The sequence below is a fragment of the Nocardioides astragali genome, from assembly GCF_024436375.1.
Lineage (GTDB): Bacteria > Actinomycetota > Actinomycetes > Propionibacteriales > Nocardioidaceae > Nocardioides > Nocardioides astragali.
Genome location: NZ_JAFMZM010000003.1, coordinates 196,970 through 424,051, shown reverse-complemented (window position 1 = coordinate 424,051; position 227,082 = coordinate 196,970). Strand labels below are relative to the sequence as shown.

Annotated in this window: 220 protein-coding genes and 4 tRNA genes (2 of these 224 only partly in view); 128 read left to right on the top strand and 96 right to left on the bottom strand. The window is 70.3% G+C overall.

Going from position 1 to position 227,082, the window contains the following annotated elements; genetic code table 11:
- The 4 genes from J3P44_RS11130 to pyrF all read right to left on the bottom strand — a co-directional run.
- Positions 1-549 carry the 5' portion of a methylenetetrahydrofolate reductase gene (locus J3P44_RS11130; RefSeq protein ID WP_255890410.1) on the bottom strand. 378 nt of this gene lie to the left of the window's left edge, so only the first 549 of its 927 coding nucleotides appear in the window; its start codon is at positions 547-549; the stop codon falls past the left edge of the window.
- 133 nt (positions 550-682) lie between these two features.
- The gene (locus tag J3P44_RS25805; RefSeq protein WP_372496573.1) at positions 683-1,012 is read right to left on the bottom strand and encodes a RidA family protein; all 330 of its coding nucleotides are present in this window, start codon (positions 1,010-1,012) and stop codon (positions 683-685) included.
- Positions 1,013-1,099: 87 nt separating this feature from the next.
- Positions 1,100-1,378: a hypothetical protein gene (locus J3P44_RS11125; RefSeq protein WP_255890408.1), complete on the bottom strand. Its 279-nt coding sequence runs from the start codon at positions 1,376-1,378 to the stop codon at positions 1,100-1,102.
- 286 nt (positions 1,379-1,664) lie between these two features.
- A complete protein-coding gene (pyrF, locus tag J3P44_RS11120; RefSeq protein WP_255890407.1) occupies positions 1,665-2,390 on the bottom strand; it encodes an orotidine-5'-phosphate decarboxylase in 726 nt (241 codons plus the stop codon).
- Between the two features lie 218 nt (positions 2,391-2,608).
- On the opposite strand from pyrF, the gene J3P44_RS11115 reads away from it, so the two are divergent.
- A complete protein-coding gene (locus tag J3P44_RS11115; RefSeq protein ID WP_255890406.1) occupies positions 2,609-3,169 on the top strand; it encodes a hypothetical protein in 561 nt (186 codons plus the stop codon).
- Between the two features lie 558 nt (positions 3,170-3,727).
- Here J3P44_RS11115 and J3P44_RS11110 read toward each other — a convergent pair.
- Together J3P44_RS11110 and J3P44_RS11105 are read right to left on the bottom strand one after the other, a co-directional pair.
- Positions 3,728-4,195: an O-methyltransferase gene (locus tag J3P44_RS11110; RefSeq protein ID WP_255890405.1), complete on the bottom strand. Its 468-nt coding sequence runs from the start codon at positions 4,193-4,195 to the stop codon at positions 3,728-3,730.
- 182 nt (positions 4,196-4,377) lie between these two features.
- The gene (locus tag J3P44_RS11105; protein WP_255890404.1) at positions 4,378-4,704 is read right to left on the bottom strand and encodes a GNAT family N-acetyltransferase; all 327 of its coding nucleotides are present in this window, start codon (positions 4,702-4,704) and stop codon (positions 4,378-4,380) included.
- A gap of 40 nt (positions 4,705-4,744) precedes the next feature.
- Here J3P44_RS11105 and J3P44_RS11100 point away from each other — a divergent pair, with 40 nt between their 5' ends.
- Complete coding sequence (locus tag J3P44_RS11100) at positions 4,745-6,010, top strand: SMI1/KNR4 family protein (protein ID WP_255890403.1); 1,266 nt, start codon at positions 4,745-4,747, stop codon at positions 6,008-6,010.
- A 435-nt stretch (positions 6,011-6,445) separates the two neighbouring features.
- On the opposite strand, the gene dnaB is transcribed toward J3P44_RS11100, so the two are convergent.
- The gene (gene dnaB / locus J3P44_RS11095; RefSeq protein WP_255890402.1) at positions 6,446-7,849 is read right to left on the bottom strand and encodes a replicative DNA helicase; all 1,404 of its coding nucleotides are present in this window, start codon (positions 7,847-7,849) and stop codon (positions 6,446-6,448) included.
- Positions 7,850-8,377: 528 nt separating this feature from the next.
- Between dnaB and J3P44_RS11090 the strand changes: the two genes are divergently transcribed.
- The 3 genes from J3P44_RS11090 (at position 8,378) to J3P44_RS11080 (ending at position 11,353) form a co-directional block, all read left to right on the top strand.
- Positions 8,378-9,703: an MATE family efflux transporter gene (locus tag J3P44_RS11090; RefSeq protein ID WP_255890401.1), complete on the top strand. Its 1,326-nt coding sequence runs from the start codon at positions 8,378-8,380 to the stop codon at positions 9,701-9,703.
- 64 nt (positions 9,704-9,767) lie between these two features.
- Positions 9,768-10,934, top strand: a complete 1,167-nt coding sequence (locus J3P44_RS11085) for a hypothetical protein (RefSeq protein ID WP_255890400.1) — start codon at positions 9,768-9,770, stop codon at positions 10,932-10,934.
- A gap of 119 nt (positions 10,935-11,053) precedes the next feature.
- Entirely contained in the window at positions 11,054-11,353 is a 300-nt protein-coding gene (locus tag J3P44_RS11080; protein WP_255890399.1) for a DUF8738 domain-containing protein, read from the top strand.
- 133 nt (positions 11,354-11,486) lie between these two features.
- On the opposite strand, the gene rplI is transcribed toward J3P44_RS11080, so the two are convergent.
- From rplI to J3P44_RS11055, 5 genes are all read right to left on the bottom strand, one after another.
- Positions 11,487-11,933, bottom strand: a complete 447-nt coding sequence (gene rplI / locus J3P44_RS11075; protein ID WP_255890397.1) for a 50S ribosomal protein L9 — start codon at positions 11,931-11,933, stop codon at positions 11,487-11,489.
- 14 nt (positions 11,934-11,947) lie between these two features.
- On the bottom strand, positions 11,948-12,184 hold the full coding sequence (rpsR, locus tag J3P44_RS11070) for a 30S ribosomal protein S18 (protein ID WP_056603689.1): 237 nt from the start codon (positions 12,182-12,184) through the stop codon (positions 11,948-11,950).
- 132 nt (positions 12,185-12,316) lie between these two features.
- Positions 12,317-12,919: a single-stranded DNA-binding protein gene (locus J3P44_RS11065; protein WP_255890395.1), complete on the bottom strand. Its 603-nt coding sequence runs from the start codon at positions 12,917-12,919 to the stop codon at positions 12,317-12,319.
- Positions 12,920-13,048: 129 nt separating this feature from the next.
- Positions 13,049-13,339 (bottom strand): 30S ribosomal protein S6, encoded by a 291-nt coding sequence (gene rpsF, locus J3P44_RS11060; RefSeq protein ID WP_209950535.1) that lies wholly within the window; start codon positions 13,337-13,339, stop codon positions 13,049-13,051.
- 172 nt (positions 13,340-13,511) lie between these two features.
- The gene (locus J3P44_RS11055) at positions 13,512-14,075 is read right to left on the bottom strand and encodes a hypothetical protein (RefSeq protein WP_255890393.1); all 564 of its coding nucleotides are present in this window, start codon (positions 14,073-14,075) and stop codon (positions 13,512-13,514) included.
- 156 nt (positions 14,076-14,231) lie between these two features.
- Between J3P44_RS11055 and J3P44_RS11050 the strand changes: the two genes are divergently transcribed.
- Together J3P44_RS11050 and J3P44_RS11045 are read left to right on the top strand one after the other, a co-directional pair.
- Positions 14,232-15,191, top strand: coding sequence for a serine/threonine-protein kinase (locus J3P44_RS11050; protein WP_255890392.1), 960 nt, complete (start codon positions 14,232-14,234; stop codon positions 15,189-15,191).
- Complete coding sequence (locus J3P44_RS11045; RefSeq protein ID WP_255890391.1) at positions 15,188-15,997, top strand: deoxyribonuclease IV; 810 nt, start codon at positions 15,188-15,190, stop codon at positions 15,995-15,997. The genes J3P44_RS11050 and J3P44_RS11045 overlap by 4 nt, the downstream gene beginning before the upstream one ends.
- A 12-nt stretch (positions 15,998-16,009) precedes the next feature.
- Here J3P44_RS11045 and J3P44_RS11040 read toward each other — a convergent pair whose 3' ends face one another.
- Positions 16,010-16,657, bottom strand: coding sequence for a class F sortase (locus J3P44_RS11040; protein WP_255890390.1), 648 nt, complete (start codon positions 16,655-16,657; stop codon positions 16,010-16,012).
- On the bottom strand, positions 16,650-17,789 hold the full coding sequence (locus J3P44_RS11035) for a hypothetical protein (protein ID WP_255890389.1): 1,140 nt from the start codon (positions 17,787-17,789) through the stop codon (positions 16,650-16,652). The genes J3P44_RS11040 and J3P44_RS11035 overlap by 8 nt, the downstream gene beginning before the upstream one ends.
- Positions 17,790-18,126: 337 nt before the next feature.
- On the opposite strand from J3P44_RS11035, the gene J3P44_RS11030 reads away from it, so the two are divergent.
- Positions 18,127-19,302, top strand: a complete 1,176-nt coding sequence (locus J3P44_RS11030) for a lipid II:glycine glycyltransferase FemX (protein ID WP_255890388.1) — start codon at positions 18,127-18,129, stop codon at positions 19,300-19,302.
- Positions 19,299-20,384, top strand: coding sequence for an alanine racemase (locus tag J3P44_RS11025; protein WP_255890386.1), 1,086 nt, complete (start codon positions 19,299-19,301; stop codon positions 20,382-20,384). Before J3P44_RS11030 ends, J3P44_RS11025 begins: the two co-directional genes overlap by 4 nt.
- Here the strand turns inward: J3P44_RS11025 and J3P44_RS11020 are convergent.
- Positions 20,295-21,527 (bottom strand): glycosyltransferase family protein, encoded by a 1,233-nt coding sequence (locus tag J3P44_RS11020; RefSeq protein WP_255890385.1) that lies wholly within the window; start codon positions 21,525-21,527, stop codon positions 20,295-20,297. The two genes, J3P44_RS11025 and J3P44_RS11020, sit on opposite strands and share 90 nt — an antisense overlap.
- 8 nt (positions 21,528-21,535) lie before the next feature.
- Complete coding sequence (locus J3P44_RS11015) at positions 21,536-23,917, bottom strand: transglycosylase domain-containing protein (RefSeq protein WP_255890384.1); 2,382 nt, start codon at positions 23,915-23,917, stop codon at positions 21,536-21,538.
- Positions 23,918-23,990: 73 nt separating this feature from the next.
- On the opposite strand from J3P44_RS11015, the gene J3P44_RS11010 reads away from it, so the two are divergent.
- The 5 genes from J3P44_RS11010 (at position 23,991) to J3P44_RS10990 (ending at position 32,546) form a co-directional block, all read left to right on the top strand.
- Entirely contained in the window at positions 23,991-24,629 is a 639-nt protein-coding gene (locus tag J3P44_RS11010; protein WP_255890383.1) for a PadR family transcriptional regulator, read from the top strand.
- Positions 24,630-24,671: 42 nt separating this feature from the next.
- Positions 24,672-25,757: an inositol-3-phosphate synthase gene (locus J3P44_RS11005; RefSeq protein WP_255890382.1), complete on the top strand. Its 1,086-nt coding sequence runs from the start codon at positions 24,672-24,674 to the stop codon at positions 25,755-25,757.
- Between the two features lie 174 nt (positions 25,758-25,931).
- On the top strand, positions 25,932-29,669 hold the full coding sequence (locus J3P44_RS11000; protein WP_255890381.1) for a PKD domain-containing protein: 3,738 nt from the start codon (positions 25,932-25,934) through the stop codon (positions 29,667-29,669).
- Positions 29,670-29,814: 145 nt separating this feature from the next.
- Positions 29,815-31,506, top strand: coding sequence for a YncE family protein (locus J3P44_RS10995; RefSeq protein WP_255890380.1), 1,692 nt, complete (start codon positions 29,815-29,817; stop codon positions 31,504-31,506).
- The gene (locus tag J3P44_RS10990; RefSeq protein WP_255890379.1) at positions 31,503-32,546 is read left to right on the top strand and encodes a hypothetical protein; all 1,044 of its coding nucleotides are present in this window, start codon (positions 31,503-31,505) and stop codon (positions 32,544-32,546) included. Before J3P44_RS10995 ends, J3P44_RS10990 begins: the two co-directional genes overlap by 4 nt.
- 11 nt (positions 32,547-32,557) lie before the next feature.
- Here the strand turns inward: J3P44_RS10990 and J3P44_RS10985 are convergent, their stop codons facing one another.
- A complete protein-coding gene (locus J3P44_RS10985) occupies positions 32,558-34,006 on the bottom strand; it encodes a CCA tRNA nucleotidyltransferase (protein WP_255890378.1) in 1,449 nt (482 codons plus the stop codon).
- A 68-nt stretch (positions 34,007-34,074) separates the two neighbouring features.
- Here J3P44_RS10985 and J3P44_RS25500 point away from each other — a divergent pair, with 68 nt between their 5' ends.
- From J3P44_RS25500 to trxB, 6 genes are all read left to right on the top strand, one after another.
- Positions 34,075-36,279 (top strand): DUF6049 family protein, encoded by a 2,205-nt coding sequence (locus J3P44_RS25500; protein WP_255890377.1) that lies wholly within the window; start codon positions 34,075-34,077, stop codon positions 36,277-36,279.
- Between the two features lie 10 nt (positions 36,280-36,289).
- Positions 36,290-37,933, top strand: a complete 1,644-nt coding sequence (gene murJ, locus J3P44_RS10975) for a murein biosynthesis integral membrane protein MurJ (protein WP_255890376.1) — start codon at positions 36,290-36,292, stop codon at positions 37,931-37,933.
- A gap of 151 nt (positions 37,934-38,084) precedes the next feature.
- Entirely contained in the window at positions 38,085-40,043 is a 1,959-nt protein-coding gene (locus tag J3P44_RS25045) for a protein kinase family protein (RefSeq protein ID WP_305122276.1), read from the top strand.
- Between the two features lie 22 nt (positions 40,044-40,065).
- Positions 40,066-40,722 carry an RNA polymerase sigma factor SigM gene (gene sigM / locus J3P44_RS10960; protein ID WP_255890372.1) on the top strand — a complete coding sequence of 219 codons (657 nt, stop codon included), beginning with the start codon at positions 40,066-40,068 and terminating at the stop codon, positions 40,720-40,722.
- Between the two features lie 68 nt (positions 40,723-40,790).
- Positions 40,791-41,540: a hypothetical protein gene (locus J3P44_RS10955; RefSeq protein WP_255890371.1), complete on the top strand. Its 750-nt coding sequence runs from the start codon at positions 40,791-40,793 to the stop codon at positions 41,538-41,540.
- Positions 41,541-41,640: 100 nt separating this feature from the next.
- Positions 41,641-42,666 (top strand): thioredoxin-disulfide reductase, encoded by a 1,026-nt coding sequence (trxB, locus tag J3P44_RS10950; protein ID WP_255890370.1) that lies wholly within the window; start codon positions 41,641-41,643, stop codon positions 42,664-42,666.
- Here trxB and J3P44_RS10945 read toward each other — a convergent pair.
- A complete protein-coding gene (locus J3P44_RS10945; RefSeq protein ID WP_255890369.1) occupies positions 42,635-43,273 on the bottom strand; it encodes a hypothetical protein in 639 nt (212 codons plus the stop codon). The genes trxB and J3P44_RS10945 overlap by 32 nt on opposite strands.
- Positions 43,270-43,710, bottom strand: coding sequence for a MarR family winged helix-turn-helix transcriptional regulator (locus J3P44_RS10940; protein WP_255890368.1), 441 nt, complete (start codon positions 43,708-43,710; stop codon positions 43,270-43,272). The genes J3P44_RS10945 and J3P44_RS10940 overlap by 4 nt, the downstream gene beginning before the upstream one ends.
- A 122-nt stretch (positions 43,711-43,832) precedes the next feature.
- Between J3P44_RS10940 and trxA the strand changes: the two genes are divergently transcribed.
- Positions 43,833-44,174 carry a thioredoxin gene (trxA, locus tag J3P44_RS10935; protein ID WP_372496558.1) on the top strand — a complete coding sequence of 114 codons (342 nt, stop codon included), beginning with the start codon at positions 43,833-43,835 and terminating at the stop codon, positions 44,172-44,174.
- A 46-nt stretch (positions 44,175-44,220) separates the two neighbouring features.
- On the opposite strand, the gene J3P44_RS10930 is transcribed toward trxA, so the two are convergent.
- Positions 44,221-44,865 carry a GNAT family N-acetyltransferase gene (locus J3P44_RS10930; protein WP_255890367.1) on the bottom strand — a complete coding sequence of 215 codons (645 nt, stop codon included), beginning with the start codon at positions 44,863-44,865 and terminating at the stop codon, positions 44,221-44,223.
- Between the two features lie 42 nt (positions 44,866-44,907).
- On the opposite strand from J3P44_RS10930, the gene J3P44_RS10925 reads away from it, so the two are divergent.
- A complete protein-coding gene (locus J3P44_RS10925) occupies positions 44,908-46,122 on the top strand; it encodes a pyridoxal phosphate-dependent aminotransferase (RefSeq protein ID WP_255890366.1) in 1,215 nt (404 codons plus the stop codon).
- Between the two features lie 88 nt (positions 46,123-46,210).
- The gene (locus J3P44_RS10920) at positions 46,211-47,002 is read left to right on the top strand and encodes a lysophospholipid acyltransferase family protein (RefSeq protein ID WP_255890365.1); all 792 of its coding nucleotides are present in this window, start codon (positions 46,211-46,213) and stop codon (positions 47,000-47,002) included.
- A 187-nt stretch (positions 47,003-47,189) separates the two neighbouring features.
- On the opposite strand, the gene J3P44_RS10915 is transcribed toward J3P44_RS10920, so the two are convergent.
- The 8 genes from J3P44_RS10915 to rpmH all read right to left on the bottom strand — a co-directional run bounded on the left by J3P44_RS10915 (position 47,190) and on the right by rpmH (position 52,455).
- The gene (locus J3P44_RS10915) at positions 47,190-48,197 is read right to left on the bottom strand and encodes a ParB/RepB/Spo0J family partition protein (protein ID WP_255890364.1); all 1,008 of its coding nucleotides are present in this window, start codon (positions 48,195-48,197) and stop codon (positions 47,190-47,192) included.
- Positions 48,194-49,132 (bottom strand): ParA family protein, encoded by a 939-nt coding sequence (locus tag J3P44_RS10910; protein WP_308212254.1) that lies wholly within the window; start codon positions 49,130-49,132, stop codon positions 48,194-48,196. Before J3P44_RS10910 ends, J3P44_RS10915 begins: the two co-directional genes overlap by 4 nt.
- A 208-nt stretch (positions 49,133-49,340) precedes the next feature.
- Entirely contained in the window at positions 49,341-50,033 is a 693-nt protein-coding gene (gene rsmG, locus J3P44_RS10905) for a 16S rRNA (guanine(527)-N(7))-methyltransferase RsmG (protein ID WP_255890363.1), read from the bottom strand.
- Between the two features lie 71 nt (positions 50,034-50,104).
- Positions 50,105-50,692, bottom strand: coding sequence for a Jag family protein (locus tag J3P44_RS10900; RefSeq protein WP_372496557.1), 588 nt, complete (start codon positions 50,690-50,692; stop codon positions 50,105-50,107).
- 42 nt (positions 50,693-50,734) lie between these two features.
- Positions 50,735-51,652 (bottom strand): membrane protein insertase YidC, encoded by a 918-nt coding sequence (gene yidC / locus J3P44_RS10895; RefSeq protein ID WP_372496572.1) that lies wholly within the window; start codon positions 51,650-51,652, stop codon positions 50,735-50,737.
- A gap of 36 nt (positions 51,653-51,688) precedes the next feature.
- Positions 51,689-51,943 carry a membrane protein insertion efficiency factor YidD gene (gene yidD, locus J3P44_RS10890; RefSeq protein WP_255890361.1) on the bottom strand — a complete coding sequence of 85 codons (255 nt, stop codon included), beginning with the start codon at positions 51,941-51,943 and terminating at the stop codon, positions 51,689-51,691.
- Positions 51,940-52,293: a ribonuclease P protein component gene (gene rnpA / locus J3P44_RS10885; protein ID WP_255890360.1), complete on the bottom strand. Its 354-nt coding sequence runs from the start codon at positions 52,291-52,293 to the stop codon at positions 51,940-51,942. The genes yidD and rnpA overlap by 4 nt, the downstream gene beginning before the upstream one ends.
- 24 nt (positions 52,294-52,317) lie before the next feature.
- Positions 52,318-52,455 (bottom strand): 50S ribosomal protein L34, encoded by a 138-nt coding sequence (gene rpmH, locus J3P44_RS10880; protein WP_056156542.1) that lies wholly within the window; start codon positions 52,453-52,455, stop codon positions 52,318-52,320.
- 508 nt (positions 52,456-52,963) lie between these two features.
- Here rpmH and dnaA point away from each other — a divergent pair.
- The 14 genes from dnaA to J3P44_RS10810 all read left to right on the top strand — a co-directional run bounded on the left by dnaA (position 52,964) and on the right by J3P44_RS10810 (position 67,656).
- The gene (dnaA, locus tag J3P44_RS10875) at positions 52,964-54,400 is read left to right on the top strand and encodes a chromosomal replication initiator protein DnaA (protein WP_372496556.1); all 1,437 of its coding nucleotides are present in this window, start codon (positions 52,964-52,966) and stop codon (positions 54,398-54,400) included.
- Between the two features lie 97 nt (positions 54,401-54,497).
- Positions 54,498-55,010: a hypothetical protein gene (locus J3P44_RS10870; protein ID WP_255890359.1), complete on the top strand. Its 513-nt coding sequence runs from the start codon at positions 54,498-54,500 to the stop codon at positions 55,008-55,010.
- Positions 55,011-55,013: 3 nt separating this feature from the next.
- Positions 55,014-56,078: a PH domain-containing protein gene (locus tag J3P44_RS10865; RefSeq protein ID WP_255890358.1), complete on the top strand. Its 1,065-nt coding sequence runs from the start codon at positions 55,014-55,016 to the stop codon at positions 56,076-56,078.
- Positions 56,071-57,057: a hypothetical protein gene (locus J3P44_RS10860; RefSeq protein ID WP_255890900.1), complete on the top strand. Its 987-nt coding sequence runs from the start codon at positions 56,071-56,073 to the stop codon at positions 57,055-57,057. Before J3P44_RS10865 ends, J3P44_RS10860 begins: the two co-directional genes overlap by 8 nt.
- Positions 57,058-57,461: 404 nt before the next feature.
- Positions 57,462-58,598 (top strand): DNA polymerase III subunit beta, encoded by a 1,137-nt coding sequence (gene dnaN / locus J3P44_RS10855; protein ID WP_255890357.1) that lies wholly within the window; start codon positions 57,462-57,464, stop codon positions 58,596-58,598.
- Between the two features lie 61 nt (positions 58,599-58,659).
- On the top strand, positions 58,660-59,634 hold the full coding sequence (gene gnd, locus J3P44_RS10850; RefSeq protein ID WP_255890356.1) for a phosphogluconate dehydrogenase (NAD(+)-dependent, decarboxylating): 975 nt from the start codon (positions 58,660-58,662) through the stop codon (positions 59,632-59,634).
- A gap of 3 nt (positions 59,635-59,637) precedes the next feature.
- Entirely contained in the window at positions 59,638-60,765 is a 1,128-nt protein-coding gene (gene recF / locus J3P44_RS10845) for a DNA replication/repair protein RecF (RefSeq protein ID WP_255890355.1), read from the top strand.
- Positions 60,755-61,318: a DciA family protein gene (locus J3P44_RS25495; RefSeq protein WP_255890354.1), complete on the top strand. Its 564-nt coding sequence runs from the start codon at positions 60,755-60,757 to the stop codon at positions 61,316-61,318. The genes recF and J3P44_RS25495 overlap by 11 nt, the downstream gene beginning before the upstream one ends.
- A 293-nt stretch (positions 61,319-61,611) precedes the next feature.
- Positions 61,612-63,780 carry a DNA topoisomerase (ATP-hydrolyzing) subunit B gene (gene gyrB / locus J3P44_RS10835; RefSeq protein ID WP_305122275.1) on the top strand — a complete coding sequence of 723 codons (2,169 nt, stop codon included), beginning with the start codon at positions 61,612-61,614 and terminating at the stop codon, positions 63,778-63,780.
- Between the two features lie 109 nt (positions 63,781-63,889).
- A complete protein-coding gene (gene gyrA / locus J3P44_RS10830; RefSeq protein ID WP_255890353.1) occupies positions 63,890-66,604 on the top strand; it encodes a DNA gyrase subunit A in 2,715 nt (904 codons plus the stop codon).
- Positions 66,605-66,607: 3 nt separating this feature from the next.
- Positions 66,608-67,153 (top strand): DUF3566 domain-containing protein, encoded by a 546-nt coding sequence (locus tag J3P44_RS10825; protein WP_255890352.1) that lies wholly within the window; start codon positions 66,608-66,610, stop codon positions 67,151-67,153.
- A 130-nt stretch (positions 67,154-67,283) separates the two neighbouring features.
- Positions 67,284-67,357: transfer RNA gene (locus J3P44_RS10820), tRNA-Ile, on the top strand.
- Positions 67,358-67,412: 55 nt separating this feature from the next.
- Positions 67,413-67,538, top strand: coding sequence for a DLW-39 family protein (locus tag J3P44_RS10815; protein WP_255890351.1), 126 nt, complete (start codon positions 67,413-67,415; stop codon positions 67,536-67,538).
- Positions 67,539-67,580: 42 nt separating this feature from the next.
- Positions 67,581-67,656: transfer RNA gene (locus tag J3P44_RS10810), tRNA-Ala, on the top strand.
- A gap of 231 nt (positions 67,657-67,887) precedes the next feature.
- Here the strand turns inward: J3P44_RS10810 and J3P44_RS10805 are convergent.
- Positions 67,888-69,309, bottom strand: a complete 1,422-nt coding sequence (locus J3P44_RS10805; protein WP_255890350.1) for a Fis family transcriptional regulator — start codon at positions 69,307-69,309, stop codon at positions 67,888-67,890.
- A gap of 178 nt (positions 69,310-69,487) precedes the next feature.
- Between J3P44_RS10805 and J3P44_RS10800 the strand changes: the two genes are divergently transcribed.
- From J3P44_RS10800 to J3P44_RS10750, 11 genes are all read left to right on the top strand, one after another.
- On the top strand, positions 69,488-71,368 hold the full coding sequence (locus J3P44_RS10800; RefSeq protein ID WP_255890348.1) for a helix-turn-helix domain-containing protein: 1,881 nt from the start codon (positions 69,488-69,490) through the stop codon (positions 71,366-71,368).
- Between the two features lies 1 nt (position 71,369).
- Positions 71,370-72,986, top strand: a complete 1,617-nt coding sequence (locus J3P44_RS10795) for a class I SAM-dependent DNA methyltransferase (protein WP_255890347.1) — start codon at positions 71,370-71,372, stop codon at positions 72,984-72,986.
- Positions 72,979-74,139, top strand: coding sequence for a restriction endonuclease subunit S (locus J3P44_RS10790; RefSeq protein WP_255890346.1), 1,161 nt, complete (start codon positions 72,979-72,981; stop codon positions 74,137-74,139). The genes J3P44_RS10795 and J3P44_RS10790 overlap by 8 nt, the downstream gene beginning before the upstream one ends.
- Positions 74,139-77,303 carry a type I restriction endonuclease subunit R gene (locus J3P44_RS10785; RefSeq protein ID WP_255890345.1) on the top strand — a complete coding sequence of 1,055 codons (3,165 nt, stop codon included), beginning with the start codon at positions 74,139-74,141 and terminating at the stop codon, positions 77,301-77,303. Before J3P44_RS10790 ends, J3P44_RS10785 begins: the two co-directional genes overlap by 1 nt.
- Before the next feature lie 19 nt (positions 77,304-77,322).
- Positions 77,323-78,318 carry a M78 family metallopeptidase domain-containing protein gene (locus tag J3P44_RS10780; protein WP_255890344.1) on the top strand — a complete coding sequence of 332 codons (996 nt, stop codon included), beginning with the start codon at positions 77,323-77,325 and terminating at the stop codon, positions 78,316-78,318.
- Positions 78,319-78,608: 290 nt separating this feature from the next.
- Positions 78,609-79,439 (top strand): MobF family relaxase, encoded by an 831-nt coding sequence (mobF, locus tag J3P44_RS10775; RefSeq protein ID WP_255890343.1) that lies wholly within the window; start codon positions 78,609-78,611, stop codon positions 79,437-79,439.
- 24 nt (positions 79,440-79,463) lie between these two features.
- Positions 79,464-81,311: an ATP-dependent DNA helicase gene (locus J3P44_RS10770; RefSeq protein WP_255890342.1), complete on the top strand. Its 1,848-nt coding sequence runs from the start codon at positions 79,464-79,466 to the stop codon at positions 81,309-81,311.
- A gap of 171 nt (positions 81,312-81,482) precedes the next feature.
- Positions 81,483-81,722, top strand: a complete 240-nt coding sequence (locus J3P44_RS10765) for a hypothetical protein (RefSeq protein WP_255890341.1) — start codon at positions 81,483-81,485, stop codon at positions 81,720-81,722.
- Entirely contained in the window at positions 81,715-81,912 is a 198-nt protein-coding gene (locus tag J3P44_RS10760) for a helix-turn-helix domain-containing protein (RefSeq protein ID WP_255890340.1), read from the top strand. The genes J3P44_RS10765 and J3P44_RS10760 overlap by 8 nt, the downstream gene beginning before the upstream one ends.
- A gap of 431 nt (positions 81,913-82,343) precedes the next feature.
- Positions 82,344-82,625, top strand: coding sequence for a hypothetical protein (locus tag J3P44_RS10755; RefSeq protein WP_255890339.1), 282 nt, complete (start codon positions 82,344-82,346; stop codon positions 82,623-82,625).
- A gap of 259 nt (positions 82,626-82,884) precedes the next feature.
- Positions 82,885-83,118, top strand: coding sequence for a hypothetical protein (locus tag J3P44_RS10750; RefSeq protein ID WP_255890337.1), 234 nt, complete (start codon positions 82,885-82,887; stop codon positions 83,116-83,118).
- Positions 83,119-83,158: 40 nt separating this feature from the next.
- On the opposite strand, the gene J3P44_RS10745 is transcribed toward J3P44_RS10750, so the two are convergent.
- From J3P44_RS10745 to J3P44_RS10730, 4 genes are all read right to left on the bottom strand, one after another.
- A complete protein-coding gene (locus J3P44_RS10745) occupies positions 83,159-85,513 on the bottom strand; it encodes a tetratricopeptide repeat protein (RefSeq protein ID WP_255890336.1) in 2,355 nt (784 codons plus the stop codon).
- A gap of 202 nt (positions 85,514-85,715) precedes the next feature.
- Positions 85,716-87,704 (bottom strand): hypothetical protein, encoded by a 1,989-nt coding sequence (locus J3P44_RS10740; protein ID WP_255890335.1) that lies wholly within the window; start codon positions 87,702-87,704, stop codon positions 85,716-85,718.
- A 36-nt stretch (positions 87,705-87,740) separates the two neighbouring features.
- Positions 87,741-88,991 carry a Pycsar system effector family protein gene (locus J3P44_RS10735; protein ID WP_255890334.1) on the bottom strand — a complete coding sequence of 417 codons (1,251 nt, stop codon included), beginning with the start codon at positions 88,989-88,991 and terminating at the stop codon, positions 87,741-87,743.
- A gap of 208 nt (positions 88,992-89,199) precedes the next feature.
- Entirely contained in the window at positions 89,200-90,411 is a 1,212-nt protein-coding gene (locus J3P44_RS10730; RefSeq protein WP_255890333.1) for a tyrosine-type recombinase/integrase, read from the bottom strand.
- A gap of 766 nt (positions 90,412-91,177) precedes the next feature.
- On the opposite strand from J3P44_RS10730, the gene J3P44_RS10725 reads away from it, so the two are divergent.
- From J3P44_RS10725 to J3P44_RS10710, 4 genes are all read left to right on the top strand, one after another.
- Complete coding sequence (locus J3P44_RS10725; protein ID WP_255890332.1) at positions 91,178-94,246, top strand: Ig-like domain-containing protein; 3,069 nt, start codon at positions 91,178-91,180, stop codon at positions 94,244-94,246.
- Positions 94,230-94,637, top strand: a complete 408-nt coding sequence (locus J3P44_RS10720; RefSeq protein ID WP_255890331.1) for a hypothetical protein — start codon at positions 94,230-94,232, stop codon at positions 94,635-94,637. The genes J3P44_RS10725 and J3P44_RS10720 overlap by 17 nt, the downstream gene beginning before the upstream one ends.
- Before the next feature lie 126 nt (positions 94,638-94,763).
- Positions 94,764-95,096, top strand: coding sequence for a YciI family protein (locus tag J3P44_RS10715; RefSeq protein WP_255890330.1), 333 nt, complete (start codon positions 94,764-94,766; stop codon positions 95,094-95,096).
- 56 nt (positions 95,097-95,152) lie between these two features.
- Positions 95,153-96,394 carry an RNA polymerase sigma factor gene (locus J3P44_RS10710; protein ID WP_255890329.1) on the top strand — a complete coding sequence of 414 codons (1,242 nt, stop codon included), beginning with the start codon at positions 95,153-95,155 and terminating at the stop codon, positions 96,392-96,394.
- Here the strand turns inward: J3P44_RS10710 and J3P44_RS10705 are convergent.
- Entirely contained in the window at positions 96,388-96,510 is a 123-nt protein-coding gene (locus J3P44_RS10705) for a hypothetical protein (RefSeq protein ID WP_255890328.1), read from the bottom strand. The genes J3P44_RS10710 and J3P44_RS10705 overlap by 7 nt on opposite strands.
- 297 nt (positions 96,511-96,807) lie before the next feature.
- The gene (locus J3P44_RS10700) at positions 96,808-97,893 is read right to left on the bottom strand and encodes a substrate-binding domain-containing protein (protein WP_255890327.1); all 1,086 of its coding nucleotides are present in this window, start codon (positions 97,891-97,893) and stop codon (positions 96,808-96,810) included.
- Positions 97,894-98,017: 124 nt separating this feature from the next.
- On the opposite strand from J3P44_RS10700, the gene J3P44_RS10695 reads away from it, so the two are divergent.
- The 16 genes from J3P44_RS10695 (at position 98,018) to J3P44_RS10620 (ending at position 110,957) form a co-directional block, all read left to right on the top strand.
- A complete protein-coding gene (locus J3P44_RS10695; RefSeq protein WP_255890326.1) occupies positions 98,018-98,482 on the top strand; it encodes a MarR family winged helix-turn-helix transcriptional regulator in 465 nt (154 codons plus the stop codon).
- A 211-nt stretch (positions 98,483-98,693) separates the two neighbouring features.
- Positions 98,694-99,944, top strand: a complete 1,251-nt coding sequence (gene urtA, locus J3P44_RS10690) for an urea ABC transporter substrate-binding protein (RefSeq protein ID WP_255890325.1) — start codon at positions 98,694-98,696, stop codon at positions 99,942-99,944.
- Between the two features lie 84 nt (positions 99,945-100,028).
- A complete protein-coding gene (gene urtB, locus J3P44_RS10685) occupies positions 100,029-100,913 on the top strand; it encodes an urea ABC transporter permease subunit UrtB (RefSeq protein WP_255890324.1) in 885 nt (294 codons plus the stop codon).
- The gene (gene urtC, locus J3P44_RS10680) at positions 100,910-101,998 is read left to right on the top strand and encodes an urea ABC transporter permease subunit UrtC (protein WP_255890323.1); all 1,089 of its coding nucleotides are present in this window, start codon (positions 100,910-100,912) and stop codon (positions 101,996-101,998) included. The genes urtB and urtC overlap by 4 nt, the downstream gene beginning before the upstream one ends.
- Positions 101,995-102,753 (top strand): urea ABC transporter ATP-binding protein UrtD, encoded by a 759-nt coding sequence (gene urtD, locus J3P44_RS10675; RefSeq protein ID WP_255890322.1) that lies wholly within the window; start codon positions 101,995-101,997, stop codon positions 102,751-102,753. The genes urtC and urtD overlap by 4 nt, the downstream gene beginning before the upstream one ends.
- Entirely contained in the window at positions 102,746-103,426 is a 681-nt protein-coding gene (locus J3P44_RS10670; protein ID WP_255890321.1) for an ATP-binding cassette domain-containing protein, read from the top strand. The genes urtD and J3P44_RS10670 overlap by 8 nt, the downstream gene beginning before the upstream one ends.
- Position 103,427: 1 nt before the next feature.
- Complete coding sequence (locus tag J3P44_RS10665; RefSeq protein ID WP_255890320.1) at positions 103,428-103,730, top strand: urease subunit gamma; 303 nt, start codon at positions 103,428-103,430, stop codon at positions 103,728-103,730.
- Between the two features lie 10 nt (positions 103,731-103,740).
- Positions 103,741-104,064 (top strand): urease subunit beta, encoded by a 324-nt coding sequence (ureB, locus tag J3P44_RS10660; RefSeq protein ID WP_255890319.1) that lies wholly within the window; start codon positions 103,741-103,743, stop codon positions 104,062-104,064.
- Positions 104,057-105,754, top strand: a complete 1,698-nt coding sequence (locus tag J3P44_RS10655) for an urease subunit alpha (protein WP_255890318.1) — start codon at positions 104,057-104,059, stop codon at positions 105,752-105,754. Before ureB ends, J3P44_RS10655 begins: the two co-directional genes overlap by 8 nt.
- Positions 105,754-106,386: an urease accessory protein UreF gene (locus J3P44_RS10650; protein WP_255890317.1), complete on the top strand. Its 633-nt coding sequence runs from the start codon at positions 105,754-105,756 to the stop codon at positions 106,384-106,386. The genes J3P44_RS10655 and J3P44_RS10650 overlap by 1 nt, the downstream gene beginning before the upstream one ends.
- On the top strand, positions 106,379-107,140 hold the full coding sequence (gene ureG, locus J3P44_RS10645) for an urease accessory protein UreG (protein WP_255890315.1): 762 nt from the start codon (positions 106,379-106,381) through the stop codon (positions 107,138-107,140). The genes J3P44_RS10650 and ureG overlap by 8 nt, the downstream gene beginning before the upstream one ends.
- Complete coding sequence (locus J3P44_RS10640; protein WP_255890314.1) at positions 107,115-107,876, top strand: urease accessory protein UreD; 762 nt, start codon at positions 107,115-107,117, stop codon at positions 107,874-107,876. The genes ureG and J3P44_RS10640 overlap by 26 nt, the downstream gene beginning before the upstream one ends.
- Before the next feature lie 28 nt (positions 107,877-107,904).
- Positions 107,905-108,633, top strand: a complete 729-nt coding sequence (locus J3P44_RS10635; RefSeq protein ID WP_255890313.1) for an SURF1 family protein — start codon at positions 107,905-107,907, stop codon at positions 108,631-108,633.
- Between the two features lie 23 nt (positions 108,634-108,656).
- The gene (locus tag J3P44_RS10630) at positions 108,657-109,037 is read left to right on the top strand and encodes a DUF3817 domain-containing protein (RefSeq protein ID WP_255890312.1); all 381 of its coding nucleotides are present in this window, start codon (positions 108,657-108,659) and stop codon (positions 109,035-109,037) included.
- A 58-nt stretch (positions 109,038-109,095) separates the two neighbouring features.
- Positions 109,096-109,941, top strand: a complete 846-nt coding sequence (locus J3P44_RS10625) for a patatin-like phospholipase family protein (RefSeq protein WP_255890311.1) — start codon at positions 109,096-109,098, stop codon at positions 109,939-109,941.
- A complete protein-coding gene (locus tag J3P44_RS10620; RefSeq protein WP_255890310.1) occupies positions 109,938-110,957 on the top strand; it encodes a lysophospholipid acyltransferase family protein in 1,020 nt (339 codons plus the stop codon). Before J3P44_RS10625 ends, J3P44_RS10620 begins: the two co-directional genes overlap by 4 nt.
- Positions 110,958-111,130: 173 nt before the next feature.
- Here J3P44_RS10620 and J3P44_RS10615 read toward each other — a convergent pair whose 3' ends face one another.
- Complete coding sequence (locus J3P44_RS10615; RefSeq protein ID WP_255890309.1) at positions 111,131-111,919, bottom strand: hypothetical protein; 789 nt, start codon at positions 111,917-111,919, stop codon at positions 111,131-111,133.
- A 186-nt stretch (positions 111,920-112,105) separates the two neighbouring features.
- On the opposite strand from J3P44_RS10615, the gene J3P44_RS10610 reads away from it, so the two are divergent.
- Both J3P44_RS10610 and J3P44_RS10605 read left to right on the top strand, forming a co-directional pair.
- Positions 112,106-112,618: a peptidylprolyl isomerase gene (locus J3P44_RS10610; protein WP_255890308.1), complete on the top strand. Its 513-nt coding sequence runs from the start codon at positions 112,106-112,108 to the stop codon at positions 112,616-112,618.
- A 40-nt stretch (positions 112,619-112,658) separates the two neighbouring features.
- Positions 112,659-113,606, top strand: a complete 948-nt coding sequence (locus J3P44_RS10605) for a rhomboid family intramembrane serine protease (protein ID WP_255890307.1) — start codon at positions 112,659-112,661, stop codon at positions 113,604-113,606.
- A 5-nt stretch (positions 113,607-113,611) separates the two neighbouring features.
- On the opposite strand, the gene J3P44_RS10600 is transcribed toward J3P44_RS10605, so the two are convergent.
- Together J3P44_RS10600 and J3P44_RS10595 are read right to left on the bottom strand one after the other, a co-directional pair.
- Positions 113,612-114,370, bottom strand: a complete 759-nt coding sequence (locus J3P44_RS10600) for a GAF and ANTAR domain-containing protein (RefSeq protein WP_255890306.1) — start codon at positions 114,368-114,370, stop codon at positions 113,612-113,614.
- Positions 114,371-114,650: 280 nt separating this feature from the next.
- On the bottom strand, positions 114,651-115,103 hold the full coding sequence (locus J3P44_RS10595) for a cell division protein CrgA (protein WP_255890305.1): 453 nt from the start codon (positions 115,101-115,103) through the stop codon (positions 114,651-114,653).
- A 72-nt stretch (positions 115,104-115,175) separates the two neighbouring features.
- On the opposite strand from J3P44_RS10595, the gene J3P44_RS10590 reads away from it, so the two are divergent.
- Entirely contained in the window at positions 115,176-115,928 is a 753-nt protein-coding gene (locus tag J3P44_RS10590; RefSeq protein ID WP_255890304.1) for a DUF881 domain-containing protein, read from the top strand.
- A 1-nt stretch (position 115,929) separates the two neighbouring features.
- On the opposite strand, the gene pknB is transcribed toward J3P44_RS10590, so the two are convergent.
- The 7 genes from pknB to J3P44_RS10555 are packed head-to-tail and all read right to left on the bottom strand — an operon-like array spanning position 115,930 to position 124,579.
- Positions 115,930-117,762: a Stk1 family PASTA domain-containing Ser/Thr kinase gene (gene pknB, locus J3P44_RS10585; protein ID WP_255890303.1), complete on the bottom strand. Its 1,833-nt coding sequence runs from the start codon at positions 117,760-117,762 to the stop codon at positions 115,930-115,932.
- Positions 117,759-119,252 (bottom strand): serine/threonine protein kinase, encoded by a 1,494-nt coding sequence (locus tag J3P44_RS25490; protein WP_255890302.1) that lies wholly within the window; start codon positions 119,250-119,252, stop codon positions 117,759-117,761. Before J3P44_RS25490 ends, pknB begins: the two co-directional genes overlap by 4 nt.
- Complete coding sequence (locus J3P44_RS10575) at positions 119,249-120,709, bottom strand: peptidoglycan D,D-transpeptidase FtsI family protein (protein ID WP_255890301.1); 1,461 nt, start codon at positions 120,707-120,709, stop codon at positions 119,249-119,251. The genes J3P44_RS25490 and J3P44_RS10575 overlap by 4 nt, the downstream gene beginning before the upstream one ends.
- Positions 120,706-122,112 (bottom strand): FtsW/RodA/SpoVE family cell cycle protein, encoded by a 1,407-nt coding sequence (locus J3P44_RS10570; protein WP_255890300.1) that lies wholly within the window; start codon positions 122,110-122,112, stop codon positions 120,706-120,708. The genes J3P44_RS10575 and J3P44_RS10570 overlap by 4 nt, the downstream gene beginning before the upstream one ends.
- Positions 122,113-122,125: 13 nt before the next feature.
- Positions 122,126-123,385: a PP2C family protein-serine/threonine phosphatase gene (locus J3P44_RS10565; RefSeq protein WP_255890299.1), complete on the bottom strand. Its 1,260-nt coding sequence runs from the start codon at positions 123,383-123,385 to the stop codon at positions 122,126-122,128.
- Positions 123,382-123,870, bottom strand: coding sequence for an FHA domain-containing protein FhaB/FipA (locus J3P44_RS10560; protein WP_255890298.1), 489 nt, complete (start codon positions 123,868-123,870; stop codon positions 123,382-123,384). The genes J3P44_RS10565 and J3P44_RS10560 overlap by 4 nt, the downstream gene beginning before the upstream one ends.
- Positions 123,863-124,579 (bottom strand): FHA domain-containing protein, encoded by a 717-nt coding sequence (locus tag J3P44_RS10555; RefSeq protein WP_255890297.1) that lies wholly within the window; start codon positions 124,577-124,579, stop codon positions 123,863-123,865. Before J3P44_RS10555 ends, J3P44_RS10560 begins: the two co-directional genes overlap by 8 nt.
- A gap of 251 nt (positions 124,580-124,830) precedes the next feature.
- On the opposite strand from J3P44_RS10555, the gene J3P44_RS10550 reads away from it, so the two are divergent.
- Positions 124,831-124,914, top strand: a tRNA-Leu gene (locus J3P44_RS10550).
- Between the two features lie 241 nt (positions 124,915-125,155).
- Here J3P44_RS10550 and J3P44_RS25485 read toward each other — a convergent pair.
- Genes J3P44_RS25485 through J3P44_RS10530 form a run of 4 tightly spaced genes read right to left on the bottom strand, consistent with a single transcriptional unit; the run spans position 125,156 to position 129,967 of the window.
- Positions 125,156-126,625 carry an ABC transporter ATP-binding protein gene (locus J3P44_RS25485; protein WP_255890296.1) on the bottom strand — a complete coding sequence of 490 codons (1,470 nt, stop codon included), beginning with the start codon at positions 126,623-126,625 and terminating at the stop codon, positions 125,156-125,158.
- Entirely contained in the window at positions 126,622-127,455 is an 834-nt protein-coding gene (locus J3P44_RS10540; protein WP_255890295.1) for an ABC transporter permease, read from the bottom strand. Before J3P44_RS10540 ends, J3P44_RS25485 begins: the two co-directional genes overlap by 4 nt.
- On the bottom strand, positions 127,452-128,420 hold the full coding sequence (locus J3P44_RS25480; RefSeq protein WP_255890294.1) for an ABC transporter permease: 969 nt from the start codon (positions 128,418-128,420) through the stop codon (positions 127,452-127,454). Before J3P44_RS25480 ends, J3P44_RS10540 begins: the two co-directional genes overlap by 4 nt.
- Entirely contained in the window at positions 128,417-129,967 is a 1,551-nt protein-coding gene (locus J3P44_RS10530) for an ABC transporter substrate-binding protein (protein WP_255890293.1), read from the bottom strand. Before J3P44_RS10530 ends, J3P44_RS25480 begins: the two co-directional genes overlap by 4 nt.
- A gap of 113 nt (positions 129,968-130,080) precedes the next feature.
- On the opposite strand from J3P44_RS10530, the gene J3P44_RS10525 reads away from it, so the two are divergent.
- The 3 genes from J3P44_RS10525 to J3P44_RS10515 are packed head-to-tail and all read left to right on the top strand — an operon-like array spanning position 130,081 to position 132,220.
- On the top strand, positions 130,081-130,716 hold the full coding sequence (locus J3P44_RS10525; protein ID WP_255890292.1) for a nitroreductase family protein: 636 nt from the start codon (positions 130,081-130,083) through the stop codon (positions 130,714-130,716).
- Positions 130,713-131,201 carry a glutathione peroxidase gene (locus J3P44_RS10520; RefSeq protein ID WP_255890291.1) on the top strand — a complete coding sequence of 163 codons (489 nt, stop codon included), beginning with the start codon at positions 130,713-130,715 and terminating at the stop codon, positions 131,199-131,201. Before J3P44_RS10525 ends, J3P44_RS10520 begins: the two co-directional genes overlap by 4 nt.
- Positions 131,198-132,220 (top strand): hypothetical protein, encoded by a 1,023-nt coding sequence (locus J3P44_RS10515; RefSeq protein WP_255890290.1) that lies wholly within the window; start codon positions 131,198-131,200, stop codon positions 132,218-132,220. The genes J3P44_RS10520 and J3P44_RS10515 overlap by 4 nt, the downstream gene beginning before the upstream one ends.
- A 3-nt stretch (positions 132,221-132,223) precedes the next feature.
- Here J3P44_RS10515 and J3P44_RS10510 read toward each other — a convergent pair whose 3' ends face one another.
- The 5 genes from J3P44_RS10510 to J3P44_RS10490 form a co-directional block, all read right to left on the bottom strand.
- On the bottom strand, positions 132,224-133,492 hold the full coding sequence (locus J3P44_RS10510; protein WP_255890289.1) for a glutathionylspermidine synthase family protein: 1,269 nt from the start codon (positions 133,490-133,492) through the stop codon (positions 132,224-132,226).
- Positions 133,492-133,950, bottom strand: a complete 459-nt coding sequence (locus J3P44_RS10505) for a DUF350 domain-containing protein (RefSeq protein ID WP_255890288.1) — start codon at positions 133,948-133,950, stop codon at positions 133,492-133,494. The genes J3P44_RS10510 and J3P44_RS10505 overlap by 1 nt, the downstream gene beginning before the upstream one ends.
- Positions 133,951-134,014: 64 nt before the next feature.
- On the bottom strand, positions 134,015-134,401 hold the full coding sequence (locus J3P44_RS10500; RefSeq protein ID WP_255890287.1) for a hypothetical protein: 387 nt from the start codon (positions 134,399-134,401) through the stop codon (positions 134,015-134,017).
- A complete protein-coding gene (locus tag J3P44_RS10495; RefSeq protein ID WP_255890286.1) occupies positions 134,398-134,988 on the bottom strand; it encodes a potassium channel family protein in 591 nt (196 codons plus the stop codon). Before J3P44_RS10495 ends, J3P44_RS10500 begins: the two co-directional genes overlap by 4 nt.
- 86 nt (positions 134,989-135,074) lie before the next feature.
- Positions 135,075-135,353, bottom strand: a complete 279-nt coding sequence (locus tag J3P44_RS10490) for a GNAT family N-acetyltransferase (protein WP_255890285.1) — start codon at positions 135,351-135,353, stop codon at positions 135,075-135,077.
- Positions 135,354-135,414: 61 nt separating this feature from the next.
- Here J3P44_RS10490 and J3P44_RS10485 point away from each other — a divergent pair, with 61 nt between their 5' ends.
- Positions 135,415-136,794, top strand: coding sequence for an NAD-dependent malic enzyme (locus J3P44_RS10485; RefSeq protein WP_255890283.1), 1,380 nt, complete (start codon positions 135,415-135,417; stop codon positions 136,792-136,794).
- 335 nt (positions 136,795-137,129) lie between these two features.
- Here the strand turns inward: J3P44_RS10485 and ppgK are convergent, their stop codons facing one another.
- Positions 137,130-137,885 carry a polyphosphate--glucose phosphotransferase gene (ppgK, locus tag J3P44_RS10480; RefSeq protein ID WP_255890282.1) on the bottom strand — a complete coding sequence of 252 codons (756 nt, stop codon included), beginning with the start codon at positions 137,883-137,885 and terminating at the stop codon, positions 137,130-137,132.
- Between the two features lie 165 nt (positions 137,886-138,050).
- Between ppgK and J3P44_RS25010 the strand changes: the two genes are divergently transcribed.
- From J3P44_RS25010 to J3P44_RS10445, 6 genes are all read left to right on the top strand, one after another.
- Positions 138,051-139,523, top strand: a complete 1,473-nt coding sequence (locus tag J3P44_RS25010) for a fatty acid desaturase (protein ID WP_305122273.1) — start codon at positions 138,051-138,053, stop codon at positions 139,521-139,523.
- 53 nt (positions 139,524-139,576) lie between these two features.
- Complete coding sequence (locus J3P44_RS10465) at positions 139,577-140,152, top strand: TetR/AcrR family transcriptional regulator (protein ID WP_255890281.1); 576 nt, start codon at positions 139,577-139,579, stop codon at positions 140,150-140,152.
- Positions 140,153-140,168: 16 nt separating this feature from the next.
- Entirely contained in the window at positions 140,169-141,557 is a 1,389-nt protein-coding gene (locus tag J3P44_RS10460) for an MFS transporter (protein WP_255890280.1), read from the top strand.
- 9 nt (positions 141,558-141,566) lie between these two features.
- Positions 141,567-142,793 (top strand): M15 family metallopeptidase, encoded by a 1,227-nt coding sequence (locus tag J3P44_RS10455; protein WP_255890279.1) that lies wholly within the window; start codon positions 141,567-141,569, stop codon positions 142,791-142,793.
- Positions 142,794-143,018: 225 nt separating this feature from the next.
- The gene (locus tag J3P44_RS10450; RefSeq protein WP_255890278.1) at positions 143,019-143,552 is read left to right on the top strand and encodes a hypothetical protein; all 534 of its coding nucleotides are present in this window, start codon (positions 143,019-143,021) and stop codon (positions 143,550-143,552) included.
- Between the two features lie 27 nt (positions 143,553-143,579).
- Positions 143,580-144,557, top strand: a complete 978-nt coding sequence (locus J3P44_RS10445; RefSeq protein ID WP_255890277.1) for an NADPH:quinone oxidoreductase family protein — start codon at positions 143,580-143,582, stop codon at positions 144,555-144,557.
- A gap of 3 nt (positions 144,558-144,560) precedes the next feature.
- Here the strand turns inward: J3P44_RS10445 and J3P44_RS10440 are convergent, their stop codons facing one another.
- Positions 144,561-145,964: a hypothetical protein gene (locus J3P44_RS10440; RefSeq protein ID WP_255890276.1), complete on the bottom strand. Its 1,404-nt coding sequence runs from the start codon at positions 145,962-145,964 to the stop codon at positions 144,561-144,563.
- Between the two features lie 9 nt (positions 145,965-145,973).
- Positions 145,974-147,452: a hypothetical protein gene (locus J3P44_RS10435; protein ID WP_255890275.1), complete on the bottom strand. Its 1,479-nt coding sequence runs from the start codon at positions 147,450-147,452 to the stop codon at positions 145,974-145,976.
- A gap of 143 nt (positions 147,453-147,595) precedes the next feature.
- On the opposite strand from J3P44_RS10435, the gene J3P44_RS10430 reads away from it, so the two are divergent.
- Both J3P44_RS10430 and J3P44_RS10425 read left to right on the top strand, forming a co-directional pair.
- The gene (locus tag J3P44_RS10430) at positions 147,596-149,539 is read left to right on the top strand and encodes a M13 family metallopeptidase (RefSeq protein ID WP_417629403.1); all 1,944 of its coding nucleotides are present in this window, start codon (positions 147,596-147,598) and stop codon (positions 149,537-149,539) included.
- A 57-nt stretch (positions 149,540-149,596) separates the two neighbouring features.
- A complete protein-coding gene (locus tag J3P44_RS10425; RefSeq protein WP_255890274.1) occupies positions 149,597-150,055 on the top strand; it encodes a universal stress protein in 459 nt (152 codons plus the stop codon).
- Between the two features lie 21 nt (positions 150,056-150,076).
- Here J3P44_RS10425 and J3P44_RS25005 read toward each other — a convergent pair whose 3' ends face one another.
- On the bottom strand, positions 150,077-150,664 hold the full coding sequence (locus J3P44_RS25005; RefSeq protein ID WP_305122272.1) for a collagen-like triple helix repeat-containing protein: 588 nt from the start codon (positions 150,662-150,664) through the stop codon (positions 150,077-150,079).
- Between the two features lie 164 nt (positions 150,665-150,828).
- Between J3P44_RS25005 and J3P44_RS10415 the strand changes: the two genes are divergently transcribed.
- Complete coding sequence (locus J3P44_RS10415; RefSeq protein ID WP_255890273.1) at positions 150,829-151,635, top strand: 2-phosphosulfolactate phosphatase; 807 nt, start codon at positions 150,829-150,831, stop codon at positions 151,633-151,635.
- 112 nt (positions 151,636-151,747) lie between these two features.
- Complete coding sequence (locus tag J3P44_RS10405; RefSeq protein ID WP_305122271.1) at positions 151,748-152,770, top strand: SGNH/GDSL hydrolase family protein; 1,023 nt, start codon at positions 151,748-151,750, stop codon at positions 152,768-152,770.
- A 37-nt stretch (positions 152,771-152,807) separates the two neighbouring features.
- Here J3P44_RS10405 and J3P44_RS10400 read toward each other — a convergent pair whose 3' ends face one another.
- From J3P44_RS10400 to J3P44_RS10385, 4 genes are all read right to left on the bottom strand, one after another.
- Complete coding sequence (locus J3P44_RS10400; protein ID WP_255890272.1) at positions 152,808-153,614, bottom strand: ABC-2 transporter permease; 807 nt, start codon at positions 153,612-153,614, stop codon at positions 152,808-152,810.
- The gene (locus tag J3P44_RS10395) at positions 153,611-154,537 is read right to left on the bottom strand and encodes an ABC transporter ATP-binding protein (protein WP_255890271.1); all 927 of its coding nucleotides are present in this window, start codon (positions 154,535-154,537) and stop codon (positions 153,611-153,613) included. The genes J3P44_RS10400 and J3P44_RS10395 overlap by 4 nt, the downstream gene beginning before the upstream one ends.
- Before the next feature lie 145 nt (positions 154,538-154,682).
- Entirely contained in the window at positions 154,683-155,333 is a 651-nt protein-coding gene (locus tag J3P44_RS10390) for a response regulator (RefSeq protein WP_255890270.1), read from the bottom strand.
- Positions 155,330-156,517 carry a sensor histidine kinase gene (locus J3P44_RS10385; RefSeq protein ID WP_255890269.1) on the bottom strand — a complete coding sequence of 396 codons (1,188 nt, stop codon included), beginning with the start codon at positions 156,515-156,517 and terminating at the stop codon, positions 155,330-155,332. The genes J3P44_RS10390 and J3P44_RS10385 overlap by 4 nt, the downstream gene beginning before the upstream one ends.
- 157 nt (positions 156,518-156,674) lie before the next feature.
- On the opposite strand from J3P44_RS10385, the gene J3P44_RS10380 reads away from it, so the two are divergent.
- A complete protein-coding gene (locus J3P44_RS10380; RefSeq protein ID WP_255890268.1) occupies positions 156,675-158,861 on the top strand; it encodes a RecQ family ATP-dependent DNA helicase in 2,187 nt (728 codons plus the stop codon).
- A 27-nt stretch (positions 158,862-158,888) separates the two neighbouring features.
- On the opposite strand, the gene J3P44_RS10375 is transcribed toward J3P44_RS10380, so the two are convergent.
- The gene (locus tag J3P44_RS10375) at positions 158,889-160,475 is read right to left on the bottom strand and encodes a DHA2 family efflux MFS transporter permease subunit (RefSeq protein WP_255890267.1); all 1,587 of its coding nucleotides are present in this window, start codon (positions 160,473-160,475) and stop codon (positions 158,889-158,891) included.
- Between the two features lie 70 nt (positions 160,476-160,545).
- A complete protein-coding gene (locus tag J3P44_RS10370; protein ID WP_255890266.1) occupies positions 160,546-161,736 on the bottom strand; it encodes a dipeptidase in 1,191 nt (396 codons plus the stop codon).
- Positions 161,737-161,836: 100 nt separating this feature from the next.
- On the opposite strand from J3P44_RS10370, the gene J3P44_RS10365 reads away from it, so the two are divergent.
- A complete protein-coding gene (locus tag J3P44_RS10365; RefSeq protein ID WP_255890265.1) occupies positions 161,837-164,545 on the top strand; it encodes a DEAD/DEAH box helicase in 2,709 nt (902 codons plus the stop codon).
- Entirely contained in the window at positions 164,542-165,273 is a 732-nt protein-coding gene (locus tag J3P44_RS10360; protein WP_255890264.1) for an SWIM zinc finger family protein, read from the top strand. The genes J3P44_RS10365 and J3P44_RS10360 overlap by 4 nt, the downstream gene beginning before the upstream one ends.
- A gap of 21 nt (positions 165,274-165,294) precedes the next feature.
- On the opposite strand, the gene J3P44_RS10355 is transcribed toward J3P44_RS10360, so the two are convergent.
- Both J3P44_RS10355 and J3P44_RS10350 read right to left on the bottom strand, forming a co-directional pair.
- Positions 165,295-165,807 carry a ferritin gene (locus J3P44_RS10355; protein WP_255890263.1) on the bottom strand — a complete coding sequence of 171 codons (513 nt, stop codon included), beginning with the start codon at positions 165,805-165,807 and terminating at the stop codon, positions 165,295-165,297.
- A 47-nt stretch (positions 165,808-165,854) separates the two neighbouring features.
- Positions 165,855-166,406 (bottom strand): TetR/AcrR family transcriptional regulator, encoded by a 552-nt coding sequence (locus J3P44_RS10350; protein WP_255890262.1) that lies wholly within the window; start codon positions 166,404-166,406, stop codon positions 165,855-165,857.
- Positions 166,407-166,754: 348 nt separating this feature from the next.
- Here J3P44_RS10350 and J3P44_RS10345 point away from each other — a divergent pair, with 348 nt between their 5' ends.
- The 10 genes from J3P44_RS10345 (at position 166,755) to J3P44_RS10300 (ending at position 177,930) form a co-directional block, all read left to right on the top strand.
- Positions 166,755-167,450 carry a response regulator transcription factor gene (locus J3P44_RS10345; protein ID WP_305122270.1) on the top strand — a complete coding sequence of 232 codons (696 nt, stop codon included), beginning with the start codon at positions 166,755-166,757 and terminating at the stop codon, positions 167,448-167,450.
- A complete protein-coding gene (locus J3P44_RS10340) occupies positions 167,447-168,634 on the top strand; it encodes a sensor histidine kinase (RefSeq protein ID WP_255890261.1) in 1,188 nt (395 codons plus the stop codon). Before J3P44_RS10345 ends, J3P44_RS10340 begins: the two co-directional genes overlap by 4 nt.
- A gap of 19 nt (positions 168,635-168,653) precedes the next feature.
- A complete protein-coding gene (locus J3P44_RS10335) occupies positions 168,654-170,225 on the top strand; it encodes a carboxyl transferase domain-containing protein (RefSeq protein ID WP_443678172.1) in 1,572 nt (523 codons plus the stop codon).
- A 79-nt stretch (positions 170,226-170,304) separates the two neighbouring features.
- Complete coding sequence (locus J3P44_RS10330; protein WP_255890260.1) at positions 170,305-172,290, top strand: acetyl/propionyl/methylcrotonyl-CoA carboxylase subunit alpha; 1,986 nt, start codon at positions 170,305-170,307, stop codon at positions 172,288-172,290.
- The gene (locus J3P44_RS10325) at positions 172,287-173,216 is read left to right on the top strand and encodes a hydroxymethylglutaryl-CoA lyase (RefSeq protein ID WP_255890259.1); all 930 of its coding nucleotides are present in this window, start codon (positions 172,287-172,289) and stop codon (positions 173,214-173,216) included. The genes J3P44_RS10330 and J3P44_RS10325 overlap by 4 nt, the downstream gene beginning before the upstream one ends.
- A gap of 34 nt (positions 173,217-173,250) precedes the next feature.
- On the top strand, positions 173,251-174,336 hold the full coding sequence (locus tag J3P44_RS10320; RefSeq protein WP_255890258.1) for a hypothetical protein: 1,086 nt from the start codon (positions 173,251-173,253) through the stop codon (positions 174,334-174,336).
- Positions 174,333-175,505, top strand: a complete 1,173-nt coding sequence (locus J3P44_RS10315; protein ID WP_255890257.1) for a hypothetical protein — start codon at positions 174,333-174,335, stop codon at positions 175,503-175,505. The genes J3P44_RS10320 and J3P44_RS10315 overlap by 4 nt, the downstream gene beginning before the upstream one ends.
- Complete coding sequence (locus tag J3P44_RS10310; protein WP_255890256.1) at positions 175,502-176,698, top strand: hypothetical protein; 1,197 nt, start codon at positions 175,502-175,504, stop codon at positions 176,696-176,698. Before J3P44_RS10315 ends, J3P44_RS10310 begins: the two co-directional genes overlap by 4 nt.
- A gap of 1 nt (position 176,699) precedes the next feature.
- Positions 176,700-177,287: a GNAT family N-acetyltransferase gene (locus tag J3P44_RS10305; protein WP_255890255.1), complete on the top strand. Its 588-nt coding sequence runs from the start codon at positions 176,700-176,702 to the stop codon at positions 177,285-177,287.
- A 229-nt stretch (positions 177,288-177,516) separates the two neighbouring features.
- Positions 177,517-177,930 carry a nuclear transport factor 2 family protein gene (locus J3P44_RS10300; protein WP_255890254.1) on the top strand — a complete coding sequence of 138 codons (414 nt, stop codon included), beginning with the start codon at positions 177,517-177,519 and terminating at the stop codon, positions 177,928-177,930.
- A gap of 44 nt (positions 177,931-177,974) precedes the next feature.
- Here J3P44_RS10300 and J3P44_RS10295 read toward each other — a convergent pair whose 3' ends face one another.
- From J3P44_RS10295 to J3P44_RS10285, 3 genes are read right to left on the bottom strand one after another with little or no spacing between them, the layout of a single operon-like run.
- A complete protein-coding gene (locus J3P44_RS10295) occupies positions 177,975-178,127 on the bottom strand; it encodes a hypothetical protein (protein WP_255890253.1) in 153 nt (50 codons plus the stop codon).
- A 17-nt stretch (positions 178,128-178,144) separates the two neighbouring features.
- Positions 178,145-178,855, bottom strand: a complete 711-nt coding sequence (locus J3P44_RS10290; RefSeq protein ID WP_255890252.1) for a maleylpyruvate isomerase family mycothiol-dependent enzyme — start codon at positions 178,853-178,855, stop codon at positions 178,145-178,147.
- A 1-nt stretch (position 178,856) separates the two neighbouring features.
- Positions 178,857-179,534 (bottom strand): EcsC family protein, encoded by a 678-nt coding sequence (locus J3P44_RS10285; protein WP_255890251.1) that lies wholly within the window; start codon positions 179,532-179,534, stop codon positions 178,857-178,859.
- A 35-nt stretch (positions 179,535-179,569) separates the two neighbouring features.
- Here J3P44_RS10285 and aat point away from each other — a divergent pair, with 35 nt between their 5' ends.
- The 3 genes from aat (at position 179,570) to J3P44_RS10270 (ending at position 181,350) form a co-directional block, all read left to right on the top strand.
- Positions 179,570-180,256: a leucyl/phenylalanyl-tRNA--protein transferase gene (aat, locus tag J3P44_RS10280; RefSeq protein ID WP_308212251.1), complete on the top strand. Its 687-nt coding sequence runs from the start codon at positions 179,570-179,572 to the stop codon at positions 180,254-180,256.
- A gap of 67 nt (positions 180,257-180,323) precedes the next feature.
- A complete protein-coding gene (locus J3P44_RS10275) occupies positions 180,324-180,812 on the top strand; it encodes a hypothetical protein (RefSeq protein ID WP_255890250.1) in 489 nt (162 codons plus the stop codon).
- Between the two features lie 145 nt (positions 180,813-180,957).
- The gene (locus tag J3P44_RS10270; protein ID WP_255890249.1) at positions 180,958-181,350 is read left to right on the top strand and encodes an Lrp/AsnC family transcriptional regulator; all 393 of its coding nucleotides are present in this window, start codon (positions 180,958-180,960) and stop codon (positions 181,348-181,350) included.
- A 104-nt stretch (positions 181,351-181,454) separates the two neighbouring features.
- Here J3P44_RS10270 and J3P44_RS10265 read toward each other — a convergent pair whose 3' ends face one another.
- Complete coding sequence (locus J3P44_RS10265) at positions 181,455-182,336, bottom strand: Fpg/Nei family DNA glycosylase (RefSeq protein WP_255890248.1); 882 nt, start codon at positions 182,334-182,336, stop codon at positions 181,455-181,457.
- A 62-nt stretch (positions 182,337-182,398) separates the two neighbouring features.
- Between J3P44_RS10265 and J3P44_RS10260 the strand changes: the two genes are divergently transcribed.
- The gene (locus J3P44_RS10260) at positions 182,399-182,662 is read left to right on the top strand and encodes a hypothetical protein (protein ID WP_255890247.1); all 264 of its coding nucleotides are present in this window, start codon (positions 182,399-182,401) and stop codon (positions 182,660-182,662) included.
- Between the two features lie 78 nt (positions 182,663-182,740).
- Positions 182,741-183,937, top strand: coding sequence for a DUF8462 domain-containing protein (locus J3P44_RS10255; RefSeq protein WP_255890246.1), 1,197 nt, complete (start codon positions 182,741-182,743; stop codon positions 183,935-183,937).
- Between the two features lie 156 nt (positions 183,938-184,093).
- Here the strand turns inward: J3P44_RS10255 and J3P44_RS25470 are convergent, their stop codons facing one another.
- Entirely contained in the window at positions 184,094-185,518 is a 1,425-nt protein-coding gene (locus J3P44_RS25470) for a dihydrolipoyl dehydrogenase family protein (RefSeq protein WP_255890245.1), read from the bottom strand.
- A gap of 249 nt (positions 185,519-185,767) precedes the next feature.
- Here J3P44_RS25470 and J3P44_RS10245 point away from each other — a divergent pair, with 249 nt between their 5' ends.
- Positions 185,768-186,202 carry a hypothetical protein gene (locus J3P44_RS10245; protein ID WP_255890244.1) on the top strand — a complete coding sequence of 145 codons (435 nt, stop codon included), beginning with the start codon at positions 185,768-185,770 and terminating at the stop codon, positions 186,200-186,202.
- A 47-nt stretch (positions 186,203-186,249) separates the two neighbouring features.
- Here the strand turns inward: J3P44_RS10245 and J3P44_RS10240 are convergent, their stop codons facing one another.
- Positions 186,250-186,873, bottom strand: coding sequence for a LysE family translocator (locus J3P44_RS10240; RefSeq protein ID WP_255890243.1), 624 nt, complete (start codon positions 186,871-186,873; stop codon positions 186,250-186,252).
- Between the two features lie 84 nt (positions 186,874-186,957).
- On the opposite strand from J3P44_RS10240, the gene J3P44_RS10235 reads away from it, so the two are divergent.
- From J3P44_RS10235 to J3P44_RS10220, 4 genes are read left to right on the top strand one after another with little or no spacing between them, the layout of a single operon-like run.
- Positions 186,958-187,239, top strand: coding sequence for a DUF2087 domain-containing protein (locus J3P44_RS10235; RefSeq protein WP_255890242.1), 282 nt, complete (start codon positions 186,958-186,960; stop codon positions 187,237-187,239).
- Positions 187,236-187,604, top strand: a complete 369-nt coding sequence (locus J3P44_RS10230) for a UBP-type zinc finger domain-containing protein (protein ID WP_255890241.1) — start codon at positions 187,236-187,238, stop codon at positions 187,602-187,604. The genes J3P44_RS10235 and J3P44_RS10230 overlap by 4 nt, the downstream gene beginning before the upstream one ends.
- Positions 187,605-187,644: 40 nt before the next feature.
- Positions 187,645-188,466, top strand: coding sequence for a glycerophosphodiester phosphodiesterase family protein (locus tag J3P44_RS10225; RefSeq protein WP_255890240.1), 822 nt, complete (start codon positions 187,645-187,647; stop codon positions 188,464-188,466).
- A gap of 10 nt (positions 188,467-188,476) precedes the next feature.
- A complete protein-coding gene (locus J3P44_RS10220) occupies positions 188,477-189,409 on the top strand; it encodes a DUF5926 family protein (protein ID WP_255890239.1) in 933 nt (310 codons plus the stop codon).
- Positions 189,410-189,738: 329 nt separating this feature from the next.
- On the opposite strand, the gene J3P44_RS10215 is transcribed toward J3P44_RS10220, so the two are convergent.
- The 6 genes from J3P44_RS10215 to J3P44_RS10190 all read right to left on the bottom strand — a co-directional run bounded on the left by J3P44_RS10215 (position 189,739) and on the right by J3P44_RS10190 (position 195,165).
- Entirely contained in the window at positions 189,739-190,788 is a 1,050-nt protein-coding gene (locus J3P44_RS10215) for an adenylate/guanylate cyclase domain-containing protein (protein ID WP_255890238.1), read from the bottom strand.
- Between the two features lie 7 nt (positions 190,789-190,795).
- Positions 190,796-191,170 carry a cyclic nucleotide-binding domain-containing protein gene (locus J3P44_RS10210; protein ID WP_255890237.1) on the bottom strand — a complete coding sequence of 125 codons (375 nt, stop codon included), beginning with the start codon at positions 191,168-191,170 and terminating at the stop codon, positions 190,796-190,798.
- 58 nt (positions 191,171-191,228) lie between these two features.
- Complete coding sequence (locus tag J3P44_RS10205; RefSeq protein WP_255890236.1) at positions 191,229-192,464, bottom strand: arginine deiminase; 1,236 nt, start codon at positions 192,462-192,464, stop codon at positions 191,229-191,231.
- Positions 192,465-192,534: 70 nt separating this feature from the next.
- On the bottom strand, positions 192,535-193,683 hold the full coding sequence (locus tag J3P44_RS10200; protein WP_255890234.1) for a GNAT family N-acetyltransferase: 1,149 nt from the start codon (positions 193,681-193,683) through the stop codon (positions 192,535-192,537).
- Positions 193,665-194,270 carry a TMEM165/GDT1 family protein gene (locus tag J3P44_RS10195; RefSeq protein ID WP_255890233.1) on the bottom strand — a complete coding sequence of 202 codons (606 nt, stop codon included), beginning with the start codon at positions 194,268-194,270 and terminating at the stop codon, positions 193,665-193,667. The genes J3P44_RS10200 and J3P44_RS10195 overlap by 19 nt, the downstream gene beginning before the upstream one ends.
- Positions 194,271-194,304: 34 nt before the next feature.
- The gene (locus J3P44_RS10190) at positions 194,305-195,165 is read right to left on the bottom strand and encodes a prephenate dehydratase (RefSeq protein ID WP_255890231.1); all 861 of its coding nucleotides are present in this window, start codon (positions 195,163-195,165) and stop codon (positions 194,305-194,307) included.
- Between the two features lie 69 nt (positions 195,166-195,234).
- On the opposite strand from J3P44_RS10190, the gene J3P44_RS10185 reads away from it, so the two are divergent.
- Positions 195,235-195,633: a DUF4446 family protein gene (locus tag J3P44_RS10185; protein WP_255890230.1), complete on the top strand. Its 399-nt coding sequence runs from the start codon at positions 195,235-195,237 to the stop codon at positions 195,631-195,633.
- Positions 195,634-195,657: 24 nt separating this feature from the next.
- On the opposite strand, the gene J3P44_RS10180 is transcribed toward J3P44_RS10185, so the two are convergent.
- Positions 195,658-197,232 (bottom strand): bifunctional phosphatase PAP2/diacylglycerol kinase family protein, encoded by a 1,575-nt coding sequence (locus J3P44_RS10180; protein ID WP_255890229.1) that lies wholly within the window; start codon positions 197,230-197,232, stop codon positions 195,658-195,660.
- Positions 197,233-197,292: 60 nt separating this feature from the next.
- Between J3P44_RS10180 and serS the strand changes: the two genes are divergently transcribed.
- From serS to J3P44_RS10155, 5 genes are all read left to right on the top strand, one after another.
- The gene (serS, locus tag J3P44_RS10175; protein WP_255890228.1) at positions 197,293-198,570 is read left to right on the top strand and encodes a serine--tRNA ligase; all 1,278 of its coding nucleotides are present in this window, start codon (positions 197,293-197,295) and stop codon (positions 198,568-198,570) included.
- A 46-nt stretch (positions 198,571-198,616) separates the two neighbouring features.
- Positions 198,617-199,435, top strand: coding sequence for an HAD family hydrolase (locus J3P44_RS10170; protein WP_255890227.1), 819 nt, complete (start codon positions 198,617-198,619; stop codon positions 199,433-199,435).
- A 4-nt stretch (positions 199,436-199,439) separates the two neighbouring features.
- Positions 199,440-199,766 (top strand): DUF1905 domain-containing protein, encoded by a 327-nt coding sequence (locus tag J3P44_RS10165; RefSeq protein WP_255890226.1) that lies wholly within the window; start codon positions 199,440-199,442, stop codon positions 199,764-199,766.
- Positions 199,763-200,581 (top strand): Cof-type HAD-IIB family hydrolase, encoded by an 819-nt coding sequence (locus tag J3P44_RS10160; RefSeq protein ID WP_255890225.1) that lies wholly within the window; start codon positions 199,763-199,765, stop codon positions 200,579-200,581. The genes J3P44_RS10165 and J3P44_RS10160 overlap by 4 nt, the downstream gene beginning before the upstream one ends.
- Before the next feature lie 61 nt (positions 200,582-200,642).
- On the top strand, positions 200,643-201,215 hold the full coding sequence (locus J3P44_RS10155) for a hypothetical protein (protein ID WP_255890224.1): 573 nt from the start codon (positions 200,643-200,645) through the stop codon (positions 201,213-201,215).
- Between the two features lie 22 nt (positions 201,216-201,237).
- Here the strand turns inward: J3P44_RS10155 and J3P44_RS10150 are convergent, their stop codons facing one another.
- From J3P44_RS10150 to mobA, 4 genes are all read right to left on the bottom strand, one after another.
- On the bottom strand, positions 201,238-201,891 hold the full coding sequence (locus J3P44_RS10150; RefSeq protein ID WP_255890222.1) for a bacterial proteasome activator family protein: 654 nt from the start codon (positions 201,889-201,891) through the stop codon (positions 201,238-201,240).
- 109 nt (positions 201,892-202,000) lie between these two features.
- Positions 202,001-202,969 (bottom strand): NAD(P)H-quinone oxidoreductase, encoded by a 969-nt coding sequence (locus tag J3P44_RS10145; protein WP_255890220.1) that lies wholly within the window; start codon positions 202,967-202,969, stop codon positions 202,001-202,003.
- A 4-nt stretch (positions 202,970-202,973) separates the two neighbouring features.
- Positions 202,974-203,297, bottom strand: coding sequence for a DUF6457 domain-containing protein (locus J3P44_RS10140; protein WP_255890219.1), 324 nt, complete (start codon positions 203,295-203,297; stop codon positions 202,974-202,976).
- A gap of 61 nt (positions 203,298-203,358) precedes the next feature.
- On the bottom strand, positions 203,359-203,937 hold the full coding sequence (gene mobA / locus J3P44_RS10135; RefSeq protein ID WP_255890218.1) for a molybdenum cofactor guanylyltransferase: 579 nt from the start codon (positions 203,935-203,937) through the stop codon (positions 203,359-203,361).
- A 62-nt stretch (positions 203,938-203,999) separates the two neighbouring features.
- On the opposite strand from mobA, the gene J3P44_RS10130 reads away from it, so the two are divergent.
- The 4 genes from J3P44_RS10130 to J3P44_RS10115 all read left to right on the top strand — a co-directional run bounded on the left by J3P44_RS10130 (position 204,000) and on the right by J3P44_RS10115 (position 207,339).
- Positions 204,000-204,767 (top strand): carbon-nitrogen hydrolase family protein, encoded by a 768-nt coding sequence (locus tag J3P44_RS10130; protein ID WP_255890217.1) that lies wholly within the window; start codon positions 204,000-204,002, stop codon positions 204,765-204,767.
- Between the two features lie 11 nt (positions 204,768-204,778).
- Positions 204,779-205,972, top strand: coding sequence for a hypothetical protein (locus J3P44_RS10125; protein ID WP_255890216.1), 1,194 nt, complete (start codon positions 204,779-204,781; stop codon positions 205,970-205,972).
- A gap of 76 nt (positions 205,973-206,048) precedes the next feature.
- A complete protein-coding gene (locus J3P44_RS10120; protein WP_255890215.1) occupies positions 206,049-206,276 on the top strand; it encodes a biotin/lipoyl-binding carrier protein in 228 nt (75 codons plus the stop codon).
- Between the two features lie 52 nt (positions 206,277-206,328).
- Positions 206,329-207,339: an aldo/keto reductase family protein gene (locus tag J3P44_RS10115; RefSeq protein ID WP_255890214.1), complete on the top strand. Its 1,011-nt coding sequence runs from the start codon at positions 206,329-206,331 to the stop codon at positions 207,337-207,339.
- 137 nt (positions 207,340-207,476) lie between these two features.
- Here the strand turns inward: J3P44_RS10115 and J3P44_RS10110 are convergent, their stop codons facing one another.
- Both J3P44_RS10110 and J3P44_RS10105 read right to left on the bottom strand, forming a co-directional pair.
- A complete protein-coding gene (locus J3P44_RS10110; protein WP_255890213.1) occupies positions 207,477-207,983 on the bottom strand; it encodes a nucleoside/nucleotide kinase family protein in 507 nt (168 codons plus the stop codon).
- A 108-nt stretch (positions 207,984-208,091) separates the two neighbouring features.
- Positions 208,092-209,357 (bottom strand): MFS transporter, encoded by a 1,266-nt coding sequence (locus tag J3P44_RS10105; protein ID WP_255890212.1) that lies wholly within the window; start codon positions 209,355-209,357, stop codon positions 208,092-208,094.
- Positions 209,358-209,439: 82 nt separating this feature from the next.
- On the opposite strand from J3P44_RS10105, the gene J3P44_RS10100 reads away from it, so the two are divergent.
- From J3P44_RS10100 to chrA, 4 genes are all read left to right on the top strand, one after another.
- Positions 209,440-209,826, top strand: coding sequence for an ArsR/SmtB family transcription factor (locus tag J3P44_RS10100; protein WP_372496552.1), 387 nt, complete (start codon positions 209,440-209,442; stop codon positions 209,824-209,826).
- The gene (locus J3P44_RS10095; RefSeq protein WP_255890211.1) at positions 209,823-210,578 is read left to right on the top strand and encodes a cation diffusion facilitator family transporter; all 756 of its coding nucleotides are present in this window, start codon (positions 209,823-209,825) and stop codon (positions 210,576-210,578) included. The genes J3P44_RS10100 and J3P44_RS10095 overlap by 4 nt, the downstream gene beginning before the upstream one ends.
- Entirely contained in the window at positions 210,578-211,477 is a 900-nt protein-coding gene (locus J3P44_RS10090) for a cation diffusion facilitator family transporter (RefSeq protein ID WP_255890209.1), read from the top strand. Before J3P44_RS10095 ends, J3P44_RS10090 begins: the two co-directional genes overlap by 1 nt.
- A gap of 73 nt (positions 211,478-211,550) precedes the next feature.
- Entirely contained in the window at positions 211,551-212,912 is a 1,362-nt protein-coding gene (chrA, locus tag J3P44_RS10085) for a chromate efflux transporter (RefSeq protein WP_255890208.1), read from the top strand.
- A gap of 26 nt (positions 212,913-212,938) precedes the next feature.
- Here the strand turns inward: chrA and J3P44_RS10080 are convergent, their stop codons facing one another.
- A complete protein-coding gene (locus J3P44_RS10080; RefSeq protein WP_255890207.1) occupies positions 212,939-213,760 on the bottom strand; it encodes an HAD-IIA family hydrolase in 822 nt (273 codons plus the stop codon).
- A 119-nt stretch (positions 213,761-213,879) separates the two neighbouring features.
- Here J3P44_RS10080 and J3P44_RS10075 point away from each other — a divergent pair, with 119 nt between their 5' ends.
- A complete protein-coding gene (locus J3P44_RS10075; RefSeq protein WP_255890206.1) occupies positions 213,880-214,122 on the top strand; it encodes a hypothetical protein in 243 nt (80 codons plus the stop codon).
- Positions 214,123-214,131: 9 nt separating this feature from the next.
- Here the strand turns inward: J3P44_RS10075 and J3P44_RS10070 are convergent, their stop codons facing one another.
- From J3P44_RS10070 to J3P44_RS10060, 3 genes are all read right to left on the bottom strand, one after another.
- Entirely contained in the window at positions 214,132-215,172 is a 1,041-nt protein-coding gene (locus J3P44_RS10070) for a zinc-dependent alcohol dehydrogenase family protein (RefSeq protein ID WP_255890205.1), read from the bottom strand.
- A 14-nt stretch (positions 215,173-215,186) separates the two neighbouring features.
- Positions 215,187-215,906: a transporter substrate-binding domain-containing protein gene (locus J3P44_RS10065; protein WP_255890204.1), complete on the bottom strand. Its 720-nt coding sequence runs from the start codon at positions 215,904-215,906 to the stop codon at positions 215,187-215,189.
- A gap of 65 nt (positions 215,907-215,971) precedes the next feature.
- Positions 215,972-216,061 (bottom strand) — tRNA-Ser (locus J3P44_RS10060).
- 151 nt (positions 216,062-216,212) lie between these two features.
- Between J3P44_RS10060 and J3P44_RS10055 the strand changes: the two genes are divergently transcribed.
- From J3P44_RS10055 to J3P44_RS10045, 3 genes are read left to right on the top strand one after another with little or no spacing between them, the layout of a single operon-like run.
- Complete coding sequence (locus J3P44_RS10055) at positions 216,213-218,123, top strand: lysophospholipid acyltransferase (RefSeq protein WP_255890203.1); 1,911 nt, start codon at positions 216,213-216,215, stop codon at positions 218,121-218,123.
- The gene (locus J3P44_RS25465) at positions 218,120-219,556 is read left to right on the top strand and encodes an HAD-IB family hydrolase (protein ID WP_255890202.1); all 1,437 of its coding nucleotides are present in this window, start codon (positions 218,120-218,122) and stop codon (positions 219,554-219,556) included. Before J3P44_RS10055 ends, J3P44_RS25465 begins: the two co-directional genes overlap by 4 nt.
- Positions 219,541-220,989 carry a wax ester/triacylglycerol synthase domain-containing protein gene (locus J3P44_RS10045; protein WP_255890201.1) on the top strand — a complete coding sequence of 483 codons (1,449 nt, stop codon included), beginning with the start codon at positions 219,541-219,543 and terminating at the stop codon, positions 220,987-220,989. Before J3P44_RS25465 ends, J3P44_RS10045 begins: the two co-directional genes overlap by 16 nt.
- Here J3P44_RS10045 and J3P44_RS10040 read toward each other — a convergent pair.
- The 3 genes from J3P44_RS10040 to J3P44_RS10030 form a co-directional block, all read right to left on the bottom strand.
- Positions 220,965-221,435: a GNAT family N-acetyltransferase gene (locus J3P44_RS10040; RefSeq protein ID WP_255890200.1), complete on the bottom strand. Its 471-nt coding sequence runs from the start codon at positions 221,433-221,435 to the stop codon at positions 220,965-220,967. The two genes, J3P44_RS10045 and J3P44_RS10040, sit on opposite strands and share 25 nt — an antisense overlap.
- Positions 221,432-221,896 carry a tRNA adenosine(34) deaminase TadA gene (gene tadA / locus J3P44_RS10035; RefSeq protein WP_255890199.1) on the bottom strand — a complete coding sequence of 155 codons (465 nt, stop codon included), beginning with the start codon at positions 221,894-221,896 and terminating at the stop codon, positions 221,432-221,434. The genes J3P44_RS10040 and tadA overlap by 4 nt, the downstream gene beginning before the upstream one ends.
- A gap of 93 nt (positions 221,897-221,989) precedes the next feature.
- On the bottom strand, positions 221,990-222,475 hold the full coding sequence (locus tag J3P44_RS10030; RefSeq protein ID WP_255890198.1) for a tRNA adenosine deaminase-associated protein: 486 nt from the start codon (positions 222,473-222,475) through the stop codon (positions 221,990-221,992).
- Positions 222,476-222,588: 113 nt separating this feature from the next.
- On the opposite strand from J3P44_RS10030, the gene upp reads away from it, so the two are divergent.
- Positions 222,589-223,230 (top strand): uracil phosphoribosyltransferase, encoded by a 642-nt coding sequence (gene upp / locus J3P44_RS10025; RefSeq protein WP_255890197.1) that lies wholly within the window; start codon positions 222,589-222,591, stop codon positions 223,228-223,230.
- A 55-nt stretch (positions 223,231-223,285) separates the two neighbouring features.
- Here upp and J3P44_RS10020 read toward each other — a convergent pair whose 3' ends face one another.
- The 4 genes from J3P44_RS10020 to J3P44_RS10005 all read right to left on the bottom strand — a co-directional run.
- Positions 223,286-223,903 carry a putative endonuclease domain-containing protein gene (locus J3P44_RS10020; RefSeq protein WP_255890195.1) on the bottom strand — a complete coding sequence of 206 codons (618 nt, stop codon included), beginning with the start codon at positions 223,901-223,903 and terminating at the stop codon, positions 223,286-223,288.
- A gap of 395 nt (positions 223,904-224,298) precedes the next feature.
- Entirely contained in the window at positions 224,299-224,883 is a 585-nt protein-coding gene (locus tag J3P44_RS10015) for a LutC/YkgG family protein (RefSeq protein WP_255890194.1), read from the bottom strand.
- Positions 224,880-226,382 carry a lactate utilization protein B gene (locus J3P44_RS10010; RefSeq protein ID WP_255890193.1) on the bottom strand — a complete coding sequence of 501 codons (1,503 nt, stop codon included), beginning with the start codon at positions 226,380-226,382 and terminating at the stop codon, positions 224,880-224,882. The genes J3P44_RS10015 and J3P44_RS10010 overlap by 4 nt, the downstream gene beginning before the upstream one ends.
- Positions 226,379-227,082, bottom strand: partial view of a (Fe-S)-binding protein gene (locus J3P44_RS10005; protein ID WP_372496551.1) — the 3' portion only. Its footprint extends 25 nt past the window's final position; 704 of the gene's 729 nt are visible here — the last part of the coding sequence; its start codon lies beyond the right edge, outside the window; the stop codon is at positions 226,379-226,381. Before J3P44_RS10005 ends, J3P44_RS10010 begins: the two co-directional genes overlap by 4 nt.

Sequence of the window (227,082 nt, the reverse complement as noted above, 5' to 3'; positions counted from 1 at the left end):
CGTGATGAAGAACGAACAGCCCGCCGCCTGCTTCCGCAGTAGTCGTAGGTGCTCATCGCCATTCCGCGCATGGCGTTCAGGGATCGCGACACCGCCGAGCAGCAGGTCGGGCCGCGTCCGGGCTCGCAGGGCTTGCGCACGTCCCAAGGAGGTGGCGACAGGTGTGTCACGTGAAGCCGCCCCGACGAACACTGACAGCCGACGATCGGTTTCCTGGGCCCGCAACCATGCTTCGAGGTCAGGCTCGGCGTACTTCCCCACAGCCCTGTAGACCACGACGGGGGTGTCCCAGGAGTCGAGATATCGCGACAGGTAGTCCGCCGGATCCATTGTCGGCAGGAACGGGAACGGGCGCTCCTCCGGGTTGCGGTCACTCTCGTCGTCGATGTCGTAGAGGATCAGGCCGTCCACGCCCAGAGGCTGAAGGCGCGTGGCCGTGATGTCGGCGATCTCCTGGGCCTTCTCCGGTGAAGCCGTCCGTCGCGGCGGCGTCAGCGCGAAGAGCAAGAACTCGCCCCGACCCTCGATGATGCGTCGCTGCAGATCCACATCCGGACCGTAACCCCCCATACGGACACCAGTCCGACTACTCACGTGTCGCGAACGCACGGAGGTTCGGCCTACGTGGGTTGCCGTGGCTCGCGAGCGAACGACTTCACGCGTCTACGCGTGCCGACTGAAGTCAATCCGCTGGTGGCCGCTGGGCAGGCCGGATGTCACTCATCGGGCATTGCAAGCGCGTCGATCTCGACCCGAGCCCCCTGGAAGCTCTCCTCACCGAGCCCAGGTCAGCGAGGTCGGTCAGAAAGCATGTCAACCGGATGACATCGCTTGGCTTCGCGCCAGCTGCGCCCAGCGCGCGGGTCAGGTTGGCGAAGACCTGGCGGGCCTGGATGAGGGCGTCATCGGCGTCGACGATCGCGCCTGCGTCGTCCACCGGCAGCTGACCGGAAACTGCAACCAACCGGCCCGTGCCCGCCACTGCGTGGCTGCAGCCGTTGACCGGCCCCAGACCGTCCGGTCGCTCGAAGTGCTCGATCCCGTCGTGCCGACGATCGGCGAGTCGGCGCCCGCGCCACGCTCACCCGCTGCCGAATCTTCAGCACGAAACTTCAGTACCCAAAGCACTGTCTCGCGCGTGAGACAACGAGCGCGCATGTCCAACCTCGGCTTCACGGTAGAACGCGCCCGCGTGGCTCTCCGGCTCATCGCCGGCGCCCGTGTCGTCCAGCAGGTCGAGCACGCTGTTCAGGGCATCCGAGCCAGCTCCTCGGGAGTCGACGGCAGCGACAAGCCAGTGCTCATCGGCAATCAGTCTCAGGGCTTCGATGAGCTGCGTCCTGAGCCATGGGGTCGCGAGACGGTTGTCAGAGCCCATTCCACGACCCCCAGGTGTTCCACTCTCGACGGTTCGCTGCGCGGCAGAGACATGTCGTGTTGTCGAGATGCAACGAAGATTGCCGAACCTCCAACGGCGAACCTTGCACAAACGGTCCTGATTGCGACGCGTTGTCAATGTGGGTGAGGCTGAGAAGAAGCCCTGGCCTCGACTGGCCGTGTGCTGGCCGTCGGCGAGCGTCACGGTGTGGTCCAAGCCCGCTTCTCCGGGATTGTGACGAACAAGCAGCTGTATGGAGCCCTCGTCACAAGTTGATGCCAGGCACTCAGCCCAGGAAGCGCAATCGCGCGGCCCCGTAAGCAGCCCGTGGATCAGGCGCACCAGTGAGGGAGCGGCCGAGAACGACGTGGCTGGCCCCGGCATTCCGGGCGTCCTCCGGGGTTCCCACACGGACCTGGTCGCCTCCTCCTCGTATCTCGTGCCCCACTCCGAGGCCGATGCCCGGCGTGACCACGAGCGCCTCGGGTCCCCACTTCGAACGCATCACGCCGGCCTCGTGAACCGAGCACACGACGCCGTCACACCCGGCATCCCGAGCCAGCTGTCCAAGACGCTCGACCTGAGCGCAGACTGAACCCCCAATTCCGATCGACGCCAGGTCGCCGTCATCGAGGCTGGTGATCACCGTGAGGGCCAGGACCTGCAGCTCCGGGAATGGGGATGCGGCTCTCACAGCAGCCACCAGGACATCTGCTCCACCTGAGGCGTGAACCGTCACCATCGACGCGCCCAGATGGCCAGCCGCCGTCACGGCACAGGCCACCGAGTTCGGCACCTCGTGCAGCTTCAAGTCCAGGAACACCCTCTTCCCGCCCGCCACAAGATCCCTGGCAAGCTCAGGCCCTGCCGTGACCAGGGTCTGGATCCCGATCTTGTACGACGTCGCAGCATCCCCCAAGGCACTGGTGAGGTCGTCGGCCGCTGCCCGGCTGGGGCAGTCGAGGGAAACGATGACGTCGTCGGCAAACGCACGTCCAGAGAGGTCGGGCACGCGGGCATCCTTCCAGCCCTGTGCCGGGTTTCGCTCGGCCAGCCGTCAGGCTTGGAACTCGGTGCCGAACACCAGCGTATCGCCGTCGTTCATGATCACGTGGCGCTCGACCGGATCCCGATCTTCTCTGCGACGCTGTAGTCGGCGTTCAGCGTTCAGGCGTCAGTTCAAGTCCTTTGCGTCTTCAATGCGACAACGATTTCGCCGGGGAGGTCACGATGAACCCTCAGCCCGAACGGCGGCTGCGCACGGGCCTGCGCCGCTCTGCGATCACCGCCGCGGCAGTGACGGCGATCGTGGGAACGGCCGGATGCTCGCCGGCACCCGAGGATCCGGACGATGGCGAGCTCACCGGGGTCGTCGTCAACGGTCGCAGTGACACCTTCGTCTTCGGAGGCGGAGGGGAGTCCGACACCTACGACCGCATCCTCGTGATGACTCCGACCGAGGTGCTCGATGCCTACCACCGAACCTGGCCAGGCCAGGAAGATCCCGAGGAGCACGAGTATCGCGGCATCCGGCTCAAGGTCGCCGTGTCCGAGCTCCAGCAGTTGGAGGAAGGCGGTGCGGCGCCGTCAGCTCCGGCAGTAGCGCCGGTTGACGGCGGGTACTTCCGGATCCCGTGGTCGGCCGGAGATCGGTACCTGTGCCTGGGCATGGAGGTCGTCATAGAGGCCGTCGACACTGTCGACACCGCAGGTTGTGTGTTGGTCGACCAGACTCCGCCCGCCTCGGTCACCATCGAGCTCAACTTCGGCGGGCCTGCGATCAAAGAGTGAGCGCATCCCGCGATGACGCAGTCCGAACGCGCTTGGGTCGTACCGGCTCGCAACCAGGAGGGCCGTCAGCACAATCGCCCCCGGCCTGGACCAGTCCCACCAACTCACAGCTGGTGATCTGGCCGAGCTCGCAGCAGCTCATCGCATGAGCATCGGACGCATGGCCAGCGGCCTGTACGCCGGCAGCGTCGCGGTGGGGACTGGCAGCCGGAGCTTCACCCCCATCGTGGTCAATCCCGATGCACTTCGCGCACCTCGTCCCGCAGCACGTGGTCAGGCTACTGAGCAGGTCGGAGCGCGGCCTGCAGTTTTCCGGGTCGCGACACGTCCGGACGCTCGGGGCGGAGGTCAGGGACTCGACGAAGCCGCGGCCGGTCACGCGGCTCGGTTGCCCTCAACGTCAACCGAGTCGGTGCGCAGGGAGTGCCGGCCATTCAACGTTTCCGAGGTCAGGCATGGAGACGGCCTGGGAGCAGGGAAGGCTGCGCGGCCGCCCGCGGCGATCTTGCGCAACCAGCCTGGACAGCGCATGCCGTGAAGACTCGCTGAGGGCCAAGTTCACCTGCGGACGCCGAGAAGGACGCCGCTGGCGTCATCGACGTACGCCGTCACCCAACCTGGACGGGCACGCAGCGTGGCCAGCAGGTCATCAACCGCCGCTTGGTGCTCGTCCGGCCAGTTCGGATGCGGGAGCAGGTCGTCAATCACGTAGAAGCCGCCCGGTGTCACCAGGGCGAGTGCCTGGTCCAAGTGGGTGAACTTGCCGGGCCACGTGTCCGCGAACACAAGGTCGAACGCCTCGGTGGTGGCGGCCAGCCAATCGCACCCGTCGGCTACGACCCACTCGACACGGTCGTCGCGGAGCTCGGTCTGGGCAATGGCCGAGAGCTGAGCGTCGAGCTCAACGGTGACCAGACGCGCGTCCGCGTCCATGCCACGCAGAAGACACGCGGTTCCCCGACCCGCCCCCGTACCCAGCTCGAGCAGTCGCCCGCCGGGCTTGCTCGCCGCGAGTGCGGTGAGCAACTCCCCAACCGCTGACGCAGAGGCCGCATCGAAACCCACCTCAGCCGCTCGCGCAGCGATTCTCTCGAGAGTGTCTGGGTCCATGCCCGAGATGGAAGCACAGGCTCGCGAGTGCGCGCGAATGACTACCGAACGAGTGGTGCCGGGGCTTACCAGATGCAAGCGGGCCGACGCGCAGCCCGCTATCTGGCGATGTTGAGGCTCAGCGTCGCGAGGTCGGCGTTGATCGTGAAACCGCACTGGCGGTACAGAGCGAGTGCCGCGACATTGTCCGGTTCGGTTTGCAGAGACAGCCGCAGCGCACCGGCATCGCTGGCGGCTTGCTGGATGGTTTCGACCAGCCGGCGGGCGATGCCTTGGCGACGCATGGCGGGGTCGGTGAACAGGTCGCGTAGCTGCCGTGCGCCGACATGGAAGACGCACCGGTCAGTGGCGGCCGGGAAGGTCGACCGAGACGACGTGGTCTGGCCCTCGTGTGTGCCGTCGCAGACGGATTGATTGAGGGCCATTTCTCAGCCGCAATGCCGATGAATCCTTAGGCTTGTCGTCGTGGCCCGGTCTCGAGAGTTGCCTGCTGACGACTTGGCCGGGCTGCTGCGCCAATGGAGCGACGCGCAGTTGGCGGCCCTCGACGCCCTGGATCGCCCGGTCGAGGCGGTCGCACGTACTGGCAGCCTTCTGCTTCCACCGGCCACCGAAGCTCAGGTGGCTGACGCAGAGAAGCGACTGGGCGTGCGTCTTCCCGGGTCCTACCGGGACTTCCTGCTGTTATCCAACGGCGCCTACGGCGACACCATCGGCGCAGTGATGGCGGTTGACCCTCGCGCTGGTGGCTCGGACGCGGGTTTGGGCTTCCTCCCGGTCACGGAGATCAGCTGGTTCATCGAAGTCGAGCCTGAGACGGTCGAGATCTGGCTGGCTTCTCAGGACGAGATCGAGGAGACGAGGGGCGTTCCCGACCCGGCGCCGACGTTCGAGCGCGACGAGGTGCGTGACTACCGCCCCCTTCGGGACGCACTGCTCATCGCGCGGGGCTTCGACGCCAACTGCTCACTGCTGGTGCCGGTGGGCGGACCGGGCGAGGAATGGGAAGTCTGGGACCACTACAAGGAGGGCACCACCCGCTGGTCGTCGTTCCGCGCCTACGTGCGCGACACCGTCGAGGACCACCTGGGCGTCGACGTCGACGAGGCCGAGGCCCTGCTGCTCCTGGCCAGCGCCGAGGAGGGCGACCTGCAGGCAGTTCAACGAGTGGGCCGGGTCCGTTCACCCGTGGCGACGGAACTTCTGCTCGACGCGGCCCGCCGCGGCGTAGTGCCGCACCCGGTGATGCGTGCTCTCACGCGCATCGGCGGACCTGATGTGGTCGCCGCCCTGACCGACCTGCGGCTGAACGAGTGGCAGCAGAGCTACGCGCATCGGGCGCTGGCGCTGATCGGCACGCCGGACGCGCTCGACCACCTCGCCAGCGTCGGAGCCTATCTCCAACTGTCCCAGGTGGGCGATCGCCGTGCGGCCGAGATCGCGGCTGCCCGACTACGGGACGGCGACTACACGACGCAACTGGCTGCGGCCCACGTGCTCGCCCGGATGCCCGACCCGAGGTGGGTGCCTGACCTGCTTGGTGCGTACGACCGCGCAACCAGCGATGGGCTGCGGGTCTCCACCCTTGGCGCCCTGGAGGCCTGCGGCGCCTTCGAGGAGGCGCGCCGGCGGGCGCCGGACCTTCTTGACGGACCGTACGGATACGCAGCGCAGGCCATATTGATTCGCCTGAGCGGCCGGACAGGCGGCATAGAGCCACACACGCCGTGATCGGCTCGACCGGAGCTCAAAGCCTGCGAGCCCCGAATCATTCGGCCGGGAGCCCTACGCTGATGCTGTCACGTGGAAGTACGCCTTCTGAGCGAATCGGTTGTCTTCGGAGTGCGCCATCTCGGCTGTCCGGATGGCCGCAAGCCGAACCTCAACCGGCTATGGTGCAGGTCGCCCGGCGCTCTGATGCCCACGCGTCCCCGTATGCCCTGTCCGGAGTGGTTCCCGGTGACGGGGATGTCAACCGGCACGCCTCCTCCGCAAGTTCGCACGCTCATCGACGCCTTCGCACAGTCGAACACGGCCTACCGGCACCCGTCCGCAAGTCAGCTCTCCAGCCGCCACGCCAGTCGCCATCAATGTCGACTAGAACAAGGTTCTTTGGCCAAGATTCGCGCTGGCCAAGATTGGCTGCATCTCAACAACGGCGCTGGCTCAGCCCTGCGCCATGTCCACGAACCGCGAGTAGTGACCCTGGAACGCCACCGTGAGGTCACGGGTCGGGCCGTTGCGGTGCTTGGCGACGATGAGGTCGGCCTCTCCCGGGCGGGTCGACTCCTTCTCGTACACGTCGTCGCGGTGGAGCAGGATCACCATGTCGGCGTCCTGCTCGAGCGAGCCGGACTCACGCAGGTCGCTCATCATCGGGCGCTTGTCGCCTCGCTGCTCGGGACCACGGTTGAGCTGGGAGAGCGCGATGATCGGCAGCTCGAGCTCCTTGGCGAGGAGCTTGATGTTGCGGGAGAACTCCGAGACCTCGAGCTGGCGGGACTCGACCTTCTTGCCCGAGCTCATCAGCTGCATGTAGTCGATGACGATGAGCTTGAGGTCGTGGCGCTGCTTGAGCCGACGCGCCTTCGCCCGGATCTCCATCATCGTCATGTTGGGGCTGTCGTCGATGAACATCGGCGCACCGGAGACCTGCCCCATCTTGCGGGCGAGCTTCTCCCAGTCGTCGTCGCGCATCGTGCCGTTGCGGATGTGGTTGAGCGGGACCTTCGCCTCGGCCGAGAGCAGACGCATCATGATCTCCGAGCGCGTCATCTCGAGGCTGAAGAAGCAGCTCGTGAGGTTGTTGTGGATCGAGGCCGCGCGGCAGAAGTCCAGGGCGAGCGTCGACTTCCCCATGGCAGGCCTCGCCGCCACGATGATCATCTGGCCGGAGTGCAGACCGTTGGTGAGGTCGTCAAGGTCGGCAAAGCCGGTCGGCACGCCGTAGAGGCCGGCCTCGCGGTTGCCGATCATCTCGATCTCGTCGAGGACGCCGCTCATGATGTCGCTGAGCGGGGCGTAGTCCTCGCTCGCGCGTCGGTCGGTGACCCGGTAGACCTCGGCCTGGGCGCTGTCGACGACGTCGTCGATCTGACCCTCGCCGGCGTAGCCCAGCGCGGCGATCCGCGTGCCGGCCTCCACCAGGCGGCGCAGCACCGCCTTGTCGCGCACGATCTCGGCGTAGTAGCCCGCGTTGGCGGCGATCGGCACGTTGGCCGAGAGCGTGTGGAGATAAGGGGCGCCGCCGATGCGCTGGAGCTCGCCGCGCTTCTGCAGCTCGGCCGCGACCGTGATCGGGTCGGCCGGCTCGCCGCGGCCGTAGAGGTCGATGATCGCGTCGTGGATGACCTCGTGCGCCGGGCGGTAGTAGTCGACGCCCTTCAGCGTCTCGACGACGTCGGCGATCGCGTCCTTGGACAGCAGCATCGAGCCGAGGACGCTCTGCTCGGCGGCGTTGTCCTGGGGAGGAGTGCGGTCGCCCGCCGAGCGTGGAGAGCTGCCGGGCTCGTAGGCCGCGGGACCGTCGCCCCAGGCCTCGTCGGTGTCCCCCTCGAAGGTGACGCTCACCGGTGCTCCCCTCAGCTGTCCACTGCCCACGACGTTAGGGACGACCACCGACATCGACCACTGACGTCACCGCCAGGGCCGTACGCACGCGAGTCCCGGATCTCGATCCACTTCCGCGCGAGACCGTACGTGCTCCTGCCCACCATGGGAAGCCGACGACGACGAGTTATCCACAGGGTCTGTGGACAACCTGCGCACTCAGGTGGACGACACGCAGGTCGTGGTGCACACGGCGTGGAGCGACCTGTGGACAGAGGCCCTCATTGCGGGCTTCCCTAGCGTCTGACCTGCGCAAACGTCGTGCACACCCTGTGGACAGAAATCCCCACGCCTGTATGTCCGTTCATCTGTCCGCCATCTGGATGTTGCCTGTTGCTTTGTCGACACCGCGCTGCGGCCGCGGACACCGACCCCTCATCCACACGGCCATTCACAGGTAGTACCAAAGGGCCATGGACACCACTGCGCCCTCTTCGGTATGTGAGCGCGACAGTCGCTTGCCGAGTGGTTGTTCCTAGGGTGAACCTCGTGAACGCCATCGACCGGGAGATCTTGCGCCTGGCCGTCCCCGCGTTCCTCGCCCTCGTCGCCGAGCCGCTCTTCCTGCTCTCCGACGCCGCGATCGTCGGCCACCTCGGCACCCCGGAGCTCGCAGGCCTCGGCGTCGCCGCGGTGATCCTCCAGACCGTGGTCGGGCTCTGCGTCTTCCTCGCCTACGGCACCACGGCCAGCGTCGCGCGCCACCTCGGCGCCGGCGACCTGCGCGCCGCGCTCGCCCAGGGGGTCGACGGCGTCTGGCTGGCGATCATCATCGGCACCCTCGCCACGGTCGGCGGGATCCTGGCCACGCCCGCTCTGGTGGCCGCCTTCGACACCGGCTCGGAGGTCACGGGGCACGCCGAGACCTACCTCGCCATCGCGTTCCTCGGCACCACTCCCCTCCTGGTCATGCTCGCCACGACCGGCGTCCTCCGCGGCCTGCAGGACACCCGCACCCCGCTGCGCGTGGCCGTGGTCGGCAACGGCGTCAACATCGCGCTCAACCTCCTCCTCGTCTACGGCCTCGACCTGGGCATCGCCGGCTCCGCGATCGGCTCGGTAATCGCGCAGGTGCTCTCCGCCGGCTGGCTGGCGGCGGTCGTGATCCGCGCCGCCCGCGAGCACGACGCCCCGCTCTCCCCCGACCGCGCCGGCATCCTGGCCGCGGCCCATGCGGCGGTCGCGCTGGTCATCCGCACCCTGGCGCTGCGCGCGTGCCTGCTCGTCGGGACGTACGCCGTCACCCGCGTCGGCACCCAGAGCACCGACGTCAACGTCGCGACGCACCAGATCGCCATCACGCTCTGGACCTTCCTCGCCTTCGCCCTCGACGCGATCGCGATCGCCGCCCAGGCCCTCACCGGACGTGCCCTGGGCGCCGGCGACGTCGACGGCACCCGGGTGCTCACCCGACGGATGATCCGGTGGGGCTGGGGCAGCGGCATCGTCGCGGGACTGGCACTCGCCGCGATCGCCCCCTTCATCGGCGCGCTGTTCACCAGCGACCCCGAGGTCCGGGCGCTGCTCGTGCCGGTGCTGCTCGTGGTGGCCCTGGGGCAGCCGGTGGCCGGCGTGGTCTTCGTGCTCGACGGCGTGCTCATCGGGGCCGGCGACGGCGCCTACCTTGCCTGGGCCGGCCTCGTGGTGCTGGCGGCGTACGCCCCGGCCGCCCTCGTCGCCGCCACCCTCCCGCACGGACTCGTCGCCGTCTGGGTCGCGATGACGGTCGTCTTCATGGGTGCGCGCGGGGTGCTGCTCGGGATCCGCGCGCGCGGGGACAAGTGGGTCGTGACCGGAGCGAGCCTGACTCGTTGATCACGCGAACCGCCAGTGAGAGGCTTCCCGTTCTCACCGTGCGGCCACACCCTGGGGAGGGACCTTGAAGACCAACCATCGCCTCGCGGCGCGGCTCGGCCTCGCAGCGCTCGTCGCGGGAGCACTCGTGCCGCTGACCTCGAGTGCTGCCGGCGCCAGCCCGGGATGCACCGACGAGACCCACACGACCATCCCCAACCCGCTGCCAGGCCTGCCACCCATCGTGACGGGCGACGGTTGTGACGACGACACCCCGCCCGAGACGACGCTGTCGGCGTCCAGCACGCCCAACGCCGCCGGCCTCGTCAACGTCTCAACCATGACCTTCACCATCGGCTCGCAGGTCTCCGACGGCGACCCCGGCCCGTTCGGCCTCGAGTGCAAGCTGACCGGGCCCGCCCAGGCCCACGACTGGCGGCAGTGCGCCAGCCCCGTGACCTACTCCGGACTGCCGGACGGGTCGTACGTCTTCTCAGCCCGGTCCATCGACCTCGGCGACGCCGGTCGCAACCCCGACAACCCGCTGGTCCCGCCCACGACACCCGACGCCCCCGACCTCGACCCGACCCCGGCCTCGCTCTCGTGGGGGCAGGACACCAAGGCCCCGTTCGTCTTCGTCACCGGCACCACCTACGACCAGGACACCCCCACCCAGCCGGTCGTCACCACGCCGACGGTCCCGATACGGCTCAACAGCAGCGAGGCGGGCTCCTCGTTCGAGTGCACCGACAACGGCGCGCCGGTCGCCTGCTCGGCCGGGCGCTGGGAGCTCACCGACCCCGCGGCCGGACGGCACACCTTCTCGGCACGGACCATCGACCGGGCCGGCAACGCCAGCGCCTGGTCACCGCCGATCGAGTTCTTCGTGCCGAAGAACCTCACGCGCAAGCGCGGCTGGAAGAAGGAGCTCAACAAGCACTACTTCCGCGGCGACGCGCTGCTGGCCAAGAAGCGCGGCACGCGCCTGGTCCTGCCGCGCACCAAGGTCGGCGAGCTCCGGCTCATCGCCCCCAGCGGTCCCGGCCTCGGCAAGGTCCGGATCCGCGTGGGGCGGCGGGCGTGGCACGTCGTCAACCTCGCGGGGCCGAAGACCACGCTGCGCCAGTACGTCGTCATCGACCGCTACTCGGGGATCCGGGCAGGCAGGATCGTGATCGAGACCCTGAGCAACAAGCCCGTGGTCATCGACGCGGTCGTGGCCCGGCCGAACACCTTCCCGGCTGCGCAGTAGCCGTGTTCCGGGCTGTAGGCACGATCGTCGTACGCCACGGGCTGGCGGCAGCAGTGTGCGTCCTGGCCGTCGGTGGTTGTGCCGACACCCCTTCCCCTCCCGCCCCTGAGGAGTCCGCTGTGGACGAGAGCAACCCGTCCCCCCGCTCACCGGTCCCGGGCGCGGGATCTGGCGTGGTCCAGGAGGCCGTCGCCGACCTCACCGCCCGACTGGGCGTCGACCCGGCCGACGTCGAGGTCGTCGCGGTGGAGGAGGTCACCTGGCGCGACGGCAGCCGCGGCTGTGCCCAGAAGGGCGTCATGTACACGCAGGCGCTGATCGACGGCTCACGCATCACGCTCCGCGTCGGCGACACGACGTACGAGTTCCACTCGGGCGGATCGCAGCCGCCGGTGCTGTGCGAGCGGCCCACCGAGTAGTCCGCTGCAAACGGCTGGTCCGGAGGCTCCCCTCACCAGCCTTTTGCTACGGACTACCAACGGACGTGGCACGCACGACGGCCCGCCGCCTCCGAGGAGGCAGCGGGCCGTCGAGTGGTGCGTGGAGTCGCGGTCAGGCCGGGACGACGTTGAGGGCCACCGTGGCGGACACCTCGTCGTGCAGCTTGACCGTCACCTCGTGTGCGCCGAGGGTCTTGATCGGGTTGGTGACCACGATGGTGCGGCGGTCGACCTTCTCGCCCGAGACCTCACCGATCGCGTCGGCGATCTCGGAGGTGGTGACGGCGCCGAACAGGCGACCGCCCTCGCCGGCTCGGACCTTGACGTTGACCGGGTTGGCCTGGAGCTTGGTCGCGATCTCCTTGGCGTGGTCCTCGTCGCGCGCCGCGCGGGAGGCACGGGCGGTCTTGATCGACTCGATGGTCTTCTCGCCGCCGCGGGTCCAACGGATGCCGAGGCCACGGGGAACGAGGTAGTTGCGGCCGTAGCCGTCCTTGACCTCGACCACGTCACCGGGGGCGCCGAGTCCGTCGACTTCCTGGGTCAGGATGAGCTTCATCTTCTCCGCTCCTCTCAGCGACCGGTGGACGTGTAGGGCAGCAGGGCGAGCTCGCGCGCGTTCTTGACGGCGATGGCCACGTCGCGCTGGTGCTGGACGCAGTTGCCGGTCACGCGACGGGCGCGGATCTTGCCGCGGTCGGAGATGAACTTGCGGAGCAGGGTGGTGTCCTTGTAGTCGACACCGGTCGCCTTCTCCTTGCAGAACTGGCAGACCTTCTTCTTGGGCTTGCGCAGAATTGCCTTGGCCATTGTGGTGCTCCCTTTCAGTGAGCCCGGCCCTGAGGCAAATCAGGGACGGAATGGTGGGGTATTGATGAATGTGCTCAGGCCCCGCTCAGCGTCGGCGACTTCGTCGCCTCGCGCTGCGCGCGGCCAAGCGGATCAGAACGGGGGCTCGTCGTTGCCGCCGGAGACCCCGGGCGTGGCCCACGGGTCGTTGGGCGGGGTGGACTGGCCACCACCCTGGGGCTGACCCTGGGGCTGGGACTGGCCGCCCCAGGTGCTGCCACCCTGCGCGGGAGCCGGGCTGGCCCACGGGTCGTCGGCCGTCGCGGTCTGACCGCCACCGCCGCCCGAGTAGCCGGCGCCGCCACCGGAGTAGCCGCCACCGCCGCCGGAGCGGGTCGTCTTGGTCACCTTGGCCGATGCGGAGCGCAGCGACGGGCCGACCTCCTCGACGTCGATCTCGAAGACGGTGCGCTTCTCACCCTCGCGGGTCTCGTACTGACGCGACTTGAGGCGACCCTGGACGATCACGCGCATGCCCCTCGTGAGGGACTCGGCAACGTTCTCCGCGGCCTGCCGCCACACAGCGCAGGAGAGGAACAGCGTGTCGCCGTCCTTCCACTCGTTGCTCTGGCGGTCGAAGGTGCGCGGCGTCGACGCGATCCGGAAGTTGGCCACGGGCGCCCCCGAGGGGGTGAACCGCAGCTCCGGGTCGTCGACGAGGTTGCCGACAACGGTGATGGTGGTCTCGCCTGCCATGTCAGGTCTCCTAAAAGATGTCCTGCTGCTGTGCCGATGATCCGGGGGGTGCTCCCGGCGTGCTGCCCATCAAACAGGCAGCGACCGACAGCGTGAAGGGTGTTTCCACAGGACGCCACGATGGGCGACTCAGTGGGCGTCGGGACGCATGACCTTCGTGCGCAGGATCGACTCGTTCAGCGTGAGCTGGCGGTCGAACTCCTTGACCGTCGCGGGCTCGGCCGTCAGCTGGATGACGGCGTAGATGCCCTCGGCGTTCTTCTTGATCTCGTACGCCATCCGGCGCCGACCCCACACGTCGAGCGACTCGATCGAGCCACCGTCCTTGCGGATCACGTTGAGGTACTTGTCGAGCGACGGCTCGATGGTGCGCTCGTCGAGACTCGGGTCGAGGATGACCATCACTTCATAGGCACGCATAGCGGTCTCCACCTCCTCTGGGCTAGAGCGGCCACGGGCTTTCCGTGGCAGGAGGACTCTGCGTCCGCGGCGCGCGTCTGGTCGCACGCCACGTTGTTGCTGGTCGCCCGAAGGCAACCGGGGAAGACTACCAGCGGCCCGACCGGCTGCTGGAATCGGAGAGGACGGCTCCTCAGTCGGCCGAGCGGCGCACCGCCGCGAGCGCGACCCCGGCGATCGAGGCGAGCAGCGCGAGCCAGTAGCCGAACCCGTGGCCCTGGTCGATCATGTCGCAGACCTCGCCCCCGAAGCCGCTGTCGTCACAGCCGCCGCCCGGCGTCACGAAGAGCGCCAGGAGCGTGCAGACGGCAGCGAGCCCGAAGAGCGCGAGCACGGTCGTACGCACCGGGACGGGGAGCGTGACGCCGAGGATCTTGGCGACGAGGACACCCGCGCCGGCCAGGGCGCACAGGGCGCCGAACCATCCGAAGAAGCCGTGCCAGGCGTTGGCCGAGTCGCCGCCGAAGCCCTCCACGGACACCGTGTAGTAGGGCATCAGCGAGGCGAGGAAGACCAGCACGCCCGCACCGATGGTGGCGAGGTCGAGCCGGTCGGCACCCTTGAGGGTCGCCGCGGCGTCGCTGGCCGAGGTCGAGGAGGACGACGAAGACGAGCCGCTGGGCGGCGTGGACGCGGTGGGCGTGGGCTCGGCCGCGGGCTCAGGCGTGGGCTCGGTTCCGGGCGTGGACTCGGACATGGGTGTACTCCCCCGTTGGGGCCCCGCAGTCGGGGCCAGTCAGGCGTGAGGATCCCGCACGAAGCGGGGCGACGGCAATACGGCTGGCACGAGTGTCCAGACCGGGGCCTGTGGATGACCCGCCCGCGGGGCTCCTGGGCGGGCTAGCGTCGAGCGGTGCACCGCGTCGCCCCGACCCGAGCCGCGGCCCGAGCCTCCGCCCGATCCTCCGCGATGGTGGCCGGTCGCTACCTGCTGATCGACCAGATCGGCACGGGCGGCATGGGCTCGGTCTGGCGCGCGCACGACGTACGCACCCGCCACCACGTGGCCGTGAAGGTCCTGGGCCGGCACAGCTCCGCGGTCCTGGCGCGCTTCGTGCGCGAGCAGGCGATCCGGGTCCGCCACCCCCACGTGGTCGCGCCGCACGGATGGGCGGCCGAGGACGACCTCGTCGTGCTCGCCATGGAGCTCGTGTCCGGCGGCTCGGTCGCCGACCTGCTCCGCGAGCACGGTCCGCTCGACCCCGGCACCGTCGGCCTCCTGCTCGAGCAGCTGCTCATGGGCCTCGCGGCGGTGCACGCGAGCGGACTGGTGCACCGCGACGTCAAGCCCGCCAACCTGCTCCTGGAGGCCACCGGCGACGCGACGCCCCACCTGCGCCTGGGCGACTTCGGCGTGGCCGCCCCGATCGCGGACCGTCGGTTCACGACGGTGCCGGGAGCCATCGGCACCGACGGCTACATGGCGCCCGAGCAGGCCCGCGGCGCGTTGCCGGAGCCGACCCAGGACCTGTACGCCGTGGGACGGGTGGCGCTCGAGCTGATCACGGGCCTGCCGCCCTCCCGCCAGGGCGAGATCCCGTCGCACCCGCTGCGGCCGCTCGTCGAGCGCCTCCTCGTCGCCGACCCCGAGCAGCGGCTGGCCACGGCTGACGCAGGGCTGCGGCTGCTCCGCCGACTTCCGGTGCCGGCGCCGACCGGTCCGCCGGTGCCCGACCGCCTCGGCCCGCCCCCGCGCACCCGTCGTACGACCCGGGTCGGCGGCGATGTCGACTGGCCGGCGTGGGCGGCGGTCGCCGGCCTGGTCGGCGTGGTCGCCGGCTGTCTGTACGTCCTCCTAGGCTGGTGGCCATGACTGCTCCCGCCCTGTCCGTCGGCGCCCATGTCGAGCAGACCGACCCGATCGCCGAGGCGCTCGCGCGCGAGACGACCCTCGTGCAGTTCTTCCTCGGGGACCCTCAGGGCTACAAGGGTCCCGAGGTCCGTTTCGCCGGCGGTGCCGAGGCCCTGCGCGCGGCGGCAGAGGCGGCGGGCGTCGACCTCTACGTCCACGCCCCCTACATCGTCAACGTCGCCACGACCAACAACCGGATCAGGATCCCGAGCCGCAAGCTGCTCCAGCAGCACATGGACGCGGCCGCGCAGATCGGGGCCAAGGGTCTGATCGTCCACGGCGGCCACGTCAACAAGACCGACGACCCTTCGGTCGGCTTCGACAACTGGCGCAAGGCCGTGGCGGCGACGGACATCAAGGTCCCGCTCCTCATCGAGAACACCGCCGGCGGTGACAACGCGATGGCGCGCCACCTCGACCGGATCGCCGGCGTCTGGGACGCCATCTCCTCGGCGGAGGGCTCGGACCGGGTCGGGTTCTGCCTCGACACGTGTCACGCCTGGGCCGGCGGCATCGACCTCGGCGACGCGGTGGAGAAGGTCCGGGCCATCACCGGCCGGATCGACCTCGTCCACGCCAACGACTCCCGCGACGACTTCGGCTCCGGGGCCGACCGGCACGCCAACTTCGGCCAGGGACGCCTGCCGGCCGACGAGTTCGCCGCGGTGGTGCGTGCGGCGGGCGCGCCCGTCATCTGCGAGACCCCGGGCGGTGCAGCCGAGCACACGGCCGACTTCGCCTGGCTGCGCGAGCACCTCGAGGCGTGAGGATCGCGGCGGTCAGGCGACCGGCCGTGCGGTCACGACGACGTTGCTGAGGTAGGCCGTGCCGTCCCAGTCCTCGCAGGTGATGAGGACGAGGCGCGGCGGACCCGACTGCTCGAAGATGTCCGCACTCCTGCGGGCGAGCTCACCGCGGCCCAGCACGCTCACCGAGACCACGTCGTAGGCCAGCGCACCACGGTCGGTCCGCACCACCACCTCGTCGCCGGCAACCAGCTCATCGAGGTCGTCGAAGGCCCCGCCACCGGTGTGCACGGTGTGTCCGGTGAGGACGGCCGAGCCGGTCGAGGCACCCGGGCGCGCGCCCTGCGACCACCAGCCCACCTCCTGGGGGTCCGCGGGCGGGGTCAGCGCAACGCCCTCCAGCTGGATCGCGGAGACCACAGCATCCACTCCCAGCGCCGGTACGACGACGGACTTCGGTCGTGCGCTGCGCGCGGGCCAGGCCTTGGGCGACGACGGCGACCCCGCCTGGCTCATCTCGACCAGCGCGGCCGGACGCGGCCGGGACTGCTCGGGTGCGTCGGTGGCCACGTCGCTGCCGCCGCGCACCACGAGCAGCCCCGCCGCGACCAGCAGGGTGGGCGCTGCCACGAGCAGCACCGTCCCCAGCCGACTGCGTCGCGTGGGGGTGTCCTCAGCCACGGACGCGGACCCACCCCAGTCGGGCGGCCGTCCCGCCCACGAGCATGAGGAGCAGACCGAGAAGGGACTGCGTCAGCGAGATCCCGGTCGGGCTCGCCTCGCCGGTGGCTCCGGCGTTGACGGCCGTGGGCAGCTGCTGCTTGCTGGTCCCGAAGGCTTGGACGCCGAGCACCTCAGGGGCAGCGGTCTCCGGCAGGACCTCCGCGTTGGCCGTCTCCGGCAGGACCTCCGCGTTGGCCGTCTCCGGCAGGACCTCCGCGTTGGCCGTCTCCGGCAGGACCTCCGCGTTGGTCGACTGCGGCGGGGCCTGGGGGTTCGCCGGCTCGAGGAGGACCTCAGGTGCCTGCGGCGTGCTCGTGGTGCCGGGGATGCTGGGCGTCTCCGTCTCGGGCGTCTCGGGCGTCTCGGTCTCCGGGGTCACCGGCGTGGTCGGCGCGCAGCCCTCGACCCAGAAGACCTTGCTCTTGGTGTCGTTGCCGATCGAGCCGGGCGTCGCGATCGTGAGCTTGACGTGGTAGCCCTGCTGCGGGTGCGGCGCCCCAGTGAAGGACAGCGTGTACTCCTGGCGGCCGTCGAGCCCGGTCGGAGTGCCGGCGCCCGTGGCGGGGTCGCCGCCGACGAAGACCTGCGACGGTCCGCTGACCGTCATGCCGACTCCCGTGGTGGGGGCGTGCTCGGCGAACGACACCGTCGAGACGATGTCGGCGCCCTCGTCGAAGCCGTACCACTCCACGAGGAACGTGCATCCGACGTGAGGGGTGTTGTCGGGGATGCCGTCGAAGTCGCCGAGAGGGGCGATCTTGACGGTGCCGTTGTTGCCGGCCGGGTCGTGCGACGTCGACGGCTGCTGGTCCGGGTTGCCCTGGTCCGGGTTGCCCTGGTCCGGGTTGCCCTGGCCCGGGTTGCCCTGGCCCGGGTCGCCCTGGTCCGGGTTGCCCTGGCCCGGGTTGCCCTGGCCCGGGTCGCCCTGGTCCGGGTTGCCCTGGCCCGGGTCCTGCCGCTGTCCCTGCCCGGCGCCGTTGCCCGGCTCGGCGTGCGCGAGTGGCGCCGGAGCCATGGCGAAGGTGCCGAGGCAGAGCAGGGCGGCGACCCCGAGGCGGGGCGCGCGGTAGGTGCGGTGGCTGGTGGACATGTGGGTTTCCTCCCCTGCTGTCGACGCGACGCGGTGGCGCGGTCGAGCGATGGATCGATGGCGCGGTGGCGCCGTCGGCGAGTGCTGCCGCGAGATGACTTCCGGCTCCCGAGCGCCGGTACCCGTCCCGCACCGCCCCAACGACCCCGGGTCGGCTGGGCTATGCCGCCCCCCGTCCGTTGGGGTGAGCGGTTGACGAGATCTTGAGAGTCGGCAGTCACCCGCGTGGGAAAAAGTCGGGCTCGGGGTGCAACCGAACGGCGACGACCCACGTCTCTAGTCACAAGGGACCAGACACGGACGGGGGTCGTGTCTGGTCCCTTGTAGCCTTCCCAAGGTGACGACCCCTCTGACGCTGCGCCCGATCTCCGTGACCGAGCACCGCGACTTCATCGCCTCCCGGTCGTCCGCGAGCTTCCTCCAGACCCCGGCCTGGGCGGCCGTGAAGCCCGAGTGGCGGGCCGAGTCCGTGGGCTGGTTTCGCGACGCCTCGTCCCTCGGCTCCTCAACCCAAGGGTTTCGAGACGGCGAGCTCGTCGGGGTCGGGCTCGTCCTCCACCGCCAGCTGCCCAAGCTCAAGCGCTACCTCGCCTACCTGCCCGAGGGGCCGGTGATCGACTGGTCCGGCGACGACCTCGAAGCCTGGCTGGCGCCGCTCGTCGCGCACCTCAAAACGCAGGGAGCGTTCGCGGTCCGGATGGGGCCTCCGGTCGTCACCCGTCGCTGGTCGGCCGACCAGGTCAAGGCCGGGATCGCCGACGAGTCCGTACGACGCCTGGGCGACGTACCCCCGCTCGAGCGCTCGCAGGAGGGCGCGTGCGTCATCGCGCAGCTGCACGAGCTGGGCTGGCAGCAGCAGTCGGCCGAGGGCGGCTTCTCCGCGGGACAGCCGCAGTTCAACTTCCAGATCCCGCTCGTCGACGAGGAGGGCCAGCCGCGCTCCGAGGCCGACGTGCTCTCCGGGATGAACCAGCTCTGGCGCCGCAACATCAAGAAGGCCGACAAGTCCGGCGTCGAGGTCAACCTCGGTGCGCGCACCGAGCTCAAGGCCTTCCACGACCTCTACGCCCACACCGCCGAGCGCGACCACTTCACGCCGCGACCGCTGTCCTACTTCCAGACGATGTACGACGCCCTCAGCGCCGAGGACCCGGACCGGATCCAGCTCTGGATGGCGCGGCACGAGGGCGACCTGGTCGCCGCCACCATCGCGATCCGGGTCGGCACCCACTCCTGGTACTCCTACGGCGCCTCGTCCACCGAGAAGCGGGAGGTCCGTGGCTCCAACGCCGTCCAGTGGGCGATGATCCGCCACGCCCTCGAGGCCGGCGCACACGTCTACGACCTCCGGGGCATCACCGAGACCCTCGATGCCGACGACCCGCACGTGGGTCTGATCCAGTTCAAGGTCGGCACCGGCGGTCAGGCCGTCGAGTACGCCGGCGAGTGGGACCTGCCGATCAACCGAGCCATCTACAAGGCCTTCCAGCTCTATCTCGCGAGGCGCGGATGAGTCTGACGCTGTCCATCGACGGCGAGCGGTGGCGCCAGCACCTCCTCACGACGGTCGCCCAGCACCCCGGCATCATCCCCGTGGCGAAGGGCAATGGCTACGGCTTCACGGTGGCCCGGCTCGCGCGCCGGGCCCAGTGGCTGGACGAGCACGCGGCCGAGACGGGGGCGCGGCTCGACGTGCTCGCGATCGGCACCTACGACGAGGTCGAGCAGGCCGCCAGCCGCTACGACGGGGACCTGCTCGTGCTGACCCCGTGGCGCCCGTTCGGCCCAGCTCTCCGACTCGACGGGCGCACCGCCACGCGGGTGGTGCACACCGTGAGTCGCGCGGCCGACCTCGCACAGCTGCGTGAGCGCGACCCGGGTGCCCGGTTCGTGCTGGAGCAGCTCACCTCCATGCGCCGCCACGGCATGAGCCGACGCGAGCTCGCGACCGCGGCGGAGGCGCTGGAGGCAGACAGTGGCCGGAGCGGACTGCGCGGCGTAGCCATGCACCTGCCGCTCAACACCACGTCGCACCTCGGCGAGGTGAGCCGGCTCATCAACGACGTCGTCGCCTCTGGCCTGCCGACCCGCACCGTCTTCGTCTCGCACCTCACCCACGCCGAGCTCGCCCAGCTGGCGACGAGCTACCCGGACTTCACGGTGCGCCCGCGCATCGGCACCGCCCTGTGGCTCGGCGATCGCGGCGCCCTCACGGTCACGGCCACGGTGCTCGACGTGCACGACGTGGAGCGCGGTGAGACCTTCGGCTACCGCGGACGCACGGCGCCCAAGGGCGGGCACATCGTCGTGGTCAGTGGCGGGACGGCGCACGGCATCGGGCTCGAGGCACCCACCGGGGACCAGTCGCTCAAGGCCCGGGCGGCGACCCTGGCCCGCGGCGGCATGGACGCGGTCGGCTTCGTCCGCTCGCCGTTCTCCATCGACGGCAAGCAGCGACTCTTCGCCGAGCCGCCGCACATGCAGGCCTCGTTGCTCTTCGTGCCCTCAGGCGCGCGCGTGCCGCGCATCGGCGAGGAGATCGACGTCAGGGTCCGCTTCACCGCGACCTGTTTCGACCGCGTCGTCATCGACTGACGCGTCACGCACGACCGCCACGACCAGCCACACAAGGCCGACCACCCGCAGCAGGATGGCGAGCCAGTAGGCACGCGCGTCGTCGGCGACCGTCGGCACCAGCGCCTCGCCGACGTACCACCCGGTGATCACCCAGCTGACCAGGGTGAGCCCCTGCCAGAGGAGCAGGTCGCTCCAGCGGCGTACGGCGATCGCGGCCAGCGGCAGTGCCAGCAGGGCGTACTCCGGCGGGGCCGACGGGGCCACCACCAGCGCGGCGGCGAGCATGACGAGGCCCGCCCGGGCGCTCGCCAGCGCGGTCGGCCGACCGTCCCGCCGGACCAGCCACCACACGACCGCGGCCGCAGCGGCGAGGACGAGCAGCTGGACGACCCTCCGGGACGTCTGCGACCCACCCGCGCCGACCTGCTGGAGGAAGAGCCAGACGGAGCCGACATCGGGGTCCTCGACGCGAGCCCGGCCGGGGAGGGTGACCACGACGTACGCCGCGGCCGCAGCGAGCAGCGCGTCCACGCGGTCACGCAGTCGTCCGCCGAACGCGACGACGCCGACGAAGGCGACGGCCACCGGCAACGCGAACGCCGCCCCGATCCCTGCGCCGACACCGGCCAGCCAGCTGCGTCCGGTCGTCCAGCCCCACAGCAGCACCGCGACCCCGACCGCCGCGACGAGCTCCCACGAGAGCCAGTGCACGAGGAGCACGGGAGCCATCGCCCAGCCGGCACCCGCCCACGGTCGACCCGCGTCCACCCGGACGAGCAGGGCGGTGGCCAGCAGGGCGAGGGCGGCGAGGAGCACCGCGAGGGCGCCGGTCGTGGCGACGGTGCCCGAGCCCGGGAGGAGCTCGGCCAGCCGCACGAGCCAGGTGGTGACGTGGGGCGGGGTGCCGGCATCGGCCGAGGTGCCGGCGAGGTCGGTCCAGCAGAGCTCGGCGAAGGGCTGCCGCTCGTTGCCCCAGCCGGACGGAACGCAGGCGCTCTTGCCGAGCATGCCCGCACCGAGCACGACGGCGGTCACGCCCAGGAGCGCACGGGAGGCGTGCCACCAGCGGTGGCCGCCGGCATGGTCACCCAGCGGCCCCCCGATCACCTCCGACATCGCGGCGGCGAGCCGGTCGGTGCGGGTGGGTGCCTCGTGCTCCATCGGCCCGCTCAGGGTCGGGTGTCCAGGGCGCGCCACCGTGTCTCGGTCCGTCCAGAGGGGCCCGTGGGACCCGCCGCCGGGGTGGTCGGGCCCTCCGTCGGCGAGCTCGGGGCCGGCGTCGGCGGCACGGGGGTCGTCGGCACGGGTGTCGTCGGCGTCTCGGTCGGCGTCACGGTGGGCGTCTCCGTGGGCGTCACGGTCGGCGTCTCCGTGGGTGTCTCGGTGGGCGTCTCCGTCGGCGACTCGGTCGGCGTCTCAGGCTCCACGCCGCCGGTCTCGGTCGGCCGCTTGGTGGGCCGCTTCGTCGGCTGCGGCTCCGGCGGCGGGGTGTACTCGTGGCCCTCCTCGGGCGCATCGCCGTCGACGTAGACCGGCTCCGGGAACTCCTCCACCTCCATGCCCTCCATCACTCTCTGCATGATCGAGGTCCACGTCTTGGCCGGGTAGTTGCCGCCGAAGTAGCCGGAGCGGCCGTCGGAGCTCGTCGGCAGCCACAGATCTGCCCCATCGGGGCGGACCACGTCGAGGCCCTCCCGACCCCGGCCGCGGACGTACATCACCGACGTGGAGACCTGGGGCGTGAAGCCGACGAACCACGACGAGGACACGTCGCCGTCGTCGTTGGTGGCGGTGCCGGTCTTCCCGGCGACCGGACGCCCGAGCGCGAGGGCCTCGGTGCCGGAGCCCTCCTCGACGACCTGCTGGAGTGCGTAGGTCACGTCGGCGGTGATGTCGGGATCCACGGTCGCCTTGCTGCGCTGCTTGGCCTCGTAGAGCACCTTGCCGTCCTTGTCGACGACCTTCCGCACGACGTGCACCTCGTTGCGGGTGCCCTCGTTGGCGAGGGTGGCGTAGGCGTTGGCCATGTTGATCGGGCTGACCTGTGCGGTGCCGAGCGTGACGCCGACGTTCTCCTGGAAGTCGATGGAGCGGCGCGGGATGCCCCACCGCTCGCCCTCGTTGCCCGGGATGCCCAGATCCTCGGCGGCCTGGATGACCTTCTGGGGGCCGTCCTCCATCGAGTCGACCATGTCGACGAACGCGGTGTTGATGGAGTTCTCGGTCGCGGTGATCATCGAGACGGCGGAGCCGTAGTCCTCGTCGCCCTGGTTCTCGAACTCGGTGCCGGCGATGTCGATCGGGCTGTTGCCCTCGAAGGTGTCGTTGAGCGAGAAGCCGTCGCGGATCGCGGCGACGTCGGTCGCCGCCTTCATCGTGGATCCGGCCATGCCGCCGGCCTCGGCCCAGTTGATCTGGGACTCGAGGTAGTCCTGGCCGCCGTAGAACCCGAGCAGCGCGCCGGTCTTGGTGTCGACCGTGGCAGCGCCGATGTGCAGGTCCTCGTTGCCGGCGGCCCCCGGCAACCCGGCGTCGGGGCGCTGCTCGTCGACGGCCGCCTCGAGGTCGGTCATCACCTGGGGGTCGAAGGTCGTGGTGATCCGCAGGCCCCCACCGTCGATCTCCCCCTCGGAGGCGATCCCGCGGGCGAGGATCTCCTTCTTGACGAGGGCCAGCATGTGGCCGCGCTGCCCGCCGTACTGGCTCTGCGCGGCGACCTTCGGGAACTTCGGCAGCCGCTTGACCGCCTTGTCGCGCTGCTCGGTGGTGATGGTGCCCATCTCCGCCATGCTGTCCAGGACGTACTCGTAGCGAGCCTTGAGGTCTTCCTTGGCCTCCTTGCCGTTGGCCGGGTCGTACTGCGTCGGGTTGTTGAGCACCGTGGCCAGGACGGCCGACTCGCGCAGGCTGAGGTCGGCGGCCGGGTGGTCGAAGTAGGCCTTGGCCGCCGCTTGGATGCCGTAGGCGCCGCGGCCGAAGTAGATGGTGTTGAGGTAGCCCTCGAGCACCTGCTCCTTGTCGAGCTGCTGCTGGATCTTGAGCGAGACGATCGCTTCCTTGATCTTGCGCTTGTAGCTCTGCTCGCTCGTCAGGTAGAGGATCTTCACGTACTGCTGGGTGATCGTGGACGCACCCTGGCGGGCGTTGCCGCGGGCGTTGGAGAAGAGCGCGCGCAGGATGCCCTTGGGGTCGATGCCCTTGTCGGTCCAGAACGTCTGGTTCTCCGCGGCGACCACCGCGTCCTCGATCGACTGCGGCATCTCGCCGAGCGGGATCGACTCGCGGTTCTGGTCCTCGTAGTAGGTGCCGAGCTGCTGCTTGCCGTCCTGGTAGTAGACGAAGGTCGTCTGCGCCTGGAAGGCGTCGTTGGGCTTGGGGATGCTGATCGCCTGGTAGAGCACCACGATCGTGCCGGCCAGGACCAGCGCGCCGACGACGCCCAGGATGGCGACGACCTTGGCGATCTTGGCCGCTCGCTGCCGCGGCGTACGTCGTGGCTTGGGCCGGCGGGTCTGGGCCTTGCCGTCGGCCCGGCGCTTCTTCGCACTCACCGGGCAAAGGGTACGGGGAGGCACCCGCCAACCCGGATTCCTCGTTTGCAGATATATCGGTACGATAGGTCGCATGGCACGCCGTGGTGACACCATCGAGCTCGCAGTCCTCGGACTGCTGCACGAGGGACCCATGCACGGCTACGAGCTGCGCAAGCGGCTCAACCTGATGCTCGGCTGGGGTCGGGTGCTGTCCTACGGCTCGCTCTACCCCGCCCTCAAGAAGATGCTGCGCGCCAACCTCATCACCGAGGTCGTCGCCACCACGACGCCGACCACTCGGCGCCCCCGCATCGTCTACGAGGTCACCGAGGCCGGCAACGCAGAGTTCAACCGGCTCATGTCCGAGGTCGGCCCCACGGCGTGGGAGGACGGCAACTTCGACATCAGGTTCGCGTTCTTCTCCTCCACCGACATGGAGATCCGTCTCCGTGTCCTCGAGGGTCGCCGCTCGCGGCTCCAGGAACGCCTCGCGCGCGTCCAGGCCGAGCTGGAGCGGACCCAGGCCGAGGTCAACCGCTACGCCGCCGAGCTCCAGCGTCACGGGGTCGAGTCGGTGGAGCGCGAGGTCAGGTGGCTCTCGGACCTCATCCAGGCAGAGCGCGGCGGCGACGTCGCACCAGAAGCAACACCGTCAGCAGCAACACCGTCAGCAGCATCACCCACGGCACGGACCCCCGGCACCACCGGCGCCCCGGCCGCGAACGACTGACCACCAACCAGCCAGCACGACCGCAGAGAGAAGGAGAGCCCCATGGGTTCCGTACGAGTAGGAATCGTGGGAGTCGGCAACTGCGCCACCTCCCTGATCCAGGGCGTTGAGTACTACAAGGACGCGGACCCGACCGGCAGCGTCCCGGGGCTCATGCACGTCGTCTTCGGTGACTACCACGTCAAGGACGTGGAGTTCGCCGTCGCCTTCGACGTCGACGACAAGAAGGTGGGCAAGGACCTCTCCGAGGCCATCAACGCCTCCGAGAACAACACCATCAAGATCTGCGACGTCCCGACCCTGGGTGTCGAGGTCAAGCGCGGCCCGACGATGGACGGCCTCGGCAAGTACTACCGCGAGACCATCGAGGAGTCCGGCGCCGAGCCGGTCGACGTCGTGCAGGCGCTCAAGGACGCCGAGGTCGACGTGCTCGTCTCCTACCTCCCGGTGGGCTCCGAGGAGGCCGACAAGTTCTACGCCCAGTGCGCGATCGACGCCGGCGTGGCCTTCGTCAACGCCCTCCCCGTTTTCATCGCCTCCGACCCCGTGTGGGCCAAGAAGTTCGAGGACGCGGGCGTCCCGATCGTCGGCGACGACATCAAGAGCCAGGTCGGGGCCACCATCACCCACCGCGTGATGGCGAAGCTGTTCGAGGACCGCGGTGTCGTGCTCGACCGCACCTACCAGCTCAACGTCGGCGGCAACATGGACTTCAAGAACATGCTCGAGCGCGAGCGCTTGGAGTCCAAGAAGGTCTCCAAGACCCAGGCCGTCACGTCGAACCTGGTCGGCACGCTGGCCGGCGCCGGTGCCAACGACCGCAACGTGCACATCGGCCCGTCCGACTACGTCGCGTGGCTCGACGACCGCAAGTGGGCCTACGTCCGCCTCGAGGGCCGCGCTTTCGGTGACGCCCCGCTCAACCTGGAGTACAAGCTCGAGGTCTGGGACTCCCCCAACTCGGCCGGCATCATCATCGACGCGGTCCGGGCCGCCAAGATCGCCAAGGACCGCGGCATCGGCGGTCCGATCCTGGGTGCCTCGGCCTACCTGATGAAGTCCCCGCCCGTGCAGATGGCCGACGACCTCGGTCGCGCGGAGCTGGAGAAGTTCATCCGCGGGGAGTGACGGTCGCGGGCGTGTGACGCCCGCGTCCCACGGCCCTCCCAGCGGCCCCGCAGGTCCACGTCCCGGACATGCGGGGCCGCTGCCGTTGCGGCTGCTGCGTAACCCCGCTCACCGAGGACTCGTTCTCAGGTCACCGACGCGCGCCCGAACGCGTCCCCGTCACCGAGGAACCCGATGTCCCGATCCCGTCGGCTCGCGGCCACCATCCCCGCGTTCACAGCCGCCACCACCCTCCTCACCGGTTTGCTGACCGTCACCACGGTCGCCACCACCGGCACCGCCCAGGCAGCAGGCGCCACCAGTGCCGCTACCGCGTCCCCGACCGTCGTCTCCCAAGGAGCGATCGGCGGGCTCGAGGTGGAGAACTCGTTCGTCTCCGCTGTCGGCTGGGTCAAGCCTGGCGAGACCTACCCGTCGCGGATCATCGTCCGCAACACCTCGGCCCTGCCAGTGGCGGACGCCACCGTGGCCATCACCGCTCCCGAGGGAAGCACCATCCTCAAGGCGGGGACGACCACCGTCGGCGCGTCGAGCCACACCTGGTCCGTGGGCCTCCTCGCCCCCGGCGCGAGCCGTACGCTCGTGCTCGAGAGCCGCGCCGCCGATCTCGCCGAGCTCCCGAGCGTCGTGTGGCGTGACCTGTCCAGCACCGCCGACGTGAGCGTCGGCGGCGCCACGACCACCCTGACCAGCCACGGCCCCAAGGTCATCCCGCCGGGCTCGGAGTTCGACACCGCCCGCTACGGCGACCGTCCCTTCCCGGTGGTCCCGGTGGCCTACACCGACCGCGACTACATCGCGCACGACAGCACCCTCGACCAGGTCATCAACGACCCGGGCTACGAGGGCTCCACGTTCAACCTGTTCCAGGAGATGAGCCTGGGCCAGCTCTACCCCGAGGGCACGGTGCCCTCCACCGGCAAGGCGACAGCGGACTTCACCTACGGGCCCGGGTTCCCCTTCAGCAAGGCGCAGGTGGGCGGCACGTGCACCGGCGGCGCCACCGTCGCCGACAGCCCGGTCCCGGTTCAGGGGACCCCGCTCTACCCCGAGCGCATCCAGCAGGGCGTCTACCAGCTGCCCGGCAACACCGCCTACTACGGTGCGGACGCCAACGGCTCGGCCCTGACCGGCGCCGTCGCCGGCGTCGGCGCGCTGCAGGCGATCGACTCCGGCTGCGGCCCCGCGGGCAAGCTCGTCCACGACGCCGCGGCGATCGCCGACCCGGAGATCGACTACTCCGACTACGACACCGACAAGGACGGCGTCGTCGACTTCTTCATGGCCGTGTTCGCCGGCTGCGGCGGCAACGGCTCCTCGCAGCTCTCCGTCGCGGGATGCCCGCAGGAGTACGGCGTCGCGCCCTACGACAACGTGTGGCCGCACTCCTCGAGCCTGGAGTTCTACTACTCCGACCCCGCCACCGGTCTGCCCGGCTTCACGACCGACGACCAGCTCAAGGACCTCGAAGGCCGTCCCCTCTGGTACACCGACACCAGCTATTCCACGATGACGACGACCGACAAGGGCGACGCGCTCAAGGTCCTCGTCCGGGTCGGCCCCTACAACGTCAACCCCGAGACGGCGATCGACGCGGCCAGCGTCATCTCCCACGAGTACGGCCACTCCCTCGGCCTGCCGGACTTCTACTCCACCGGCAGCCGGGAGACCTACGGCGACTGGAACCTGATGGCGACCGACAAGTCGCACCACATCGACGCCTTCGGCCGCCAGGAGCTGGGCTGGGTGGTGCCCGAGGTGCTCGACTCCTCGCGCACCGAGACCGACATCCCCGACTCCAAGCAGGACACCGACACCATCACGTGGCAGACACCGGGCGGTGAGCCGTACACCCTCACCGAGGGCCAGGACGGTGTGGGCCGGGTGCAGAACTCCCAGATGTACGTCGCCAAGCTGCCGGGCCGCGTGCTCCTCGACCCCGCCAAGTTCGACACCGGCGACACGGCAACCGCGTCGCACACGTGGTGGTCGCGCTCGGGCAACGACTACGGCTGCGCCAAGGATCCGGGCAAGGGCCACAACATCGACGTCGCCGTGCCCGAGGTCGCGTCGCTCCCTGCGGGCACGACCCTCACCGCGGACTTCAAGTCGATGTGGGACATCGAGTGGGACTACGACTACGGCTTCGTGCTCACCTCCACCGATGGCGGCAAGAGCTACACGTCCAACCCGTCGGAGAACGGCTTCACCACGTCCAACACCGACGTCCTGGCCGGCAACCCCAACCAGAACGCGTGCCAGCAGCACTTCGACAACGGCATCACGGGGACGTCCGGCTCCTACGAGGCCGGCTCGGAGGCCGTCGACCGCAAGGCCGGCAACACCCCGGACATGGTCTTCCTCGCCGACAGCTACGACGTCTCGGAGCTCGTGGGTGCCGCCAGCCCCGTGCTGCGGTTCAGCTATGCGACGGACCCGGGCCTGGCCCGACCCGGCTGGTTCATCGACGACCTCACGATCACGGCAACGCTGCCCGACGGCAGCAAGCGGGTCATCTACGGGACGGACTTCGAGACGAGCGGCGCTCCGGAGGACCCACGCATCTTCAACGGTGGCTGCCGGGCCGACGGCCCCGGCGGGCAGTGCACGCAGGGCTGGCAGTACGTCGCGGCCGGCGCGGAGGGACCCTCCGACCACGCCTACTACCTGGAGATGCGCGACCGCTCCGGCTTCGACCTCGACGGCAACGGTCAGATCGACCGGGAGCCGATCGCCTTCGCCTCGGGCTTCTACACCGCCTACACCGACGAGGCCCATGGCTACGGCAACGCCGGGACCGACGACCCCCCGGCGCAGTCGCCGCTCGACAGCCAGCCCGAGCCCGGGAGCAACACCCCAGACCTCTCCGACGCGGCCTGGACCGACGTCGAGGGTGACTCCTCCTTCTCCGACGGCGGTGACGGCTGGACCGACAACTACGCGGACCCCAGCAGCGCGTCGGGCAACTGGGAGTTCCGCTGGGACTGCCTGGCCTTCGACGTGCTGGACATGAGCGGCAACGGCGACGGGACCGTCGCGGGCGAGGGCCCGCAGGAGGCCGACGGCGACCTGACCGGGGACGTCGCCTTCACCATCGGTGAGGGCTGCGGCACCTACGACTACGGCTACGACGACGAACCGGTGCCGCCCGCCAACACCGCGCCCGAGGCGACGGCCACGGCCACCCCGACGACCGGGGCACCGGGAACCACGGTGCGCCTGGACGCCTCGGGCAGCACCGACGCCGAGTCGCCGGGCAGCCTCACCTGGTCGTGGGACTTCGACAACGGCGGTCCCACCAAGGACGCCGAAGGTGCGGAGGTCGACCATGTCTTCGGCCAGCCCGGGACGTACGACGCCACGGTGACCGTCTCCGACGCCGGCGGCCTCACCGACACCGCGACGGTGCGCATCACCATCACGGAGGCCGGCACCACGACGCCGCCCACCCCGGGCAACCCCGGCACTCCTGGGAACACGGGAACTCCCGGCCAGGGCGGTGAGCCCACCGTGACCACGACCTCGGTGCCACCGGCCGACCTCCCCCGGAGCCACCCCTGCCAAGGGCGCTCGGTGGGCCACCTCGGCAGCTGGCGCGTCGTGAAGGGCCGCGCGCCCGGCGGCTCGTACTGCGACAACCGCGGCACGCGACCCGGCCGCGACGTCCTCCGCCTGGGCTTCCGGGGCGACTCGGTCGGAATCGTGTTCGGTCGCGCGAGGCGAGGGGGCAAGGCCGTCCTGTTCATCGACGGTGAACGGGTCGGCGCGATCTCCTTCGCGGGCAGGAGGTCCCGTCCGCGCCTCGACCGCTACGCCGTCATCAGCGGCCTCGGTGAGGGTCGGCCCCACCGGCTGCGGGTCGTGGTGAGGCGGGGCACCGCGTTCGTCGAGGGCTTCCGCACCGTCGACTGACCCGCCCCCGCTGCGGTAACGCCGGGTCCGTGCTCGTACCCACCCATGAGCGTCAGGGTGGCTCACAGAGGTTTGGACTGCTCCGATCTGTGGCACCTTCCTCACGTGCCCATGTGCGGGCACTGCGAAGGAGAAGGAGACAGCCGTGGGGGTGGGCACCGGCCCGGAGGCCGTGTACGCCGAGATGACGTCGGGGCGCTCGGCAACGATCCGGTCCGTCGGCGCCGACGTCGGCGATGCGATGTCCCAGGTGCGCGAGAGCATCGAGCTGATCCGCTACGCGCAGGACCGTCCGGAGTGGGACAGCGACGAGGCGCGCCGCTCCTACAACATGCGTGCGTGGGCCACCCGGGCCTCGGCCGAGGTGTGCCTCAACCGGCTCAACCGGGCCAGGCTCGCCGTCGAGATGGCCGCCGACGGCTACGAGGTGATGGAGCGGCAGGCGGACGACGAGATCGGTGCGTACCGCCGGGCCAAGCCCTACGCCACGGACGCCCTCACGATGTTCCTCCTGGTCTACCGCGCGACCAACAACCTGCTCGTCGTGCGCAGCACGTACTCCGACACCCTCGACGCCGCCCGCGACTTCCTGCACACCGACCCGTTCACCACCGGGGAGCAGGACTGGCTCGAGCTCGGGCTGGTCAGGTCGATGCTCCGCGACCTCGACGACGGCACGATGCCGGGACCGGTCATCCCGGAGACGCTGGCCGGCGGTCAGGACGACCGCGCGTGGACCCCGCAGGGCCTCGGCTACGACCCCGCGACCGGCCACCTCCTCCAGACCAGCTACGAGGAGGTCGTCGACCCGGTCACCGGCGAGACGACCTACCTCTCCCAGCTCAGCATCATCGACGCCGACACCGGCGAGCTGGTCAACACAGTCGAGCTCGGCGGCGGCCGCGGCGCTCCACCCGACCACGCCGGCGGCGTGTTCGTCCACGACGGCACCGTGTGGGTCGCCTCCAGCTCCGACCCCACGCAGGTCGTGCCGTACTCCCTCTCCGACCTCACCCACGCGTCCCCGACCAGCATCGTGCACCCGAGCGACAGCCCCACGACGGTCGGGGCGAGCGCCGCGACCACGGTGAGCGGCGACACGATGTACGTCGCCTCGCACGACGAGTCCGGGGAGGGCGTGATGTACACCTACACGTGGGACCCGGCGACGAAGCAGTGGACCGGCGAGCAGGGCCCGTTCCCGACGCCCCCGCAGGTGCAGGGCATCGCGGTCCGTGGCAACGAGATCGTCTTCAGCACCTCGCGCGGCCGCGAGCACGGCAGCACCCTGCAGAGCTACGACCTCGGTGACGTGACGGGCGGGGGCAGCCTGCCCAACCCGCTGCGGACCGTCGCCCTGCCCAACATGTCGGAGGGCGTCGTGCTGGGGCCGGACGGCATCCTGACCACCTACGAGTCGGGCTCGTCCGCCTACGTCGACCCCAACGGCAACCACCCCTCGGAGCTGTGGTCGTCGATGTTCATGACGATCACCCCCTACGACGACCTCGGCCTCTCGGGACAGGTGCAGGTCGTCCCGGCGTCCCTCCAAGCGGCGAGTGGCTGGTTCGTCGAGGCGGAGCGGGGCCTCGACAAGGCCGAGAGACGCGTCGCGCGGCTCAACCTGCCGCCCTCCAGCCTGGGCACGGTGCCGTCCGCCTCGGCACTCGTGTCCACCGCCGACACGCACCTCGAGACCACGGCCACGTGGATCGGCGAGTCCCGGATCTCCTCCGAGGTGACCGCCACGGGCCTGATCGCGGCGGCCAACGACTACGAGGAGGCCGATTCGCGCAGCGACGGTCTCTTCGGCTGGCTGCAACGATTCGTGTCATGAGCCGACGACGTGGCGCTGCCCTTACCGGACTGGCGTGCCTGGTCCTGCTCGCCGGCTGCACCGACGACGACCCGGGTGCCGGGGGTGTGGACTCCTGGCCGACCACCGAGACGCCGGTCGACGCAGACGGCCTCGTCTGGGCCTCCGGCAGCGAGGTCCACCTGCCCGACGGCACCACCATCGACACCGGCGACCTGGCCGGCGCCTACGTCGTGGCCGGGCCGGGTGTCTGGTTCGCCTCGGCAGAGCCGGGCGATCTCGAGCAGAACGGTCTGCCCGAGCTCAGGCTGGCCACACCCGACGGCGTCGAGGGGACCGGTGCCCACCCGGGGATCGGCAGCCTGACGACCACGCCCGACGGCCGCTGGCTCGCCTTCGTCGACCGGGTCGACGGCGGCGCCGGGGCCGCCGAGGCCGTGGTCGTCGACCTGTCGAGCGGCGAGGAGGTCGTCCGCAGCGACGAGGGCCTGGTCCCCGACGACACCGGCGACATCGACTGGACCGACCTCTACGAGGACGCCCCGGTCACGATGCTCGGCATCGTCGGGGACACGGCGTACGTCCGGGGCCTGGGCGAGGTGCTCGCCCACGACCTGTCGACCGGCGAGGTGGAGTCGTTCGACCTGTCGGGCACCGACCTCGTCGAGCAGGAGTGGTTCCGCACGCTCCACCCCCCGGCGCCCCTGTGGAACGCCGCCCGGTCGTGGAGCATCCTCGCCCAGGACTTCTCCGAGCCCGTGACGGTGCTGGAGTCGGCCGGGGGCGAGCGTGTCACCACCTCCGTGCCGGTTAGCACGGCCACGCCCGACGGCCCCCGACTCGAGGAGTGGGTCGTCGGCGGTTGGCTGGACGACGACACGGCCGTCGCGATCACCCCCTCGCAGGACGGCCGCGACGAGTCCTGGACCGTGCCCGCGCTGCTGACCTGCGGGGTGCCGTCCGGCGAGTGCACCGTGCTCCCCGGCACCGAGGCCGGGGTGAACCTGCCGGTCGACCGGCCCTTCGGCGTCCCGCGCGAGCGCTCCCTCGAGCCGAGCTGAGCCTGAACGGCTCAGGAGCGCTCGGCCCACCACGCCCGCAGCGCGGCCTCGGCCTCGTCGGGCGTCTGTGGCCCCTCGTCCATCCGCAGCTCGAGCAGGAACTTGTACGCCGCCCCCACGTCGCGGCCGGGTCCGACGCCGAGGATCTCCATGATCTGGTTGCCGTCGAGGTCGGGCCGGATCGAGGCAAGCTCCTCCTGCTCGGAGAGGCGCGCGATCCGCTCCTCGAGCGAGTCGTACGTGCGGCGCAGCCGGTCGGCCTTGCGCTGGTTGCGGGTGGTGCAGTCGGCGCGGGTGAGGATGTGCAGCCGCTCGAGCTGGTCGCCCGCGTCGCGGACGTAGCGGCGTACGGCGCTGTCGGTCCACTCGCCCGAGCCGTAGCCGTGGAAGCGCAGGTGCAGCTCGACCAGCGTGGCCACCGCGTCGATCTCGGCCTTGGAGAAGCGCAGCGCCTGCATCCGCTTGCGGGTCAGCTTGGCGCCCACCACGTCGTGGTGGTGGAACGTCACGATCCCGCCCTCCTCGAAGCGCCGCGTCTTGGGCTTGCCGACGTCGTGCATCAGCGCGGCGAAGCGGGAGACGAAGTCCGGTCCTCCCCCGAGCCGGTGCTCGAGGTCGATCGACTGCTCGAGCACCGTGAGGGTGTGCTCGTAGACGTCCTTGTGGCGGTGGTGCTCGTCGCGCTCGAGCGCGAGGGCAGGCAGCTCGGGGAGGACGTGGTCCGCCAGGCCGGTCTCGACCAGCAGCGTCAGGCCGAGCCGGGGATGGGGCGCGCAGACCAGCTTGACCAGCTCGTCGCGGATCCGTTCGGCCGAGATGATCTCGATCCGCCCGGCCATCTCGGTCATCGCCTCGACCACGTCGGGAGCCACCGAGAAGCCGAGCTGAGCGGCGAACCTGGCCGCGCGCATCATCCGCAGCGGGTCGTCCGAGAAGGAGTCCTCGGGCTTGCCGGGTGTGCGCAGGACCCGCTCGGCCAGGTCGACGATGCCGCCGAAGAGGTCGACGAACTCCCGGCCCGGCACCCCGACCGCCATGGCGTTGATCGTGAAGTCGCGTCGTCCAAGGTCGCCGGCGAGGCTGTCGCCGAAGTCCACGTCGGGCTTGCGTGACGTGGGGTCGTAGGTCTCCGAGCGGTAGGTGGTGATCTCCACCTGCCACGGGCCCTTGCGGCAACCGATGGTGCCGAAGTCCCGACCCATGTCCCAGACCGCGTCGGCCCAGCCGGAGACCAGGCGCTCGGTCGCCTCGGGCCGGGCGGAGGTGGCGAAGTCGAGGTCGTTCTGCAGCCGACCGATCATCGCGTCGCGGACCGGGCCGCCCACCAGGGCCAGCTCCTCGCCGGCCTGGGCGAAGAGCGCGCCGAGCTCGTCGATGACCGAGCCGATGCGGTCCAGCTCCGCCCCGACGCGGCGCTGGATCTCGACGATCGTGAGCGGGGGCAGGGCGGCGTCGGACACGACAGGCCATTCTACGTGCGGGCCCGTGCCCCACCGGCATCTGGGACTGCGTCATCTAGAGTCGGGCCGTGCCCCGCCCGTCCGTGCTCCGCGCTGCCCTGGCGGGGCTCCTGACGATCGGGTTCGTCTGTGGCGCCGCACTGGCGCCCGCAGTTGCCGCTCCCGCGGAGGAGCCCGACCCGCTGCTGGTGCACATCGACGCGATCAGCCCCGTCCTGCCAGGGCGCGGCGAGGTCGAGATCAGCGGCACGGTCACCAACACCAGCGACGAGACGTTCACCCGGGTCAACCTGCACGCCTTCTCCTCACAGACCCCGATCCTCGACTCGATCCTGCTCTCGCAGTCAGCCACGATCGACCCGAACGCCGACGTCGGTCCGCGGGTGACCGTGCCCGGGACGTTCGACACCGTCGACGTGCTCGTGCCCGGCGAGACCGCGCCGTTCTCCGACTCCGTCCCGGTCGAGCTGCTGGGCATCCCGGACCAGGACGGCGTCTACTGGATCGGGATCCACGCGCTCGGAGACAGCTCAGTCCCGCGTGACATCGTCGCCGACGGACGCGCCCGCACCTTCATCCCCGCCCGCCCGAGCACCAACCGCGCGCAGGAGGCCGCCGTCATCCTGCCGGTGCGCAACCGGGTGTGGTTCGACGCCGACGGACGGGTCGGCGGCACCGAGCGGTGGGCGCGACGACTCGCCGATGGCGGCAGTCTCGACGGAGCGCTCGACATGGCGGACTCGGCTGGCTCCACGCCCTACAGCTGGCTGGTCGACCCTGCCGTCCTGCTGGCGCTCGCCCGTCTGGCGGCGGGCAACGTGCCGCGCAGCCTCGCTCCTGAGTCCACCGTGGCCGGCGAGGAGCCGACTCCGACCGAGACACCGACCGACGGCGAGACCGCGAGCGACCCGGCGGAGACGCTGACCCCGACGGCACCGCAGACCACGGACCCGCCGAACGAGGAGGACGCAGCCCTCGCTGCGGCGGCGTCCGCCTGGCTCGCCAGGTTCAAGCTGCTCGTGGGCACCAACCCGGTCCTGACCCTTCCCTACGGTGACCTCGACCTGTCGGCCGCTGTCCGCAACGACCGCACGCGTGTCGACCAGGCGCTGGCGCGGGCCGCTGAGGTGATGGCCGGGCTCGGCCTCCCGTCGCGGCCCACCGTCGCGCCAAGCAACGACGTGCTGAGCCCCGAGGCGATCGCCGCCATCCCCGGTGGCACGACGATCCTGCTCGGGGACAACGCGTTCGCGATCCCGCCGAGCAGTCCCACCTCGGTCGTCAAGCTCCTCGGTCACGAGGTCGTGGTCACGAGCACCGGCGCCGAGGCCGGCGGCCCGGGACCCACGGCGGCCAACGACCCGCTCGCCCTGCGGCAGCGGCTCCTCAGCGAGGCAGCCCTTCGCCTGGCCAACCGGGACAAGGCCCCCCTCGTCGTCACCCTGCCGACGGTGTGGCGCGGCGAGGACGCGGCATCGTTCTTCACCGAGCTCGAGCGGTCCTGGCTCGACATCGTCCCGGTCGCGGACGTCGCGGACCGCTGGGCGAGCGGCGTCCCCGCCTCGCTCCTCGCCTACACCGACTCCGACCTGGCCGAGGAGCTCGATGCTCGCAACTTCGCCGCCGCCACCCGTGCCACCGACACGGCGGCCCTGGTCGAGGAGGTCCTCACCCTCCAGACCACGATCATGGGCCAGGTCCGCGACGAGGTGCTGGTCACCCTGTCCGAGCAGCACCGACCGCGGCCGCGCCTCGCGGAGCGCGCGTCGGCGCGCGTCGAGGATGCGCTGCGCGACGAGCTGGGAAAGATCGAGATCGAGGCACCCACCTCGGTGACGCTGTCCAGTGACTCCGGCAAGCTGGGCGCGACGCTGGTCAACGGCCTCGACCAACCGGTCACCGTGCGCGTCCAGGCGACCACCGACGGTGACCTGACGCTGACGGGCGGCGGAGTCCGCGAGCTCGGTCCCCTCGCCCGCAGCGTGCTGCGCTACGACGCCTCCACGACCCAGCCGCGTGTCCACCACGTCCGCCTGACCGTGACCAGCGTCGACGGTGTCCCCCTCGGCTCAGCCGACGAGCTCCCCATCCGCGCGGCCCGCGTCAGCGCCCTGATCTGGATCGCGATGGCCCTCGGCGCTCTGGTCCTCTTCGGGATGATCGGCTACCGGCTGCCGGGCCAGATCCGCAGTCGGCGCGCGGAGCTCGCCGCCGCCCAGCGGACGGAGGCGGAGCCGCCGCCGGACGAGCACGTCGCCGCGGAGCGGTCATGAGCGCACGGGCATGAGCGAGCAGCGCATCCTGGCCTCCTCGGCCGTGATGGCCGCCGGCACTGTCGTCTCCCGGGCGTCCGGCTTCGTCCGGAGCGCGCTGCTGGTCGCGGCTCTCGGGGGCGTGCTGCGTGCAGACCTGTTCACGATCGCCAACACGCTGCCCAACATGGTCTACATCCTGCTCGCGGGCGGGATCTTCAACGCCGTGCTCGTCCCCCAGCTCGTCCGCCGGATCAAGGACGACCCCGACGGTGGGGACGCCTATGCCAGCCGTGTCATCACGCTCTCGGCGCTCTTCCTCGGGGCAGTGACCGCGCTGCTGGTCGTCCTGGCGCCGCTCCTGCTGCGCGCCTACCTCGATGGCCGCTTCCTCGACCCTGACCGCGTCGCCCACCTCGAGTCGATCGTGGACCTGACGCGCTGGTGCCTGCCCCAGGTGTTCTTCTACGGGATGTACGTCCTGGTCGGCCAGGTGCTCAACGCGCGCGGCCGGTTCGGCCCGATGATGTGGGCCCCGATCGCCAACAACATCCTCTCCATGGCGATGCTGGCGGCCTATCTCCTGGTGTGGGGGCCGGTCGGCGACGGCCCCGCCCGTCTCGACGCGCTCGACACGACCCAGGAGACGTTGCTCGGCCTCGGCTCGACCCTGGGCATCGTCGCGCAGTGCCTCGTGCTGCTGCCCTACCTCCGCGCCTCCGGCTTCACCTACCGGCCGCGCTTCGACTTCCGTGACCCCGAGCTCAGGCACACCCTGTCGCTGGGCGTCTGGACGTTGCTCTTCGTGGTCGTCACGCAGGCGGCGTACCTCGTCGTGGTCCGGCTCGCGTCCGGCGGCACGGCCGGGGGCGACCCCGACGGCACGGGTCTGACCGTCTACTCCAGCAGCCTGCTCATCATGATGGTGCCCCACTCGATCGTCACGGTCTCGCTGGCGACGGCGATCCTGCCGCGCCTCTCCGCGATGGCCCACGAGGACCGGCTCGAGGAGCTGGGCCGGACCGTCGGCTCGACCCTGCGTACGTCGCTCGCGCTGGTGCTGCCATTCGCCGTGATCCTCCCGGTCGTCGCGGGCGACGCCGCCGGGTTCGCGTTCGGCTGGGGCGGCGGGGAGGACACGGCCGCCGCGTTCGCACCGACGCTGGCGCTCTTCGGTCCCGCCCTGGCCGTGTTCACTGTCCACTACTTCATGCTTCGCGGCTTCTACGCCATGGAGATGACCCGGCTGGTCTTCCTCATCCAGCTCGCCGTCTCGTTGACCAACGTCCTCGTGGCCACGGCGCTCGTCCCCTCCCGCCCGGCCGAGGAGACGGCTCCGATGCTCGCCGTGGCCTACCTGTCGTCGTACGCCGTGGGTGCCGTCGTGAGCTTCGTGGTCCTGCAGCGCACGGTCGGCGGGCTCGAGGTGCCCCAGCTGGTCAGGTTCCTGGTCCGGATGGCGCTCGTGCTCCTGGCCGCCGGCACGGCAGCGTGGCTCGTCGAGCTGTCCATGTCCGGGCTCGGGGAGCGCCCGGGACCCCTGCTCGCGCTCCTCCGCGGCGGGCTCGCCGGGCTGGCCGGCGGCCTCGTCGCACTGGCGGGCGCGCGCCTGCTCCACGTGCGCGAGGTCACGACCCTGGTCGACACCGTCGCGGCGAGGCTGCGACGCGGCTGAGCCCTGAAGTCCCGGATCGGGGCCGTCTTCCGGGACGGCGGGGCGCACCCGGCGAAGGACCGGCGATTCGGGGGTCGGACTCCCTACGATGACGGTGAGCGACGAAAGTGGGCCAGGACAGGTGGAGAGCGAGGTGAGGATGCCGAGATCCATGCAGGCCGGTGACGTGCTCGCCGGCCGCTACCGGCTCGACGACCTGCTGGCCGAGAACGGTGCAGGCCGGTTCTGGCGCGCCCACGACCTCGTCCTGCGCCGGCCGGTGTCGCTGCACGTGCTCGCCGCCGACGACGAGCGTGCCGAGCCGCTGCTCGAGGCCGCGCGCGGCGCCGGGCCGGTCATCAACCGGCGGATGCTCCGCGTCCTCGACGCGGAGGTCGCCGACGGGCGCTGCTACGTCGTCAACGAGTGGGGCCAGGGCGAGTCGCTCGACAACCTTCTCGCCCGCGAGGGTCCGCTGTCCCCGCGGCGCGCGGCCTGGCTCGTCGCGGAGGTGGCCGACGGCCTCGCCGAGGCGCACGCCGCCGGGCTCGCTCACGGTCGGCTGGTGCCCGAGAACGTGCTGATCGACCAGCACGGCCAGGTCCGCATCATCGGCTTCGGGGTCGATGCCGCCCTCCACGGGTTGGCGCCGGGCCGGATCGCGGTCGACGAGATCGACCTCGCCGGCCTCCTCTACTGCGCGCTCACCGGCAAGTGGGCGGGCATCTCCGACTCCGCGCTCCCAGCGGCACCGGAGGTCCACGGTGAGGTGCTGCGCCCACGACGGGTCCGCGCGGGCATCCCCCGCATGCTCGACGCCCTCTGCGACCAGGTCCTCAACCCGGAGCAGGCGCCCGGCGAGGGCAGCACCGACTTCACCGCCCGTCGCATCTGCGACCTGCTCCAGGACTACCTCGGGGACCACACCGGCACCCAGGTCCCGGTGCAGGGACCACGGCTCCCAGCACCTCCCTCAGCCCCCGCCTCCCCCACGACCGTTGCCGCCATGCCGCCGACCGGGCCCACTGACGAAGCGACCGACGAGTCGTCGGGTGAGCCCTCGGGTGAGCCTCCGGCCGCACCGGCTGACGAGCCGGCCGGCCCGCCGGAGGCTGAGCCCGGGAGCACCGAGGTGCACCCCGCGGTCGCGGCGCACGAGCCGACGCCCGTCACCGACCTCCCCACCCAGGCCGGCATGCCGGTCTTCCACGACGACGACGAGGTCGACTGGCTGCGCGCACGCGCAGAGCGTCCGGCGCCCCCGCCGCCGCTGGACGAGCCGGAGCCCAAGCCGCTCTTCGCGCCCGACCCGCCTGCCGGTGAGCCCGTACGACGTCCGCGTCCCGGCGCCCGCGCGGCCTCGGCCGACCCGGACTACTGGCCCTGGGACGTCTCCCAGGGCTCCGGCCGTGACTCCGGCCAGGACTCCGGGGTCCGCCCGATCGGCCGCGACACCGGCTCGTGGGGATCCGGCGCCTGGACCGGGGACCGCTGGGGCACGGGCGACGGCCTCGACGACACCGGCGAGCAGGTGCCGGGACGCAGCTGGATCCGCCTCGCGATGATCGTCGGGGTGTGCGTGCTGGTGATGGTGGCCGCGGTGGCGGCCTACCAGCTCGGCCTCAGGCCGCCCACGTCCGACCCGGGCGACGACGCGACCGCCTCGGCGACCCCCAGCGTGACTGAACCCACCCCGTTCACTGACCTCTCCGCCGACGACTTCGACCCGCAGGGCTCCGAGCCGCGCGAGGAGAACCCCGACGATGTCCCCAACGTCCTGGACGGCGACCCCGCCACGTCGTGGAGCACCTCCAACTACTTCCAGAACTTCGGTCCCGCCGGGCTCAAGACCGGCGTCGGCCTGGTCGTGGACCTCGGTGCCACCAAGGGCGTGCGCGAGGTCGTGGTGACCACCGAGGGCGAGACCGCGCTGGCGGCGTACGTCACCTCCGAGCCGCCCACCGGCATCGCCGGGCTGACTCCCGTCGGCACGACGTCCGGCACGGGAGAGCTGACGATCAGCCTCGACGAGGCCGTCTCCGGTCGCTACGTCACGGTCTGGTTGACCCTGCTGCCGCAGGTGGGCGACGAGTTCCGCGGCACCATCTCCGAGGTGCAGGTGCTCGGATGACCACTGTCCGATGACCACCCCCATGAGTGAGCAACGCTCCGACCAGGAGCTGCTCCAGGCACACGTCGACGGCGACACGGAGGCGTTCGGCGAGCTCTTCGCCCGTCACCGCGACCGGCTGTGGGCGGTCGCCCTGCGCACCATGGGCAACCCGGAGGACGCGGCCGACGGCCTCCAGGACGGCATGATCGCCGCGTTCCGCCGGGCCGGCTCCTACCGCGGCGAGGCCGCCGTGACCACGTGGCTGCACCGCGTCGTCGTCAACGCCTGCCTCGACCGCATCCGCGCCGCGAAGATCCGGCGCCTCGAGGCGCTGCCCGACGACGTCGAGGACCGCGGCACCCTGGTCGCCGCCGCGGCGCACGCCGACCAGCCCGACGTCGCGGCTGAGGACGCCGAGCGTCGACGTCGGGTCCTGGAGGCGCTCGCCACGCTCCCTGCCGACCAGCGTGCCGCGCTCGTCCTCGTCGACATGGAGGGCTACCCGGTCGCGGAGGTCGCCGAGATGCTGGGCTGCGCGGAGGGCACCGTGAAGTCGCGGTGCTCGCGGGGCCGGACCAAGCTCGCGACCCTCCTGATCGACCTCCACCGACCGGTCGGTGACCCGCCTCACGGGAACCCGCCCCCTGACGGTCCCGTCCAACCCACCGTGCGGCCTCGAGGCCCACCCGGCCCCTGACCCCCCGCCACTGCGCTTCGCCCCGCACCCCGATCCGCACCCCGACCCGATTCCGAGGAGGTGACCCGATGACCGATCCCTCTGGCCTGACGCCCGAGCAGGACGCCGTACGACGCCTGCTCGCCGACGCCCGCCACGACGGATCCACTCCCCCGGAAGTCGTCGCGCGCCTCGACGAGGCCCTCGCCTCCCTCGTCTCCGAACGCGTCTCCGAGCGCGTCTCCGAGCCCGTCTCCGAGCGCGAGAGGGCCCCCCGCGCGACCTCCGCCCCGGTCGTCGACCTCGGCACCCGGCGCAGGCGCACGGTGGGGATCGGGCTGCTCGCCGCGGCGGCCGTCGTGGTCGCCGGGGTGGCCATCGGGCAGGGCCTCCCCCGCATGGAGGGCAGCGACGGCGGCTCCGCCGACTCCGCATCCGCGGGCGACAGCTCCCTGGCCGAGTCCGACGACTCCGGCGGCGCGGGCAGCCAGTACGACAACGGCGGCGCCGAGGAGGGTCCCCAGTCCTTGAAGAGCACGACAACCGCTCCCCAGGCCGCCGGCCTCCCGACCTTGTCCTCCACCGACGCCGACCTCGACGACGACCTCCTGGACCTGCGGTCGAGCGCCGCGGACGGGTCCGAGCGCTCCGAGGTCGCCGGTGCGCTGAGCGGCTGCCACCTCCGCGGGATCGGCCGCGGCCGCCAGGTGGTCGCGCAGGTCGACGGCCAGGTCGGGATCGTGGTCTTCCGGCGCCCGGACGGTGCCGCCCAGCCGGTCGACCTCTACGTCTGCGGCAGCCCCGAGCCCGTGCGTACGCTGACGCTGCCCGCACCCTGACCGGCCGCGCCCCGCGGAAAGAACGCTGGCCTACGATCGGTTGAGCACGTCGTACGAGACATCTGATCCAGCCCCGTCCCCGCAGGAGTGACTGACCCACATGAGCGACACCACCGCCCCCGACTCGGCGACGCGCAACGTCATCATCATCGGCTCGGGGCCCTCGGGCTACACCGCTGCGGTCTATGCGGCGCGTGCCGCCCTCGAGCCCCTCGTCTTCGAGGGCTCGGTCACCGCGGGCGGTGCGCTGATGAACACGACCGAGGTGGAGAACTTCCCCGGGTTCCGTGACGGCATCATGGGCCCGGCGCTGATGGACGAGATGCGTGCCCAGGCCGAGCGCTTCGGTGCCGAGCTGGTCTCCGACGACGTCGTCGAGGTCGACCTCACCGGTGACGTCAAGGTCGTCAGGACCGCCACCGACACCTACACCGCGCGGTCGGTGATCCTCGCGACCGGCTCGGGCTACCGCAAGCTCGGCCTGCCCCGCGAGGAGGAGCTCTCCGGCCGCGGCGTCTCGTGGTGTGCCACCTGCGACGGGTTCTTCTTCCGCGAGCAGGCCATCGCCGTCGTCGGCGGCGGCGACTCCGCCATCGAGGAGGCCACGTTCCTCACTCGCTTCGGCTCCAAGGTCTACCTGATCCACCGCCGCGACGAGCTGCGCGCGTCCAAGATCATGCAGGAGCGCGCCTTCGCCGACCCCAAGCTCGAGATGGTGTGGAACTCCGAGGTGGCCGCCATCAACGGCGCCGACCGGCTGGAGTCGATCACCCTGCGTGACACCGTGACCGGCGCGGAGCGCCAGCTCGACGTCACCGGGCTCTTCATCGCGATCGGCCACGACCCGCGCTCGGAGCTGCTCACCGGCCAGGTCGACCTCGACGACGACGGCTACGTGCTCGTGCACCACCCCTCGACCGCCACCAACCTCCCGGGAGTCTTCGCGGCCGGGGACCTGGTCGACCACCACTACCGCCAGGCCATCACCGCCGCCGGCACCGGTTGCGCCGCCGCCCTCGACGCCGAGCGCTTCATCGCGGTCCTCGACCACCATGCCTCGACTGCCGGCGACGCCGCCGCGACCCTGGCTGCGGTCACTGAAGAGGTGCAGACAGCCGGCGCCTGACCAGCTCGGCCACCTCGCGCGGCTCGTCGACCCACAGGCCCACCCGGGTCACGGTCGTCGGGCCGTGCGGCGTCTCCAGCCGGGTCGGACCCGTCAGCACCACCTCGAGGTTGGTGCGGCTGCCGACGCCGACGAGCAGCAGCGCCTCTGGCTCCTCCCCCTCGACGTGGACGGACCTGAGGATGCCCGGCAGCTCGTGCTCGACCCGCCTGGTGCCGGCGATGCGTTCCAGGGGTACGTCGACCCGGGCGTGGATGCCGTCGCGCACCTGCAGCGCGTGCTCGCCGAGCAGGTGGGGTCGCACCCGGTAGGCGGCCATCATCCCCAGCATCCACATCAGGCCCCACACGCCGAGGACGAGGAGCGGCACGCGCAGCGGTGCCCACCAGCGGCTCAGCACGACGTCGAGCACGATCACCTCGACCGCGGAGCCGAAGATCCACAACCAGAGCACGGGTGCGACGAGCCGGGAGTAGCCGATCGGCACGGTCCCCCGCGGCACCTCGGGATGTCGGGCGATCCAGCGGACCAGCGCCCGGTAGAGCGTGAGCTCCAGCCGCAGCGCGGCCCAGGCAAGCCTCAGCGCGCGGCGTACGCCGTCCCTCATGTGCCCTCCTCCATCAGGCGGGCGAACCGCTGGGTGGTCTCCTCCAGCACCTCGGCGAAGGCGGCGAGGCGGTCGTCGGGGACGTCACCGAACAGCTGCTGCGCCAGGTCGGCGTGCGAGCTCACGAGGTCGTCGATGGTGCGCGTGCCGAGCTCGGTCGGGGTCACCAGGGTGGCGCGACGGTCGCCCGGATGGGGTTGTCGGGTGACGTGACCGCTGGCGACGAGACCGTCGACCAGCCCGGTCACGTTGCGGGGCGTGACGTCGAGCGCCGCCGCGAGCGACTGTTGGGTCGACGGGCCGGACGCGCCGAGCACCCACAGCAGGTGCACGCGCGAGGTGGTGAGGCCGTGCTCCCGCTCGAAGCGGCCGAGATCGGCCTGCACGAGAGTGGCGAGGTGCAGCACCCGGTCGAGGACGGCTGTGCGGTCGGTCATGTCGTGAATCTACTTCACGATGTAGGTCATGCACTAGTTCGGGCGTCCCGTCGCGTCGGGAACATCTGTCCGAGGGGTGGTGTTGACTGGACATCCCCCCGAACGACCAACGACTGACACCCATGAAAGGGGCAAGTTCCGTGGCCAACATCGCCGCCGTGACCGACGCCGAGTTCGAGGCGCAGGTCCTCAAGTCCGACAAGCCCGTCCTGGTGGACTTCTGGGCTGAGTGGTGCGGTCCGTGCCGCCAGGTCGCCCCGATCCTCGACGAGCTCAACACCGAGCACGGTGACAAGATCACCTTCCTCAAGATGAACGTCGACGAGAACCCGGTGACGCCCTCGTCCTACCGCGTGACCGGCATCCCGACGATCAACGTCTACCAGGGCGGCGAGGTCGTGAAGTCCATCGTGGGCGCCAAGCCCAAGGCCGCTCTGCTCCGCGAGCTCGAGGGCCTCATCTGAGTTTCGAGGCTCGCTGCGCTCGCACCTCAACCACCGAACGCAGACGCTAGTCGCCCGAGGCGGCCCGCACCGATCCGATCGGGCGGGTCGCCTTGTGCGCGGGGCGTACGGCTCCCCACATCCGCTCCAGCGCGAGCTCGACCTCGTCCTTCCAGCTCAGCGCCGTGCGCAGCTCCATCCGCATCCGCGGCGTCGTCGGGTGGGCCCGCTGGGTCTTGAAGCCGACGCTGCCGAAGAACTCCGCGGGCAGCACGCAGCCGCGCGTGCGGCCACGGGTGTCGCCGTACGCCTCGATCGCGGTCTGTCCGCGCTGGACCAGGTCGGCAGCCATCGCCTGCACCAGCAGCCGTCCCAGCCCGCCCCCTCGATGGCTGGGCTCGATCCAGGCGGTGGCGGCCACGATGGCATCGGGTGATGTCGGCGCGGTCGGCAGCGTCGCCGCCCCGGGAAGGCGTGCTGCCGGCGCGTAGACGATGAAGCCCACGGTCTGCCCGTCGACGCGTACGACACGCCCGCACGAGCCCCAGTCACGCAGGACGCTCGAGAGCCAGTTCTCCTTCTCGGCGATGCGTTCCTGCTCGTCCAGCCGCGCACGGTCGACCGGGCTGAGCTCCCAGAAGAGGCACGAGCGCACCTGGTCGGGCAGCTCCGCGAGGTGGTCGACCGTCAGGCGGGCGGTCTTGCGGGACACAACCCTCATGCTAGCGGCGTACCGCGCCTGAGAGGATGAGCCGTGCGCCCGATCCGACAGAGCAAGAAGCTGCAAGGTGTCCGCTACGACGTGCGCGGACCGATCCTCGTCGAGGCGCAGCGGCTCGAGGCAGAGGGACACCGCATCCTCAAGCTCAACATCGGCAACACCGCGCCCTTCGGCTTCGAGGCTCCGGAGCAGATCCTGGCCGACATGATGCACCACCTGCCGCAGTCGACCGGGTACGCCGACTCGCAGGGCATCTGGTCGGCCCGGACCGCGGTCATGCACTACTACCAGTCCCACGGCCTGCGCGACGTCGGCGTGGAGGACGTCTTCATCGGCAACGGCGTCTCCGAGCTCATCTCGATGGTGCTGCAGGCCTTCGTCGACGACGGCAACGAGATCCTGGTGCCAGCCCCCGACTACCCGCTCTGGACCGGCGCCGTGACGCTGGCCGGTGGCCTCCCGGTGCACTACCGGTGCGACGAGGACAACGGCTGGAACCCCGACCTCGCCGACATCGAGGCCAAGATCACCGAGAACACCCACGCCCTGGTGATCATCAACCCCAACAACCCCACCGGCGCCGTCTACAGCCCGGAGACGGTCAAGGGCCTCGTCGACATCGCGCGCCGCCACCAGCTCGTGGTGATGGCCGACGAGATCTACGAGAAGATCCTGTTCGAGGACGCCCAGCACCACCACGCGGCCACCTTCGGCGGCAACGACGTGCTCACCCTGACCTTCTCGGGCCTGTCCAAGGCCTACCGCGTCTGCGGCTACCGCGCCGGCTGGGTGATGATCTCCGGCCCGAAGGAGATCGCCACCGACTTCCTCGAGGGCCTCACCCTGATCGCCAACATGCGCATGTGCGCCAACGTGCCCGCCCAGCACGCGATCCAGACCGCGCTGGGCGGCTACCAGTCGGTCGAGGAGCTCATCGGGCCGGGCGGCCGCTTCTACGAGCAGTCGATGCTGGCCCACCGCCTCCTCAACGAGATCCCCGGTGTCTCCAACGTCAAGCCGCGCGGCGCGCTCTACTGCTTCCCCCGGCTCGACCCGGACGTCTATGCGATCGAGGACGACCAGGAGTTCGTCCTCGAGCTGCTGCGGGCCAAGAAGATCCTCGTCACCCACGGCACCGGCTTCAACTGGCCCACCCCCGACCACTTCCGCCTGGTGACGCTGCCCGAGGCGAGCGTGCTGGAGGAGGCCATCGGCCGGATCGCGGACTTCCTGTCCACCCGGCGGTGACCCGAGCGCCCCAGCGGCGCTGTCCGCGCTGTGAGTCCCCGGTCACCATGGCTCGCGGCCGGGTGCGGGGCGCCCTAGGCTTCGGCCCATGCGCGATGTGACCTACCCGCCGATCATCGTGACTGCGAAGACGGCCTTCAGGGCCCTGGGCCAACGCTTCCAGATGACCGGGACCGAGCACGTTCCCCGTGAAGGCGGTGTCCTGCTGGCCTTCAACCACATCAGCTACGTCGACTTCGTCTACGGCGGCTTCGCCGCCCACCCCTCGCGTCGGCTGGTCCGGTTCATGGCGAAGCGGGAGATCTTCGACCACCGTTGGGCAGGCCCGCTGATGCGCTCGCTCCACCACATCGAGGTGGATCGCGGCGAGGGTGTGGCCAGCTTCCACACGGCCGTCGAGCACCTCCGCGCCGGTGAGGCGGTCGGCATCTTCCCGGAGGCGACGATCTCGCGAGCCATGGAGCTCAAGGAGTTCAAGACCGGCGCCGTACGCATCGCGGCGGAGGCCGGCGTACCCCTCGTTCCGGTGATCCTGTGGGGCACCCAGCGGATGATGACCAAGGACCACCCGCGCGACTTCTCGCGCGGCAAGACCATCTCGATCAGGGTCGGTGAGCCCCTGCACCCGACCGGCGAGAGCTCCGTGGCGCAGACGGCGGAGCTGAAGGCGCGGATGTCGCAGATGCTGGCGGAGTCGATCGCCGAGTACCCCGCCGAGGAGCAGCCTCCCGGGTCCTGGTGGGTCCCCGCCTCGATGGGCGGCTCCGCCCCCACTCTCGAGGAGGCCGCCGCGCTGGACGCCGCCGAGAAGCGCGAGCGCGCGCGCAAGCGGGCCGAGAAGCGGGCGAAGAAGCGGACAGGGAGACAAGCAGACAAGTAGACCTGTCGACAGGTCAACTTGTCGCTTTGTCGACATATCGTCGCGAGTTCACGCTCAGGTCGCGGTTCAGTCGGCGACTCCCAAGGATTTTCGACGCGCTCGTACGACCTCGCAGGCTCGGTCGTGTCGCTTGCTCAACCTGGCCGGCCTACGCGCGCTGCTGGTTCCTCGCAGGTCGCTGGCCGTCTCAGATCGGTCGGTCGTCGCGGTTGCGCGGATCCATGATGTCGACGATGCGGCGCAGGTCGTCGAGGCTGGCGAACTCGACGGTGATCTTGCCCTTGGACTTGCCCAGGTCGACCTTGACCCGGGTCTCGAGTCGGTCGGAGAGCCGGTCGGCGAGCTCGGACAGCCCGGGAGCGACCGGCTTGCGGCGGACCACGCGGGGAGCGTCCTCTGCCTCGACGCCGAGGGAGACGATCTCCTCCAGGCCGCGCACGGAGATGCCCTCGGCGGTGACCCGCGCGGCGAGCTTGTCCTGCAGGCCGGCATCGTCGACGCTGAGCAGGGCCCGGGCGTGCCCGGCGGACAGTACGCCGGCAGCCACCCGGCGCTGGACGGCCGGGGAGAGCTTCAGGAGCCGCAGCGTGTTGGAGATCTGCGGGCGCGAGCGCCCGATGCGCTGGGCGAGCTCCTCGTGCGTGCAGCCGAAGTCCTCGAGCAGCTGCCCGTAGGCAGCCGCCTCCTCCAGCGGGTTGAGCTGCGAACGGTGCAGGTTCTCCAGCAGCGCGTCGCGCAGCATGTCGTTGTCGTCGGTCTCGCGAACGATCGCGGGGATCGTGTCGCGACCCGCCTCCTGGGAGGCGCGCCACCGGCGCTCACCCATGATGAGCTCGTAGGAGTCGTCGCCCGTCTTGCGCACGACGACCGGCTGCAGCAGGCCCACCTCGCGGATGGAGTGCACGAGCTCCGCCAGCGCCTCCTCCTCGAAGACCTGACGCGGCTGGCGGGCGTTGGGCCTGACCTGGGTGATCGGCAGCTCAGCGAAGTAGGCCCCCGCCACCACGCCGCCGGCCACGGGCGCAGCGGCGCCACTCGGGTCCGCCCCGTGCCCCGGCCCGGCCCCGTTGGTAGGGCTGGCTGCCGAGTCGTTCGAGGTCTCGGTGTCCGAGGTCGGCGCGGGCTGGCTCGGGGTGGTCGGGATCAGCGAGCCCAGGCCTCGCCCGAGGCCCCGGCGGGGCGGGTTGGCATTCATGCAGGAGCTCCCTTGCTGGCGATCTCACGGGCGGCCTCCAGGTAGGAGAGTGCTCCCGCCGAAGCCGGATCGTAGGTCATCACGGTCTGCCCGTAGGACGGCGCCTCGGACACCCGGACCGAGCGCGGCACCGCCGTCTTGAGGACCTGGTCACCGAAGTGGCTCCGGACCTCGTCCGAGACGCCCGCTGCGAGGCGGGTGCGCGCGTCGTACATGGTGAGCAGGATCGTGGAGACGATGAGCTGGGGGTTGAGGTGCTGGCGCACCATCTCCACGGTCTCCAGGAGCTGGCCCAGTCCCTCGAGTGCGTAGTACTCCGCCTGGATCGGGATGAACATCTCCCGGCCGGCGACGAGGGCGTTGAGGGTCAGCAGACCCAGGGAGGGTGGGCAGTCGACGAAGACGTAGTCGAAACGCTCGTCGCCGATGGCCTCAGCGGTGCCCACCAAGGGATGGGCGCTGATCGCCCGGGCCAGGCGCTGCTCACGCGCCACGACGCTGACCAGCTCGATCTCGGCGCCGGCCAGGTCGATGGTGGCCGGCACCACGAAGAGCCCCGGGAGGTCGGCACACTCGGTGATGACGTCGGCCAGCGGCTGGCCGTCGACCAGCATGTCGTACGTCGACGGCACCCCTCGATGGTGGTCCACCCCGAGCGCGGTGGAGGCATTGCCCTGGGGGTCGAGGTCGATGACGAGCACCTTCTGACCGAGCTGCGCCAGGCCGGCCGCCACGTTGACGGTGGACGTCGTCTTGCCGACGCCGCCCTTCTGGTTCGCCACGACGAGCACCCGGGTGGCGTGGGGCCGTGGTACGCCCTGGCGTCGGAGGCCCCCGGTCCGGGCCAGCACCGAGTGCTGCGCGGCTTGGGCCAGCGGAGTGCCGTGGTCATGGAAGGTGTCGTCCTGCTCCGCGATGTCGGCAGCGGTTCGCACCTGCCAGACGGGCCGTGTTTCACGTGAAACGGCGCCATCCTCTGTTTCACGTGAAACATTCTCGACCTGTGGATGAACTGGCCCGCCCTGTGGATAGTCCCGCTCAGCGGGCGGCTCGGCCGCGGTGGAAAACTCGTCCGAGGCGTTGTTCGCCGCGCGCCAACCCAGGTCCTCGGGGGGATCTCCGGTCACGTCAGAACACCTCTCATCACTTCACTGCACGCTGGTCACGCCGCTGGCGGCGCCGCTTGGATTCCAGGGCGAGGGGCCAACCTATCTGCGAAGGGTCGGCCCACGGCACCCGCACTACGGTCGTGGGCGGGTCCACGACACCTGTACCCACCTCCAACACGTCGGGAACACCGCAGCGCCACCTGGTCAGGAACGCCTCGGCGGACGCGATCTCGTCGCGGACGGACTGGCCCTTCATGGCCACCATGGCCCCGGTCGGCGCCACGAGCGGCATCGACCACCCGAGGAGTCGCTCGAGGGGAGCCACGGCTCGAGAGGTGACGACGTCGAACGTCCGCTGCCCGTGCAGGTCCTCCGCGCGGCCGCGTACGACGGTGACGTGGTCCAGGCCCAGCTCGGCGACGACCTCGTCGAGGAACGTCGTACGCCGCAGCAAGGGCTCGACCAGGGTCATCGTCAGGTCCGGACGGGCGATCGCCACCACCAGGCCAGGGAGACCTGCCCCCGTACCGATGTCGCAGACCGACACCCCGTCGGGGATCGCCTCCGCCAGGACGGCCGAGTTGAGGACGTGCCGGTCCCACAGGCGGGGCGCCTCGCGGGGACCGATCAGGCCGCGTACGACGCCCTCCGTGGCAAGGAGCTCGGTGTAGCGGACGGCCAGCTCAAGCCGCTCGAACGCGAAAACCCTCCGCGCCGACTCGGGCACGGAGGGTGGTTTCGAGACGGGCCCCGAGGGGGCCCTCCTCAACCCATCGGTTTCACGTGAAACGTCGTCGCTCACGCGGGCAGGATCACCACGTGACGCTTCGGCTCGGCGCCCTCCGACTCGGAGGTGAGGCCGGCGGCCGCGACGGCGTCGTGCACGACCTTGCGCTCGAAGGCGCTCATCGGCTCCAGGGACATGGGCTCGCCCGACTCCTTGACCTCGGCGATGGACTTCTCCGCCAGGGCGACCAGGCGAGTGCGCTGCGCGGCGCGGTGCCCACCGACGTCCAGCATCAGTCGCGACCGCTCACCGGTCTCGCGGTAGACCGCCAGGCGGGTCAGCTCCTGCAAGGCCTCGAGGACCTCGCCGTCGCGACCGACGAGCAGGCTCAGGTCCGCGCCACCGATCTGGACGCTGGCGCGGTCGCCCTCCACGTCCATGTCGAGGTCGCCGTCGAGGTCCGCGATGTCGAGGAGCTCCTCGAGGTAGTCGGCCGCGATGTCGCCCTCCTGCTCGAGGCGCTGCACCTTGGAGGGTCGGCTGGTCTTGCCGGCGTCCTCGACGTCATCCGTACCGCCGGCCTCGGACTCGATCTCGGTCTCAATCTCGACGGATTCGTCGTCGGTCATCTGTTCACTCACGTGCGTCTCCTGCTTCATTCGGGGTGCGATACCGCGGGCGGCACGCAGAGAATCGTGGGGTCAGCGCTTCTTCTTCTTGGTCCGCTGGGCCTTGGTCTGCCGCTGCGGCTGCTGGCGCGGAGCCTTCACCTCGGTGACCACGGGCGCCTCGGTCACCTCGGGCTCGAGCGTGATGCCCTTGCGGGCCGCCTTCGCCTTGACGCGCTCCTCCTTGGCCGCGAAGGCCGGAGTGCCGGGAGCCGGGTTGTTGCGGATGACGTAGAACTGCTGGCCCATCGTCCACAGGTTGGAGGTGGTCCAGTAGAAGAGGACGCCGACCGGGAAGGCGATGCCGCCGACCGCGAAGACGACAGGGAGGACGTAGAGCAGCATCTTCTGCTGCTGGGCGTAGGGACCCGACAGCGCGTCGGCCGGCATGTTCTTGCTCATCAGCTGGCGCTGCGTGAGGAAGGTCGTCGCGGTCATCGCGAGGACGAGCACGGCAGCCAGCACCCGGACGCCCATGTCGTCGGTGTTGAGGAACGTGTCGGAGATCTTCGCACCGAGGAAGATGGCGTCGCCGAACTGCGTGTTGAGCTGCTCGGTCATCAGGCCGCGCTCGTGTGACGGGTCCTTGGCCGCCTGGTCGATCAGGCGGAACAGAGCCAGGAAGATCGGCATCTGCAGCAGGATCGGAAGGCACGAGGAGAACGGGTTGGTGCCCGAGTCCTTGTAGAGCTTCATCGTCTCCTGGGCGAGCCGCTCCCGGTCGTGCCCGTACTTCTTCTGCAGCTCACGCACCTTGGGCTGGATCAGCTGCATGTTGCGGCTGGACTTGATCTGCTTGACGAACAGCGGGATCAGCGCGATCCGGATCACCAGCGTCAGGCCGATGATCGACAGCACCCAGGCAACGCCGGAGGACTCGCCGAAGACGTTGCCGAACAGCTTGTGGAAACCCACCAGCACCGCGGAGATGACGTAGTAGAGCGGCGCCATGATCGCGCCGCCGATGTCACCGAAGAAGTCGAGCACTCATGCTCCTCGAGTTGCAGGGGACTCCGCCACCGGTGCGGTGCGGGAGGGAACGGGGTCGTAGCCGCCGGCTGCCCACGGATGGCAGCGGCCGAGACGGCGTACGGAGAGCCAGGTGCCGCGCACGGCTCCGTGCTCGGTGACGGCTTCGAGCGCGTACGCCGAGCAGCTGGGGTGGTAGCGGCAGACCTGGCCGTAGAGCGGGCTGATCGCGTAGCGCCAGGCCCGGATGAAGCCGATCAGCAGGTGCTTCACGAGGTGCTCACCCGGTCGAGCGTACGGCCCAGATCCGCACCGAGCGTGGCGTACGACGCGCTGGCGGAGGGCGGGAGCGCCCTCACCACGAGCGCAGCACGACCCGGAAGCCCGTCCAGTGCCTGGAGGTGCTCCCGGGTCAGGTGGCGAAGTCGTCTCTTCACACGATTGCGTGTGGCGGCGTTGCCCACGGCCTTGCTCACCGTGAACCCCACCTGGACCGGACCCGGCTCCGCGTCGGTGTCCACCCAGAGGTGGACGACCATCGTGGAGCAGCCGGCGCGTCGCCCGCTGCGAACAGCTCGACGGAAACCGTCACTGTCGGTGAGGCGATGAACAGCGGAGAGCACGGCGGTTGCCGTGAGCTCTGGCCGTCAGACGGCCAGGCTCTTGCGGCCCTTGCGACGACGGCTGGACAGGATCGAGCGACCGGCGCGGGTCCGCATGCGCAGACGGAAGCCGTGCACCTTGTGGCGGCGACGGTTGTTCGGCTGGTAGGTACGCTTGCTCACGGCTATTTCTCCGAAGGTTTCGAGGGATGTCCACTCCACTGCGAGTCAGTGCTGGGCCAGGTTCAGGCAACTTCGGCCGGCACCGCCCACCCACGCGGCCGCCCGGTGGCGGATCGTGGACGTGCGGCACCCGTCGACATGGAGCGACCGGCCAACGGTACGCGGTGGGGAAACAGGGGGTCAAACCCGCGCAGCCCCACCCTGGCGGGGCCTGTGGATGAAGTCTTGCCCACAACCTCGCGAGGTTGTTACGTTCAATGCCTCCGCGAACTGCTTGAACCGCGGTCCTGCCGGCGTTCACGACACACTGTGACCCGGGTCACACGGCCTCTGAAAGGGCTCCTGACCTGCACAGATGCTGGGAGGATCGGCGGCTGAAGCAGCTCGTGAGGCTCGATCGAACCGGTCGGGAAGTGCAGTTCACAGCTTGTGGAGAACTCTGTGGACCAAGGTTCACCAGATGCCTGGTGCGACCTCCGACGATCAGTGAAGAGCAAAGGCGGTCCGAGTGGACGACCAACAGGTAGATCTCGGGACGGCCTGGCAGCAGATCGTCGAGGACCTCCAGCCCAACCAGCGCGCCTGGCTTCGCCCCAGCGTCCCGGTGACGCTGCACGAGAACACCGCGATCATCGCCGTCCCCAACGACTTCACGCGCAACCAGCTCGAGGGACGGCTGCGCAGCCACATCGAGGACGCCCTCACCGAGGGCTTCGGCCGCGAGATCCGGATGCTCGTCACGGTCAACCCCGCCCTCGACGACACCACCCCACAAAGCGATGAGTCGACAGATGGATCTATCGCTTTGTCGACAAATGAGCAGGGGCCCTTCGAGCCGACTCCGGCTCCCCTGGTCGAGCACCACGAGCCGGCCCCGAGCCAGAGCGAGCGGCGGCCCTCGGCGCTGGAGACCCGGCTCAACCCCAAGTACACGTTCGAGACCTTCGTCATCGGCTCGTCCAACCGGTTCCCCCACGCGGCCGCGGTGGCGGTCGCCGAGGCGCCGGGCAAGGCCTACAACCCACTGCTGGTCTACGGCGAGTCCGGTCTGGGCAAGACCCACCTGCTGCACGCGATCGGGCACTACGTCCGCAGCCTCTACAGCAACGCCAAGGTGCGCTACGTCTCCAGCGAGGAGTTCACCAACGAGTTCATCAACGCGATCCGCGACGACCGGCAGGACCGGTTCAAGCGCCGCTACCGCGACGTCGACGTGCTCCTGATCGACGACATCCAGTTCCTCGAGGGCAAGACCCAGACGCAGGAGGAGTTCTTCCACACGTTCAACACCCTCCACAACGCCAACAAGCAGATCGTGCTGACGTCCGACCGCGCGCCCAAGCGCCTCGAGGCGCTGGAGGACCGGCTGCGCAACCGGTTCGAGTGGGGCCTGATCACCGACGTCCAGCCGCCGGACCTCGAGACCCGCATCGCGATCCTGCGCAAGAAGGCGGCCATGGACCGGCTCACCGCACCGCCGGACGTGCTCGAGTTCATCGCCTCCAAGATCCAGACCAACATCCGCGAGCTCGAGGGCGCGCTGATCCGGGTCACTGCGTTCGCCAACCTCAACCGCCAGGAGGTCGACATGACCCTGGCCGAGATCGTGCTCAAGGACCTGATCCCCGAGGGTGGCGAGCCGGAGATCACGCACGCGCTGATCATCGCCCAGACCGCGGCCTACTTCGGCGTCTCGCTCGAGGACCTCACCGGGCCCTCCCGCGGCCGGCACCTCGTCATGGCCCGGCAGATCGGGATGTACCTCTGCCGCGAGCTCACCTCGATGTCGCTGCCGCAGATCGGCCGCGAGTTCGGCGGGCGCGACCACACCACCGTGATGTACGCCGACCGCAAGATCCGCCAGCTCCTCGCCGAGCGCCGGGCGGTCTTCAACCAGGTCAGCGAGCTCACCAACCGGATCAAGATGCAGGCACGTCAGTCCTGAGCCGAGCCCGCGCCGGGTTTCGTCTCCCGCGATGTGGGGTATTTCGGCTGACAACTAGCCACAGCGGCCGGCGGATCCAGGGGGACGTGAGCGACGCATGCCGTACGAGGACTGGGAACAGGACGAGATCAGGGCCGACCTGACCAACATGTACCGCGCCGGCAAGGAGGTGCTCCCGCAGCGCGCCACCCACGTGGCCGGGGTCGCCGACCGGATGACCACCGCCATCGCCTCGGCCAACACCCGGTCCGCGCAGATGGGCGACCACCAGGTCCTCACCGACGTGCTGTGGATGGCAGCGGACTGCCAGGCGGGGATGGCAGCGACGGTGACCACCATCAACAACCTCGCCCTCGCCGTCGTCGCCCAGGCCGACGACTTCCGCGACCGCGACGATTTCGCCCGATCGGTCTTCAACGGACTCGAGCCCGACCTCCAGGGGCCGCCCGACCCCCTGCCGACCGCGCCGTCCACGGTCGACCAGGCCGAGACCACGGAGGACGGCTCACCTGACGCGGAGGCCAACCCCGACGTGCAGTCCCCCGAGGAGGAGCTCGAGGACCGCGACCTCGAGCTCGACGCGTACCAGAACTTCGGCGGGGAGGACTGAGCAATGTCAGTCAAGGAAGAGTTCGAGGCCGTCACCGCCGACATCGAGAAGTACCTGGGCATCCTCAAGGGCAACGAGACGGCCTGGGAGTGGCGCGAGGGATACAAGAACGACTACTTCAGCCACTACAGCGCGCCCTACAGCCCCATCCCGCCGACGTTCCAGACCAGCCCCCCAGGCGGTGAGTACACCGTGTTCTTCCAGGACCTGCTGCTGCCCGACGAGGCCTTCGTCGACGCCCAGCACAAGGTCGACTTCGGTCGTCAGATCAACGAGCGCTGCGCGACGTCGTTCACCAACGGGGTCAACTGGGCCAGCGGGATCGCGGACTACCTCAACAGCCTGTGCGCCGACATCATCCGCCCCGACGCCGCCGCCCTGCACGAGTCCGTCCAGCTCTTCCACGACTCGATGATCGAGACCCAGGCAGCCCTGCCCGTGGGGTGGACCGCCGTCAACTTCGAGAGCTGGGTCGGCGGCTCGAGCGACGCCTGCCAGATCGTGGTGGAGCAGCTGCACGCCATGGTCCTCGACCAGTACAGCCTCTACTACGCCCACTGCTTCGCCCTCTACGGCGGGGCGTGCGCCTTGGTCGTGGCGGCCCAGGAGGGGCTCGTCAAGGCGATGGAGGACATCCGTGACGGGATCAAGGCCAACCTCCAGGCGTGGCAGAACCTCGGCGGTCCGCCGTTCGACGCCACGCCGATGGACCCACAGGTCGTCGCCATCGAGGCAGTCGCTCGCACGATCCTGGGCAAGGTGCCCGGCATCGGCACCGCCTTCGAGGTCGGCGAGCTGGGCGGGAGCATTCTCGGTCTCTTCGGCCTCGACGTCGGAGATCTCGTCACCCACTCCTTCGACGCCCGCGACGCCGAGACCACCTACAACGAGATGACCGCGATGCTCCAGGACGCCTATCTCACTCCTCTGCAGGACGGCATGCACAACCTGCAGTCCGAGAAGTCGAGCGCCATCAGGTCAGCCCAGGACGGCATCTATCCCTGGCTGCCGGAACCCCTGGCCGGCGCCGCCAACGAGCAGTGGAGACATGATCAAGAAGATGCCTGACCGAGCCGAGCACCGCGCGACCACCTACGCGAGGATCCTGACCGCAAGCCTCGTCCTGGGTGCCCTCGGCGCCTGCACCGACCCTGCCGACGACAGCACACAGCCCACGGGTTCGCCCGCCAGCACCGCCACCTCCGAGGCCACCACCGCACCCAGCCCGGACCCGGGCACCGAGGAGTCCGTCGACGACGTCCGCGCGACGCTCGGCGCCCTCGCACCCTGCGGCTTGCTGTCGCCTGGCACCGACTCGGCCTCGCCCCAAGGACCGCACACCTGCGAGGCACAGCTCGCCGACACCCGGGTGCGCGTCGCGGTCGGCGTCCCCTTCGACGACGACGCCCGCGCCGCAGCCGAGGTCGGGGACGTCGCCGGCCTGAGCGCCTACACCGTCCCCGACCTCTGCCGGACGGTGTTCCCCGCGGGCCCCGCGCACGGCATCGCCGTCGAGGTCAGTGGAGGGTGCGAACCCGCACTCGACGAGGCAGCGGCCATCGTGGGCGCCTCGTTGGGCGCCAACGTCGACTCGCACCTGCGTGAGCCCGGACCCGACTCTCTGACCGCGTGCGGCCTGCTCTCTGCCTCGGAGCCCCGCAGCTCGCTGCTCGTGGACGGCGTCGGCGGACCCTCCGAGGGCCTGGACCACTGCGAGATCGCCAGCGGGGCGATCCTCGCGCGCACGACCCTCGGCCTCGACTACGCCGCGACCCCCTTCGACGAGGTCGTACGCCGCCTCGGCGGTGAGCGCGTGAGGCTGGCTGGCCAGGACGCGGTCGTCGTCTCGGGTGGTCAGACCTGCTTCGTGCACACCTATCTCTGGGAGTCCGACGCCGAGGGTCGTGGCCCGCTGCACACCGACGCCGTGGTGCACGCCGAGACCTGCAAGGAGGCGAAGCGGGTGGCCCGCAGCATCATCGAGGCGGCCGGGCGCGAACCTGTCGCTGCCGGGAGCGTGTCCGAGCTGTTGGCCAGGGCCGAGTAGCACGCTCAGGCAGCAGCATCGGAGTGTGGAGAAGTTGTGGTTCGGGCCGGCGCTTCGTCCCCAGCCCCTGTGGATGCCTCGGAACGAACGACCACCGGCGTCGCGTCGTACACACCCGCCGACCGGTTGACGCGACGGCGTCCACAACCCTTGTGCACAGGGTTTCATCGCTCTGACCTGCACTAACAGGAGTTGTCCACAGTTTCCACGGACCCTACGACGACTATGAACCTCAACACTGGTCTCATCACCCACCACCACTGAACCCGCCCAACTCTGGGGAGAACCCTGCCGAACGCTCACGTACGCGTGGCAGGATGCACATCCCACGCGCTTGCGCGTGGCCACCAGCCTGCACGCCCCAGCTCGCCCGATCCTGCGATTCCCTCGCCGAGGAGACCCTTGTGAAGTTCCGCGTCGAACGCGACGTCTTCGCCGATGCCGTTGCCTGGGCTGCCCGCAGCCTCCCGATCCGCCCGAGCTCCCCGGTCCTGGCGGGCCTGCTGATCGAGGCGAGCGACGCGGGCCTCATGCTCTCCACCTTCGACTACGAGACCTCGGCGCGCGCCACGCTCACCGCAGAGGTCAACGACGAGGGCCGGGCCCTCGTCAGCGGTCGCCTCCTAGCCGACATCTGCCGCAGCCTGCCCGCCAAGCCGGTCGAGCTGACGCTCGAGGGCCCGCGCGTCTCGCTCACCTGCGGCTCGGCGCGCTTCAGCCTGCAGACGATGCCGGTCAACGACTACCCGACGCTGCCCGAGATGCCCTCGGCCACCGGCACGGTGTCGAGTGCCGACTTCGCCCACGCCGTCGCCCAGGCGGTCACCGCCGCCGGTCGCGACGACATGCTGCCGGTGCTGACCGGCGTACGGATCGAGATCGACGGCTCCACGATGGCGCTGCTCGCGACCGACCGCTTCCGCCTCTCGCACCGCGAGCTCACGTGGAACCCGCAGTCCCCCGACGAGTCGGTCGCCGCGCTGGTGCCGGCCAAGGTGCTGGGCGACACCGCGAAGTCGCTGACGTCAGGCGCCGAGGTCACCATCGCGCTGAGCGCGAGCGGGGCCGGCGAGGGCCTGATCGGGTTCGAGGGCACCGGACTCGGTGGCGTACGCCGCACCACCACGCGCCTGCTCGACGGCGAGTTCCCCAAGGTGCGCTCCCTCTTCCCGGCCGAGCACCTCACGGTCGCGAAGGTCAACAAGGCCGAGCTGATCGAGACGGTCAAGCGCGTCGCGCTCGTCGCCGAGCGCAACACCGCGGTGCAGATGAAGTTCGGCGACAACCAGATCGTGCTCGACGCCGGCTCCGGCGACGAGGCGATGGCGACCGAGGCCGTCGACGCCGAGATCACGGGCGACGCACTCACGACCGGCTTCAACCCGCAGTTCCTGCTCGACGGCCTGACCGCCATCGACGGGGAGTTCGTGGACCTCGCCTTCACCCAGGCCACCAAGCCGGTGGTCATCTCCGGCACGGATGCCGACGACGACACCGGCTCGTTCCGCTACCTGCTGATGCCGCGTCGACTGCTCTCCTGACCGACGTCTGACACGCAGCCGCGCCATCGCTCGGCCTGACCCCCGGGGCTAGGCTCGCCGCATGGACATCGGACTCGTCGGACTCGGCAAGATGGGTGGCAACATGCGCGAGCGCATGCGCCGCGCAGGACTCACGGTCGTGGGCTTCGACCGCAACCCTGACGTCAGCGACGTCGACTCACTCGCTGCACTCGTCGACGCGCTGCCCAGCCCCAAGGTCGTGTGGGTGATGGTGCCGGCTGGTGAACCGACCCGGGCGACGGTCAAGGAGCTCTACGGCCTGCTCGACGAGGGGGATGTCGTCGTCGACGGCGGCAACTCGCGCTGGACCGACGACATCGCCAACGCCGAGCTCCTCGCCGAGAAGAAGATCGGCTACGTCGACTGCGGTGTCAGCGGTGGCGTCTGGGGCCTGGAGAACGGCTACGCCCTCATGTACGGCGGCGACGCCGACGACATCGCGAAGGTCCAGGAGGCCTTCGACGCGCTCAAGCCGGAGGGCGACTTCGGCTCGGTCCACGCCGGCTCGGTCGGCGCCGGCCACTTCTCCAAGATGGTCCACAACGGCATCGAGTACGCGATCATGCAGGCGTACGCCGAGGGCTACGAGCTGCTCGAGAAGGCCGCGCTCACCGACAACGTCACCGAGGTCTTCCGCTCCTGGCGCGAAGGCACCGTGATCCGGTCGTGGCTGCTGGACCTGATGGTCAACGCCCTCGACGACGACCCTGGCCTGAGCAAGATCGCCGGCTACGCCGAGGACTCGGGCGAGGGTCGGTGGACCGTCGAGGCCGGCATTGAGAACGCCGTCGCCACGCCGGCGATCACCGCCGCGCTCTACGCCCGCTTCGTCTCGCGCCAGGACGACTCGCCGACGATGAAGGCAGTGGCGGCGATGCGCAACCAGTTCGGCGGGCACGCCGTCAGGTCGACAGCTCCCAAGGGCGGCGACGCCGAGGGCTCGACCGGCGCCGAGCAGACCGAGACCGCCAAGCAGGCCGGCGCCGGCAGCGCCGAGGAGCCGGGCGAGAGCTAACACGTGCACGTCGCCCACCTCTCCCTGCACAACTTCCGCTCCTACGCCGACATCGACGTCGCACTGGAGCCGGGGGCGACGGCCTTCATCGGGCGCAACGGCCAGGGCAAGACCAACCTCGTCGAGGCCATCGACTACCTCTCACGGCTCTCCTCGCACCGCGTCGCCACCGACGCACCCCTCGTCAAGGCCGGCGCCGACCAGGCGATCGTCCGGGCGTCGGTCGTCAAGGAGGGGCGTACGGCACTGCTCGAGGTCGAGCTCAACCCCGGTCGCGCCAACCGCGCGCGGATCAACCGCTCTCCCCTGCCGCGACCGCGCGAGATCATCGGCCTGGTCCGCACCGTCGTCTTCGCGCCCGACGACCTGACCCTGGTCAAGGGCGACCCGTCCGACCGCCGCAAGTTCCTCGACGACCTGCTGGTGCTGCGCACACCGCGCCTCGTCGGCGTCCGGTCCGACTACGACCGGATCCTCAAGCAGCGAAACAGCCTGCTCAAGACGGCCGGTGTCGCGCGCGGATCCTCGCGCGACGCGGCGATGTCGACGCTGGAGATCTGGGACGACAACCTCGCGCGCGTCGGCGCCGAGCTGCTCGGCGCCCGCCTCCAGCTGGTCGAGGAGCTGTTGCCCTACGTCGGCAAGGCCTATGAGGCGGTCGCCCGCGGCGCGAGCCGCGACGACGCCGACCTGGAGTACAAGGCGAGCATCGACCTCGGTGCCGATCTCCAGGCCGCGCTGCTCGCCGCCATCGCCGACAGGCGCAAGGACGAGCTGGACCGCGGCATCTCGCTCGTCGGCCCGCACCGCGACGAGCTGCTCCTCACGCTCGGCGACGGTGACCTCCGGCTGCCGGTCAAGGGCTATGCCTCGCACGGCGAGTCGTGGTCATTCGCGCTCGCGCTGCGCCTCGCGTCGTACGACCTGCTGCGCTCCGACGGCGACGACCCGATCCTCGTGCTCGACGACGTCTTCGCCGAGCTCGACACCGAGCGTCGCGCCCAGCTGGCCCAGCTCGTCGCCGGTGCCGAGCAGGTCCTGGTCACGGCGGCGGTCGCCGCCGACGTACCGGAATCCCTGCAGGGCGTGAGGTTCGTGGTGGCCGACGGGCAGGTGACCCGTGACGACTGACGACCAGCCCGACGAGCCGACGGTCGAGGAGGGGCCGACGCCCGAGGCCGTCACCGTGCACCAGCCCGACGGGCTCGACCTCGCCCGCTCCGCGGCGCGGGCCGCGGCCGCGAGTGCGGGCACCCCTCCCGCCCGCAAGCGGTCGGCGCCGCGGCGTCGTACGTTCACGAAGTCGTCGGGCGCGCGCCCCGACGACCGCGACCCCCAGCTGCTCGACGAGGCGATGGGTCGCCTGATCGCCAGCCACGGCTGGGAGCTCGACCTCAAGGTCCAGGGCGTCTTCGGGCGCTGGGCCGAGCTGGTCGGCTCGGAGATCGGCGACCACTGCACACCCGAGTCGTTCGAGGGCGGCCGGCTCGTCGTACGCACCGACTCCACCGCCTGGGCCACCCAGCTCAAGCTGCTCACGCCCACCGTCGTACGACGTCTCAACACCGAGCTCGGGGACGGGACCGTGACCGTGATCGAGGTGGTCGGCCCCCACCTCCCCAGCTGGAAGAAGGGCCGCCTGTCGAGCCGCGACGGCCGCGGGCCGCGCGACACCTACGGCTGAGCGCCCCGGGTGTTCGGGCCGCGAGCGCCGTGAGCCTCGAAATCCCGATCTGAGGGCCGCGCGCCGGTAGGGGGACCCATCGGCCCCCCTGTTCGGCCCTGTGAAGCGGCCTCCTGAGGCCCCTGAGGGCCTCTTTTTCCACCGATCACCCCCATCTCGGGGGCGGGTGCTTCGGTTGGAGGCCCCTGACCGGTAGTATGAGAAGTCGAGTCGCACGCTTGGTTGCCTCCGCAACAGCCGCGACTCGACTCATGTCGAGCGCCCCTCGGGGGCGATGAGAAGAAGGCCGTGCCTTGAGCGAAGAGAACGTCGAGAACACCACCGCTCCGACCAACGATTCGCCCCCCGACCCCGACGCCACTCCCGACGCTCCTCCCGACGCAGTCGCCGCGCCCAAGCGCAACACCAACGCGGTGGACGAGGACTTCGAGTACGACGCCTCGGCCATCACCGTCCTTGAGGGCCTCGAGGCGGTGCGCAAGCGTCCCGGCATGTACATCGGCTCCACGGGCGAGCGAGGGCTGCACCACCTGATCTGGGAGATCGTGGACAACGGCGTCGACGAGGCGCTGGCGGGGATCTGCGACCGGATCGTGCTGACCCTCCAGGCCGACGGCGGCGTCCGCGTCGAGGACAACGGTCGTGGCATCCCGACCGACACCGCTCCCGGCCAGGAGATGCCCGCGCTGACGATGGCGCTGACGATGCTCCACGCCGGCGGCAAGTTCGGCGGCGGCGGCTACAAGGTCTCCGGCGGCCTGCACGGCGTCGGCGTCTCGGTCGTCAACGCCCTCTCCACCCGCCTCATCGCCGAGGTGAAGAACCGCGGCCACCTGTGGCGCCAGTCCTTCCAGCTCGGCGTGCCCGACGCCGACCTCGAGCAGATCCGCCCGATGGAGCCCGGCGAGCGCACCGGCACCACGGTCACCTGGTATGCCTCCGAGGACATCTTCGAGTCCACCCACTACAACCTCGAGACCATCACCTCGCGCCTGCGAGAGATGGCGTTCCTCAACAAGGGCGTCGAGTTCGTCGTACGCGACGAGCGTGAGGACGCCGCGTCCCGGGTCGACGCGGTGCAGGACGACACGGTCGACAACGCCGTCGACAACGCCGGCCACGACGCGATCAAGCGCGCCGAGACGGGCGGCCTCGAGCAGGTCTTCAAGTACGACCGCGGCCTCGTCGACTACGTCGAGCACCTCAACCGCCGCAAGGACAAGGCCAACGCGACGGTCATCTCCTTCGAGGCCGACACCCCCGACAGCGTCGAGAACCACATGAGCCTCGAGGTGGCGATGCAGTGGAACACCTCCTACACGGAGTCGGTCCACACCTTCGCCAACAACATCAACACCCACGAGGGCGGCACCCACGAGGAGGGCTTCCGCTCCTCGCTCACCTCCCTGGTCAACCACTGGGGTGAGGAGTGGGGACTGATCAAGAAGAAGGAGGACCGGGTGTCGGGCGACGACATCCGCGAGGGCCTGACCGCGATCATCTCCATCAAGCTCGCCGAGCCGCAGTTCGAGGGTCAGACCAAGACCAAGCTCGGCAACACCGAGGCCAAGGGCTTCACCCAGCGGATCATGAACGACCAGCTCGGCGCGTGGTTCGAGCAGAACCCCGCCGAGGGTCGCGACATCGTCCGCAAGTCCCAGGCCGCCGCGAGTGCCCGCATCGCCGCCCGGAAGGCGCGCGAGCTGGCCCGCGGCCGCAAGGGCCTGCTCGGCGGCGGTGGCCTCCCGGGCAAGCTGAGCGACTGCCAGTCGACCAACCCGGAGGAGTGCGAGGTCTTCATCGTCGAGGGTGACTCCGCCGGCGGCTCGGCCCGTCAGGGCCGCGACCCCCGCATCCAGGCGATCCTCCCGATCCGCGGCAAGATCCTCAACGTCGAGAAGGCCCGCATCGACAAGGTGCTGGCCAACACCGAGGTCCAGGCGATCATCTCCGCCCTCGGCACCGGCATCCACGAGGAGTTCAGCCTCGAGAAGCTGCGTTACCACAAGGTCGTGATGATGGCCGACGCCGACGTCGACGGCCACCACATCAACACCCTCCTGCTGACGCTGCTCTTCCGCTTCATGAAGCCGCTCATCGAGCACGGCTACGTCTACATGGCCCAGCCGCCCCTCTACCGGCTGCGCTGGAACAAGCCGGCCGAGCACGAGTTCGTCTACTCCGACGCCGAGCGCGACGCGCTGCTCGCCGACGGCCTGGCCCAGGGCAAGAAGCTGCCCAAGGAGAACCCGGTCCAGCGCTACAAGGGTCTCGGCGAGATGAACGCCGACGAGCTGTGGGAGACCACGATGGACCCCGACGCGCGCCTGATGAAGCAGGTCGGCCTCGAGGACGCAGCCCAGGCCGACGAGATCTTCTCGATCCTCATGGGCGAGGACGTCGAGCAGCGCCGCTCCTTCATCCAGAGAAATGCCAAGGACGTGAGGTTCCTCGATATCTAGCTAGCACCCGCTGGTCGAGGAGGGGCGCCCAGCGCCCGTCACGAGACCCACGATGCCGCTGTATCCCGGAATCTAGACGCAGTCTTAGACACGACAAGAGGGCACGAGAATGACCGAGATCCCCACCGACACCGGCGCCGGCGGCTTCGGCTTCGGCGACGAGCGCATCCAGCCGATCGAGCTGCAGACGCTCATGCAGCAGTCCTACATCGACTATGCGATGACCGTCATCGTCGGGCGCGCGCTGCCCGACGTACGCGACGGGCTGAAGCCGGTGCACCGCCGGATCCTCTACGCGATGTACGACGGTGGTTACCGGCCCGACCGCGGCTTCTCCAAGTGCTCGCGCGTCGTCGGTGACGTGATGGGTCAGTACCACCCCCACGGCGACACGGCGATCTACGACACCATGGTCCGACTCGCGCAGCCGTGGGTGCTGCGCGCGCCGCTGATCAACGGCCAGGGCAACTTCGGCTCGCCGGGCAACGACTCGGCCGCGGCGATGCGATACACCGAGTGCCGGATGGCGCCGCTGGCCATGGAGATGGTGCGCGACATCGACGAGGACACCGTCGACTTCCGCCCCAACTACGACGGTCGCTCGCAGGAGCCGACCATCCTGCCCTCGCGCTTCCCCAACCTGCTGGTCAACGGCTCGGCCGGCATCGCGGTCGGCATGGCGACCAACATCCCCCCGCACAACCTCCGCGAGGTCGCCGAGGGTGCGACGTGGGCGCTCGAGCACCCCGAGGCCACCAAGCAGGAGCTCCAGGACGCGCTGATCGAGCGGATCAAGGGCCCCGACTTCCCCAACGGCGCCCTCATCGTGGGGCGCCAGGGCATCGAGCAGGCCTACCGCACCGGTCGCGGGTCGATCTCGCAGCGCGCGGTCGTGGAGATAGACGAGGACGCCAAGGGTCGGGTGATGCTCGTGATCAGCGAGCTCCCCTACATGGTCAACCCGGACAACCTGGCGCTCAAGATCGCCGAGCTCGCCGACTCCGGCCGGATCCAGGGCATCAGCGACGTCCGCGACGACACCAGCTCCCGCACCGGCCAGCGCCTGGTCATCGTGCTCAAGCGCGACGCGGTCGCCCGGGTCGTGCTCAACAACCTCTTCAAGCACACCGAGCTGCAGACCAACTTCTCGGCCAACATGCTGGCCCTGGTCGACGGGGTGCCGCGCACCCTCCCGATCGACCAGTTCATCAGCAACTGGGTCGCCCACCAGATCGAGGTCATCCAGCGGCGGACCCGCTACCGCCTCTCCGAGGCCGAGAAGCGCGCCCACATCTACCGCGGTCTCGCGAAGGCGCTCGACGCCCTCGACGAGGTCATCGCGTTGATCCGCCGCTCGCCCGACGTCGACGAGGCCCGCACCGGCCTCATCCAGCTGCTCGACATCGACGAGCTCCAGGCCAACGCCATCCTCGAGATGCAGCTGCGCCGGCTGGCCGCCCTCGAGCGCCAGAAGATCGTCGACGAGCTCACCAAGATCGAGCGCGAGATCGCCGACCTCGAGGACATCCTGGCCAACGAGCCCCGCCAGCGGCAGATCGTCTCCGACGAGCTCAAGGAGATCACCGACAAGTACGGCAACGAGCGGCGTACGCAGATCATCGCCGCCGACGGCGACCTGTCGATGGAGGACCTGATCCCCGACGAGGAGCTCGTTGTCTCGATCACCCGGGGTGGCTACGCCAAGCGCACCCGCGCGGACCAGTACCGGCTCCAGAAGCGTGGCGGCAAGGGCGTCCGCGGCGCGACGCTGCGCGGCGACGACGTGGTCCAGCACTTCATCTCGACCACCAACCACCACTGGCTGCTGTTCTTCACCACGGCCGGCCGGGTCTACCGCACCAAGGCCTACAACCTCCCCGAGGCCGCCCGTGACGCGAAGGGCGGCCACGTCGCCGGCCTGCTGTCGTTCCAGCCCGACGAGGACATCGCGCAGGTGCTGGCGATCCGCGACTACGACCAGGCCCCCTACCTCGTGCTCGCCACCCGCACCGGGCTGGTCAAGAAGACCAAGCTGGGCGACTACAACAGCCCGCGCCAGGCCGGCGTCATCGCGATCAACTTCCGCGAGGAGGACGACGAGCTGATCGGCGCCGAGCTGGTCAACGGCGACGACGACATCCTGCTCGTCAGCCGCAAGGGCCAGTCGATCCGCTTCAAGGCCGACGACGAGCAGCTGCGTCCGATGGGTCGCGCCACCGGTGGTGTGCGTGGCATGAAGTTCCGCGACGGCGACTCGCTGCTGTCGATGTCGGTGATCCGCGCCGCGCAGGTGGCGGCCGAGGAGGCCGTCGAGGGCGACGCCGCCGAGTCCGACGAGGTCAAGGAGCAGTACGTCTTCACGATCACCGACGGCGGCTTCGCCAAGCGGACCCGCATCAGCGACTACCGCCTCCAGTCCCGTGGCGGCATCGGCATCAAGGCGATGTCGCTGTCCAACGAGGACCGCGGCGGTCTCGTCGGCGCGTTCATCGTCGAGGAGGAGGACGAGGTCCTCTCCATCACCAGTGGCGGCCAGGTCGTGCGCAGCCCCATCGACGCCAACTTCCGCCCGACCGGTCGATCGACCATGGGAGTGAAGTTCGTGACCCCCAAGTCGGGCGACTCGGTGGCCGTGGTGGCCCGCTCCGTGGAGGCCAAGGTGATCGAGGAAGCCACCGGCGAGCCGGCCGACGGCGAGACCGAGGCTCCGGATGAGGAATCGCAGGAAGTGGTCGACGGTGCAACAATCGACGAAGAGGTCGCCGATGAGGCGACCGCCCCGGAGCTTGATGAGCTCGGACCCGACGAAGACACCGAGGAGTGATCCATGTCGGACCGCACCGCGACCCCCCGTCGTACGTCGGACGGTGAGACCACGCGGAAGTCGCTGACCTCGCGGCTGCAGGACACGATGTCCAACGCCGCCGAGGAGCACCGCGCCAACGCCGCGCCGGGCTCCTCGCGCGGGCGCCGCGTCTCCCGTACGCCGGGTCGTCAGCCGCGCCGCGCCCGTCTGCGGCTCACCCGGGTCGACCCGTGGTCGGTCATGAAGACCGCGTTCCTGCTCTCGGTCGCCTTCGGTGTCGTCACCTTCGTCGCCATCTTCATGGTGTGGTCGGTGCTGGGCGCGGCCGGCGTGTGGGACTCGATCAACTCCGCCGTGGCGAGCATCGTCGAGGGTGACAGCGGCAACTCGACCTTCGACGTGACCGACTACGTCGGCATGTCGCGGGTGCTCGGCTTCACCCTCCTCGTCGCGGTGGTCGACGTGGTCCTGCTGACCGCGATCGCCACCCTCACCGCCTTCCTCTACAACCTCGCTGCCGCCCTCCTCGGCGGCATCGAGGTCACCCTGGCCGAGGACGAGAAGTGACGCTGGTCTGATCGCCGGTCGGATCGCCGGTCGAGGAGGGCGCCCTGGCGCCCGTCACGAGACCACCTCGATTGGCACCGCCTGACCACGGTCAGGTAATCTTCGGCGTCGCCGCTGATGCGGCGAGTGCGGGCCTATAGCTCAGACGGTTAGAGCGCTTCCCTGATAAGGAAGAGGTCGGAGGTTCAAGTCCTCCTAGGCCCACTCCATCTGCCTCACCTCTGCCTCAACTCGTGGGCACCGCCCGAAGGAGAGTCCCGTGAAGAAGCTCCTGCTGATCCTGCTGGCCGCCGCCGGCGCAGCTCTCGCGAAGAAGAAGATGGAACAGGGCAAGAACGAGCAGGCTCTCTGGGCCGAGGCCACCGACAACGTCGAGAAGGCCTGAGCTAGCTGCTCACCGGCGCCACGGCGCCCACCCGCTTCACCCGGGGCCTTGGCGCAATTGGTAGCGCACCTGCTTTGCAAGCAGGGGGTTGCGAGTTCGAGTCTCGTAGGCTCCACCAGCAAAACCCCAGGTCAGCCTGGGGTTTTGTGCTTTTCTGAAGTGTTCCGGTCGACTTCGAGATTGGCCTCTAGGGGGACTGGTGGGGGAAAGGATCCAGCACTAGCACAGGACAATGCGTGCCGCTGGAGGAGGAGCGAGCGGCCTGCGGGGACGTCCACGCACTTGAACAATCGTCGGGGGTGCGCGTGCCGTGTAGGCGAGGGACGGCCATGAAATAGCCTCCCCCTCATCACGCGGCACCATCTACCTGAGTCGGGTTCGCGAGCTCGTCCCCCGCTGCACTACCGGCCAACGAGATCAGCGCCTGGTCCAGGAGACGGCGGATGCTGGTCGTGATCGCCGTGCACTCGCTCTCGATCTTGGTGGCGCCCTTCTGGATCGAGCCCGCGGTCTTCTTGATGACGTCGATCCTGTCGAGCTGCGCGACCGCCTCGCCGATCTTCTCCTCTGCCGTGTCGATCTCAGCCTCTCCCATGCGGATGGACGCGGCGATCGCAACGGTACGGAGAAGCAGGATGACGGTGCGGAACACCTCGGCGTCGTCCTGGCTGGGATCGAATGCCAAAACGATCCGCCGCTGCCCGAGCACCCGGAGCGAGTGGCCGCCGTTCTGATCAGCGGAGCGCACGACCCCGAGAGAGGCGCTGGCGCCGCGGTTGCGCTCGGCCTCGTTGAAGTATTCACCCCAGTTGGCGCGAGCCGAGTCCGTCATCTCCACGACCACCCGGGCGGTCTGACCATTCACCGAGAGCAGCCCGTCACCCTTCTTGCTGCGAGGCACGAGACCGGTCTTGGTCGTGGTGTCCTCGTACTCGTCGCCGAGTCCGGCGGCGATGTCGCTCATCAGGGCGTGGATCTGGTTCTCGAAGGAGCTGCCCTTGATGGGAGTCACCTTGGCGATGGACGACTTCGCACCCTGGACCTTCAGGGCCGTGCTCAGGTCCTCGACCTTGGCACTCAGCTCAGCCTGGCCCTTCTCGATCTGCTTCGAGAACCGCTCCTGCTGCTCGGCGAGCGTCGCGGCGTGCTTCGCCATCGGCGAGGTCGGGTCGCTGGGGTCCAGCTGCCTCGTGGCCTTCTCGAGCAACTCGGTGGTGCTCGTCTGTACCTGCTTCTCCAGCGCTGCGGAGAACTTGTCGAGGACCGGCTGGAGCCGCTCCAGGAGTTCCGGGTTGTCGCCGCCGAAGAGCCGCCGCGTCTCTTCGAGCAGGTCCTTCTTGGTCGACGTGACGGCATCGGCGAGGTGCTTGCGGGTGACCTCGTCGGCGTCGGTGATGGCCTTCTTGGCGTCCGCGGCTGCCTTCACCACGGTCTCCGTGGCGGACCTGGTAGCCATGGAGGTGGCCTCGCCGGCCTTCCGCGTGGCCTCCGCTGTCTTCTCGCCGACGTCCTTCAGCATCCGCTCTAGCGCCCTCGTTTCCGTCGTCTGCGCGGTGAGGGCGAGTGCCTTCGCCCCGAACACAAGTGCCTCAGTGGCAAACCTCGTCAGGTCGGCGTCGGCGAGTTCGGTCAGATCGTCGCAGCGCTGGCCGCGCTCGCCCCCGACCCAGTGGCGTGCCTCACCGACCACGTCGGTGTGGTCGATCTCCAGCTCGCTGATGATCACGGCTGAGCCAGTCCCGTTGAAGTGCGCCTTGCTCTTGTCGTTCATGACTTACCTCCGGTTTGGGGCGTCGCGGTCGAGGCCCGGTTCGGTCGATGGTCGACGCCCTCACGGCGCAATACGACACTTGACGGTGTTTAGTGGGCTAAACACCTCTCTAGGCGTGACCGGGCCCGACTAGCACTACCGTCTGTCTCGTTGCGCCAAGCCAGGAAGGAGGTAGAACATGAAGTCGCTAGTGACGATGACCGAGATCGCTCGGATCGCCGGAGTCACGCGTCAGGCTGTAACCAACTGGCGCCGCCGCACAGGTTCTGCCCCCTTCCCGCCCGTGGTCGACTCTGTGGGTGGCGCGGAGCGGTTCGATCTCCGCGAAGTCCTCGACTGGCTCGACGCGACAGGTCGCGGTCGTAATGTCGACGCTCGATTGGACGCGCCGTCAATTGCCATTCCCGGTGACCTCGATCTCGAGAGCGCCGTTGTGCTGCTTGGTCTCCGCGGTGGCGTCTCCGAGGACTTGGCTCCCCTGAGCCCGGAGGAGCGGATCGCTCTCGCTGAGGAGTTGGATCCTGATGACCGATATCTGCTGGCCGAGGTGCGCGAGCTGGCAGCTGATGACGACCTTGCGGCCTACGTCGATGAGTTGCTGGCCGCAGCGTTCGGCCCGTCAGATGCGTTGGACCGTCTATACGCGAGTCGTGCCGCGCAGGGGAATCGTGGGTTTGCCCCAGCCCTGATCGACCTCCTGCAAGAACTGGCTGAGGTCTGCCGCACTCATCTCGGACCCGATGACGTGGCGATCGAATTGCGGCTTGACCCGAGAGACCGTCGAGTCGGTGCCGGATTCGCGGCCGCGGACTCAGGAGCTGACCGCTCGATGCTGCGGCATCAGGCACTCGACGGAGTTTCCCCGACCGGCCCGACCCCGACCGTTGTCCGGGTCTTCTCGCTCGTGGGGCTCGATGACTCGGACGTGCTTGATCGCGCGGACGAGATTGCGCTGGAGCTGGATGCCGGCCAGATCGCAATCGTGCTGGGGTCGTCGTCGGCGCTGTGCGACGCCCTGCGACCAACAGGGACGCTTCACGAAAGCAGGAAAGCAACACTCGAAGGCCTCGGGGCTGAGCCGTTGACCCCGGCGCTCAGCGCGGTCTTCAAGCTCCCTCGGGGTCTGTGGCGCGAGGCCTACCGGAAGAACCTGGGGATCTGGGTGCTGCAGGGCGCGACGGCTTCCAAGGGTGTTGTAGTCGCGGACCTCTCTGCTCGCGAGATCGTCCGAGCTGAGCTTGCTGCTGACGTCTTGGGCGCCCTCCAGCAAAGTCGCGCGCGGGCCCACCGTTACGGCGTTGTCGTGGAGCCGACCTTTGTGTGGACGAACACCTCAAACGCGGTCGTCATCCCTGGTGCCGGTGCACCCGAGCGACAGTCGCTGGAGGTAGGTACGCCCCGGGCAAGGCTGATGGCGTCGACCTTGGTCACGCGCGAGCAAGTCGCGGGATTTGATGTGCCGCTCGTCGATGGATCTGGCACGCAGAGCGTGGCCAGCCGACGGCTCGGCTCTCTCTTGGAGGGACGGAATCCGGCGATGCGCGTGCAGAGCGGCTGCCGGATCAAGGTCGAGCACCTCGATGCTGATGCCTCGCTTCGCGTGCTGTCGGCGGACCCGAACCTTGGAGACGCCTTCATCGACCCGTTCGTTGCTGCCGAGCACTACGGCCATGCCGTGCACACCGAGCCGGGAGACGTCGTGTTCATTGCAACCCCCGCGCCGCAGGCCCTCGTCGACCACGTGGGCGGGTGTCTCGTGAGGTATCCGAGCCGCATCCTGCGATCGGAGCCGGCCCGCGCCCACATCGGGCCGCGCGCGCTTGCGGCGGCCATCAACGAGATGGCGAGCAGCACCGAATGGCGGACATGGCCGGTCCCCAGCGTCCCGACTTCGCAGGTCGAGCGACTCGAGGAGGCGCTCGCGGGCGTTGCCGACCATCTTGCAGACCTGCGCCGCCATGAGGCGGCAGCAACCAACCTCATCACCAATCTGATACTGGGTGTCGCCGATGGCTCGGTCGCGCTCGGTTCATCCACCACCGAGAGAAAGGCAGGTTGAAATGCCTCCGCGCAAGAAGACCGACACGTCCGCCCCTTCAACCATCAAGGAACTCAAGGACACGCTCTGGAAGGCAGCCGACAAGCTGCGCGGGTCGCTGTCGGCGAACCAGTACAAGGATGTGATCCTCGGTCTCGTCTTCCTCAAGTACGTTTCGGACGCATACGAGGAGCGCCGCGCGGCGATCCGCGCCGACTTGCTCGCCGAGGGCTACGACGACGAGCAAATCAATGATCTGATCGACGACCCGGAGGAGTATCAGGGTTACGGCGTTTTCGTAGTGCCGGAGGAGTCTCGCTGGGCCTACCTGTCAGAGAACGCGAAGGGAAAGCCCGCCGCCGGTGACGAGCCGGCCAAGACCATCGGCGCTCTGATCGATGCAGCCATGGATTCGGTCATGAAGGCCAACTCGACCCTCGCAGGCACCCTCCCGAGGATCTACAACCGCGACAACATCGACCAGCGCCGCCTGGGCGAGCTCGTCGACCTGTTCAACAACGCGCGGTTCAGCCGTCAAGGCGAGCACCGCGCTCGCGACCTCATGGGAGAGGTCTACGAGTACTTCCTCGGGGCCTTCGCTCGCGCGGAGGGCAAGCGGGGTGGCGAGTTCTTCACGCCGCCGTCGGTGGTGAAGGTCATCGTCGAGTTGATTGAGCCGAACCATGGCCGGGTCTACGACCCGTGCTGCGGGTCGGGCGGCATGTTCGTCCAGACGGAGAAGTTCATCCACGAGCACGACGGCGATCCGAAGGATATCTCCGTCTTCGGTCAGGAGGGCAATGAGGAGACCTGGCGCCTCGCCAAGATGAACCTCGCCATCCACGGTATCGAGAACAAGGGCTTGGGTGCCCGCTGGGGCGACACGTTCGCCCGCGACCAGCACGCGGATGTCCAGATGGACTTCGTGATGGCGAACCCGCCGTTCAACATCAAGGACTGGGCGCGCAACGTCGAGGACCCGCGTTGGAAGTACGGCGTCCCGCCGGCCAACAACGCCAACTACGCGTGGATCCAGCACATTCTCTCGAAGCTCGCACCGGGCGGTAAGGCCGGCGTGGTGATGGCCAACGGCTCGATGTCGTCGAACTCGAACGGCGAGGGCGACATCCGTGCGCAGATCATCGAGGCCGACCTGGTTTCGTGCATGGTCGCGCTCCCGACCCAGCTTTTCCGCAGCACGGGCATACCGGTTTGTCTCTGGTTCTTCGCCAAAGACAAGACCAAGGGTCCGCAGGGCTCGGTCGATCGGTCCGGTCAGGTGCTCTTCATCGACGCGCGCGAACTTGGTTACATGGTCGACCGCGCCGAGCGTGACCTAACGGTCGGGGACATCAAGCGCATCAGCGACACGTTCCATGCTTGGCGGGGGACGGAGTCGGCAACGACCGAGTACGCCGATGTCGCTGGCTACTGCAGGTCAGCAACGTTGGCCGAGATCAAGGCCGTCAACTACTCGCTTTCGCCCGGGCGCTATGTCGGAGCGGAAGAAGCGGAGGTGGACGCTGAGGAGATTGAGGTCAAGATCGAGCGCATTACCAAGGAACTGCTCGCAGCGTTCGATTCGACCGAGCGGCTTGCGTCTGTTGTTCGCACGCAGTTGGAGCGAGTCCATGGGTGAATGGCGCCGACTTCCGCTGGGCGACCTGCTTACGCGGATCACGTACGGATTCACCAACCCCATGCCGACCACGGCCGCAGGGCCGATCATGGTCACGGCTAAGGACATCCGAAATGGACGCATCGACTACGGGTCAGCTCGGTTCACTTCACGCGAGGCATACGACTCGCTCCTGACCGACAAGAGCCGGCCCCGCGTTGGCGATGTGCTGCTTACCAAGGACGGGAGCATCGGGCGGGTTGCAGTCTGCGATCGTCCGGACATTTGTATCAACCAGTCAGTCGCGTTGCTTCAGTTGAACGAACTCGCCGACGCGCAGTTTCTCGCGTACATGCTTCAGGCGCCGGACTACCAGCAACGGATGGCCGCAGACGCAGACGGGTCGACGATCAAGCACATCTACATCACACGCGTTGACAAGATGGAGGTCGAGCTCCCACCCCGGGGGGAGCAGGAGGCGATCGCCGAGGTGCTCCGCTCGCTCGACGACAAGGTCACTGCCAATCAGCGAGCAATCCAACTCGCCGAGGAGTTGAGCCGCGCGCACTTCCAGGCTGCTGCCACAGGTGGTGTCGAGGTCCCGCTGTCCTCCCTGGCCAGGTTCGTCAATGGTCGGGCGTACACAAAGGACGCCACTGGGACGGGCCGGGTGGTGGTGCGCATCGCTGAGCTGAACTCCGGCATCGGCGCCTCGACGGTGTGGAACGACATCGAGGTGCCCGACGTCAACACGGTCAGGCCCGGCGACCTGCTGTTCGCGTGGAGCGGCTCGTTGACAGCTGCCCGGTGGTACCGCCCCGAGGCCATCGTCAACCAGCACATCTTCAAGGTGATTCCGAACGACAGAAGGCCAATGTGGCTCGTGAATCAGGCGGTGCACGCGACACTCGATGAATTCAAGGCAATCGCTGCCGACAAGGCAACGACCATGGGCCACATCCAGCGTCGTCACCTCGACGAGCCGGTGCGCGTTCCCAACGAAGGGGACATCAAGCGACTGGATGAGTTGATGAATGACCTGTGGGAGACCGCGCTGGCTTTGGAGATCGAGAGCCTGAAGCTCTCGGCGACCCGGGACGAGCTGCTTCCGCTGTTGATGTCGGGGAAGGTCCGAGTGAAGGACGCCGAGAAGACTGTCGAAGGGGTGCTGTGATGGTGAGCGAGGCCGAGTGGGAAGAGCAGATGCTCGAAGCCCTGTCGTTCCACGGTTGGACCTCGACGTCGGCGAAGACGGTAGCTCCCGGCGCGGAGGGTGGCCGCGAGGCGTGGGACGACATTGTCCTGCCCGGCCGAACACTGGCGGCGCTGCGCAAGTTCAACCCGACCGTTCCGGGCGATTACCTCGTACAGGCGCTGGCCGAGGTCCGTGCGCCGAAATCGCAGGATCCGATCTCGGAGAACTTCAGGCTCCACCAGATCCTCGTCGGTGGTTACCGCGGCATCAGCTACGTCGACTCCGATGGCGTCGAGCAGAGCCCGACGATCCGTTTCGTCAGCCACAACGTCGACGACAACGAGTTCCTCGCGGTCAACCAGGTGACGATCCGCTCGGCTGACGTTGAGCGTCGGTTCGATATCGTCCTGTACGTCAACGGCCTACCGGTGGTCATCGCTGAGCTGAAGCGAGCTGGAGCTGAGGCAGCCGATACCGCCTCGGCTCACGCCCAGCTGGCGACGTACCTCCGCGAGTTCCCGATGGCCTTCCGGTTCGTCGTGCTCTCGATCATCTCTGACGGCATCAGCGCCCGATACGGCACGCCGTTCACGCCGCTCAACCACTACTCGCCGTGGAACGTCGATGACGAGGGCCGGCCCTTCCGGTCCAGAACTGATGAGTGGCAGCCTGTGCGACTCGAGGTCGAGGACCTGATCAACGGCGTCTGCAACCAGGAGCGCTTCCTCCAGATCCAGCGTGACTTCGTGGCGTTCGATGAGGGAGCCGAGGGCTACGCCAAGCGCATCGCCAAGCCGCATCAGTACTTTGCCGTCACGAAAGCGGTGGGTTCGACCGTTTCCGCAGTCGAGTCAAACGGCAAGGCCGGCGTCGTCTGGCATACCCAGGGCTCTGGCAAGTCGATGGAGATGGAGCTCTACGCTCACGCCGTCGCCCGTCAGCCGAAGCTGAAGAATCCCACGCTCGTCGTAGTCACCGACCGCACTGAGCTGGACAGCCAACTCTTCGAGGCCTTCAACCGCTCGCAGCTGCTGGGTGAAACCCCGATCAACGTCACCAAGCGCAGGCAGTTGCGCGAGGAACTCTCTAACCGACTGACCGGCGGCATCTACTTCACGACGCTGCAGAAGTTCGGCCTCACCGACAAGGAGCGCGAGGCCGGGCTCGACCATCCGCTCCTCACCGATCGACGCAACATCATCGTCATCGTCGACGAGGCGCACCGCAGCCATTACGACGACCTCGATGGCTTTGCGCGACACATTCGTGACGCGCTCCCGAATGCAGCCTTCATTGCCTTCACGGGCACGCCGATCTCGACCGCGGAGCGCGACACTCAAGAGGTGTTCGGCGCCGTCATCGACACCTACGACCTGACGCGCGCTGTCGCTGACGGAGCGACGGTGCCGGTGTACTTCGAGCCGCGCCTCATCGCCATCAAGTTCGCTGGCGACGTCACTGAGGAGGACCTTGACGCTGCCGCGGACGAGGCCGCCACGGGACTCGACGAGGTCGAGCGTGAGCGCATCGAAAGGTCCGTCGCCGTCATCAACGCGATGTATGGCGCTCCCGTGGTCCTTGAAGCCCTGGCGAAAGACATCCTCGAGCACTGGGAGAAGAGATCGGCCGCGCTGGTTCCGTTCATCGAGTCGCCAGGCAAGGCTTTCATCGTGGGAGCGACCCGAGAGATCTGCGCCAACCTCTACGAGGAGATCATCAAGCTGCGACCCGAGTGGCACGACGAAGCCGTCGACAAGGGCGTAATCAAGGTCGTGTACTCGGGCTCCGCCTCCGACGTCGACCCAGTTGCCAAGCACGTCCGCCGTGAGGCGCTCAACAAGGTCATTCAGAAGCGCCTCAAGGACGCTGAGGACCCGTTGCAGATCGTCATTGTCAAGGACATGATGCTCACGGGCTTCGACGCCCCGCCACTACACACTCTGTACCTCGATCGTCCCCTCAAGGGCGCGCTGCTCATGCAGACGCTCGCGCGCGTCAACCGCACGTTCCGTGGCAAGCCGGACGGTCTGCTGGTGTCGTACGCGCCGCTCGTCGAGAACCTGAGCAGGGCTCTCGCCGAGTACACAGAGACAGATCAGGCCAAGAAGCCCGTCGGCCGCAACGTCGACGAGGCCGCAGTTCTGGCGCGCCAGTTGATCGCCTCGCTCGACGAGATCTGCGCCGGCTACGCGTGGCGTTCGCAGCTTGTGGGCGACACGACGAGCTGGATCAAGGCGGCAGTCAGGCTCACCAACTACCTGCGCTCGCCCGCCACCCCGGGCAACCAGCCGGCCGAGGGTGAAACCGCGATCGTCGACAAGTTCCGCAAGTTCGCAAACCAGCTCGCGCGGGCGTGGGCGCTGGCAGCGGGCTCCCAAACCCTCGACGACCTTCGTCCCGCAGCGAAGTTCTACGAAGAAGTACGGGTGTGGATGGGCAAGTTCGACGCTCAGGAGCGCCAAGCGCAGGGACGTCCGATTCCTGAGGAGATCCAGCGACTCCTCGCGGGCCTGGTCGCAACGTCGACCGAGACGGGTGAAGTCGTCGACATCTACGAGGCGGCGGGGATGCCGAAGCCGTCGCTGTCCGACCTCGGCCCTGACTTCGCCGCCAAGACTCTGCAGTCCGAGAACCCTCACCTCGCGATCGAGGCGCTGCGCGATCTTCTGACTGAGGAGACCGCGAAGTCGACGCGTCACAACCTCGTTCGCCACCGTGCCTTCTCCGAGAAGCTCCGTGAGCTGATGAACAAGTACACGAACCAGCAGCTGACCTCGGCTGAGGTCATTGCCGAGCTGATCGAGTTCGCGAAGGAGGTCGCGGCCGAGGGCAACCGGGGTGCGCGCTTCGAGCCGCCGCTGGACTGGAACGAGCTCGCCTTCTACGACGCGGTCGCCTCCAACGAGTCGGCGGTCGAGGTCCAAGGTGACGACGTACTCGCCCAGATTGCTCGCGAGCTGGTTAGTGTGATGCGACGAGACATCAAGCTCGACTGGATGGTCCGTGACGACGTCAAGGCCAAGTTGCGCTCGTCGATTAAGCGACTCCTCGTGAAGTACAAGTACCCCCCGGACAAGCAGCCGGATGCCATCCGTCTCGTCATCGAGCAGATGGAGAGCATGGCGCCAGGGATGCTGCCGTGAACGCCGGGAGTGATGAGTAATGGACGCCGAGCACGTCTTGTTCGACCTTGAGGGCGCGGAAGGCGGCCAGACTTTTGGTGAGGCAGTCGTGGAGCCTGCGAAGAAGACGAACGAAGCGAAGCGGTCCATCAGCTACGTGATGGGCGCGGTGCTTGAGTTCGGCAAGGTGTCAGGGTTCGCAGACCTGCTTGATCGCGTTGCGCGGCTCCACATTGCGACCGGGTACTCACCGTTCAATGCGCTGCTGATGCTCCTGCAACTACCCGCAGCCACACACGTTCTGCCTGCTCACCAGTGGAAGGAGAGGTACGGGTTCGTCATTCGACCTGGCGAGCAGCCAATGGTCCTGCTGCAACCGGGAGGACCTGTCATGTTCCTTCTCGACGTGACTCAGGTAGAGCCGGGAGCGGGCGCCCTTCCGCTGCCGGCACACCTGTCCAATCCGTACGCTATGGCGGACGTCCCTGACGTTGACCATGCCTTCTACTGGATCGTCGAGAACGCCAAGTTCGACGGCGTCCGTGTCACGCCAGCTCGGCTCGGCGCAGGGTTTGCAGGATGCGTGAGCCCGTCCCGAGCAGCCGGGACGCAACGCCTCACGGTACGTAAGCGGCCACAGCCGGAGGAACGGGACGTGCCGGTGCGCTTCGACGTCGAACTGAACCGCTCGTACTTATCCACAGAGAAGCTGGCGACGATCGCCCACGAGCTTGGACACGTCTACTGCGGGCATCTCGGCGCTGATCCTGACAAGCGCTGGAAGGATCGAAGCGCCCTCGACCGAGATGTTCGCGAATTGGAGGCGGAGTCCGTGGCCCGCGTGGTCTTCGCGAGCCTTGCACCGGGAGCCCGACTGCCCGACCATCTCAGCCAGTATTTCGAAGAGGAGCCGAACTTGGCGGGGGCGAGCCTGGAGGCGGTGCTGAAAGCGGCTGGCCGCATTCTGGACATTGCGAACGGTTGGGGCCCCGCTGGAAGTCGGGCGAGCCGCAACCCGCCAGGACTGCATAGTTGAGGAGTAGTGCCGTGGAACATGAAACCGGCTAACCACGGTCGGCCACACGCTTGCCGCATCAAGCAGACATGCGACCTCGAGCCTGCTACCGGCGGCTTCGGAGAAATCTCGATGGCAAGGAATGACGGTCCCAACCGAGTCCGCATTCAGCTCCCGAGGAGGCGCCTTCCCGTCTCCCAAATCTCGCGGCACGCATGCTACGAAGGTCCGTAGATCGGTCCGTCCCTCGGGGCGGGCCGAGCGTCATTTCAAGGCTAGGTGACGAGTGCTGACGGGCGGTGACGAGGGCGATGCACGGTGGAGTGAAGTTCTACCGGGGGTCTGCGGCCGCCGCGCGCTCCTACGTCGAGGCCGACCACTCGCGCGCTGACGACTACTACCTGGCCGAAGGAACCGGTCTGGCCGAGCACTACATCGCCGGCCCCAGCGCGGTGCGGCGGGCCGGTGACCTCGACGGCCCAAGCTACGAGCGCTGGGTCGCCGGTCACGACGCGCTGACGGGCGCGGCCAAGGGCCGGCTGCGTGACGACGCACGCGCGCTGCGGTTCGTCGAGCTCGTGGTGAACGGACCGAAGTCCTGGTCGCTCGCCGCCGCACTCCACGCCGAGATCGCGACGGCGTACGACGCGGCGATGGATCGGGCCGCTGGTGAGGTGATCGGGTGGGTGGCCGAGCACGCCACCACCCGGGTCGGGCCACGTGGTCGGCAGGTGCAGGTCCCGGTGGAGATGGTCGAGGCGGCCGTGGTGCGGCACTACACCTCGCGGGCCGGTGACCCGCACCGTCACCTCCACGTGCAGATCAACGCACGCGTCTTCGCGGCGGGGGCGTGGCGTGGACTGCACTCGGTCGGGGTCGTGGACAGCATCGAGGCGCTCAACGGGATCGGGCACGCGGCCGTGATGTGCGACCCGGAGTTCCGGGCGGCCCTTGCCGCGCGTGGCTACACCCTCGACGATGACGGCGAGGTCCGGCAGCTTGCGCCGTACACCGCCGGGTTCAGCCAGCGCGCCGCACAGATCAACCGCAACGTCGACCGGTACGAAGCCGACTGGCGAGCAGAGCACCCCGACCAGGAGTCCGGACCCGGACTGCGCCAAACCTGGGACCGACGCGCGTAGGCCGACGCGCGACCGGACAAGGTCGTGCCCCGGAGCGGCGCCGACCTCGTCGCCGCCTGGAACCGTGAGCTGCGCGATCTGGGCTTCACCCCGCCCACCTCGCCGGCCCACCCGGCGACCCACCCAGCGTCAGAGCCGGGCCCTCAGATCGGTCGGATCAACCGGGACGTCGCCGCCGACCTCCTGCTGACCCGGCTCGGCGCCAAGCGCTCGGCATGGAACGCAGCCGACATCCGCGGCGAGGCCGAACGACTGATCGCCTCCGTCGGCGTGATCGCCGACCGAGCGATCCGGCACGAGCTGGTCGAAGACATCACCGACCGTGCCCGGACACGGTGCGTGCCGCTGCTGGACCGACGTGATGTCCCCGAGCACGTCCGCAACCTCACGTCCCAACGGGTCCTCGCCGTCGAAGCCGACCTCATCGACACCCTCGCCGCCCGCGCCGCACGGCCGGTGACCACTGCGGTCCGGCTCCACGGCATCGACCACCTCGACCCCGCGCAACGACGCGTCGTTGCCGCCCTGGCCGGCGACGCCAGCCTGCTCGTGATCGAGGGCGCCGCCGGCACCGGAAAGACCACGACCCTCGCGGCCGCACGCGACGTACTCGACGCCGCCGACCGTCGGCTCGTGGTGGTCACCCCAACCCTCAAGGCTGCCCAAGCAACGCAGCAGCAGGTCGGCGCCGACGCGTTCTCCGCCGCCTGGCTGATCCACCAACACGGCTACCGCTGGGACGAAGACGGGAGCTGGTCGCAGACCGACGCCGTCCCCGAGGCTCGCACACGGCTGCTGCCCGGCGACGTCCTCCTCGTCGACGAGGCCGGCATGCTCGACCAGGACACCGCCCGCGCACTGCTTGCCATCGGCGACCAAGCCCACGCAGTCGTTGCGCTCCTCGGCGACCGCCACCAGCTGCCGGCCGTCGGCCGCGGCGGCGTCCTCGACCTCGCCGCACGCTGGGTGTCACCCGCGGGACACCACGAGCTCGAGTCGGTCCACCGGTTCAGCGACCCCTCATACGCCGACCTCAGCCTGCTCATGCGCTCTGGTGAGCGGCCTGGGGAGGTCTTCGACGCCCTCGTTGAGCGCGGCCAGATCGTCCTCCATGCCAGCGAGGTCGAACGCACCGCAGCCCTGGCCGTCATCGGCGCCGCCCCTGCCGATGCTGGCGACCAGCTCGTCATCGCCGACACCCGCGACCAGGTCGCTGCGCTCAACGCAGCCATCCGCGACCGCCGCCACCGCGCTGGCGTGCCCGTTAGTCGGCGGGTTGGTGAGCGGCCTGGTGAGCCCATCACGCGCCGTGGTGAGCGAATCGGTCTCGGCGACCGGGTCGCCACCCGACGCAACGACCGCGACCTCGCCGTCGCCAACCGTGACACCTGGACCGTGGCCGGCATCGGCGAGGACGGCAACCTGCTCGTCACCGGCCGCGCCGGCCCACGCGCGCTCCCCGCTGAGTACGTCCGCGAGCACGTCGAGCTCGCCTTCACCACCACCGCCTACGGAGCCCAAGGCGAGACCGTCGGCACCGCACACTTCGCGCTCGGCGAGACCACCGGCGCCGCCTCCGCGTACGTCGCCATGACCCGGGGCCGTCACCACAACACCGCCCACCTCGTCGCCGACACGATCGACGACGCCCGCAGCCAATGGGTCGAGGTCTTCAGCCGCGATCGCGCCGACCTCGGACCAAGCCACGCCGCACAGAGGGCCGCCGACGACATCGACCGGCACGGGCCGAGTGCGCCGCCACCCCCCACCGCCATGCAGGCAGCGGCGCTGCGGGACGGTGCTCGGCGCCCGCCCCACCCCCAGTCGATCCCGACCTCCCCGCCGACCACCTCCCACGGGATCGGTCGCTGACCAAGTTCCTTGCGTCGGGTGATCGCCCGGAGCGGCCCGGACGACATAGGAGACCAGGAGAAGCTCGGTCTCGACAACAGCGGTCACAGATGTCCGATCCGCCCAGCGCGACGTTGCTTCTCCACGTGAAGGCCACCGAATCGATCGGCGGCCACGACGAAAGGCAACGTGATGGTCACACCCATCGGCATCCCGGACGACTGGGACGACAACAACCTGATCCTGTTCGAGGAGTTCTGCGACCTCATCCGCACACCACAACGCACCGTCCGCGACTGGCGCCAACGCGGCGTCGGCCCACGATGGACCCGCTTCCAAGGCATCGGCCGGCTCTACATCACCGTCGCCGAAGCCCGACGCTTCCTCGCCGCCGCCACCGACCCACGCCCGGAGAGGCGATCCGATGACTGAGCGACGCGCCATCCCGGTCTACCTCAGCCTCGACGAGGCCGCCGAGGCCATGTCGGTCTCGGTCAAGACCATCCGCCGCTGGATCGCAGCCGGCACCCTACCGGCGTACCGCTGCGGCAAGCGCGCCATCCGGATCAAGCTCGAGGACCTGGAGGCTGCTCCTCGGCAGATCCCCTCAGCGCGGTGGTGACGCGGCTGGCTGTGGAAGCTCGCGATCGCTCCGCTGGCGCCAGATAGGGCTGGAATGCTGGCCCGTGACGCGTCACCCCTTCGGCTGGTCCAGGAGATCGTCGGCTTCTTGTTCTGCGCTGTGCGACGTGGGACGCAGCAGGGATGTCGTCGCCTCCTGGGAGTCTGCGTAGGAACGAAGGTTGTCGAGTCCAGCGCGGATATGTCCGTTCGACCGCACTGAGGAGATGTGGCTTTGAAGCAGTCGATACGAGTACTCGTTGGCGGTCACGCGCTCCAAGTGAGACGCAACGTCAAGGACGTCGAATTCTTCATCGGTGACACGGAGCAGGAGGGTCCGAGTCCGCCGCTCGCTTGGGGCAAGCCGACGAGGCATTGGCTGACCTCCCGCGTGTCGTCGAGGAACATAGCGTATCTTGATACGCTACTACCATGACGACGACCGTGCGACACTGGAGACAGTGGATCCTTCGGAAGGCGAGGAGGCGAGTTGCGATGAACGTGACTGGTGCGCCTAAGCCGAGGCCGCTGTCAACGGTGCTCAGCGAGGTTCCTGGATGTTGGGTCGCCGTCGACCGCGTGACTGGAGAGCCGATCGAAGTCGCGGAGTCGCCCTACGAACTCGCGCGGCGGCTGCGCAGCCGTCAGATCAAGAACGTCGCCATCGTTAGAGCGCCGGACCCGAGCGAGCCTGAGCTTGTCGGGCTCGGGTGATCTGCCTGAGCTTCCTTGGCTATACCCATACGTTGAGGACGGACCGCGACTAGATCAAGTTGTGCAACGCCCGATCGTCCCTACAGCGCTCGTTGGGCCCTCGGGAGACGTCAGCGATGGCCTGTACGCACTTGTGGACTCCGGCTGCAGCCACGTGCTCGCGGCTCCCTGGGTCGCATTCGCCGCCGGCGTCGACCCGAGAAGTTCAAGTCGCACTCTAAGACTCGGCATCGGTGGCGACAGCGTCACGGTGCGCTTCATGGACCTCCGCGTTCGCCTCTTGGCGCCAACGGGCTCCGATGATCAGTACATCGAGTGGGAAACGGAGGTTGGCTTCGTTGATCAGTGGAGGCCAACGTTCCTGATGCTGTTGGGCCAGCGGGGGTTCCTCGACCAGTTCACTGTCAGCATGAGCCAGTTCGCGCAGTTGACGGCCGTTGAAGAGCGTGAGGAGTTCGACAAGCGTTTCGGTGTTCCGCCGGTCGGCTCCTGAACTGCTCTTCTCGGCGGCGGCTCCTTGAGACCAGCTCGACTCAGCCGTTGATGACCCAACGCTGTTGAGTAGCCCAGTTTGCTCCCGGCAAGTACGACATCTCGCGCCACTCGACCCGAAGGAACTCTGCGTCAGCTTCCCGCCGTGATCGCAAGACTTCCACCAGTGCGAAGTGGTTCGATTCGCTGTGCTCCAATTCACGGGAGTTAACGCCCACGCTTCCCGCGCCCGATACCACGAGTTTCCGCTCGGTGGAGCCTTGGGTGTCCATCCGGTGGCGGACCAAAGTCTCCCGAAGTTGGGGCTTGTGCTTGTGTCCATGCAGGACCACGTCAATACCCAACTGCTCTAGACGTTGTTCCACAATCCCGGCGTCACGCACGGTACTCAGGTCGAGCCAGACGTCACTGCCTTCCCTTGCCTCCAGGACCTCCGGGAACGGGTGTAGATGGTGATGCATGACAGCGATCTTGATGGCTTCGCGCGGCGCCTGTTCCAGGAGGCCCGAGGCCAAGTCAAGTTGTCTAAGTCCCACAAACCCGTAGTGGTCTTGGTCGGTCTCAAAGACGCAAGAGTTTAATCCGACGAAGGCCAACGGACCGTGCACCGAAAAAAGCACGATGTTATTCGCTGGGGGCCGATCTGTCGCGATGTCGAAATCCCAAGCAATCAGGGGGAAGAGTTTCTCAAACAACTCCTTTCCGTAGAACCTCCTAACGAACGTGAGATAATTGTCAAAACGATGCGTGACATCTATGGCGGCGAGGCGCCAGTCAACGTCATGGTTTCCCGGGACGAGGATGATCTGCTGACGCTGAAGGGACAACTCTTGGCAGAGTTCCTGAAGAAACGCTTCCACCAATTTGAACTCGGCCACGGTCGCCTGGTAAGTCAGATCGCCGCTCACGACGATCGAAATATCCTCTGGTTTGTAGTTTCCAGCGTTCGCCGCACGACGTATCTCGACGACTAGTTCCGCGCTCAGACGGACAGAATTCTCTCCATCAAAGAAGCGATGCATCTCGATCGCCCGGCCATCGCGCATGATTGAACCAAAGTGAGGGTCCGATAGGTGAACGACGAGTCTGCGCGCCTCGGACAAGCCGTAAGCCTTCTCCAAAGCCGGTTTCGCTTGAGTCCCGCTGCGCTGGTCCTCAGCGATGCCGCGCGCCACGCCCTCTAGCCGCGCAGCCATTTCGGACTGGTAGCCTGCGCTTCCAAGAAGGGCAAGTTGGTCAGCGACTGAGCGAACGTCCTGTGGGCGAGCTCCCTGCCGCTGAGCTTCTGCCAGTTCCTTCCGGAAGCCACTCTCGTCCCCAATCGCGAACATTGCTTCAGCGCGGACCAAGGATGCCCATGAATCTTCAGTGAGTCGTGGGTCGAGACTGACGAACTCCAAGAGCGCCTCATAAAGGCCAACGCCGCCTTGGGGGTTGCCAGGACTCTCCAGGATCGCCAGAGCCGCCTCATTGACGAGCATGTACAAGTTTCTGGGCGAGAGTGCCACGCCGCGGCGGTAGCAATTCAACGCTTGGCTGTAATTCCCGGTCCTCTTGTACACGCCGCCGAGCATCCCAAGTGTCTCTGGGTCGTTTGGATTCAACTCGAGTGCCCGCTGGAATTCCTCCGCCGCGCTTTCCAAGTCATCGAGGTGGCGCAAGTAGAAGCCGCGCATGCGAAGGATCTCGTAGTCGGGGTTCGACGTCGACGCCAGCGTCATCACTTCGAGGGCTTGCGTATAGTCGTTCGCGTCAGCGAATCCTTCAGCTAATGCTAGAAGCCCTGACGTAGGCAGGGGCGAGAATTTCTGAGCCCAGTGCCACACAGCAATCAACTGTTCGTGGTTCTGTGCCCGCCCAATCTTGAGATTGAGTTCGCGCTCAAAGTTCGCGGGGTCCACTTGTGGCCCCTGAGCGACAAGAGCGAGCTGTTCGAGCGCGCTCCTAACCGGACTGGACTGCGTCGCACCGCCGTCCCATTCGCGCAGCGCATCCGCGAAGGCGTGGGCGAATGCCGTGTCATTTTCGAAGTCCTTCTGATAGAAGAGAACTCTTTGGTTGGCGATGTCGAAGGGCAGTACAGTTCCTGAAACGGCTACTAGAACGGTGCCGGTTGGCGCAATCGCCTGGCGCACTCCAAGCTCGTAGTACACGTTTCCGTTAGGGGAACTGACATCGGCCACTACGAGGTCAGCCGTGAGTATCTCTTGAAGGGCTTGAGTGGTTACCAACCCTGGAGTTACAACCTCGTCGATACGTAGGGGTTCCCAGCCCTCTCGGATAGCGAGGGGACGAAGAAGCCTGTGATAGAAGTCGTCGAAATCATGCTCGCCGGGTGGCTCGCCAGCCTGCCTGACCCCGAAGGGCATGATGAAGAACAGACGGCTTCGACTCATGGTTACAACCTATCGATAGTCAGCAGTGGTGACACGAGGGCGGATGCCGCTCTGCTTCCCGTAACCACCAGCGGCCGTCGCGCGGAAGCCACTCCCCTCCGTCCACGACGGGGAGAAGCAGCACGCTGAAGGTACGCCCGGGCTACCCCTGGCGCTCAGCAAGGGACCGCGAGTCGATTCCTAGCCGTGGGCACGAGCAGGGTTAGGCGAACCTGCCTGGGATGCCGGCTTGGCGGAGAAGGTCTCCCACATGGGAAGTGATGCCTACAGGGCCTGTCACCCGGACACCTCGATCGCCACCCCGGAGCTCCTCCACGAGGGAGCGAAGTACCTCTAGCCCTTTTGCAGGGTCGAAGTCAATCCAAGCCGCGGCTTCGCCAGGGCTCAAGACACCACCTGGAAGGGCATCGCGCAGTTTGTGCATCTGCAACACCCACACGGCGTCGCCGTCGAAAGCCCATTCAAGCCGAACGTCGCCAATCGATGCCGTGATGTCTTCAAGGCATTCTCGAACCGCTGTGATCACGTGCGCTGGCAATTCTTCAGGTGGCGTTGCACCCAGCATGAAGGCGTCACCTACTCCCGCGACGCCTTCAATGACAAAGGACCCATCAGTCATCATCGAGGTCGCCCCAGAAAACTCAGCGGCGACGGCCTCCTGCGCGAGAACACTGGCGACGATGCCGTCGCGGTCCTCGCTCTGCAGCAGTTCAAAGGGATCGAGCCAAACTGGGGCGCTCGTGAACCGACCAGGAGTCTGCTGAGCGGGCGCGGTCCGCAGCCACCATTCACCCGTCCCGGTCGCTGTACCGAAGTCGAATGGAGCAACCCTTCGATTCACGACTCTTGTCCGAGGCACGTACGCTCCAACACACTGTGCCAGCAGCAGCCCGAAAGTCTTGTCGCCGATCATGCGGCTGAAATGATTCGGCCATGACGTGTTCGCCAGGAGCTCTACTGGAACGACCGCTTCCGTTTCCCAAGTGACGACGTGCCCTCTGCGGTGCCCAACTCGCCGCGGGTGGACAGAGAACTCATAACGGTGGTCCGGGTTTGAAGGTATTTCGAGCGTAACGCCATATACCTTCGAGAGAAGCCGGCGACCAACTGCCACGGGAAGGGAGGTCGTGCCCTCCCGTTCTACCAGGCGTGGGGTGTCGTCAGGACCAAACTCCATGACTCCACCGAGGGTCACGCCGGAGACACCGCCATCACGAACATCGATCGTCTCGTTTACGATCGTGTAATAGCCGTCCTCCGCGAGTTTACGCAACACATCCATAACCCGGTCTACTGACTGCAGCCCGTAGAAGAAAGGCGAGCTCTTACTCTCGCCGGGTAGAAAACTTCGTACGTTGACCGACGAAGAGCGGGAGCCGGCCAAGACGTGCTCGATTGCTCGCTCTGTTGACCAGCCAACACGTTCATCAGGGTGGATTCCAAGGGCGAACCTGACGTCGAGGTCTCGAGGTGCGAAGCTCGCGAAGAGCGCCACGTTCTGTTCCTCCGCGAGCGCGGCCAACTTCTCGTCCTTCAAGAGCAGTCTCGTGAGACTGGCCGCATTCGACGACGCGAGGCTAGTTGCTACCTCCCTTTGTGTCTGTCCGGACAAATGGGCGAGCTCCAACTGGTCGGCTGCAAGTGTCAACAAGTCCACTGCTCGAGCGGCTTCGACGGGCCTCAATTCGGCGTCAAGAACGGGCAGATGTCGAGCCCTCGCGAACGCGTACTCGAGCGTGCAGCCGGTGCTGTAGAACCAGCCATCGGCGACAACCAATCTCTCGACAAAGCGACTGAGCACCTCAAGCCAGAAGCGGTGGTAGTCCGCCTGCGCCCAACCCTCCACCTCGAGGACCGTCGGGTCGATGATCCAACGCTCTGGATAGTTCTCGCTGAGGCGTGCATGCAGGGGGCGCACACGTCGCACGTTCTCGTCAATCACCTGTCGCTTGAGTTCCGCCGCGTACTCGGAATCTGACGCCGACAGCTCTGCGCCGTGTCCGCGGCGCCACAGGAGGAACTTCTCTCCTGTGGTGATCGGCGTGCTTAGGTAGATCGCTCGCCCGTGCTCGCGGAGCTTCAACTCAAAGCGATCGAGCTCTGCCGACGCTTCTGGTGGCAGCGGGCGCGACCAGACCTGACCCAAGATAGAGGCCCCGGTTGAGCGACGCTCCCCAGACTTGTGGCCCATGATGCTCCTTCAACTCGTCTCGTAAGGGTAAGTCTGTCAGGGGGTCCCGACAGTCTCGGGCGCGGCGTCGGGGCGCTCGACCCGCTGGGAGTAGACCAAGCAGGCCGCGCTGTGTGCGCCGGGTGCTGCGCCGACGAGTCGGTACTGGCTGATGCGATGGCGCCTTGAACTTTCTCGCAAGGTACTCATGAATAGAAACGTTGGATACACGAGCAAAAGAGCGAGCTGAAACGGACCGCCAAGAGCAAATCCGACTACGATCGCGGAGATTCCCATCAGCGCCAGTCCCAGAGTCCTTCTTCGGCACGACGGGCACTTGGTGGTCCAACGCGATTGAGTGAGAGAAAAGGCCCAGCCCAGGGCAAAGATGAAAAAGACTGCAGCCAGGGTCCGGATTCCTCGGTCGTCCTCGATGGCAGCCACGAGAACGAGGGCTATGGGGAGGAGAGCTGACATCCACGCGAGGGAGCCAGTAGCTTCCTTGCGCGAGATCGCCTTCTGATCCACGCGATTAATCCCGTCAACGAAGTCCTGCATACTCTGCTTTTCGTGCACAACTTGGCTGTGAAGCACCGCCCACGAGTAGAACGCGCTTACCAATCCGACGATGAGAGTGACGCCTCGCCCCACCGGAACTACATCTGACGGTTGCAGTGAAGCGTACACGGTAAGGGATACAGCGAGCGCCAGAAAAACCAAACTGAAAACGAATAGCGCGGCGGCCTCGTTGGTGTGTTGGTACTTCGACCTTGCGCGCTCGGCCAGGTTATGCGCCTCGGTGAAGTACTGGCTTGTCATTTCCGCCTGAATCGCTTCGGCGGGCGCGTCCCAACGGGCCCTCCATTCGCTAATTGGCTCGGCCCCAATATAACTAAAGAAGAGACGAGACCCACTTAGTGAACTCCCCTTTTTGGAAGCGTCACGTCGTTGGCCAGGGACCCTTAAGGGGGTACTCAAGCAAAGAAGCAGCAGGGCGACAGAGAGCAAAACGCAGGCGAAGAACCCGAGCGCCGCTATGGCAATTAGGGGCGGCTTTGGTTCAAACGGATAGTTACCCGAAAATTCAAATTGACGAGACAGGATCCCGCCGCGAAACAGGAGCGCGATCGCGCCGGTGGTCAAGAAGGCAAGTGCAGCGAGATATCTGCCAACCTTGTCGTCCTGATGCTTAGTTGCGTCAAGCACTTCGGTGTAGGTCTGTTTCGCTAGCTCCAACTTGCGCTGCCGGGCGTCCCAGTCTTCTTTCCCGCCTTGCTCCCGATCAGTATCTTCAGATTCGCTCGTCATCGTCCCTACCCCGTTCTGGCTGTCCGGGACAGGATGCCAGAGCCTCCGATGTCGTTTGCGGCATCCACCGATGCGACGAATGAGCAGATGCCGCGCGACTGAGCTGGATGGACGACGGCGAGGCGGTGCCCGTCCAATCGCTGCTCCCCCGGTCGTGTTGAAGCCGCGTCCCACTGACAGGACGGGCGCCCATTCTGGGCACGACGACTCATCGAGGGTCAGCCACCAGAGGGCCCCCCTTGGGCTTCGGTTGGTTCTCGCGCCACGCGACGTACGTTGCCCCGATCTTTTCTGCGAGCGACCTATCGCGGTCGAGAGTGGCGTGTTGGTAGATCGCCATGGCTGCTTGGGAGGCGTGGCCGGCACGTGCCTGGAGCTCGGCCGCGGTGGCGCCGTGCTGGCCGGCGAGCGTCAGGGCAGTGTGTCGCAGGTGGTGGATGGTCAGGTCTGGGCGGCCGGCCGCCTCGCGGGCTGGGCGGTAGCGGTCCATCAGGTAGCGGACGCTCATGTGGTCGGTTCGGTCGCCTGGGAACAGTAGGCCGGTCGGGCCACGCTCGGCGTACTCGATCAGGTGCTCCTGAAGCATCGGGAGGAACGGCGGCGGAACGTGCACCGTGCGTACGCTGCTGGCTGTCTTGGGCGCGCTGATGGCCCGGCCACAGTTCGGGCAGGCGCCTCTCGCTCCCGCAATGACGTCCTTGTCGATCTTGCGGGCGACATGGATCCACCCAGACCTGTGGTCGACATCGGAGCGCCGAAGTTCCAGCAGCTCGCCCTGACGTAGGCCGACGAAGGCAGCGAGGACGATCAGGAGTTTCAACCGGTCGGGCATCTCGTCGATGATCGTCGCGATCTCGTCCAAGGTGGCCGGGACGGCGACCCGCCTCACCGGAGCAGACCCGGCGCCGCGGATCTTCGGAGGCGCCCGGTCGATCAGCTCCTCCTCCTCCGCGGCCTGGAGCATCGCTCTCAGCAGGCGGTAGGCCGCGGCGTTGGCGGCTTCGGCGTCCGGGTCGAGCGAGGCTCGCCACTGCTTGATCTCCGCGAGGCTGACGTCCATGAGTGGCATCTCCTCGAAGTAGGGGAGGATGCGCGTGTTCAGGAGCTGCCGGTAGGTCCTGATCGTGTTGGGCCTCAGCCCCCCATCGACCAAGTACCGCTCGGCGAACCCGGCGACGGTGTTGTAGGCGGCCTCGCGCCGGCGTTGCTCCTGAGCGACCTGCCTTGCCTTCGGGGGGATCCACTCCTCACGATCGACCAGCGTCCGCTCGGCGGCGAGCCACGCCTCGGCGTCCATCTTCGTCGTGAAGGTGCGGGAGTGTCGCGATCCGTCGGGCATCGCGTATCGCGCCCGGTAGGTCACGACGCCGGCGGCGCTGCGCCGCCGCTCCACTTCGCCGAACCCTCTTCGCCGCGCCATCTTGATACCCTAACCCCATAACGCTTTAGTGCGGGACCATTCTGTGGGGGACTGGTGGGGGAAAGAACGTCCCCTAGAGGGGCAATTTGTCCCCCACAGTCTCACGTTTTCGCAGGTCACTCGGTCTAACCCCCTGCTTTTTCGTAATTTGCAAGCAGGGGGTTAGGGGTTCAAGCCCCCTAGGCCCACCAACTAGAACCCCAAGCCACGACACGGGCCGCATCATGCTGAAGACGCCGTTTCACGGTCCTGGAAGCCCACATGCGCAGGACCGGTCTGAGGACCTCGCCGTCGGTCTAGGCCGAGGCCGCGGGAGGACCCTCAGGCCACGCCCGCGTTCGGAATGGTGCGCTCCGGTCTGGACCACTTTGCCCGTAATCACACGCTCGTCGCGGCTCACTCCCTAGGCTCCGGCCCATTCGGCGTGAATCTAACGGGGGTTGGAATGAAACGACTTGGCAGACACGGGCGCGCTCAGAGCCTCACGCGGGCAATGCTCGCCACATCACTCGTGGCGGCGCTGGCGGCGCTTACGGTCCCGGCCGTAGCGGCCGAGTCCTCGTCCAGCGTGGCTGCGCTGTCCGGTGGAACGGTCGCCGTTCCCGCAGGGATGACGGGCCGTCCGGAGCGTCGGTGCCCGAACGCGGGTAGGCCCGCTGAGGCGGCGCTCGAGCAAATCGCACCCGGCGTGCCTGATGGTCAGCTCGCGGCCGGTGTGGCCGATGGAAAGGCGAACGGACTGTGCCGTTGGGACCACACGGCTGTGATGTCGGTCGACATCCCCGTCACCGCTGAGGGTGCGACGCTGACCGGCGCCGCGCTGAAGGTCCACGTGGACGCGCTCGACGCCGCCACGGAGCTCTCGCTCTTCGCCACTGACACGCCGGTTCCGGCGGGCGTGGTGCGGACTACCGAGCCACCGCACGTGCAGTCTCCGGCCACCACGACGACCGCCCATCCCGGGACCGTCACCATCGACGCGCTGCCCGCGGTCGAAGCCATGCTGCGCGGCGAGGCCACTGCCCTTGCGGTGGCCGGCATGCCCGCGCGTGCGTTCTTGGCCGCGCCAGGCACTGCCAACGCCCCCCATCTCGAGCTGACCTACGCCACCAGCGACCCGGACGACACCACGGCGCCCACGGTCTCCATCTCTTCTCCGTCCTTCGGCGAGACGGTCTTTGGTCAGGTCGCAGTTACGGCCGACGCCGCCGACGACTCCGGCGTCGTCGGGGTGACCGTGACCCTCGGCGGTCGCCTGGTCGGAACCGATGACACTGCGCCGTACGACGTGCAGATCGACACGACGGTGGTCCCGGACGGGGAGCACCCGCTCGCCGTCGAGGCCGTCGACGCGTCCGGCAACGCTGCTCGCGCCCTCATTCCGCTCGTGGTCGACAACGGCGGCGGTCCGCTGCATCGCCTCGACCTGGATTTCGCGGCAGATCGCATCGACGTGGACACCTACGTCCTGCAGGGGCTCGCGGCCGTGCTCCGGCTCCCGGAACTCCAGCCGCGCTACGCAGGCTCGCTACCGGAGGAGGTGACCGTCTGGACCTGGCGGACTCTGCAGTATCTCCCCGACATGACGCCGGAGAACCGGGCGAAGGCCGAGAAGCTGATCACGCCGGTGGACCTCGAGACCGCTGCGAACGAGCCGGTTGAGCCCACCCAGTCCGGCATCCAGAGCTTCACGGCGGCCGCAGCCACCGACGTGGACTGCAACAGGGTCCGAGGGTTCGTGTTCGCGGGCTACGACTGCCTGATCCACGTCGGAGAGGTGACTCTCTACTGGAACAGTGACCACTACGACGTACCTCGCGGTGACATCCCGTCACAGGTCGACGCCGCCGCGACCGGACTCGAGAATGCGCAGGACCACCTCGAGGACGTCCTCGGCTTCCAGCCGATCGAGGGAGTCGAGGCGTTCATGGACATCGGCCTCATCGAAGGGCGGGCGATCTCCCTCCCCAACGAGGTCATCCTGCTCAACCGCGACGACGACTCGTTGGCCGCGACCGCAGGACACGAGCTGGTGCACCAGTACCAGTACGAGTACATCGACATCCTGGACAACCGCAGCCTCGGGCGCATGAGCGACATCGGATGGTGGATGGAGGCCTCGGCCGAGTGGGCCAGTCACCAGATGGTCGCGGCCTACCCCGGCGACTACGCCGAGGACGACGAGGAGGAGTACCTGCGCAACATCGAGCTCTTCCTCGAGCAGCCGACCAAGGACCTGATGGCGTGGGAGTCCTCGACCAACCGCCAGTACGGCGCGTTCGTCTTTGCCGAGTGGCTGCACCATGACCGAGGCGTTGATGCTGTACGCAGCGTCTGGGAGGAGTTCGACCGGTCGGGCAGCATCCGCGATGGACTGGTCGCGGTGGCGCCGAACGCCGCCAGCTGGTTGCCGACCATGTGGCGTGACATGTACACCCTCGACCTCGCCATTCCGGGGCGCGTCGACCAGGGCGTGACGGACCGCTGGCGCGAGGAGCTCGAGCCCAACCCCGCCACCGCACCCTACGAGTCCCTCACCGCCAACCGGCCGGTCGAATCCGTGCACCACCTCGCCGAGGGCGACAGCGCAGTGGAACCCGTGGAGCTTGGTCCTGGCGGAGGTACGTTCGTAGAGCTCGACCTCGACGTCGACCGGACCGTGCTGGTCACCCTGCGACCCGATGCCACGGACGGCGGCCTGGACCTGGAGACGCTGCCCCTTGCCGCCTACGATCTCGACCCGGCCACTGCTCCCCAGTCATGTGATGTGCCTGCGATGAGTGGAACAGCCACCGTCGTGGAGTACGACCCGAGCGTGTGCGACGGCCTGTCGGTGATCGTGGCCAACACCAGCCTGAACGACTCGGCCACCGGTTTGCTGACGATCGAGGTGGGCAACCGCGTCGACACCACGATCTCCAACGGTGTCGTGCGGTTGGGCATCCACGCGGAGGGGCACCTCAACGTCCCTGGCTACGAGGCCTCGTCCGGCACCGGCACGTCGACCGTCGGCCTGCGGTACATGCCGACCAACGCCGACTCGCTCTCGCCCGGCTGCGAGTGTGAGGGCTGGGGTGTTGCCGATGTCGGGCGGGACGTCGGTGGCTCCGCCAACGAGTCGTGGGGTGGTGTGCGGGGCCTGAGCCTCGTCAACGCAGGATTCGACGACGACTCGGGGACGTCCATCGTGCGGGCCGGCCCGTTGGGAGAGCTGACGGTCCGGCACGACTTCGTCCCGGCACCCGAGACCCCCAACCTGTACCGCGTCGACGTGACCGTCACCAACAGCACGTCGTCGCTGGGCGGGCTGCTGGGCGGCTACTACGGACCGTTGACCCCCACCTACCGTCGGGTCATGGACTGGGACGTCGAACCGACCGCGTTCAGCGAGTTCGTCACTATCGATGCCGAGGGTGGTGCGCTGCCTCGCGAGGTCGTCGCCGCGACCAACGACGGTTTCGCCGATCCGGATCCCCGGTCCCCCGCCACCGACCTCGGAGGCGTCGGACTCTTCACCGACCTGGGTCCCGATGATCACGGGGCACTGTTCGACGTTCAGCTACCCGAGCTCGATCCGGGGGAGTCGACCTTCTTCACGATGTGGTACGGCGCGGCCGAGACCAGCGCCGTTGCTCTCGCCGCCCTCGGCGCGGTCGGTGCCGATGCCTGGAGCTTGGCGGAGCCCGACGTCCCAGATGGGGCGACCGTCGGGAGTCCGAACACGTTCGCGTTCGGGCTGGCGGTTCACCACCCCGTCATCCGCGCACTGGCCGCCGCCGAGCCGTCCGACGGACCCACGTCCACTCCGAGGAACGACGGTGTCGTACGCCAGTGACCGCCGTTGGCCGGCCGGCCGGGGCCACCCGCGAGGGTGGCTCCTGGCCGGAGCGGTCGCCGCGGCGGTCGTGACGTTGATGGCGGGCTGCACCGAGGCGAGCCCGGAGGGCACTGCAGTGCTGCGCAACGCTACCGGCGAGGACTCTTTCGAGGTGGTCATCCGCGACCTCGAGGGCCGCCGCACAGCGGGCGGGACTCTCGAGGACGTGTACATCTTCGACACGCAGTTCACCGACAGGGAGCGTCAGTGCCTGGAGGCTGGTGACGGCGGCTTCGAGGTCGTTGACGGAGCCGATGTCGTGTTCGCCTCGCACGACTTCGCCGACCGTCCGGTGTGCGAGCTCGACGAGATAGTGCTGAAGGACGACGGGTCCCTTACGTGGCGGTGACGACGTGACGAGTCGCGGCAGTGGAAATTCATCCCGCGAGGGTGTCGTATCGACACCACCGCCTTCGTAGGAGGGGTGAGCGGCCGCCCGGACGGGGTGGCCCACAACCGCTGGAGATGACCTGACATGCACTACCTCCTCACCGTCATCGGAGACACCACCAACGAGGTCGACGACTCCGAGCCCGGGGCCGTCGACGCCTTCAACGAGCAGCTCAAGACCGACGGGCGCTGGGTGTTCGGCGGCGGCCTGACGTCGCCCGACCACGCGACCGTCACCGACAACCGCAGCGGCGCCCCGGTGTTCAGCGACGGCCCGTTCGTGGAGTCGAAGGAGTACCTCGCCGGCTTCTGGGTCGTCGAGGCCGACGACCTCGACGCGGCGCTGCAGCTGTCGGCCGGCGCGTCCAAGGCATGCAACCGCAAGATCGAGGTCCGGCCGTTCGACGGGCTCGCCTGATCCGATGCCTGGTTTCGAGGCTCGCTGCGCTCGCACACAACCGGCGATGACGAGCCATGACTGACCTGGACGAGATCATCACCCGGGTCCACCGCGACGAGTGGGCCCGGGTGGTGGCCACCATCGCGAGGCGCTTCGGCGACCTCGACATCGCCGAGGACGCCGCCGCCGAGGCGTTCGCCATCGCTGTCGAGCGGTGGCCGGCCGACGGCGTACCTCCCAACCCCGGTGCCTGGCTGACCACCACGGCCGGTCACAAGGCGCTGGACCGGGTACGCCGCGAGAGCAAGCGCGGCGACAAGCAGAAGCAGGCCCACATGTTCACCGAGCAGACCTCCGGGCCCCCTGACCCGCTGGGCGCCGTCGACGACGAGCGCCTCCGACTCGTCTTCACCTGCGCCCACCCGGCGCTGGCGATGGAGGCGCGGGTCGCCCTCACCCTGCGCATGGTCGGCGGCCTGACCGTGGCGGAGATCGCGCGCGCCTTCCTCGTGCAGGAGACGACGATGGGGCAGCGCATCACCAGGGCCAAGGCGAAGATCAAGGCCGCCGGCATCCCCTACCGCGTGCCCGAGGTCGAGGACCTGCCGGCGCGCGTCGACGGCGTCCTGGCCGTGCTCTACCTCGTCTTCAACGAGGGCTACCTCGCCAGCAGTGCCGAGACGGACCCGATCCGCGCCGACCTGACCGGCGAGGCCGTACGCCTCACCCGGCTCGTGCGCGAGCTGCTGCCCGAGGACGGCGAGGTCGCCGGACTCCTGGCGTTGATGCTGCTGATCGAGGCGCGGCGCAGCGCCCGGGTCTCGACGCACGGTGAGCTGGTCACCCTCGACCAGCAGGACCGCGGCGCCTGGGACCGTACGCTCATCGACGAGGGGCACGCGCTGGTACGCGAGCGCCTGAGGTCCGGCGAGCCGCCCGGCCGCTACCAGGTCCTCGCCGCCATCAACGCCGTCCACACCGACGCCCGCGACGCGCGCGACACCGAGTGGTCCCAGGTCGTCGCGCTCTACGACCAGCTCGTCCGTCTCGACCCGTCACCGGTCGTCACCCTCAACCGCGCGATCGCCGTGGCCGAGCTCGACGGGCCGCACGTCGCCCTCGCCCAGGTCGACGCCCTGGCCGAGCCCCTGGACGGCTACCACGCGTTCCACGCCACCCGCGCCGACCTGCTGCGCCGCCTGGGCCGCAGCGCCGATGCGCGGGCGGCGTACGACCGGGCGATCGACCTGGCCGGCAACACCGCGGAGTCGGCCTACCTCACGCGGAGGCGCGACGAGCTCGGCGCAGGTCAGTAGCCCCGGATGCGCTCGCTCAGCGCGTCCGTGCCGTCGCGCCCCAGCGGCACCCGGATGACGGATCCGGCAGACGGATCCGGCCGGGAGATGCCCATCCGCCGCCGCAGCTCGGTCACGACCCAGCCATCGAGCAGGGTGCACTTGTGCTTAGTTGTGCCCGGATGACCGGAGCAGTCGAGCGCGCGCGCGCCACACCGACACCTGCCGGACGTACGGCGCGATCTCGGCCGGGTCGACACCCACCGTCCTCGCCACGAGCCCCGGGTCGCCGCGTCAGGAGTCGTCGTACTCGCCGGGACCGAAGTAGCCCGGGAGGTTGACGTAGCGGTCGAGCTCCTCGCCCTGCTCGACCCGATGCCCGACGCCGCGCATGATCGACTAGAAGACGTCGAATCGACCTCGACGCCCACCGCTCACGCCGTGCGGGAGATTTGGTCCTCCACGCGGAACTCCAGCCCGTCTGCCTTCGCGACGAAGACGTCCTGGTCCACCAGGTTTCCCCTCAGCCGCATGAGCCCCCGCGGGCTCTCGTAGAAGAATCCGTCCGGCAGCCGGGCGGCCGCGTCGATGGACAGGGACCCGCACTGCCTCGCGAGGTGGGCGAGGAAGTGCAGAGCCTCGAAGCAGGACTCACCGACCGCGTTGGCGGTGGGGGCGTGCGGCCCCCACCGGTCCGCGTACTGACGAGCGAGCAGGTCCGTCCCGGTACTCGTCATCGTGTCGAAGTAGGCGGCCGCTGCGAAGAGGTGCTCATTCGCGCCCGACCCGGCAGCGAGCAGGGTGTTCTCCTCGACCGCCGGGGAGAGTCGGGGCAGGGTGTCGCTGAGCCCGGCGCGGGCGAACTGCCGGTTGAAGTGGACCGCGTCCTGACCCATCAGCAGCATGATCACGCCGTCGAGCCGCGAGTCGCGCAGCTGCGCGAGCACGGGTGCGAAGTCGGAGGTGCCCAGGGGGACGAACGTCTCCTGAGTGACCTCCGAGCCCGACTCGAGCAGCGCCCGGCGAGCAGTCGCGACCGTGACCCGGGGGAAGACGTAGTCGTTCCCGACCACAGCCCAGCGCGAGACGCCGTGATGTGCCCGCATCCAGCGGGCGGCCGGGAGCAGCTGGTTGGCGGGACGCTCACCGATCATGAAGACGCCGGGGGTGTCGTCGCCGCCCTCGTGCATGGCGGCGTAGGCGTAGACAACCCGGCCGCCGACGCGACGGGTGATCGCCTGGCGGACGGCGGAGATGTGCCAGCCGGCGATCCCGTCGACGCGGCCGGACCTGACCAGCGCGGCCACGTCAGCGGCGACCTCGTGGGGAGGACGACCGGCGTCGACGAGGACCAGCTCGACCTGGCGGCCGGCGATGCCTCCGCCGGCGTTGAGCTGCTCGACTGCCAGATCGCCGAAGGCCAGGCAGGACGGCCCGTAGATGCCGGTCGGGCCCTGCAGCGGCACCACGAAGGCGAGGGCGGTGACGTCGCGAGGGCGTGGCGGGTGGTGTGCGGTCATGAGTCCACCTCCAACCGGGAGCGATGCGCGAGCCGACGGGGCCTCCGGTCGCGCGGCTAGGATAGGTTTCCGGTCGCTCGACAGGGCCGGTCATCGACCCGAACTGAGACGCCGAGGTGGGCTCGTGGACGTGATACGTGACGGGAATCACCCCTCCGTGACTGCCGAGGCCCTGTCGCCGGTGACCTCGCCGGGGCTGGGTCTGCTGCTGCGACAGGCCGAGCAGATCGTCCGGCGGGCGATGGCCGAGCCGCTGGCCGAGCTCGATCTCACGGCCGAGCAGTGGCGTGTCATGGCAGCCCTGCTCGAGGAGCCGGGACAGACGATGAGTGCCCTGTCGGACGCCGCCGTGCTCCCCGGCGGCACTCTCACCCGCCACGTCGACCACCTCGTCGAGCGCGGTCTCGTGCTGCGGCGGGTGCACGTCGAGGATCGCCGCCGCGTGGCCGCGGTCCTGTCGCCCCGGGGCAGGGCGGTCGCCCAACGCCTGCGCGCACGGGAGGTCGGCGTCGAGGACGAGCTCCGCGAGCGCGTGGGCGAGGGCCTCTTCGACGCCGGCGTCGGATCGCTCAGAGCCCTGCTGGGCTGAGCCCGACCACTGAGTCCGACCCGGGCTGCACCGCCCGATTTCCTTCCACATGGAAGTAGACAGACGTGACGGCGACGTCACGCGGTCGAAACAACGAGTCTCTAGGTTCCTTCCATTCGGACGCATCTCCACGGCAACGGCGCCGCTCTCGGGGACTGCAGGTCCGCAGGAATCCGCTGTCACCAGTGGTCCGAGAAGGGAACTTTGTGTCGTGAACCTGAACACTCGCCGCCTCGCAGCGGTTGCATCCGTCGTCGTCGTGGGTCTGTCGGCCAGCGCCTGTGGGGGTGCCAAGGCCGGCGACAGCGCCAGTGCCAGCGCCGAGTCGTGTGTCGACACCAGTGGCGACACCGTCAAGATCGGGTTCCTCAACTCGCTCTCCGGCGCGATGTCGATCAGTGAGAAGACGGTCTCGGACTCGCTGGGTCTCGCCGCCGAGCAGATCAACGCCGAGGGCGGTGTCCTGGGCAAGCAGCTCGAGATCGTCCAGGAGGACGGCGCCTCCGAGCCCACGATCTTCGCCGAGAAGGCGGAGAAGCTCATCCAGAGCGACTGCGTCGCCGCGATCTTCGGCGGCTGGACGTCGTCGTCGCGCGTCGCGATGCGCCCGGTCGTCAAGAGCCTCAACTCGCTGCTCTTCTACCCGGTGCAGTACGAAGGCCTCGAGGCCGACCGCAACATCTTCTACACCGGCGCGACCACCAACCAGCAGATCATCCCCGCGCTCGACTTCCTCAAGAACGAGAAGAAGATCGACTCGATCTTCCTCGCGGGCTCCGACTACGTCTTCCCGCGGACGGCCAACAAGATCATCAAGCAGTACGCCGCCGCGCACGACATCGAGGTCCTCGGCGAGGAGTACCAGACCCTCGACAAGGGTGAGTGGGGCACCGCGGTCGACAAGATCGTCGAGACTCAACCCGATGTCGTCTTCAACACCATCAACGGTGACTCCAACGTCGCGTTCCTCGAGGAGTACGACGCCAAGGGGCTGAGCGCCAAGACGATCCCGATCGTCTCGGTCTCGATCGCCGAGGAGGAGGCGGCAGCGATCGACGTCGACCTCACCGGCCAGATGACGTCCTGGAACTACTACCAGACCGTCGAGAGCCCCGACAACGCCGCGTTCGTGAAGGCGTTCAAGGCCAAGTACGGCGACGAGCGCGTCACCTCCGACCCGATGGAGGCGGCGTACACCAGCCTGTGGCTGTGGAAGGGCATGGTCGAGAAGGCTGACTCCTTCGACGTCGACGACGTGATCGAGGCCGCCGATGGCGTGACCTTCGACTCGCCCGAGGGCACGGTCGTCGTCAACGGCGACAACCACCACATCGCCAAGACCACGCTGATCGGCGAGGTCCAGCCCAACAAGCTGATCAAGACGATCTGGTCGTCCGACGGCCCGATCGAGCCGGACCCGTTCCTCGAGGGCTACGACTGGTGGGACCCGAACGGCGCCTGAGGCCGTACGTCCGAGCACAACCCCGGAGGCCTCGCGTGACGCGAGGCCTCCGGGCTCCCGTCCCCCATCTCAGGAAGCTCCTCCATGGATGTCATCGTCTCGCAGCTCTTCACCGGCGCCTCGACCGGTGCGGTCCTGCTCCTCGTCGCCCTCGGCCTCGCCCTCACCTTCGGTCAGATGGGCGTCATCAACATGGCGCACGGGGAGTTCCTGATGGCGGGCGCCTACACGGCGTACCTCACCCAGCAGGCCGTCAGCAACAGCGACGTGTCGCTCCTGATCGCGTTACCGCTCGGTTTCCTGGTCGCAGGGATGCTCGGGCTGCTGCTGGAGATGACGGTCATCAGCCGGATGTATCACCGGCCGCTCGACACCCTGCTGGTCACCTTCGGCGTCGGCCTGATCCTCCAGCAGGTCGCGCGCGACGTCTTCGGCGCGCAGCCCAAGGCGGTGGCAAGCCCCACCTGGCTGCACGGCCAGCTCGACCTGCTCGGCTACGGCTATCCGGTCACCCGCCTGTTCATCGTAACGATCGCCGTCGGCTGCCTCGCCGGGACCGCGGCGGTGCTGAAGTACACCGCGCTCGGTCGCCGGATCCGCGCCACGGTGCAGAACCGCGACCTGGCCGAGACGGTCGGTGTCTCCACTCGCGGGACCGACCGCGTCACGTTCTTCCTCGGCTCCGGCCTGGCCGGCGTCGCCGGAGTCGCGCTGACCCTCGTCACGGCGACGGTCTCCAACCTCGGGACCTCCTACATCGTGCCGGCCTTCCTGGTGGTGGTCGCGGGCGGCATCGGGCAGATCAAGGGCTCGGTGATCGCCGCCTTCGCGCTCGGCATCGTCGGTGCCTTCCTCACTTACTACACGAGCGGGAGCCTCGCGACGGTGCTGACCTTCGTGCTCGTGGTGGCCTTCCTGCAGATCCGACCCCAGGGCCTGTTCACGGTCCGCACCAGGAGCCTCGCGTGAAGCGCTTCAGCACCCTGCCAGCCCTCAACCTGATCGGCATCGCCGCGCTTGCGGTCGCGCTGCTCGTCCTCGCCCCGGCAGTGCTGGACGACTTCCGCCTCGGCAACCTCGCCAAGTACTGCTGCTACGCGATGGTCGCGGTCGGCATCGGCTTGGCCTGGGGGCGCGGCGGCATGCTCGTCCTCGGCCAGGGCATGTTCTTCGGCCTCGGCGCCTACGTGATGGCCTTCCACCTCAAGCTCGAGGCGGCCGGACCGGATGCCATCCCGGACTTCATGATGTTGTACGGCAACGGCACCATGCCCGCTTGGTGGGAGCCCTTCCGCAGCGGGGCCTTCACGCTGTTCATGGTCGTCGCACTGCCGGCGACCGTGTCGACGCTGCTCGGCCTGGCGGTCTTCAAGCGCCGGATCAAGGGCGCCTACTTCGCGATCCTGTCCCAGGCGCTGGCGGTGGCGTTCGCGACGTTGATCATCTCCCAGATCGAGGTCACCGGCGGCTTCAACGGACTCAGCGCGTTCACGTCGTTCTTCGGCTACTCGCTCTACGACCCGATCAACCAGCGGATGATCTTCTTCATCACCGCCGGGCTGCTGGTGGCCATGCTGCTCGTCGCCTTCCAGCTCTACCGGAGCCGCTTCGGCGAGCTGCTGATCGCCACCCGCGACGCCGAGGAGCGCGTGCGCTTCCTGGGCCACGACCCGGCCAACATCAAGCTGGTGGCTTTCGTCATCGCCGCCGTGATGGCCGGCATCGGGGGTGCGATGTTCGTGCCGATCGTCGGCATCGTCTCCCCGCTCGACATCGACGAGGTCGCCTCGATCGGCCTGATCGCCGGGGTTGCCCTCGGCGGCCGTGCCACGCTGCTGGGTCCGGCGATCGGCGCCCTCGCGGTGGGCTATGCCAAGACGTCGCTCTCGGAGACCTTTCCGGGGTCGTGGACCTACTTCCAGGGCGCGCTGTTCGTGCTGGTGATCCTGTTCCTGCCGGGCGGTCTCGCGCAGCTGCCCTCCTACCTCGGTCGGCTGCGGCCGGCCAGGAAGCAGAAGCAGGTCCCTGCGCTGCAGGCGGAGGGGGCCGCATGAACGCCCAGCTGGACTACGTCGAGATCCGTGACCTGACGGTGGAGTTCGACGGCTTCGTCGCCGTCGACTCGGTCGACCTCACCCTGCTGCAGGGCCGGGTGCACTTCCTGATCGGCCCCAACGGCGCCGGCAAGACCACCCTGGTCGACGCGGTGACCGGCCTCGCGAACGCGAGCGGGTTGGTGCGCTACGGCAGCACCGACCTCCTCGGCCTCAAGCCGCACCAGGTCGTCCGGGCAGGTGTGGGCCGCACCTTCCAGACGGCCACCGTCTTCGAGCAGCTCACCGTCCTCCAGAACCTCGACATCGCTGGGGGAGTGCACCGCAAGGCGCGCTCGATGATGCGGGCACGCCGCGGGATTCCGTCGTACGTCGAGGAGGCGCTGGACGCGGTCGGCCTCGTCGACCTCCGCGATCGCCCGGCCGGGGTGCTCGCGCACGGACAGAAGCAGTGGCTCGAGATCGGCATGCTGCTGGTCCAGGACGCCAAGGTGATGCTCCTCGACGAGCCGGTCGCCGGGATGAGCGCCGAGGAGCGAGAAGAGACCGGTGAGCTGCTCCGCAGGATCGGCACCGAGCGGACCATCGCCGTCATCGAGCACGACATGGACTTCGTCCGGACGTTCGCCGACGTGGTGACGGTGATGCACGCAGGCAAGGTGCTGACCGAAGGTACGGTTGCCGAGATCCAGGCCAACCAGAAGGTCCAGGAGGTCTACCTGGGCCGCACCGTCGAAGGGGCGACCCATGCTTGAGCTGAGGGGCGTGACTGCGGGCTACGGCCGCACCATCGTGCTCGACGACGTGAGCGTCGTGGTGCCGACCGGTGATGCCGTGGCGGTCATGGGCCACAACGGCGCCGGCAAGACCACCCTGCTGCGCGTCGCGGTGGGCCTGCTGCCGGTCCGTGCCGGCACGGTGCTGCTGGACGGTGAGGACGTCACGCGGCTGCGACCGAACGCGCGCGTACGCCGCGGGCTGGGCTACGTCCCGCAGGGCCAGCAGTGCTTCCCGCAGATGACGACGATGGAGAACCTGCAGCTGATCACCACCAGCAAGGCCGAGATCAGAGGCGTGCTCGACACCTTCCCGGCCCTGACCGAGCTGCTCAGCCGCCGCGCCGGGCTGCTCTCCGGTGGCCAACGGCAGCAGCTCGCGATCGCCCGCACGCTGCTCACGCAACCCCGGATGCTGATCCTCGACGAGCCCACCGAGGGGATCCAGCCCAACGTGGTGCAGGAGATCGAGCAGGTGATCCTGGGGCTCACGCAGCGCGGCGACCTGTCGGTGCTGCTGGTGGAGCAGCACGTCGGCTTCGCGCTGCGCTCCACCGGGTCCTACTACGTCCTCGAGTCCGGGCGGATCACGGCACAGGGTGAGGGCGGAGCCGGTGCTCTCGACTCCGTACGTGCGGCGATGGCGGTGTGACGTGCACCTGACCCCCTCCGACACCGAGAAGCTGCTGCTCGCCGTGGCCGGCATGGTCGCGCGCGACCGGCTGGCGCGCGGCGTACGACTCAACTACCCCGAGTCGGTGGCCCTGTTGAGCACCTGGGTGATCGAACGTGCTCGGGAGGGCGCCGATGTCGCCGAGCTGATGACGAGCGGCCGTGACGTGCTCACCGCCGACCAGGTGATGCCCGACGTCGTCCCCATGCTGACCGAGGTGCAGGTCGAGGCCACCTTCCCCGACGGCCGCAAGCTCGTCACGCTCCACGACCCGATCGGCTGAGAGGCAGACCATGGCGACCCACACCGACGGCCCGGGCGCGATCCGCTGTGCGCCCGGCACGCACATCCTCAATGCCGACCGCGTCCCTGACGAGCGGCGCACCATCGTGATCACCAACACCGGCGACCGGCCGGTGCAGATCGGCTCGCACATCCACCTCCCGCTGGTCAACGCCGTCCTCGACTTCGACCGGGAGGCGGCCGACGGCTTCCGGCTCGACGTTCCGTCGGGCACCTCGCAGCGCTTCGAGCCGGGTGCCTCGCGGTCGGTGGCGATCGTGGCCCTGCGCGGGCGGCGCGTCGTGCCGGGGATCCAGGTGCGCATCCGTGGTTGAGATCGGTCGGGATGCGTACGCCGCGATCTACGGTCCGACCAAGGGCGACCAGGTGCGTCTCGGCGACACCGACCTGTGGATCGAGATCGAGGACGACCTGACCTTCGGCGGCGAGGAGGCGATCTTCGGCGGCGGCAAGTCGATCCGCGAGTCGATGGCCCAGTCGACCATGTCCCGTGCGGAGGGGGCGCTCGACACCGTCATCACCAATGCGATCGTCCTCGACCACTGGGGCATCGTGCGCGCCGACGTCGGGCTCCGCGACGGGCGCATCGTGGCGCTCGGCCGCGCGGGCAACCCGGACATCGCCGACGGCGTCCACCCGTCGCTGGTGATCGGACCGGGGACCGACGTGATCTCGGGTGAGGGCAAGATTCTGACGGCCGGCGCGATCGACGTCCACGTGCACCTGCTCTCCCGCTCCCAGGTCGTCGAGGGACTCGCGACCGGGATCACCACCATCGGTGGCGGCGGCACCGGGCCGTCGGAGGGGTCGAAGGCGACCACGGTCACGCCCGGCTCCTGGCACCTCCGGGCCGTGCACCGGGCCCTCGACGAGCTCCCAGTCAACGTGCTGCTGATGGGCAAGGGCAACACCGTGTCCGCCGAGGGCCTGGCCGAGCAGGCGCTCGCCGGCGCGGCGGCGTACAAGGTGCACGAGGACTGGGGGTCGACGCCGGCGGCGATCGACGCCGCGCTGCGTGCCGCGGACGAGCTCGGCCTCCAGGTCGCGCTGCACTCCGACAGCCTCAACGAGGCCGGCTACCTGGAGTCGACGTTGGCTGCGATCGCGGGCCGCTCCATCCACGCCTTCCACGCCGAAGGTGCCGGGGGCGGGCACGCACCCGACATCATCAAGGTCGCCTCCCACGCCAACGTGATCCCGGGCTCGACCAACCCGACGTTGCCGCACACCGTCAACACCGTCGCCGAGCACCTCGACATGCTGATGGTCTGCCACCACCTCAACCCGCGCGTCCCCGAGGACCTCGCCTTCGCCGAGTCGCGCATCCGCGCCACCACCATCGCCGCCGAGGACCTGCTCCACGACCTCGGCGCGCTCTCGATCACCTCCTCAGACGCGCAGGCCATGGGGCGAATCGGCGAGGTCATCTGCCGCACCTGGCAGGTGGCGCACGTGATGAAGGCGCGGTTCGGCTCGCTCGGCGGGCCGGCCGACAACGTGCGGGCGCGGCGCTACGTCGCGAAGTACACGATCAACCCGGCCATCGCGCACGGCATCGCGCACGAGGTCGGGTCCGTGGAGCCGGGCAAGCTGGCCGACCTGGTGCTGTGGGATCCACGCTTCTTCGGCATCCGGCCGCAGGTCGTGATCAAGGGGGGTGCGCTCGTGTGGGGAGCCCTGGGCGATCCCAACGCGTCGATCCCGACCCCGCAGCCCGTGCTGATGCGACCGACCCTGGTGGGTGCCGACGGGGCGGACCACGCCGTGTCCTTCGTGTCGCCGGCTGCGCTCGACGCGGGTCTCGCCTCGACGCTCGGGCTCCGGCGCCAGCTGATGGCGATCACGCCGACACGCGACATCGGCAAGGCCGACATGGTCAACAACGACGCCCTGCCCGACATCGACATCGATCCCGAGACCTTCGCGATCACCGTCGAGGGCGAGCTCGTGACGCCCTCTCCCGCCACGGCGCTGCCGCTGGCCCAGCTCTACTCGATGTTCTGATGACGGCTGTCGCCCTGCTGCTCGCCGACGCGCGGCTGCCTGTCGCCGGCCACACCCAGTCCGGGGGCCTCGAGCCCGCGCTGGCCGCCGGGCTCGACGACGTACCGGCGTACCTCGCCCTGCGCCTGGCGACGGTGACGCGCACCGAATCGGCCACCGCGGTGGTGACGCTGGCGCACCTGCGCCGGGGTGAGGGCCTCGATGCCGTGTACGACGCGTGGGCGGCGCGCACGGTCAGCGCCGCGATGCGCGACACCTCCCGGGAGCTGGGCCGCGGTCTGCTGCGCCTGGCCACCACGCTGTGGGACCTGCCTCCGCTGCTGACCGGGCTGCCCCGGCCGATGGTGCTCGGCGCGGTCGCCCACGCGACCGGGGTGCCGTCCGCCGACCTGGCCGAGGTGATCGGTTACGACGACCTGCAGACCGTCGCGTCCGCGGCCCTCAAGCTGCGCCCCCTCGACCCGGCCGTGGCCACGTCGTGGGTGGTGGCGGCGCTGCCGCAGCTGGCCACGCTGGTGGCCGAGGTCGCCCACCTGGACGCACCCACCGACATCCCCGCCACCAGCTCACCGTGGATCGAGCAGCTCGCCGAGGACCACGCCGTCACCACCAGGAGGTTGTTCCGTGCCTGAGACCACCCGCGAACTGCGACTAGGGATCTGCGGCCCCGTCGGGACCGGCAAGTCCTCGTTGATCATGCTGCTCTGCGCCCGGCTCGGCGATGAGCTGGAGATCGGCGTCGTCACCAACGACATCTACACCGACGAGGACGCCCGGATGATCCGGGCCGCGGGCGTGCTCGATCCCTCGCGCATCGTCGCCGTCGAGACGGGCGCCTGCCCCCACACCGCCATCCGGGACGACATCACGGCCAACCTGCTGGCTGTCGAGGACCTGGTCGCGGCCCGCGGACCCTTGGACGTCGTGCTCGTCGAGTCCGGCGGCGACAACCTCACCGCGACCTTCTCGCCGGCCCTGGTCGACGCGCAGATCTTCGTGATCGACGTCGCCGGTGGCGGCGACGTGGCACGCAAGGGCGGCCCGGGGATCGAACGCGCCGACCTGCTGGTCGTCAACAAGACCGACCTCGCGCCCTACGTCGGAGTCGACGTCGACGAGATGCGCGCCGACGCCGTCGCGGCTCGGGACGGTCGGCCCGTGGTCGCGCTGTCGCGTCACGACCCGCACTCCGTTGCTGTCCTTCTCGAGTGGGTGCGGTCCCAGGTGGCTCGACACCGGAGCGGCCGGCTGGTGCCGGTGGACCCCGGTCCGATGGCGCCGCACTTCCACGCAGTGGAGAACGGGCACTTCCACGCAGGGGAGAACGGGCACTTCCACGCAGGGGAGAACGGGCACAGCCATGACGACCACGCCCACGCGCACTGACGCCTGCTTGGTCTCCCTCGCGCGCACCGTCGGCGGACGGGTGCGGGTGACGGCCGGCGGCGGGCCGTTCCGGGTCGTCACCCTGGGGGTGGATGAGCGTGGGGCGCGGGTGGCCCTGGTGCCCACCCGCGCACAGCTGCTGGCCGGCGACGTGGTCGAGGTGAGGTGCCACGTGGCGGACGGGCTCACCCTCCATCTGCGGGAGACCAGCGGCACCGTGGCCTACGACATGCGGGGCGGGTCGGCATCCTGGGCGTTCGCTGGCCAGGTCGGCGACGGGGCTCGGCTCGTGCTCGACTCGCTGCCCTGGGTCTCGGCGGGTGGGTCGAGGGTGATCCGTTCGACGTCGGTCAGTCTCGGCGACAAGGCCACGCTGCTCGCCCGGGAGACCCTCGTGCTGGGCCGGTCGGGGGAGGCTCCGGGCGACCTGGTGTCTCGCACGACGATCACCCGCGACGGGCGGCCGGTGGTCGTCGAGGAGCTGCGGTCGCTTCACCTCACCCCGGGTCGGATCCTCGACAGCGTCCTGGCTCTTGGGGATGCCCGCCAGCTGCCCGAGGGCGGTCCGTCGCCGCTCCGCCTCGAGACCGGTGACCGGCTGTGGCGGCGGTTGGGACGCGAGGCGCACGAGACCGCGGACGTGCTCGATCCGGTGTGGGCGGCCCTGGATGAGGCATCCGAGACCACCTCGGCGGGCGGCACGCCCGCCTCACGCTCCGCGGCCCCCGGCGGGTGATGACCGGGCGGCTGGGAGAATCGACGCCGTGACCGCCCCCCGCCGACCCGGCCTGCTGACCGACCTCGGCGCAGCGGCCCTCACCCTGGTGCTGGTCGGCATCGCGGGGTGGCTCGGCCTCTGGCAGTACGACGCCTGGCAGGCGCACCGCACGGCCGAGGCACGCGACCTCTCCGAGCTGACGCCAGCGCCGCTCACCGACGTGATGGGCCCCGACGACCCGTTCCCGGCCCCCGACCTGGGCCGGCCGGTGGAGCTCACCGGCGAGTGGATGGACGGCGGCTTCTGGGTCGCCGACCGCGAGCTCGACGGGGAAGCGGGCTACTGGGCCGTCGCCCCGCTGCAGGTCGACGACGCGGCCGTGCTCGTCGTACGCGGGTGGGCGCAGGAGCCCGACCCCGCCCTGCTCGCCGCGACCGGCGAGGCCGACGTGACGGGGTGGATCCAGGCGCCCGAGGGCAGCCTCGTGACCGACGACGACCCCGGTGACGACGTGTTCCCCGAGATCCGGGTCGCCGACGCCGTGCAGCGCGTCGACGTCGACCTCTACTCCGCATTCGTCGTCAGCCAGGAGCCGGCGACCGGCCTGCAGGCGGCCGAGCTCGAGGCGCTCCCGAGCCCGAGCAGGTTCACCGGGGTCCGCAATCTGCTCTACGCGGTGGAGTGGTGGGTCTTCGGTGCCTTCGCGGCCTTCATCTGGTGGCGCTGGCGCCAGGACGCGACCGCGCCCGAGGTCGCCTCGCCCACCACCGGATAGGCAGCGACCGATACGTTGACGCCGTGTCCCGCAACCTGACCGCCTACCGCGTCATGGCCACCATCGTCGGTGTCCTGCTCGTGGTGCTGTGCCTCATCGGCGTCCCGCTGGCCAACTTCGACGGCACCCCGATGTGGGAGATCTTCGACAGCACGCCCGCCTGGGTCACCACGGGCTCCGACGCCCACAACCTCGGCGAGATGATCACCACCTACCTCGGCGTCGCGCACGGCTGGCTCTACATGATCTTCCTGTTCAGCGCGTTCCTGTTGTCGCGGCGAGCGGGCTGGGATCTGCCCTTCACGCTGGTGACCCTGATCTGCGGCACGATTCCGATCCTCTCGTTCTGGGCCGAGCACCGGGCCACCCGCCGGGTGCGCGCCGAGCATCCCGAGCCGGTGTAGCCGTGCGTCCGGGTCTCGTGCCGGGACTTCGTCCCTCCTCGACCAACGGGGGAGAGACGTGACAACAGCGTTCGTGCTCGGCGGGGGCGGCGTCCTCGGCGCGGTCGAGGTGGGCATGCTGCGAGCGCTGCTCGAGCGTGACATCGTGCCTGACCTCGTGCTGGGCACGAGCGTCGGCGCCCTCAACGGCGCCATGGTCGCCCGCCAGCCCGAGGTGGGCGTGGTCGAGCGCCTCACCGAGCTGTGGAGCGCGACCGCGCAGAGCCGCGAGATGTACGGCGACCGGCCCCTGCGCACGGTCCGGCGAGCCGTCTCCACCGGCACCCACATCTACTCCTCCAAGCCGCTGCGCAACCGGCTCCACGAGGAGTTCGGCGACACCCGCTTCGAGGACCTGCCGGTGCGGTTCGGCGTGTGCGCGGCCAGCATCGAGCGCGCGGCCGAACACTGGTTCACCAGCGGCCCGATCGTGCCCGCGATCCTGGCCAGCGCCGCCGTACCCGGTCTGCTCCCACCCGCCGAGATCGACGGCGAGCACTTCCTCGACGGCGGCCTGGTCAACTCGATCCCGGTGGGCAAGGCCGTCGAGCTCGGCGCGACGCGCGTCTTCGTGCTCCAGGTCGGTCGCATCGACCGCCCGCTGGTGGCACCCACGCGCCCGTGGGAGGTCGCGCGGGTGAGCTTCGAGGTGGCCCGGCGCCACCGCTTCATGCGCGAGATGGCGACCATCCCCGACGGCGTCGAGACGTACGTCCTGCCGGCCCGTGGCACCTCGACGCGCGACGACTCGATGCGCGCGCACCGCGACTTCTCCAGCGTCCAGGCCCGCATCGACGCGACGTACGACGCGTCGCGCGCCTACCTCGACGAAGCCCTGGCAGACCCACCCGGCCGGCGGCCGTGAACCACCCACTGGTCTGGGCCCTGCGGCGACTGGTCGTCGCGCCCCTGGTGATCGCCCTGACCGTGGTGCTGTGGGTGACGCTGCCGCTCTGGGTGTTCGGCGCCGCCGCGCTCTCGCCGATCCTCCCGGGTCGGTGGCGGGCGCTGCGCCTGCTCTGGGTGGTCATCGTCTACCTGAGCTTCGAGACCCTGCTGCTCGCGGTGCTGCTGGGTCTCTGGCTGGCGAGCGGCTTCGGCTGGAAGATCCGCTCGCCCTACTTCGCCGGCATCCACTACGACCTGGTGCAGGGCACGCTGATCGTGTTCTTCCGCGAGGCCAGGCGCGTGCTGGCACTGCGGATCCGCACCGACGGGCCACACCCGCCGCGGATGCCCGCGGGTCCGGTGCTGGTGATGTGCCGGCACGCGGGACCGGGCGACTCGTTCATCCTGATGTACGCCCTCCTGCACTGGTACCACCGCGAGCCACGCGTGGTGCTCAAGAACACCCTCGCCTGGGACCCGGCGATCGACGTGATCCTGCGCCGCATCCCGGCGAGCTTCATCTCCCCCAACCCCGCGGCGGGCGAGGACCTCGAGTCACAGATCGCCGCACTCGCGTCCGGCCTCGACCGCAACGACGCGTTCGTGATCTTCCCCGAGGGCGGCAACTTCACGCCGAGCCGGCGGGACAAGGCCATCGCCCGGCTCCGCAAGCTCGGCCTCGAGCGGATGGCGAGGCGCGCCGAGAAGATGACCCACGTGCTGGCGCCGCGGCCCGGCGGCGTACTGGCGGCGCTGGACGCGGCGCCCGAGGCCGACGTGCTGATGGTCGCCCACACCGGGCTCGACCACCTCGTCACGGTCAGCGACCTGTGGCGCGAGCTGCCGATGGACAAGCAGATCACCATGCGCTGGTGGCAGGTCTCCCGCGCGGAGATCCCCGAGGGCCGCGAGGCGCGGATCGACTGGCTCTTCGGTTGGTGGGAACGCGTCGACGACTGGATCGAGGAGAACCGGGCCGACGCCCCGAGCTGACCTCCCGAAGTGACCTCGGGCGGTGCGTGAGGGGGACTCTGCGGCCGTGGAATCCCCTTGGGGCACCGCTCGAGGGCGGACCACCTCCGAAACGCGGACGGGCGGTGCGTGAAGGGGATTCCGGAGCACAGGAACCCTCCTCACGCACCGCCCGAGGGCGATGGATCAGGTGACTACGTGTTCTTGGGGACGTCCTCGATGTCGATGATGTCCGCGGGCTGGTCCGGGTCGGTCGGCTCGTGCGCCTCCTCGACGGAGTCGCTGATCGCCTCGCCGGGAGCGCCGCCGCCGACGTCGTCGGTGGCGGGCGGCTCGGCGGTCACGACGTCGTCCGCCGTGACCTCCTCCAGCGGGTCGGTGAGCGGGTCGCCCTGGCTGGTGGTCGCCGGGGTGACCGGAGCCGCAGCGGCGGTCGCATCGGCCGGGGCGGGCGGCGTGGGCGGGGCCGGCGGGGTGTAGGTCGACTGCCAGTGCGCGCTGTCGTCCTGCTTCTGGCGGAGCTTGCCGAGGATCACCCCACCGATGGCCAGCAGGCCGCCGAGCAGCAGCACCTTCTTGAGCTTGCTGCCCTGGGGCTCGGGCTCCACACCGCGCATCTCCGCCACCTTGGCCGCTGCCAGGTCGCGGCTGGCAGCCGCCTTCTCGGCGGCGAGCGCGGCACCCACCGACGCCTTCTCGGCTGCCGTGGCCCGGGCCTCGGCCAGGAGCGGCGCGGCCTTGGTGCGAGCCTCGGCCGCCTTCTCGGCGGCCAGTGCCGCACCCACGGACGCCTTCTCGCTGGCGAGCGCGCGGCCTTCCGCGATCAGCGGCGTGGCCTTGTCGCGGGCATCACTGAGGGCGGGTCCGGCCTTGTCCACCGCCTGCTCCCAGGCGGACTCGAGCTGGGGGAGCACGGTCTCCGAGAGCTGCTCGACATAGTCGTGAGCCCGGTCGATGAGGGTCTTCTTGCGCCCGAAATGCATGCGTGACCTCCTAGAGTCAGTGTGCCTCCATCTCACCACGCCGCACCTGAGGCGACCAGCCCCGTCCGGGTGGGTGGCCCGCGAGCGGGATCCGTACGCCGGCGGCGGGCGCCCTGCGTGATCCGCGCGTGGGCGGTGCGTGGCAGGATCGAGGCGCACACGACACACATCTGAGAGGCACATCCCATGGCCGACCTGAAGGCGACCCTGAAGACCAACCGGGGCGACATCGTCATCAACCTGTTCCCGAACCATGCCCCCGAGACAGTCGAGAACTTCGTCGGCCTCGCGGAAGGCACCAAGGACTACCGCGACGACGCGGGCCGCAGCGGCGAGAAGTACTACGACGGCCTCGGCTTCCACCGCGTGATCGACGGCTTCATGATCCAGGGTGGCTGCCCGCTCGGCACCGGCACCGGCGGTCCGGGCTACACGTTCAAGGACGAGATCCACCCCGAGCTCGTCTTCGACAAGCCCTACCTCCTCGCGATGGCCAACGCCGGCCCGGGCACCAACGGCTCGCAGTTCTTCATCACCACCGGCGCCACCCCGTGGCTCAACCGCAAGCACACGATCTTCGGCGAGGTGGCCGACCAGGCCAGCCGCGACGTCGTCGACGCGATCGGCACCACCCCGACCGGCGCCATGGACCGTCCGGTCGACGCCGTGGTGATCGAGTCCGTCACCATCGAGCGCTGACCGGCTCTGCGACCCACTGATCGACGCTGATCGACGACCCATGACCCAGCCGTCCGACGGCCCGGCCGCGACCGGGGTGCCGACCTGCTTCCGGCACCCCGATCGCGAGACCTGGATCCGCTGCCAGCGGTGTGACAAGTCGATCTGTCCCGACTGCATGACCGACGCGGCGGTCGGCTTCCAGTGCCCCGACTGCGTCAAGCAGGCCAACAAGGGATCACGCCAGAACCGCGCGCTCTACGGCGGCGAGCGCAGCGCCGACCCGCGACTCACGACGTACGTCCTGATGGGGATCAGCGCTGTCGTGTGGCTCGCCATCACGGCCACGGGCGGCGGGTCGTCACGACTGGCGGCCCTGCTCTCCCTGACGCCCGATGGTCGGTGCGAGCTTCTCGACGGGTCTGGTCGCTACTACCCCGCCGTCGTGGACCCGGGCACGTGCGCGACGCTTCCTGGCACGAGCTGGCACGAGGGGGTGTCGGACGGCGCGTGGTGGCAGATGGTCACCAACATGTTCACGCACGTCGACGTCTGGCACGTGGCACTCAACCTGATGGCCCTCTTCATCCTCGGCCCGGCGCTGGAGCGGATCATGGGCCGCGTCCGCTTCCTGGCGATCTACTTCGTCGGCGGCCTCGCCGCCAGCGTGATGGTCCTCTGGCTGTCCGACCCGGGCTCGGGGACCCTGGGCGCCTCGGGTGCGTTGTACGCCGTCCTCGGTGCCCTCATCGTGACCTTCAGGAAGGCGCGCCTGGACACGCAGTGGTTGATGCAGAACCTGCTCCTCGGCGTGCTCATCACCGTCGTCGGGTGGCGCTACATCTCCTGGCAGGGACACCTCGGTGGTCTGCTCGGCGGCATGGCGGCGGCCGCGATCATCGCCTACGCGCCGAAGGCCAACCGGTCCGCCGTCCAGTGGGCCGGACTCGCGCTGCTCACGGTCGTGCTGCTGGGACTCGCGTACGTCCGCGCGAGCGCCCTGGCCTGACCCGTTCAGGCGGACGTAGCCGCACCGGAGTCGACCGGCGGCTCTCCGAGCCGTGCCACCGGGCGCTTGTCCGGGAGCCGCTTGGTCTGCACGAGCCGCTCGGCGACGTCACGTAGCTTGACGTTGAAGTCCTGGGAGTAGCGCTTCAGCACCGCGAAGGCCTGCTCCTCCGTCAGTCCGTGGCGCTCCATCAAGATGCCCTGCGCCTGCCCGATCCGCTTGCGCCCGTCGAGGGCCAGGGTGAGTCCCTCCAGGGTGTAGGACGCGACGAGAGCGATGGCGGCGTGCCGCGAGATCAGGTGGGCTAGGGCGATCTCGTCCGGGGTGAAGCTCCGCGGTTGGGTCCAGAAGAGGTTGACCGACCCCAGTCGGCGGTCCTCGGCCCGGTTGAGCAGCTCGACGCCGAGGGCGCTGCGCAGGCCGAGCTCCACGGCCATGGGCGCCCACGCGGGCCAGCGTGGCTCGGCGGCCAGGTCCTGGGAGACGAGGGTCGCGCACTGCCACGCGTTGTCGTGGCACGGCCCCTCGCCCAGCTCCTCCTGGAGCAGGTCGGCCCGCTCCACGATGGGATGGGTGGGCGCGACCGTCTGCAGGCGGCCCCGGCGGCGGACCAAGGTGATGCCGGCGTAGTTGGCGTCCAGCTGCTGGCGGGCGTAGTCGACCACCTCGGCGGCGGTCTGCTCAGGGCCCGGCGACAGGGCCATGCGCTCGGCGAGCCGTGCCAGTTCCCGTGCCAGCTCCCGTGCCCCGATGTCGTCGTTCATGGTGACCCTCGTTGTCGCGCGCGAGTCGTGATGTCCTCGCTCCATCTTAGGGCGCACCGCGTGCCGCACGGTTGCCCACAGGTGTGCACACAGCTGTGGATAACTACACGCGTGTAATTCTCCACAGCGGTTGTCCACAGTGTGGAGGACGCGCCTTCCGCTGGCGCTACCCCTGAAATCGACTCGAGCGGTGAGAGAGACGCCTTCCCTTCCCCAGGAAGGCGCCTCACTCACCGCTCGAGGCGGAAAGCCATGGACTGTCAGTGGAACAGGGGAGAACCTACTCCCACTTGGTCGCGAAGCTGAAGCCGACCGCCATGAAGGCGATTCCGACGACCAGGTTCCACTGGCCGAGGTCGTTGAAGACCCACAGGCTGGAGAGGTCGTCGGAGAAGACGTAGAAGGTGCAGATCCAGAGCAGGCCGATGAGGAAGCAGGCCAGCATGCCGACCACCACACCGCGTCCGCGACCCAGCGGGGTGGACGGGTGCGCGGAGACGATCAGGCCGAGCATGAGCACGCCGAAGCCGATGGCGTAGTTCCAGCGGCCCAGGTCGGCGACGGCCTTGGGCGAGCCCTCCACCGGCGGGAAGGCGAGCGGGTTGCCGCGCGCCTGGGCGTAGTAGAAGACGAGCCAGGCGATGCCGCCCACGATCAGCAGCAGACTGATCAGGAACCTGACGGAGAAGAGGGTGCTCTTCTCCTCGGCGATGACCGTCTTGGACTTCGACACTGCTGCTCCTGTGGCTTGCGGGATGTGGCTGGCGGACGGCTCGGCGCCCGACGGGGGGTTAGCGTAGTCGCCATGCGGTCCCAGTCCCACGTTCGCCCCGGACGCCGTCGCGTCTGGCGCGTGGCGACGCCGGTGGTCGTGCTGCTCAGCGGGGTGCTTTTCGCGGTGAGCGCCAAGCAGAGCGACGGCCTCGACCTGCGGGCCGGCCGGCTCACCGACCTGGCCTCCGTGGTGCGCGCCGAGCGCGACGAGGCGGGCGACCTGACCGCCCAGGCGGCAGCGCTCAACGCCGAGGTGGAGAAGCTCAGCGCCGAGCTGGGCGACCGCTCGGTCGCCCGCGTGCAGGACGAGATCGCCACGCTCGAGGACCCAGCCGGGCTGGTCGAGAAGGTCGGCCCGGGCGTCCAGGTCACCCTCGACGACGCCGAGGTCGAGGCGCGCCTCGCCTACCAGGGCGATCCCAACGACCTCGTCGTCCACCAGCAGGACATCCAGGCGGTGGCCAACGCGATGTGGAGCGCCGGGGCCGCCGCGGTCACCATCCAGGGCCAGCGGCTGATCTCGACGACCGGCATCAAGTGCGAGGGCAACCAGGTGACCCTGCACGGGATCCCCTACTCGCCGCCCTACGTCATCGTTGGCATCGGCGACCAGGACCGGATCGAGGCCGAGCTGACCATCGACCCGATCCTCGCCACCTACCGCGACTACACGACCATCCCCGGCGGGGGCGTCTCCTGGGAGATGGTCGGGGTCGACCAGGCCGTGGCGCCTGCCTACACCGGCCTCCTCGACCTCACCTACGCGACGCCCCTGGCGGACTGAGTCAGCCGAGCCTGATCCGGCCGGTCGGCGGCGGGGCGGTCGGCGGCGGGGCGGTCGGCGGCGGGGTCGTCGGGCTCTCGGTGGGCACCGTCGGGGTCTCGGTGGGGGTCTCGGTCGGGACCGGGGTCTCGGTCGGGACCACCGGCTCCTCGTAGGCGGAGACGAAGATCGTCACGCTGCTGTTCTGGTCGGCGGTGCCGCCGAGCGGGATCTGGTCGACGACCGTGCCCTTCGGCTCCGTCGACGCCGGGTCGGTGCGTACGTCGGGGACGAAGCCTGCCTCCCGGAGGGTCCGCTCCGCCTGGCCCTGCCTGAGACCGCGGACGTCGGGGATCTTCTCCGGCCCGTCGGAGTAGACGACGACGATCGTCGTGCCCTCGGCCACCGACGTGCCGGCGGGCGGGTCGGTGCTGAGGACCTGGTTGGGGTCCTCGTCGGAGTCCTCCTCCTGGAAGGTCACCTTGAGCCCCATCCCGACCAGCTGCGCGCGCGCGTCCTTGCGGAGGCTGCCGACGACGGAGGGCACCTCGACCTCGGGCCTGCCGACGGAGAGCACGAAGTCGATGGACGTGCCCGGCTCCCTGTAGACGTCCCGGCTGGGGTCCTGCTCGATGACGAGGTCGGGCGCCACGGTCTCCGAGGTCTCCCGGTCGACGCGACCCACCGTGAAACCGGCGTCGACGATCGCGAGGCGCGCCTCCTCGTCCGTCATGCCGACCAGGTTGGGCACCGGTTCGCGCTGGGGCGCCTCGTCGAAGAGCAGGTCGTTGAGGAGGTAGGCGCCGAGCAGCAGCAGCCCGACGACGAGGAAGCCGCCGAGGAACCACCAGCCGGCGCGGCTCCGCGACGGCCGGTCCTGGTCGGGGGGAGGGGTCGACGCCACGCCTGCGGCCATGGTCCGCGTCGCGTCGGCCGGCGGCACGGAGGGGACGTACTGCGTGTCTGCGGGGATGGGTGCCACGGCTGGCGCCTGGATCGGGTGACCGGCGAGGTAGCGCTCGATGTCGGCCCTCATCGCCGCGGCACTCTGGTAGCGGTCCTCGACGCGCTTGGCGAGCGCCTTCATCACGATGGCGTCGATCTCGTCGTCGAGCTGGTCGTCGTGGTCGGACGGGGGAGAGGCCGGCTCGCGGACGTGCTGGTAGGCCACGGCCACGGGGCTGTCGCCGACGAACGGGGGCCGGCCGGTCAGCAGCTCGTAGAGCAGGCAGCCGGTGGAGTAGACGTCGGAGCGGGAGTCGACCGTCTCGCCGCGCGCCTGCTCGGGGGAGAGGTATTGGGCGGTGCCAACCACGGCCGCGGTCTGGGTCATCGTGTTGGACGCGTCGGAGATCGCCCGTGCGATGCCGAAGTCCATCACCTTGACGTCGCCGGTCGGGGTCAGCATCACGTTGCCGGGCTTGATGTCGCGGTGGATGATCCCCGCCCGGTGGCTGTAGTCGAGGGCCGCGAGCACGCCGCTGGTGATCTCCAGGGCCCGCTCGGGAAGGATCTTGCGGCCCTCACGGAGGATGTCGCGCAGCGTGCGGCCCTCGACGCACTCCATGACGATGTAGGGCTGGGCGACACCGGAACCGTCGGTCGCCATCTCCTCGCCGGTGTCGTAGGTCGACACGATCGCCGGGTGGTTGAGGGAGGCCGAGGACTGGGCCTCGCGGCGGAAGCGGGCCTGGAAGGTGGCGTCGCTCGCGAGGTCGGTGCGGAGCCGCTTGACGGCGACGCTGCGGCCCAGCCGCAGGTCCTTGCCCTTGCGGACCTCGGCCATGCCGCCGCGCCCCAGGAGCTCACCGAGCTCGTAGCGGCCGCCGATCAGAGTCGGCTCCGGCTGCGTCATCCCTCGTCCCCATCCTTGTCGTTTCCGTTTCCGTTGCCCTCGCCGTTGTCGTTGCCCTCGCCGCCGGGCACCTTGCCGACGTAGGTGACGACCACCGTCTGGTCCACGGGGACGCTTCCGCTGGGGTCGACCGAGGTGACGAGCCCCTCGCCCACATCCCCGGGGTTCTCGACCTCTTCCTCCTCCACGGTGAGGCCCAGCTCCCGCAGCTCCTTGGCGACGTCCTTGTGGTCGCGCCCGACGTAGGCCGCCGGGTCGACCTCGACGGTGGCCGGCTCGGTCTCGGTCTCGGTGGGAGTCTCCGTCGGGGTCTCCGTGGGAGTGTCAGTCGGAGTCTCGGGCGCTGTCTCGTCGGGGGTCTGGCTCGGCGCCTGGGAGCGGGTGCCCGTGTCGCCCCCGGTCGGCTCCGGGTCGCGGTTGCCGAGCCAGACGGCCAGCAGCACGGCGACGAGCACCGCGGCGAGACCGATGAGCAGCAGCCACGGCGGCGTCGTACGACGTCGCTCCGGCGGTGTGCCAGCAACCCTTTCGCGCGGGAGCTCGGTTGCTGGGCCACCGCCCATCGGGGAGGCGGCCGGCAAGACCTGGGTGGTGGCAGGGGTGTCACCCGGAGCCACCGCGGGCGTCAGGACCGTCGCGACGTCCGCGCCGGAGGGCTCGCGGAGGGCGCGCGCGAAGACGGTGCCGTCGGAGTAGCGCTCCTCGGGTGCCTTGGCCAGCGCACGGCGTACGACGCCGGCGAGGTCGGCCGGGACGCTGTCGGGCAGGTCGGGGACCGGGTTGCGCAGGTGGGCGATCGCCGTGGCGACCGGGGTGTCGGCGAGGAAGGGCTTGCGGCCGGCCAGGCACTCGAAGGCGACCACGCCCAGGGCGTAGACGTCGGAGGCGGCGGTGGCGGACTTCCCCTCGGCCTGCTCGGGCGAGATGTAGGCGGGCGTCCCGAGCACCTGACCGGTCTCGGTCAGCGACATGCCCTCGGCGGCGCGGGCGATGCCGAAGTCGGTGACCTTGACGCGGCGGTCAGGGGTGACGAGGAGGTTGGCGGGCTTCACGTCGCGGTGCACGATCCCGGCGGCGTGCGCGATGCCGAGGGCGTCGGCGGCCTGGGCGAGCAGCTCCTGCGCGGCCTCGGGGTCGAGCGGCGCACCCGGGCGCAGGAGCGCGGAGAGCGGCTGGCCCTCCACGAGCTCCATGACGAGGTAGGGGCGGGGAGTCGCCGACCCGTCGTCGAGCGAGCTCGCGCCGTAGTCCCAGACAGCCGCGATGCCGGGGTGGTGCAGCGCGGCGGCGTTGCGCGCCTCCGTCTCGAAGCGGGCGCGGAACAGGGCGTCGTCGGCGTACTCGGTCTTGAGCACCTTGACCGCGACCGGCCGGTCGAGCACCGTGTCGCGAGCGGCCCAGACCTCGCCCATCCCCCCAGTCGCGATGCGCGACTCGAGGACGTAGCGACGCGCCTCGTCGACGTGACCTCCGGGAGCGAGGGCGGTCACGGCCCGATCACCGCCTCCATGACAGCCTTGGCGATCGGGCCGCCCAGCAGGCCGCCCGCGATCTCGGCTCGCGCGGTCTCGCTGGACTGCACGAGCACCGCGACGGCGACCTTGGGGTCGTCCGCGGGGGCGAAGGAGACGAACCAGGCGTAGGGCGGCCGGTCGTCGGTGGACTGCGCGGTGCCGGTCTTGCCGGCGACCTCGAGCCCGGGGATCTGCGCGGGCGTCGCGGTGCCGGACTCGACGGTGGCGACGAGCATCTTGGTCAGCTCGTCGGCGGTGGTGCTCGACATCGCCTTGCTGATGCTCTGCGGGTCGGTGCGGTCGAGGACGGAGAGGTTAGGAGCCCGCACCTCGTCGACGACGTAGGGGCGCATCACGTCGCCGTCGTTGGCGATCGCCGCGGCCACCATGGCCATCTGCAGCGGCGTCGCGGTCACGCTGGACTGACCGATGCCCGACATCGCGGTCTGCGGGGCGTCCATGTCGCGCGGGTAGAGCGACCTGGCCTGTCCGCCGAGGTCCTCGAGGGAGGTGGAGTTGAAGCCGAACTTCTCGGCCTGGTCGGCCATCGCCTCGGTGCCCAGCTCGTTGGCGAGGCTGAGGAACGTCACGTTGCAGGAGACCTGCATTGCCTGGGTGAGGGTGATCCGGCGTCCGCCGCAGTCGCCCCCGTCGTGGTTGCGGATGGTGGTCGTGGACTCCGGCAGCTGGAACCTGGAGCCGCCCGGGACCATCGAGTCGGCGTCGTAGTTGCCCGACTCGATCGCGGCCGCGGCGGTGACCAGCTTGAACGTCGACCCCGGCGGCAGGGTCGTGCCGATGGCGCGGTTGATGAGTGGCTCGCGCGGGTCGTTGTTGAGGGTCTGGTCGAGATCGCGCACGGCCGTGAAGTCGTGGGACGCGAAGTCGTTGGGGTCGAAGGTCGGCGTCGACGCCATGGCAAGCACGCGGCCCGTGCTGGGCTCGAGGGCGACGACGGCGCCCTGCGCGTCGCCGGGGAGGTTCTCCAGTCCGGCCCAGGCCGCGTCCTGGGCGGCCGCGTTGACGGTCAGCAGGACATTGCCACCCTTGGGGTCGGTGTTGCTGAGCAGGTCGACGAGGCGGGTGACGAAGAGCCGGGAGTCGTCGCCGGAGAGGACCTCGTTCTGCGAGCGCTCCACGCCCGTCTGGCTGAAGAACGCGAAGTAGCCGGTGAGGGGGGCGTACTTGAAGGGCTCGGAGTAGGTGCGCTGGAACTTGTACTTGTCGTCGGACGGCACGCTGCGCGCGATCGCCTCCTTGCCGACCAGGATCGCGCCGCGCTCGCGGGAGTAGGCAGCGGTGATGATGCGACGGTTGCGCGGATCCTCCGAGAGGGAGTCGGCGCGGACGTACATCAGGTAGGTCGCGTTGACCAGGAGGGCCAGGAAGAGCACGAGGCAGAAGACCGAGACGACGCGGATGGGCTTGTTCATTTGAGCTTCACCACCTGGGTCGTCTCGCTGTCGGCGCCTGCGTCGTCGACCGGGTCGAGCCGCGGGGTGGGCCGCCGGGCCTGGTCGGAGATGCGCAGCAGCAGCGCGATCACCACCCAGTTGGCGACGAGCGAGGAGCCGCCGTAGGACAGGAACGGGGTCGTCAGGCCGGTCAGCGGGATCAGCCCGGTGACGCCGCCGATGACGACGAAGACCTGGAGGGCGACGATCGATCCGAGGCCGACCGCCATCAGCTTGCCGAAGCCGTCGCGCGAGATCAGCGCGATGCGCAGCGCTCGCTCGACGATCAGGCCGTAGCAGAGCACGATCGCCATGACCGCGGTGAGGCCGAGCTCCTCGCCGATGGTGGAGACGATGAAGTCGGAGTAGGCGAAGGGCACCCGCTCGGGGAACCCGTTGCCCAGGCCGCGCCCGATCAGGCCGCCCCAGCCCATGCCGAACATCGCCTCGACGAGCTGGCCGCTGCCGGGCGTCTCCTCGTAGTAGTCCATCGGGTGGAGCCAGAAGTTGAAGCGGTTCTGCACGTTGGGGACGAACGTGTACGCCGCCAGCGCGCCGGCCGCGAACAACAGTCCTCCGACGACCAGCCAGCCGGGGCGCTCGGTGGCGACGTAGAGCATCGCGAGGAAGAGGCCGAAGAACAGCAGCGAGGAGCCCAGGTCGTTCTGCGCGACCAGGATCATCATCGAGACGCCGAACATCGCCAGGATCGGGCCGAGGTCCCGTCCGCGGGGGAGGTCGATGAAGACCACCCGTCTGCCCGCCAGGGCGAGGGCGTCGCGGTGGAGGACCAGGTAGCCGGAGAAGGCCACCACCAGCAGCACCTTGGCGACCTCACCCGGCTGGAAGCTGAAGCCGGCGACGCGGATCCAGATGTTGGCGCCGTTGATGGGCACGCCGATCACCGGGACGAACGGCAGGAGCAGGAGCACGATGGCGGTCAGGCCAGAGGTGTAGGTCAGGCGTTGCAGCGAGCGGTGGTCACGCAGCAGGAACAGCGTGGCGATGAAGAGCACCACGCCCAGCGTCATCCAGGTCAGCTGCTGGCGGGCGAACGTGTGGTCGTCGTTTCCGATCGCCTCGTAGGTGAGGTCGAGGCGGCGGAGGATGGCGAGCCCGAGCCCGTTGAGCGCCGCGACGAGCGGCAGCAGGACCGGGTCGGCGTACGGGGCAACGATGCGGACGGTCACGTGGGCCGCGACGATCAGCGCGGTCAGCCAGCCGCCGTAGCCGACGAGGTCGGCCGGGACAGTCCCCTCGACGCCGAGGCCGACGGCGGCGTAGGCACCGATCCCGACCGCGAGGGCGAGGACGAGCAGGAACAGCTCCGCACCCCGGCGTCGCCGGTGCACGAAGCCCATGAGGGATCCGGTCTGACTCATCGCAGCGGGCCCGTCACTCGACTTCCTGGATCGCGGCGTAGTTGTCCACGGTCGAGCGCGCGTCGTCGAGGTCGTCGGCGTCGATGCCCTCGCGCACGGTCTCGGCGTCGATGTCACTGAGCCGGTCGAGCGACACGTCGGAGACCTCGTAGGCGTGGGAGAGGGAGAGACCGGGCAGGTCGGCGTCGATGCCGCGGAAGATCACGACGTTGCCGTCCTGCTCACCGACGTAGAACTGCTGCTGGCTCCACGACCAGCCGGCCGCGAGCACGACCCAGGCCAGGCCGAGCAGGACGGCTCCCGCCATCAGCCTGCGCAGCACGGTGTAGCGACCGGGATCGCGGGGCGCGTAGCGCACGGCCTCGGGGTCGATGGGGTCGGCGACGTAGGCGCCCTCGGGGATGTCGTCGTCCACGGGAGGGATCTCGCCCGTGTCGCCCGAGCGATGGCCGCGAAACAGCCCGCCGACCGCGCCGGCCACGCCACCACCGATGGGCATCCGTCGCGGGAGGTCGGCCGCGGCACCCACGAGGAGGGGGGCCAGGTCCTCCGGAGGTGGCTCCTCCGAGACGTCGGCCACGATGCAGGTGACGTTGTCGGTGCTGCCGGCCTCCAGGCTGGCACGCACCAGCTCGACCGCGGCGAAGTCGGGGGTGCCGGTGCCGAGGATGTCGGCGATCCGCTCGTGGCTCAGCGTCCCGCAGGCGCCGTCGCTGCAGACGAAGATGCGGTCGCCCACCTCAGCGGGGAACTCGAAGAGGTCCGGCTCCTCGTGACGGACGCCGTCGAGCGCCTTGAGGATCAGGTTGCGGTGCGGGTGGGTCCGCGACTGCTCCTCGGTGATGCGGCCCTCGTCGATGAGCGACTGGACGAAGGTGTGGTCGTGGGTGAGCTGGCGCAGCTCGCCGCGGCGGTAGAGGTAGGCCCGGCTGTCGCCGATGTGGCCGATGCCGAAGCGGGTGCCGTCGAAGAGCGCCACCGTCGCGGTGGTGGAGGTGCCGTTGAGTCCGGGGTCCTCCTCGACGAGCTCGGCGATCCGGTCGTCCGCGCGGTGCACGGCACCGGCGAGCTGGCCGAGGATGTCGTCGTCAGGCTGCTGGTCGAGCTTGCGCAGCGCCTGTACCGCCGTGCTGGACGCCAGGTCGCCGCGTACGGCACCCCCGACGCCGTCGCAGACGGTCAGCAGCCAGGGGCCGGCGTAGCCGCTGTCCTGGTTCTCACGGCGGACCCGGCCCACGTCGGAGATCGCGGAGTAGTGGAGGTAGAGGGTCACTTCCGGAGCTCCAGGATGGTCTTGCCGACGCGGACCTGGACGCCCACGCCGATGGTGGTGGGCTGCGTGATGCGGACGGGGCCGACGTAGGTGCCGTTGGTCGAGCCGAGGTCCTCGACGAACCACTCGTCGCCGCTGGCGGCGATGCGGGCGTGGCGGGTGGACACGTAGTCGTCGTCGAGCTTGATCGCCGCGTCGCTGCCGCGCCCGATGAGGAGTGGGGCGTCGGCGAGCTCGGCGCGGGTGCCCGGGTTCTCGCCCTCGACCACCACCAGGTGAGTGGGCGCGCCGCGTCGCGGCTTCTTGCTGGCCTTGCCGGGCTTCGCGGACTTGCGGGCCGCGGGGGCCGGGGCCGCTCCGCGAGCGGTCTCGGGGACGCGGGCGCCGAACATGTCGGAGCGGATCACCGAGATCGCGGAGAGCACGAAGATCCAGAGGATGGCCAGGAAGGCCACGCGGATCAGGAAGAGGGTCAGCTCAGACATTCCAGCCCCCGGCCTCGTCACGGCCGCCGTCGATGCGGACCGTCATCTCGGTGTGCCCGATCTTGATCGTCGACCCGTCGCGCAGCCGGGTGCGGGAGACCTTGGTGCCGTCGACCAGGATGCCGTTGGTCGAGCCCAGGTCGACCGCCTCGACGCCGTCCATGCTCACCTCGAGCTCGAGGTGGCGGCGGCTCACGCCGGGGTCGTTGATCCGCAGGTCGGCCTCGGTGCCGCGCCCGATGACCAGGCCCGGCGGGCGCAGCGGGTGGCGCGTGCCGTTGACCTCGAGCGTGGCGTGGGAGGAGCGCGTACGGGTGCGCTGGTCGTTGTCGGTCACGCTCGCCTGGGCCTTGCTGCGGATCCGGAAGCGGCCGGTCGTCAGGTCGTCGGCGGACTCGAAGGCCACCGAGATCGGGCCGGTGAAGACGTAGCCCTGGGCGTCGGCGTGGTCCTGCAGCTGGTCGACGAGGTCCTGCTCCAGCGCGCGACCGAGGCCGACGATGCGGTCGAGGTCGGTGGGGGAGAGCTCGACGCGGAAGTCGTTGGGCACGAGGCGGCGCTGGCGGCTCAACACCTGCGCGTTGTTGTCGCACTCGCGCTGGAGAGCGGCGGCGATCTCGACCGGCTGCACCGCGCTGCGGAAGGCCCGGGCGAAGACACCGGAGATGAGCTGCTCGAGGCGGTGCTCGAAGCGTTGCAGGGCGTTCATCGTCGGGCCTCCTCTCCTCGCGCTCGGGTCACGTCGATGTGGCGGCAGGGTCCATCGAGCCGCCCGATCGGTTGCGGCCGAGCGTACCGGCCGCGTGGGATGGCGCGACGGTGCCGCCCCTATGGCGGCGGCAGATCGCTCGAGGACTCCCATGAGAGGGGAGATGTGGCGCCACCTCGCGGCGGACCCCAGGACGCCTCAGCCGATTGGGAGCGCGCGACGAGCGTGGGGTAGCCTTGCCGCTGCTTCTCGCGCGAGTGGCGGAATAGGCAGACGCGCACGGTTCAGGTCCGTGTGTCCGAAAGGACGTGGGGGTTCAACTCCCCCCTCGCGCACAGCGACAGGCCCCGGATCCATCGATCCGGGGCCTGCCTCTTGTTGCGGGCCGTGCCCGGCAGCGGCCTGTGCGTGGCGCTGCTCCCGGAGGCCTTCACCCCGGCGCTCGACGGCTTGTCGCCGGCCGCGTCCGCCTTCCTCGCGCTCCTCGGCGTCGAGGCCTGAGCGGCCGGCCAGGGCGGGTCAGCTCACTCGCCCCGCGTCTACCGTCCGGCGCAGATCGTGGACTAGTGCGATCGGTCAGGAGACAGCGACGGGATCCTCGCTCCTGATGTCCACGTCGTCCGGGCTGCCCAGCCTGACCTGGTGGTGCGTGACGGCACGGGCCAGCGCCGTGTCGTGGGTGACGAGCAACAGGGCGCACCCGTTGTCCTCGACCTCGGTCATCAAGATGTCCATCGTGGTCGCCTGGGTGGCCAGGTCGAGTCGCGACGTCGCCTCGTCGGCGAAGATCAGCGCCGGTCGGGGAAGCATCGCGCGCACGATCGCGATGCGCTGCAGCTCGCCGCCCGAGACCTGTCCGGGTCGACGCCGGAGGATCTCGTGGGGCAGGCCGACCTTCTCGAGCAGCGACCCCACCCGACCGGCCTCGACTCCGTGGCGGCGTACGACGTCGCCCATCGCCGTCTCCAGCCGGACGCGCCGGGGGAAGGAGTGACCCGGGTCCTGGTAGAGCTTCTGCAGCCGGCCACCGGCGGTCGCCCGGCTGTGGGCCACCGACCCGCTGTCGACCGAGGTCAGCCGCAGCAGTGCGTTGCCCAGCGTGGTCTTCCCGGCGCCGCTGGGTCCGGTCAGCGCCCAGCGCTCGCCGGGGCGGACCTGGAGGGAGACGTCCTCGAAGAGCGGCGCGGCACCGTAGGACTTGGTGATCGACTCGGCGGCGACGAGCGGCTCCGCCGCTGCGTCCGTCGCAGCGACGCCGCGCATCCACGGGAAGTCCCACCGCGAGGGCTCCGCTGCCAGCAGGGCCCTGGTGTAGGCGTGCTGAGGCGCCGTCAGCACCCTCTCTGCCGAGCCGGACTCGAGGACTGCCGCCTCGCGCATGACCATCACGTCGCCGCCGAGCCGGCGGGCCAGCTCCAGGTCGTGGGTGATGGTCAGCAGGAGGCCTCCCTCGCGCACGTGCGCCGAGAGCAGGTCCGCCAGCCGGTCCAGCGAGTGCCGGTCGAGGCCCTTCGACGGCTCGTCGACGACCAGGATCCGGGCGCCGCCGATGGTCGCGGCGGCGTACGCCACGCGCTGGGCCATGCCGCCGGAGAGGGTGTGGGGATAGGAGCCGCCGACCTCGGTCAGGCCCAGCCGGGCGAGGCGCTCGTCTGCCATCCGCGACGCATCCGGGTGTCGCGGCCGCCACCCGGCGACGCCTTCGGCGACCTGGGCGCGTACGCGCAGGGTGGGGTCGAGGGCCAGAGCGGGCTCCTGGGGGAGCAGTGCCAGCGAACGTCCCCACAGGTGTCGTCGACCGGTCGGGTCGGCGAGGTCGAAGGGGACCGCGCCGATGGTCATCGAGCCGCGGGCCACCAGCTCGGGCGGCAGCGTGCCCATGACGGCGTGGGCGAGCACGGACTTCCCCGACCCGCTCTCCCCGATGATGGTCAACGGGCGGCCGGGCTCGAGGCGGATGTCGCTGACGTCGGCGAGCGTGGTGGTGCCGTGCTGGACGACGGCGTGGTGGATGACGAGGTCGTCACCTGGGCGGGGGTCGGTCACGAGCGCTCCTTCGAGTCACGCAGGGCCAGGAAGCAGACGGTGAGCAGGAAGAGCACCGCGATGGGAGCCAGTGACATCCAGGGCGCCACGTCGTAGAACGGGAAGGACTCGGTGATCATCAGGCCCAGCTCCGCCCGCGGCGGCTGCAGCCCGACCTTCACGAACCCGAGCGTCGACATCGCGAGGATCGAGGTGACCATCCCGAGCGCGGCGAGCGTGCCGAGCAGCGGCCGCAGGTCGGGCCAGAGGTGACGTCGTACGACGTGCGCGGGCCCGAGCTCGAGCAGTCCGGCGGCCTCGACGGCAGGAGACCCGAGCACCAGGCCGCTGCGCGCTCGCACCACCCGGAAGTACTCCACCCACTGGGCGAGGGCCAGGCCCAGGTAGAGCGCCCACAGGCTGCCGCCCGACGCGAGGGCGGAGACCAGCAGCACGACCAGGAGAGCGGGCACCGCGACGAAGGCCTCCGAGACGGCCCGGAGAACGGCGTCGATCCAGCCGCCGAACCAGGCGGAGAGGATGCCCGCGACGGTGCCGAGCAGCAGCGCGGTGGCGACGCAGAGCGCGGAGAGCGCCAGCGACAGCCTGGTGGCGTGCGCGAGCCGTGCCAGCACGCTGCGCCCGTAGTCGTCGCGCCCCAGGGGCTCCGACGCGCTGGGCGCTTCGAGGAAGCGGCTCAGGTCCTGTGCCGACGGGTCCGCCAGCAGCAGGGGCCCGACGATCGCGAAGGCGGCCAGCAGGGAGAGCCCGAGCAGGGCGGCACGGCGAGCGAGGGGTCGTCGCCTCCCCGTGGGGATGGTCGCAGTCGCTTCGAGCAGCGGCGTGGTCATCGGGTGGCCTCCAACCGGCGCGGGCGGGGGTCGAGCCAGAGCACGAGGACGTCGACGGCGGTGTTGACGACCACGATCAGCAGGGCGAGCACGAGGGCGGTGGCCTGGAGGACCGGCACGTCGCGCCAGAACACGGCGTGCACGAGCGCGTGACCCAGTCCCTGCCAGGCGAACAGGCTCTCCACCACGACGACGCCCTCGATCAGGATGACGGCCTGGACCCCGAGGTAGGGGACCAGGACCACCGCGGCGTTGCGCACGACGTGGCGCAGCACGACCCACCGCTCGGCGAGCCCTTTGGTGTGGGCGAACTGCACGTACTCCGACGCGCGGACCTCCACGACCGCGTCGCGGGTGATCCGGGCGACGAGCCCGGACAGGCCGGGGCCGAGGGTCAGCGCGGGAAGGACGAGGCTCGCGGCGTCACCGTGGCCCACGGCGGGCAGCAGGCCCAGCTGGGCGGAGAACACCACGACGAGCATGAGGCCCAGGAGGAACGGCGGCACGGCGCGCACGGAAGCGACCCAGCCGGTGGCCAGCCGGTCCACCAGCCCGCCCGGCCGCCGGGCAGCCGCGACGCCCATCCCGGCCCCGAGCACGAAGGCGAGGACCAGGGCGACCGCGGCGAGCTGCAGGGTGCCCACGAGGTAGTAGCCGACCTCCTCCGCCACGGGGCGCGAGGTCACCAGGGAGCGACCGAGGTCGAGCTGGACGAGGTCGAGCACCCAGTCGCCGAGCTGCTGCCAGGCCGGCCGGTCGAGACCGAGCTCGGCGCGGACCGAGGCCGCGGCCTCCTCGTCGACGAGGTCGTAGCCGTAGCGGCCGGCCGCGATCCGGTAGGCGGCGTCGCCGGGCAGCCGGTGCACGATCAGGAAGCACAGCACCGACACCAGGCCGGCCACGCCGACGCCTTGGGCCGCGCGGCGCGCCAGGACACCGGCGTACGCCGCTCCGCGTGGCGTCACGACGCCCACTGCAGGTCGGTGAGGCGCCACGTCGTCTCGAGCGGGTCCATCACGAACCCTTCGACGCGGTCGCTGACGGCGGCGTTCATGCGATACCAGGCGACCGGGATGAGCGGCAGCTCCTCGTGCGCGGTGCGCACGATCGTCTCGCGGTTCTTCGCCGCGGCGGACTCCGATCCCCCGGCGAGGAGGGCGTCGATCGCGCGGGTGACCCGGTCGTCATGCCAGTTCATCACGCCCCAGTCGTTGCCCTCAGGTGCGAAGACGGCGGCGATGTCGACCAAGGGGTCGGAGACGAGTGCGAAGTGCTTGGCGATGAGGGCGAGCTCGAGGGTGCCGTCAGCCTGGCCGGCGGGGATCTCGCTGGAGTTGGTCACCTCGACCTCGAGCCGTACGCCGACCTGGGCGAGGGCGGCCTGGATGGCGGTCGCCAGGGCGGGGAGCTCGGGCCGGTCGGGGTAGGTGATCAGGGTCAGCGCCAGGGGCTTGCCGTCGCGCTCGAGGACGCCGCCGGAGCCCTCGGACCAGCCGGCCTCACGGAGCAGGTCGCGCGCCGTGTCCTGGTCCTGGGTGAGGGGCTCGAGGTCGGGGTGCCACGCCGTGAGGGAGGGCGGCAGCAGCTGGGTCGCGGCCAGCTCCTCCTCCCGGAGGACGGCGTCGGCCATGGACTCACGGTCCAGGGCCAGGCTGAGCGCCCGGCGGACCCGCTCGTCGCCCAGGATCGGGTGGTCGGCATTGACCTTCATGAGGATGGTCCGGGGCTGCAGGCTCGACTCCATGCGTACGCCGTCGGCACCCTCGACCTGCTCGCGTCCGGCAGGCTCGAGGCCGAAGACGACGTCAGCCTGGTCGCTGACGGCCATCAGGGCGCGGGACTCGGGCCGCCCCACCGCCTGGAAGGAGACCTTCGCCACGGCCGGCTGCTCCCCTCGCCACTCGGGGGACGCGGTGGTCGAGATCGAGGCGGGGAGCTCGAGCTCGGTGACCTCGTAGGGACCGGTCCCGATGACCTCCGTCACGTGACCGTCGGCGTCGTAGGCGGCCGGCGCCAGGACCGCGGTGCTGTAGTGGGTGAGCACGGCCGGCAGGGTCAGGTCGGGCCGGGACAGGCGGAAGGTGACGGACGACCCGTCGGCCTCGATCTGCTCGATCGGCACCTCGGCGAGGGGGCTGGCCTCCACCGCCGCGGCCCTCTCGACGGCCTCGACGACGGCGTCGGGTGTCAGCGCGGAGCCGTCGTGGAACGTCGCGTCCTCGACCAGCTCGAAGCTCCACTCGGTGCCGTCGGCAGAGGACGACCACTCCGTGGCCAGGCCCGGTGCCAGCTCACCTTCGATGTCGCTGGTGACCAGCGTCTCGCTCACCTGGAGGCGGGTGAAGACCTCGCCGTCCGCGGCCGGCTCGAGGCTGTGCACCTCGAAGGGTCCGGCGATCCGGAGGGTGTCCTCGGCGGCCGCGCCGTCGCGTGAGCCGGACCCGCAGGCGCTCAGGGTGAGGAGGGCTGCGACGACGGCCACGGCCGTGGGCAGAGGGAGGGGGCTTCGCATGAGGTGGCGCCTTTCGGAGGACGGAGAGCGCCGCAAGGTTATTGAGAACGATTCTTAGTGTCAAAAGGCGGGCGCGTGTGGGGACCGCCGACGCGGCGGACATACTCGGCGGCGTGACCCCACAAGCTCCCCAGCCCAGCGCCGAAGGCCTCGCCGAGCCGATGCGGTCGCGCTGGAGCGCGAGCGTGTACGACGACTCCCACCGGCTGACCGACAGCGAGATCCAGACCCTGCTGCACGCGGCCCAGTGGGCACCGAGCGCCGGCAACAGCCAGCCCTGGGTGTTCTTCGTCTGCGTCCCCGGCACGGCCAACCACGACCGGCTGGTCGCGACGCTGAGCCGCGGCAACTCCGGCTGGGTGCCTCGCGCCTCGGTCGTCTTCGTCACCGCCGCCCACGTGCGCACGGGCGAGGAGGCCGACGCACCGGCGTACAGCGACTACGCCCTGCACGACGTGGGGCAGGCCGCGGCCCACCTCACCCTCCAGGCGCGGGCGATGGGCCTGCACGCCCACCAGTTCGCCGGCTTCGACCACGAGGCTCTCGCCGAGGCGCTCGGCGTACCTCCCACGCACCAGCTGCTCACCGGGATCGCGGTCGGCGTGCCCGGCGACCCGGCGGACGTGGACGAGCGGACCGCTGCCCGCGACCACCGTGACCGGGTCCGCAGACCGCTGTCGCACTGGGCGTTCGGTGGACGCTTCGATGAGGACGGTGTTCGTGACGACTGGCAGACTCCGCGTCCATGACTTCTCTCTCCGACTTCTCGGCGACCGCGATCGACGGCACCGACGCCGACCTCTCCGACTACGACGGCAAGGTCGTGCTGGTGGTCAACACCGCCTCGCAGTGCGGGTTCACCGGCCAGTACAAGGGCCTGCAGTACCTCCACGACACGTACGCCGACCAGGGGCTGGTCGTGCTCGGCTTCCCCTGCGACCAGTTCGGCAACCAGGAGCCCGGTGACGAGGCGGAGATCTCCGACTTCTGCGAGCGCAACTTCGGGGTGACCTTCCCGCTCTTCTCCAAGGTCGACGTCAACGGCGACGACGCACACCCGCTCTTCGAGTGGCTGAAGGACTCCAAGGGCGGCCTGCTGGGTGACAAGATCAAGTGGAACTTCACCAAGTTCCTCATCGGTCGCGACGGCCAGGTCATCAACCGCTACGCGCCCACCACCGAGCCGGAGAAGCTCTCCGGCGACATCGAGAAGGCTCTCGAGAAGGCGCTGTGAGCAGGGCCGGCGTCCTCGCCGCGACGCTCGTCGCCGCGGTGGTGGCGTCGGCGGCGCCTGCGATGGCATCGGGTTTCGTCACGGGCGCTGCGCACCCTCCTCAACCAGCGATGAAGAGCGCCCGGGCCGACACGGTGGTCGGCACGGGCACTCCCGGCTCCTGCACCTCACGTGCGGTGGTCCGCGCGGTGGCCCGCGGAGGGGTCATCGCCTTCGACTGCGGGCCGGAGCCGGTCACCATCGAGATGCGGCGCACCGCCAAGGTGGTCAACACCTCGGCGCGGGTCGTGCTCGACGGCGGCGGGCTCGTCACCCTGAGCGGCCAGGGGCAGCGTCGCATCCTCTACGTCAACACCTGCGACCGGGCGCAGGTCTGGACGACGTCGCACTGCGACGACCAGGCCGAGCCCGAGCTCGTGGTCAGGCGGATGCGCTTCGTCGACGGCAACGCGACCGGGGAGACGACCGACGGCGGCGGTGGAGGCGCGATCTTCGTCCGCGGCGGGCGGCTGCGCATCGTCGACTCCGAGTTCGTCGGCAACCGCTGCGACCGCACCGGTCCCGACCTGGGCGGGGGCGCCGTCCGCGTGCTCGACCAGCACCGCGACCGCCCCGTCGTCGTACGCCGCTCCAGCTTCGTGGGCGGGCGGTGCAGCAACGGCTCCGCGCTGAGCAGCATCGGCGTCTCGTGGCGGATCGTGTCGTCGACGTTCACCGACAACCGCGCGCTCGGGCGGGGGGCCAACCCGTCGCGCCCCGGCACGCCCGGGGGCGGGTCCGGTGGCGCGATCTACATGGACGGCAACGCCATCCGTCTCGAGCTCGAGGACTCCACGCTCACCGGCAACCATGCACGCGAGGGTGGCGGCGCGATCTTCTTCGTCTCCAACGACCGCAGCGGCACCCTCACCATCCGCGGCTCGCGGCTCACCGACAACCCCAGCGACGGCTTCGAGACACTGCCCGGGATCTTCTTCCTCGGCGCGAGCCGCACGATCACCGACTCGGTGGTGCGCTAGAGGTCAGGTGGGCAGGGTGGGGGCGTCGGGTCCGACCCGCTCGGCCAGCCACTGCGCGACCTGCGCCTCCGACGGAGCGAGCCCGTCGCTGATCACGTGGGGCGCGACGCGCGAGAAGTAGTCGGTGACCATGTTGTCGGACTCGCGCACGAGCATCCCGGCCGCCTCGCCGTCGACGATCCACGACCCGAGGACGACGCGGTTGCCCTCGAAGCTCGGCAGGTCGGTGTAGGCCTGGTAGACCCAGCCCTCGTCGCCGTAGCCACCGGGCATCACGACGTCCTCGAGCATGTCGTCGAGGTGGATGCGGATGTTGTCGCCCTCGCGTCCGTGCAGGGGTTTGGCGACCCACCGCTCGAGGTCGCGCGGCTCGTCGAAGTACGCCGGCAGCAGCAGGCGGTGGTGGGGGTAGAGCTCCCACAGCACGGGCAGCAGCGCCTTGGTGGAGAGCAGCACCTTCCAGGCCGGCTCGATCCACCGCGTCGGCCGCGCCTCGCTCCGGTCGACGACGAACCGGCCGAACGGCTCGGCGAGCATCTCCTCCCAGGCGTAGAGCTTGAAGGCGTTGCGGATGGGCTCGTCGTGGACGTCGCGGTATTCCCGTGCGTCGGGGTTCCAGCCCACCTCGGCCATCGGGTGCGCGAGGGCGAGCCACCCCGCCTGGATGGCGGCGTCCATCAGGTAGTGGACGGTCATCTCCATCTCACCGCCGTCGTAGGAGTCCTCCTCGCCGAGGTCGTAGAGGAAGTGCATCCGGTCGCCGTCGAAGTGCCCGGAGCGGCGCAGCTTGCGCCAGCCGGCGATCAGCCGGTCGTGGACCGAGTTCCACTGGTCCATCTCCGGCATCACGTCCTCCATCCAGTTCCACTGGACGATCCCGGTCTCCACCAGGCCGGTGGGGGTGTCGCCGTTGATCTCGAGCATCTTGATCGAGCCGTCGGCGCCGTAGGCGAGATCGAAGCGGGCGTAGAGGGCCGGGTCGCCCGCCTCCACCGAACGGCGTACGACCTCGAGCGAGCCGGGCGGCAGGCCCAGGCGCTCGTCGGTCATCGTCGTGGCCATGTGGGAGACGGCCGCCAGGCACATGGCCCACAGCTCCTCGGTGGCGGCCTCGAGGGTCTCCACCTCCTCCATGGTCACCTCGTACCAGGCGTCCTCGTTCCAGTAGGGGAGCTCGGAGCCGTCGGGCATCTTGGTGACCGGGAAGACCAGGCCCTGCTCCACGACCTTGTCGCGCCAACCCTCACGGGCGCGGGAGCGGTGACGCCACATCAGGCGATGCTGGCGCAGACGATGGCGCCCACCGAGAGCGCGACCGACGCCGCGACGTAGGCCAGCGGCCGCACCGGGCCGGGGTCGGTGACGATCTTGCGCAGGTTGCCCGGGGTGATCGCCTCGACCGCGAAGAACATCAGCGTGTTGAGCGCGATGCCGAGGGCGCCGAAGGACACCGTCCAGCCGAGCGCCCAGCCGAGCGACGTCTCGCCGTTGGTCCAGATCGCGGTGAACAGCACGGCCGCGTTGGAGACCAGCCACGCCGACGTGACCACTCCTGCCGAGCGCGAATGAGCGTGCACCGACTCCAGGCCGTTCTCGTCGACCCCCCGCAGGTGGGTGCCGAGGTGGCCGGGCGTGGCCAGGTCGAGGACGTAGTAGGCCACGACGAGCATGACGCCCCCGACGAGGGCGTAGGCGACGGCGTGGAGCAGGGCGTTGAGCAGGTCGGTCACGAGTTCTCCTGGCTGCAGGCGGAAGGACGGCGTACGGAGGTGGGCGTGCGAGAGGTCCGAGGGGTCAGCCGAAGCCGCGCGAGCTGCCGCCGAACCCGCCCTTGGTGGTGCTGGACTTCACGGTCGAGCCTCCGGTGGTCGGCAGGCCGCCGCGCTGCACGGTGCCGTTGAGGGTGCTGCCGGACCACGTGCCGCCGGAGGTCGTCTGGCCGATCGCGGGGACCCGGGAGCTGGCGCCGAGGTAGTACCAGAAGAAGCCGGAGCCGGTCCCGTGGTAGTCGGAGTCGTCGTCGCACTGGTCGTCGTCGACGCGCTCCTTGGTCTCGGGGTCGACGCACACGGCGGCGTAGTCGGCGCTGGACGCGCACCCGGTCAGGTTGGAGGCCATCACCGCGGTGATCCCGAGCGCAATGCTCGAGGACCGCATGCGGCGGCGGACGGGCGTGGTCATCGAGGTCCTCCAGTGTCCGAGCGGCTGTGCTCCGTGGGGTCGAACTTCGGGTCGAACTTCGGCTTGAACATGGCGAGCATCTGCTCCGCGACGTCGGTGCGGGCGGCGTCGGCCTCGTCGTACTCGGTGAGCCGCTGCTCGAGCCACTCCCGGCCGTGCTGCGCCTCGAGGGAGGCGAGGGTCAGGTGCTCGAGGCGGTCGATGCGCTCGTGGACGTCCTCCAGCACGGTCGCCACGGCGAGCGACTCCTTGTCGAAGACGAGGTTGGCAATGACGTGGCCGATGGCGATCGGGACGAAGACCAGCATCGAGACGATGAGGATCGCGCCGACCGCTCGGCCGGCGATGGAGGCGGGGTAGAAGTCGCCGTAGCCGACCGTCGACCCCGTGACGATGCCCCACCAGAGGCCCTCGATCGGGCCCTTGTCCTCGAGCACCGCGTAGGTGAGGGAGCAGCCGACCCAGATGCCCAGCACCAGCAGCACGAGCAGGTGCGGCGCGTTGACCAGCGTCCGCAGCGGTCGGGTGATGAACCCCAGTCGCTGCGCGACGACGGCATCCGCCTCGTCGACGTCCGTCTCTGCCATGAGCCCCCCCGTTCCCCCGCTGTCGCGGGACTATAAGACGTCCTCGGGTGCCGGCGCGCGTCCGGCGCGCAGATTTCGCTGCGCGGCTATGCCACGAGGTCGGCGTACTCCGGGTGCTTGCGGATGTACGACGCGACGTAGGGGCACGTCGGCACGACCGCCAGCCCGCGTCTGCGGGCCTCGTCGAGCGCCGCCCTGGCCAGGGTCGCGGCGTACCCCTTGCCGCTGTGGGCCGGGTCGACCTCGGTGTGCACCAGGGTGATCGAGTCGTCGGCGAGGCGGTAGACGATGAAGCCGAGCACCTCGTCGCCGGATCGCAGCTCGAAGCGATGGCGTCGGGGGTTGTCGGCGAACTCTGTGTTCACAACGTGAGCCTATGCGGACATGACTTGCCCGTAACCCCGTGGTGGGGGAAGGGTGCAGGCCATGGCAGCAACCGCGTCGTCGTACTCGATCACCATGCGGTTGTACACCGCCCCCGACCACGGCGTCGTCGGCGCCGTCGCGACGGCGATCTCGGCGAACGGGGGCGTGGTGACCGCGATCGACGTGACCGAGTCCCGGCACGACCGGCTCGTGGTCGACGTGACGTGCTCGGCCTCGGACGCGTCCCACTCGCAGGACCTGGTCGCTGCCGTCGACGCCGTGGGCGGCGTCACCGTGCACAAGGTCAGCGACCGGACGTTCCTGCTCCACCTCGGCGGCAAGATCGAGGTCACCTCCAAGGTGCCGCTGCGCACCCGTGACGACCTGTCGATGGCCTACACGCCCGGCGTGGGCCGGGTCTCGATGGCCATCTACGAGAATCCCGAGGACGTCCGCAAGCTCACCATCAAGGGCAACTCGGTCGCGGTCGTCACCGACGGCTCCGCCGTGCTGGGCCTGGGCAACATCGGCCCGGGCGCCGCGATGCCGGTGATGGAGGGCAAGGCGGCGCTCTTCAAGCGCTTCGCCGACATCGACGCGTGGCCGATCTGCCTGGCCACCCAGGACACCGACGAGATCGTGAAGGCCGTCGAGATGATCGCGCCCGGCTTCGGCGGCATCAACCTCGAGGACATCGCCGCGCCGCGCTGCTTCGAGATCGAGCGCCGGCTGCGCGAGTCGCTCGACATCCCGGTCTTCCACGACGACCAGCACGGCACCGCGATCGTCGTCCTGGCGGCCCTGACCAACGCCCTGCGGTGCGTGCGCAAGGAGCTCACCGACGTCCGGATCGTCGTGTCGGGAGCCGGTGCCGCCGGCACTGCCATCGTGACGCTGCTGCTGGCCGCCGGTGCGCGCGACGTCGTGGTCGTCGACCGCGAAGGTGCACTGGCGGAGGGTGACGCCTCCCTGTCCGAGGCCCACACCGAGCTCGCCGCGGCGACGAACCCGCGCCGCGCGACCGGGTCGCTCCAGGAGGTGCTCGTGGATGCCGACGTCTTCGTCGGCGTCTCCGCCCCCGGCATCCTCGACCCCGAGTGGATCCCGTCCATGGCGACCGAGCCCATCGTCTTCGCCCTCGCCAACCCCGACCCTGAGGTCGACCCCGCGGAGGCCGACAAGTACGCCGCCGTGGTGGCGTCGGGCCGCTCGGACTACCCCAACCAGATCAACAACGTGCTCGCCTTCCCCGGCGTCTTCCGCGGCCTCCTCGACGCCGGCGCCGACGAGGTCACCATCGACATGCTGCTGCGCGCCGCGAAGGCGATCGCCGACACCGTCAGCTCCGAGGAGCTGCACCCGGCCTTCATCATCCCGAGCGTCTTCCACCCCGACGTGACGAAGCGCGTCGCCGCCGCAATCAGCGGCCGGGAGAGCTGAGTCCTCGGCGCTCGCTCCGCTCGCGCGTGCTCGCCGCCCCTGAAGGCGTCGTCATCCCTCCTCGCTCGACGGCGCCACCTCGCAGCGCTCGTCACGCTTGCTCGCTCGTCAGTCAGACGACGCCGGGCGGCGAGCTGAGCGTGGGCCAGCCGAGGTCACTCGCCCGCGCGACGTCGTACGTCCTCGGTGGGTGTCATAACGCCGACCTCGTGGGCGAGTCGCGCATGTCATGGGGGTTGCAACACCCCGGAGATGCAGGAATCCCCGCGTACGCGGGGATTCCGGCAGGGGTAGGCACAGTGGTCGGCTGAGGAGCCGACCTCCGTGGGCCCGGCTCAGTCCTCCGTGCCTGCCTTGCGGTGGGCGACGAGCGCGGCGCCGACGATGCCGGCCCGGTTCTGCAGGGTGGCGGGCACCAGCTCGGTCTCGACCTCGATCAGGTGGCCGAACTTCTCCCACGACTTGCTGACCCCGCCGCCGACCACGAACAGGTCGGGGGTGAAGAGGCGCTCGAGGTGACGGAAGTAGGTGGTGAGGCGCTCGGACCAGGCCTCCCAGGAGAGGCCTTCGCGCTCGCGTGCGCTCGTCGCGGCGCGTACCTCCGCGACCTCGCCGTCGATCTCGAGGTGGCCCATCTCGGAGTTGGGCACCAGCTGGCCGTTGAAGATCATCGCCGAGCCGATGCCGGTGCCGAGGGTGATGACCATGACAAGGCCCTGTCGCCCGCGCGCGGCGCCGTACTCCGCCTCCGCGAGCCCGGCGGCGTCGGCGTCGTTGACGACGTGGACCTCGCGGCCCAGCGCCTGCGTGAAGATGGCGTCCGCGTCCTCGCCGATCCACGACTTGTCGATGTTGGCGGCCGACATCACGACGCCTCGGCGGACGATGCCGGGCACCGTCACGCCGACCGGTGTGGTCGAGGCCGGGAAGTTGTCGACGATCTGCTGGAACACCGCGGCCACGGCCTGCGGGGTGGCCGGCTTGGGGGTGTCGATGCGGACACGGTCGTGGGCGAAGTCGCCCTGCCCGAGATCCACCGGCGCGCCCTTGATGCCGGTGCCGCCGAAGTCGATGCCGAAGGGATGCTGCATGCGCCAGACCTTATCGGCCCGCCGCCGCCGCGCGCCCCCGGTCGGTGGCGTCCCTGAGACACCGGCCAGCCGGGGATTCCGCCGAGGTTGACAGATCCCTCCCTCTTGTCAATGCGGTTTACAGATCGTATGGTCTTGTAAACCCCACGTCAGGAGGTCAGGCAGATGGCCGGCTACCCCACCCGACTCGCCCCCAGCGGCACCGTCCCCGAAGGCACGACCGAGCTCTGGAAGGACAGCAAGCGCTACCTGTGGCTGATCGGCCTGGTCGTGCCGAGCCTGGCGTTCGTCGCCTTCGGCGGCTACGTCGCCACCGGCTGGAGCGTCTGGTTCTGGGTCGGGCCGATCGTCATCCTCGGGATCGTGCCGGCCATCGACCTGCTCGCCGGGCTCGACCGCTCCAACCCTCCCGACGACGTGATCGAGGCGCTGGAGGGCGACAAGTACTACCGGTGGATCACCTACCTCTTCCTGCCCATCCAGTACGTCGGCTTCGTCTCCGCGATGGCGGTCGTCGGTGGCTGGGACGCCTTCGGCGTGCTGGACGACCAGCCGCTCACCACGCTGGACAAGATCGGCCTCGCGATCTCGATCGGCTGCATCGGCGGCATCGGAATCAACACCGCCCACGAGCTCGGCCACAAGAAGGAGGCCAACGAGCGCTGGCTCTCCAAGATCGCGCTGGCGCAGGTCTTCTACGGCCACTTCTACATCGAGCACAACCGCGGCCACCACGTCCGGGTCGCGACCCCCGAGGACCCTGCCAGCGCCCGGCTGGGCGAGAACTTCTACCAGTTCTGGCCGCGCACGGTCGGCGGCTCCCTGAAGTCGGCCTGGCGGCTGGAGAAGCGTCGCCTGGCCCGACGCAAGCAGAGCCCTTGGCGCCTGGACAACGACGTGCTCAACGCGTGGCTGATGTCGATCCTCCTGTGGGCCGCGGTGATCGCCGCGTTCGGCCTCGAGGTGGCGCCGTACCTCCTCATCCAGGCCGTCGTCGGCTTCTCGCTCCTCGAGGTCGTCAACTTCATGGAGCACTACGGCATGCTCCGCCAGAAGGTCGGCGTCGGCGACCGCCAGCGCTACGAGCGGGTGCTGCCCGGCCACAGCTGGAACTCCAACAACATCGCGACCAACGTGCTGCTCTACCACCTGCAGCGCCACAGCGACCACCACGCCAACCCGACGCGGCGCTACCAGACACTGCGCGACTTCGAGGAGAGCCCGGTCCTGCCGACCGGCTACGCCGGCATGATCGTGCTGGCCATCGTGCCCGCGGTCTGGCGGCGCGTGATGGACCAGCGCGTCGTCGACCACTTCGGCGGCGACGTGACGCTGGCCAACATCAGCCCGCGCAAGCGGGCGGCCTACCTGGAGAGGTACGACGCCGCCGGCCACGCCGCCGCGGTGGAGGCGGCGCGCCTCGCCCGGGAGGAGCTGCCGGGAGCGGAGGCCGAGGTGATGGCCGCGCGGTGTCCGAGCTGCGAGTACGTCTACGAGGTCGCCGCCGGTGACGAGCACGAGGGCTTCGCCGCCGGCACCGCGTGGAAGGACATACCGGACGACTGGTGCTGTCCCGACTGCGGCGTCCGGGAGAAGGTCGACTTCGTGCCGTACGAGCCCGAGAGGTCGCTCGCCTGACGGCGTCGTACGCCGCCGCCCCCGCGTCGTGGCCCCTCCCTAGACTCATCACCATGGCGGGGATGCTGGAGGGGACCACGCGCGACCGGATCGTCGCCGCGGCCGTCGAGCTGACCACCTCCTCCGGGTGGGCGGCGGTCACCATGGCCCGGCTGGCCGAGGCGGCCGGGGTCAGTCGCCAGACCGTCTACAACGAGGTCGGCTCCAAGCCGGCCCTTGCCGAGACGATGATCCTCGAGGAGCTCGCCCGCTTCCTGCAGGTCGTGGAGCAGGCCTTCGACGCGGAGCCGGACGACCTGACGCGCGCCATCGAGCGGGCGGTGTCCGACGTGCTGACCTACGCCCGCGCCAACAAGCTCCTGCACGCCGTCGTGAGCGCGACGCACGGCGCCGACACCGAGCTCCTGCCCCTGCTCACGACCAACGCCAGCTCCCTGCTCGAGGCGGCCAAGGAGGTCGTCCGCGGCCGCGTGGCGCCGTACGCCCCGGACATCGAGCCGGACTACCTCGAGCCGGCCACCGACATGGTCGTCCGGGTGGTGCTCAGCCACGTGATGCAGCCGTCGGCCTCACCGGAGAAGACCGGCGCCGACATCGCGTGGCTCGCGCGGCGGGTGCTCGACGGCTGAGATCTACTGTTGCCCGGTGAGTCCAGTCGCATGGGGTACGCCGCGGGCCCGCGGCATCATCGCGGCAGCCACCCTCGGATCCGGGCTGACGCTGCTGGACGGGACCGTCGTCAACGTCGCCCTGCGCACGATGGGCGAGGACCTCGACGCGTCGCTCTCGCAGCTGCAGTGGATCACCAACGGCTACTTCCTCTCCATGGCCTCGCTGATCCTGCTCGGCGGATCGCTGGGTGACCGGCTCGGTCGGCGCCGGGTCTTCGTCATCGGCACGGTCTGGTTCGCGGGCGCCTCGCTCCTGTGCGGACTGGCGCCCAACGCCGAGATCCTGATCGCGGCGCGCGTGCTGCAGGGCATCGGCGGCGCGCTGCTGACGCCGGGCAGCCTGGCGATGATCCAGGGCTCGTTCCGCGCGGTGGACCGGGGCCGGGCCATCGGTGCCTGGTCCGGTCTGGGGGGCATCGCCGCGGCGCTGGGCCCGCTGGTGGGCGGGCTGCTGGTCGACCACGCCTCGTGGCGCTGGATCTTCCTCATCAACCTGCCGCTCGCCGCCCTGACCGTCTGGCTGGCCCAGCGGTGCGTGCCGGAGACGCGGGACCCGCGCACCCACGGCCGCTTCGACCTCGGTGGCGCGGCGCTGGCCGCGATCGCGCTGGGCGGCATCACCTGGGCCCTCACCGACGCCGGCGGCCCCATGACGGCCTGGGCCGCCGGGCTCGGCCTGCTGGCGGCGGTGGTCTTCGTCGTCGTCGAGCGACGCCTGCCCGAGCCGATGGTCCCTCTCGGTCTGTTCGCCGACCGCACCTTCAGCGCCGCCAACGCGATGACGCTGCTGGTCTACGCCGCGCTCGGCGCGATCCTGTTCTTCCTCGTCCTCCAGCTCCAGACGGTCGGCGGCTACAACGCCCTCCAGGCGGGCCTTGCCACGCTCCCGATCACGGCGTGCATGCTCCTGCTCGCGGCCCGAGGTGGCGCGCTGGGTCAGCGCATCGGTCCGCGGATCCCGATGACCTTCGGTCCGATCGTGATGGCCGCCGGCACCCTCTGGCTGCTGGTCGTCGGGGACGACGTGACGTGGTGGCGCGACGTCGCACCGGGCCTCACCGTCTTCGGCCTGGGCCTCGCGCTCATGGTCGCACCGCTGACGGCGACGGTGCTGGCCGCGGCGCCCGACGAGGTCACCGGCATAGCGAGCGGCATCAACAATGCCGTCGCCCGCGCCGGTTCCCTGCTCGCGGTCGCTGCCCTGCCGATGGCCGTGGGTCTGGCCGGGGACGACTACCGCGACCCGGCGCGCTTCGACACGGCGTACGCCTCGGCGATGCTCGCCTGCTCGGCGCTCCTCGTGGTGGGCGGGCTGGTGTCGTGGTTCGCCGTTCCCGCTCGGGTCCGGACACCCACTCCTTAAGGTCTCCCCATGCGCGTACGACGACGACATCGGCTGGCGGTCGGCGCTGCTCTCGTCCTGCTGCTCGGAGCGTGCAGCGACGGGAGCTCGGCCCAGCCGGATCCCACCCCGGCGTCCGAGACCTCCGGGTCGGACCCGAGCACCGATCCCGGCGAGCCCTCGGGCACGCCGCCGGTCGCGGACCCCGACCACGCCGTCGACCCTCCGGGCAAGCGCGACGGACGGCTGTGGAGCGCCGACATCCTGGTCCAGTGGGACCAGCCGCTCGACGATGCGCTGGTCAAGGAGATCGAGCGGCTGAAGGGCGTCGCGCACACCGAGCGGATCGGGCTGGGACAGGTCAGCCTGGAGAACCGCGTGCTGACCGTCGCGTCGGTCGACCCCAGGGGCTACCGCAACTTCACGCAAGCCGACGTGGCGGACTTCCAGGAGGCCTGGGACCGGGTGGCGGGCGGGGAGATGGCGATCGACCAGAAGGTCGCCAAGCGGCTCACCGACGACGACGGGATGATCCGGCTCGGCAGCGAGGACGGCGCCCCGACCCTGCACGTGGGGGCGTACACGCCGCAGATCCCGACGATCGACATGGTGGTGAACACGGCCTGGGCCGACGACATCGAGATGTCCACCGACAACGGGCTGCTGATCTCCACCGACCGCACCACGCCGGCGACCCTGCGCAAGCCGCTGGAGAAGCTGGTGGGCAAGGACGCGTCCGTCCAGATGCTCGACGTGGCGTCTCGCATCGGTCTCGACCCCGGGGCCAGGCTCACCGCGATCCCGACCGGCGACACGCTGGGCAGCGTGGTGGGCACCTACCGCTACCGCGTCCTCGGCGGTGGCCGGATCGCGCCGGACCCCGCGTGGGTCGCGGCCAACATCCGCACCGAGGTCGTGCCGATCCTCGGCAGCGTCACCTGTCACAAGGCCCTGTTCCCCCAGCTGCGGCAAGCGCTGCTCGAGATCCAGCAGGACGGCCTGGCAGCCGAGATCCACCCCGAGGAGTACGCCGGGTGCTACTACCCGCGCTTCATCGCCAACACCACCACGCTCTCCAACCACTCCTTCGGCCTGGCCCTCGACCTCAACGTCCCGGGCAACGGCCGCGGCACGGTGGGGGAGATGAACCGCGCCGTGGTGGCGACCTTCAAGAAGTGGGGCTTCGCCTGGGGCGGGGACTGGCGCTGGACCGACCCGATGCACTTCGAGCTCAGCGAGGTCAAGGCCGTCGGCTAGGTTCGCCGCGTGTTTGTCTCCCTCGGCGGGGGGAAGGAAGCCTCCGACAGGCTCCAGACCGCTTGACCCAGGGGATGACCACCATGGCCGACGAAGTCGTTCGCCCACACGACGTGCTTGCCGATGGGCTTCGCGACGACCTGATCGACGCGATCAAGGACGCCTAGGCAACGACCCCCATCACCCGTCGAGCATCAGTTGAGCGAGCACACGACAATGACGTCCATGTCCCACCGTGCATGGACCCGCATCACGCTGGCCGCAGTCATGTCGTTGGCGGCACTCACCGGCTGTGAGTCCGATGATGAAGGGCTGACCCCTCCAGGCACCGAGCTCAGCTTCGGGGAATCGGCACGGGTCACGCGCAGCGAGGATGCCGGCACCATGTCCCTAAAGGTCGTCGACGTCGTCCAGGGGACCACAGCCGACCTGGCGACCATCGACGCCGACGACGGCCGGACGCCGTACTACCTCAAGGTGGAGGTCACCCCGGAGTCCGGCGCTCGCCCGATCGAGCTCGACGAGTACCTCGGACTGTGGGCCGACGGCGTGTCCTTGACCCACCTGTCGGTCGTGGCGGACTTCGCACCCTGCCAGGAGGGACCGATATCCGTCGACGAGCTGGACGCCCCGCAGGACGCGTGCCTGGTCTACCTGGCTGATGAGGGCGCACCGACGCCCGACACGGTGTACTTCGACAACCACGACGACTACAGCGCCTTCGACGGCAACGCCGTGTCCTGGAAGAGACCGGCCTGACCTCCCCTGCTCGCTACCCTCCTCGGCATGCGCGCAGTCCAGGTCGTCACCCTCACCGGTCCCGCTGACGTCGAGGTGCGCGAGGTGCCCGAGCCCACTCCGAGCGCCCACGACGTGCTGGTCGAGGTGCACAGCGTCGGGGTCGCGTTCCCCGACCTCCTGCTGAGCCGCGGGGAGTACCAGTTCAAGCCCGAGCCGCCGTTCACCCTCGGCGTCGACTTCGCCGGTGTGGTCCTCGACCCCGGCGCTCCCGAGTCGAGCGGCTTCACCGTGGGGCAGCGGGTCGCGGGGGTCAACCTCCACGGCGGGGCGGCCGAGCAGGTCGCCAACCCGGCGATCTTCACCTTCCCCCTCCCCGACGAGGTGTCCTTCGACGAGGGCGCGGCCCTGCCGATGAACTACCTCACCGCACTCTTCGCCCTCGAGGAGCGCGGCAGCCTGCGCGACCGGGAGACCGTGCTGGTGCACGGTGCGGCCGGCGGTGTCGGCACGGCCACCCTCCAGGTGGCGAAGGGTCTGGGCGCCCGCACCATCGCCGTGGTCAGCACCGAGGAGAAGGCCGCCTTCGCGCGCGCGGCCGGGGCGGACGAGGCGATCGTCGGGCCGGACTTCCGCGACCAGGTCAAGGACCTCACCGGTGGCAAGGGCGTCGACGTGGTCCTCGACGTCGTCGGCGGAGACGCCTTCACCGACTCCCTGCGCTGCTTGGCCGAGCAGGGCCGGGTGCTGGTCGTGGGCTTCGCCGCCGGGCAGGGCATCCCCGAGGTCAAGGTCAACCGGCTGCTCCTCGGCAACGTCGACGTACGCGGGGTGGGCTGGGGGGCGTACGCCATGACCCGGCCCGGCTACATGCAGCGGCAGTGGCACCGCCTCGCGCCGATGATCGAGTCCAGGGTGGTCAAGCCGCCGATCGGAGCGACCTACGACCTCGCCGACTTCGGGCGGGCGCTCGTCGACATGGACGAGCGCCGCACCCTCGGCAAGTCGGTCGTACGCGTGCGCTGAGCCTCAGCGGCGTACGCGCAGGGTCTTCCTGGCCGGGTAGTAGCTCGCCTTGGTCGCCTTGGCGTTGATCGGCCCGGGCCGGGACCGGGGCGCGAACCGGATCGTGCAGCGGCCGGACGCATTGGTGGTGCACCGTTGACCGCCGGCCCTCACCTTCGCGCGAGCCACGCCGCCGTCGACGTCGGTGACCTTGAAGACGACCGTCTGCGCGCGGTTGACGCGCCACCGGCTCGGTGACGCGCGGAGGCTCAGCTGCGCGAGCGCCGACATCGCGTGGATGCGGCTGGGGTCGCCGGCCTCGTTGGCGGTCAGCAGCAGCTCGGCACGGAGGGCGTCCGTGCTGGTGATCTCGAGCCCGAACGTGCTGTACATGTCATCGAGCAGCGTCGGCCTGCGGTCGATGTTCCAGCCGCGGGCGGCCACCCGGGAGACCCGCGGGGTGTAGCCGATCGGGCCCTGCGCCGCGACCCACATGTGCCCGTCCGGGAGGACGGTGAGCGAGCCGTTGTTGGGACCGTCCATGCCGCGGACGAGGTGGATCCGGTTGGCGGCGATGTCCCACAGCACGACCTTGGAGTCGATCGTGTACGCCGCGACCGGTCCGACGCCGGGCCGGTTGACGACGGCCATCGGCTGGCCCGGGTTCGTGTAGTCGCCAGGGGCCCTGGCCGCCGCACCGAGGGTCGGCCAGACCTGCCGTGCGTAGACGCCGCCACCGCGGATGCTCTGGTAGACCACGAGCACCGAGGCGCCGGTCGCGACCAGCGTGGCGGCGGTGGCGTCGTGGTCGGTGAACTCCTGCACGGTCGCGGTCGGCACCGCGGCCTCGGGGACGGTCCCGACGTTCCAGTGGAAGCCGCCCGTGTCGCCGTAGCCGGTGATCGGGGTGCCGTCCGGGGTGTAGGCCATCGTGACGCCGCCGTCACCGATGCTCTTGGCCAGCACCTCGCGGGGCACCACCCATGACGCCCCGCCGTCGCTGGAGACGGCCGTGTAGACGCCCTTGTAGGTGAAGAAGTTGGAGGTGTCGCCGTCGATCGTGCCCCGGAACGCCAGCCGGAGGCTGCCGTCAGCGTTCACCCCCAGGTCGACCGGAGTGCTGAGCTGCGCCCAGTTGGAGGTGAGGACGCGGGTCACCGGTCCCTGAGCTCCCGTCCGGGAGATCGTGGTGTGCTCGTAGTTGTGGGTGCGGTCCGGGTTGTCCACCACCCACACGACGTGCTGGAGCCCGTCGGCCGTGCGGGTCACTGCTGCCTGGGCGAAGTTGGGCGACGAGCTCGCGGTGAGGGCCGTCCAGGACCTCGTCCCGACCCGCTCGGCGGTCTTTGCCGTCCCGGGCGGGGCGGCCAGACCTGCGGTGACGATGGCGGCGAGACCAGCCGCGAGGATCCTTGCTCGAGCACGCATGTGGAGTCCTTACCTCTTGACCTTGACGATGTCCTTGCCTGCTCCGTAGCCACCCTCGGTGGCCACGAATGCAAGCTTTCCGCTCCTCTTGGGGGTGACGGTCAGGGTGCACGTCCCGTCCCCCTTGGTCGTGCACGAGTCGCCGCCGCCCTTGACCTTCACGCCCTTGAGGGCGTCGCCGGCGTCGGTCACCTTGACCTTCACCGTGCCCTGCCTCTGGGCCCGCAGCGAGCCCGAGGCGTTGAGGGAGAGACCGGGCTTGACCATGCGCAGGGAGACCCTCTGGGCCACCGTGTCGTTGACGAGCACGGTGCCCTGGTCGAGCGAGGCGTCCACCGCGATCCGCCACAGGTCGGCGGAGGAGGTCGGCTTGCCGAGCTTCTGGACCGCCCCGAAGGCGAGCCCGCTCGGGGCGGACCGGGCGGCGTGCACCTGGTCGGACCCGTCCACCCAGGCCAGCCACAGTCGGCCGGAGGCGCCGGTGTCCATGGCGACCTGGTAGACGTTCCTGGCCTTGATCTTCTTGACGCTGCCGCCGACCTGCCAGACCGAGATCGCGTTGGCGGTGGGGTAGCCGGTCTTGTAGGCCACCACGATGCCGCCGCCCGGTCGTGCGACCGCCGCGATCGTCTGGTCGGGATTGAGGGAGTCGCCCCCGGTCGTCGAGCCCGGGGCCTTCATCACCGCGCCCACCGTGGGGTGGATCTGCTGGGCGAAGATCCCCTCGGACGCCTCGCTGCTGCCGTCGACGTAGCTGAGCATCCACACCGCGTCACCGCTGTTCACCAGCTGGGTGTGCCAGTAGTAGTTGCCCAGGCCGGCGCTCGCGACGCCGTCGGGCGGCGAGCTGGTGACGACGTTCTGGTCCGTGGTGTCGATGGTGCCGACGCGGTAGTAGGTGTCGCTGTTGAGCGAGGCCGCGGTGACCGGGGTCCCGTTGGACAGCGTGGTCGCGCCGACGCCGTACCCGGAGTAGGCGTAACCGAACTTGGTGAGCGCCCGTGGCTGGAGCGCCCAGGCCGCGCCCGCGGCGTCGCTGGTCGTGTCGTAGGCGTAGCCGTGGGAGTAGAAGTTGGCCGAGTTGTTGTCCTGCAGCCCGCTGAAGACCAGGCGGAGGCCCCCCGTCGTCGAGCGCAGCAGCTTGGGGTTGTGGATCAAGGTGCCCCAGGTGCCGACCGGCTTGCTGCGGGAGAGCACCGAGCCGGCCGTGGAGACCGCCGTGTGCTCGTACTCGTCGGCCGTGCCGACGTCCTGCGCGTAGACGGCGTGCAGCACCCCGTCCGACGTACGGGCAAGGGTGATCTCCGAGAGCACGTCGACCGTGCCCGACGACACGGCCTTCCAGCCACCGGCCAGACGGGTGTTCCCGGCAGCGGACCGGTCGGCGCCGGCGTCCTCAGGGGCGCTGGCACCGGCGGTGGGCGCCAGGGCTGCGGCGACGAGGCCGCCGGCGGCGAGCAGGGTGAGCACACGCGTGCGATGCGACATGGGTCCTCCCGATAGGCAGTCCAGGTCGCCCCACCCTCGCGCATCCAAAGCCCTTTGCCACTCGTGCCAGCACGTGGTCTGGACCAGTGCGCCGCCACCCGTCCACACGACCTGTCTGGGCACCCGGGGTTAGGGTCGAGCGCGTGACGATCCTCGACGCCGCCCGCGACGGCATGAACCCCGACATCCGCCCGCAGGACGACCTCTTCGGCCACGTCAACGGACGGTGGCTGGACGAGACCGAGATCCCCTCCGACAAGTCCAGCTGGGGCGCGTTCATCGCGCTGGCCGACACCGCCGAGCAGCAGGTGCGCGACATCATCACCGAGCTCGCGGACCGCCCGCGAGACGAGCTCGACGACGACGAGCGCAAGGTGGGCGACCTCTACGCGTCCTTCATGGACACCGACACGATCGAGGCCAAGGGCCTGGAGCCGGTCCGCGGACTCCTCGACCGCGCTCACACGGTCGCTGACCTCACCGAGCTCGCTGCCTTCCTCGGCGTGTTCGAGCGGATCGGCGGCCCCGGCCTGTTCGGCTCCTACATCACCCCGGACCGCGTCGACGCCTCGCGCAACGTCGTCTACCTCGCCCAGGGCGGCCTCGGGCTCCCCGACGAGTCCTACTACCGCGACGACAAGTTCGCCGAGATCCGCGAGAAGTACCTCGCCTACCTCACCACCCTGCTCACCCTGAGCGGTCACGACGACCCGTCCGCCGCGGCCGCAGCCGTGCTGGCGTACGAGACCCGGCTGGCCCAGGGCCACTGGGAGGCCGCCGAGACGCGGGACGTGCAGAAGACCACCAACCACAAGAGCCTCGAGGAGCTGGTCGAGCTCTGCCCCGCCTTCGACTGGGTGACCTACGTGACCGGGCTCGGCGGCACCGAGGAGACGCTGCGCACCACGATCGTGATGCAGCCCGACTTCTTCTCCCACCTGTCGGCGGTGCTGGAGGAGACCCCGATCGAGACGTGGCGCGACATCCTGCACGTGCGCATCGTGCGGAGCTCCGCGCCCTACCTGCCCGACGAGTTCGTCCAGGCCAACTTCGACTTCTACGGCCGCACCCTCAACGGCACCCCCGAGCTCCGCGCCCGCTGGAAGCGCGGCGTCGACTTCGTCGAGGGCGCGATCGGCGAGGCGGTCGGCAAGGTCTACGTCTCGCGACACTTCCCGCCGTCGTCGAAGCAGATGATGGACGAGCTGGTCGCCAACCTCGTCACCGCCTACCGCCGCTCCATCGAGACGCTGGACTGGATGGGCGAGGACACCAAGCAGAAGGCCTACGACAAGCTCGACCGCTTCTACCCCAAGATCGGCTACCCGACGGAGTTCCGCGACTACTCCGCGCTGACGATCTCCGCCGACGACCTGATGGCCAACGTGGCCGCCGCGTCGGCGTTCGAGACCGACCGCCAGCTGGCGAAGGTCGGACAGCCGGTCGACCGCGACGAGTGGCTGATGCTGCCGCAGACGGTCAACGCCTACTACCACCCCGGCACCAACGAGATCTGCTTCCCGGCCGCCATCCTGCAGCCGCCCTTCTTCAGCCCCGAGGCCGAGGACGCCGAGAACTACGGCGGCATCGGCGCGGTCATCGGCCACGAGCTGGGCCACGGCTTCGACGACCAGGGAGCCCAGTACGACGGCGACGGCAACCTGCACGACTGGTGGACCGCCGACGACAAGGCCGCCTTCGAGGCCAAGTCGCAGGCTCTCGTCGCCCAGTACGACGAGTTCGAGCCGCGCAACCTCCCCGGCGAGCACGTCAACGGCAGCCTCACTGTCGGCGAGAACATCGGCGACCTCGGCGGCCTGACCATCGCGCACAAGGCGTACGTCATCAGCCGGGGCGGCGAGGCCGCGCCCGACGACCGGCGCACCCTGTTCCTCAACTGGGCGCACGTGTGGCGCACCAAGCGCCGCAAGGAGCAGGAGCTGCAGTACCTCACCATCGACCCGCACAGCCCGGCGGAGTTCCGCGCCAACATCGTGCGCAACCTCGACGAGTTCCACGAGGTGTTCGAGACCGCGCCGGGCGATGGGCTCTGGCTGGAGCCGGAGGGCCGCGTCCGGATCTGGTGACGCTGGGGTCAAGACTTCTCCCCGCCCAGCAGGCCGTAACCGCTATAGGCTCGTCGCATGGTCCGGATCGACGCTGACATCACTGGCGGGATCGTCGTGGGACACGACGGTTCGCGCGCCGCAGGCACGGTCGTGCGCGTGGCCGGCGACCTCGCCCACCGACTCGGCGTGACGCTGCACGTCGTACGGGTGTGGCACATCACGACAGCACCGCGTCCCGGCTCGATGGTCGGTGGCTTCATCCCGCCCTACGCCGAGTTCGAGCAGGCGGTGATCGCGGACCTGAAGGCCGACTGCGCCGCGGCCGAGATCCGCGACGACGTCGACCTCGAGCTCTACGCCCTGCGCGGGCAGTCGGCCGAGATCCTGGTCGCCGCCGCGCAGAAGGCGGAGATGCTGGTGATCGGCGTGCGGGGCGCCGGCGGGTTCGCCGGGCTCCGGTTCGGCTCCACCGCCACCCAGGTGGTGCGGCACTCGCCGGTCCCGGTGCTCCTCGTGCCCAACATCGCGGACTGACGCATTCGGCGCCGGTCCGGCTCAGTCGGGGATGGTGGCGCAGACGACGTCGAGCGTGAGGAGGTGGGCCACGGGCAGGGCGTTGAGCCCGCGCGCGGTGAACGCTGTCTCGCTCGTGCGGGTCACCTGGCTGAGCAGGCCGGCCAGGGGTGCGGCGTAGCCGGCGGTCGCGGAGATGGCCTTCTTGCCGGCTGGGCACGTGCCCGTCACCGAGTCGCTGGCGCCGAACCCGGCGATGCTGACCGTCGCCGGGACGATCTCGAAGCCGCTCAGGCCGGGCAGTCCGGGGACGCCCGGGAGGCCGTCGAGACCGGGGAGACCCTGAAGACCCTGAAGGCCGGTGGCTCCGGCCGGCCCGGTCGCACCCGTCGCACCCCGGGGACCGGCGGGTCCGGCGGGCCCAGCGGGCCCGCGCAGCTTGCTCTTCGCCTTCGCCGAGAAGTCCTTGGCCTTGAGGGAGCGGTTCTTCACGTCCTTGGTGGTGACGGAGCCGTCCTTGATCTGCTTGCCGGTGATCATGAGCGACGCCGTGGCTCCGGCTCCTGCGGAGATGATCAGCGCGAGTGCGGCAATGACGACAGCCAGTGCCGTCCGGGACTTTCCGTGCATGGTGGTGACCCCCTGTGGACGTGATGTTGCTCAGCAGTTGCCGCGACGTTAGGCGGCGTGCCGATGCCCGGCAGCCGATTGCGCAACCGCACGCCACCGGTCTGGACCGGTCCCGGCGAGCCGGGGCTTCGCCGGTCGGCACCGTCTCGCGATTGAATGACCACGTGACACTGCCCGGGCACGACCAGTCGAGATTCCCGCTCCGCATGGAGTGGGGACCGACGGGCGCCCAGGCAGTCACGGCGGACTACGCGGTGGTCGTCGACGTCCTCTCCTTCACCACCACCCTCAGCGTCGCGATCGAGCGTGGCATCGAGGTCTTCCCGTTCCGCTGGCGCGACGCACGGGCGGCCGAGCACGCCGTGCGCCACGGAGCGACGCTGGCGGTGGGCCGTTTCGAGGCGCTGACCCGCGGCAACGCCCGGCACGTCTCGCTGTCGCCCGCGAGCCTGTCGGAGGTGGAGGGCATCGAGCGCCTGGTCCTGCCCTCGCCCAACGGCTCGACCATCGCCTTCGCGCTCGCCGACTCGGGGGCGCAGGTGCTGGGGGCGTGCCTGCGCAACGCCGGCGCGGTCGCCCGGTGGCTGGCACCCAAGGTGGCCGACGGCGCCAGCGTGGTCGTCGTACCCGCGGGGGAGCGGTGGCACGACGGGACCCTCCGCCCGGCGGTCGAGGACCTGTGGGGAGCCGGCGCCGTGCTCGCCGGACTGGTCGGGGAGGACGAGGCCGGGACCGGGGCGAGCCCGGAGGCGTGGATGGCCGTCGCTGCCTGGCAGGGGACCCGGATGCCGGCCGACCTGCTGCGATGCGCCAGTGGGCTCGAGCTCACCGAGGTCGGCTTCGTGGCCGACGTCGAGATCGCCGCCCAGCACGACGTCAGCGAGGTCGTGCCGCTGCTGGTGGGTGAGTCCTTCCGCGACGGCGCGGACCACCAGCCGCCCACTCCGCGGCTGCGGCGCGTCGGCTCCTGAGCCCGCCGGTCCTGCCGAGGAAAAACTGACCGTTCGGTCTGGTGGCCGGCCCGGCACGTCCCTAGTGTGATGACGGTCACACTCGGGTGGCCACCTGTCTCGGAGGACTCACATGTTCGGCTCTCGTCGTCTGGCGGTGCTGGGCTCGGCCCTCGCCGGCCTGCTCACGCCCCTTCTCGTCCAACCCGCCCACGCGGCCGCCCCGGTCTACGTGGCCCTCGGCGACTCCTACGCCTCGGGCACCGGCACCCGGTCCTACATCAGCGACGGCACCAGCTGCCAGCGCTCCACCAAGGCCTACCCCAGCCTGATCGCGGCTGCCCGGGGCTACGCCCTCAACTTCCGGGCCTGCTCGGGCGCGCGGGTCGCCGATGTCACCAACACCCAGCTGAGCGCACTGACCACCGCCACCACCTACGTCACGATCTCCGTCGGCGGCAACGACGCAGGGTTCGCCGACGTGCTGACCACGTGCGCGCAGCCGGGGTGGATGAGCAACTGCAACGGCGCGATCAACACCGCCCAGGCCTACATCAACAACACCCTGCCGACTCAGCTGTCGAACCTCTACGCCGCCATCCGCGCGCGGGCGCCGTACGCCAAGGTCGTCGTGGTCGGCTATCCCCGGATCTTCATGGGCGAGGACTGCAACGCGTTCACCTGGTTCTCCCCCGACGAGGAGGCGCGGCTCAACCAGACCGCCGACCTGCTCAACTCCAGGACCGCATCGGTCGCCGCGTCGCGGGGCTTCACCTTCGCCAACCCGACCGACGCCTTCCTCGGCCACGCGGTGTGCGACGACGTCGAGTACATCAACGGTCTGTCCAGCCCGATCTCCGAGAGCTACCACCCCAACGTGCCCGGCCACTCCCACGGCTACACGCCCGTCGTGAGCTCCGCGGTCGGCACCACGCTCGCCGTGACCGCCGAGGTCCAGGCCGCGTCGGACGCCTCGGCCGCGGACCAGGCCGCGCTGCAGAGCCAGTACGCCGATGCCGACCGCGGCATCGAGCCGGAGGTCTTCGTGGTCCCGGACCTGACCTCGCCCGATGCGCGCCGCGCCGCCCGCAGGGCCGGCATCGACCTCGACCGCCTCATCGAGCGCAGCCGGCAGCATCGACGCACAGCACGGTGACCCGCCGTCCACCGGACGACGGGTCACCTCTGGCGGGCTACTTCACCTCGGAGCGGAGCACGGCCCGCAACCCGAGCAGGGCCGGCAGTACCAGCCACAACCCGGCCGTGGCGGCGACCTGCCCCCACTGCTCACCCTGCGGCGGTCCGTCGAAGAGGAACGACCGGGCGAGCTCGGCGTCGACCCAGGGACGGATGTCGACGAAGTCCGGCTGGCTGGCCGCCAGGATCCCGAAGACCGTCGGGAGGACCAGCGTCAGCACGAAGTAGGTGACAAGCGCCCCGGCCGAGTTCCGGATGACCATGCCCAGCATGGTGCCGGTCAGCAGGCACAGCAGGCTGCCGATGACGATGGTGCCGAACTGAGCGACGGAGAGGTCCCACACCCGGTCGGTCCCGGTGATGGCGGTGCCGACGACGTTGCCGGCCACGCCGACGACCAGCGCGACCAGCATCGCGCCGATCCCCACGACGACCGACGAGACGATCTTGGCCAGCAGCACCTGTCGGCGGTCGGGCACGAGCGTGAACGTGGTGAGCCCGGTGCGCTGGCTCCACTCGCCGGTGATCGCGAGGATGGCGATGATCGGGAGCACGACCGTCATCGGGAAGCCGATCGCCGCAGCGAACGTGTTGTGGGTCAGCTCGTCGTCGGGTGCGAACAGGATCGTCCCGATCGTGGCGACGACGCCCAGGATCACCAGGCTGGCCATGAGCCAGAACCCGGAACGGGTGTCGAACATCTTGCGCAGCTCGACACGGACGATGCGTCCCAGTGGGATCGTGGGAGCGTCGACGTGGTGCTCGTGCAGGGAGTCGTACGTCGTGGGTGAGGTGGTGGTCATGCCGCTGCCCTTTCTCGGTGAAGCTTCTTGGGGGAGGTGTCTTCTCGCTGGGTGTCGGCGGTGAGCTCGAGGAACATGTCCTCGAGGCCGCCGTCGGCCGTCCGCAGCTCGGTGAGCGCGATGCCCGCCGTGAACGCAACGCGGCCGACGTGGGCGGGCTCCGCGGTCGTGGTCACGCCACCCTCGTCGGAGACGGTCGTGTCGATGCCGGCCGCGTGCAGCGCCCTGCGCAGCGTGGCCGTGTCGTCGGCCCGGGCAACCGTGCCCACAGATCGGACGAGGTCCGCCTTGGAGCCCTCGCACACGACCCGCCCGTGGCCGATCATGACGATGTCGTCGGCGATGACCTCGACCTCGCGCAGCAGGTGCGAGGACAGCAGCACCGTCCCGCCTCGGTCCGCGAAGTCGCGGAGCAGGTCACGCATCCACCGGATGCCCGCGGGGTCGAGGCCGTTGGCCGGCTCGTCGAGCATCAGGACGCCCGGGTTGCCGATCAGGGCGGTCGCGATCCCTAGGCGCTGCCGCATGCCGAGGGAGTAGTTGCCGACGCGACGGTCGGCCTCGGCGCGGGTCAGGCTGACCAGGTCGAGCATCTCGTCGACCCGACGACCGGGAAGGCCCAGCATCTGCTGGACGATCGTGAGGATCTCGCGACCGGAGCGCCCGGCGTGCTGGGCCGAGGCGTCCAGCATCACGCCGATGTCCCGGCCCGGGTTGGGCAGGTCGTGGAACGGGCGGCCGGCGACGGTCGAGGAACCCGACGTGGGCTTCGTCAGGCCGACGACCATGCGCATCGTAGTGGACTTGCCGGCGCCGTTGGGACCGAGGAATCCGGTCACTCGGCCGGGCCGCGCCACGAGGCTGACGCCGTCCACGACGGTGGTGCGGCCGTACTTCTTGGTGAGCGAATCGATGGTGATCATGGGATTCCTTCCGCGATCTGCCGGTGGTGTTCTGGGGTCACTTCGACGCTAGGTGCGCAGGGGCGCATGCGCGTCGTCGCCAGGGCCCGATGGTCGTACGACGCGTGGCGGAGCCGGTGTCCTCCAGAAGGAGGACCGTGGCGGCTCAGGCCTCGTCGAAGAGTCCGGTCTGGTAGGCGAGGACGATCGCCTGCGCGCGGTCCCGCAGGTCGAGCTTCTGGAGCAGCCGGGTCACGTGGGTCTTGACGGTGGTGTCGCTGATGAAGAGCTCTCGGCCGATCTCGGCGTTGGAGAGCCCCCGTGTGATAAGCCGGAGGACCTCCATCTCCCGAGGTGTCAGGTCCGCGACGGCCGCGGGTGGCGCCTGGCGTCGTACGGTCGCGAAGCGTCGGATCACGCGGCGGGTCACGGTCGGTGAGAGCAGCGCCTCGCCGGCAGCGATGGTCCGGACGGCGGCGAGGAGCTGCTCGGGCGGGTCGTCCTTGAGCACGAAGCCACTGGCCCCGGCGCGCAGCGCCTCGAAGACGTAGTCGTCGAGGTCGAACGTGGTGAGGATCAGCACCCGGGCCGTCGTGTCAGAGCCCAGGATCCGTCGGGTGGCCTCGAGCCCGTCCATCTCGGGCATCCGGATGTCCATGAGGATGACGTCGGGCCGGAGGCGCGCCGCCTGCGTCACGGCGTCACGGCCGGTGCTGGCCTCCGCCACGACGTCGATGTCCGCCTCGTCGGCCAGCAGCAGGCGAAAGCCGGCACGCACCATCGTCTGGTCGTCGACGACGAGGACGCGGATGGTCACGACCCACCTCCCAGGGGCAGCCGGGCCCGCACCAGGAAGCCGCCGCCGGGGGCGGGGCCGGCATCCAGGTCGCCGTCGAAGAGCTTCACCCGCTCCCGGATGCCGGCGAGGCCATGGCCGCCCCCGCTCCCGCTCCCGCTCCCGCCGACCCTCGCGCGAGCGCCGTCGCGGCCGTGGTCGAGCACCTGCAGGCCCAGCTCGTCCGGCCCGTACGCCACCACCACCTGCGCGACGCCCGCCCCGGAGTGCTTGAGGCTGTTGGTCAGCGCCTCCTGCACGATCCGATACGCCGAGAGGTCCAGGCCGCGGGGGAGGGCGACGGGATTGCCGCGGACCTCGACCCGCACGTCGAGCCCCGCGGCCCGGACGTCGCGGACGAGCCGGTCGAGGTCGTCGAGGCCCGGGGTCGGCGCCAGCTCGGGCGCGTCATCGTCGTCGCGCATGGCGGCCAGCAACCGCCGCATCTCAGTGAGCGCGGTGCGTCCTGCCTCCTCCACGTTGCGCAGGGCCTCCCGGTCTGCGGCTGCCGACTCGGGCATCCGATGCCGCACGGCACCGACCTGCAGCACGATCACGCTGACCGCGTGGGCGACCACGTCGTGCAGCTCACGCGCGATCCGGCCCCGCTCCTCCGCCACCGCGACGCGGGCGGCCGCCTCCCGCTGGAGCTCGGCGAGACGCGCGCGCTCCTCGGCGGCCTCAGTCCGCTGCGTGCGCTCGCGCAGGGACCACCCCACCAGCCACCCCAGGGCGAACATCACCGGGACGGAGATCATGTCGTCGGCCGTGGAGTCGGGCCCGTTGCGAACGACCGCCAACGAGCCCCCCAGCGCGATGATCAGACCGATGCGGGAGAGCGACGCGTTGCGGACCGTGCCCAGCAGCACGGCTGCCCCCATCCCGGCGACGAGGATGCCGGCTCCGTTGACGATCAGCTGCGCGTCCACGAAGGAGAGCGCAGTGCACACCAGCCAGGTCGTGGCCGGTGCCGCGAAGGGGAAGCGCCGGCGGGCCAGCAGGGCCAGGACCGAGGACGTGATCCCGACGAGCCCGAGCACGAACAAGGGTCCGCTGGGGTGCTCGAGGTCGTCGCGCAGGAGGGTCCCCACTGCTGTGACCACCGCGGTGGCGACGACCAGGAGGTCCAGACCATGCCTGGTGAGGAAGGCCCGCGCTCGGCTCACCTCATCAACGTACGACGCCCCGAGAGCTGCTGCGTCCACAAATAGGAGGACTCCCGACCGCCACACGGACGCCCTGCCCATGCCGTGGGAGCGGCTCCGCCGGGGGATGGAAGCGGGCCGCCCAGCGGATGTCGGGAGCGGTTGGTAGACAGGGGGGATGACCTCGCTCACCGACCACCCCATCACCGACGACGTACGCCGTGACGCGCGCGCGGGCGCCGAGCGCCACCTGCGCGCCCTCGTCGGGCGCGACGACGCCGTGCTGCGCGAGGACCAGTGGGCCGCCATCGAGGCGCTCGCCGTGGACCGGCGCCGCGCGCTGGTGGTGCAGCGCACGGGCTGGGGCAAGTCGGCCGTCTACTTCGTGGCGACCAAGCTGCTGCGCGAGGGCGGCGCCGGGCCCACCGTCATCGTCAGCCCCCTGCTCGCGCTGATGCGCAACCAGATCGCTGCGGCGGAGCGTGCGGGCATCCGGGCGGTGACGATCAACTCGACCAACATCGACCAGTGGCAGCCGATCCACGACCAGATCCACGCCGGTGAGGTCGACGTCCTGCTCGTCAGTCCCGAGCGCCTCAACAACCCCGGCTTCCGCGACGAGGTGCTGCCCCGCCTCGCTGCGACCTGCGGCCTGCTGGTGGTGGACGAGGCCCACTGCATCTCCGACTGGGGCCATGACTTCCGTCCCGACTACCGCCGGCTCCGCACCCTCCTCGCCGAGCTGCCGGCGGGGATCCCGGTGCTTGCCACCACGGCGACGGCCAACGCCCGCGTCACCGACGACGTCGCCGAGCAGCTCGGGGTGCACGCCGGTGCCCCGTTGGTCGAGGAGGGCCCCCCGGGCCCGTCGCGAGACCAGGTGCTGGTGCAGCGCGGCACCCTCGACCGCGAGTCGCTGCGGCTGGGGGTCGTGCAGCTCAAGACGCCCGAGCAGAGGCTGGCCTGGCTCGCCGACCACCTGTCCGAGCAACCCGGCTCCGGCATCGTCCACTGCCTCACCGTCGCCGCGACCCAGGAGGTCGCGGGCTACCTCCGCGACCGGGGCCTGCACGTCGCGGCCTACTCCGGCCAGACCGAGCCCGACGAGCGGCACGCCCTCGAGCAGGCCCTGGTCGACGGGAAGGTGAAGGCGCTGGTCGCCACCAGCGCCCTCGGCATGGGCTTCGACGCGAGCCTCGGCTTCGTGATCAACCTCGGGGCGCCGCAGTCGCCGGTCGCCTACTACCAACAGGTCGGCCGGGCCGGCCGTGGCACCTCTCTACCTTCTTCTGGCGCGACCGTCGTCCTCCTGCCGCAGATCGAGGATCGCGACATCTGGGCCTACTTCGCCTCCCTCGGGTTCCCCCGCGAGGAGCAGGTCCGCGAGACGCTGGCGGCGCTCGCCGAGTCCGAGCGCCCCTTGTCCACCGCGACCCTGGAGACGCGGGTCGAGCTCGGCCGCAACCGGCTCGAGTCGATGCTCAAGGTCCTCGACGTCGACGGCGCGGTCCAGCGCGTGCAGGGCGGCTGGGTCGCCACCGGCCGGCCGTGGCACTACGACGCCGAGCGCTACGCCCGGGTCGCCGAGGCGCGTGAGCGTGAGCAGCAGGCGATGCTCGGCTACCTCACGACCGACCAGTGCCGGATGCGCTACCTGCGCGACCAGCTCGACGACCCCGACTCCGCCGACTGCGGGCGCTGCGACAACTGCGGCGGCCTGACCCTCTCGACCTCGGTCAGCGACGCGGCGGTGACCGAGGCGGAGCACCGCCTCTCGCGTCCCGGCGTCACCCTCGAGCCGCGACGGATGTGGCCGACCGCGCTCGCCAACCTCGGCCTCGACCTCAAGGGCAAGATCGCCGACGGTGCCGAGCCCGGGCGTGCCGTCGCGCGGCTCACCGACCTCGGTCACGGCCAGGCGCTGCGCGCCCTGTTCCGTGAGGACACCCCCGACGGTCCGGTTCCGCCGGGTCTGGCGCAGGCGGTCATGGAGGTGATGAAGGACTGGTCGCCCGAGTGGACCGCCCGGCCCGACGCGATCGTCGTCGTCGAGTCCGCCACCCGGCCCACGCTGACCCGCGACCTGGCCGACGGTCTCTCCCGCGTCATGCAGGTCCCGGTCGTCGGCACGTGGGCGATCCGCGACGCCTCGGTCCCGCCACGGGCCGGGCAGGCCAACTCCGCCCAGCGCGTCGCAGCCGTACGCCGTCGGGGTGGGCTCGACGGCGAGATCCCGGCCGGCGCGACGGTGCTGCTCGTCGACGACCAGGTGGCGTCCGGCTGGACGCTCACGGTCGCCGCGACGGCGATCCGTGCCGCGGGTGCGGCCGGGGTGCTCCCGCTGGTGCTGGCCACGCAGAGCTGAGCGCTGTCAGGCCGATGACGGGGCCGGTCAGTGACCGATCATCGCGGCCGGGTCGACCGGGGCGACCTTCTTGCGAGGCAGGAAGGCAGCCGGGATGAGGCAGCAGCCGACGAGGACCGTCGCCACGATGAACACCGTCGCGAAGGCCGAGGCCATGTCCTCCGTCGCCCGGGCGAAGATCGCCTCGAGCGAGCCGGGATCGATGCCGAGCGACTGGGCCGCCTGGGCGAGGACCGAGGGGTCGTCGCTGCCCTTGGCAGCGCCGCTGATCGCGCCGGCCTGGCCGACGGCCGCACTCTGCTTGAGCTCGTTGGTCAAGATCACCGAGAAGAGCGCGGTGCCGATGGAGGCCGCGACCTGCTGGGTGATGTTCAGCAGGGTCGAGCCCCGGGCCACGTTGTCGTGGGTGAGCGTGGCGAGCGCCGCGGTCATGATCGGCATCATCGTGCCTCCCATCCCGAGACCCATGATGAACAGCGCCGTGAGCATGTAGGCGTACGACGTGTCCGCCCCGATCTGGGTGAACATCGCCATGCCGGCGGTGATGACCGCGATGCCGACGAGCACGATCTTGCCGGGCCCGATCTTGTCGGCGAGCACGCCGGCGATCGGCATGGTGATCATCGCGCCGACACCCTGCGGGGCCAGCAGCAGGCCGGCGCCCAGGGCGTCCTCGCTGCGGACCTGGATGAAGTAGAGCGGGAACAGCAGCGATGCCCCGAAGAACGCGATCGCGAAGAGCATCATCGCCAGCACGGCGACGGTCATGTCCTTGTTGGTGAACAGGCGCAGCTCCACGAGCGGGTGGATGTTGCGACGCGCCAGCGCCCACGGCACGAAGGCGACGATCAGGGCCAGCCCGATCACTGCGGGGAGCCACACCTCGGTGGCGGTGGCCGTGCCGTGCTCGGGGATCGAGCTGACGCCGTAGAGGAACGCGGCCAGGCCGGGCGAGAGGAGCGCCATGCCGAGCCAGTCGAACGTCTCCGAGGGCTCGACCTCGTCCTTGGGCAGCACGATCCACGCGTAGACGATGGCCCCGATGCCGATCGGCAGGTTGATCAGGAAGATCCAGTGCCAGGAGACGGAGTCGATCAGCGCGCCACCGATGATCGGGCCGAAGATCGGGCCGAGCAGCATCGGGATGCCGAGCACGGCCATCACGCGACCGACGCGCTCCGGGCCGGCGGCGCGGGTCAGGATGGTCATGCCCAGTGGCATCAGCATGCCGCCGCCGAGGCCCTGGAGGACGCGGTAGAGGACGAGCAGCTCGAGCGAGGTTGCCGTCGCGCACAGCACGGAGCCGGCTGTGAAGAGCAGGACGGCCAGCAGGTAGAGGCGCTTGGTGCCGAAGCGGTCGGCCGCCCAGCCGGTCAGCGGGATGACGCTGGCCAGGGCGAGCGTGTAGCCGGTCATCGTCCACGCGACCTCGGCGGCGGTGGCGTCGAACTCGCGCTGGAAGGTCTCGAGGGCCACCGAGACGACGGTGATGTCGAGGATGGACATGATGGCGCCGAGGACGACCACGCCCGCGACGACCAGGACGCCCTTGTCGAGCTTGTCGGAGCTGTGGCCCGGGTCGGTCTCGCCGGACTGGATCTGGGTGTCGGTCACCCCGAAAGGGTATTGATCGCGCGCGACAACCACCCAATCGTTTTTGCCGTGGTTCGTGCGGTGGTCCGCGTCACCCGGCAGGTACGTCGTCGAGCTCCTCGATGCGGGCCAGGCTCGGCCCGCGACGGGACCGGAGGTCGCGTGCGACGGACTCCACGTCCCGCATCACCCGCAGGATGTTGCGGCAGGTGAGCCTGCCCAGGTCGTCGCTCGACCAGCCGCGTTCGGCGAGGGCGCCGACCAGCGCGGGGTAGGTGGACACGTCCTCGAGCCCGGTGGGCAGCACCGCCACGCCGTCGTAGTCGCCGCCGAGACCGATGTGGTCGATCCCAGCCACCTCGCGCACGTGCTCGCAGTGCGCCACCACGTCGGCCAGCGTCGCCGGCGGCTGGGGATGACCACGGGTCCACGCGGCCTCGAAGGCTGCGAACCGTACGCCGTCGGACTCGGGGATCCCCTCCGCCGCTGCTGCGGCGACCATCTCCCGGTGCCAGTCGGCGCACGCCGCGTTCACGAACTTCGGCACGAAGGTCACCATGCACACGCCGGTGCCCGCGGCCATCACCTCGAGCACGTCGTCGGGTGCGTTGCGCGGGCTGTCGGTGACCGCCCGGGCGGAGCTGTGGCTGAAGATCACGGGCGCCTCGCTGACCTCGAGCGCGTCGCGCATGGTGTCGGCCGAGACGTGCGAGAGGTCGACCATCATCCCGACGCGGTTCATCTCCCGGACCACCTCGCGGCCGAAGGGGCTCAGGCCCCCGAGCGCAGGCTGGTCGGTCGCGGAGTCGGCCCACGGGGTGTTCGCGTTGTGGGTGAGGGTCAGATAGCGCACGCCCAGCTCGTGCAGCTGGCGGAGCGTTCCGAGCGAGCAGTTGATGGAGTGCCCGCCCTCCGCCCCGACGAGGGACGCCATCCTGCCGCTCGCCCAGGCCCGCTCGATGCCGTCGGCAGTGGTCGCCCACGCGAGCTGGTCGGCGTACGTGCTGGTGAGGTGACGTGCGGCATCGATCTGCTCGAGGGTCGCACTGACGGCGTCGTCGCCGGTGAGGTGGCACGGGACGTAGACCGACCAGAACTGCGCCCCCATCCCGCCGGCGCGCATGCGGGGCAGGTCGGTGTGGGTGGGCGTGCCGCCGGCGCCGACGTCGAGGCGCGCGAAGTCGTACGCCGTGGCGACCCGCGCTTCCCACAGCAGGTCGTTGTGCCCGTCGATCACCGGGTGCGAGGCGAGGACACGGGCGACGAGGCTGGGGACGTCCATGGGCCTCGACGCTAGCCGGTCCCCGGCCTCGGGGAACCTTGTGTCGGTGCCAGGCGTTAGCGTCCTGTCGACCACAGCGGTCCGACGGTCTGGAGGTCGCATGAGCTTTGTCCCGGTCACCGGTCCCGCCAGGCTGCTGGTGGGGGAGCCGCCCCGGGAGGGCTCCGTCGAGTTCACCGACGAGCGCCGCACGATCGTGATGCCGATCCGGGGCGCGCTGCCGGTCCTGGGGAAGGTCCGCGACCAGGACGACATCCATCCCTCCGTCGCCCTGCTCGCGGGTGCCGCGCTGATGGGTCTGCAGCTGGTGGCCTCGGGACGCTTCGCACCCGACCCCGACGGGCGGCACTGGCAGGTCGCCGGGCTGGACGCCGCCGACCAGCGGCGCATCACCGACCTGGCCCGCTCGCGTGCCCACGACGGGTTCGACGAGGCCACCGCGGAGGGCATGGTGCGTGGGCTGCTCGACGCGGTCGTCGACACCATGCCGCGAACGACCCCGGGCCGCTCGCGCCGCGGGACGCTGTCCCCGGTCGGCCGACCGGCGGCGCGGCCGACGAGCCCCGACGACTTCAGCGACCAGCTCCAGCAGCGCATCGCGCGGATCAGGTCGCGCGGCAAGGACGACCGTTCCCACCTGGTCTCCATCTCGTTCCGGATCGAGGCCGACGAGGAGGAGCTCGTCGCGGGCGCGGTGCGCCTGGTCGTGCAGGTGCACGCCGTCGACAACGCCGCCCACCTCGCCGACGCCTCCGAGCTGTGGGCGGAGGCCGGACCCGACGCCGCCCACGGGTTCGGCGACCGAGCGCGCACGCACGCGGCGATCGCCCTCCGCTCGGCGGCCGACGCATGGCCGGTGCTGGAGCGCCTCCTCGACCTGCGGATCCCCGACGAGATCACCCTCGACTCCGACGAGATCCTGTCCCTCCTCGACGGTGGCGCTGCCGCGCTGACCGAGGCCGGGCACCCGGTCATGTGGCCCAAGTACCTCGATCGCGACGTCACCCAGCGCGTCGAGCTCGGCCAGCAGACGAGCTCGCGGGGCCGGCGCGAGGAGCCCTTGCAGGACGGTCTCTTCGGTCCGCAGGCCCTCTTCGGCTTCGAGTGGCAGCTCTCCCTCCACGGCGAGCAGCTCACCGACGACGAGATGGACGAGCTGGCCCGCACCACCAGCCCGATCATCAAGCTGCGCGACAACTGGGTCGCCGTCGACTCCGCGGTGATCAAGCGGGCCCGCAAGCGGCTGATCCGCACCATCACGCCCGTGCAGGCCCTGGCGGCCACGCTGACCGGGGTCGTCGACATCGAGGAGGTCCCCTACGAAGCCGTCGTGGGCGCCAGCCTCCTGGTGGTCCGCGACCGCTTGCGCGACGCCGCGACCGGCGAGCCCGTCGACGTACCCCCCGCGCTGCGGGCCGAGCTCCGCGACTACCAGCGACGGGGCCTGACCTGGCTGGCCGAGCTCACCTCCCTCGGCCTGGGCGCCTGCCTGGCCGACGACATGGGCCTGGGCAAGACCATCACCCTCATCGCCCTCCACCTGCACCGTGCCGGAGAGGGAGGCGGGGGCCCGACCCTCGTGGTCTGCCCCGCGTCGCTGCTCGGCAACTGGGAGGCCGAGATCCGCCGCTTCGCCCCCGGGGTCGCCGTACGCCGCCACCACGGCAGCGCGCGCGACCTGGCCGAGGTGAGCGACGGGTTCGTGCTCACGACCTACGGCACGATGCGCAACGACGCGGCGCTGCTCGCCGAGGTGCCGTGGGACCTGGTCGTCGCCGACGAGGCCCAGCACATCAAGAACTCCCGCTCCGCCGCCGCCCGCGCCCTGCGCGCGATCCCCAGCACCGCGCGGGTGGCCCTCACCGGCACGCCCGTCGAGAACGACCTCACCGAGCTCTGGTCGATCCTCGACTGGGCCATCCCCGGGCTGCTCGGCAGCCGCAACGCCTTCCGCAAGGTCTGGGCCGGACCGATCGAGTCGGGGTTGGAGCCGACCAAGGCCCGGCAGTTCGCCGACCTGATCGGGCCGTTCCTGCTGCGCCGCCGCAAGTCCGACCCCGGCATCGCGCCCGAGCTGCCGGCCAAGACCGAGACCGACCACGTCCTCGGCCTGACCCGCGAGCAGGTCGTCCTCTACGAGACCCTGGTCCGCGAGTCCATGCGCCGCATCGAGGAGGCCGACGAGGAGACACGGCGCGGCCTGGTGCTCAAGCTGCTGACCGGCCTCAAGCAGATCTGCAACCACCCCGCCCACTTCCTGCGCCAGCCCAACCCCAAGCTGCGCGGCCGCTCGGAGAAGCTGGAGCTCCTCGACGAGCTGGTCGGCACGGTGGTCGCCGAGGACGGTGCCGTCCTCGTCTTCACCCAGTACGTCGCCATGGCGCGGCTGCTCGAGCGCCACCTGGCCGCCACGGGCGTGCCGCACCAGTTCCTGCACGGCGGCACCCCGGTCCGCGAGCGCGACGCGATGGTCGCGCGGTTCCAGGCGGGCGAGCTCCCGGTGTTCCTACTCTCCCTCAAGGCGGGCGGCACCGGCCTCAACCTCACCCGCGCCGACCACGTCATCCACTTCGACCGCTGGTGGAACCCCGCCGTCGAGGACCAGGCCACCGACCGGGCCTACCGGATCGGCCAGACCCGCCCGGTGCAGGTCCACCGCTGCATCACCCAGGGCACCATCGAGGAGCGCATCGCCGAGCTGCTCGCCCGCAAGCGCTCGCTCGCCGACTCGGTCCTGGCCCGCGGCGAGACCGCTCTGACCGAGCTGTCCAACGCCGAGCTGCGCGACCTCGTGGAGCTCAGACGTTGAGCACCCCGACCAGCTCCCAGGGCACCACGCACCCGCGCCTGCCCGCCCGCCGCGGCGGCGGACCGGCGACCTGGTGGAGCAAGGCGGTGCTCCGCGCCGTCGAGGAGGCCGCCTTCAGCGCCCAGGACCTGCGAGCCGGCCGCTCGCTGGCGCGAGCCGGCGCGGTCGGCTCCATCACCGTCGGAGAGGGCAACGCGGTGGCCGCGGTGACCGCAGGTCACGACGCCTTCACCGTCGAGGTGACCGTCCCGGTGCTCGACGACTCCGACGCGGCGGCTTTCATCGAGCTCGTCGCGGCGGAGTCGGGACGGATCGCGGCACTGCTCGCCGGCCAGCTGCCGCACGCGCTGGTCGAGGCGGTGGAGGAGGCAGGCGTCGAGCTCCTGCCCTACGGCGGGGAGCTGGGCTCGGCCTGCACGTGCGATGCGTGGCTGGATCCCTGCCCGCACGCACTGGCGGTCCTGACCCAGCTGGCCTGGTTGATCCAGGCCGACCCGTTCGTGCTCACCCACCTGCGCGGGCTGTCGCGTGACCGGGTGCTGCGCGAGCTCCACCGGATCACGCGGCCACGCGCACCGGAGCCGGGGGACCGTGAGTCTCCGAGCGACTCAGGGTCGAGGGACGGACCGGCGGGTCCTGACGAGGTCGACGACCTCGTCGTCGCCGAGGACGCGGCGGCGCGGGCCGCGCGGCTGCTGAAGCAGGACCGCCCGTTCGACTCGTGGTGAGTGACTCGCCCAAGAGGCGGGTCAGCGGACCTCGGTGGTGGAGGCCGGACGCGCGCCGAGCTCCTCGTCGAGGCGCAGCAGGCCGGGCCCGTCGTCGTTGATCATCTTGACCCGGCCGACGATCTCCTTGACCGTCGCCTCCTCCTCGACCTGCTCCTCGAGGAACCAGTTGAGCAGCGGTCGGGCGTCGAGGTCGCCCTCGCTCTCAGCGAGGCGGTAGAGGTCGCGGATCGACGCCGAGACCCGCTCCTCGTGGGCCAGTGCGGACTCGAAGGCGTCGAGCACCGAGCCCACCGCCGGGGTGGGCGCCTGGGTGGCACCGATCCGCGGGTGGTTGTCACGGTCGGCGAGGTGGTCGATGAACTTGTTGGCGTGGACGATCTCCTCGTCGGCCTGGTGGCGCAGCCACGCAGCCATGCCGGGCAGGTCCATCAGCTCGAGCTCGATGGCGAGCTGGCGGTAGACCAAGGAGGCCTGGAACTCCAGCGTGATCTGGGCGTTGAAGGCGTTCTCGAGGTCGTCACTCAGCTTCATGCGCGCCAGCCTATCGGTGCCGAACGCGCCCGTCGTACGGCCGGGACTCAGGCGAGACCGAGGGCGCCGTGCGCCATGTCGCGGAGCACGTCGTGCATCTGCGGGTCGGGCAGCCGACCGCTGTGCGGCGTGGAGTTGAGCAGGCCGAACAGCACGTGGGCCCGGGTCCGCGAGGCCTCGGGGCTCAGCGTCGTGTCGTGGAGGCGGATCTGCGCCGCCCACACGTCGACGTAGGCGCGTTGCAGTGCGCGCACCCGCTCGCGTGCCTCGTCGGGGAGGCTGCTCCAGTCGCGGTCCTGGACCACGATCAACGCCCGGTGGTCGATGGCGAACTGGATGTGCCACTCGACGAGCGCCTCGAGCGCCGCACGGGACCCGTCGGCGCTGGCGACGCGGCTGCGGCCCTCGGCGAGCAGCGTCTCGCTGATGGAGACGAGCATCTCCGCGAGCATCGCGTCCTTGGACTCGAAGTGCTTGTAGAGCGCAGGTCCCGAGATCCCGCAGGCCGAGCCGAGCTCGGCCACCGACACGCCGTGGAACCCGCGAGCGGCGAAGAGCTCGGCCGCGATGTCGAGGATCTGCTGGCGGCGGGGGGTCACGAGCTCGAGGTTAGTGCCTGCTAACTCGTCCCACGGAGTGCGAGGTGCCGGAAGCACCACCTGGCGCTCGGGCGCCTCCCAGACAGCAAGCGGAATCACGCGTACCTCCCCATTTCGATGCTCCAGTGGGCCGCACCCCCGCGGCGGCCCACTGATCCCCACGATCAGAGCACCTTCTCCCGGGAGAAGTGTGCCCGCGGTGACCAGCGAGTTCAGTCGTGCCAGCACCACCTTTCGTTTACCCCACGAGGATCGCAGGTCACCACCCCCTCACGGGGGAAGCGAGGCGCTCACGGTGTGGTGCCTGCTCTACCGACGTGGGGCGTCCGCGTGACTACAGTTCGCGGCATGTCGCAGATCCGAGTCGTCCTCGCCGAGGACGGCGACCTGCTCCGCGCCGGTGTGCTGGCCCTTCTCGAGGGTTTCGACGACATCGACGTGGTCGCTACCGCGACGAGCCTCCCGGAGCTTCTGGCTGCGGTGGACCAGCACCGTCCCGACGTGCTCCTGACCGACATCCGGATGCCGCCGGACTTCACCGACGAGGGCATCCGTGCGGCGGGGGAGCTGCGGCGTACGCATCCCGACATCGGCGTCGTCGCGCTGACGCAGTACTCCGACGTCGAGTACGCCCTCGACCTGGTCCGCGACGGGAGCGACGGTCGTGGCTACCTGCTCAAGGAGCGCGTGGCCGACGTCGACGAGCTGGTCGCCGCGCTGCGCACGGTGGCGGCCGGCGGCTCGGTGATCGACCAGATCGTGGTCGACGCGCTGATGGCGACCAGCACCCGACGGCACGACTCCGTGATCGACCGGCTGACCCCTCGCGAGCTGGAGGTGCTGGCGATGGTCGCCCGCGGCATGACCAACGCGGCGATCGCCGACGAGCTCGTGGTCACCGACCGGGCGGTGGAGAAGCACATCAACTCGATCCTCAGCAAGCTCGACCTGCCCTCCGACGCACCGGTGCACCGCCGGGTCGCAGCCACCCTGGTCTTCCTCAGTGAGGTCGGGGTGGGCGGCGGGGTGGCGCCGCGTCGATGAGGCGGCTCCTGTCCGGCTGGGACTCGCTCGACCCGGGACTGGCGCACCTGGTGCGCCTCAACCTCCTGGCACTCGTGGTCTCCATCGTCGCGCTGGCCGGCGCCTACGTGCTCGGCTTCCGCCACAGGTCGGTGGAGATCGACCTCGCAGTGATGGTCTTGTCCTTGCTGTTCATGCTCGGGACGCTGCCCCTCACGCCGCGCCACGGCGCGCCAGTGGTGCTGATCGGGCTGACCCTGTCGGCTGCCGCGTTCGGCGTCGGGGGCACCTGGGCGACGCCCAACCTCTCGCCGCTCACTGCCCTGCTGATGATGATCCCGATGCTCGTCGCGATCCCCTACGTCTCGCGGCCCTGGCTCAACGCACTCGGGGTGTTCGCGGTCGTGGGCAGTGCCGGGGTGGCGGCGCTGGGGGAGTGGCGGCGTCAGGACGCGCTCAACGAGCTCTGGTGGGTCAACGCCGTGGTCATCGCCTCCTCGCTGCCCGCGGTGGTGCTCGTCGTGACCTTCCTCGTCCGCGACGCCTACCAACGGTTGTCGGAGAAGGGCGACCAGCTCGTCGAGTCCCGCACCCTGATCGTCGAGGTCGCGGATGCCGCCCGGCGCAGCATCGAGCGCGACCTCCACGACGGAGCGCAGCAGCGGCTCCTGGCGATGAGCGTCACCGTCGAGCGGGCGCGCAAGGAGCTCCTGGCCGGTCGCCACGAGGGGGCCTCGCGCCTGATGGACCAGCTGGCCACCGACAACCGGGAGGTGCTGCTCGAGCTGCGTGAGCTTGCCCGCGGGATCTACCCGCCGCTGCTGACCGAGCGCGGCCTCGTCGCCGCCCTGCAGTCGACGGCGCGACGCTCGGTGGTGCCGGTGACGCTCGACATCGCCGACTTCACCCGCCCCAGCCGGCAGGTGGAGGCGGCGGCGTACTTCTGCATCCTCGAGGCGCTCACCAACGTGGCCAAGCACTCCGGCGCCACCGAGGTGTTGGTCACGGTTCGCGGGCTGCCGCACCTCAGCTTCTGCGTCTCCGACGACGGCCGCGGGTTCGACCGCCACGTCGTGACCCCGGGCGGCCTCCTCGGCATGGAGGCCCGGGTCGCCGCGGCGGGGGGCACCCTCCACCTGGAGACCGAGCCCGGGAGGGGCACCACCGTCAGGGGAGAGTTCCCGCCACTGGACGCCACAGGTTAACGATCGCTAACCTGAGTCGGTGTCCGATCCCCAGAGTGCTCCGTCCGGTGCCCCGACCATGCGCGACCTCGTCGACGACCTGCGCACCCGGCTGGCCCGGGTCCGCCTGGGCGGGTCGGACAACGCGCGCCGCAAGCACACCGACCGGGGCAAGCTGCTGGCCCGCGACCGCGTCGACCGGTTGCTCGACCCCGGTAGCCCGTTCCTCGAGCTGAGTCCGCTCGCCGCCTTCGGGATGTACGCCGGTGGCCCGGGGGGTGATGACTACGCGGTGCCGTCCGCCGGCGTTGTCGCCGGCATCGGCCGGGTGTCCGGCCGCGAGTGCGTCATCGTCGCCAACGACGCCACCGTCAAGGGCGGCACCTACTACCCGATGACGGTGAAGAAGCACCTCCGGGCGCAGACGGTCGCCGCCGAGAACCACCTGCCCTGCATCTACCTCGTCGACTCCGGCGGTGCCTTCCTGCCGATGCAGGACGAGGTCTTCCCCGACCGCGAGCACTTCGGCCGGATCTTCTTCAACCAGGCCAACCTCTCGGCCGCCGGGATCCCGCAGATCGCGAGTGTCATGGGCTCCTGCACGGCCGGCGGCGCCTACGTCCCGGCGATGTCCGACGAGACCGTGATCGTGCGCAACCAGGGCACGATCTTCCTCGGCGGACCGCCGCTGGTGAAGGCCGCGACGGGGGAGGTCGTCACGGCCGAGGACCTCGGTGGCGGCGACGTGCACGCCCGCACCTCCGGCGTGGTCGACCACCTCGCCGAGGACGACGCCCACGCGCTCGCCATCGTCCGCTCGATCGTCGACACGCTGCCCGCTGCCCGGCCGGCCCGCGAGGCGAGCGCGGAGGTCGAGGAGCCGCACCATCCGCCGGAGTCGATCTACGACGTCGTGCCCACCGACACCCGCACGCCGTACGACGTGCGCGAGGTGATCCGCCGCGTCGTCGACGGCAGCCGGTTCCACGAGTTCAAGAAGCTCTACGCCGAGACCCTGGTCTGCGGCTTCGCCCGGATCTTCGGCCACGAGGTCGGCATCGTCGCCAACAACGGCATCCTGTTCAGCGAGTCGGCGCTCAAGGGCGCGCACTTCATCGAGCTGTGCAACCAGCGCAAGATCCCCCTGGTGTTCCTGCAGAACATCACCGGCTTCATGGTGGGTCGCGAGTACGAGAACAAGGGCATCGCCCGCGACGGCGCCAAGCTGGTCACGGCGGTCGCCTGCAGCGTCGTGCCGAAGTTCACCGTCGTCATCGGCGGCTCGTTCGGCGCCGGCAACTACGGCATGTGCGGTCGCGCGTACGACCCGCGCTTCCTCTGGATGTGGCCCAACGCGCGCATCTCGGTGATGGGCGGCGAGCAGGCCGCGTCGGTGCTCGCGACCGTCGCCGGCCGCGAGGAGGACGAGGAGTTCAAGGCGCCGATCCGCGACCAGTACGAGACCCAGGGCTCGCCCTACTACGCCACTGCGCGGCTGTGGGACGACGGGATCATCGACCCCGCCGACACCCGCCGCGTGCTGGGCATGGCGCTCGCCGCGACGTCGTACACGCCCATCCCGGAGCCCCGCTACGGCATCTTCAGGATGTGATTTCACCCCACGACGTTCTTCGCTCCCCCGCTCCGCTCCTCCGCGAACAACGCCGCGGGGACCCCGAAGGAGAAGATTGATGCAGACGCTATTGGTTGCCAACCGCGGCGAGATCGCCCTGCGGGTGATGCGCACGGCGGGGCGCCTCGGCTGGCGCATGGTCGCCATCCACACCGACCTCGACGCGGACGCCCCCCACGTGCGGGCGGCCGACCGCGCCGTCCGGGTCGAGTCCTACCTCGACATCGACGCAGTGGTGGCGGCCGCGCGCGAGAGCGGCGCCGGCTACGTCCACCCCGGCTACGGCTTCCTCTCCGAGCGCGCGCCCTTCGCCCGGGCGCTGGCCGACGCGGGCATCACACTCGTCGGCCCGTCGGCCGACGTGATGGACGCGATGGGTCGCAAGGACGCGGCGCGCGAGGTGGCCGTCGCTGCCGGCGTGCCGGTCGTGCCGTCGTACTCCCTCGAGGGTCCGGCCGCAGTCGACCCGGCGACGTTCGCCTATCCCGTGCTGGTCAAGGCGGCCGCGGGCGGCGGCGGCAAGGGCATGCGGGTGGTGCGGTCGCGCGACGCCTACGAGGAGTCGTACGCCGCCGCGCAGCGCGAGGCACGCTCGGCGTTCGGCGACGACACGATCCTCGTCGAGAAGTACGTCGAGTCCGGCCGCCACATCGAGGTGCAGGTGCTGGGCGACGCGCACGGTCACGTGCTGCACTTCTTCGAGCGCGACTGCTCCACCCAGCGCCGGCACCAGAAGGTGCTCGAGGAGGCGCCGGCGCCGACGATCGCCGACGAGCAGCGCTCGGCCATCACGACGTCCGCCGTCGCGCTGGCGCAGCAGTGCGGCTACACCGGCGCCGGAACGGTGGAGTTCCTGCTCGACAACGCCTCCGGCGAGTTCTACTTCCTCGAGATGAACACCCGGCTCCAGGTCGAGCACCCGGTGACCGAGGAGGTCGTCCGCGTCGACGGCTGGGCCGACGGTCGGGTCGACCTCGTCGAGCTGCAGCTCCTGGTCGCGACCGGCGCGCGGCTGCCCTTCGATCAGGAGGCCGTCACCCTCGAAGGGCACGCCATCGAGGCACGGGTCTACGCGGAGGATTCCTTCAACGGCTTCCTGCCCCAAGCGGGTCGTACGTCGATCGTGAGGTGGGCTGACGGCGAGGGTGTCCGCGTCGACCACGCCCTCGAGCCCGGCCAGGAGGTCAGCACCTCCTACGACCCCATGCTCGGCAAGGTGATCGCCTGGGGGAGCGACCGCGAGGCGGCGCGGGCCACGCTCGTCGCCGCGCTCGACCGGACCGCGGTCCTCGGCATCACCACCAACACGGGCTTCCTGCGGGCGCTCGCCGCCTCCGACGAGTTCCGCGACACCACGATCGACACGGCGTGGCTCGACGACCATGAGGTCCCTGCGCCAGACGCCGACCTGGCGCGGGTCTTCGGCGCGTGGACCGAGGTGCTCCTCGACACGACCTCCGACCCCACAGGCACCTCGGGTCCGTGGCACGCCGACGGCTGGCGGATGGGAGGCGACCCCGCGCCCGACACGGTCGTGCTCGGCGACGACCTGGTGGTCGTGGACCGGCATCGCGGCCGGGTCACGCACGGCGCGGTGAGCCACGACGTACGCATGGTGTCGGCCGCGAACCACACCGTCCACCTCCTCGTCGACGGTCACGCCGAGCACGCCGTGCTCAACGTGCAGCGCGACTTCGTCGAGGTCGTGCACCGGGGGCAGCGCTGGTCGTGGGAGCGGCCCGATCCGTTCGCCGACCACGCCGCGGCTGCCGGTGACGGGACGCTGCTCGCGCCGATGCCCGGCACGGTCCTCGCGGTCAACGTCGCGGAGGGCCAGGCCGTGGCGGAGGGTGAGACGCTGGGAGTGATGGAGGCGATGAAGATGGAGCTCGCGCTCAAGGCACCCTTCGCGGGCACGGTCACCTCGGTCGGTGCCACGGCGGGCGAGCAGGTCAAGCTCGGGGCGTCGCTCTTCGTGGTGACGGCTGCGCTGGTCGAGGAGGGCGCTCCGCGCCCGTCACGAGACCCGGAGCCCGGCGCATGAGCGCGCTTCCCATGACCGTCCGCCCCGACGGCCTCCCGGACCGGGTCACGATCTACGAGGTCGGCCCGCGTGACGGCCTGCAGAACGAGAAGGGGATCGTGCCGGTCGAGGTCAAGGCCGAGTTCGTACGCCGCCTCGTGGCCGCGGGACTGCCGATCGTCGAGGCCACCTCGTTCGTGCACCCCAGGTGGGTGCCGCAGCTCGCCGACGCGCACCTGTTGATGGCCGAGCTGGGCGAGGCCGGCCGCCACCTCCCGGTGCTGGTGCCCAACGAGCGTGGCCTCGACCGGGCACTCGAGCTGGGCCTCGAGCACATCGCCATCTTCGGCAGCGCCACCGAGACGTTCGCGAACAAGAACCTCAACCGCACCTTCGACGAGCAGTTCGCGATGTTCGAGCCCACCGTGGCGCGCGCCCGCCACGCCGGGATGGACGTGCGGGCCTACGTCTCGATGTGCTTCGGCGACCCGTGGGAGGGAGCCGTCCCCATCGAGCAGGTCGTCACGGCCGGCACCCGGCTGCTCGACCTGGGTGCGAGCCAGCTCAGCCTCGGTGACACCATCGGCGTCGCCACCGCCGGGCACGTGAGGGCGCTGGTCGCGGCCTTCGCCGAGGCAGGCGTGGCGACCGACCGGTTGGCGATGCACTTCCACGACACCTACGGCCAGGCGCTCGCCAACACCCACTCCGCGCTGCAGGTGGGGATCACCACGTTCGACGCCAGCGCGGGTGGACTCGGCGGTTGCCCCTACGCCAGGTCCGCCACCGGCAACCTGGCCACCGAGGACCTCGTCTGGATGCTGACCGGCCTCGGGATCGACCACGGTGTCGACCTCGAGGCCGTGGTGGCGACCAGCGTGTGGATGGCCGGGCACCTCGGCCGACCGAGCCCGAGTGCTGTGGTCAGGGCGCTGGGTGGGCGCTGACCGGATCCCCACCCGGACTGGCACAATCAGCGCCATGAGCCGCGTCGTCCACCTCCACATCGGCGCACCCAAGACCGGGACCACCTATCTCCAGGACCGGTTGGTGCTCAACTCCGCATCCCTGGCCCGGCACGGCGTGACGATCCCGGGCCCGCGAATGGGGCGGGCGGACACGTTCCACTTCCGCGCGGCCCTCGACCTGCTCGAGCAGGACTGGGGAGGCGCGCCCGGCCACGCCAACGGTGCCTGGGACTCCATGGTCAAGAAGGTGCGTCGAGCCGACGGCAACGTGGTGATCAGCCACGAGATCCTCGCCGGCGCCAAGCCCGACAAGATCGCCAAGGCGATGAACGACCTCGCCGGCAGCGAGGTCCACGTCATCTACTCCGCGCGCGACCTCGGGCGCCAGCTGCCCGCCGCGTGGCAGGAGTCGATCAAGCAGGGCCGCAAGTGGCCGTTCCGCCGCTTCCTCACCAAGGTCGAGCGTGGCCAGACCTGGTTCTTCAACGCGATGGACCTGCCGCGGGTGCTGTCCCAGTGGGGCGCGAAGCTGCCGCCCGAGCGCGTCCACGTCGTCACCGTCCCCCACGACCGGGGCCCCAACGGCGACGAGCTGTGGCTGCGGTTCTGCCGCGCCTTCGGGATCGACCCGACATGGGCGCCGCTCGACTCCGAGCGCGACAACCGCTCCCTCGGCATCGCGGAGACGTCGCTGCTGCGCAAGCTCAACCGTCGCCTCGAGCTCGGCGTGTGGCGCGAGCCGGCGTACGACGGCCTCATCCGCGAGATGCTCGCGCAGGAGGTGCTGGTCTCCCGCAAGGCCGTGCCGGTGCGGCTCCCCCCTGACCGCTACGACTTCGCCGAGGAGCGGGCCGAGCTCTGGATCGAGTGGATCAAGGGCAGCGGAGTCGACGTCATCGGCGACATCGACGACCTGCGCCCCCGGCGACCCGCCGACGACGAGGAGTGGCGCAACCCCGACCGGGTCCGCGCCAAGCTCGAGCTCGGCGCGGCGCTCGACGCCCTCACGGTCATGACCCAGGAAGCCGCCAGCCGCTCCTCGGCCGACTCCATCGGCGACCGCGTGCGCGACACGGCGCGTCGGCTGCGCGAGCGTTGACCAGCGCCGGTCCCACCGCGGCCGAGTCGTCGGCCCGTGCGCACAGCTGGGTCGCGCACCTGCGCGAGGGAGGTACGACGCCGTGGCTGGCGTGGGCCGGCCGACCCGCGACCGAGACGGGCCGCACAGGTCCGCTCCCGGGCGCCCAGCAGCTCGAGCTGCTCCGGCGGATCAACGTGGCTGCGCAGTTGAGTGCTCAGTCCCGCGGCGGCAACGACGGGTCCAGCACTCGACTCGCCGATCGCGTGCTCGCCGCCCCGGCCGCGGGACGGGGCAAGGCCGACCTGCCGTTGGTGGGCGCCACCGCACCCGGCTTCGGGCCGCGCCCGGTGGACCCCGAGTCGGTCAGCGCGCACGAGCTGCTCCGCGTGGCGAGCGTGGTGCTCGCCGACGACTTGGTCGCGCTGGGCGCCGACCCGGTCCGCACGTCGTGGCCCCGGCCGTGGCGGCGCAGGTTCCGGCTGGTGGGCGACCCCGTGCTGGTCGGCGCCCTCCGCGAGGACCTGCTCGCTCGCGGGCGTCCCGAGGGCGGACCTCGTCCCTTCCTCGTCGCGGTCGGCGCACCGCTCGACGACCTGCTGGCCCGCACCTGGACCCAGCGCTGCTTCGAGAGCGGCACCAAGCCGTGGGCCGAGTGGCTGCGGTTCTGGCGCGAGCGCGATCAGCTGCCGGCGCGTGCGGACCTCGTCGCGTCCGTACGCCGGTGGAACGCGCGCCGTCCGTTGGTGCGCATCGTCACCGACCTCGACCAGCTGCCCCGGCAGGTCGGCGTACGCCACCTCCCGGACGTCCGGGTCCCGGGCGCCGACCAGGCCGAGCTGGCCCGACGGGTCGCGGCCGTGGTGGGCCTCAAGGTCCCTGCCCCCGAGCGACCCGCCCTGATGCGGACCCTGCAGCGACGGATCCCCGACCACGGCGTCGCGCCGGTCGGCGTACCGACGCGGGAGCGGGAGTGGGTCGCCTCCTCGGCGGAGCGCATGACCCGCAGCATCACCCGCGCTGGCTACTCTGTCGTCGGCGACCTGGCGGACCTCGCGCCGCGCACCGCGCCGTCCGCGACGACCGGTACGGGTGCCGACGACCAGCAGGTGCTGGACCTGGCGATCCGGATGGTCGTCGACCCGAGCTGGCGCGGCGCCGGACAGACTGAAGGGCAGGTGGAGCGGTGAGCAAGCGGGTGCTGCTGCACGTGGGCTGTCCCAAGACCGGCACGTCCTACCTCCAGGACGTGCTGTTCCGCAACCAGTCCCTGCTCCGCGAGCACGACATCCTCTATGCGGCCGACCGGTTCGACGCGCACTTCCTCGCGGCGCTCGACCTGATGACGCTGCCGTGGGGAGGCCTCGAGACAGAGGCTGTCGGCGAGTGGGACCGGCTCGCTGATCAGGTACGCGGGTGGCACGGCACCGCGATCATCAGCCACGAGATCTTCGCGCGGGCCACACCCGCCCAGGTGGCGCGCGCACTCGCCTCGCTCGGTGACGCCGAGGTCCACCTCGTGCTCTCGGTGCGCGACCTGGTCCGTCAGATCCCGGCGGAGTGGCAGGAGAACGTCAAGCACCGCAGTCACATCACCTACGCCCGCTTCCTGCAGACCATCCGGGACCCCGCGCGCGACTCCAAGATCGGGTCGTGGTTCTGGGCGGTGCAGGAGGTCCCCGACATCCTGGACCGCTGGGGTACATCCCTGCCGGCCGACCGCGTCCACCTGGTCACCGTGCCGCCGCCGGGCTCCGACCGCGGTGAGCTGTGGCGCCGCTTCTCGCGCACGTTCGGCCTCGACGACCTGCCGCTCGACCTCACGGCCGAGCGGGAGAACCCGTCCCTCGGCGTGCCGGAGACCTCACTGCTGCGCACCATCAACCAGCGGGTGACGTCGATCCTCGCGCCGCCGGACTACCGCCCGCTCGTGCGCGAGCTGCTCGCCCACCAGACGCTGTCGCGGGGCGTGGCCTCGGCCCGGCTCGGGCTCGCGCCCGAGGACCACGCGTGGGCGCAGGAGATGTCGCGAAGCTGGGTGGAGGTCCTGGCCGAGCGCGGGTACGACGTCGCCGGCTCGCTCGACGACCTCATCGGCACGGACCTCGGCACGTTCGCCGATCCCGACACGGCGACCGCCGACGAGCTGCTGCCCCCTGCGCTCGACGCGATCAGCGCGCTGCTGGTCGAGGCCGCCCGCCTCCGGGCGGTGGAGGAGCGGCTGCACGAGGAGCTCCGCGAGGCGCATGAGGAGCGCGACCGCGCGCGGCTGACGACGTCGTACCGCATCCGGCGCAAGGTGGTCGCCAGCCTGGAGGACAGCGCTGCCGGTCGCGGGACGCTGGATGCCTATCGGCGGGTGCGCAGGCGCGGCGCGGGCTGAAATGCACGAGAGTCCCTGGCCGATCCGCATCGACGGCCTGCTGTTCCGTGAGGCGGCCGAGCCCGACATCGAGGCGCTGCTCGCCTTCCGCAACGACCCAGGGGTCAACCACTTCATGGTGCGCACCTACGTGGATCCGGACGAGCTGCGCCGTGACTGGCTGGCCGTTCCGAGCAGTCCGACTGACTACTCCTGCGTGGTCGAGCGGGACGGAGAAGTGGTCGCGATGGGATTCCTCGACATCGTTGACGGAGTCGGCCAACCTGGCCACCCCACGGGCACCGACGGTCTGATCGGCTACATCGTCGACCCGCGGTTCGGCGGTGAGGGCATCGGTGCGGCCACCGCTCGCGCGCTGCTGCACGCCGCCTTCGACGGGCTCGGCCTGCGCAGGGTCACCGCTGCCGCGAACGCCGACAACCTGGCCTCAGTCCGGGTTCTCGAACGCGCGGGCATGCGCCGCGAGCGTCACGCGCGCCGGGCGCTGTGGCACCACGAGCTCGGCTGGCTCGACGAGGTGGGCTACGCACTCCTCGACGAGGAGTGGACAGCGCTCAGGGGCACTTCGAAGCCCGAGATGTGCCTGTGATCGTGCATGCGCGCATCGCGGTCCTCGGACGCGCGCGAAAGTTTTCGTACGGCATTGAGGCCACCTCGAGGCCGTGCATGCGAGCTTTCAGCTGCGGGTTTCACGGCCTGCGCGCCGTCGGGCGGTGCATCGTGCTCCCCGGCGGCCGGTAGACCCCCGACGGCCCGCTGCTCTTCTAACGCCGCCCAGGTCCCTGTCCAGGATGGGTGTTCGCGAGTTCAATGTCGTCATGAGCGATCGCGACGACTTCCTCGACTGGTTCAACACTGTCTGGCGATCCGCCGAGGTGGCCCTGCACAACGGTGATGCGGCACCTCGATTCGAGACCTGGTCCGAGCGAGAACCGGTGACGCTGTTCGGTGCGTGGCTCAGCGCCGTCGGCCCCGAGGCAGCCCGAGACATCTTCAAGAAGCTGGAGCAGACGTTCTCCGGTGCGACGTCCAGCGACATCGAGCTGGTGGCTGCAGATGTCAGCGGCGACCTGGCCTACACGGTCCACCGTGAGCTGACCTCCACCACCGTCGACGGGGAGCCCCGCGACTACGTGCTGCGGGTCACGCAGGTGTATCGGCGCGAGGACGGCGAGTGGAAGGTCGTGCATCGGCACGCCGACGCAGAACAGGAATCGGCCGAACGGCCCTGATGTGCTCGAGTCGTAGACCTCACACCTGAACCCGTGCTGGGCCGTCAGTCGCCGAGGAAGTAGACCAGCGCGATGGTGCCAAGCATGAGGAGCAGGAGCGGCATCAGCGTCCAGAAGTAGGTCGTATCGATGTACTTCCGCTTCTCGTCGGGGTCCCAGGGGCCTTGGGGGCGGTGGCTGCCGGGGTTGATGATCATGTGCCCACCCTCGCACGTCACGGGGCCACGGCAGCTGACAGGAGCGCTCCCGCTCGCGGGTCGACCCCCTCTGCGTCAGGGTCGGCCCGATGCCACAGCAGGCGCAGCAGAACTTCTGCCCTGCCCCGGGCCATCACCGACTCGCCCTCGCCGATCGTGACGTCGCCGGCCACGTCCGTGGCGACCAGGCGCAGTGCAGGGGACAGCGGTTCGACGCGACCGAGGTGCACCTGCCGCGGGTACATGACGTCCGTGACCTCCAAGACGCCGTCCCACGCGAGCCAGGGGTCGATCGGGCGGGGTACGCCGAGTGCCTCCTCGGCGTCCCACGTGTGCATCACGGTCTCGTGGACCTGGCGGCGCCTCCAGAAGCCGGCGGTCGGATCCTGGTCGTGCAGGGTCCAGGCCGGTGCGTCCGCGGGTGTCAGGGTCAGCACGTCGACGAGGCTCGAGGCGTGATGGCGGTACCACGCAGCCAGCGCCGAGCGCCCTCCTTCACCGGGTTCGGGGGGTTCGAAGTGCGGGTTCCCCTCGACCACGGCGTGAGCCGCCCACTGGTGGACACCCCCGAGGTGGATGACCAGGTCGCGCAGCGACCAGCCCGGGCAGAACGTCACCGCAGCACCGAGATCGGCGTCGCCGATGACGTCGGCGAACCGGTCCGTGTGGGCGCGCAGCAGACCCAGCCAGTCAGGCGCCTCGTGGGTCGGTCCTGGTCCGTCCGCCACCTCAGCGCCTGCGCGGCAGGAGCTCGCGGTCGGCGTAGCGCCCGATCTTCCACGTGGCGTAGCCGTCGGCGCCGGCGCCGACGACGCCACCGACGACCGGCACGCGGCGACCGACCGTCGTCGCCAGCCGCTTGCCGGCCACGCGCGTGATGATGTCGGTGGCGACGATCGCGGCGATGGTGCCGTCGAGGGTCGGGTCGTGGGCCGGTGCGGTGGCCAGTGCCATCGGAGTCGCGGGGAGCTTCTTCTTCTTGACCAGGTCGCCGACCTGCTCCTCCCCGAGCAGCAGCGCGAGGATCGCGTTGCGGACCCGGGGATCGGTCAGGTCGTGGCCACGCAGGTGCGCGATCCCGGCGACCATGCGGCACTGGATCACGGCCAGGCCGGTGACATTGGCCGGCAGCGCGATCGCCATCGTCACCAGACCCCCGACGTTGGTCGCGAACCCCTGCGCGCCGGCGATGCGGACGTTGTTCTCGATCACCTCGTGGATCGCGCGGTCGACGTTGCCGCGCTGCTCGGCCAGCTGCTTGTCAGCCGCCACCGCGGCAGGCGACAGCGGCCCGACGCCGTCGATGGCACGGTTGAGCGCCTCGCGCACGAAACCGGTGGTGAGTCCCGGCGCGAGCTCCTGGATCCTCGGTGCGAGCTGGCGTCCGACGGTGTGCTTCAAGCCCATGCCCCGATCGTACGTTCACTCGCTAGCGTGAGGGCGTGCCGATCGCCCCCGCCCCGACGCCGTGGGCCTTCCCGCCGCACTCGACGTGGGACCCCGACGACGACCTCGTCGCGCTCGGCGCGGACCTGGAGCCCGGCACGCTCGTCACCGCCTACGCCTCCGGCCTCTTCCCGATGCCGGTCACGCTGGACGCCGAGGAGCAGCTCGGCTGGTTCTCCCCGGTCGAGCGCGGCGTGCTGCCGCTCGACGGCATGCACGTCTCGAGGTCGCTTCGCCGCTCGGCGCGCGACTTCGAGATCCGCATCGACACCGCCTTCGACGAGGTGGTCGCCGAGTGCGGCAGCCCCCAGCGGTCCGACGGGTGGATCACTCCCGACTTCGCGCGGGCCTATGGCCGGCTGCATCGCCTCGGGTGGGCGCACTCGGTCGAGGCGTGGCGCGACGGACGCCTCGCCGGCGGGCTCTACGGCGTCAGCATCGGGGGGCTCTTCGCCGGCGAGTCGATGTTTCACCGGGAGCGCGACGCCTCGAAGGTCGCGCTGCTCGCCCTGGTCGACCTGCTCCGCGATCAGTACGCCCACCAGCGCGTGCTGGACGTCCAGTGGCAGACCCCGCACCTGGCCTCGCTCGGTGTCGTACGTCGTCCACGGGCGGAGTACCTCGAGCTGCTGGAACGCTGCAGACGCACCCCACTGCCTGCGGTGTTCGCAGCGGACTTCTAGCGTGTCCTCGATGACCACGTCCGACGATGAGCCGACGACGCGGCTGCGTCCCAGCGAAGGGGAACCCATGAACTTCAGAACCCGCCTCACCTTGACCAGCGCGGTGCTGCTCGTCGGCGCAGTGACCACGGCCTGCGGGGGAGACGACGGTGCGCCCACCGATGCCAGTGAGAAGGAGTTCTGTGACACGCAGTCCAGCCTCATCGCGGACCTGATGCCCGACGACATGACCAACCCCGAGGTCCCCAGCAACGAGGACATGGCCGAGGCGGTCAAGAGCTGGGGCGCCGACCTCGAGAAGGTCGGCACTCCCGAGAACATCCCCGAGGACGCCCGGGCCGGCTTCGAGGCGGTCGTCGAGCAGGCCCGCGAGATCGACGCCTCCGACTTCAGCATCGAGAAGCTCGAGGAGCTGGAGCAGGGCGGCGAGGACGCCTCGGCAGAGGTCAAGAAGCAGGCCCAGGCCTTCTCCGACTACCTCACCGAGACGTGCGGCAACCCGATGGAGGACTTCGAGCTTCCGGAGATGCCCGAGGTGCCGGGTAGCACCGAGTGACCCCACGGCCCGGCTGAACCACCGCGGACCTGGGGGTCCTCCGGTCGCCGGGAGCGTCCTGTCCGAGCCCGTCTAGCCCGGTCCGGCGTACGCCAGTCCGCTCGCTGTGTCGGCGAGTAGCATCGACATCGGAGAGGGCGGGACGATGGCGATCACGCGTGCGGGAAAGATCTGCTCGTTCTGCGGCACGCCCGGCGGCCCCGGCACCGATCTGCCACTGATCGGCGGTCTCGGCGGCGGCCAGGTCTGCGTGAACTGCGTCGATGAGTTCCATGCGGTCGCCCACGACGAGGAGCAGATGGCCGTCGCCCGGCGCGCCGTGCCGTGGGAGACGATGTCCGACGAGGAGGCGCTCGCCACCTTGCCGGTGATCCTGGCTGTGGCCGAGCAGAACATGGTGTTCGCCCAGGAGTGGGTCGACCTGTTGCGCGAGCGGCGCGTCTCGTGGGCGGAGATCGGGCGCACCCTGGGGGTCTCGCGCCAGGCCGCCTGGGAGAGGTTCGCGAGGAAATCAGGAGACGCCGGCTCCGCCGTGTGAGAGGATTTGGCTCCGTCAAGGTAAACTTGACGAGACCGGCGGGTCGGTCGGGCTTCACGGGGGTGAGCTCGACCGGCCCGCCGTCCTGTTGGAAGCGCCGTCCCTCACTTCAGCAGCTTGGACAGCCGTCGGTCCGCGAGCGGCTTGCCGCCGGTCTGGCACGTCGCGCAGTACTGGAGGCTCGAGTCGGCGAACGACACCTCGCGCACCACGTCACCGCACACGGGGCACTTCTGTCCGGTGCGTCCGTGGACCGCGAGGTTGCTCTTCTTCTCGCCCTTGAGCTCGCTCGCGGCCAGCCCGGTCGAGCGCTGCACCGCATCGCCCAGCGTCCCCCGGATGGCGTCGTACAACGTCTGCAGCTCGGTCTCGTCGAGGCTGTTGGCCGGCTTGAAGGGCGACATCTTCGCGGCGTGCAGGATCTCGTCGGAGTAGGCGTTGCCGATCCCGGCGATGATCGACTGCATCCGCATCACGCCCTTGATCTGCTTGCGGCCCTCGGCCTCCAGGATCGTCCGCAGAGCGTCGAGGGTGAACTCGTCGGCGAGGGGGTCCGGGCCGAGCCGGGCGATGCCGGGCACGTCCGCGGGATCGCGTACGACGTAGATCGCGAGGCTCTTCTTGGTGCCGGCCTCGGTGATGTCGAGGCCCGGTTGCGTCTCGAGCTCGGGGTCGTCGATGACGACCCGAGCGGCCAGAGGGTTCTTGCTGTTGGGCCGGGCGGGCACGGCGGGCACCTCGTCGCGCCAGCGGATCCAGCCCGCCCGCGCGAGGTGGACGACGAAGTGGACGCCGCTCGCGTCGACGTCGAGGAACTTGCCGTGCCTCGTCACGTCGTCGACCAGCGTGCCGTGCAGTGCGTGCAGGGGCGGGTCGAACGTCTTGAGGGCGCTGAAGGCGGCGAGGTCGATGCGGCTGATGGCCCGCCCGACCAGGCGCCCGCGCAGGTCCTGGACGAGGGCTTCGACCTCCGGCAGCTCGGGCACGGATCCGAGTCTAGGCACGCACGCCTCTAGGCACAGCCTGGTGGGCCGGGTCACAATGGCGCATGGCTCAGCAGCGGCTGCCGCACACCCGGGAGGTCTTCCTCGACCCCCGCGGTGACGACCGCTCGCTGCGCGTGACCTGGCACCAGGAGTCGCAGCTGGTGGTCCTGTCGCTGTGGCGAGACAACGTCTGCGCCGGCACCTTCCGCCTCGCCGCCGACGAGGTCCCCGACCTCATCTCCTTCCTGCGCAAGGGGCTCGACGTCGCCTACGACGCCGCCCGCGAGCGCGTCGAGCGCGTCGAGAGGCCCAGCGAGGCGGGCTGAGCGTCGCTGTCCGGATCGCGACTCGCCAACTATCCGACCTTCTAAGAAGTTGGCTAGATTCCCCGATACCGTCTGATAGTGGACCCGATCCGTAACCCCTACGCGCCCGGCGCGGGCCAGCGTCCACCCGAGCTCGCCGGCCGCGACGAGCAGCTCGCCGCCTTCGAGGTCGTCCTGGAGCGCGTCGCCAAGGGACGTCCCGAGCGGAGCCTGGTGCTCACCGGCCTGCGGGGGGTCGGCAAGACCGTGCTGCTCAACGCGCTGCGCGGCGCCGCCGTACGCAAGGGCTGGGGCACCGGCAAGCTCGAGGCCAGGCCCGGTCAGGGGCTGCGCCGCCCGCTGAGCAGCGCGCTGCACCAGGCCGTGCGCGAGCTCGGCCACCGCGACGAGGAGTCGGTCGACCACGTGCTCGGCGTGATCAAGTCATTCGCCCACCGCGACGCAGGAGCCGGCGCGAGGCTCAAGGACCAGTGGAGCCCGGGCATCGACGTGCCCGCGGTGCGCGGCCGGGCCGACTCCGGCGACATCGAGATCGACCTGGTCGAGCTGTTCACCGACCTCGGCGGGCTGGCCGCCGACGTCGGCAAGGGCATCGGGATCTTCATCGACGAGATGCAGGACCTCGGCGCCGACGACGTCTCCGCGTTGTGCGCCGCCTGCCACGAGCTCAGCCAGTCCGGGCTGCCAGTGATCGTCGTCGGCGCCGGGCTGCCGCACCTGCCGGCGGTGCTGAGCGCGAGCAAGTCCTACAGTGAGCGGCTCTTCCGCTACCAGCGCATCGACCGGCTCGCCCGCGAGGCGGCCGACCGGGCACTGGAGGCGCCGGCGGCCGACGAGGAAGCCGCCTTCGACCCCGACGCGCTCGCCGCGATGTACGACGCCACGGGCGGCTACCCCTATTTCATCCAGGCCTACGGCAAGGCCGTGTGGGACCTGGCGCCCCGATCGCCGATCACCGTCGCCGACGTGGCGGTCGCCGCCCCCGAGGCCGAGTCCGAGCTGGCGGTCGGGTTCTTCGGATCCCGCTACGAGCGGGCCACGCCGGGGGAGCGCGACTACCTGATGGCGATGGCCGATGTCGCCGTGGACCAGGACGAGACCGAGGGCGACGCCGTGTCCAGCGCCGACGTGGCGGCCCGGCTCGGCAAGAAGCCGCAGTCGTTGTCGCCGGCGCGCGACTCACTGCTCAAGAAGGGCCTGGTCTACTCCGGCGAGCGGGGCCGGATCGCGTTCACCGTGCCCCACTTCGGGCGTTACCTCCGCGAGCGCGGCTGAACTGTCTGGCTCGCTGCGCTCGCGTGTCCGCGGCGCCGTAACCCGCTCGTTCGTCGTCGTTGCTGCGTCCTCCCCCGCTTCGCTCCTCCGCACGCAGCCCTCCTCCTGCACTCCCGGGAGCGCCCCGGACGACTCTGGACATGTGCGCGGGCCGCCTCAGGCCGGGGGCGTCCGCAGCTCGCGGGGCAGGTCCTCCAGCAGCCGCAGCCACAGCTCGCTCGCCGTCGGGTACGACGCGACCGCGTGCCGCAGCACGTGCACCGGCACGTCACCCACGATCGCCACCGTCGCCGCGTGGACCAGCTCGGCGACCTCCGGCCCGACGAACGTCGCGCCGAGGAGCAGCCGGGTCCGGGCGTCGACGACCAGCTGCGACTGTCCCTCGACGTGGTCGCGCAGCAGTCCCGTGCCGGACGCCGACGAGCTGGGCACGCGGGAGACGACGACGTCGTGCCCGTCGTCGCGGGCCTCGGCCTCGGTGAGCCCGACGCTGGCCACCTCGGGGTCGCTGAAGACGACCTGGGGGACCGGTGCCTCGCGGTCGGGCTCCCACGCCACGTCGCCGGCGGCACTGGCCGCGATCCGCGCGCCGACCACCCGCGCCTGGTGCTTGCCCCAGTGGGTCAACGGCGGCCCGCCGCTCGCGTCCCCGACGGCGTACAGCCAGTCCGGCATCCGCCCGGACGTGACGTCGTCGGCGGTGAGCCCGACCGAGCCCAGCCCGACGTCCTCGAGCCGTGGTGAGCGACCGATCGCGAGCAGCACCTCGTCCGCCTCGACCTCTCCCGCGCTGGTGGACAACGTGACTGCGCCACCGTGGACCCGGCCGAGGCCGGTCGCGGCGGGCTCGGACCGGCGTACGTCATCGACCTCGGTGCGGAGGTGGACCGTGACCCCGCGGCGACGCAGCCCGTCCAGGACTGCCTCGCTCGCGAACGGCTCACTGCGCGAGAGCAGGCGATCGCCGCGGGCGAGCACGGTGACCGCCGACCCGAGCGCCGTCATCCAGACCGCGGCCTCGCACGCGACGACACCACCCCCGACGATCACCAGCCGGTCGGGCACCTCGACGACGCCGGTGGCGTCGCGGGAGCTCCAGGGCAGGACGTCGGCGTACATCGCGGGGACGCGCGGCGCGCTGCCCGTCGCGAGCACCACCGCCTGGCGGGCGCGGACGGTCCGGTCGCCGTCCGCCGAGGTGACCCGGATCGTCCGCTCACCCGTCAGCCGACCCTCACCGCGCAGCACGGCGATGCCGGCACCCTCCGCCCACGACTGCTGACCTGAGTCGTCGTAGTGCGAGACCCAGTAGTCGCGCCGCTTGAGGAGCGCCTTCGGTTTCACGCGCGCGGTCGAGACGCCTCTCAGGTCGGCACTCACGTCGGCGACGGTGACCGGTCGCAGCAGCGCCTTGCTCGGAATGCAGGCGTAGTAGCTGCACTCGCCGCCGAGCAGCTCGCGCTCGATGATCGCCGAGGTCATGCCGGTGCCCTCGACGGCGTACTGCGCGGCGTTCTCCCCGACGGGTCCGCCGCCGATCACCACGACGTCGTACTCCTGGGTCCCTGCGTCGATCGCCACGGGCCCGAGACTACGGCGCCGGCCGAACGCCGGGTCCCTGCCGGTTCATCCATACAGGCGCGGACTTCCGGGCTAGACCGGTCGCCGCCTGGACGGCTGGCTCCACTGCCTCGCAACGTGCACGTCGCATGCACGCTTCGTCCATACACCCGCTCATGGGCTTGATGATCCCTACGTTCGATACCAGAAGAAGGCTCGAAGACTCGGGAGACATGCCCAGGAATCACTGTTCTTCTAGGGGGATCCACCATGCTTCATCGCCTGATCGCCGACCGACACGACGCGCTGTCCCAGAGTGGGGGTGTGCCCAGACGGCTGGAGGCCCTTTCGGGGGTGGACCTTCCCGACGGCGCCGTCATCCCTGACTCAGAAGTGCCCCTGTTCTCCCTCGTGCGCTCGATCGTGGGCCTGCCGATCGACGATCCGCGATGGTGGCCCGAGCGGCCCGTGCGGCGCCCGCGCGGGTTCGCGTCCTGGGGTGCCGCGGCGTCCGCCGGGGAACCGCCTCTCGTGACTTCCCACGCCGTCCTCGCCCTGCTCGGCGGGGCAGCCGGTCACACCGCGGACTTCGCCCCACCGACGTTGGCGCTGCTCGAGCGCGCCGTCGAGGGACTTCGCGCCTGGGACACCACTCCGAGAGCCAACCGGTCGGGGCCCGCCGGGCGCCACGCGCTTGCGGTCTAGGAAGTCAGCCGGCACGCGCTGAGCGGCCAGGACACTCGTTCGACGCCTCACTCGACCGTCAGCATGGTTGCGCCGAGGCCGATCATCATCGTGCCGCCGCCGGCGCTGAGGGCGTCGAGGCGGGTGGGCCGGCGCGCGAACCACGTGCGGGCCGCACCCGCGGCCAGCGCCCAGATGCTGTCGGACGCCACGGCGAGGACGCCGAAGACGAGTCCCAGGAGCAGCGTCTGGGGCGCGACGGGACCGGTGGGGTCGGTGAACTGCGGAAGGAAGGCCACGAAGAACACGATCGTCTTGGGGTTGGTCACTCCGACGGTGAAGCCGATCCGCACCGGGTGACCGCGCCGCACCGGGGTGGCGGTCGCCATCGCCTTGCGGGCGTCGCTGCGGTGCCTGATCGCCTGCACGCCCAGCCAGATGACGTACGCCGCACCAGCGATCTTGATCGCGGTGTACGCCGTCGCGCTGGCGGCCACGACCGCGCCGAGGCCGAGCGCGACGAAGCCGACCTGGGCCAGCAGGCCGAGAGCGTTGCCGACCACGGACAGCAGCGCCTCGCGACGTCCCACCGTGAGGGCGCGACCGATGGTGAAGAGCAGGCTCGGACCCGGGACCTGGATGAAGAGGATCGACGCGACGAGGAACGCGACCCACTGGCTCGACGACGGCATGGCCCCAGTGTGCGGCCACGCCGCCGCCGCCGTCATCGGGATATCAGGGCGTGATCAGCAGCCGCAGGTGTCAACCCCGTGCAAATGTCTTTGCCCCTGCGCCTGAGCCTCTGGGAGCAGTACTCCGAGCCCGAGGTGAACGAGATCCTCCTCGGCGTGCACGAGGACTTCGCCTACCTGCGCCGCGAGCTGGTCAACTACCGCTTCCTCGAGCGGGAGGGCGGTCGCTACCGGACCGCCGCGCAGGCGCCGGAGCGACCCGCGATCGAGCGGCAGGAGATCCCGGCGTGGGAGGCGCACTGGCTTCCGGCCTTCCTGAGTGGGCACTTCCGTGCCGGCGAACGACGCGGCAAGGTGGGCACATGACCAGTGGCATTCCCGGAGGCATCGAAGGTGGAGGCATCGATCCCGAGGTGGCACCGTCCGGTCCCGGCTGCGTGGAGTGCGAGGAGGACGGTGGCTGGTGGGTGCACCTGCGCCGCTGCGCGCAGTGCGGCCACGTCGGCTGCTGCGACACCAGCCCGGCCCAGCACGCCACCGCGCACCACCAGGCGACCGGTCACCCGGTCATCCAGAGCTACGAGCCGGGTGAGGACTGGTTCTGGGACTTCACCCGGTCCGCCGGCGTGGCGGGTCCGCGGCTCGCGGACCCGCAGAGCCGTCCCGACGACCAGCCCGTGCCGGGCCCTGCCGGCCGCGTGCCGGAGGACTGGCGCCACCACATCCACTGAGGACGGTTCGTCCCCCGCCCGGACGTGCCATGCTCAGGCCATGCGTCGTACGCCGCGCATCCGCCGCGACAGTGAGCCCCGGATCCGACCTCAGGTCGTCGCCCATCGCGGCAGCAGCCACGAGACCCCCGAGCACACCCTCACGGCCTACGAGAGGGCGCTCGACGAGGGGGCGGAGGCCTTGGAGTGCGACGTCCGGCTCACCGCCGACGGACACCTCGTGTGCGTGCACGACCGCGACCTGCGACGTACGGCGGCGACTCCCGGCCTCGTCTCGACCATGAACCTCGCCGAGCTGGACGAGCTCGACTTCGCCTCGTGGAAGAGCCCATGGGCCGAGCTCGACGACGAGGCCCCGGACCGGGACCCCGAGACCGGCAAGGTGCTGACGCTGCGCAAGCTGCTGGAGATGGTCGCCGACTACGACCGTCACGTGGAGCTGGCCATCGAGACCAAGCACCCGACGCGCTACGGCGGGCTGGTCGAGCGCCGCCTCGTCGACACGCTCGACGACTTCGGCTGGGACGGGACCGGGTCGCCCGCCCGCATCATGAGCTTCTCGCTCAACGCCATGAACCGCATGCGCAAGCTGGCGCCCGAGCTCGACGTGGTGATGCTCGTCGAGAAGGCGCACCACTGGCCGGTGCTGCGGCCGCTCGTGGGCGACGACTGGATCATCGGGCCGGGCATCAAGGAGCTGCGCGAGCACCCTGGCCTCGGCAGGCACCTCGTGAAGGCCGGCAGAGAGATCCACGTGTGGACCGTCAACACCGCCGATGACCTGGAGGTCTGCCTCGACCTCGGCGTCACCGCTGTGATCAGCGACCGTCCGGCCTACATCCTGGAGCTGCTGGGCGGATAGGTTCTGCGCCATGGCCAAGAAGTCCCGCAACCGCACCCTGACCACCGCCCCCGCTCCCGGTGAGGTCGGCCCCCGACAGCCCTGCCCCTGCGGGTCCGGCAAGCGCTACAAGGCCTGCCACGGTGCGGCCGGCGGCGCCGCTCCGACGTTCGTGGCTCGGCCGTTCGAGGGGATGCCCGACGAGTGCGACGTGATCGCGCTGCGCGAGCTGGTCCCGGCCGCGACCGCCCCGCTGACGCTGAAGAGTGGTGATCGCGCGGTCCGTCTGGCCACCCTGCTTCCCGGCGCCGCGCCGGCCATGGTCCGCGAGTCCGGCGACGTCTGGCTGGGCCTGCAGGTGCAGCACTCCTACGGCAACCCGGCTCGCGACCTCGGCGCCGTGCTCGAGGCGGCGCTGGCCACCGAGGAGCCGGGCATCATCGGCCTGCCGAGCGCCCCCGGCGAGGGCCCGAGCCTGCAGGACCTGATCAGCGACACGAGCCTCGACATCACTGTCCACGACGGCTTCGACTACTGGATCGACGACGTCCCCGACCGCGACGCGAGCATGGAGGCAGCGCTGGAGCAGGCCAACGGCGGCGTCATGCCCACCAGCCGGCTGACCTCGGTCGAGGCGGCGTACTGGACCAACGTCGGCACGAAGGAGCACTTGCGCTGGGTCATGCCGCACCCCGAGGACCAGCTCCTCGACGCCCTGGCCCGCCTGCACGCCGCCGGTCAGGACTCGGTGGCCGAGGGGTCGCGGTTCGTCGGCATGTTCCGCGCCCACGGCCTGCTCGCCCCCGTGTGGGACCTCCCGCTGGAGACCGGTCCCGAGGTGCTCGAGGAACCCGCCGCGCGCTTCGCGGCCGACCTCGAGGAAGCGCTGCAGGGCGGCGAGCTGACGGCCGCCGAGCGCTCCGCGCGGGCGGGGCTCGCCAACCGTCAGGTCACGATCCGGTAAGCAGCGGTCCACGGCGCGGCAACGGGCGGAACACAACCGGGAGAGAGGTTGTGCGCGCGCTCGCGGGCGGAGTAGATTCGGGTTTGCCCGGTCGTTGTTGTTTCCCCCGTCAACAACGACCGGGCTTTCACGTTTTCCGGCGTGGTTCAGGCCGTGGCGCGGCAGATCGTCGGGCTGTGGTGCTCGGCCGGCGTCCTTGGTCCGATGACCCACCTTCCTGCGATGACCGCGCCCGATCGCAGGAGGTTGGCGCTCAGGACCGAGTGCCCCCGCCGGGTCCGACAGCGGGCTCGCGATGACCCAGAAGCGGACACTGCTGGACATCTCATCTAGTCGTCGGAGCGCTGCGGCCTGACCCGCCAGGCCTCGAGGTGGTCGAACCCCTTGGCGGAGACCCGGCGCAGCCGGCGCCAGCGCCACATCGACTCCTCGTCGTCGGACTCGCCCTCGGAACTGGCTCGCGCGAGGGCCTCGTGCACGCCGGCGTCGACGAGCACGGTCCCCGGTCGGGCGGCGGAGGTCAGGCGGGAGGCGGCGTTGACGGTCGAGCCGAACACGTCGCCCAGTCGACGTACGACGGCTCCGTGCGCGATGCCCGCCCGCACTGCAGGAAAGGGGTCGGCCGGGTCGGCGCCGCGCTCGGTGAGCGTGAGCGCGATCGACACGGCCGCGGCAGGGTCGGCGACGGTGAAGAGCACCTCGTCGCCGATGGTCTTGATGACCTGGCCCGCGTGGTCGACGACGAGCGTCGTCGTGTCCTGCTCGAAGCGGTCCACCCACTCCACCAGCGCTGCGCCGTCGAGGCTGCGGCTCTGGGTCGTGTAGCCGACGATGTCGACGAAGCACACCGACAGCCGGCTCTCGGCCTGGGTGAGCGTGCTGGTGTCCTGGAGCAGGTGTTGCGTGGCGCTGGCGAGGTGGCGGCGCCACACGTAGGTCTGCAACGCCTCGACGCGCGGCAGGACCTCCGTGGCGAGCTCGGTGAGGGAGGTGGCGGGGTCCCCGCCCTCCACGGCGAGGCCGGCCAGGAGCGTGGTCTGCCACTCGGCCAGCCGGGCGTAGCTGCGGCCCCACGTGCGTACGAGCGCGGCCTGCGACTCCGCCGGCAGGATGCCGATCTCGACCAGGTCAGCGCTCATCCGCAGCGCCTCGACGTCGCTCTCGGTGAAGGCGATGTCGTCGTCGCCACGGTGCGGGAAGCCGAGCTGGTGCCACAGCGTCACCGCGAGCTCGAGCGGTACGCCGGCGCGCTCCGCGACCTGGACGCGGGTGAGGGTGGGCTCCTCCCCGAGCAGGTAGGCCTCCATTGCTTGGACGACGTCAGCCGGGACGTCCACCGGCCCGGCCCGCGTCCCTTCGGCCTCTGTCTCGTCGGCCAAGGGAGGGTCAGTCCCCCGCGACGCGGCCTGCGGCAGCGGCGCGCAGGGCGGCGCCGAAGGCAGGGATCTCGTCGGCGAGCTCCTCGATGCGCTCGCTGGTGAAGTGCACGACCTTGAGCGGGGTGAGGGCCACGACGGTGGCCGAGCGCAGCGTGCGGTTGACGATGGCGGTCTCGCCCACGACCGCGCCCGGGCCGAGGGTGGCGATCTCGACACCGCCCTTGCGGACCGAGACCTCGCCCTCGGTGATGAGGTAGGCCTTGTCGGCGGGCGTGCCTGCCGCGATGGGCGACCAGCCCTGGGGCAGCGTCAGCGCCCTGCCACCGGCCAGCACGCGCTCGGCGTCGGCGGGCCCGAGGGCATCGAGGATGGATTCAGTCATGCCACGTCAACGATCCACCGCGGCGAACGTGATGCCTTTCCAGGCAACAGTTGTGCACTCAGTCGACCCGCAGCGGCTCGCGGACGATCGGGCAGCTCATGCAGCGCGGGCCGCCGCGGCCAGAGCCGAGCTCGGAGCCGGCGATCCGGACGACCTCGATGCCGGCGTCCTCGAGCCGGTCGTTGGTCTCGTCGTTGCGCTCGTACGCCACCGCGACCCGTGGCGCCAGGGCGAGGGTGTTGTTGCCGTCGTCCCACTGCTCGCGCTCCGCGGTGACCGGGTCGAGGCCGGTGTCGATCTGGTGCAGCGTGTCGATCTGCATCGCCTTCGCGGCCGCGACCAGGAAGGGCTCGGAGTCGCTGACGCTGAGTGTGAGGTCGGACTCGTCGGAGCCGGGGTCGGCCAGGGTCACCGTCACCGCGCGGAGGGTGTCGGCGACGTTGGGGTACATCACGACCTTGTCGACGTCGACCATCGTGCACACGGTGTCGAGGTGCATGGTCGCCCGCTCCTGCGCGATCGGCACGGCCAGCACGGTGTGGGCCAGGTCGGCGTGGAAGACCTGGCGGGCCAGGCGCTCCACGCCGGCGGGGGTCGTACGCTCCCCGACGCCGACCGCGATCACGCCGGGTGCGAGCAGCAGGACGTCGCCGCCCTCGACGTGCTCGTTGTGCCAGCCGTGGATCTTGCGGGTGCCGGCGAAGCGTGGGTGCTCGGTGTAGATCAGCTCGGTCAGCTGGGTCTCACGCTTGCGGGCGGGCATCGCGAGGCTGGTGACGGCGACCCGGTCCCGGACCCAGACGCTGGAGTCGCGAGTGAAGAGCAGGTTGGGGAGCGGGTCGATGAGGAAGTCGTGCGGGTCGAGCAGGCTCGTGACGAGGCCGTGACCGCCGCGGACCTCGTCGTTGCGGATGCCGGCGGTGAGCACGTCGGTGAGCTCGGTGGGGGACAGCTCCCGCAGCGCCTGCGCGAGGTAGCGGCGCATGGTGTCGCCGAGGTGCAGCCCGGACAGCGCGCTGGTGATCGCGTGGTTGCGGGCGAGCTCGCTCTCGAGGGTCTCGGTGAGCAGCTCGGTGAGGTAGAGGACCTCGACCCCGCGCTCGCGCAGGGTCTCCGCGAACGCGTCGTGCTCGTCCTGCGCCCGGCTCACCCACGGGATGCCGTCGAAGAGGAGGCGGTCGTTGTTGCGCGGGGTGAGTCGCTTGAGCTCGTTGCCGGGGCGGTGCAGCATCACGGTGGCCAGACGGCCGACCTCGCTGTCAGCTCCGTGAGGGCCGGAGGGGGTGGAGACCATGAACGGACTCTAGCGCTCGCGGACGGGGGGTCCAGACCGCTCGAACAGGCAGAGGCACGCGTACGACGGCTCAGGCCCGGGCGGCGGCCCACTCCTCACGCAGGAGGGCGTACTCGTAGGAGTCGGTCCACCGCCCCTTGGACCAGAAGTCGCCGCGCTTGTGGCACTCGCGCCGCATGCCGAGGCGCTCGCACAGCGCCGCGGAACGGTCGTTGCGGGCGTCGAGGTTGGCCACGATCCGACGCAGCCCGAAGTGCTCGAAGCCCAGCCGCAGCATGGCCTCGGCCGCCTCGGTGGCGTAGCCGCGACCAGTGTGCCGAGGCAGGATCGACCAACCGATCTCCCCCTCGCTGAGGCCGGTGCCCTGAAGCTGCAGCATCAGGTCGCCGACGACCTCGCCGTCGTGAGCGGCCGCGACGCCGAGGAACTGCCCGTCGCCGGGTTCGGTGCGGCGGCGGACCATGTCCGCCACCTCGGCCGGGTTGCGCGGACGGCTGAGCAGCAGGCTCGTCCACTCCTCCGAGGCCCAGGCCTCGACGAACGCGTCGGCGTCGCTGAGCTCGAACGGGCGCAGCACCAGCCGCTCGGTGCGCAGCGGCCAGGTGGGTGCGACGGGGGCGAGGAACTCCGCGCGCGGGCTGTCGACCCACATCTCGCGGACCGTCGGGCCGCCATAGCGCAGCCGGTCGTACGCCGTCATCGGCCGCAGCAGCGAGTCGAGGCCCGGCACACCGAGCACGCCGTCGACCGCCTCGCCGAGCATCCCTCGGGCGATCGGGTCGTGCGCGTCCTGGCGCAGCAGGTCGACCGCCGCAGCCGCCTCGGCGACCCGCTCGGTCATCTGCTTGATCCGCACCGGCGCCTCCTCGCTGAGGCAGGCGTACTGCCCGGACAGGTAGCGCACCCACTCCTGCTCCGCGGTGGCCGGGTCGTCGGGCCAGAAGGCGACGAACCAGTCGTGCAGCCGCTCGATCCCGCCCGCGATCTCCGCAGACCTTCCGTGCGCCTCGGGCACCATTGGCGTCCCGTCGCTGAGCACGTACGCCGGCAGCGGCAGGCGGCCCTCGAGCATGAGCGCCATCGCCTCCGGGGTGGCGGCGACGAAGTGCTGGCGGGCGTAGGCGTCGTCCTCGGCGGTCATCGGGTGGTCGCCGTTGACGGCGACGAAGCGGTCGTGGACAGCCATCGCGACCCGGTTGCTCAGCGCGTCATCTCCCACACCGTCAACCCTGCCATCAACACGCAGACCGTCGCACCCACATAGTGCAGGAGCGACAGCCTGACCCGCTGCAGCAGCAGGCGACCGACGATGACGGCGAGACCGGAGACCGCCAACAGCGCCCCCCATGCGCCGAGGAATACGGAGACGGGGTCGTCGTACTTCGCGACCAGCGAGATCGTGAGCAGCTGGGACAGATCGCCCCACTCGGCGGCGAAGAGCACCAGGAAGGACGTCACGACGACCCGGAACCCGTGGGCTCCTGCGTCTGCCCTGGCGGCGTACTCGTCCTCCGTGGCGGCCTCCTCCTCGTCGGCAGAGCGCGCCTCGCGGAACAGGATGACCGCGCCGATCACGAACATCACGGCGGCGGCGACGTGGATCAGCTGCTCGGGCAGGAACGAGGCGGCCTTGCCGAGGCCGACCGCGACGCCGGTCTGGACGAGGAAGGCCAGCGCGACGCCGATCCAGACGAAGAGCGGACGCATCTTCGTCGACATCACCAGCGTGGCGATGAACGTCTTGTCGGGCAGCTCGACGACGAAGATGGCCCCGAAGGCCAGGGCCACGACCAGCAGATCGATCACCGGGCGAGTGTGTCAGCCGTCCGGAGGGCCGGGACTACTCGCCCCGGAACGCGTCCGCGGGGTAGACGCCCAGGACCTTGACCTCGGTCGTGAAGAACGCCAGCTCCTCCAGCGCGTTGTGCACCGCCGGGTCGTCGGGGTGCCCGTCGACCTCGGCGAGGAACTGGGTCGCGGTGAAGTGCCCCTCGACCATGTAGCTCTCGAGCTTGGTCATGTTGACGCCGTTGGTGGCGAAGCCGCCGAGCGCCTTGTAGAGCGCCGCCGGGAGGTTGCGGACGTTGAAGATGAAGGTGGTGACGACCGGCCCCTGCCCGCGGGGGGCCTTCTCGAAGTCGCGGGAAAGCACCACGAAGCGCGTGGTGTTGTGGTCCTCGTCCTCGATCTCCTCGCGCAACACCCGCAGGCCGTAGATCTCCGCGGCCAGGGGTGGCGCGATCGCGGCCTGGGTGGGGTCGCCGGACTCGGAGACCTCGCGCGCGGCACCGGCGGTGTCACCGGCCACGACCGGGGTCAGCCCGAGCTCGCGGATCACACCGCGGCACTGACCGAGCGCGTGGACGTGGCTGTGCACGGTGCGCAACGACTCGATGCTCGCCTGCGGCAGCGCCATGAGCGAGAACTGGATGCGCAGGAACCGCTCGCCCACGATGTGCAGGTCGGAGGTCGGCAGGAAGTGGTGGATGTCCGCGACCCGGCCGGCGATCGAGTTGTCGATCGGGATCATCGCGAGGTCGGCCTCGCCGCACTCCACCGCCGCGAAGGCGTCCTCGAACGACGCGCACGCCATCGGCTCCCAGTCCGGGTAGGCCTGCTGGCACACCAGGTGGGAGTTGGCCCCCGGCTCGCCCTGGTAGGCGATCCGGCGGGTCGGCGGCTCAGCAGCTGACTCCGTCACGACCGGGAGTCTGGCACGACCGGCCGTGTCCGACCGGCGCTGACCGCCCCGCGAACATACCCTCAGGGAGTGCTCGTCCTCTCCGTGGTCGCCGTCGTCCTCGCCGCCCTGGCCTCCGTCCTGGCGGGCCTCGCGCTGCGCCGTACGCCCTCGCGCCCCAGCGGCGAGGGTGTCGATGCGCTGCCCGAGGACGTGCACGGCCTCCGGCAGGAGGTCGCGGCGCTCAAGGCCGAGAACGCCGACGCGCTGCGCCACCTCTCCGTGGTGCGCTACGACGCCTTCGGCGACGTCGGCGGGCACCTGAGCTGGAGCCTGGCCCTGCTCGACGACGCCGGGCACGGCGTCGTGCTCACGTCGATCCACGGCCGCAGCGAGGCGCGCACCTACGCCAAGTCGGTCGCAGGGTGGTCCTGCGAGCAGCAGCTCTCGCCGGAGGAGGAAGAGGCGATCGAGCACGCACGCCCCTGACCGCCGGCGCAGCAGCGACTGAGGTCAGCGCGGCACGCGCACCAGCAGTCGCCCGTGGATGCACTCCGCCCACAGCTCGCGGCCGAGGCCGATCGAGTCGCCGTCGAGCTGGCGGGGGGTGTCGACGGACGCCTTGATCCGGACGCGGGCCCCGGTGCGCCGGTCGATGAGCTCGTCGACGACCGCGCTCTTGCGCAGCACCCGCACCGCCAGGGGGATCCACGACAGGAACTGCTTGGGGTGCAGGATCACCACGTCGAGCACGCCGTCGTCGATGGTCGCGTCGGGCAGGAGCGGCATGCCCGCCTGCAGGAAGCCGACGTTGCCGACCACGACCGTGCGGGCCCGGTGCACGGTGGGCTCGTCGTCGTCGATCTGGATCTCCACCTTCATGGCGGGGAACATGAGCGACCTCAGGCCGGAGACGACGTAGGCGACCCAGCCGATCCTCTTCTTGATCTGCTCGTTGACGCCTTCCATGATCGCCGCGTCGAACCCCATGCCGGCCATCACCATGAAGTGGGTGTCCTCGATGCCGTCGCCGCCGACCTTCACGAGGTCGATGGCCCGGTCCTGGCCGTTGAGGGCGACGTCGATGGCCGAGCGGAGGTAGAGCGGCACGTCGAGGTTGCGGGCCAGCAGGTTGCCGGTGCCGGCCGGGATGATCCCGACCGGGATGCCGGTGCCTGCGAGCTCGGCGCACACCTCGCGCACAGTGCCGTCGCCGCCGCAGACCATCACCAGGTCGGCGCCGGAGACCGCGGCCCTCTCGGCCATCCCCCTGCCGGGATCCTCGATCGTCGTGTACTGCCAGGTGGGCTCCGACCACCCTGACTCCTCGGCCATCGCGCCGACGATCGCGCGGAACTGGCCGACGTCCTCGACCTTGATCGGGTTGAGGATCACGGCGAGGCGCCGCTGGGAGGCGTAGACCTCGGGGAGCGGCTCCGCCCTGGCGGCGATCGATCGCGGGCGTGGGTCGATGAAGGCCAGGGCCAGGAAGAAGATCCCGACACCCATCAGCGACCCGGCGATCACGTCGGTGGGGAAGTGGCGACCCAGCAGCAACCGGTCGAGGCACACCAGCAGCCACCAGCCGACGGTGAGACCGATCCCGAGCCGCCGCAGGCTGGTGCGGCGTACGAAGAGCACGAGCAGCATGACCAGGATCGCGGCGAACGCGCCGGTCGACGAGGCGTGCCCCGACGGGAAGCTGAAGTTCTCGTGCAGGCCGAGGGTGTCCTGCCAGTCCGGCCGGTCGCGCCCCAGCCACCTCTTGATGCCGGTGGTGGCCAGCGAGGTCGCGAGCATCACGACGGCGGCCAGGACGGCAGCCCAGCGCTGACGGCGTACGACGAGCGCGAGGACGAGCAGGGCGGTCAGGATCGCCATCCCGACGGTGCCGAAGGCCACCTCGATGATCCGCAGCACGTCGACCACGAAGGAGGAGTCGTCCGCCCAGTCCTCCAGGCGCCGCCCCTCGACGTCGAACCGGTCGAGCGGTGCCCGGTCGCGCGTGACCAGGATCGCGAGGATGCCGAACAGGAGAGCCGCGAGGGCCGCCGAGCCGAGGCTGCGGTTGCGAGATGCGGGAGTCACCTGCGAAGTATGCCCAAACCGAGTCGAATCCCCGATCTCGTGGCGGATAGCCTCTTCCTTGTGATCGATCCCCGAGTCCTCCGTGACGACCCCGACCGCGTGCGTGCTGCCCAGGCCAAGCGCGGCCTGTCCGCCGACGTGGTCGACCGGGCGCTGGAGGCCGACTCCGCTCGCCGGCTGGCGATCGCCGACTTCGAGGCCAAGCGGGCCGAGCAGAAGGCCAGCGGGGCGCTCGTCGCCCGGGCGCAGGGGGAGGAGAAGCAGGAGCTGCTCGCCAAGGTCAAGGAGCTCGCGGCCGGTGTGAAGGCAGCCGAGGCCGCCCGCAACGCGGCCGAGGCGGCCTGGGACGAGGCGATCAAGGCGATCCCCAACCCGGCCGCCGACGAGGCGCCGGCCGGCGGCGAGGACGACTTCGTCGTGCTCGAGCACGTCGGCAGCCCCCGTGAGTTCGACTTCGAGCCTCGCGACCACATCGAGCTCGGCAAGCTGCTGGGCGCGATCGACCTCGAGCGCGGTGCCAAGGTCAGCGGGTCGCGCTTCTACTTCCTCACCGGCATCGGCGCCCAGCTCGAGCTGGCGCTGGTCAACATGGCCATGGACCAGGCCCGCAACGCGGGATTCACCCAGGTGATCGCCCCATCGCTGGTCAAGCCGCGCGCCATGGAGGGCACCGGCTTCCTCGGTCAGGCCGCCGACGACGTCTACCGCATCGAGGGCGAGGACCTCTACCTCGTCGGCACCTCGGAGGTCGCCATGGCGGCCTACCACTCCGACGAGATCCTCGACGGTGCCTCGCTGCCCCTGCGCTACGCCGCGTTCAGCCCGTGCTTCCGCAAGGAGGCCGGCTCGCACGGCAAGGACACCAAGGGCATCATCCGGGTGCACTGGTTCGACAAGGTCGAGATGTTCGTCTACACGACCGTCGAGGAGTCGTACGCCGAGCACCAGCGGCTGCTGGGCTGGGAGAAGGAGTTCCTCGACCGGCTCGAGGTCGCCTACCGGGTCATCGACGTGGCTGCGGGCGACCTGGGCCTGAGCGCGCAGCGGAAGTTCGACTGCGAGGTCTGGATCCCGACGCAGGGCAAGTACCGCGAGCTCACCTCGACGTCCAACTGCACCGACTTCCAGTCGCGCCGCCTCGACATCCGGACCCGCGAGGAGGGCCAGACCGTCCCGGTCGCCACCCTCAACGGCACGCTGACCGCGATCACCCGGACGATCGTCGCGATCCTGGAGACCCACCAGAACGAGGACGGCTCGGTCACGGTCCCGCAGGCACTGCGCCCCTACCTGGGCGGCCTGGAAGTGCTGAAGCCGGTGGGTCCCCCCGTTGGTTGAGGTGCGGGCGCAGCGAGCCTCGAAACCCCCCGGCTGGCGTCCACGCGTGGTCGCCCTCGACATCGACGGCACCCTGCTCAAGTGGATCGACGGCCAGGACGAGGCCTACGAGACCATCACCGCGCCGGTGCACGACGCGGTCCACCGTGCCCTCGACGCCGGGGCGCACATCGTGCTGGCCAGTGGCCGGTCGCCGCACGGCATGACGAGGATCGCCGACCTCCTGCACCTCCCGCGTGGGGAAGCCGAGCGCCTGTGGGTGGTGGCCTCCAACGGAGCCGTGGTGTTCCGCTACCCGCCGATGGAGGTCGTCCACGAGGAGACCTTCGATGCCGCGCCCGCAGTGGCCGCGGTCCTCGAGCACCACCCGGGGGCCCTCGTCGCGGTCGAGGAGCGCGGCATCGGCGGCTACCGCGTCAACCGGGTCTTCCCCGACGGCGAGCTCTCCGGGGAGCAGCTGATCACCGAGGTGAGCGACATCGTCGGCGAGCCGGTCAGCCGCGTGATCATCCGCGACCCCCAGGCGACCGCCGACGACTTCATCGACCTCGCGGCGAGGCTCGGCCTGCACGGCACCGACTACGTCGTCGGCTGGACGGCCTGGATGGACCTGTCACCGGTCGGCGTCTCGAAGGCCTCCGGGCTGCAGCACGTCTGCGACAAGCTCGGCCTCGCCGCCGACGACGTACTGGCCATCGGCGACGGGCGCAACGACATCGAGATGCTCCGGTGGGCCGGGCGCGGGGTCGCGATGGGGCAGTCCGTCGAAGAGGTGCGGGCGGCCGCCGACGACGTCACCGCCACGGTCAACGACGAGGGCGCCGCGGTCGAGATGTCGCGATGGTTCCCGCCACGGCAGGCCTGACGCGATGACGGACCGGTTCACCTTCACCGCGCCGCTGTGGCGGTGGACCGCGCGGGAGTCGTCAGAGTCGACCGACAGTGGGGCCTGGTGCTTCGTCACGTTGCCGCCGGACGTGGTCGACGAGGTGCGCCAGCGCACCGGTGAGCCGCGCGGCTTCGGATCGGTGCGGGTGAGCGTCGAGGCGGCCGGCACCTCGTGGGACACCAGCGTCTTCCCCGACTCCGCCACGGACGGCTTCGTGCTGCCGGTGAAGAAGGCCGTACGACTCGCCGCAGGCGTCGAGGAGGGCGACGACCTCACGGTGACGCTCTCCGTCAGGGACGGACTGTGACGGCTCCCCGCCTGGTCGCCACCGACCTCGACGGCACCCTGCTGCACTCCGACGGCACGGTCACCGCGCGCACCCGCGCCGTGCTGGCCGAGCTCGACGCGCGCGGCGTACCAGTCGTGTTCACCACCGGGCGCCCCGTCAGGTGGATGGAGGACCTCTGGGAGGCCGTCGGCGGCCATGGCCTGGCGATCTGCAGCAACGGCGGCATCGTGTACGACGTCGCGCAACGGCGGGTGCGCGACTTCCGGCCGGTGCCGCGGGAGGTGGGCATCGCGATCGCCGAGCTCCTGCGCGAGGCCATCCCAGGCACGACCCTGGCCATCGAGCACACCGGGGGATGGGCCAGCGAGGCCGACTTCCCCCGTCATCCAGACGACCGGGTCGAGAGGTTCCAGGGCGACTACGCCGAGATCTACCGCGAGGACGTCGTCAAGATCCTCGCCGTGCACCGCGACCTCGATCCCGAGGAGTTCTGGCGCCAGGTCGAGGCGGTGGTCGGCGACCAGGTCGTCACCACCTGGTCGTCCTCCTACGCGCTCGTGGAGATCAGCGCCGCCGGCGTCACCAAGGCCACCACGCTCGCCACGATCGCCGCCGAGATGGGCCTCGGGCCGGAGGCGGTCGTGGCCTTCGGTGACATGCCCAACGACCTGCCGATGCTGGAGTGGGCCGGTACGTCCTACGCGATGGCCAACGCGCACCAGTCGGTGCGGGACCTGGCCGACCACCTCGCGCCGAGCAACGACGACGACGGCGTCGCAGAGGTCCTCACCGACCTCTTCGCCCTGCCGAGTCGAGTGCGCAACCCGTCGTAGTCGCCGCGGGACCGCGCACTCGACTCGGGTCGGCTGCGTGTCCATCGCTAGGCTGACCGCCATGTTCCGTGCCGTCCGCCTCGCCTCCGCGATGCTGCTCGTGTGCCTCGGCCTGGTCTTCACCGCCAGCGCCCCGGTCTCCGCCGCGTGCACCTGCAAGCAGGGCGAGCTCGAGCAGCAGGTCAAGCGCGCCGACGTGGTCTTCATCGGCACGATCGACGCCGTCCAGACCGACGGCAGCGACCACACCTACGACATCACCGCCTCCCGCGCCTACCAGGGCACCCCCGAGCGGTCGACGCAGGTCGCGTCCGCCGGAGGTCGCAACGCGTGCGGACTCGGTGAGCTCGAGGTCGGCACGACCTATGTCTTCCTCGCCACCGGCGCCGAGGCGCCGTACGCCGCCGACAGCTGCGGAGGCACCAGCCTCGCCAACCCGACCAAGGTCGACAAGATCGAGAAGCTGCTCGGCGAGGGCACCTCGGTCGAGCCGCCCCCGCCGCCGGAGGCGGTGCTGACGAAGGTCGAGGACTCGGCGCCGGCCGGCTTCGCCCGGACCGCCGCCCCCGGCGCTGCCGCCGTGCTCATCGGCCTGCTCGGCCTCGTCGTCGTACGGCGTCTCGCGCGGCGATGACCGCTCGCCCGGTCGCTACGCGTCAGAGGTACATGCCGCCTGAAGGCCCGCCCTCGTCCCTGGCCTCGCCGGGCATGGTCGGCATCCCGACCGGATCCTGCTGGGGCTGGCCGCCCTGGCCGGCAGGGAGGGCGCGGCGCATCTGCTCGAGCTGGGCGCGCGAGGCCATCTGCTGGGCGTAGATCGCGGTCTGGATGCCGTGGAAGAGCCCCTCGAGCCAGCCCACGAGCTGGGCCTGGGCGATGCGCAGCTCGCCCTCGGACGGGGTGCCGTCGTCGGTGAACGGCAGCGAGAGGCGCTCGAGCTCCTCGACGAGCTCAGGGGCGAGGCCGGACTCGAGCTCCTTGATGGAGGCGGCGTGGATCTCCTTGAGCCGCTGGCGGCTGGCCTCGTCAAGGGGCGCGGCCTTCACCTCCTCGAGGAGCTGGCGGATCATGCTGCCGATCCGCATCACCTTGGCCGGCTGCTCGACGAGCTCGGTGATGTGGCGTTCGCCGTCACCGTCGTCGTCCGTGCGCGTCCGGGTCATCTCCGGGATCGCGCTCGCCGGGATGGTGCCGATCGGCTGGCCGTCCGGACCGATGACCACGACCTGGTCCTCGCCGCTGCCGTTGCCGTCGGGGGACGCAGGGGCGGTGGCGTCGTCGGTCGGCTCGGGCTGCTGCTCCTCGGTCATGCGGCCAACCCTAGTTGGCTGCCCGAATCGCGGGCCTGGCCCGGTCAGCGGTGCCGGAGCCCCGTCCCGCCGGCGAGATGTGGCCTGTGCGGCTCCCAGAGAGGAGCTCTCAGAGGGTCAGCACGATCTTCCCGGCGCGCCCGCCGTCCTCCATCAGCTGGTGGGCGCGCGCGACGTCGTCCAGCGGCATGGCCGTCTCGACGACGGCACGGACGGAGCCGGAGGCGACCAGGGGCCAGACGTTCTCCACGACCCCGCAGCAGATCGCCGCCTTCTCCGCCAGGGGCCGTGAGCGCAGCGCGGTCGCGGCGACGGAGGCCCGCTTGCGCAGCAGCGCACTGATGTCGAGCTCGCCCTTGGTGCCGCCCTGCATCCCGATGACCACGAGGCGGCCTCCGGTGGCGAGGGCAGAGACGTTGCGGCCGAGGTACTTCGCGCCCATGTTGTCGAGGATGACGTCGGCGCCGCCGGCCTCCTGGAGGACCTCGACGAAGTCCTCCTCGCGGTAGTCGATGGCCCGGCTCGCGCCCAGCGAGCGGCACAGCTCGAGCTTGTCCGGCGAGCCGGCGGTGGCGAAGACCTCGGCCCCGCGTGCGGCGGCGAGCTGGATCGCCATCGTGCCGATGCCTCCCGCGCCGCCGTGGACGAGGAAGCGCTCGCCCTTCTGGAGGTGGGCCGTCATGAAGACGTTGGACCACACGGTCGCGGCGACCTCGGGCAGGCTGGCGGCCTCGACCAGGGAGACGCCGGCCGGCACCTGCATGACCTGGCCGACCGGCACCGCGACGCGAGCGGCGTACCCGCCACCGGCGAGCAGTGCGCAGACCTCGTCGCCGACCGACCAACCCTCGACACCCTCGCCGAGCTCGGCGATCCGGCCGCTGCACTCGAGGCCGAGGGTCTCCGGGGCACCGTGCGGCGGCGGGTAGAAGCCCTGTCGCTGCAATGTGTCGGCTCGATTGACGGCCGTCGCGACGACGTCGATCAGCACCTCGCCCGCAGCGGGGCGCGGGTCGGCGAGCTCACCGACGGACAGGACGTCAGGGCCACCGGCACCGGTGGTCACGACTGCGCGCAAGGGATCAGTCCTCGAAGAGGTCGTCGGAGTGGTCGACCGACGAGTCGTCGGGCACCTCGTCGTCCACGTCGTCCGGATCGGGTGCGTCGGCAGGGCGGTCCCAGTTCTCCGCGAGCAGCTGCGCCTTGGCCGCCAGCCGTTCGATCGCCTCCGGGTCGGCGTCGCCGGCGCCGGCGGCGAAACCGACGAGGTACGACGTGATGGGGGCGGCCGTCTTCTGCACGTTCTGCGCGGCGTTGCGGGCGAGGTCGAGGATGAGGCCCTCGTCGACCTCGGTCTCGACGTCGAGCACATCGCTGAGCTCGTCGATCCAGTCGTGAAGATTCACCTCCCCAATGTCTCGCACCCGACCGGGACCCGGCAAGGGAACCGGGCCGACTCGCCGCGGGTCATCCACCCAGGTCGCGCAAGTCCGCCCACGTGTCGATGTCGAGGCCCTCGTCGCCATCGGCTGGGACCTCCGCCAGGCGCAGGGGGGCGAGCAGGCGGTGGAGGGCCATGCCGTGCTGCCCCTCGAGATCGGGGCGTACGCCGTCCAACGCGGCCGCGTCGAGCACGCCCGCGAGCTGCCGTCGACCGCCGGCGTCGACGAGGAACGCGCCGTCGTGGCCCTCCGTCGCCTCCCGCAGACGCCGCATGGTCGCTGGCGTCACGCGCGGCATGTCCACCGCCAGCACGCCGATCAGTCGAGGGTGCCTGAGCAGGGCGTCGACGCCGGTCAGGAGCCCCGCGACGGGGCCACCGCGCGGCGGGTCCTCGCACACGAACGTGACCGGGCGACTCGTCGGGACGCTGTCGGGGGCCACCACGACGACCTCGTCGGCGTCGAGGAAGGCGTCGATCGCGAGCTCCAGGAGCGTCCGTCCGTGGAGCTCGACGCTCGCCTTGTCGACCCCGTCCATCCGAGCGGCCGTCCCGCCCGCCAGGACCACGCCGCAGAAGCCGCTCGCAGAGAGGTCGATGTCCATGCGGTCATCCTCCCAGTTCTCCTCTGGCACTCTGGAGCCATGAGCGACCAGGCGGACCCCGCGTGACCGACCAGCTGCGGGTGCGGGTGCACCAGTGGGCGAGCGGGCTCGACCCGGCCGCGAACCGGGTTCGCCTGTCTCGGGGCGTGACCCCCGGCGCCGACCTGGTGGTGTTCCCCGAGGCCTTCGCGCGCGACTTCGGCGAGGCGGGATCGGACGTGAGCGGTGCCGCCGAGACCCTCGACGGACCCTTCGCCCACGAGCTGGCGCGCGTCGCGGCCGCGGCCGCATGCACCGTGGTGGCCGGCATGTTCGAGGTCGCCGACGACCCGGCACGGCCCTACAACACGCTGCTCGTCGGCGGCGACAGCCGAGCGGCGTACCGCAAGATCCACCTCTACGACTCCTTCGGCTACCGCGAGTCCGACCGCCTGACCGGCGGTGCCGTCGAGCCGGTCGTGGTCGACGTCGCGGGGTGGCAGGTCGGGCTGATGACGTGCTACGACCTGCGGTTCCCGGAGCTGGCGCGTCGGCTGGTCGACGCAGGGGCCGAGGTGCTCGTCGTCCCGGCCGCCTGGCTGCCGGGGGACCGCAAGGTCGAGCACTGGCGCACCCTGCTGGCCGCTCGCGCCATCGAGAACACCTGCTTCGTCGTCGGCGCCGGACAGCCGGAGCCGCGCTACACCGGGCACTCCGCGGTCTTCGGGCCGCTCGGCGAGACGCTGGCCGGTGCCGGTGGCGGCGAGGAGACCCTCGAGGTCACCCTCGAGCGTGACGACCTGCTGGCAGCCCGCCGCACCAACCCGTCCCTCGCCAACCGCCGGCTGTAGCCTCGTCCGACGTGTCTTCCCCCACCTCCGAGAGCCCCCGCGGGTCGTCCCGCGGCAAGCGGGCCGCCGAGCGGCCGCCGTCGCGGCTGCGCCGGAAGCGGCAGGTGGAGCCCAAGCTGAAGGCCGAGCCCGCTCCTGAGGCCACCCCGGCCCCGCCACCGTCCGCCGGCGAGGTCACCGGCCCGACGCTCCCTCCCGAGGGTCCGCGCCGCTCCCTGCTGGTCGCCTGGCTCGGCGTGCTGCTGCTCGGCACCGCGGCGCTGGTCTGGTCGGCGCTCAGCGGGATCTTCAGCGGCACCTCGACCCTCACCGAGCTCGCGCCGGCACCGGAGTGGCTCGACGGGGCCGGCGCGGTGGCCGTGGCGACCGCCCTGTCCTGGCTGCTCGCCACCCGTACGGGGGGCCGGGCCCTCGTCTCCGCCGGGCTGGCGCTGGTCCTCGGCGTCGCCAGCCTGCTCATCGGCGGGCGGGTCCTGCCCACTGGCGCCGCGGTGATGACGTGCGTGGTCGGCAGTGTGTACGCCGTCATGGTGACCGTGCCCGCGATCACGTGGTGGAAGGCGGTGCGCGAGGCACTCGTGGCGACTCTGGTCTCCGCGATCACGGCGTTCGCGGCCGTGGGCTTCGAGCCGACGGTGGCCCCCGAGCGCTTCGACATCGCCGCGCTGCTCGTGGCCCTGGCCCTGGTGATCACCATCGTCTACCGGCTCGGTGCCGGCCTCCACGGCCTGGGCCGTCGCGGGCTCATCGCGGTCGCGATCGGGCTCGCCGTGCTCGTCGGCACGTTGGCGTACGCCGAGCTCCTGCGCCGCTACGGCGCCCAGTCCTTCGTCTCCTCCGTCCTCGACTTCGCCGACGAGACGTCCGAGCGGATCGGTGCCTTCCCCCGTCCTCTCGTCGTGTTCCTCGGCATCCCCGCGCTGGTGTGGGGCACCCACGTCCGCGCCCGCCGCCGGCAGGGCTGGTGGGTCTGCGCCTTCGGTGTCGCGGCGACGGTCCCCCTGGCCTCGGGCCTGGTCGCCCCGGACAGCTCCTACCTCGAGGCCGCCCTGCGCGTGGCGTACTCCCTCGTCCTCGGGCTGCTGGTCGGCTACCTCGTCATCCGGGCGGACCTGGCGTTGACCGGCCCCAAGGGCCGTGGCGCTCGCCGGGCCGAAGAGGCGGGTCCGCACCGTCCCGAGCCGAGCCGGTTCGCCGAGCTCTGAGCCCGGGTCCGGGCCGCGCAGCCGGGCGGGACTGGTGATCGGCGGCTACGCCTGGGTAACCGTTAGCGTCGGAGGCATGGCCCGCTCCACGTCCCTCGAGATCGTCTCCGAGCTGGTCGCCAACGTGCTGAGCATCGAGGTGGCCGAGGGCGATCGCGTCGAGGCCGGCGACACCGTCGTGCTGCTGGAGTCGATGAAGATGGAGATCCCGATGCTGGCCGAGCGCGCCGGCACGGTGACCGCGATCAAGGTGACGGTCGGCGACGTCGTGCAGGACGGCGACGTGCTCGTCGTGCTCGACTGAACGCCTCGCGCCTCCGACGGGCCTGTCACCGACGCCCCACTAGGGTCGTGACATGGAGTTTCGATACCTCGGCAACAGCGGACTGAAGATCTCTGAGATCACCTACGGCAACTGGCTCACCCACGGCTCCCAGGTGGAGAACGACGTCGCCACGCAGTGCGTGCGCGCGGCGCTGGACGAGGGCATCTCGACCTTCGACACCGCCGACGTCTACGCCAACACCGCCGCGGAGACGGTGCTCGGCGAGGCGCTGAAGGGCGAGCGTCGCGAGTCGCTGGAGATCTTCACGAAGGTCTACTGGCCCACCGGCCCGAAGGGCAAGAACGACACCGGCCTGTCCCGCAAGCACATCATGGAGTCGATCAACGGCTCGCTGCAGCGGCTCCAGACCGACTACGTCGACCTCTACCAGGCGCACCGCTACGACGTGGAGACACCGCTGGAGGAGACGATGCAGGCCTTCGCCGACGTCGTACGCCAAGGCAAGGCGCTCTACATCGGCGTCAGCGAGTGGACCGCCGACCAGATCCGCGCCGGCGTCGAGCTGTCCAAGGAGCTCGGGTTCCAGCTGATCTCCAGCCAGCCGCAGTACTCGATGCTGTGGCGGGTGATCGAGGAGGAGGTGGTGCCGACCTCCGAGGAGCTCGGCGTCTCCCAGATCGTCTGGAGCCCGATCGCGCAAGGTGTGCTCACCGGCAAGTACCTCCCCGGCCAGGCGCCGCCCGCGGGCTCCCGCGCCACGGACGACAAGGGTGGCGCCGACATGATCTCGCGCTGGATGAGGGACGACGTCCTCACCGCGGTGCAGGACCTCAAGCCGATCGCCGACGACTGCGGCCTCACCATGGCCCAGCTCGCGGTGGCGTGGGTGCTGCAGAACGACAACGTCGCCGCCGCCCTCGTCGGCGCCTCTCGCCCCGAGCAGGTCGCCGACAACGTCAAGGCCGCCGGAGTCAAGCTCGACGTGGACGTCATGAAGCGCATCGACGAGGCCCTCGACCCGGTCGTCGTCCGCGACCCCGGCAAGACGGCCGAAGGGACGCCGAAGGGCCGCGTGGTCTGACGTACGCCGTACGCACTCCGCGCGCCGCCTGTTCATCAAGGTATGTCGTCGAACCCGCACCTCCCCGGGTCAATTGATCGAGGGAAGTGCGGGTTGACCGACATACCGTGATGAAGCGTCGGGGATCAGACGCCGGCTCAGGTGGTGATGCCGGCGTGGTCCACGGCCCACGCTGCACCACGCTCGACGGTGCCGGCGAGGTCCACCACCGAGACGTCGAGGCTCGCCCACGTGTGGGGTTCGGGGACGTACGTCACGCCTCGCAGGGTGCGATCGAACTGCACGTGTGTCTCTGGTGAGGGGACGTCGGAGACGCCGCGCCGTTCAGCGATCCGTCGCCGCACCGTCTGATCATCGCTCACGAGCGCGAGGAAGTGCACGACCTCGTCGGTGACCGCGGCGAGGACCTGATCGGGCAGGCAGATGCACGGCACCACGGGCACCAGTCCGTTCGACCTCACCTCCCCGCACACGGCCAGCACGAAGCGCCAGAACCCGACGTAGTCCCGACGTCCGTACGCCGTCGCGGCCGCGCCGCGGCCGAGCACGTCGCCGTCGACGACCAGCAGCCCCGGCCGGCCGCGGAGGTGGTCGCCGATGGTCGACTTGCCGGTCGCTGCCGCGCCGGTGATCACGAGCACCACCGGCTCAGCCTCCCACCCGGCGTACGCCCGACGGCCACGTGTCCGAGTAGCTGCCCCTCGTCCGGCTGCATCATGGGCCAGATCTCGGACACGTGTCCGGTGTCGGGCTCACAACCGGCGCGTGACGCGGTAGCGCACGAACGCCGGCACGGCGAGTGCGGCGACGACCGTGAACACCACGACCAGCACCCCGCCACCCGCCGCGGCGACGGCGGCACCGGTCGCTGCGGCGGTGGCGCCGTGGGCCACGTCGGCGATGCGCGGGCCGCCGACGACCACGACGAGGAAGATCCCTTGGAGCCGGCCGCGGACCTCGTCGGCCGCGGCGTGCTGCAGCATGGACATGCGGAAGGCGGCGGACGCCATGTCGGCCGCGCCGCCGATCGCGAGCATGAGGACCGCCACGCCGAGCATCACGCCGGGTGCGTACGACGCGAGCATCGCCGCGACGCCGAAGCCGGCCATGGCGAGTCCCCACACGAGGATGGCGACGACCACGGCGAGGCCCTGGCGCTCGACGTGCGAGACCCAGCCCGACAGCACGCCGCCGATCACGGCTCCTGCTGGGATGGCCGCGAAGAGCAGCGCGAACGCGAGGCCGCCTCCGCTCGGGCCGCCGAAGTCGAGGTCGGCCATCTCGGGGAAGAGCGCCCGCGGCATGCCGAAGACCATCGCGATGATGTCGACGACGAACGACATCATCAGCACCGGCTGGGTGCGGAGGTAGCGGAAGCCGTCGACGACCGCCGAGATGCCGGGCGTCACGGTCGCGCCGATGACCGGCAGCGGCGGGAGCCGTACGACGGCGCTCAGCGTCGCGAAGAGCGTGATGGTGTCCAGCAGGTAGAGCCACGAGAACCCGATCAGCGGGATCAGGGCGCCACCGACGAGCGGCCCGGCGATGCCACCGGCCTGCATCACCGTCATGTTGAGCGAGTTGGCAGCAGGCAGCAGGTCGTCGTCGAGCAGGCGTGGCAGCAGCGCGGACCTCGTCGGCTGGTTGACCGCGAAGAACGCCTGCTGCACCGCGAAGAGGGACAGCAGGAGCCACACGTCCTCGGCGCCCAGCGCCGCCTGCAGCCAGAAGCCGGCCGAGGTGAGGATCAGCCCGGTCGTGGTGATCATCAGCAGCGTGCGCCGGTCGAAGACGTCGGCCAGGGCGCCACCCCACAGCCCGAACACCACCAGCGGCACCAGGCCGAAGACACCCGTCAGGCCGACGTAGGCGGACGAGCCGGTCATGACGTAGATCTGGGCCGGTACCGCCACCACGGTGAGCTGCGCACCGATGACCGTGACGATGTTGGCCTGCCAGAGCCGCCTGAAGTGCGGGTTGGCGAGCGGGCGGGTGTCCGCCAGCAGTCGCCTCTCCACCACCGCAGGCTAGGGCAGCCGGATCTCATGCCCGCGAGACGGTCCCTCTCGGGACAGCGAGGTCGTGGCCTATCATCGCCGTATGGCGATGAAAGCAGCAGAAGGGTCGGTCGAGCTGGCCGACGACACCGTCAGCCTCACCGCCGCAGCCTGTCTCTTCCACGGGTTCTCCGACCCCTCGCGCCTCTCCATCGTGCGGCACCTGGCCCTGGGCGAGCACCGGGTGGTCGACCTGACCGCCCACCTCGGGCTGGCGCAGAGCACGGTCTCCAAGCACCTCGCCTGCCTCAGGGACTGTGGCCTGGTGTCGTCGCGTCCCCAGGGCCGGGCCTCCATGTGGTCGCTCGAGCACCCCCAGGCGGTGATGGATCTGCTGGCCTCCGCCGAGAGGCTGCTGTCCCTGACCGGTGACGCCGTGACGTTGTGCGCGACCTACGGCTCCGAGTCACTGCCCGGGGAGACGGCATGACCGCACCCGCCACGCAGCCCCTCGCCCTAGCGGACCGAGCACGGTGGGGCCGTCGCGCCCAGCTCCTCGCCGCGGCGTCGGTGTCCTACAACGTGGTCGAGGCCGTCATCGCGATCGCCGCCGGTCTCGTCGCGGGCTCCGTGGCCCTCGTCGGTTTCGGCCTGGACTCGATCGTCGAGGTCGCGAGCGGGCTCATCGTGCTGTGGCAGTTCCGCCACCCACTGCCCGAGTCGCGCGAGCGTACGGCGCTCCGGCTGATGGCGATCTCGTTCTTCGCGCTGGCGGCGTACGTCGCGGGCGAGTCCGTGCGCGCGCTCGTGGTCGGGCACGCCCCGGACCCGTCCCAGGTCGGCATCGGGCTGGCCGTCGCGTCGTTGGCCGTCATGCCTTTCCTCTCGTGGGCGCAGCGGCGCACCGGCAAGGCGCTCGGCTCCAACGCTGTCGTCGCCGACTCCACGCAGACGTTGCTGTGCACCTACCTCTCCGCCGTCCTGCTGCTCGGCCTCGTGCTCAACGCGACGCTGGGGTGGCACTGGGCCGACTCGGTCGCGGGCCTGGTCATCGCCGTCGTGGCTGTCAAGGAGGGCCGCGACGCGTGGCGCGGTGAGGGCTGCTGCGGGCCTATCGGCCACGCCCACACCGGCGAGTGCGAGGACTGCGCAGGTGCAGCCTGCTCGTGCGGATCCGCGGGCCCCCAGCTGGTGACCATCACGTCCCCGCGCGGAGACGTCAACGGACGCGGCGGATCGTGATGGGTGCGGGACACGGGCACGGCCACGCCGGCGGCCGGCACCGGTGGCGCCTCGGCGTTGCCTTCGGTCTCGTCGCGGCGTTCTTCGGGGTCGAGCTCACCGCCGGGCTCCTGAGCGGGTCGCTGGCGTTGGTCTCCGACGCGGGCCACATGGCAGCCGACGTGGTCGCCCTCGGTGCCGCGCTCGTCGCGACGAAGATCGCCACCCGCCCCGACGGCACCGGTCGGCGTACGTATGGCTCCTACCGCGCCGAGGTGTTCGCCTCCGGCTTCACCGTCCTGATCATGCTCGGCGTCTCGGTGTACGTCGTCGTGGAGGCGGTCGGCCGGATCGGCCAAACGGTCGACGTGTCCTCGGGCCCGATGATCGTGGTCGGAGCCGTCGGGCTCCTGGTCAACCTCGTCTGCCTCGCGCTGCTGCGCGGCGGAGCGCACGAGTCGATCAACGTCAAGGGCGCCTACCTCGAGGTGATGGCCGACGCCGCCGGCAGCGTCGGGGTGCTCGTCGCCGGCCTCCTGGTGGTGGTCACCGGAGCCGGGCAGTGGGACACCGTGGTCGCCGTCGCGATCGGCGCCTTCGTCGCGGTCCGTGCGGTCCTGCTGGGCAGGGAGGTCCTCGCCGTCCTGGGCCAGCACGCGCCGCACGACGTCGACCTCGACGCCGTCGTGCGCGACCTCGAGGGCGTGCCGGGAGTGGCTGAGGTGCACGACCTCCATGCCTGGACCCTCACCTCTGGGATGAACGTGGCCACCGCGCACCTCGTCCTCCGGGTCGGTGCCGACTCGCAGGCAGTCCTCGCCGGCGCCCAGACCGCACTGCGCGAGTGGCACGCCATCGAGCACGCCACGCTGCAGGTCGAGGTCACGCCGGCGACGGAGTGCCACGAGGCGACCTGGTGAGAGTGACCCTCCCGACTGGCGTTAGTCGAGCGTCTCACTTGACTTATCTCCCGGGGAAGGGTTCGGTGCAGCCATGTCCTCGTCCACGCAGACCCGCGACGTGATCCCGCTCCGGGAAGCCACGAAGGCCTGGTTCGCGATCTCTCTGCAGACCTTCGGCGGACCGGCCGGCCAGATCGCGGTGATGCAGCGGACCCTCGTGGACGAGAAGCGCTGGATCGGCCAGCAGCGGTTCCTCTTCGCGCTGTCCTACTGCACGTTGCTCCCGGGCCCCGAGGCGCAGCAGCTGGCGACGTACGTCGGGTGGTTGCTCAACGGCGTCAAGGGCGCGCTGGTCGCCGGCATCCTCTTCGTGCTGCCGGGTGTGGTCGCGCTGCTCGTGCTCTCCGGGGTCTACGTCGCCTACGGCGAGACGACGCTCGTCGAGTCGCTGTTCCTGGGCCTCGCGCCGGCGGTCATCGCGATCGTGGTGCAGGCGGTCATCCGGGTCGGCCGCAAGGGGCTCGGGCACCCTGCGCTCGTCGCGATGGCGGTGGTCTCGTTCGCGGCGCTCACGTTCTTCGGGGTGCCGTTCCCGGTCGTCGTGCTCGCTGCCGCCGGGATCGGCTGGGTGCTGGGTCGCCGCATGCCGACGCTCACCAAGCCCGTGAAGGCCGCGGTCGACGACGGCCCGGAGCCGCTGATCAGCGACGACGCGCTGCACACCGAGCGCCCCTCGGGTCGTCGGGCGGCCCTGACCCTGGTCGTCGGCCTGCTGGTGTGGTTCGTGCCCGTCGCCGCGGTGGCTGTCCTGTTCGGCCGCTCGAGCATCTTCGTCGACCAAGGTGTGTTCTTCTCCGGAGCGGCACTGGTGACCTTCGGCGGGGCGTACGCCGTCCTCGCCTACGTCGCCCAGCAGGCGGTCGAGGTCTACGGCTGGCTCGCGCCGGGCGAGATGGTCCGCGGACTGGCGCTGGCCGAGACCACGCCGGGGCCACTGATCATGGTCGTGCAGTTCGTCGCGTTCGTCGGCGCCTACCGCTCACCCGGCGATCTGGACCCGTGGGTCGCGGCGGTCATCGCGGCGCTGCTGACCACGTGGGTGACGTTCGTGCCGTGCTTCCTGTTCATCCTGCTGGGTGCCCCGTACGTCGAGCGCCTCCGCGGCAACCGCGACCTGGCCGCCGCCCTGGCGGGCATCACCGCGGCCGTCGTCGGCGTGATCGCCAGCCTCGCGGTCTTCTTCGCCCTGCACACGCTCTTCGGCGAGACCGGTCGCGTCACCGCCGGCCCGCTCGACCTGGAGTACCCGCACCTGGCATCGGTCGAGTGGGCGGCCCTCGCCATCACTGGGCTGGGCTGTGCGCTCGTCTTCTGGCGCAAGTGGTCCGTGCTCCGCACGCTGGGCGCGTGCGCGCTGGCGGGCATCGTGCTGGGACTGGCGCTGGCGGCCTGAGCCGGGGCCGCCGGCGAGCGGCTCGCTCAGGCGTCCTCGGGCAGGAGCATCTTCCCGACGTAGGGCACCACGTCGGCGATGGAGTCCACGACCATCGTCGGCCGGTAGGGGAAGTTCTGCACCTGGTGGCGCTCTGTCGCGCCCGTGGCCACCAGGATCGTGCGCAGGCCGGCCTCCAGGCCGCTGATGATGTCGGTGTCCATGCGGTCGCCGATCATGACGGTGGTCTCGGAGTGGGCCTCGAGCCGGTTGAGCGCGCTCCGCATCATCAGCGGGTTGGGCTTGCCGATGAAGTAGGGCGCGCGTCCGGTGGCGGTGCTGATGAGGGCCGCCACCGACCCCGTGGCCGGCAGCATCCCCTGCGAGCTCGGCCCGCTCGGGTCGGGGTTGGTCGCGATGAAGCGCGCGCCGTCGTTGATCAGGCGGATGGCGCGGGTGATCGCCTCGAAGGAGTAGGTCCGGGTCTCGCCGAGCACGACGTAGTCAGGCGACTGGTCGGTCATGACGTAGCCGATGTCGTGGACGGCCGCGGTGAGCCCCGTCTCGCCCACGACGTACGCCGACCCGCCCGGACGCTGGTCGTCGAGGAACTGCGCGGTCGCCAGCGCGGAGGTCCAGATCGAGTCCTCGGGCACGTCGATGCCGCTGCTGCGCAGCAGTCGCACCCGGAGGTCGCGCGGGGTGAAGATCGAGTTGTTCGTGAGGACGAGGAACGGGATGTCCTGCTCACGGAGCGCCGCGATGAACTCCTTGGCCCCCGGGATCGGGTCCTCCTCACGCACGAGGACTCCGTCCATGTCGGTGAGCCAGGTGCGGACGGGGCGGGGGGATTCGGTCACGGGCCCCATTGTCGAGCATGCCTGAAGCGCTCGCAGCCGGTGGGACGCACATCACGGCGCCGAGGGATTGGATCGTTCCAATGATCTCGGCACACTGGAAGGACAGCACCGACCCCCGAGGAGGGATCATGCGTCTGATCGACGAGCTCAACGAGCTCCACGCCCACCACGCCCGCAACGTCGAGGCCGCCGTGGCCAACGACGACTTCGCAGCAGCGGAGGCCTTCGCCCAGGCCTACGAGGACGAGGCCGTCCAACTGATGGCGGAGCGCGAGAACCTGACCCACCTGCTCCCGCTCCAGCCCTTCGGCACGCGGGAGAGCGCGCTGCGCCGCGCCGTACGACGCCTCGGCATCAGCCGGGCGGCCTGACCCGTCGCTCTAGCGGGTCGGGTCGATCATCGTCATGCCGGCGACCGAGGTGCGGTCGAAGGCAGGCAGCAACCGGGCGGCCTCCTCCAGGCCGATGGTCCGCTCGATCAGCCTCTGCGGCTGCAGCTCCCCGGTCTCGATGAGCGCCAGCATCTCCGGGTAGTCCGTAGCAGCCATGCCGTGGCTGCCGAGGAGATCGAGCTCCCATGCGATGACCCGTGCCATCGGCACTCGCGGATGCCCCTCGAGTGGTGGCAGCAGCCCGACCTGGGCGAGGCGGCCCCTGCGGCGGAGGCTCAGGATGGCGTTGGCGCACGTCTGCTCGCTGCCGACGGCGTCGACCGCGACGTGGCTGCCACCGGGGACGAGTTCGTCGACGGCCGACGCGATGTCGCTGCCGTCGGCCAGCAGGGTGTGGTCCGCCCCGAGCTCGGTGGCGACGGCGAGGGCCCCCGGGTTGCGGTCCACGGCGATGACGTGGGCGCCCAGGGCGCGGGCGATCATCACCGCGCTGAGCCCGACCCCTCCGGCGCCGACGACGGTGACCCACTCGCTCGCGGCCAGGCGGGCTCGCCCGACGAGCGCGCGGTAGGCAGTGGCGAAGCGGCATCCGAGACCGGCCGCAGTGGCGAAGTCGACCTGTTCGGGGATCGCGACCAGGTTGGTGTCGGCGGCGTGCAGCGCGACGTGCTCGGCGAACGAGCCCCAGTGGGTGAAGCCGGGCTGCTCCTGGTCGGGACAGACCTGGGCATTCCCCGACCGGCACCACTCGCAGCGACCGCAGCCGCAGACGAAGGGGACGGTGACCCGGTCGCCGATCTTCCACCTGGCGACGCCCTGACCGATCTCGACCAGCTCGCCGGCGAGCTCGTGGCCGGGCACGTGCGGGAAGGTGACGTCGTCGTCGTGTCCGGCCCAGGCGTGCCAGTCGCTGCGGCACATCCCGGTCGCCACGACGCGTACGACGACACCGCCCTCGGGTGCCGTCGGGCGGGGCACCTCGCGGACCTCGGGTTGCGACGTGGCTTGGTCGACGACGACTGCGCGCATGGCGCCATCCTCGCTCACGCGGGCGGGGCGACCATGGCGTCGGCCTGCCCGGACGCAAGCAGTGCCTCGGACACGAACCCGCTTGCCTTGAGGTCCTCCACGACTGCGCGCAGGAACGCCACGGTGTCCGGGTGACGCCCTTTCGTGGTGCCCACTGCCTGCTGGATCTGCATGAAGCGATCCTCGATCAGGCGCATGTCCGGGTGCGCCTGGACGAAGGTGGTCATGGGTTGGCGGATTCCCGCCGCCACGTCCAGCCCCTCGGCGAGGAATACGTCGACGCCCTCCTCGCCTCGGACCACGGTGGCGTGCTGGAGGGTGCGGGCGAGATAGAGGTCGTAGGCCGAGCCGCGCTTGACCCCGATACGCACACCGGCCTGGTCGACGTCAGCAGGCGTCTGAGCGGCGGCGCCTGCGGGGACCGCGAAGACACCTTCGATCACGACGTACGGTGCGGTGAACGCGACCTCGGCCTCACGTGCGGGCTCGATCGCCAGGAAGCAGATGTCAGCCTCGCCTGCCGTCATCGCCTCGAAGGACTTGCGCGCCGCGTCGAAGCAGACCAGCTCGACCGGAAGGTCCAGCCGCGCCCCGAGCTCACGTGCGATGGCGACCGTGACGCCGCTGGGCTGCGCTGCGGTTCCTTGCGCCAGCACGGGGTTGCCCAGGTTGATCGAGGCGCGGAGCGCACCGGTCGGCGCAAGGTCGGTGGCGATGTCCGTGCTGGGCGTCATGCGCCCGAGACTAGGTCTCCCGGGACGACGATCGGGCCGGCCCGCGAGGGACCGGCCCGATCGGCTGGCGGTGACGGAGGGATTTGAACCCTCGGTGGACTTGCGCCCACAAACGCTTTCGAGGCGTTCTCCTTAGGCCGCTCGGACACGTCACCGCGCCGAACGTTACTAGAGGGTGAGCTCCACCCGAAAAACGAGGGCGGTCCAGCCCGTGGCCGGTTGCCGTGGTCAGCGAGCGCGTACGACGGTAGTTTGCGGCCCACGCAGGCGCCTGCGCACAGCGCAGGGGAAAGGAGCGGTCCGACCGTGACTGCCGTCCGACGTGTCCGTGATCTCGCGAGGTCCGCCCTGCCCCGGTCGGTGGGGGAGCGGCTGCCCGCCGCGCCGCCGCAGGAGGTGACCGAGCTCCTCCACGACAAGCGCTTCCAGCGCGCGGTCGCGGAGGCGGCCGAGGAGCAGGGGCGCCCGGAGGAGGAGGTCTGGTCGGAGGTCAAGGGCTACCTCCACGAGATGTCGGCGGCCCACGACGACCGCGCCTCGCAGGGCTGGGCCCGCATGGGGGAGTGGTTCCTCAGGGCGTACGACGTCCTGGTCGACGAGGAGGAGATGCACAAGCTGCGGCAGGTGGACCGCTCCCACAGCCTCGCGCTCGCCTTCAGCCACCGCTCCTACCTCGACGGCATGGTCATCCCCAACGTGCTGATGGCGCGGCGCTTCTCGCCGACCTACACCTTCGGCGGGGCCAACCTCAACCTGCCGCTGATCGGCTCCATCGCCAGCCGCACCGGCGTCATCTTCATCCGGCGGGCGACGCAGGAGATCCCGGTCTACCGCCTGGCCCTGCGCTCCTACATCCGCCAGATGGTGGTCAACAAGCGCAACCTGGCGTGGTCGATCGAGGGCGGGCGCACCCGCACCGGCAAGCTGCGCCCACCGGTGCACGGCATCCTCAAGTACCTCACCGACACGGTGCAGGGCGACGGGGAGGGCGACGAGGCGCCGGACGTCCAGGTGGTGCCCGTCTCGGTCGTCTACGACCAGCTGCACGAGGTGTCCTTGATGACCGCGGAGGCTCGCGGCGCCAGCAAGACACCGGAGGACTGGCGCTGGCTGGTGCGCTTCGCCCGGCTGCAGCGCAACCGCCTCGGCCGGGCCTACCTCACCGTCGGCGAGCCCTTCTCGCTGCGCGACAGGCTCGACGAGCTGGCGGCGGAGGGCATCACCGGGCACCAGGCCGTCGAGCGGGTCGCGCTCGACATCTCCCACCGGCTCAACCGCGCCACCCCGGTGACGGTCACCGCGATCGTCTCGCTCGCCCTGCTCGGCGCCGACCGTGCCCTGACCGTCGACGAGGTGCTCGACACCGTCGAGCCGCTGGCCACCTACATCGAGGCGCGGCGCTGGCCGGTCGCCGGTGCCGCCGACCTCCGCGACCGCTCGACGATCCGCCGGGCGCTGGCCGAGCTGGCCCGCAGCGGCGTGCTGGCGACGTACGACGGCGGCAGCGAGCCGGTCTGGAAGATCGATGACGACCAGCACCTGGTCGCCGCGTTCTACCGCAACACGGTCATCCACATCCTCGTCGAGCGCGCGATCGGAGAGCTCGCACTGCTGACCGTCAGCGAGCTCGAGCCCGACGCCGAGCTGCCCGAGGGTGGCCCGCTGCAGGTGGGCTGGGAGGAGGCCAAGCGGATGCGCGACCTCCTGAAGTTCGAGTTCTTCTTCCCCGGCCGCGCCGGCTTCGAGGCCGACCTGCGCACCGAGCTCGAGCTGCTCGTCGGCGAGGACGTCACCGACATGGCGCCCGAGCGGGCCCGCGAGCTGCTGGTGAGCGCACGCCCGCACCTGGCCCACCTGGTGCTGCGCCCGTTCCTCGACGCCTACCTCGTGCTCGCCGACCGCCTCGCCGACCGCGGCGACAGCCCCGTCGAGGAGGACGACCTGATGGCCGACGCCCTCGCCGTGGGCCATCAGTGGGCGCTGCAGCGCCGCGTCGCGAGCGCGGAGTCGATCTCGCTCGAGCTCTTCCGCACCGCCGTGGCGCTCGCCCGCCACAAGGGGCTGCTCGAGGGTGGCGAGGGGATCGGCACGGCCCGGGAGGCCTTCGCGGCCGAGCTGCGCGACTCCGTGCGCCGGGTCAACATCATCGGCGAGATCGCGGCCGGCGTGGCGACGTCCGCCCCCTCCCAGCCGCGCCACCGGCAGGAGAGCCGGTGAGCGGGCTCTCCGCCGACGCACAGGTTGCGATCGAGGCGATCGAGGCCGGCCCGCAGGGGCCGTCCGTCGGCGCCTTCTTCGACCTCGACGGCACGCTGGTCGCGGGCTACACGGCGGCCACGTTCTACGGCGACCGGCTCAAGGGCCGCGAGGTGTCGCCGGCCGAGTTCCTGCGGACCGTGGTGACCGCGGTCGACGGGGAGCTGGGCGGCGACCCCACCCGGATCGCGCACGTCGCGTTCTCGGCGATGCGCGGGGAGTCCGAGGAGGCGTTCGCCGACCTCGGGGAGCGGCTCTTCCGCTCCAAGATCGCCGGCACCATCCGCCGCGAGTCGCGCGCGCTCGTCCTGGCCCACCAGCGGGCGAGGCATACCGTGGCGGTCGCCTCGGCGGCGACGAAGTACCAGATCGCCCCGGTCGCCCGCGACCTCGGTGTCGAGCACCTCATCTGCACCCGGCTCGTGGTCGAGGACGGGCAGTTCACCGGCGCCACCCACGGCCCGATGCTCTGGGGCCGGCACAAGGCCAGCGGCGTACGAGCCTTCGCTCGGGAGCACGGCGTCGACCTCGCCGAGTCCTACGCCTACGGCAACGGCTACGAGGACGTCGCCTTCCTCTCCTCCGTCGGGCACCCCACCGCCCTCAACCCGCACCGCGACCTCCGGGCGGCGGCTGCCCGGCTGGGCTGGCCGGTGCTCGACCTCAGCGACCCCGTCGGCGGCTCCCTCGTCGCGGCCGGGCGCACCGCGGCCGCACTCGCCGCGATGAACTCCGGCGTCGTCTCCGGCCTGGCCTACGGCCTGCTCCGCCGCGACGCCCGCGAGGGCCGCAACCTCGCCGTCAAGCTCGCCACCTCGCTCCCGATGGCGCTGGCCGGGGTGACGATGGACGTCCAGAACCGCGAGCGGCTCTGGACCCACCGGCCGGCCATCTTCGTGGCCAACCACCAGAGCTCGCTCGACATCCCGGTCCTGGGAGCCCTGCTGGAGCGCGACTTCACGATCGTGGCCAAGAAGGAGGCGCGGTGGGACCCGCGCGCCATCGTCGGCTCGGTGGTCATCGACCCCGCCTACATCGACCGCTCCGACTCCGCGTCGGCCCGCGCCACCCTGGCCGGGGTCGTCGAGCGCATCCGCGCCGGCACGTCGCTGATGATCTTCCCGGAGGGCACCCGCTCGGCCACGCCCGTGCTCGGCCCGTTCCGCAAGGGCGCCTTCCACCTTGCCGCGCAGGCTGGCGTGCCGGTCGTGCCCGTGGTGCTGCGCAACACCGGTGAGCTGATGCGGCGCAGCTCCCTGGTGCTCAACCCCGGCGTCGTCGACGTGTGCGTGCTCGAGCCGGAGACCGACTGGAACGAGGACGACATGAGCGAGCGGATCGCCGCCCTGCACACCAAGTTCGAGGAGACCCTCGCGAAGTGGCCGGTTCAATGAACGCGCGGGAGGACTTCGAGCGCTGGGGCAGCGCCGCGGCCCTGGCGGCCGCCCCTGAGCTGACGCCCATGGAGACGCTGCTGTGGCGTGCCGAGCGGCACCCCGTCCAGTCGTCCACCACGACCGTGATCATCGACCTCGACCGGGCGCCGGACTGGAAGCGCCTGGTCGCCGCGGCCGAGTGGGGGACCGGGCTCGTACGCCGACTCCGCCAGCGCGTCGTCGAGCCGGTCGTGCCGACCGCCGCGCCGACGTGGGCCGACGACCCCACCTTCGACCTGGGCTACCACCTGCGTCGCGAGCGGGTCTCCAGTCGCGAGGAGATGCTGGCCCAGGCCGCGCAGATCGCGCTGCGCCCCTTCGACCGGTCGCGCCCGCTGTGGGAGGGCGTGCTCTTCGAGGGTGTGGGAGAGGGTGCGGCGTACGTCCTCAAGATCCACCACGCACTGGCCGACCCGCTCGGCACGGTCCAGCTCCTGTCGATGCTGCAGTCCGGCAAGCGCAGCCACACCGCCCGCAAGCCCGTGGCCGACGACGACGTCGCCGCCCCGGCGGACGCCGATCCCGTCGACCTCGCCGTCTCGGGCCTGCGCACCGGCCTCGCGACCCTGCCCGAGGTGGCCCTGGCGACGGCACGCACCCTCGGCCACGCAGCCACCCGACCGCAGGCCGTGGTCGCCTCCACGCTGCACTACGCAGCCTCCGTCCGCCGCCTCCTCACCCAGGCCGCGCCCCCCTCACCGGAGCTGACGCCGCGCACGGGCCGGATGTGGTCCTTCCTGACCCTCGATGCCCCGCTCGAGCCGTTGCGCACCGTGGCCCGGCAGGGAGGCGGCACGCTCGACGACGCGGCGGTCGCGCTGGTGCTCGGAGGCCTCCGCCGCTACCACGCGCGGCGTGGCAGCACGCTGCCCGAGATCCCGGTCGGCGTGCGGGTCTCGCTCGACCGCGCCGACGACCTCGGCAACCGCTTCAAGGGCGCGCTGATCTCCGGACCGCTCGCGATCGAGGACCCCGTCGACCGGGTCGCGGCCGTGCGGGGCGAGGTGTTGTCGCTGCACACCGAACGGGCGCTGGAGGTGCTCGACGCAGCCGCCCCGGCCCTCAACCGGCTGCCGTCGTTCGTCGGCGCCTCGGCGCTGCGCACCGCCGCGGTCCCCGACGCCTTCGTGCTGACGCTGCCCGGCCCGCCGCGACGGCGCTACATGGCCGGCGCGGAGGTGCAGGGGATGTACGTCCTCGGGCCGCTCCCCGGCGCCGCGCTGACCGTGTGCCTGGTGACCGTCGGTGACACCGCCTGCATCGGCGTCAACGTCGACGCCAGCGCGGTCGCTGACATGGCCGACCTGGCCGCGTGCCTGGCGGAAGGTGTCGACGAGATGGTCTCCGCCGCACCATCGAGCAGTGATCAGTCGCCGGTCGGGCCGATGTAGAGGAGCATCCGGTAGTCGACGCCGTCCTCGATGTTGCGGAAGCCGTGCCGCTCGTAGAACCGGCGGGTGTCGACGTCCACCTCGTCGACGCCGATGTGCATCTCCGGTGAGCCCACCTCGAGCACGAGCCGACGGGAGAGGTCGAGGAGCTGGGTGCCGATGCCCTGTGACCGCAGCTCGGGCACGACGTAGAGCTCCTCGAGCTGCGAGACGGGGCCGTCGTACCAGATGGCCGGGCGCAGGCTCAGGAAGGCGAAGCCCACAGGCGTGCCGTCGCCGTCCTCCGCCAGCACGGCCACGACCTCGTCGAGCGCCAGCAGCCGGGCGAACCGCGCCGCCAGCACGTCGGCGTCGTCGGTCTCCGTCTCGAACTCCGTGTTGAAGTCCCACAGCAGAGCGCCCAGCACGTCGGCGTCGTCCGGGGTGGCCCGGCGGACCTTGCTCATCTGACCTCCCGCGAGCGGTGCCGGGCGAAGAACCCGTCGAGCAGGGCGGTGGACTCCGCCGCGAGGACGCCTGCGACGACCTCGGGGCGGTGGTTGAGCCGACGGTCGCGGACCACGTCCCACAGCGAACCGGCCGCGCCCAGCTTGTCGTCGTACGCACCGAAGACGAGGCGGTCCACCCGGGCGAGGACGAGCGCCCCGGCGCACATCGTGCAGGGCTCAAGGGTGACGACCAACGTGCAGCCGGTGAGCCGCCACTCGCCACGTGCGGCCGCTGCTGCGCGCAGCGCGACGATCTCGGCGTGGCCGGTGGGGTCGCCCTCGGCCTCGCGAGTGTTGCGGCCGGTGCCGATGACGGTCCCGGTCGCGTCGACGACCACGGCTCCCACGGGTACGTCGTCGCCCGCGAGCGCGGCCTGCGCCTGGGCCAGGGCCAGGCGCATGGGGTCGTCCCACGTCATGCAGCGGTCCACATCGCGACGGGCCAGGTCATGCGGGGTCCCTGCGGCGTTGTTCGGGGGAGCGCAGCGGAGGAGAAGAACGTCGTGGGGTGCTCATGCTGACGTCAGGCCGACGGCGTCGTCGAAGAGCTCGCCGAACCCCAGCTGGCGCGCGATCTCGGAGAGCATCTCGTCGGGGTAGAGCTCGACGTCGTCCAGCAGGGCACCCATGTCGATGGCGTGGAGCCCCAGGTCGTCGAGCAGGCCCAGGTCGCCCGCGGGCACCTCGACGTCGTCGTCCTCCGGCGGGGGCAGCCCCAGGAAGGCGACGGCCGACTGGGCCAGCTCCCACTGGTCGGCGGCCGTGACGTCGGAGAGCAGCACCCGGGTCGTCGACCCGGCGACCCGCACGAGGACGAAGAAGTCCTCGTCGACGGCGACCATCGCGACGCCGCCCGCGTCGCCGGCCACCTGGCGCAGGGCATGACCCAGGGCCTCGATCGAGTCGTAGGCGGGGGAGGCGATCTCCTGCACCTGCCAGGCGCCGTCCCGGAGGAACGCGGCCAGCGCGAAGTCGACCTCACCGACGTGCTCGGACACGAAGCGACCTCCCCACAGGCTGCGGACTCCTCCAATGTCCCACGAAGCCGCGGGTCCGCCAACCTCTTTCCCGCCACTGTCTGCCGGGACGGGCCACCACTAGGGTTGCCCCCATGCGCCTGCACGTGGTGAACCACCCCCTCGTCTCCCACAAGCTCACCGTCCTGCGCAACCAGGACACCGACTCGCCGACCTTCCGTCGCCTGACCGACGAGCTGGTCACCCTGCTGGCCTACGAGGCCACCCGCGAGGTGCGGGTGGAGCCGATGGACATCACCACCCCGGTCGGCCCGACGACGGGCGTCCACCTGGCCCAGCCCAAGCCGATGGTCGTGCCGATCCTGCGCGCCGGTCTGGGCATGCTCGACGGCATGATGCGGCTGCTGCCGACCGCCGAGGTCGGCTTCCTGGGCATGGTCCGCAACGAGCAGACGCTGGCGGCATCGACGTACGCCGAGCGCCTGCCCGAGGACCTGTCGGGTCGCCAGTGCTACGTCCTGGACCCGATGCTCGCGACCGGCGGCACCCTCGCGGCGGCCATCCAGTTCCTCACCATGCGCGGCGCCGACGACATCACCGCCATCTGCCTCCTCGCCGCCCCCGAGGGCGTCGACAACCTCGAGGCCGCGCTCGGCGACCACGCCGTCCCGGTCACCGTGGTGACCGCGGCGATGGACGAGAAGCTCAACGACAAGGGCTACATCGTGCCGGGCCTCGGCGACGCGGGCGACCGGTTGTACGGCGTCGCCCACTGACCCTTCCCCGTGAGTCGAGTGCTCAACCCGTCGTAGTGCGAGCGAGCGCGAGCACTCAACTGCGGGGTACGCCGAGTGCAACGAGGTCCTCGATGAGCCGCTCGGGGTCGTGGCGGACCTCCCACGCGGTGCACTGGACGAGGATGCGTCCCTCGCCCGAGAGCCGACGGTTCCGGGCGCGGTCATCGGTGGCCTGAAGGACGTCGTCGTGGAAGGCGCCGTCGATCTCGAGCATCACCACGATGCCGTTCGGCAGCCGCCACTCGTTGTCGGTGTAGCGCTTGCGTCCGCGGCTGTCGAGACGGACGCGTTGGCTGGTCGGCAGCTGCAGGCCGTATGTGCGGCAGGCGCGGCGGAAGTCGACCTCGGCGAGCGACTGTGCCCCGTCGGTGACGTCACCGAGGAGGTCGCGAAAGTGCCGAGCCCGGCGCAAGGGCGCCAGGAGAGTGATCCACTCGAGGAGCTCGTCCGGGGTCGTGAGCCGCTGCTGGACCGTGGCTGTGACGGCGCCCAGCGCGGTGCGCAGGTGGGGTTCGGTCGAGGCGAACAGGAGCACAGCCGGAGCCACCTTGCAGACCGGTAGCTCGCCGCGCCCGACCAGGAGCTTGAAGGAACGACGGGTGCGGAAGAAGCGGTAGCCCGGCAGGGTCTCGTAGCTGAGTGGGTTGCTCACCAGGATGGTGATCTCGTCTCGGGGCCATCGCTTGAGCCCACCCCACTCTGCTGCGTTCAGGCCACCCACCATGGCCGTCGGTCCGGCATGCAGCACCCCCAGCCACAACCGCTGTTCATGCGACAGCGGTCCGGTCGTCGTACTGACCACGCCGCTGCTCCGATGAGCCCATCGCTCCATCGCCACGTGGTGGCGCAGCTCGGACTCGCTGACCCCGAGCGCACGGAGCTGCCTACGCGACAGCAGCCGGCTTGCGCGTCGGCCAACCCACGCCAGAATCGATCCCCCATCGCCCGAGTGTCGGGGGACGGGGGTCTTCGCCGCTGGCGTCGTCCACAGGCGCGGGTCGAGTGCTGGCCCCCGCGGCGGCTACGACGGGTCCAGCACTCAACTCGTCAAGAGACGAGGACGACGTGGAGGGTGCGGGGGCCGTGGACCCCTTCGACGCGGTCGAGCTCGATGTCGCTGGTGGCGGACGGTCCGCTGATCCAGGTGAGGGGTCGCGCGGGGTCGAGCAGGGCGATCGCATCGGGGACGTCGGCGACGACCTGGCCCGCGTCGACGATGCAGACGTGGAGGTCGGGGACCAGGCTGATGGCCCTCCGCCCCTGGTCGGGGGCGTGGTCGAGCACGATGGTGCCGGTCTCGGCGATGCCGACCCGCGCTCGGGTCACGACGGCGTCGAAGCGGTCGAGCTCGTAGGCGGTGAAGCCGTCGTCGGTGACCGCGCCGGGCAGGTCGAGGTCCAGCCCGGGAGGTACGACCGCCCGCGCGCCGTCGAGCACCTGGGCCACGACCCCGGCCAGGTCGGGCGCGGCACAACGGGTCACCACGGCGCGGTAGTCCTCCACCCGCTCCACGAAGAGGGCGGCGAGGTCGCCGCGGTCAGGTACGCGCGGGGCGGGCGGGACGGCGTACGCCGGCTCGACCCCGTCGAGGGCGGAGCGGACCTTGGCCAGGATCTCGTCGCGGGCGCTCACGACCCGCCTCCGTCCTGGCCGCCGTCGGTGCCCCCGTTGGTACGCAGCCACCAGGCCCGGAAGGACTCAGCCGGCGGGGCGGGGAGGTCGCGGGCGGAGGTCCACCCGGCCGCGGGGCCGGGAAGGCGGCCCGCAGCCGCCTGCCCACCGGGCAGGGTCGTACGGGAGAACCGGCCGAGAACCCGCCCGGCCAGGCCGGACGCCTGCTCGGCGCGGGCGAGACGTCGGGCCGAGGAGAAGGTCCAGGCGGCGCCCTTCATCGCGACTGCCTCCGGCTTGGGGATCCGGTCGTCGCGGTGGGAGTCGACGACGGCGGCGCGCTGGTCGACGAGGACCGAAGGGATGTCGATGCGCACGGGGCAGACCTCGAAGCAGGCGCCGCACAGGGTGGAGGCGTAGGGCAGGGACGCGGTCTGGGGGTCGGTGACGCCGTTGAGGAGCGGGTTGAGGATGGCGCCGATGGGGCCGGGGTAGACCGAGCCGTAGGCGTGTCCGCCGACGCGTTCGTAGACCGGGCAGACGTTGAGGCAGGCAGAGCAGCGGATGCAGCGCAGGGCCTGGCGTCCGACGTCGTCGGCCAGCGCACGGGTGCGGCCGTTGTCGAGGAGCACGACGTGCACCTCCTGGGGACCGTCGCCGGGCGTCACGCCGGACCACGTGGAGGTGTAGGGGTTCATCCGCTCACCGGTGGAGGAGCGGGGCAGCAGCCGCAGCATCGGGTCGAGGTCGGCCCAGGTGGCGACGACCTTCTCGATGCCGACGACGCTGATGAGCACCTCGGGCAGGGTCAGGCACATCCGGCCGTTGCCCTCGGACTCGACCACCACGAGGGTGCCGGTGTCGGCGACGGCGAAGTTGGCGCCGGAGACCGCGACCTTGGCCCGCAGGAACTTCTCGCGCAGGTGCTCGCGCGCGGCTCCGGCGAGGGCGGCCGGCTCGTCGCTGAGGCCGTCGGGAGCGGGCCGGCCCACGGCGCCCATGCGGCGGCGGAAGATCTCGCGGATCTCGGCGCGGTTGCGGTGGATCGCCGGGACCAGGATGTGTGAGGGCAGGTCCTCGCCGAGCTGCACGATGAGCTCGGCCAGGTCGGTCTCCCAGGCGGCGATGCCATCGGCCTCCAAGGCCTCGTTGAGTCCGATCTCCTGCGTGGCCATCGACTTGACCTTCACGACCTCGTCCGCGCCCTGGGCCTTGGTCACGGACGCGACGATCGCGCACGCCTCCTCGGCGTCCCGGGCCCAGTGCACCGTCGCGCCGGCCCGGGTCAGGGAGTCCTCGAGGGTCTCGAGGTGCGTGGCGAGGTCGCGCAGCGCGGCCTCCTTGACGCCTGCGCCGGCGAGCCGCAGCTCCTCCCACTCCTCGACCTCGGCGACCACCTTGGCGCGCTTGTCGCGGATGGTGCGGGTGGCGTGGGCGAGGTTGCGCCGCAGCTGCGTGTCGCCCAGCGCCTCGCGGGCGGCGGTCGGGAAGGCGGGCATCCCGACGAAGGTGCCGCTCATGCCGTTGCCGCCAGGATCTCGGCCAGGTGCATGACTCGTACGCCGGCGCGCTGGCGCGAGAGCATCCCGCCGATGTGCATCAGGCAGGAGTTGTCGCCGGCCACCAGGACCTCCGCACCGGTGTCGCGGACGTGACGGGCCTTGTCGGCGCCCATCGCGACCGACGTGTCGGCGTTCTTCAGCGCGAACGTGCCGCCGAACCCACAGCACTCCGTCGCGTGGGGCAGGTCGACGAGCTCGATCCCGCGGACGTTCTCGAGCAGCTGCTGAGGCCGGTCACCGACACCCAGCATCCGCAGGCTGTGGCACGTCGGGTGGTAGGTCACCCGGTGCGGGAAGTAGGCCCCCACGTCGACCACGCCGAGCACGTCGACGAGGAACTCCGACAGCTCGTAGGCCCGCGGCGAGGTGTCCGCGACCGCGGCCACCAGCCCCGGATCACCCGAACGCCGTGCCACGAGCGCGTGCTGGTGCCGGACGGACCCGGCACACGACCCCGACGGCGTCACCACCGCGTCATAGCCGGAGAACGCGTCCACGTACGCCCGCACCACCGGCACCGCCTCGTCGAGGTAGCCGGTGTTGACCATCGGCTGGCTGCAGCAGGTCTGGGCGGCCGGGAAGTCGACCTCGACCCCGAGGCGGCGCAGCAGCCGGACGACCGCCTTCCCCGTATCGGGGAACATGGCGTCGTTGACGC

What these genes read in the sequence shown, in the direction of transcription:
- J3P44_RS10440 (WP_255890276.1), bottom strand. Translation starts at nt 145,964, where the DNA reads ATGCGTGCTCGAGCAAGGATCCTCGCGGCTGGTCTCGCCGCCATCGTC.
- J3P44_RS10450 (WP_255890278.1), top strand. Translation starts at nt 143,019, where the DNA reads ATGTCCCACCGTGCATGGACCCGCATCACGCTGGCCGCAGTCATGTCG.
- J3P44_RS10365 (WP_255890265.1), top strand. Translation starts at nt 161,837, where the DNA reads ATGAGCTTTGTCCCGGTCACCGGTCCCGCCAGGCTGCTGGTGGGGGAG.
- J3P44_RS10115 (WP_255890214.1), top strand. Translation starts at nt 206,329, where the DNA reads ATGGAGTTTCGATACCTCGGCAACAGCGGACTGAAGATCTCTGAGATC.
- J3P44_RS10825 (WP_255890352.1), top strand. Translation starts at nt 66,608, where the DNA reads ATGTCGGACCGCACCGCGACCCCCCGTCGTACGTCGGACGGTGAGACC.
- J3P44_RS10210 (WP_255890237.1), bottom strand. Translation starts at nt 191,170, where the DNA reads ATGACTGAATCCATCCTCGATGCCCTCGGGCCCGCCGACGCCGAGCGC.
- J3P44_RS10710 (WP_255890329.1), top strand. Translation starts at nt 95,153, where the DNA reads ATGACTGACCTGGACGAGATCATCACCCGGGTCCACCGCGACGAGTGG.
- J3P44_RS10605 (WP_255890307.1), top strand. Translation starts at nt 112,659, where the DNA reads ATGACCCAGCCGTCCGACGGCCCGGCCGCGACCGGGGTGCCGACCTGC.
- J3P44_RS10205 (WP_255890236.1), bottom strand. Translation starts at nt 192,464, where the DNA reads ATGGTCTCCACCCCCTCCGGCCCTCACGGAGCTGACAGCGAGGTCGGC.
- rpsR (WP_056603689.1), bottom strand. Translation starts at nt 12,184, where the DNA reads ATGGCCAAGGCAATTCTGCGCAAGCCCAAGAAGAAGGTCTGCCAGTTC.
- J3P44_RS10260 (WP_255890247.1), top strand. Translation starts at nt 182,399, where the DNA reads ATGGCTCAGCAGCGGCTGCCGCACACCCGGGAGGTCTTCCTCGACCCC.
- J3P44_RS25010 (WP_305122273.1), top strand. Translation starts at nt 138,051, where the DNA reads ATGGCCGGCTACCCCACCCGACTCGCCCCCAGCGGCACCGTCCCCGAA.
- J3P44_RS10240 (WP_255890243.1), bottom strand. Translation starts at nt 186,873, where the DNA reads ATGCCGTCGTCGAGCCAGTGGGTCGCGTTCCTCGTCGCGTCGATCCTC.
- J3P44_RS10725 (WP_255890332.1), top strand. Translation starts at nt 91,178, where the DNA reads ATGTCGGTCGACATCCCCGTCACCGCTGAGGGTGCGACGCTGACCGGC.
- J3P44_RS11065 (WP_255890395.1), bottom strand. Translation starts at nt 12,919, where the DNA reads ATGGCAGGCGAGACCACCATCACCGTTGTCGGCAACCTCGTCGACGAC.
- J3P44_RS10745 (WP_255890336.1), bottom strand. Translation starts at nt 85,513, where the DNA reads ATGAGTCGAAGCCGTCTGTTCTTCATCATGCCCTTCGGGGTCAGGCAG.
- J3P44_RS10805 (WP_255890350.1), bottom strand. Translation starts at nt 69,309, where the DNA reads ATGAACGACAAGAGCAAGGCGCACTTCAACGGGACTGGCTCAGCCGTG.
- J3P44_RS10955 (WP_255890371.1), top strand. Translation starts at nt 40,791, where the DNA reads ATGACCGATCCCTCTGGCCTGACGCCCGAGCAGGACGCCGTACGACGC.
- J3P44_RS11055 (WP_255890393.1), bottom strand. Translation starts at nt 14,075, where the DNA reads ATGTCCGAGTCCACGCCCGGAACCGAGCCCACGCCTGAGCCCGCGGCC.
- mobF (WP_255890343.1), top strand. Translation starts at nt 78,609, where the DNA reads ATGCACGGTGGAGTGAAGTTCTACCGGGGGTCTGCGGCCGCCGCGCGC.
- J3P44_RS10065 (WP_255890204.1), bottom strand. Translation starts at nt 215,906, where the DNA reads ATGACGCCCAGCACGGACATCGCCACCGACCTTGCGCCGACCGGTGCG.
- J3P44_RS10600 (WP_255890306.1), bottom strand. Translation starts at nt 114,370, where the DNA reads ATGAACGACGACATCGGGGCACGGGAGCTGGCACGGGAACTGGCACGG.
- J3P44_RS11105 (WP_255890404.1), bottom strand. Translation starts at nt 4,704, where the DNA reads ATGGCCCTCAATCAATCCGTCTGCGACGGCACACACGAGGGCCAGACC.
- J3P44_RS10455 (WP_255890279.1), top strand. Translation starts at nt 141,567, where the DNA reads ATGCGCGTACGACGACGACATCGGCTGGCGGTCGGCGCTGCTCTCGTC.
- J3P44_RS10400 (WP_255890272.1), bottom strand. Translation starts at nt 153,614, where the DNA reads ATGACCACCACCTCACCCACGACGTACGACTCCCTGCACGAGCACCAC.
- J3P44_RS10075 (WP_255890206.1), top strand. Translation starts at nt 213,880, where the DNA reads ATGCGTCTGATCGACGAGCTCAACGAGCTCCACGCCCACCACGCCCGC.
- J3P44_RS10330 (WP_255890260.1), top strand. Translation starts at nt 170,305, where the DNA reads ATGCAGACGCTATTGGTTGCCAACCGCGGCGAGATCGCCCTGCGGGTG.
- J3P44_RS10990 (WP_255890379.1), top strand. Translation starts at nt 31,503, where the DNA reads ATGAGCCGACGACGTGGCGCTGCCCTTACCGGACTGGCGTGCCTGGTC.
- J3P44_RS10555 (WP_255890297.1), bottom strand. Translation starts at nt 124,579, where the DNA reads ATGAACGCCCTGCAACGCTTCGAGCACCGCCTCGAGCAGCTCATCTCC.
- J3P44_RS10800 (WP_255890348.1), top strand. Translation starts at nt 69,488, where the DNA reads ATGAAGTCGCTAGTGACGATGACCGAGATCGCTCGGATCGCCGGAGTC.
- J3P44_RS10355 (WP_255890263.1), bottom strand. Translation starts at nt 165,807, where the DNA reads ATGAAGCTGAGTGACGACCTCGAGAACGCCTTCAACGCCCAGATCACG.
- J3P44_RS10610 (WP_255890308.1), top strand. Translation starts at nt 112,106, where the DNA reads ATGGCCGACCTGAAGGCGACCCTGAAGACCAACCGGGGCGACATCGTC.
- J3P44_RS10040 (WP_255890200.1), bottom strand. Translation starts at nt 221,435, where the DNA reads ATGAGCAAGGTCCGCCGGGCCACCCCGGACGACGCCGACGTGCTGGGC.
- rplI (WP_255890397.1), bottom strand. Translation starts at nt 11,933, where the DNA reads ATGAAGCTCATCCTGACCCAGGAAGTCGACGGACTCGGCGCCCCCGGT.
- J3P44_RS10370 (WP_255890266.1), bottom strand. Translation starts at nt 161,736, where the DNA reads ATGGACGTCCCCAGCCTCGTCGCCCGTGTCCTCGCCTCGCACCCGGTG.
- J3P44_RS25045 (WP_305122276.1), top strand. Translation starts at nt 38,085, where the DNA reads ATGCAGGCCGGTGACGTGCTCGCCGGCCGCTACCGGCTCGACGACCTG.
- J3P44_RS10670 (WP_255890321.1), top strand. Translation starts at nt 102,746, where the DNA reads ATGCTTGAGCTGAGGGGCGTGACTGCGGGCTACGGCCGCACCATCGTG.
- J3P44_RS10735 (WP_255890334.1), bottom strand. Translation starts at nt 88,991, where the DNA reads ATGACGAGCGAATCTGAAGATACTGATCGGGAGCAAGGCGGGAAAGAA.
- upp (WP_255890197.1), top strand. Translation starts at nt 222,589, where the DNA reads ATGCGCCTGCACGTGGTGAACCACCCCCTCGTCTCCCACAAGCTCACC.
- J3P44_RS10465 (WP_255890281.1), top strand. Translation starts at nt 139,577, where the DNA reads ATGGCGGGGATGCTGGAGGGGACCACGCGCGACCGGATCGTCGCCGCG.
- J3P44_RS10860 (WP_255890900.1), top strand. Translation starts at nt 56,071, where the DNA reads ATGCCTGACCGAGCCGAGCACCGCGCGACCACCTACGCGAGGATCCTG.
- yidC (WP_372496572.1), bottom strand. Translation starts at nt 51,652, where the DNA reads ATGGCGCCGCTCTACTACGTCATCTCCGCGGTGCTGGTGGGTTTCCAC.
- J3P44_RS10870 (WP_255890359.1), top strand. Translation starts at nt 54,498, where the DNA reads ATGCCGTACGAGGACTGGGAACAGGACGAGATCAGGGCCGACCTGACC.
- J3P44_RS10915 (WP_255890364.1), bottom strand. Translation starts at nt 48,197, where the DNA reads ATGAATGCCAACCCGCCCCGCCGGGGCCTCGGGCGAGGCCTGGGCTCG.
- J3P44_RS10285 (WP_255890251.1), bottom strand. Translation starts at nt 179,534, where the DNA reads ATGGGCTTGAAGCACACCGTCGGACGCCAGCTCGCACCGAGGATCCAG.
- J3P44_RS10920 (WP_255890365.1), top strand. Translation starts at nt 46,211, where the DNA reads ATGCGCGATGTGACCTACCCGCCGATCATCGTGACTGCGAAGACGGCC.
- J3P44_RS10510 (WP_255890289.1), bottom strand. Translation starts at nt 133,492, where the DNA reads ATGTGGCGTCACCGCTCCCGCGCCCGTGAGGGTTGGCGCGACAAGGTC.
- J3P44_RS10740 (WP_255890335.1), bottom strand. Translation starts at nt 87,704, where the DNA reads ATGGGCCACAAGTCTGGGGAGCGTCGCTCAACCGGGGCCTCTATCTTG.
- J3P44_RS10245 (WP_255890244.1), top strand. Translation starts at nt 185,768, where the DNA reads ATGCTTCATCGCCTGATCGCCGACCGACACGACGCGCTGTCCCAGAGT.
- J3P44_RS11000 (WP_255890381.1), top strand. Translation starts at nt 25,932, where the DNA reads ATGTCCCGATCCCGTCGGCTCGCGGCCACCATCCCCGCGTTCACAGCC.
- J3P44_RS10165 (WP_255890226.1), top strand. Translation starts at nt 199,440, where the DNA reads ATGACGGACCGGTTCACCTTCACCGCGCCGCTGTGGCGGTGGACCGCG.
- J3P44_RS10755 (WP_255890339.1), top strand. Translation starts at nt 82,344, where the DNA reads ATGACGACGACCGTGCGACACTGGAGACAGTGGATCCTTCGGAAGGCG.
- J3P44_RS10790 (WP_255890346.1), top strand. Translation starts at nt 72,979, where the DNA reads ATGGGTGAATGGCGCCGACTTCCGCTGGGCGACCTGCTTACGCGGATC.
- J3P44_RS10940 (WP_255890368.1), bottom strand. Translation starts at nt 43,710, where the DNA reads ATGACCGACCGCACAGCCGTCCTCGACCGGGTGCTGCACCTCGCCACT.
- J3P44_RS10765 (WP_255890341.1), top strand. Translation starts at nt 81,483, where the DNA reads ATGGTCACACCCATCGGCATCCCGGACGACTGGGACGACAACAACCTG.
- J3P44_RS11045 (WP_255890391.1), top strand. Translation starts at nt 15,188, where the DNA reads ATGACTGCTCCCGCCCTGTCCGTCGGCGCCCATGTCGAGCAGACCGAC.
- J3P44_RS10100 (WP_372496552.1), top strand. Translation starts at nt 209,440, where the DNA reads ATGGCGATGAAAGCAGCAGAAGGGTCGGTCGAGCTGGCCGACGACACC.
- J3P44_RS10270 (WP_255890249.1), top strand. Translation starts at nt 180,958, where the DNA reads ATGGCGATCACGCGTGCGGGAAAGATCTGCTCGTTCTGCGGCACGCCC.
- J3P44_RS10760 (WP_255890340.1), top strand. Translation starts at nt 81,715, where the DNA reads ATGACTGAGCGACGCGCCATCCCGGTCTACCTCAGCCTCGACGAGGCC.
- J3P44_RS11115 (WP_255890406.1), top strand. Translation starts at nt 2,609, where the DNA reads ATGAACCCTCAGCCCGAACGGCGGCTGCGCACGGGCCTGCGCCGCTCT.
- J3P44_RS25005 (WP_305122272.1), bottom strand. Translation starts at nt 150,664, where the DNA reads ATGCACGGAAAGTCCCGGACGGCACTGGCTGTCGTCATTGCCGCACTC.
- J3P44_RS10150 (WP_255890222.1), bottom strand. Translation starts at nt 201,891, where the DNA reads ATGACCGAGGAGCAGCAGCCCGAGCCGACCGACGACGCCACCGCCCCT.
- pknB (WP_255890303.1), bottom strand. Translation starts at nt 117,762, where the DNA reads ATGACGCAGCCGGAGCCGACTCTGATCGGCGGCCGCTACGAGCTCGGT.
- J3P44_RS10275 (WP_255890250.1), top strand. Translation starts at nt 180,324, where the DNA reads ATGAACTTCAGAACCCGCCTCACCTTGACCAGCGCGGTGCTGCTCGTC.
- J3P44_RS10615 (WP_255890309.1), bottom strand. Translation starts at nt 111,919, where the DNA reads ATGCATTTCGGGCGCAAGAAGACCCTCATCGACCGGGCTCACGACTAT.
- J3P44_RS10495 (WP_255890286.1), bottom strand. Translation starts at nt 134,988, where the DNA reads ATGGCAGAGACGGACGTCGACGAGGCGGATGCCGTCGTCGCGCAGCGA.
- J3P44_RS10405 (WP_305122271.1), top strand. Translation starts at nt 151,748, where the DNA reads ATGTTCGGCTCTCGTCGTCTGGCGGTGCTGGGCTCGGCCCTCGCCGGC.
- J3P44_RS10795 (WP_255890347.1), top strand. Translation starts at nt 71,370, where the DNA reads ATGCCTCCGCGCAAGAAGACCGACACGTCCGCCCCTTCAACCATCAAG.
- J3P44_RS10345 (WP_305122270.1), top strand. Translation starts at nt 166,755, where the DNA reads ATGTCGCAGATCCGAGTCGTCCTCGCCGAGGACGGCGACCTGCTCCGC.
- J3P44_RS10590 (WP_255890304.1), top strand. Translation starts at nt 115,176, where the DNA reads ATGCGGTCCCAGTCCCACGTTCGCCCCGGACGCCGTCGCGTCTGGCGC.
- murJ (WP_255890376.1), top strand. Translation starts at nt 36,290, where the DNA reads ATGAGCGAGCAGCGCATCCTGGCCTCCTCGGCCGTGATGGCCGCCGGC.
- J3P44_RS10575 (WP_255890301.1), bottom strand. Translation starts at nt 120,709, where the DNA reads ATGAACAAGCCCATCCGCGTCGTCTCGGTCTTCTGCCTCGTGCTCTTC.
- J3P44_RS10305 (WP_255890255.1), top strand. Translation starts at nt 176,700, where the DNA reads ATGCACGAGAGTCCCTGGCCGATCCGCATCGACGGCCTGCTGTTCCGT.
- J3P44_RS10530 (WP_255890293.1), bottom strand. Translation starts at nt 129,967, where the DNA reads ATGCGAAGCCCCCTCCCTCTGCCCACGGCCGTGGCCGTCGTCGCAGCC.
- J3P44_RS10730 (WP_255890333.1), bottom strand. Translation starts at nt 90,411, where the DNA reads ATGGCGCGGCGAAGAGGGTTCGGCGAAGTGGAGCGGCGGCGCAGCGCC.
- J3P44_RS10700 (WP_255890327.1), bottom strand. Translation starts at nt 97,893, where the DNA reads ATGACCGCACACCACCCGCCACGCCCTCGCGACGTCACCGCCCTCGCC.
- J3P44_RS10080 (WP_255890207.1), bottom strand. Translation starts at nt 213,760, where the DNA reads ATGGGGCCCGTGACCGAATCCCCCCGCCCCGTCCGCACCTGGCTCACC.
- J3P44_RS10070 (WP_255890205.1), bottom strand. Translation starts at nt 215,172, where the DNA reads ATGCGCGCAGTCGTCGTCGACCAAGCCACGTCGCAACCCGAGGTCCGC.
- J3P44_RS10010 (WP_255890193.1), bottom strand. Translation starts at nt 226,382, where the DNA reads ATGAGCGGCACCTTCGTCGGGATGCCCGCCTTCCCGACCGCCGCCCGC.
- J3P44_RS10640 (WP_255890314.1), top strand. Translation starts at nt 107,115, where the DNA reads ATGACGACCACGCCCACGCGCACTGACGCCTGCTTGGTCTCCCTCGCG.
- J3P44_RS10945 (WP_255890369.1), bottom strand. Translation starts at nt 43,273, where the DNA reads ATGAGGGACGGCGTACGCCGCGCGCTGAGGCTTGCCTGGGCCGCGCTG.
- J3P44_RS10520 (WP_255890291.1), top strand. Translation starts at nt 130,713, where the DNA reads ATGACTTCTCTCTCCGACTTCTCGGCGACCGCGATCGACGGCACCGAC.
- J3P44_RS11020 (WP_255890385.1), bottom strand. Translation starts at nt 21,527, where the DNA reads ATGGAGCACGAGGCACCCACCCGCACCGACCGGCTCGCCGCCGCGATG.
- J3P44_RS10155 (WP_255890224.1), top strand. Translation starts at nt 200,643, where the DNA reads ATGTTCCGTGCCGTCCGCCTCGCCTCCGCGATGCTGCTCGTGTGCCTC.
- trxA (WP_372496558.1), top strand. Translation starts at nt 43,833, where the DNA reads ATGAAAGGGGCAAGTTCCGTGGCCAACATCGCCGCCGTGACCGACGCC.
- J3P44_RS10540 (WP_255890295.1), bottom strand. Translation starts at nt 127,455, where the DNA reads ATGACCACGCCGCTGCTCGAAGCGACTGCGACCATCCCCACGGGGAGG.
- ureB (WP_255890319.1), top strand. Translation starts at nt 103,741, where the DNA reads ATGGCGACCCACACCGACGGCCCGGGCGCGATCCGCTGTGCGCCCGGC.
- J3P44_RS10560 (WP_255890298.1), bottom strand. Translation starts at nt 123,870, where the DNA reads ATGTCTGAGCTGACCCTCTTCCTGATCCGCGTGGCCTTCCTGGCCATC.
- gyrA (WP_255890353.1), top strand. Translation starts at nt 63,890, where the DNA reads ATGACCGAGATCCCCACCGACACCGGCGCCGGCGGCTTCGGCTTCGGC.
- J3P44_RS10295 (WP_255890253.1), bottom strand. Translation starts at nt 178,127, where the DNA reads ATGATCATCAACCCCGGCAGCCACCGCCCCCAAGGCCCCTGGGACCCC.
- mobA (WP_255890218.1), bottom strand. Translation starts at nt 203,937, where the DNA reads ATGGACATCGACCTCTCTGCGAGCGGCTTCTGCGGCGTGGTCCTGGCG.
- J3P44_RS10865 (WP_255890358.1), top strand. Translation starts at nt 55,014, where the DNA reads ATGTCAGTCAAGGAAGAGTTCGAGGCCGTCACCGCCGACATCGAGAAG.
- trxB (WP_255890370.1), top strand. Translation starts at nt 41,641, where the DNA reads ATGAGCGACACCACCGCCCCCGACTCGGCGACGCGCAACGTCATCATC.
- J3P44_RS10425 (WP_255890274.1), top strand. Translation starts at nt 149,597, where the DNA reads ATGGTCCGGATCGACGCTGACATCACTGGCGGGATCGTCGTGGGACAC.
- J3P44_RS10325 (WP_255890259.1), top strand. Translation starts at nt 172,287, where the DNA reads ATGAGCGCGCTTCCCATGACCGTCCGCCCCGACGGCCTCCCGGACCGG.
- J3P44_RS10445 (WP_255890277.1), top strand. Translation starts at nt 143,580, where the DNA reads ATGCGCGCAGTCCAGGTCGTCACCCTCACCGGTCCCGCTGACGTCGAG.
- J3P44_RS10570 (WP_255890300.1), bottom strand. Translation starts at nt 122,112, where the DNA reads ATGAGTCAGACCGGATCCCTCATGGGCTTCGTGCACCGGCGACGCCGG.
- J3P44_RS10120 (WP_255890215.1), top strand. Translation starts at nt 206,049, where the DNA reads ATGGCCCGCTCCACGTCCCTCGAGATCGTCTCCGAGCTGGTCGCCAAC.
- J3P44_RS10395 (WP_255890271.1), bottom strand. Translation starts at nt 154,537, where the DNA reads ATGATCACCATCGATTCGCTCACCAAGAAGTACGGCCGCACCACCGTC.
- J3P44_RS10750 (WP_255890337.1), top strand. Translation starts at nt 82,885, where the DNA reads ATGGACCTCCGCGTTCGCCTCTTGGCGCCAACGGGCTCCGATGATCAG.
- urtD (WP_255890322.1), top strand. Translation starts at nt 101,995, where the DNA reads ATGAACGCCCAGCTGGACTACGTCGAGATCCGTGACCTGACGGTGGAG.
- urtB (WP_255890324.1), top strand. Translation starts at nt 100,029, where the DNA reads ATGGATGTCATCGTCTCGCAGCTCTTCACCGGCGCCTCGACCGGTGCG.
- J3P44_RS10785 (WP_255890345.1), top strand. Translation starts at nt 74,139, where the DNA reads ATGGTGAGCGAGGCCGAGTGGGAAGAGCAGATGCTCGAAGCCCTGTCG.
- gnd (WP_255890356.1), top strand. Translation starts at nt 58,660, where the DNA reads ATGGACATCGGACTCGTCGGACTCGGCAAGATGGGTGGCAACATGCGC.
- chrA (WP_255890208.1), top strand. Translation starts at nt 211,551, where the DNA reads ATGTCCTCGTCCACGCAGACCCGCGACGTGATCCCGCTCCGGGAAGCC.
- J3P44_RS10090 (WP_255890209.1), top strand. Translation starts at nt 210,578, where the DNA reads ATGGGTGCGGGACACGGGCACGGCCACGCCGGCGGCCGGCACCGGTGG.
- J3P44_RS10320 (WP_255890258.1), top strand. Translation starts at nt 173,251, where the DNA reads ATGAGCCGCGTCGTCCACCTCCACATCGGCGCACCCAAGACCGGGACC.
- J3P44_RS10715 (WP_255890330.1), top strand. Translation starts at nt 94,764, where the DNA reads ATGCACTACCTCCTCACCGTCATCGGAGACACCACCAACGAGGTCGAC.
- J3P44_RS11125 (WP_255890408.1), bottom strand. Translation starts at nt 1,378, where the DNA reads ATGGGCTCTGACAACCGTCTCGCGACCCCATGGCTCAGGACGCAGCTC.
- J3P44_RS11035 (WP_255890389.1), bottom strand. Translation starts at nt 17,789, where the DNA reads ATGTCCACCAGCCACCGCACCTACCGCGCGCCCCGCCTCGGGGTCGCC.
- J3P44_RS10235 (WP_255890242.1), top strand. Translation starts at nt 186,958, where the DNA reads ATGTCTTTGCCCCTGCGCCTGAGCCTCTGGGAGCAGTACTCCGAGCCC.
- tadA (WP_255890199.1), bottom strand. Translation starts at nt 221,896, where the DNA reads ATGACGTGGGACGACCCCATGCGCCTGGCCCTGGCCCAGGCGCAGGCC.
- J3P44_RS10225 (WP_255890240.1), top strand. Translation starts at nt 187,645, where the DNA reads ATGCGTCGTACGCCGCGCATCCGCCGCGACAGTGAGCCCCGGATCCGA.
- J3P44_RS10435 (WP_255890275.1), bottom strand. Translation starts at nt 147,452, where the DNA reads ATGTCGCATCGCACGCGTGTGCTCACCCTGCTCGCCGCCGGCGGCCTC.
- rpsF (WP_209950535.1), bottom strand. Translation starts at nt 13,339, where the DNA reads ATGCGTGCCTATGAAGTGATGGTCATCCTCGACCCGAGTCTCGACGAG.
- J3P44_RS11025 (WP_255890386.1), top strand. Translation starts at nt 19,299, where the DNA reads ATGAGTCTGACGCTGTCCATCGACGGCGAGCGGTGGCGCCAGCACCTC.
- J3P44_RS10780 (WP_255890344.1), top strand. Translation starts at nt 77,323, where the DNA reads ATGGACGCCGAGCACGTCTTGTTCGACCTTGAGGGCGCGGAAGGCGGC.
- J3P44_RS10230 (WP_255890241.1), top strand. Translation starts at nt 187,236, where the DNA reads ATGACCAGTGGCATTCCCGGAGGCATCGAAGGTGGAGGCATCGATCCC.
- J3P44_RS11010 (WP_255890383.1), top strand. Translation starts at nt 23,991, where the DNA reads ATGGCACGCCGTGGTGACACCATCGAGCTCGCAGTCCTCGGACTGCTG.
- J3P44_RS10485 (WP_255890283.1), top strand. Translation starts at nt 135,415, where the DNA reads ATGGCAGCAACCGCGTCGTCGTACTCGATCACCATGCGGTTGTACACC.
- J3P44_RS11005 (WP_255890382.1), top strand. Translation starts at nt 24,672, where the DNA reads ATGGGTTCCGTACGAGTAGGAATCGTGGGAGTCGGCAACTGCGCCACC.
- J3P44_RS10380 (WP_255890268.1), top strand. Translation starts at nt 156,675, where the DNA reads ATGACCTCGCTCACCGACCACCCCATCACCGACGACGTACGCCGTGAC.
- J3P44_RS10220 (WP_255890239.1), top strand. Translation starts at nt 188,477, where the DNA reads ATGGCCAAGAAGTCCCGCAACCGCACCCTGACCACCGCCCCCGCTCCC.
- sigM (WP_255890372.1), top strand. Translation starts at nt 40,066, where the DNA reads ATGAGTGAGCAACGCTCCGACCAGGAGCTGCTCCAGGCACACGTCGAC.
- J3P44_RS10500 (WP_255890287.1), bottom strand. Translation starts at nt 134,401, where the DNA reads ATGACCACGCCCGTCCGCCGCCGCATGCGGTCCTCGAGCATTGCGCTC.
- J3P44_RS10340 (WP_255890261.1), top strand. Translation starts at nt 167,447, where the DNA reads ATGAGGCGGCTCCTGTCCGGCTGGGACTCGCTCGACCCGGGACTGGCG.
- J3P44_RS10650 (WP_255890317.1), top strand. Translation starts at nt 105,754, where the DNA reads ATGACGGCTGTCGCCCTGCTGCTCGCCGACGCGCGGCTGCCTGTCGCC.
- J3P44_RS10095 (WP_255890211.1), top strand. Translation starts at nt 209,823, where the DNA reads ATGACCGCACCCGCCACGCAGCCCCTCGCCCTAGCGGACCGAGCACGG.
- J3P44_RS10900 (WP_372496557.1), bottom strand. Translation starts at nt 50,692, where the DNA reads ATGAAGCAGGAGACGCACGTGAGTGAACAGATGACCGACGACGAATCC.
- J3P44_RS10300 (WP_255890254.1), top strand. Translation starts at nt 177,517, where the DNA reads ATGAGCGATCGCGACGACTTCCTCGACTGGTTCAACACTGTCTGGCGA.
- ppgK (WP_255890282.1), bottom strand. Translation starts at nt 137,885, where the DNA reads ATGCAGCATCCCTTCGGCATCGACTTCGGCGGCACCGGCATCAAGGGC.